General features: G+C 63.3%; 212 protein-coding genes, 1 other RNA gene and 3 pseudogenes (2 of these 216 cut by a window edge). 95 read left to right on the forward strand and 121 right to left on the reverse strand.

Annotation, left to right across the window (positions count from 1 at the left end; all coding sequences use genetic code 11):
- The 5 genes from AC1RGE_RS22690 to AC1RGE_RS22710 form a co-directional block, all read left to right on the forward strand.
- Positions 1-758 carry the 3' portion of a coniferyl aldehyde dehydrogenase gene (locus tag AC1RGE_RS22690; RefSeq protein WP_225369017.1) on the forward strand. Its footprint begins 718 nt before the window's first position, so the window shows 758 of its 1,476 coding nt (coding positions 719-1,476); its start codon lies off the left edge, out of view; it ends in the stop codon at positions 756-758.
- Positions 759-785: 27 nt separating this feature from the next.
- Positions 786-1,331, forward strand: coding sequence for a hypothetical protein (locus AC1RGE_RS22695; RefSeq protein ID WP_011064040.1), 546 nt, complete (start codon positions 786-788; stop codon positions 1,329-1,331).
- A gap of 173 nt (positions 1,332-1,504) precedes the next feature.
- Positions 1,505-3,100 (forward strand): GMC family oxidoreductase, encoded by a 1,596-nt coding sequence (locus tag AC1RGE_RS22700; RefSeq protein WP_011064041.1) that lies wholly within the window; start codon positions 1,505-1,507, stop codon positions 3,098-3,100.
- Positions 3,101-3,215: 115 nt separating this feature from the next.
- On the forward strand, positions 3,216-3,695 hold the full coding sequence (gene coaD / locus AC1RGE_RS22705) for a pantetheine-phosphate adenylyltransferase (RefSeq protein ID WP_003176711.1): 480 nt from the start codon (positions 3,216-3,218) through the stop codon (positions 3,693-3,695).
- 134 nt (positions 3,696-3,829) lie between these two features.
- Positions 3,830-4,081, forward strand: a complete 252-nt coding sequence (locus tag AC1RGE_RS22710) for a YfhL family 4Fe-4S dicluster ferredoxin (RefSeq protein WP_011064042.1) — start codon at positions 3,830-3,832, stop codon at positions 4,079-4,081.
- 63 nt (positions 4,082-4,144) lie between these two features.
- Here AC1RGE_RS22710 and mutM read toward each other — a convergent pair whose 3' ends face one another.
- Both mutM and AC1RGE_RS22720 read right to left on the reverse strand, forming a co-directional pair.
- Entirely contained in the window at positions 4,145-4,957 is an 813-nt protein-coding gene (mutM, locus tag AC1RGE_RS22715) for a bifunctional DNA-formamidopyrimidine glycosylase/DNA-(apurinic or apyrimidinic site) lyase (RefSeq protein ID WP_011064043.1), read from the reverse strand.
- A 33-nt stretch (positions 4,958-4,990) separates the two neighbouring features.
- A complete protein-coding gene (locus AC1RGE_RS22720) occupies positions 4,991-5,803 on the reverse strand; it encodes an HDOD domain-containing protein (RefSeq protein WP_162865006.1) in 813 nt (270 codons plus the stop codon).
- 227 nt (positions 5,804-6,030) lie between these two features.
- Between AC1RGE_RS22720 and AC1RGE_RS22725 the strand changes: the two genes are divergently transcribed.
- The 4 genes from AC1RGE_RS22725 (at position 6,031) to AC1RGE_RS22740 (ending at position 10,905) form a co-directional block, all read left to right on the forward strand.
- Positions 6,031-7,227 carry a class I SAM-dependent rRNA methyltransferase gene (locus AC1RGE_RS22725; protein WP_011064045.1) on the forward strand — a complete coding sequence of 399 codons (1,197 nt, stop codon included), beginning with the start codon at positions 6,031-6,033 and terminating at the stop codon, positions 7,225-7,227.
- Positions 7,228-7,644: 417 nt separating this feature from the next.
- Entirely contained in the window at positions 7,645-8,724 is a 1,080-nt protein-coding gene (locus tag AC1RGE_RS22730) for a SagB family peptide dehydrogenase (protein ID WP_015637381.1), read from the forward strand.
- Positions 8,724-9,701, forward strand: coding sequence for a diiron oxygenase (locus tag AC1RGE_RS22735; RefSeq protein ID WP_053160334.1), 978 nt, complete (start codon positions 8,724-8,726; stop codon positions 9,699-9,701). The genes AC1RGE_RS22730 and AC1RGE_RS22735 overlap by 1 nt, the downstream gene beginning before the upstream one ends.
- A complete protein-coding gene (locus AC1RGE_RS22740) occupies positions 9,694-10,905 on the forward strand; it encodes a multidrug effflux MFS transporter (RefSeq protein WP_011064048.1) in 1,212 nt (403 codons plus the stop codon). The genes AC1RGE_RS22735 and AC1RGE_RS22740 overlap by 8 nt, the downstream gene beginning before the upstream one ends.
- Positions 10,906-10,935: 30 nt before the next feature.
- On the opposite strand, the gene AC1RGE_RS22745 is transcribed toward AC1RGE_RS22740, so the two are convergent.
- Positions 10,936-11,505 (reverse strand): hypothetical protein, encoded by a 570-nt coding sequence (locus tag AC1RGE_RS22745; protein WP_011064049.1) that lies wholly within the window; start codon positions 11,503-11,505, stop codon positions 10,936-10,938.
- Between the two features lie 301 nt (positions 11,506-11,806).
- Here AC1RGE_RS22745 and ilvD point away from each other — a divergent pair, with 301 nt between their 5' ends.
- The gene (gene ilvD / locus AC1RGE_RS22750; RefSeq protein WP_019095304.1) at positions 11,807-13,648 is read left to right on the forward strand and encodes a dihydroxy-acid dehydratase; all 1,842 of its coding nucleotides are present in this window, start codon (positions 11,807-11,809) and stop codon (positions 13,646-13,648) included.
- 129 nt (positions 13,649-13,777) lie between these two features.
- On the opposite strand, the gene AC1RGE_RS22755 is transcribed toward ilvD, so the two are convergent.
- The 4 genes from AC1RGE_RS22755 to AC1RGE_RS22770 form a co-directional block, all read right to left on the reverse strand.
- On the reverse strand, positions 13,778-15,001 hold the full coding sequence (locus AC1RGE_RS22755) for an SGNH/GDSL hydrolase family protein (RefSeq protein ID WP_011064051.1): 1,224 nt from the start codon (positions 14,999-15,001) through the stop codon (positions 13,778-13,780).
- A gap of 2 nt (positions 15,002-15,003) precedes the next feature.
- On the reverse strand, positions 15,004-16,137 hold the full coding sequence (locus AC1RGE_RS22760; RefSeq protein WP_492585069.1) for an SGNH/GDSL hydrolase family protein: 1,134 nt from the start codon (positions 16,135-16,137) through the stop codon (positions 15,004-15,006).
- The gene (locus tag AC1RGE_RS22765; protein WP_262213719.1) at positions 16,124-17,524 is read right to left on the reverse strand and encodes an MBOAT family O-acyltransferase; all 1,401 of its coding nucleotides are present in this window, start codon (positions 17,522-17,524) and stop codon (positions 16,124-16,126) included. Before AC1RGE_RS22765 ends, AC1RGE_RS22760 begins: the two co-directional genes overlap by 14 nt.
- Positions 17,525-17,898: 374 nt before the next feature.
- Entirely contained in the window at positions 17,899-18,954 is a 1,056-nt protein-coding gene (locus AC1RGE_RS22770; protein WP_011064054.1) for an HAD family hydrolase, read from the reverse strand.
- A 242-nt stretch (positions 18,955-19,196) separates the two neighbouring features.
- Between AC1RGE_RS22770 and AC1RGE_RS22775 the strand changes: the two genes are divergently transcribed.
- Positions 19,197-20,588: an L-cystine transporter gene (locus tag AC1RGE_RS22775; protein WP_011064055.1), complete on the forward strand. Its 1,392-nt coding sequence runs from the start codon at positions 19,197-19,199 to the stop codon at positions 20,586-20,588.
- Between the two features lie 57 nt (positions 20,589-20,645).
- Here AC1RGE_RS22775 and AC1RGE_RS22780 read toward each other — a convergent pair whose 3' ends face one another.
- Complete coding sequence (locus AC1RGE_RS22780) at positions 20,646-21,158, reverse strand: dihydrofolate reductase (protein ID WP_072451815.1); 513 nt, start codon at positions 21,156-21,158, stop codon at positions 20,646-20,648.
- 96 nt (positions 21,159-21,254) lie between these two features.
- On the opposite strand from AC1RGE_RS22780, the gene AC1RGE_RS22785 reads away from it, so the two are divergent.
- On the forward strand, positions 21,255-22,634 hold the full coding sequence (locus AC1RGE_RS22785; RefSeq protein WP_019093441.1) for a DUF2868 domain-containing protein: 1,380 nt from the start codon (positions 21,255-21,257) through the stop codon (positions 22,632-22,634).
- Entirely contained in the window at positions 22,627-24,006 is a 1,380-nt protein-coding gene (locus AC1RGE_RS22790; protein ID WP_019093440.1) for a GTPase/DUF3482 domain-containing protein, read from the forward strand. The genes AC1RGE_RS22785 and AC1RGE_RS22790 overlap by 8 nt, the downstream gene beginning before the upstream one ends.
- Positions 24,007-24,129: 123 nt before the next feature.
- On the opposite strand, the gene AC1RGE_RS22795 is transcribed toward AC1RGE_RS22790, so the two are convergent.
- The 7 genes from AC1RGE_RS22795 to AC1RGE_RS22825 all read right to left on the reverse strand — a co-directional run bounded on the left by AC1RGE_RS22795 (position 24,130) and on the right by AC1RGE_RS22825 (position 33,141).
- Positions 24,130-24,681 carry a phosphonate degradation HD-domain oxygenase gene (locus AC1RGE_RS22795; protein ID WP_492585071.1) on the reverse strand — a complete coding sequence of 184 codons (552 nt, stop codon included), beginning with the start codon at positions 24,679-24,681 and terminating at the stop codon, positions 24,130-24,132.
- On the reverse strand, positions 24,681-25,814 hold the full coding sequence (locus AC1RGE_RS22800) for a TIGR03364 family FAD-dependent oxidoreductase (protein ID WP_011064060.1): 1,134 nt from the start codon (positions 25,812-25,814) through the stop codon (positions 24,681-24,683). The genes AC1RGE_RS22795 and AC1RGE_RS22800 overlap by 1 nt, the downstream gene beginning before the upstream one ends.
- Positions 25,815-25,873: 59 nt before the next feature.
- Positions 25,874-26,899, reverse strand: coding sequence for a putative 2-aminoethylphosphonate ABC transporter substrate-binding protein (locus AC1RGE_RS22805; protein WP_011064061.1), 1,026 nt, complete (start codon positions 26,897-26,899; stop codon positions 25,874-25,876).
- A gap of 50 nt (positions 26,900-26,949) precedes the next feature.
- Positions 26,950-28,674: a putative 2-aminoethylphosphonate ABC transporter permease subunit gene (locus AC1RGE_RS22810; protein ID WP_492585073.1), complete on the reverse strand. Its 1,725-nt coding sequence runs from the start codon at positions 28,672-28,674 to the stop codon at positions 26,950-26,952.
- Between the two features lies 1 nt (position 28,675).
- Complete coding sequence (locus AC1RGE_RS22815) at positions 28,676-29,752, reverse strand: putative 2-aminoethylphosphonate ABC transporter ATP-binding protein (RefSeq protein WP_011064063.1); 1,077 nt, start codon at positions 29,750-29,752, stop codon at positions 28,676-28,678.
- Positions 29,753-29,909: 157 nt separating this feature from the next.
- Positions 29,910-30,773, reverse strand: a complete 864-nt coding sequence (locus tag AC1RGE_RS22820; RefSeq protein WP_492585075.1) for a LysR family transcriptional regulator — start codon at positions 30,771-30,773, stop codon at positions 29,910-29,912.
- A 16-nt stretch (positions 30,774-30,789) separates the two neighbouring features.
- On the reverse strand, positions 30,790-33,141 hold the full coding sequence (locus AC1RGE_RS22825) for a heavy metal translocating P-type ATPase (RefSeq protein WP_194237356.1): 2,352 nt from the start codon (positions 33,139-33,141) through the stop codon (positions 30,790-30,792).
- 88 nt (positions 33,142-33,229) lie between these two features.
- On the opposite strand from AC1RGE_RS22825, the gene cadR reads away from it, so the two are divergent.
- Entirely contained in the window at positions 33,230-33,679 is a 450-nt protein-coding gene (gene cadR / locus AC1RGE_RS22830) for a Cd(II)/Pb(II)-responsive transcriptional regulator (RefSeq protein WP_011064066.1), read from the forward strand.
- Between the two features lie 15 nt (positions 33,680-33,694).
- Here cadR and AC1RGE_RS22835 read toward each other — a convergent pair whose 3' ends face one another.
- The 4 genes from AC1RGE_RS22835 to AC1RGE_RS22850 all read right to left on the reverse strand — a co-directional run bounded on the left by AC1RGE_RS22835 (position 33,695) and on the right by AC1RGE_RS22850 (position 37,150).
- Complete coding sequence (locus tag AC1RGE_RS22835; RefSeq protein ID WP_492585077.1) at positions 33,695-34,282, reverse strand: undecaprenyl-diphosphatase; 588 nt, start codon at positions 34,280-34,282, stop codon at positions 33,695-33,697.
- Positions 34,283-34,458: 176 nt separating this feature from the next.
- Positions 34,459-35,430, reverse strand: coding sequence for a thymidylate synthase (locus AC1RGE_RS22840; RefSeq protein WP_011064068.1), 972 nt, complete (start codon positions 35,428-35,430; stop codon positions 34,459-34,461).
- Between the two features lie 46 nt (positions 35,431-35,476).
- The gene (gene lgt, locus AC1RGE_RS22845; RefSeq protein WP_011064069.1) at positions 35,477-36,286 is read right to left on the reverse strand and encodes a prolipoprotein diacylglyceryl transferase; all 810 of its coding nucleotides are present in this window, start codon (positions 36,284-36,286) and stop codon (positions 35,477-35,479) included.
- 81 nt (positions 36,287-36,367) lie between these two features.
- Positions 36,368-37,150: a sulfite exporter TauE/SafE family protein gene (locus AC1RGE_RS22850; protein ID WP_026020005.1), complete on the reverse strand. Its 783-nt coding sequence runs from the start codon at positions 37,148-37,150 to the stop codon at positions 36,368-36,370.
- Positions 37,151-37,273: 123 nt separating this feature from the next.
- On the opposite strand from AC1RGE_RS22850, the gene AC1RGE_RS22855 reads away from it, so the two are divergent.
- On the forward strand, positions 37,274-38,020 hold the full coding sequence (locus AC1RGE_RS22855; RefSeq protein ID WP_011064071.1) for an NRDE family protein: 747 nt from the start codon (positions 37,274-37,276) through the stop codon (positions 38,018-38,020).
- Positions 38,021-38,093: 73 nt separating this feature from the next.
- On the opposite strand, the gene ptsP is transcribed toward AC1RGE_RS22855, so the two are convergent.
- On the reverse strand, positions 38,094-40,373 hold the full coding sequence (ptsP, locus tag AC1RGE_RS22860; protein WP_011064072.1) for a phosphoenolpyruvate--protein phosphotransferase: 2,280 nt from the start codon (positions 40,371-40,373) through the stop codon (positions 38,094-38,096).
- A gap of 22 nt (positions 40,374-40,395) precedes the next feature.
- Positions 40,396-40,875: an RNA pyrophosphohydrolase gene (locus AC1RGE_RS22865; RefSeq protein WP_011064073.1), complete on the reverse strand. Its 480-nt coding sequence runs from the start codon at positions 40,873-40,875 to the stop codon at positions 40,396-40,398.
- A 144-nt stretch (positions 40,876-41,019) separates the two neighbouring features.
- On the opposite strand from AC1RGE_RS22865, the gene AC1RGE_RS22870 reads away from it, so the two are divergent.
- The gene (locus AC1RGE_RS22870) at positions 41,020-41,676 is read left to right on the forward strand and encodes a histidinol-phosphatase (RefSeq protein ID WP_019093432.1); all 657 of its coding nucleotides are present in this window, start codon (positions 41,020-41,022) and stop codon (positions 41,674-41,676) included.
- A 50-nt stretch (positions 41,677-41,726) separates the two neighbouring features.
- Here the strand turns inward: AC1RGE_RS22870 and AC1RGE_RS22875 are convergent, their stop codons facing one another.
- The 4 genes from AC1RGE_RS22875 to ilvA are packed head-to-tail and all read right to left on the reverse strand — an operon-like array spanning position 41,727 to position 45,446.
- A complete protein-coding gene (locus AC1RGE_RS22875) occupies positions 41,727-42,194 on the reverse strand; it encodes a DUF2269 family protein (protein WP_011064075.1) in 468 nt (155 codons plus the stop codon).
- Complete coding sequence (locus AC1RGE_RS22880) at positions 42,191-43,447, reverse strand: SDR family oxidoreductase (RefSeq protein WP_053154412.1); 1,257 nt, start codon at positions 43,445-43,447, stop codon at positions 42,191-42,193. Before AC1RGE_RS22880 ends, AC1RGE_RS22875 begins: the two co-directional genes overlap by 4 nt.
- A 15-nt stretch (positions 43,448-43,462) precedes the next feature.
- Entirely contained in the window at positions 43,463-43,891 is a 429-nt protein-coding gene (locus AC1RGE_RS22885; RefSeq protein ID WP_011064077.1) for a DUF2269 family protein, read from the reverse strand.
- Between the two features lie 40 nt (positions 43,892-43,931).
- Positions 43,932-45,446 carry a threonine ammonia-lyase, biosynthetic gene (gene ilvA, locus AC1RGE_RS22890; RefSeq protein WP_011064078.1) on the reverse strand — a complete coding sequence of 505 codons (1,515 nt, stop codon included), beginning with the start codon at positions 45,444-45,446 and terminating at the stop codon, positions 43,932-43,934.
- A gap of 202 nt (positions 45,447-45,648) precedes the next feature.
- On the opposite strand from ilvA, the gene rpiA reads away from it, so the two are divergent.
- Complete coding sequence (gene rpiA, locus AC1RGE_RS22895) at positions 45,649-46,320, forward strand: ribose-5-phosphate isomerase RpiA (protein WP_016963479.1); 672 nt, start codon at positions 45,649-45,651, stop codon at positions 46,318-46,320.
- Positions 46,321-46,392: 72 nt separating this feature from the next.
- Here the strand turns inward: rpiA and AC1RGE_RS22900 are convergent, their stop codons facing one another.
- The 4 genes from AC1RGE_RS22900 to AC1RGE_RS22915 form a co-directional block, all read right to left on the reverse strand.
- Positions 46,393-47,298, reverse strand: coding sequence for an SdiA-regulated domain-containing protein (locus tag AC1RGE_RS22900; protein WP_015637404.1), 906 nt, complete (start codon positions 47,296-47,298; stop codon positions 46,393-46,395).
- Between the two features lie 101 nt (positions 47,299-47,399).
- Entirely contained in the window at positions 47,400-48,326 is a 927-nt protein-coding gene (locus tag AC1RGE_RS22905) for an SdiA-regulated domain-containing protein (protein ID WP_492585079.1), read from the reverse strand.
- 165 nt (positions 48,327-48,491) lie between these two features.
- On the reverse strand, positions 48,492-49,157 hold the full coding sequence (locus AC1RGE_RS22910; protein WP_011064082.1) for a fumarylacetoacetate hydrolase family protein: 666 nt from the start codon (positions 49,155-49,157) through the stop codon (positions 48,492-48,494).
- 43 nt (positions 49,158-49,200) lie between these two features.
- Entirely contained in the window at positions 49,201-50,595 is a 1,395-nt protein-coding gene (locus tag AC1RGE_RS22915; protein ID WP_019093428.1) for an FAD-binding oxidoreductase, read from the reverse strand.
- Between the two features lie 204 nt (positions 50,596-50,799).
- On the opposite strand from AC1RGE_RS22915, the gene serA reads away from it, so the two are divergent.
- Complete coding sequence (gene serA, locus AC1RGE_RS22920) at positions 50,800-52,029, forward strand: phosphoglycerate dehydrogenase (RefSeq protein ID WP_011064084.1); 1,230 nt, start codon at positions 50,800-50,802, stop codon at positions 52,027-52,029.
- 60 nt (positions 52,030-52,089) lie between these two features.
- Here the strand turns inward: serA and AC1RGE_RS22925 are convergent, their stop codons facing one another.
- The gene (locus AC1RGE_RS22925) at positions 52,090-52,527 is read right to left on the reverse strand and encodes a DUF4399 domain-containing protein (protein WP_011064085.1); all 438 of its coding nucleotides are present in this window, start codon (positions 52,525-52,527) and stop codon (positions 52,090-52,092) included.
- 132 nt (positions 52,528-52,659) lie between these two features.
- On the opposite strand from AC1RGE_RS22925, the gene AC1RGE_RS22930 reads away from it, so the two are divergent.
- Positions 52,660-53,445 (forward strand): transporter substrate-binding domain-containing protein, encoded by a 786-nt coding sequence (locus AC1RGE_RS22930; protein WP_011064086.1) that lies wholly within the window; start codon positions 52,660-52,662, stop codon positions 53,443-53,445.
- Between the two features lie 149 nt (positions 53,446-53,594).
- Here the strand turns inward: AC1RGE_RS22930 and AC1RGE_RS22935 are convergent, their stop codons facing one another.
- On the reverse strand, positions 53,595-54,083 hold the full coding sequence (locus tag AC1RGE_RS22935) for a 2-thiouracil desulfurase family protein (protein ID WP_011064087.1): 489 nt from the start codon (positions 54,081-54,083) through the stop codon (positions 53,595-53,597).
- 2 nt (positions 54,084-54,085) lie between these two features.
- A complete protein-coding gene (locus tag AC1RGE_RS22940) occupies positions 54,086-54,718 on the reverse strand; it encodes a 2OG-Fe(II) oxygenase (RefSeq protein ID WP_011064088.1) in 633 nt (210 codons plus the stop codon).
- Positions 54,719-54,879: 161 nt separating this feature from the next.
- On the opposite strand from AC1RGE_RS22940, the gene AC1RGE_RS22945 reads away from it, so the two are divergent.
- Positions 54,880-55,632, forward strand: coding sequence for a DUF2059 domain-containing protein (locus tag AC1RGE_RS22945; RefSeq protein WP_011064089.1), 753 nt, complete (start codon positions 54,880-54,882; stop codon positions 55,630-55,632).
- Positions 55,633-55,765: 133 nt separating this feature from the next.
- Here the strand turns inward: AC1RGE_RS22945 and bipL are convergent, their stop codons facing one another.
- Positions 55,766-56,704 (reverse strand): phospholipase BipL, encoded by a 939-nt coding sequence (gene bipL, locus AC1RGE_RS22950; RefSeq protein WP_492585081.1) that lies wholly within the window; start codon positions 56,702-56,704, stop codon positions 55,766-55,768.
- A gap of 110 nt (positions 56,705-56,814) precedes the next feature.
- Between bipL and AC1RGE_RS22955 the strand changes: the two genes are divergently transcribed.
- Positions 56,815-57,402: a DUF6436 domain-containing protein gene (locus tag AC1RGE_RS22955; protein WP_019093425.1), complete on the forward strand. Its 588-nt coding sequence runs from the start codon at positions 56,815-56,817 to the stop codon at positions 57,400-57,402.
- A gap of 95 nt (positions 57,403-57,497) precedes the next feature.
- Positions 57,498-59,918, forward strand: coding sequence for a penicillin acylase family protein (locus tag AC1RGE_RS22960; RefSeq protein ID WP_492585083.1), 2,421 nt, complete (start codon positions 57,498-57,500; stop codon positions 59,916-59,918).
- Positions 59,919-60,008: 90 nt separating this feature from the next.
- Here the strand turns inward: AC1RGE_RS22960 and AC1RGE_RS22965 are convergent, their stop codons facing one another.
- Positions 60,009-60,977 carry a GlxA family transcriptional regulator gene (locus AC1RGE_RS22965; protein WP_492585085.1) on the reverse strand — a complete coding sequence of 323 codons (969 nt, stop codon included), beginning with the start codon at positions 60,975-60,977 and terminating at the stop codon, positions 60,009-60,011.
- Between the two features lie 205 nt (positions 60,978-61,182).
- Between AC1RGE_RS22965 and AC1RGE_RS22970 the strand changes: the two genes are divergently transcribed.
- Positions 61,183-61,824 (forward strand): HD domain-containing protein, encoded by a 642-nt coding sequence (locus AC1RGE_RS22970; RefSeq protein ID WP_011064094.1) that lies wholly within the window; start codon positions 61,183-61,185, stop codon positions 61,822-61,824.
- A 148-nt stretch (positions 61,825-61,972) separates the two neighbouring features.
- On the opposite strand, the gene AC1RGE_RS22975 is transcribed toward AC1RGE_RS22970, so the two are convergent.
- The 8 genes from AC1RGE_RS22975 to AC1RGE_RS23010 all read right to left on the reverse strand — a co-directional run bounded on the left by AC1RGE_RS22975 (position 61,973) and on the right by AC1RGE_RS23010 (position 71,157).
- On the reverse strand, positions 61,973-62,863 hold the full coding sequence (locus AC1RGE_RS22975) for an ABC transporter permease subunit (RefSeq protein WP_011064095.1): 891 nt from the start codon (positions 62,861-62,863) through the stop codon (positions 61,973-61,975).
- Positions 62,860-63,741, reverse strand: coding sequence for an ABC transporter permease subunit (locus AC1RGE_RS22980; protein WP_169892555.1), 882 nt, complete (start codon positions 63,739-63,741; stop codon positions 62,860-62,862). The genes AC1RGE_RS22975 and AC1RGE_RS22980 overlap by 4 nt, the downstream gene beginning before the upstream one ends.
- 35 nt (positions 63,742-63,776) lie before the next feature.
- Positions 63,777-64,919: an ABC transporter ATP-binding protein gene (locus AC1RGE_RS22985; RefSeq protein ID WP_041120308.1), complete on the reverse strand. Its 1,143-nt coding sequence runs from the start codon at positions 64,917-64,919 to the stop codon at positions 63,777-63,779.
- Between the two features lie 71 nt (positions 64,920-64,990).
- Positions 64,991-66,085: a polyamine ABC transporter substrate-binding protein gene (locus tag AC1RGE_RS22990; protein WP_011064098.1), complete on the reverse strand. Its 1,095-nt coding sequence runs from the start codon at positions 66,083-66,085 to the stop codon at positions 64,991-64,993.
- A gap of 189 nt (positions 66,086-66,274) precedes the next feature.
- Entirely contained in the window at positions 66,275-67,372 is a 1,098-nt protein-coding gene (locus AC1RGE_RS22995) for a polyamine ABC transporter substrate-binding protein (RefSeq protein ID WP_026020018.1), read from the reverse strand.
- Between the two features lie 184 nt (positions 67,373-67,556).
- A complete protein-coding gene (locus AC1RGE_RS23000; protein WP_011064100.1) occupies positions 67,557-68,921 on the reverse strand; it encodes an aspartate aminotransferase family protein in 1,365 nt (454 codons plus the stop codon).
- Positions 68,922-68,977: 56 nt separating this feature from the next.
- Positions 68,978-70,336 (reverse strand): glutamine synthetase family protein, encoded by a 1,359-nt coding sequence (locus tag AC1RGE_RS23005; protein ID WP_011064101.1) that lies wholly within the window; start codon positions 70,334-70,336, stop codon positions 68,978-68,980.
- A gap of 38 nt (positions 70,337-70,374) precedes the next feature.
- Positions 70,375-71,157 (reverse strand): gamma-glutamyl-gamma-aminobutyrate hydrolase family protein, encoded by a 783-nt coding sequence (locus AC1RGE_RS23010; RefSeq protein WP_011064102.1) that lies wholly within the window; start codon positions 71,155-71,157, stop codon positions 70,375-70,377.
- Positions 71,158-71,435: 278 nt separating this feature from the next.
- On the opposite strand from AC1RGE_RS23010, the gene AC1RGE_RS23015 reads away from it, so the two are divergent.
- Together AC1RGE_RS23015 and AC1RGE_RS23020 are read left to right on the forward strand one after the other, a co-directional pair.
- Complete coding sequence (locus tag AC1RGE_RS23015) at positions 71,436-72,812, forward strand: glutamine synthetase family protein (protein WP_011064103.1); 1,377 nt, start codon at positions 71,436-71,438, stop codon at positions 72,810-72,812.
- A gap of 141 nt (positions 72,813-72,953) precedes the next feature.
- On the forward strand, positions 72,954-73,592 hold the full coding sequence (locus tag AC1RGE_RS23020; RefSeq protein WP_011064104.1) for a TetR/AcrR family transcriptional regulator: 639 nt from the start codon (positions 72,954-72,956) through the stop codon (positions 73,590-73,592).
- Between the two features lie 8 nt (positions 73,593-73,600).
- Here the strand turns inward: AC1RGE_RS23020 and coaA are convergent, their stop codons facing one another.
- From coaA to argE, 11 genes are all read right to left on the reverse strand, one after another.
- A complete protein-coding gene (gene coaA, locus AC1RGE_RS23025; protein ID WP_011064105.1) occupies positions 73,601-74,518 on the reverse strand; it encodes a type I pantothenate kinase in 918 nt (305 codons plus the stop codon).
- A 117-nt stretch (positions 74,519-74,635) separates the two neighbouring features.
- Positions 74,636-74,851: a TOBE domain-containing protein gene (locus tag AC1RGE_RS23030; RefSeq protein WP_011064106.1), complete on the reverse strand. Its 216-nt coding sequence runs from the start codon at positions 74,849-74,851 to the stop codon at positions 74,636-74,638.
- Positions 74,852-74,885: 34 nt separating this feature from the next.
- On the reverse strand, positions 74,886-75,692 hold the full coding sequence (ssuB, locus tag AC1RGE_RS23035) for an aliphatic sulfonates ABC transporter ATP-binding protein (RefSeq protein WP_011064107.1): 807 nt from the start codon (positions 75,690-75,692) through the stop codon (positions 74,886-74,888).
- On the reverse strand, positions 75,689-76,477 hold the full coding sequence (gene ssuC / locus AC1RGE_RS23040; protein ID WP_011064108.1) for an aliphatic sulfonate ABC transporter permease SsuC: 789 nt from the start codon (positions 76,475-76,477) through the stop codon (positions 75,689-75,691). Before ssuC ends, ssuB begins: the two co-directional genes overlap by 4 nt.
- Before the next feature lie 9 nt (positions 76,478-76,486).
- Complete coding sequence (gene ssuD, locus AC1RGE_RS23045) at positions 76,487-77,635, reverse strand: FMNH2-dependent alkanesulfonate monooxygenase (protein WP_015637415.1); 1,149 nt, start codon at positions 77,633-77,635, stop codon at positions 76,487-76,489.
- Positions 77,636-77,659: 24 nt separating this feature from the next.
- Entirely contained in the window at positions 77,660-78,625 is a 966-nt protein-coding gene (locus tag AC1RGE_RS23050; RefSeq protein WP_011064110.1) for a sulfonate ABC transporter substrate-binding protein, read from the reverse strand.
- An 89-nt stretch (positions 78,626-78,714) separates the two neighbouring features.
- Positions 78,715-79,308 carry an NADPH-dependent FMN reductase gene (ssuE, locus tag AC1RGE_RS23055; protein WP_492585087.1) on the reverse strand — a complete coding sequence of 198 codons (594 nt, stop codon included), beginning with the start codon at positions 79,306-79,308 and terminating at the stop codon, positions 78,715-78,717.
- A gap of 310 nt (positions 79,309-79,618) precedes the next feature.
- Entirely contained in the window at positions 79,619-80,257 is a 639-nt protein-coding gene (locus AC1RGE_RS23060; protein WP_011064112.1) for a peroxiredoxin, read from the reverse strand.
- Between the two features lie 273 nt (positions 80,258-80,530).
- Positions 80,531-81,904 carry an OprD family porin gene (locus AC1RGE_RS23065; RefSeq protein WP_072451828.1) on the reverse strand — a complete coding sequence of 458 codons (1,374 nt, stop codon included), beginning with the start codon at positions 81,902-81,904 and terminating at the stop codon, positions 80,531-80,533.
- A gap of 501 nt (positions 81,905-82,405) precedes the next feature.
- Positions 82,406-83,704 carry an amino-acid N-acetyltransferase gene (argA, locus tag AC1RGE_RS23070; protein ID WP_011064114.1) on the reverse strand — a complete coding sequence of 433 codons (1,299 nt, stop codon included), beginning with the start codon at positions 83,702-83,704 and terminating at the stop codon, positions 82,406-82,408.
- Between the two features lie 136 nt (positions 83,705-83,840).
- On the reverse strand, positions 83,841-84,998 hold the full coding sequence (argE, locus tag AC1RGE_RS23075; protein WP_019093577.1) for an acetylornithine deacetylase: 1,158 nt from the start codon (positions 84,996-84,998) through the stop codon (positions 83,841-83,843).
- A gap of 158 nt (positions 84,999-85,156) precedes the next feature.
- On the opposite strand from argE, the gene AC1RGE_RS23080 reads away from it, so the two are divergent.
- Positions 85,157-86,524 (forward strand): CYTH domain-containing protein, encoded by a 1,368-nt coding sequence (locus tag AC1RGE_RS23080; protein WP_019093576.1) that lies wholly within the window; start codon positions 85,157-85,159, stop codon positions 86,522-86,524.
- A 9-nt stretch (positions 86,525-86,533) separates the two neighbouring features.
- Here the strand turns inward: AC1RGE_RS23080 and AC1RGE_RS23085 are convergent, their stop codons facing one another.
- Positions 86,534-87,004: an Lrp/AsnC family transcriptional regulator gene (locus tag AC1RGE_RS23085; RefSeq protein ID WP_011064117.1), complete on the reverse strand. Its 471-nt coding sequence runs from the start codon at positions 87,002-87,004 to the stop codon at positions 86,534-86,536.
- 124 nt (positions 87,005-87,128) lie between these two features.
- Here AC1RGE_RS23085 and AC1RGE_RS23090 point away from each other — a divergent pair, with 124 nt between their 5' ends.
- The 7 genes and pseudogenes from AC1RGE_RS23090 (at position 87,129) to AC1RGE_RS23120 (ending at position 92,910) form a co-directional block, all read left to right on the forward strand.
- A complete protein-coding gene (locus tag AC1RGE_RS23090) occupies positions 87,129-87,446 on the forward strand; it encodes an ACT-like domain-containing protein (protein ID WP_011064118.1) in 318 nt (105 codons plus the stop codon).
- Between the two features lie 113 nt (positions 87,447-87,559).
- A complete protein-coding gene (gene tfpB / locus AC1RGE_RS23095; RefSeq protein WP_492585089.1) occupies positions 87,560-89,338 on the forward strand; it encodes a type IV pilus assembly ATPase TfpB in 1,779 nt (592 codons plus the stop codon).
- A gap of 496 nt (positions 89,339-89,834) precedes the next feature.
- Positions 89,835-90,161: pseudogene (locus AC1RGE_RS23100) on the forward strand (HAMP domain-containing protein); the annotation flags it as partial.
- A 141-nt stretch (positions 90,162-90,302) separates the two neighbouring features.
- Positions 90,303-91,016 carry a methyl-accepting chemotaxis protein gene (locus AC1RGE_RS23105; protein ID WP_370059455.1) on the forward strand — a complete coding sequence of 238 codons (714 nt, stop codon included), beginning with the start codon at positions 90,303-90,305 and terminating at the stop codon, positions 91,014-91,016.
- Between the two features lie 125 nt (positions 91,017-91,141).
- Entirely contained in the window at positions 91,142-92,062 is a 921-nt protein-coding gene (locus AC1RGE_RS23110; protein WP_011064121.1) for an SPFH domain-containing protein, read from the forward strand.
- Between the two features lie 10 nt (positions 92,063-92,072).
- The gene (locus AC1RGE_RS23115; RefSeq protein ID WP_065365057.1) at positions 92,073-92,522 is read left to right on the forward strand and encodes an NfeD family protein; all 450 of its coding nucleotides are present in this window, start codon (positions 92,073-92,075) and stop codon (positions 92,520-92,522) included.
- 70 nt (positions 92,523-92,592) lie between these two features.
- Positions 92,593-92,910, forward strand: a complete 318-nt coding sequence (locus AC1RGE_RS23120) for a DUF2388 domain-containing protein (protein ID WP_011064123.1) — start codon at positions 92,593-92,595, stop codon at positions 92,908-92,910.
- A 72-nt stretch (positions 92,911-92,982) separates the two neighbouring features.
- Here AC1RGE_RS23120 and AC1RGE_RS23125 read toward each other — a convergent pair whose 3' ends face one another.
- A complete protein-coding gene (locus AC1RGE_RS23125; RefSeq protein ID WP_011064124.1) occupies positions 92,983-93,654 on the reverse strand; it encodes a TetR/AcrR family transcriptional regulator in 672 nt (223 codons plus the stop codon).
- A 141-nt stretch (positions 93,655-93,795) separates the two neighbouring features.
- On the opposite strand from AC1RGE_RS23125, the gene phlG reads away from it, so the two are divergent.
- On the forward strand, positions 93,796-94,680 hold the full coding sequence (gene phlG / locus AC1RGE_RS23130; RefSeq protein ID WP_019093573.1) for a 2,4-diacetylphloroglucinol hydrolase: 885 nt from the start codon (positions 93,796-93,798) through the stop codon (positions 94,678-94,680).
- A gap of 51 nt (positions 94,681-94,731) precedes the next feature.
- Here the strand turns inward: phlG and AC1RGE_RS23135 are convergent, their stop codons facing one another.
- Positions 94,732-95,334 (reverse strand): TetR/AcrR family transcriptional regulator, encoded by a 603-nt coding sequence (locus AC1RGE_RS23135; protein WP_011064126.1) that lies wholly within the window; start codon positions 95,332-95,334, stop codon positions 94,732-94,734.
- A 461-nt stretch (positions 95,335-95,795) separates the two neighbouring features.
- Between AC1RGE_RS23135 and AC1RGE_RS23140 the strand changes: the two genes are divergently transcribed.
- The 6 genes from AC1RGE_RS23140 (at position 95,796) to AC1RGE_RS23165 (ending at position 102,135) form a co-directional block, all read left to right on the forward strand.
- Positions 95,796-96,884, forward strand: a complete 1,089-nt coding sequence (locus AC1RGE_RS23140; protein ID WP_492585090.1) for a hydroxymethylglutaryl-CoA synthase — start codon at positions 95,796-95,798, stop codon at positions 96,882-96,884.
- A gap of 29 nt (positions 96,885-96,913) precedes the next feature.
- A complete protein-coding gene (locus AC1RGE_RS23145) occupies positions 96,914-98,110 on the forward strand; it encodes a thiolase family protein (protein ID WP_011064128.1) in 1,197 nt (398 codons plus the stop codon).
- 12 nt (positions 98,111-98,122) lie between these two features.
- Positions 98,123-98,563 carry a Zn-ribbon domain-containing OB-fold protein gene (locus AC1RGE_RS23150; protein ID WP_011064129.1) on the forward strand — a complete coding sequence of 147 codons (441 nt, stop codon included), beginning with the start codon at positions 98,123-98,125 and terminating at the stop codon, positions 98,561-98,563.
- 208 nt (positions 98,564-98,771) lie between these two features.
- Entirely contained in the window at positions 98,772-99,821 is a 1,050-nt protein-coding gene (locus AC1RGE_RS23155) for a type III polyketide synthase (protein ID WP_346624695.1), read from the forward strand.
- A gap of 109 nt (positions 99,822-99,930) precedes the next feature.
- Positions 99,931-101,196 (forward strand): MFS transporter, encoded by a 1,266-nt coding sequence (locus AC1RGE_RS23160; RefSeq protein ID WP_011064131.1) that lies wholly within the window; start codon positions 99,931-99,933, stop codon positions 101,194-101,196.
- Between the two features lie 6 nt (positions 101,197-101,202).
- Complete coding sequence (locus tag AC1RGE_RS23165) at positions 101,203-102,135, forward strand: fumarylacetoacetate hydrolase (protein WP_492585092.1); 933 nt, start codon at positions 101,203-101,205, stop codon at positions 102,133-102,135.
- 7 nt (positions 102,136-102,142) lie between these two features.
- Here AC1RGE_RS23165 and gcvP read toward each other — a convergent pair whose 3' ends face one another.
- On the reverse strand, positions 102,143-105,016 hold the full coding sequence (gcvP, locus tag AC1RGE_RS23170; protein ID WP_053154443.1) for an aminomethyl-transferring glycine dehydrogenase: 2,874 nt from the start codon (positions 105,014-105,016) through the stop codon (positions 102,143-102,145).
- A gap of 191 nt (positions 105,017-105,207) precedes the next feature.
- On the opposite strand from gcvP, the gene AC1RGE_RS23175 reads away from it, so the two are divergent.
- Positions 105,208-106,347, forward strand: coding sequence for a DegT/DnrJ/EryC1/StrS family aminotransferase (locus AC1RGE_RS23175; protein ID WP_492585094.1), 1,140 nt, complete (start codon positions 105,208-105,210; stop codon positions 106,345-106,347).
- Positions 106,348-106,406: 59 nt separating this feature from the next.
- Here the strand turns inward: AC1RGE_RS23175 and gcvH are convergent, their stop codons facing one another.
- From gcvH to AC1RGE_RS23220, 9 genes are all read right to left on the reverse strand, one after another.
- Positions 106,407-106,790 carry a glycine cleavage system protein GcvH gene (gene gcvH, locus AC1RGE_RS23180; protein WP_011064135.1) on the reverse strand — a complete coding sequence of 128 codons (384 nt, stop codon included), beginning with the start codon at positions 106,788-106,790 and terminating at the stop codon, positions 106,407-106,409.
- 52 nt (positions 106,791-106,842) lie between these two features.
- A complete protein-coding gene (gene gcvT, locus AC1RGE_RS23185) occupies positions 106,843-107,925 on the reverse strand; it encodes a glycine cleavage system aminomethyltransferase GcvT (protein WP_492585096.1) in 1,083 nt (360 codons plus the stop codon).
- A gap of 154 nt (positions 107,926-108,079) precedes the next feature.
- The gene (locus tag AC1RGE_RS23190) at positions 108,080-109,696 is read right to left on the reverse strand and encodes an ABC transporter permease (RefSeq protein WP_019095408.1); all 1,617 of its coding nucleotides are present in this window, start codon (positions 109,694-109,696) and stop codon (positions 108,080-108,082) included.
- 240 nt (positions 109,697-109,936) lie between these two features.
- The gene (locus AC1RGE_RS23195) at positions 109,937-110,938 is read right to left on the reverse strand and encodes an extracellular solute-binding protein (RefSeq protein WP_011064138.1); all 1,002 of its coding nucleotides are present in this window, start codon (positions 110,936-110,938) and stop codon (positions 109,937-109,939) included.
- Between the two features lie 136 nt (positions 110,939-111,074).
- Positions 111,075-112,292 (reverse strand): 2-octaprenyl-3-methyl-6-methoxy-1,4-benzoquinol hydroxylase, encoded by a 1,218-nt coding sequence (locus tag AC1RGE_RS23200; RefSeq protein WP_019095409.1) that lies wholly within the window; start codon positions 112,290-112,292, stop codon positions 111,075-111,077.
- A gap of 9 nt (positions 112,293-112,301) precedes the next feature.
- Entirely contained in the window at positions 112,302-112,787 is a 486-nt protein-coding gene (locus AC1RGE_RS23205) for a DUF4442 domain-containing protein (protein ID WP_047289868.1), read from the reverse strand.
- The gene (ubiH, locus tag AC1RGE_RS23210; RefSeq protein WP_011064141.1) at positions 112,780-113,967 is read right to left on the reverse strand and encodes a 2-octaprenyl-6-methoxyphenyl hydroxylase; all 1,188 of its coding nucleotides are present in this window, start codon (positions 113,965-113,967) and stop codon (positions 112,780-112,782) included. Before ubiH ends, AC1RGE_RS23205 begins: the two co-directional genes overlap by 8 nt.
- Positions 113,964-115,298, reverse strand: a complete 1,335-nt coding sequence (gene pepP / locus AC1RGE_RS23215; RefSeq protein WP_015637430.1) for a Xaa-Pro aminopeptidase — start codon at positions 115,296-115,298, stop codon at positions 113,964-113,966. Before pepP ends, ubiH begins: the two co-directional genes overlap by 4 nt.
- Positions 115,299-115,321: 23 nt before the next feature.
- Positions 115,322-115,879, reverse strand: a complete 558-nt coding sequence (locus AC1RGE_RS23220) for a YecA/YgfB family protein (protein WP_492585098.1) — start codon at positions 115,877-115,879, stop codon at positions 115,322-115,324.
- A gap of 235 nt (positions 115,880-116,114) precedes the next feature.
- Between AC1RGE_RS23220 and AC1RGE_RS23225 the strand changes: the two genes are divergently transcribed.
- The 4 genes from AC1RGE_RS23225 to AC1RGE_RS23240 all read left to right on the forward strand — a co-directional run bounded on the left by AC1RGE_RS23225 (position 116,115) and on the right by AC1RGE_RS23240 (position 117,542).
- Positions 116,115-116,324, forward strand: coding sequence for a TIGR02449 family protein (locus AC1RGE_RS23225; protein ID WP_011064144.1), 210 nt, complete (start codon positions 116,115-116,117; stop codon positions 116,322-116,324).
- A complete protein-coding gene (locus tag AC1RGE_RS23230; RefSeq protein WP_011064145.1) occupies positions 116,321-116,644 on the forward strand; it encodes a cell division protein ZapA in 324 nt (107 codons plus the stop codon). The genes AC1RGE_RS23225 and AC1RGE_RS23230 overlap by 4 nt, the downstream gene beginning before the upstream one ends.
- 23 nt (positions 116,645-116,667) lie before the next feature.
- Positions 116,668-116,846: non-coding RNA, 6S RNA (gene ssrS, locus AC1RGE_RS23235), on the forward strand.
- A 90-nt stretch (positions 116,847-116,936) separates the two neighbouring features.
- Entirely contained in the window at positions 116,937-117,542 is a 606-nt protein-coding gene (locus AC1RGE_RS23240; protein WP_011064146.1) for a 5-formyltetrahydrofolate cyclo-ligase, read from the forward strand.
- 33 nt (positions 117,543-117,575) lie between these two features.
- On the opposite strand, the gene AC1RGE_RS23245 is transcribed toward AC1RGE_RS23240, so the two are convergent.
- The gene (locus AC1RGE_RS23245; protein WP_015637431.1) at positions 117,576-117,725 is read right to left on the reverse strand and encodes a hypothetical protein; all 150 of its coding nucleotides are present in this window, start codon (positions 117,723-117,725) and stop codon (positions 117,576-117,578) included.
- A gap of 196 nt (positions 117,726-117,921) precedes the next feature.
- Here AC1RGE_RS23245 and AC1RGE_RS23250 point away from each other — a divergent pair, with 196 nt between their 5' ends.
- From AC1RGE_RS23250 to AC1RGE_RS23265, 4 genes are all read left to right on the forward strand, one after another.
- Positions 117,922-118,371 carry an EVE domain-containing protein gene (locus AC1RGE_RS23250; protein ID WP_011064147.1) on the forward strand — a complete coding sequence of 150 codons (450 nt, stop codon included), beginning with the start codon at positions 117,922-117,924 and terminating at the stop codon, positions 118,369-118,371.
- Positions 118,372-118,558: 187 nt separating this feature from the next.
- Complete coding sequence (locus AC1RGE_RS23255) at positions 118,559-119,524, forward strand: HlyD family secretion protein (RefSeq protein ID WP_492585100.1); 966 nt, start codon at positions 118,559-118,561, stop codon at positions 119,522-119,524.
- The gene (gene rbbA, locus AC1RGE_RS23260) at positions 119,521-122,247 is read left to right on the forward strand and encodes a ribosome-associated ATPase/putative transporter RbbA (protein WP_041120353.1); all 2,727 of its coding nucleotides are present in this window, start codon (positions 119,521-119,523) and stop codon (positions 122,245-122,247) included. The genes AC1RGE_RS23255 and rbbA overlap by 4 nt, the downstream gene beginning before the upstream one ends.
- A complete protein-coding gene (locus tag AC1RGE_RS23265; protein WP_011064150.1) occupies positions 122,247-123,365 on the forward strand; it encodes an ABC transporter permease in 1,119 nt (372 codons plus the stop codon). The genes rbbA and AC1RGE_RS23265 overlap by 1 nt, the downstream gene beginning before the upstream one ends.
- A 91-nt stretch (positions 123,366-123,456) precedes the next feature.
- Here the strand turns inward: AC1RGE_RS23265 and AC1RGE_RS23270 are convergent, their stop codons facing one another.
- A complete protein-coding gene (locus tag AC1RGE_RS23270; RefSeq protein WP_011064151.1) occupies positions 123,457-123,864 on the reverse strand; it encodes a flagellar basal body-associated protein FliL in 408 nt (135 codons plus the stop codon).
- Between the two features lie 158 nt (positions 123,865-124,022).
- Here AC1RGE_RS23270 and AC1RGE_RS23275 point away from each other — a divergent pair, with 158 nt between their 5' ends.
- A complete protein-coding gene (locus AC1RGE_RS23275; RefSeq protein WP_011064152.1) occupies positions 124,023-125,000 on the forward strand; it encodes an NADPH:quinone oxidoreductase family protein in 978 nt (325 codons plus the stop codon).
- 16 nt (positions 125,001-125,016) lie between these two features.
- Here the strand turns inward: AC1RGE_RS23275 and AC1RGE_RS23280 are convergent, their stop codons facing one another.
- From AC1RGE_RS23280 to trxA, 5 genes are all read right to left on the reverse strand, one after another.
- A complete protein-coding gene (locus tag AC1RGE_RS23280; protein ID WP_342401989.1) occupies positions 125,017-125,667 on the reverse strand; it encodes a gamma-glutamylcyclotransferase in 651 nt (216 codons plus the stop codon).
- 214 nt (positions 125,668-125,881) lie between these two features.
- On the reverse strand, positions 125,882-126,850 hold the full coding sequence (locus tag AC1RGE_RS23285; RefSeq protein ID WP_011064154.1) for a CDP-6-deoxy-delta-3,4-glucoseen reductase: 969 nt from the start codon (positions 126,848-126,850) through the stop codon (positions 125,882-125,884).
- Positions 126,850-128,316 (reverse strand): 4-hydroxy-3-polyprenylbenzoate decarboxylase, encoded by a 1,467-nt coding sequence (ubiD, locus tag AC1RGE_RS23290; RefSeq protein ID WP_011064155.1) that lies wholly within the window; start codon positions 128,314-128,316, stop codon positions 126,850-126,852. The genes AC1RGE_RS23285 and ubiD overlap by 1 nt, the downstream gene beginning before the upstream one ends.
- 125 nt (positions 128,317-128,441) lie before the next feature.
- Positions 128,442-129,701 (reverse strand): transcription termination factor Rho, encoded by a 1,260-nt coding sequence (rho, locus tag AC1RGE_RS23295; RefSeq protein WP_011064156.1) that lies wholly within the window; start codon positions 129,699-129,701, stop codon positions 128,442-128,444.
- 247 nt (positions 129,702-129,948) lie between these two features.
- Positions 129,949-130,278 (reverse strand): thioredoxin TrxA, encoded by a 330-nt coding sequence (gene trxA, locus AC1RGE_RS23300; RefSeq protein WP_003206727.1) that lies wholly within the window; start codon positions 130,276-130,278, stop codon positions 129,949-129,951.
- Positions 130,279-130,652: 374 nt separating this feature from the next.
- Between trxA and ppx the strand changes: the two genes are divergently transcribed.
- The gene (ppx, locus tag AC1RGE_RS23305) at positions 130,653-132,155 is read left to right on the forward strand and encodes an exopolyphosphatase (RefSeq protein WP_011064157.1); all 1,503 of its coding nucleotides are present in this window, start codon (positions 130,653-130,655) and stop codon (positions 132,153-132,155) included.
- 174 nt (positions 132,156-132,329) lie between these two features.
- Here ppx and ppk1 read toward each other — a convergent pair whose 3' ends face one another.
- A complete protein-coding gene (ppk1, locus tag AC1RGE_RS23310; RefSeq protein WP_011064158.1) occupies positions 132,330-134,549 on the reverse strand; it encodes a polyphosphate kinase 1 in 2,220 nt (739 codons plus the stop codon).
- Between the two features lie 18 nt (positions 134,550-134,567).
- Positions 134,568-135,581, reverse strand: coding sequence for a porphobilinogen synthase (gene hemB / locus AC1RGE_RS23315; RefSeq protein ID WP_011064159.1), 1,014 nt, complete (start codon positions 135,579-135,581; stop codon positions 134,568-134,570).
- Between the two features lie 207 nt (positions 135,582-135,788).
- Between hemB and AC1RGE_RS23320 the strand changes: the two genes are divergently transcribed.
- A complete protein-coding gene (locus tag AC1RGE_RS23320; RefSeq protein ID WP_011064160.1) occupies positions 135,789-136,403 on the forward strand; it encodes a DedA family protein in 615 nt (204 codons plus the stop codon).
- Here AC1RGE_RS23320 and AC1RGE_RS23325 read toward each other — a convergent pair.
- Positions 136,384-137,619: a sterol desaturase family protein gene (locus tag AC1RGE_RS23325; RefSeq protein WP_019095411.1), complete on the reverse strand. Its 1,236-nt coding sequence runs from the start codon at positions 137,617-137,619 to the stop codon at positions 136,384-136,386. The two genes, AC1RGE_RS23320 and AC1RGE_RS23325, sit on opposite strands and share 20 nt — an antisense overlap.
- Positions 137,620-137,732: 113 nt before the next feature.
- Here AC1RGE_RS23325 and elbB point away from each other — a divergent pair, with 113 nt between their 5' ends.
- Positions 137,733-138,401 carry an isoprenoid biosynthesis glyoxalase ElbB gene (gene elbB / locus AC1RGE_RS23330; RefSeq protein ID WP_011064161.1) on the forward strand — a complete coding sequence of 223 codons (669 nt, stop codon included), beginning with the start codon at positions 137,733-137,735 and terminating at the stop codon, positions 138,399-138,401.
- Between the two features lie 18 nt (positions 138,402-138,419).
- Here the strand turns inward: elbB and AC1RGE_RS23335 are convergent, their stop codons facing one another.
- Positions 138,420-138,875 carry a YaiI/YqxD family protein gene (locus AC1RGE_RS23335; protein ID WP_015637443.1) on the reverse strand — a complete coding sequence of 152 codons (456 nt, stop codon included), beginning with the start codon at positions 138,873-138,875 and terminating at the stop codon, positions 138,420-138,422.
- A gap of 79 nt (positions 138,876-138,954) precedes the next feature.
- Positions 138,955-140,853, reverse strand: coding sequence for a cytochrome c/FTR1 family iron permease (locus tag AC1RGE_RS23340; protein ID WP_011064163.1), 1,899 nt, complete (start codon positions 140,851-140,853; stop codon positions 138,955-138,957).
- A 146-nt stretch (positions 140,854-140,999) separates the two neighbouring features.
- On the opposite strand from AC1RGE_RS23340, the gene AC1RGE_RS23345 reads away from it, so the two are divergent.
- Positions 141,000-141,122, forward strand: coding sequence for a hypothetical protein (locus AC1RGE_RS23345; protein WP_370505706.1), 123 nt, complete (start codon positions 141,000-141,002; stop codon positions 141,120-141,122).
- A gap of 57 nt (positions 141,123-141,179) precedes the next feature.
- Here AC1RGE_RS23345 and AC1RGE_RS23350 read toward each other — a convergent pair whose 3' ends face one another.
- The 3 genes from AC1RGE_RS23350 to AC1RGE_RS23360 all read right to left on the reverse strand — a co-directional run bounded on the left by AC1RGE_RS23350 (position 141,180) and on the right by AC1RGE_RS23360 (position 144,412).
- Positions 141,180-141,812 (reverse strand): LysE family transporter, encoded by a 633-nt coding sequence (locus tag AC1RGE_RS23350; RefSeq protein WP_011064164.1) that lies wholly within the window; start codon positions 141,810-141,812, stop codon positions 141,180-141,182.
- A 108-nt stretch (positions 141,813-141,920) separates the two neighbouring features.
- Complete coding sequence (locus AC1RGE_RS23355; RefSeq protein ID WP_011064165.1) at positions 141,921-142,502, reverse strand: mechanosensitive ion channel family protein; 582 nt, start codon at positions 142,500-142,502, stop codon at positions 141,921-141,923.
- A complete protein-coding gene (locus tag AC1RGE_RS23360; protein WP_011064166.1) occupies positions 142,502-144,412 on the reverse strand; it encodes an ATP-binding cassette domain-containing protein in 1,911 nt (636 codons plus the stop codon). The genes AC1RGE_RS23355 and AC1RGE_RS23360 overlap by 1 nt, the downstream gene beginning before the upstream one ends.
- Before the next feature lie 50 nt (positions 144,413-144,462).
- Between AC1RGE_RS23360 and AC1RGE_RS23365 the strand changes: the two genes are divergently transcribed.
- Complete coding sequence (locus tag AC1RGE_RS23365; protein ID WP_011064167.1) at positions 144,463-144,927, forward strand: TIGR02444 family protein; 465 nt, start codon at positions 144,463-144,465, stop codon at positions 144,925-144,927.
- Here AC1RGE_RS23365 and AC1RGE_RS23370 read toward each other — a convergent pair.
- A complete protein-coding gene (locus AC1RGE_RS23370) occupies positions 144,924-146,048 on the reverse strand; it encodes an AlgP family protein (RefSeq protein ID WP_123483023.1) in 1,125 nt (374 codons plus the stop codon). The two genes, AC1RGE_RS23365 and AC1RGE_RS23370, sit on opposite strands and share 4 nt — an antisense overlap.
- Before the next feature lie 193 nt (positions 146,049-146,241).
- Here AC1RGE_RS23370 and AC1RGE_RS23375 point away from each other — a divergent pair, with 193 nt between their 5' ends.
- Complete coding sequence (locus AC1RGE_RS23375; RefSeq protein WP_492585102.1) at positions 146,242-146,907, forward strand: FKBP-type peptidyl-prolyl cis-trans isomerase; 666 nt, start codon at positions 146,242-146,244, stop codon at positions 146,905-146,907.
- A 60-nt stretch (positions 146,908-146,967) separates the two neighbouring features.
- On the opposite strand, the gene AC1RGE_RS23380 is transcribed toward AC1RGE_RS23375, so the two are convergent.
- From AC1RGE_RS23380 to AC1RGE_RS23410, 7 genes are all read right to left on the reverse strand, one after another.
- Complete coding sequence (locus AC1RGE_RS23380; RefSeq protein ID WP_011064170.1) at positions 146,968-147,426, reverse strand: Rsd/AlgQ family anti-sigma factor; 459 nt, start codon at positions 147,424-147,426, stop codon at positions 146,968-146,970.
- A 207-nt stretch (positions 147,427-147,633) separates the two neighbouring features.
- Positions 147,634-148,155, reverse strand: coding sequence for a disulfide bond formation protein B (locus AC1RGE_RS23385; RefSeq protein WP_011064171.1), 522 nt, complete (start codon positions 148,153-148,155; stop codon positions 147,634-147,636).
- Positions 148,156-148,308: 153 nt separating this feature from the next.
- Entirely contained in the window at positions 148,309-149,547 is a 1,239-nt protein-coding gene (locus AC1RGE_RS23390; protein WP_011064172.1) for a heme biosynthesis protein HemY, read from the reverse strand.
- The gene (locus AC1RGE_RS23395; RefSeq protein WP_011064173.1) at positions 149,544-150,683 is read right to left on the reverse strand and encodes a uroporphyrinogen-III C-methyltransferase; all 1,140 of its coding nucleotides are present in this window, start codon (positions 150,681-150,683) and stop codon (positions 149,544-149,546) included. Before AC1RGE_RS23395 ends, AC1RGE_RS23390 begins: the two co-directional genes overlap by 4 nt.
- Positions 150,684-150,700: 17 nt before the next feature.
- Positions 150,701-151,468, reverse strand: a complete 768-nt coding sequence (locus AC1RGE_RS23400) for a uroporphyrinogen-III synthase (protein ID WP_011064174.1) — start codon at positions 151,466-151,468, stop codon at positions 150,701-150,703.
- A complete protein-coding gene (gene hemC / locus AC1RGE_RS23405; RefSeq protein ID WP_492585104.1) occupies positions 151,465-152,406 on the reverse strand; it encodes a hydroxymethylbilane synthase in 942 nt (313 codons plus the stop codon). The genes AC1RGE_RS23400 and hemC overlap by 4 nt, the downstream gene beginning before the upstream one ends.
- A gap of 126 nt (positions 152,407-152,532) precedes the next feature.
- A complete protein-coding gene (locus AC1RGE_RS23410) occupies positions 152,533-153,279 on the reverse strand; it encodes a LytR/AlgR family response regulator transcription factor (RefSeq protein ID WP_011064176.1) in 747 nt (248 codons plus the stop codon).
- A gap of 626 nt (positions 153,280-153,905) precedes the next feature.
- Between AC1RGE_RS23410 and argH the strand changes: the two genes are divergently transcribed.
- Entirely contained in the window at positions 153,906-155,300 is a 1,395-nt protein-coding gene (argH, locus tag AC1RGE_RS23415; protein WP_019095419.1) for an argininosuccinate lyase, read from the forward strand.
- 51 nt (positions 155,301-155,351) lie between these two features.
- On the opposite strand, the gene AC1RGE_RS23420 is transcribed toward argH, so the two are convergent.
- Positions 155,352-155,999 carry a glutathione S-transferase gene (locus tag AC1RGE_RS23420; protein ID WP_019095420.1) on the reverse strand — a complete coding sequence of 216 codons (648 nt, stop codon included), beginning with the start codon at positions 155,997-155,999 and terminating at the stop codon, positions 155,352-155,354.
- Between the two features lie 124 nt (positions 156,000-156,123).
- Between AC1RGE_RS23420 and AC1RGE_RS23425 the strand changes: the two genes are divergently transcribed.
- The 3 genes from AC1RGE_RS23425 (at position 156,124) to AC1RGE_RS23435 (ending at position 159,864) form a co-directional block, all read left to right on the forward strand.
- Positions 156,124-156,408 carry a hypothetical protein gene (locus AC1RGE_RS23425; protein ID WP_011064179.1) on the forward strand — a complete coding sequence of 95 codons (285 nt, stop codon included), beginning with the start codon at positions 156,124-156,126 and terminating at the stop codon, positions 156,406-156,408.
- A gap of 194 nt (positions 156,409-156,602) precedes the next feature.
- Positions 156,603-156,848, forward strand: a complete 246-nt coding sequence (locus AC1RGE_RS23430; RefSeq protein ID WP_011064180.1) for a TIGR02647 family protein — start codon at positions 156,603-156,605, stop codon at positions 156,846-156,848.
- Between the two features lie 169 nt (positions 156,849-157,017).
- Entirely contained in the window at positions 157,018-159,864 is a 2,847-nt protein-coding gene (locus tag AC1RGE_RS23435) for a class I adenylate cyclase (protein WP_011064181.1), read from the forward strand.
- A 7-nt stretch (positions 159,865-159,871) separates the two neighbouring features.
- On the opposite strand, the gene rnk is transcribed toward AC1RGE_RS23435, so the two are convergent.
- From rnk to cyaY, 3 genes are all read right to left on the reverse strand, one after another.
- Positions 159,872-160,285, reverse strand: coding sequence for a nucleoside diphosphate kinase regulator (rnk, locus tag AC1RGE_RS23440; protein WP_011064182.1), 414 nt, complete (start codon positions 160,283-160,285; stop codon positions 159,872-159,874).
- 142 nt (positions 160,286-160,427) lie between these two features.
- Positions 160,428-160,661: a DUF1289 domain-containing protein gene (locus AC1RGE_RS23445; RefSeq protein ID WP_015637452.1), complete on the reverse strand. Its 234-nt coding sequence runs from the start codon at positions 160,659-160,661 to the stop codon at positions 160,428-160,430.
- Positions 160,662-160,665: 4 nt separating this feature from the next.
- Entirely contained in the window at positions 160,666-160,998 is a 333-nt protein-coding gene (cyaY, locus tag AC1RGE_RS23450) for an iron donor protein CyaY (protein WP_011064183.1), read from the reverse strand.
- 239 nt (positions 160,999-161,237) lie between these two features.
- Here cyaY and lptM point away from each other — a divergent pair, with 239 nt between their 5' ends.
- From lptM to AC1RGE_RS23480, 6 genes are read left to right on the forward strand one after another with little or no spacing between them, the layout of a single operon-like run.
- Positions 161,238-161,396, forward strand: coding sequence for an LPS translocon maturation chaperone LptM (lptM, locus tag AC1RGE_RS23455; protein ID WP_011064184.1), 159 nt, complete (start codon positions 161,238-161,240; stop codon positions 161,394-161,396).
- A gap of 9 nt (positions 161,397-161,405) precedes the next feature.
- Positions 161,406-162,653: a diaminopimelate decarboxylase gene (gene lysA, locus AC1RGE_RS23460; RefSeq protein ID WP_011064185.1), complete on the forward strand. Its 1,248-nt coding sequence runs from the start codon at positions 161,406-161,408 to the stop codon at positions 162,651-162,653.
- A gap of 4 nt (positions 162,654-162,657) precedes the next feature.
- Positions 162,658-163,488, forward strand: a complete 831-nt coding sequence (gene dapF / locus AC1RGE_RS23465) for a diaminopimelate epimerase (RefSeq protein WP_011064186.1) — start codon at positions 162,658-162,660, stop codon at positions 163,486-163,488.
- 13 nt (positions 163,489-163,501) lie between these two features.
- Complete coding sequence (locus tag AC1RGE_RS23470; RefSeq protein WP_492585105.1) at positions 163,502-164,227, forward strand: DUF484 family protein; 726 nt, start codon at positions 163,502-163,504, stop codon at positions 164,225-164,227.
- A gap of 2 nt (positions 164,228-164,229) precedes the next feature.
- Positions 164,230-165,126: a tyrosine recombinase XerC gene (gene xerC / locus AC1RGE_RS23475; RefSeq protein ID WP_011064188.1), complete on the forward strand. Its 897-nt coding sequence runs from the start codon at positions 164,230-164,232 to the stop codon at positions 165,124-165,126.
- Positions 165,126-165,830, forward strand: a complete 705-nt coding sequence (locus AC1RGE_RS23480) for an HAD family hydrolase (RefSeq protein ID WP_015637455.1) — start codon at positions 165,126-165,128, stop codon at positions 165,828-165,830. Before xerC ends, AC1RGE_RS23480 begins: the two co-directional genes overlap by 1 nt.
- A gap of 126 nt (positions 165,831-165,956) precedes the next feature.
- Here the strand turns inward: AC1RGE_RS23480 and sutA are convergent, their stop codons facing one another.
- The 4 genes from sutA to glnK all read right to left on the reverse strand — a co-directional run bounded on the left by sutA (position 165,957) and on the right by glnK (position 168,728).
- A complete protein-coding gene (sutA, locus tag AC1RGE_RS23485; RefSeq protein ID WP_007926654.1) occupies positions 165,957-166,280 on the reverse strand; it encodes a dormancy-specific transcriptional regulator SutA in 324 nt (107 codons plus the stop codon).
- A gap of 102 nt (positions 166,281-166,382) precedes the next feature.
- Positions 166,383-166,808 carry a secondary thiamine-phosphate synthase enzyme YjbQ gene (locus tag AC1RGE_RS23490; protein WP_011064190.1) on the reverse strand — a complete coding sequence of 142 codons (426 nt, stop codon included), beginning with the start codon at positions 166,806-166,808 and terminating at the stop codon, positions 166,383-166,385.
- A gap of 210 nt (positions 166,809-167,018) precedes the next feature.
- Positions 167,019-168,356 carry an ammonium transporter gene (locus tag AC1RGE_RS23495; protein WP_011064191.1) on the reverse strand — a complete coding sequence of 446 codons (1,338 nt, stop codon included), beginning with the start codon at positions 168,354-168,356 and terminating at the stop codon, positions 167,019-167,021.
- 33 nt (positions 168,357-168,389) lie between these two features.
- A complete protein-coding gene (gene glnK, locus AC1RGE_RS23500) occupies positions 168,390-168,728 on the reverse strand; it encodes a P-II family nitrogen regulator (RefSeq protein WP_002555808.1) in 339 nt (112 codons plus the stop codon).
- 416 nt (positions 168,729-169,144) lie between these two features.
- On the opposite strand from glnK, the gene AC1RGE_RS23505 reads away from it, so the two are divergent.
- Complete coding sequence (locus tag AC1RGE_RS23505; protein WP_011064192.1) at positions 169,145-169,405, forward strand: accessory factor UbiK family protein; 261 nt, start codon at positions 169,145-169,147, stop codon at positions 169,403-169,405.
- 186 nt (positions 169,406-169,591) lie between these two features.
- Positions 169,592-171,085 carry a YifB family Mg chelatase-like AAA ATPase gene (locus AC1RGE_RS23510; protein WP_011064193.1) on the forward strand — a complete coding sequence of 498 codons (1,494 nt, stop codon included), beginning with the start codon at positions 169,592-169,594 and terminating at the stop codon, positions 171,083-171,085.
- Between the two features lie 4 nt (positions 171,086-171,089).
- Here the strand turns inward: AC1RGE_RS23510 and AC1RGE_RS23515 are convergent, their stop codons facing one another.
- Positions 171,090-172,304, reverse strand: a complete 1,215-nt coding sequence (locus tag AC1RGE_RS23515; protein WP_103290818.1) for an aldose 1-epimerase family protein — start codon at positions 172,302-172,304, stop codon at positions 171,090-171,092.
- Positions 172,305-172,416: 112 nt separating this feature from the next.
- Positions 172,417-172,995, reverse strand: a complete 579-nt coding sequence (locus AC1RGE_RS23520; RefSeq protein WP_011064195.1) for a TetR/AcrR family transcriptional regulator — start codon at positions 172,993-172,995, stop codon at positions 172,417-172,419.
- Between the two features lie 113 nt (positions 172,996-173,108).
- Here AC1RGE_RS23520 and AC1RGE_RS23525 point away from each other — a divergent pair, with 113 nt between their 5' ends.
- Positions 173,109-174,035, forward strand: coding sequence for an ABC transporter six-transmembrane domain-containing protein (locus tag AC1RGE_RS23525; RefSeq protein ID WP_170866332.1), 927 nt, complete (start codon positions 173,109-173,111; stop codon positions 174,033-174,035).
- Positions 174,036-174,038: 3 nt separating this feature from the next.
- Here the strand turns inward: AC1RGE_RS23525 and AC1RGE_RS23530 are convergent, their stop codons facing one another.
- The 4 genes and pseudogenes from AC1RGE_RS23530 to AC1RGE_RS23545 form a co-directional block, all read right to left on the reverse strand.
- Positions 174,039-175,007, reverse strand: coding sequence for a Ca2+-dependent phosphoinositide-specific phospholipase C (locus AC1RGE_RS23530; RefSeq protein WP_492585106.1), 969 nt, complete (start codon positions 175,005-175,007; stop codon positions 174,039-174,041).
- A gap of 119 nt (positions 175,008-175,126) precedes the next feature.
- On the reverse strand, positions 175,127-175,987 hold the full coding sequence (locus tag AC1RGE_RS23535) for a methyl-accepting chemotaxis protein (protein ID WP_373873525.1): 861 nt from the start codon (positions 175,985-175,987) through the stop codon (positions 175,127-175,129).
- Positions 175,982-177,103, reverse strand: a pseudogene (locus tag AC1RGE_RS23540) (Cache 3/Cache 2 fusion domain-containing protein); the annotation flags it as partial. The pseudogene AC1RGE_RS23540 and the gene AC1RGE_RS23535, both read right to left, overlap by 6 nt.
- 192 nt (positions 177,104-177,295) lie before the next feature.
- Positions 177,296-178,216: a LysR substrate-binding domain-containing protein gene (locus AC1RGE_RS23545; protein ID WP_011064199.1), complete on the reverse strand. Its 921-nt coding sequence runs from the start codon at positions 178,214-178,216 to the stop codon at positions 177,296-177,298.
- A gap of 150 nt (positions 178,217-178,366) precedes the next feature.
- Here AC1RGE_RS23545 and AC1RGE_RS23550 point away from each other — a divergent pair, with 150 nt between their 5' ends.
- Positions 178,367-179,773 (forward strand): NorM family multidrug efflux MATE transporter, encoded by a 1,407-nt coding sequence (locus AC1RGE_RS23550; RefSeq protein WP_011064200.1) that lies wholly within the window; start codon positions 178,367-178,369, stop codon positions 179,771-179,773.
- 18 nt (positions 179,774-179,791) lie between these two features.
- Here AC1RGE_RS23550 and AC1RGE_RS23555 read toward each other — a convergent pair whose 3' ends face one another.
- A complete protein-coding gene (locus tag AC1RGE_RS23555) occupies positions 179,792-181,465 on the reverse strand; it encodes a putative bifunctional diguanylate cyclase/phosphodiesterase (protein ID WP_492585107.1) in 1,674 nt (557 codons plus the stop codon).
- Between the two features lie 268 nt (positions 181,466-181,733).
- Here AC1RGE_RS23555 and rep point away from each other — a divergent pair, with 268 nt between their 5' ends.
- Together rep and AC1RGE_RS23565 are read left to right on the forward strand one after the other, a co-directional pair.
- A complete protein-coding gene (gene rep, locus AC1RGE_RS23560) occupies positions 181,734-183,743 on the forward strand; it encodes a DNA helicase Rep (RefSeq protein ID WP_011064202.1) in 2,010 nt (669 codons plus the stop codon).
- Positions 183,744-183,799: 56 nt separating this feature from the next.
- A complete protein-coding gene (locus AC1RGE_RS23565; protein WP_011064203.1) occupies positions 183,800-184,372 on the forward strand; it encodes a xanthine phosphoribosyltransferase in 573 nt (190 codons plus the stop codon).
- A gap of 105 nt (positions 184,373-184,477) precedes the next feature.
- Here the strand turns inward: AC1RGE_RS23565 and AC1RGE_RS23570 are convergent, their stop codons facing one another.
- The 6 genes from AC1RGE_RS23570 to dadA all read right to left on the reverse strand — a co-directional run bounded on the left by AC1RGE_RS23570 (position 184,478) and on the right by dadA (position 190,617).
- Positions 184,478-186,409, reverse strand: a complete 1,932-nt coding sequence (locus tag AC1RGE_RS23570) for an acetyl-CoA hydrolase/transferase C-terminal domain-containing protein (RefSeq protein WP_072443469.1) — start codon at positions 186,407-186,409, stop codon at positions 184,478-184,480.
- Positions 186,410-186,545: 136 nt separating this feature from the next.
- Positions 186,546-186,962, reverse strand: a complete 417-nt coding sequence (locus AC1RGE_RS23575) for a c-type cytochrome (RefSeq protein ID WP_011064205.1) — start codon at positions 186,960-186,962, stop codon at positions 186,546-186,548.
- Positions 186,963-187,144: 182 nt separating this feature from the next.
- Positions 187,145-187,693 (reverse strand): cupin domain-containing protein, encoded by a 549-nt coding sequence (locus AC1RGE_RS23580; RefSeq protein WP_011064206.1) that lies wholly within the window; start codon positions 187,691-187,693, stop codon positions 187,145-187,147.
- 132 nt (positions 187,694-187,825) lie between these two features.
- On the reverse strand, positions 187,826-188,899 hold the full coding sequence (alr, locus tag AC1RGE_RS23585) for an alanine racemase (RefSeq protein ID WP_346624682.1): 1,074 nt from the start codon (positions 188,897-188,899) through the stop codon (positions 187,826-187,828).
- Positions 188,900-188,990: 91 nt separating this feature from the next.
- Complete coding sequence (locus AC1RGE_RS23590) at positions 188,991-189,344, reverse strand: RidA family protein (protein WP_011064208.1); 354 nt, start codon at positions 189,342-189,344, stop codon at positions 188,991-188,993.
- Positions 189,316-190,617: a D-amino acid dehydrogenase gene (dadA, locus tag AC1RGE_RS23595; RefSeq protein ID WP_011064209.1), complete on the reverse strand. Its 1,302-nt coding sequence runs from the start codon at positions 190,615-190,617 to the stop codon at positions 189,316-189,318. The genes AC1RGE_RS23590 and dadA overlap by 29 nt, the downstream gene beginning before the upstream one ends.
- Positions 190,618-190,773: 156 nt before the next feature.
- On the opposite strand from dadA, the gene AC1RGE_RS23600 reads away from it, so the two are divergent.
- Positions 190,774-191,262 carry an Lrp/AsnC ligand binding domain-containing protein gene (locus AC1RGE_RS23600; RefSeq protein ID WP_011064210.1) on the forward strand — a complete coding sequence of 163 codons (489 nt, stop codon included), beginning with the start codon at positions 190,774-190,776 and terminating at the stop codon, positions 191,260-191,262.
- 44 nt (positions 191,263-191,306) lie between these two features.
- Here the strand turns inward: AC1RGE_RS23600 and AC1RGE_RS23605 are convergent, their stop codons facing one another.
- The gene (locus AC1RGE_RS23605) at positions 191,307-191,660 is read right to left on the reverse strand and encodes a YkgJ family cysteine cluster protein (protein ID WP_011064211.1); all 354 of its coding nucleotides are present in this window, start codon (positions 191,658-191,660) and stop codon (positions 191,307-191,309) included.
- 148 nt (positions 191,661-191,808) lie between these two features.
- Here AC1RGE_RS23605 and AC1RGE_RS23610 point away from each other — a divergent pair, with 148 nt between their 5' ends.
- Positions 191,809-193,101 carry an NAD(P)/FAD-dependent oxidoreductase gene (locus tag AC1RGE_RS23610; protein WP_492585109.1) on the forward strand — a complete coding sequence of 431 codons (1,293 nt, stop codon included), beginning with the start codon at positions 191,809-191,811 and terminating at the stop codon, positions 193,099-193,101.
- Positions 193,102-193,128: 27 nt separating this feature from the next.
- On the opposite strand, the gene AC1RGE_RS23615 is transcribed toward AC1RGE_RS23610, so the two are convergent.
- Positions 193,129-193,374 carry a DUF1127 domain-containing protein gene (locus tag AC1RGE_RS23615; protein ID WP_011064213.1) on the reverse strand — a complete coding sequence of 82 codons (246 nt, stop codon included), beginning with the start codon at positions 193,372-193,374 and terminating at the stop codon, positions 193,129-193,131.
- 179 nt (positions 193,375-193,553) lie between these two features.
- Between AC1RGE_RS23615 and AC1RGE_RS23620 the strand changes: the two genes are divergently transcribed.
- Positions 193,554-194,978: an aminotransferase-like domain-containing protein gene (locus AC1RGE_RS23620; RefSeq protein WP_011064214.1), complete on the forward strand. Its 1,425-nt coding sequence runs from the start codon at positions 193,554-193,556 to the stop codon at positions 194,976-194,978.
- Between the two features lie 66 nt (positions 194,979-195,044).
- Positions 195,045-196,613, forward strand: coding sequence for a phospholipase D family protein (locus AC1RGE_RS23625; protein WP_015637466.1), 1,569 nt, complete (start codon positions 195,045-195,047; stop codon positions 196,611-196,613).
- Between the two features lie 4 nt (positions 196,614-196,617).
- Here the strand turns inward: AC1RGE_RS23625 and AC1RGE_RS23630 are convergent, their stop codons facing one another.
- Positions 196,618-197,763 (reverse strand): MFS transporter, encoded by a 1,146-nt coding sequence (locus AC1RGE_RS23630; RefSeq protein ID WP_093405547.1) that lies wholly within the window; start codon positions 197,761-197,763, stop codon positions 196,618-196,620.
- 127 nt (positions 197,764-197,890) lie between these two features.
- Positions 197,891-199,384 carry an aldehyde dehydrogenase gene (locus tag AC1RGE_RS23635; RefSeq protein ID WP_011064217.1) on the reverse strand — a complete coding sequence of 498 codons (1,494 nt, stop codon included), beginning with the start codon at positions 199,382-199,384 and terminating at the stop codon, positions 197,891-197,893.
- A 238-nt stretch (positions 199,385-199,622) separates the two neighbouring features.
- On the opposite strand from AC1RGE_RS23635, the gene AC1RGE_RS23640 reads away from it, so the two are divergent.
- Complete coding sequence (locus AC1RGE_RS23640) at positions 199,623-199,985, forward strand: cupin domain-containing protein (protein ID WP_011064218.1); 363 nt, start codon at positions 199,623-199,625, stop codon at positions 199,983-199,985.
- A gap of 58 nt (positions 199,986-200,043) precedes the next feature.
- Here AC1RGE_RS23640 and rpmG read toward each other — a convergent pair whose 3' ends face one another.
- Together rpmG and rpmB are read right to left on the reverse strand one after the other, a co-directional pair.
- On the reverse strand, positions 200,044-200,199 hold the full coding sequence (gene rpmG, locus AC1RGE_RS23645) for a 50S ribosomal protein L33 (protein ID WP_003177274.1): 156 nt from the start codon (positions 200,197-200,199) through the stop codon (positions 200,044-200,046).
- Positions 200,200-200,210: 11 nt separating this feature from the next.
- The gene (rpmB, locus tag AC1RGE_RS23650) at positions 200,211-200,447 is read right to left on the reverse strand and encodes a 50S ribosomal protein L28 (protein WP_011064219.1); all 237 of its coding nucleotides are present in this window, start codon (positions 200,445-200,447) and stop codon (positions 200,211-200,213) included.
- Positions 200,448-200,922: 475 nt separating this feature from the next.
- On the opposite strand from rpmB, the gene AC1RGE_RS23655 reads away from it, so the two are divergent.
- Positions 200,923-202,506: an ABC transporter substrate-binding protein gene (locus AC1RGE_RS23655; RefSeq protein WP_011064220.1), complete on the forward strand. Its 1,584-nt coding sequence runs from the start codon at positions 200,923-200,925 to the stop codon at positions 202,504-202,506.
- Between the two features lie 48 nt (positions 202,507-202,554).
- Here the strand turns inward: AC1RGE_RS23655 and radC are convergent, their stop codons facing one another.
- Positions 202,555-203,229 (reverse strand): RadC family protein, encoded by a 675-nt coding sequence (gene radC / locus AC1RGE_RS23660; protein ID WP_011064221.1) that lies wholly within the window; start codon positions 203,227-203,229, stop codon positions 202,555-202,557.
- Positions 203,230-203,361: 132 nt separating this feature from the next.
- On the opposite strand from radC, the gene coaBC reads away from it, so the two are divergent.
- The 4 genes and pseudogenes from coaBC (at position 203,362) to argB (ending at position 207,620) form a co-directional block, all read left to right on the forward strand.
- Positions 203,362-204,570, forward strand: a complete 1,209-nt coding sequence (coaBC, locus tag AC1RGE_RS23665; protein ID WP_011064222.1) for a bifunctional phosphopantothenoylcysteine decarboxylase/phosphopantothenate--cysteine ligase CoaBC — start codon at positions 203,362-203,364, stop codon at positions 204,568-204,570.
- A gap of 5 nt (positions 204,571-204,575) precedes the next feature.
- Entirely contained in the window at positions 204,576-205,031 is a 456-nt protein-coding gene (gene dut, locus AC1RGE_RS23670; protein ID WP_011064223.1) for a dUTP diphosphatase, read from the forward strand.
- Positions 205,032-205,289: 258 nt separating this feature from the next.
- A pseudogene (locus AC1RGE_RS23675) lies at positions 205,290-206,690 on the forward strand (phosphomannomutase/phosphoglucomutase); the annotation flags it as partial.
- A 24-nt stretch (positions 206,691-206,714) separates the two neighbouring features.
- Positions 206,715-207,620 (forward strand): acetylglutamate kinase, encoded by a 906-nt coding sequence (gene argB / locus AC1RGE_RS23680; RefSeq protein WP_011064225.1) that lies wholly within the window; start codon positions 206,715-206,717, stop codon positions 207,618-207,620.
- A 151-nt stretch (positions 207,621-207,771) separates the two neighbouring features.
- Here the strand turns inward: argB and pyrE are convergent, their stop codons facing one another.
- Complete coding sequence (gene pyrE, locus AC1RGE_RS23685) at positions 207,772-208,416, reverse strand: orotate phosphoribosyltransferase (RefSeq protein ID WP_011064226.1); 645 nt, start codon at positions 208,414-208,416, stop codon at positions 207,772-207,774.
- Positions 208,417-208,497: 81 nt separating this feature from the next.
- Between pyrE and crc the strand changes: the two genes are divergently transcribed.
- On the forward strand, positions 208,498-209,277 hold the full coding sequence (gene crc / locus AC1RGE_RS23690) for a catabolite repression control protein Crc (protein ID WP_011064227.1): 780 nt from the start codon (positions 208,498-208,500) through the stop codon (positions 209,275-209,277).
- Positions 209,278-209,338: 61 nt separating this feature from the next.
- Here crc and AC1RGE_RS23695 read toward each other — a convergent pair whose 3' ends face one another.
- Both AC1RGE_RS23695 and rph read right to left on the reverse strand, forming a co-directional pair.
- Positions 209,339-209,707, reverse strand: coding sequence for a DUF4870 domain-containing protein (locus AC1RGE_RS23695; protein ID WP_011064228.1), 369 nt, complete (start codon positions 209,705-209,707; stop codon positions 209,339-209,341).
- Between the two features lie 30 nt (positions 209,708-209,737).
- A complete protein-coding gene (gene rph / locus AC1RGE_RS23700; RefSeq protein WP_011064229.1) occupies positions 209,738-210,460 on the reverse strand; it encodes a ribonuclease PH in 723 nt (240 codons plus the stop codon).
- A 272-nt stretch (positions 210,461-210,732) separates the two neighbouring features.
- Between rph and AC1RGE_RS23705 the strand changes: the two genes are divergently transcribed.
- The 6 genes from AC1RGE_RS23705 (at position 210,733) to AC1RGE_RS23730 (ending at position 216,023) form a co-directional block, all read left to right on the forward strand.
- Positions 210,733-211,596, forward strand: a complete 864-nt coding sequence (locus AC1RGE_RS23705; protein ID WP_011064230.1) for a YicC/YloC family endoribonuclease — start codon at positions 210,733-210,735, stop codon at positions 211,594-211,596.
- Positions 211,597-211,606: 10 nt separating this feature from the next.
- Complete coding sequence (gene gmk / locus AC1RGE_RS23710; protein WP_011064231.1) at positions 211,607-212,227, forward strand: guanylate kinase; 621 nt, start codon at positions 211,607-211,609, stop codon at positions 212,225-212,227.
- A 168-nt stretch (positions 212,228-212,395) separates the two neighbouring features.
- Complete coding sequence (gene rpoZ, locus AC1RGE_RS23715; RefSeq protein ID WP_007921129.1) at positions 212,396-212,659, forward strand: DNA-directed RNA polymerase subunit omega; 264 nt, start codon at positions 212,396-212,398, stop codon at positions 212,657-212,659.
- A 57-nt stretch (positions 212,660-212,716) separates the two neighbouring features.
- Positions 212,717-214,822 carry a bifunctional GTP diphosphokinase/guanosine-3',5'-bis pyrophosphate 3'-pyrophosphohydrolase gene (gene spoT, locus AC1RGE_RS23720; protein WP_011064232.1) on the forward strand — a complete coding sequence of 702 codons (2,106 nt, stop codon included), beginning with the start codon at positions 212,717-212,719 and terminating at the stop codon, positions 214,820-214,822.
- A gap of 24 nt (positions 214,823-214,846) precedes the next feature.
- Positions 214,847-215,227, forward strand: coding sequence for a RidA family protein (locus AC1RGE_RS23725; RefSeq protein ID WP_007921133.1), 381 nt, complete (start codon positions 214,847-214,849; stop codon positions 215,225-215,227).
- Between the two features lie 55 nt (positions 215,228-215,282).
- The gene (locus AC1RGE_RS23730; RefSeq protein WP_011064233.1) at positions 215,283-216,023 is read left to right on the forward strand and encodes a hypothetical protein; all 741 of its coding nucleotides are present in this window, start codon (positions 215,283-215,285) and stop codon (positions 216,021-216,023) included.
- 121 nt (positions 216,024-216,144) lie between these two features.
- On the opposite strand, the gene AC1RGE_RS23735 is transcribed toward AC1RGE_RS23730, so the two are convergent.
- Entirely contained in the window at positions 216,145-217,002 is an 858-nt protein-coding gene (locus AC1RGE_RS23735) for an SDR family oxidoreductase (protein WP_011064234.1), read from the reverse strand.
- Between the two features lie 190 nt (positions 217,003-217,192).
- On the opposite strand from AC1RGE_RS23735, the gene exbB reads away from it, so the two are divergent.
- The 6 genes from exbB to AC1RGE_RS23765 all read left to right on the forward strand — a co-directional run.
- On the forward strand, positions 217,193-218,197 hold the full coding sequence (gene exbB, locus AC1RGE_RS23740) for a tonB-system energizer ExbB (protein ID WP_011064235.1): 1,005 nt from the start codon (positions 217,193-217,195) through the stop codon (positions 218,195-218,197).
- Between the two features lie 6 nt (positions 218,198-218,203).
- The gene (exbD, locus tag AC1RGE_RS23745) at positions 218,204-218,632 is read left to right on the forward strand and encodes a TonB system transport protein ExbD (RefSeq protein ID WP_011064236.1); all 429 of its coding nucleotides are present in this window, start codon (positions 218,204-218,206) and stop codon (positions 218,630-218,632) included.
- On the forward strand, positions 218,629-219,381 hold the full coding sequence (locus AC1RGE_RS23750) for an energy transducer TonB family protein (RefSeq protein ID WP_492585111.1): 753 nt from the start codon (positions 218,629-218,631) through the stop codon (positions 219,379-219,381). The genes exbD and AC1RGE_RS23750 overlap by 4 nt, the downstream gene beginning before the upstream one ends.
- 148 nt (positions 219,382-219,529) lie before the next feature.
- Entirely contained in the window at positions 219,530-220,450 is a 921-nt protein-coding gene (locus AC1RGE_RS23755; RefSeq protein ID WP_011064238.1) for a hydrogen peroxide-inducible genes activator, read from the forward strand.
- Between the two features lie 9 nt (positions 220,451-220,459).
- Entirely contained in the window at positions 220,460-222,535 is a 2,076-nt protein-coding gene (gene recG, locus AC1RGE_RS23760) for an ATP-dependent DNA helicase RecG (RefSeq protein ID WP_015637474.1), read from the forward strand.
- Between the two features lie 79 nt (positions 222,536-222,614).
- A protein-coding gene (locus AC1RGE_RS23765; protein ID WP_011064240.1) for an aminoacyl-tRNA deacylase and HDOD domain-containing protein crosses the window boundary here: on the forward strand, positions 222,615-223,582 show its 5' portion. The gene runs 433 nt beyond the window's last position; only the first 968 of its 1,401 coding nucleotides appear in the window; the start codon lies at positions 222,615-222,617; its stop codon lies off the right edge, out of view.

The raw sequence follows: 223,582 nt of genomic DNA on the forward strand, positions 1-223,582 counted from the left end.
AACTGGGCGGCAAATCCCCGGCCATCGTCTCCAGCACCGTGCCCCTCAAGGACGCTGCCGAACGCATCGCCTTCGGCAAGACCCTCAACGCCGGGCAGACCTGCGTCGCCCCGGACTACGTACTGGTACCGGAAGAGCGCGTCGGCGCCTTTGTCGAAGCCTATCGCCAGGTGGTGCGCGGTTTCTTCCCAACCCTGGCGGACAACCCCGACTACACCGCCATCATCAACCAGCGCCAACTGACGCGGCTCAACGGTTACCTGAGCGACGCCACCAGCAAGGGCGCGCTGCTGGTGCCCCTGTTCGAGCAGAGCCAGGAACGCCGCCTGGGCCACAGCCTGCTGCTCAATGTCAGTGATGACATGACCGTGATGCAGGACGAGATCTTCGGCCCGATCCTGCCCATCGTGCCCTACCGGACCCTGGACCAGGCCTTCGCCTATATCACCCAGCGTCCGCGCCCGCTGGCGCTGTACTACTTCGGCTACGACAAGGCCGAGCAGCAACGGGTGCTCAACGAAACCCACTCCGGCGGCGTGTGCCTCAACGACACCCTGCTGCATGTGGCCCAGGACGACCTGCCGTTCGGCGGCATCGGCCCTTCCGGCATGGGCCACTACCACGGGCATGAAGGCTTCCTGACCTTCAGCAAGGCCAAGGGGGTGTTCATCAAGCAGCGGTTCAACGCCGCCCGCCTGATCTACCCGCCGTATGGCAAATCGATCCAGAAGCTCATCCAGAAGCTGTTCATTCGTTAACCAGTACAACGCCGGGTAATAACAACAATGACCCCTAGCCTGTCTGAAACACCCGCGCTGTCACGGCGCGGCCTGCTGAAAATCGGCCTCTGCGCCAGCGCTTTCCTGGCCACTGCCGGGCTCGGCGCCAGCCTCAGCGGTTGCTCCGCCAGCACGCCCGCCAGCGGCTTCACCATGCTGCGCAGCAATGACCTGCCGTTCCTGCGGGCGCTGATCCCGGTGATGCTCGAAGGCGCCGTACCGGCGGACAAGATGCCCGCCGCCATCGAGGGCACCCTGGCCAACCTGGACAACGCCCTCAATCACCTGTCGACCGAGATGTTCAAGCTCACCCAGCAGCTGTTCGATGTACTGGGCATGGCGGTCACCCGCGGCCCGCTGACGGGGATCTGGGGCAGTTGGGAAAACGCCAGCGCGGATGACATCCGCAATTTCCTCAGCCGCTGGGAAAACAGCTTCCTGGCCTTGCTGCGCATGGGCCATGCCTCGTTGCTGCAACTGGTGATGATGGCTTGGTACACCCGGCCCGAGTCCTGGGCCCATTGCGGTTATCCCGGGCCACCGAAGGTCTGACCGGCCTTTGTAGCCGCTGCCACAGGCTGCGAACGAGCGGGACGCTCGCGGGGCACTGGGGGTTCGGCTGCAGATCGTCAAGCAAGGCCCTGGGGCCTTTTCGCAGCTTCGCAGGCTCAGCAGCGGCTACAGTGGATGCGCGCCGAGCCATCAATAATAAGAGAGCACCCGATATGCCTGTACCTGATCTGTTCCGCGAAGGCCTGAATCGTGGCTGGAAAACCTACAACGGCTCGCAGTTGGAGCAGGACCTGACCCTGGAAGCCGATGTCGCCATCATCGGCAGCGGCGCCGGGGGCGGCACCACTGCCGAGATCCTCAGCGCCGCCGGCTACAAGGTGCTGCTGATCGAAGAAGGCCCGCTCAAGACCAGCGACGACTTCAAGATGCTCGAAGACCAGGCCTACACCAGCCTCTATCAGGAAGGCATCGGGCGCATGAGCAAGGATGGCGCCATCACCATCCTCCAGGGCCGCGCCGTGGGCGGCACTACCTTGATCAACTGGACGTCGAGCTTCCGTACGCCTGACCCGACCCTGGAGCACTGGGCCCGTGAGCACGGGGTGGTGGGCCACAGCTCGGCCGAAATGGCGCCCTGGTTCGAGAAAATGGAACAGCGCCTGGGCGTCGCGCCCTGGGTCATGCCGCCCAACGCCAACAACGACGTGATCCGCAAGGGCTGCGAAGCCCTGGGCTACAGCTGGCACGTAATTCCGCGCAACGTGCGCGGCTGCTGGAACCTGGGCTACTGCGGCCTGGGCTGCCCGACCAACGCCAAGCAGTCGATGCTGGTGACCACCATTCCGGCGACCCTGGAGAAAGGTGGCGAGCTGCTGTACCTAGCCCGGGCGGAGCGCCTGCAGATCAAGGACGACAAGGTCACCAGCCTGCAATGCCAGGCCATGGACGCCCGCTGCGTGGCCCCCACCGGGCGCACCATCACGGTCAAGGCCAAGCATTACGTGCTGGCCGGTGGCGGCATCAACAGCCCGGCCCTGCTGTTGCGTTCCGATGCGCCGGACCCGCATTCGCGCCTGGGCAAACGCACCTTCCTGCACCTGGTCAACTTCTCCGCCGGGCAGTTCGACGAGGTGATCAACCCGTTCTACGGCGCGCCGCAGTCGATCTATTCCGACCACTTCCAGTGGCAGGACGGCACCACCGGCAAGATGTCCTACAAACTTGAAGTGCCGCCCCTGCAGCCGGCCCTGGCCAGCACCCTGCTGGGCGGGTTCGGGCCGCAGAGCGGGCTGTCCATGGAGCAACTGCCCCACACCCACGCCATGCTTGCCCTGCTGCGGGACGGCTTTCACCCCGACAGCACCGGCGGCAACGTCGAACTGCGGGGTGACGGCACCCCGGTCCTCGACTATCAGGTTTCACCCTACGCCTGGGACGGACTGCGCCGGGCCTTCCACAGCATGGCGGAGATCCAGTTCGCCGGCGGCGCCAAGGCGGTCAAGCCGCTGCACAGCGATGCACGCTTCGCCAAGAGCCTCGACGAAGTGCGGGCGCAGATCGACGGCCTGGACCTGGCCCTGTACCGCACCCGCCTGGGCAGTGCCCACGTGATGGGCGGTTGCGCCATGGGCGAAGATCCGAAAACCGCGGTCACCGACAGCCTCGGGCGCCACCATCAACTGCACAACCTGTCGGTCCACGACGGCTCGCTGTTTCCCACCAGCATCGGCGCCAACCCGCAGCTGTCGGTCTATGGGCTCACGGCGCAATTGGCCAGCGCCTTGGCGGAGCGCCTGAAATCAGTGTGAAAAAGCGGGATATTCTCGTCGTCTATAGTGCTTTCTTCCCTAAAAGGCGACTTGGCCGACCGGGAAGGCTGCGATACCATCCGACTCCCCAACGGATTCCCGCCAGGACGACGCGATGAACCGAGTGTTGTACCCAGGTACCTTCGACCCTATTACCAAGGGCCATGGCGATCTGGTCGAACGCGCCTCGCGCCTGTTCGACCATGTGATCATCGCCGTTGCCGCCAGCCCCAAGAAAAACCCGCTGTTCCCCCTGGAGCAGCGCGTGGAACTGGCGCGCGAGGTGACCAAGCATCTGCCCAACGTTGAAGTCGTCGGCTTCTCCACCCTGCTGGCGCATTTTGCCAAGGAGCAGAACGCCAATGTCTTCCTGCGCGGCCTGCGGGCGGTTTCGGACTTCGAATACGAATTCCAGCTGGCCAACATGAACCGCCAGTTGGCCCCGGACGTGGAAAGCCTGTTTCTCACTCCGTCGGAGCGCTACTCGTTCATTTCCTCGACCCTGGTCCGTGAAATCGCTGCCCTGGGCGGTGATATCACCAAGTTCGTACACCCGGCGGTCGCCGACGCGCTGACCCTGCGCTTCAAGAAATAAGCCGCGCGGCCCCGCACCGGGGCCCTCGCCTGACGTCAGCCATCGCGCCCGCGTGCACTGCGGGCGTCAATACGGCACAATTGCGCGCATTCGTTTTTACATGCCCGGGCCTGCCGCCCAGGCCGGAGTACCCCATGTCCCTGATCATCACCGACGATTGCATCAACTGCGACGTCTGCGAACCCGAGTGCCCTAACGCGGCGATTTCCCAAGGCGAAGAGATCTACGTCATCGATCCGAACCTGTGCACCCAGTGCGTCGGCCACTACGACGAGCCGCAGTGCCAGCAGGTGTGCCCGGTGGATTGCATTCCGCTGGACGAAGCCCGCCCGGAAACCGAAGAAGAGTTGATGGCCAAGTACCGGAAGATCACCGGCAAGGCTTGAGTGATATGGCGCCCTTTCGGCTCCCACAAACACCTGTAGGAGCCGGCTTGCCGGCGAAGCTTCTCAGCTCTGGCAACGCGGGCAATAGACACTGGCCCGCTGGCCCAGCTTGATTTCCCGCAGCCCGGTGCCGCAGACCTTGCAGTTCTCCCCGCCACGCCCGTAGACGAACAGTTCCTGCTGGAAGTAGCCCGGCTGGCCATCGCCACCGATAAAGTCGCGCAAGGTGGTGCCGCCGCGCTCGATGGCGGCCGCCAGGATGCGTTTGATCTCGATCGCCAGCTTCAGGTAGCGCGCTCGGGAAATCCCCTTGGCTTCGCGGCGCGGGTCGATGCCCGCGGCGAACAGCGCCTCGGTCGCATAAATATTGCCCACCCCCACCACCACCGCGTTGTCCATGATGAACGGTTTGACCGCCATGGAGCGTCCGCGGGACAGCTGATACAGGCGCTCGCCGTCGAACAGGTCGGTCAGCGGCTCGGGGCCCAGGCGCACCAGCAATTCGTGATTCAGCGGGTCGTGGCTCCAGAGCATGGCGCCAAAGCGCCGCGGATCGGTGTAGCGCAGGGCCAGGCCGGACTCCAGCTCGATATCCACATGTTCGTGCTTGGCCGCCGGCAGCCCAACCTCCACCAGACGCAGGTTGCCGGACATTCCCAGGTGACTGATCAGGGTGCCGACCTCGGCGTTGATCAAAAGGTATTTGGCCCGCCGCTCCACCAGCACAATGCGCTGCCCGGACAGGCGCACGTCCAGATCTTCGGGGATCGGCCAGCGCAAGCGCCGGTCACGGACGATGACCCGGCTGACTTTCTGGCCTTCCAGATGCGGCGCGATTCCGCGCCGGGTGGTTTCGACTTCCGGTAATTCAGGCATATGCGCCCCTGGTACTCATCGCGAAATGAACGATCAGTGCGCGCCCAGCTCGCGCACGGTTTCCTTGAGGTTCTCGAAGTCGTAGTCCGACAGGCCGACGTAATCGAGAATCAGGTGGCCGATGCTGTTCCACTCGTGGTCTTCCACCTGATTGCCCAGCACCCGGTAGGACGCGCAGATGTGCTCGGCCATCTTGAGGATCGCCAGCAGGTTCTTCAGTTGGCTGTTGCGCGAGGATTCGTCGCTGAAGATCGCCAGGGCGTTGTGGTGGTTGGCAATGGCGTTGGTCACGTGCTCCGGCAGGCGCCAGGACTTGGCCGTGTAGTAGCCGACCACCGCGTGGTTGGTATTGAAGGCACGGTTTTCCGTGTCCACCACCCGCTGCTCCGGGCCGGCGCTGCCGTAGGCCTCTTCCAGCACAGTCATGTAGTCGGGGAAGCGCTTGAGCATCAGCGGCACGCCGCAGTCATGGAACAGGCCCAGGGCATAGGCCTCGTCCACGGCCTGGGAGCCGGTGCGCTTGGCCAGGGTCAGGCAGGTCATGGCCACATCCTGGGCGGTGTCCCAGAAGCGGTTGAGGGTGACGATGGTTTCATCGCTCATCTCGCCCTTGATCGACTGCGCATTGATCAGGTTGATGATCGAACGGCTACCCAGGAGATTCACCGCCCGCTGGATCGAAGCAATCTTGTTGCTCAGCCCGTAATACGGTGAATTGACGATCTTCAGCAACGCGCCGGACAGGCCCGGGTCCTGGGAGATCAGCTTGGCGATCACCTCCAGATCGGGATCGGGCATGTACTGCTCCATCTGCAAATCCACCATGATTTGCGGTTGGGGCGGCACGCTGATGCCTTGCAGGGCCTGTTGAATCTGTTCGGCTGATAGCTCTTGGGACATAAGTACACGCTCTGGGTGAGCCGGGGATTCTAACCTCTAACACGGGAATGTTGGGCGACCGGACAGGAACTTTACCCAATGGTTGCGGCAAAGGGCTCCCGCCGCAGGTCCATTGGCCATCGCTTGCGCCCCGCGACGGGGTATAATCGCGCCCTTTTTTCCGGAGCGACGTCATGTCCCTGCCAAGCCTGCGCCTCAAAGCCAACGCCGATCGCCGCCTGCGCGCCGGCCACCTGTGGGTCTACAGCAACGAAATCGATGTAGCCGCCACCCCTCTGCACGGCTTCAAGGCAGGCGACCAGGCAGTGCTGGAAGCCGCCGGCGGCAAGCCCCTGGGCGTGGTCGCCATGAGCCCGAACAACCTGATCTGCGCCCGCCTGCTGTCGCGCGATGCCAAGCTGGCCCTGGACAAGTCGCTGCTGGTGCACCGCCTGAACGTGGCCCTGTCCCTGCGCGAGCGCCTGTTCGACAAACCGTTCTACCGCCTGGTGTACGGCGACTCCGACCTGCTGCCGGGCCTGGTGGTCGATCGTTTCGGCGACATCCTGGTGGTACAGATCGCCTCCGCGACCATGGAAACCCACAAGGACGACATCATTGCCGCCCTGACCCAGGTGCTCAAGCCCAGCGGCATCCTGTTCAAGAACGACTCCGCCGCCCGCGACGCCGAAGGCCTGGGCCGCTACGTCGAAACCGTGTTCGGCCTGGTGCCGGAGTGGGTCGCCCTGGAAGAGAACGGCGTGAAGTTCGAAGCCCCGGTGATCCAGGGCCAGAAAACCGGCTGGTTCTACGACCACCGCATGAACCGTGCCCGCCTGGCGCCTTATGCCAAGGGCAAGCGCGTGCTGGACCTGTACAGCTACATCGGCGGCTGGGGCGTGCAGGCCGCGGCTTTCGGCGCCAGCGAAGTGTTCTGCGTCGACGCCTCGGCCTTCGCCCTCGACGGCGTGGAGCGCAACGCCGCGCTGAACGGCTTTGCCGAGAAAATGACCTGCATCGAAGGCGACGTCTTCGAAGCCCTGAAGGAACTCAAGGCCAGCGAAGAGCGCTTCGACGTGATCGTTGCCGACCCGCCCGCCTTCATCAAGCGCAAGAAAGACCTGAAGAACGGCGAAGGCGCCTACCGCCGCCTTAACGAGCAAGCCATGCGCCTGCTCAACAAGGACGGCATCCTGGTCAGCGCTTCGTGCTCGATGCACCTGCCCGAGGACGACCTGCAGAACATCCTCCTGACCAGCGCCCGCCACCTGGACCGCAACATCCAACTGCTGGAGCGCGGCGGCCAGGGCCCGGACCACCCGGTGCACCCGGCCATTCCGGAAACCCGCTACATCAAGAGCATCACCTGCCGCCTGCTGCCCAACAGCTGAGCCACTGCCTGCCCAGGGACGCCACAGCATCCCTGGGCAACCGCTCGAGCGCCTCGCTCCCCTCTCGCCTCTCCCCTCTCGCCGCCCGGGCCATTGGATAACCCAGGGAAACCCGCGTTTATATACCTATGATCCATCAAAGTAACTAGCCAATATCCTACAGTGCTCTAGGCAATCACTTACCTAATAACTACTTGATTCCTCTCTATTGCTGTCTACTCTTCGGAAGTCGCTTAGGAAGCGACATTCATTCAAATCGTTTAGGAGCAATAACAATGAAAGCTATCTCCCTCGAATCGAAAAAGATCGCCAACCTGGCTTGCCTCGCAGCGGCTAAATCCCGCTAAGTAATTGATGAACTGGGGAGTGCCGGCTACCCAGCTTCATCTTTGGTCAAGTTCAGAGTTTTAAAAGAACATGCAAATAAACCCGAACTTTTTCATACTTGCCCGCCCGCCCTTCACTGTTATCTGGAACTATAAAGATCACACTCAGTTCGAACTGGACTCGATCTATTCCACACGCCTCATACAACTTGTCGAAGACCCTTCGCAGTATGACGACAAGAATGAAATAGATAGTGCATTCGCCGCAGCCGGGCTCCTGTCCAACGAGACTTTCGAGCCACTTGAATGGGGCTGGGATGAACTGTCGCGGATCTTCCACATCGGCACCAAGAACCTGCCCTTCGAGCAAGTGCCCCAGGATATTCATGAGTGGTCCGCCCAATACCTCGAGCATTGCGATCAGGTACTGGACACCCCGGCCCCCTCAGCCCGCTTTGCCGAAACCTCCCACAATGGTCTGATCCGCCTGCCCGCGCCGGTACTGGAAACCGCCAGCTCCCTGAACCAGGTGCTGCTGCAGCGCAAGACTTCACGCTCCTTTTCCCAGCAGGCCGTGGCCCTGGAAGAGCTCAGCACCCTGCTCTACCTGTCCCTGGGCTACCTCAAGGAACGGGAAGCCGACACGGACGAGACCGTCCCCGAAGCCCTGCGGCCAAGGCGCAGCAGCCCTTCCGGCGGTGGCCTGAACGCCTGCGAGGGTTATGTCTATGCCGCCAGGGTCCGCGGCCTGGAGCCGGGCCTCTATTACTACCACCCGGAGCTGCACGCCTTGCGGCCCGTGCACCCGCTTCCAGAAGAACCCCTGGGCCTGCTGCTGGCTGGCCAGCACTTCGTCAACGAACTGCCCCTGGGCCTGTTCCTGACCTGCCGCTTCGACAAGCTGTGGTGGAAATACGAACACTCCCGGGCCTACCGCATGGCCTATGTCGAGGCCGGGCATATCTCGCAAACCTTCCAGCTCGCGGCCACTGCCCTGGGCCTGGACACCTGGCTGACGGGAGCCCTGAGCGACGAGCGCGTGGAGCAATTGCTGGGGCTGCAGGACGCCGCGGAACAGCCGCTGTTCTTTGTCGGCTGCGGCCAAGGTGATGGCCAGGTGCAATGCAAGGAACTCAAGGCCCTGATCGAACAGCGGGAGCGCGAACAGTAATGCACCCCGCCGCATGGTCCAAAGAGGCCCCGGCAGGCCGGCGTCCCTACTCCCTCGGCGACTGGGACAACCGCTCCGCGGTGCGCTCGCGCAAGAGCAGCTACCAGCTACCGCCCCACAGCGAGCTCGAACAGGAACTGCAGACCCGTGACTGGTTTCCGCCGGCCTTCATCCCCTACTTCGCCGACCCGGCCATCCAGCACGCCGGGAGGACGGTACAGCAGCGCCTGGCGGCCAACCACCTGGTGTACTTCCTGCACTACACGACGATCCTGGAGCACAAGATCGTCAACCGCTCGGTGGAAACCCTGATCCACGGGGAACTGGCGATCGAGCTGCCGGAGACGATGAAAATCGCGGCCCTGCAGTTGTATACCGACGAGGGCTATCACGCCCTGTTCTCCTTCAAGCTGGCGGAGCAGGTGGCGAATGGGTACGCCATGCCAGCCTGGCAGCCACTGCCCAGGCGCATCCGCCTGATGCACGACCTGCTGGCCCGCTGCGCCGATTCTCAACGGCCCCTGGTCTGGTTCCTGCTGGGTTTCGTCTCCGAAACCATCATTGCCAAGGAGTTGCTGAGCATCACCGGTGACGGGCTGGTGTCCACGGTCTACCAGATGTTCAGGGAGCACCTGGAAGACGAGGCCCGGCACAGTCGTTATTTCAGCGAAGTGTTCGACTATGTCTGGGCACGACTGTCGCCGCAGCAGCAGGTTTTTTCCGCCAGCCAACTGATCGATATCATTTTCATCTTCGCTGCCGTGGACCAGGAGTGGCTGAGCGCAAGCCTGAACGAGGCCGGCATTCCCCTCGCCGCGGCACATGCCGCCATCCACAGCCTGATTCAGCCGAGTGCAGAAGTGCTGCGCGCCCGCTCGATCGCCGGCGCCACCCTGCAAGCCATGAAGCGCGCAGGTTTCTTCGAGCACGACGACAACCGCCGACTCTTCACCCAGACAGGACTGATCGATGCCTGAAATCAGGGATGACTCTGCCTCCACGACCAGGAAGGTCGGCGCCATCGTCTTGCTCATGGCCATGGTCATGCTCGGGGTGTTCCCGATCGACGTGCTCTTGCCTTCTTTTCCTGCACTGTCCCAACACTTTGCTACCAGCGCCGCCGACATCGCCCTGTCCGTCAGCCTGTTCGCCATCGGCATCTCTATGTCCCAGTTGCTGATCGGCCCGCTGTCGGATGCCCTGGGCCGCAAGACCCTGCTGCTGGCCGGCATGGCCGTCTCGGTCGGCGGCGCTCTGGGCTGCGTCTGGGCCAGGGACTACAACTGGTTTCTGGTGTTTCGCGTGGTCCAGGCACTGGGCTGTGGCTGCTTCGTGCTGTCCCAGGCGCTGGTCCAGGACCTGTTCGTCGGCCAGGAGCGCGACCGCCTGCGGATCCTCATGGTCACCGCCAGCGGCCTGTGCATTTCCCTCTCGCCCCTGGCCGGGACCCTGCTGCAAAGCCTGATGGGCTGGCCAGGCAGCTTCTATGTGTTCAGCGCGATTGCCGTCCTGGTGTTTCTCAAGGCGCTGGCCACCCTGGAAAACCCGCCGATCGTCAGGAGCGGCCCGCGCACCGGCATCCTCCAGGCCTACCGACGGGTCTGCAGCAACTTCAGTTTCGTCGCCTACTGGCTGATCTCGGCCATCGTCTTCGCTTGCCACTTCTCGTTCATCGTGGTCTCGCCGCTGATCTTCCTGGAGCAACTGCAGCTCAGCAGCTACGAGTTTTCCCTGACTCTGCTGCTCTACGGCGCGGCCTACGTGATTGGCGGGGTGGTAGCCGGGGTGCTCAACAAATACCTGGAGCCCGGCACCCAGATCATTACCGGGTTGTGCCTGATCTTCCTCGCCGGGCTGGTCATGCTGCTGTTGGCCAGCCAGTTCGGCCTGTCCATCAGCACGGTGCTGGTGCCGATGATCATCTGCACCGCCGGCACCACCATCACCCGGCCCGCCGCCACGTCCAGGGCCATGGAACTGTTCCCGGACAATGCCGGCGCCTCGGCCTCGGCCGGCAACACGCTGATTTTCGTCATGGGCGGGCTGATCAGCGCCGTGATCAACCTCAGCGCCAGCGACCTGCAGACCACCCTGGCCCTGAGTTTCATCGCCCTGAGCAGCGTCGGCCTGCTGGTCAACCAGCGCATCAGCCGCCGCGCCCGGAACCTGCGCCTGGCCTGAAGCCCGGATTGGCCCGGGTCCTGGTGGCCATCAGGCGGTTGTGGCAGCTCCCTCGCTGAAACGGGCCAGCCCGCGGCCAGTCAGGCACAGGCCAAGGGAGAAGGCCAGGGTCGGGCCGGCAAAGAACAGCAGGGACATCCACCCGCTCTTGAAAGGGTCGAGATGACGGTAAGCAAGCCACAGCTCGAACAGCTTCAGCACCAGCCAGGGCCATGGCAAGGCCAGCACCAGCCAGAGGACATTGCCCAGCAGGCGCCGGCCCAATCGTGCCCGCCCTTGCACCCGGCTCACCACGGCCACGGCGACCAGCAGCCCGGCCGCCACGCAGTACTCCATCCGCGGGCTGGAGGGTAGCTCGTCATACAGCCGTACCAGCCCCGCCGCCCCCAGGCCCAGCAGCAACATGAGCCCCCAGGTGCGCCACTGGCGCTGCTGCCCGGCCAGCATTTGCAACCCCCCGCCGCCCACCAGTAGCGCAGCGCCCGTTGCGACAATGCCCAGGCCGGACCAATCGCTGTACAACAACAGCCACATCAGCAGCAGCCCCTGCAGCAGGCCGACGCCCAGGCAGAACTTGAAGGATTGCAGAGTCGCGGACATTCCAGCTCCATTGGAAGGTAATCGAAGGGCGGCGAGTCTAAACCAGGATGGCAGCGTCCGGTGATATCCAGGCAATCAATGCCACAGAGCGGCCCCGGCATTCCTTCCTGACGCCAGCGGTGTAGAATCGGCGAATTCATCGCCAGTCATCCCCCGGCGGGTTTATGAGCTCAGGCTGAGGCGCGCGGCGATCCCGCGGCGTCATCGGCAGCTTTCGGACACACGGCCATTTCTGAGTGTTCCCGAGGTCAATAGAAGCTCACTCCCCATTTGTTACCTGATTAGCCGCCCGGAGTGCTCCATGCCTGATTACCGCTCGAAAACATCCACCCATGGCCGCAACATGGCCGGCGCCCGCGCCCTGTGGCGCGCCACGGGGATGAAAGATGACGACTTCAAGAAGCCGATCATCGCCATTGCCAACTCCTTCACCCAGTTCGTCCCGGGGCACGTGCACCTGAAGGACCTGGGCCAGCTGGTGGCTCGCGAGATCGAACGCGCCGGTGGCGTGGCCAAGGAATTCAACACCATCGCCGTGGACGACGGCATCGCCATGGGCCATGACGGCATGCTGTATTCGCTGCCGAGCCGCGAGATCATCGCCGACTCCGTGGAGTACATGGTCAACGCCCACTGCGCCGACGCCATCGTCTGCATCTCCAACTGCGACAAGATCACCCCCGGCATGCTGATGGCCGCCCTGCGCCTGAACATCCCGGTGATCTTCGTTTCCGGCGGCCCGATGGAAGCCGGCAAGACCAAGCTCGCCAGCCACGGCCTGGACCTGGTGGACGCCATGGTCATCGCCGCCGACTCCAGCGCTTCTGACGAGAAGGTTGCCGAGTACGAGCGCAGCGCCTGCCCGACCTGCGGTTCGTGCTCCGGCATGTTCACCGCCAACTCCATGAACTGCCTGACCGAAGCCCTGGGCCTGGCCCTGCCGGGCAACGGTTCGACCCTGGCCACCCACAGCGACCGCGAAGAGCTGTTCCTGCGGGCCGGACGCACCATCGTCGAGCTGTGCCAGCGCTACTACGGCGACAACGACGAGTCGGTCCTGCCGCGCAACATCGCCAACTTCAAGGCGTTCGAGAACGCCATGACCCTGGATATCGCCATGGGCGGTTCCACCAACACCATCCTGCACCTGCTGGCCGCCGCCCAGGAAGCCGAGATCGACTTCGACCTGCGGGACATCGATCGCCTGTCGCGCCACGTGCCGCAGCTGTGCAAAGTGGCGCCGAACATCCAGAAGTACCACATGGAAGACGTGCACCGCGCCGGCGGCATCTTCAGCATCCTTGGCGAACTGGCCCGTGGCGGCCTGCTGCACACCGACCTGCCCACCGTGCACAGCAAGAGCATGGCCGAAGGCATCGCCCAGTGGGACATCACCCAGACCAGCGACGAAGCCGTGCATCACTTCTTCAAGGCCGGCCCGGCAGGCATCCCGACCCAGACAGCGTTCAGCCAGTCGACCCGTTGGGACAGCCTGGACGACGACCGTGAAAACGGCTGCATCCGCAGTGTCGAGCATGCCTACTCGAAAGAAGGCGGCCTGGCCGTGCTCTACGGCAACATCGCCCTGGACGGCTGCGTGGTGAAGACCGCCGGTGTCGACGAGTCGATCCATGTCTTCGAAGGCAACGCCAAGATCTTCGAGAGCCAGGACAGCGCGGTGCGCGGCATCCTCGCCGACGAAGTGAAGGAAGGCGATATCGTGATCATCCGTTACGAAGGCCCGAAAGGCGGCCCGGGCATGCAGGAAATGCTCTATCCGACCTCCTACCTGAAGTCCAAGGGCCTGGGCAAAGCCTGCGCCCTGCTCACCGACGGCCGCTTCTCCGGCGGTACTTCGGGCCTGTCCATCGGCCACGCCTCGCCAGAAGCGGCAGCCGGCGGCGCCATCGGCCTGGTGCAGGATGGCGACAAGGTACTGATCGACATTCCCAACCGCTCGATCAACCTGTTGGTCAGCGATGAGGAACTGGCGGCCCGCCGTGTCGAGCAGGACAAGAAAGGCTGGAAACCGGTGGAAGCACGCCCACGCAAGGTGACCACCGCGCTGAAGGCCTACGCCCTGCTGGCCACCAGCGCCGACAAGGGTGCGGTGCGCAACAAGGCCATGCTCGACGGCCTGTGATCATCGCCTGCCAATGAAAATGCCCCGCCAAGTGCGGGGCTTTTTTTGACCTTGCCGGCGCTTGCGCTGGCAAGCCAGCTCCTACAGCAGCATTCAAGGTGGTGGCGCCGCTGAAGCGGTGCCGGGAGTTCAAGGCATGCGTTCGCCCAATTGCCCGCGCAGGAAGCGATACAAGCCATCGGCGCTCTTGCGATAACCATCGGCGGTCAGGTGGATCAGGTCGTTGCGGGCCAGGTCGCTGCCCTGCCATTTGCTGATGGAGCAGTCCCCCCCCATGAACGCCTGCCAGTCCCAGAACAGGGTGCGACTGTTCTTCGCCACGTCCTTCTGGATCTGGATGATCTGCCGCAACGGCTGGGGCTGGGAGGCCGCGCAACTGCCAGCATTGCGACGCTTGATGGAATCCGGCGGCCCCACCAGCAAAATCACGGTCTTGGGCAGGTTCTTGCGCAACAGCGCGACCTTCTCCTGCAACTGGCTGCGGTACAACTGCAGATCCAGGTCGTCGTCGAAGGCTTCGTTGGTGCCGTAGGCCAGCACCACCATGTCCGGGCGCAGGGCCTTGAGGGCTTCCAGCCAGCCGGGCTGCCACTTGTCCAGCACGTCCAGGCGTGCACCGTTGATCCCCAGGGCGGAATAGATCACCCCGGCACTCTTCTGCCCAAGGATGTTCCAGCCGCCCAGGGCCAGGCCCTGGTTATTGGCCACGTTCAGGTCCAGGGGCAGGGTCAGGTTGTTGAACGGCGGGCTGAAGCGCCATTGCCCCCCCGTAGCGGCCAGCATGCGGCTGCTTTTGTTGAGGTTGTCCCGGGCGGTCAGGGTGCTGTTGCTGGACGCCTGGTACAGCGCGGAAATCCGGTACTGCTGGTTGCTCGGCTGGCGTTCGGCGATATGCACCCGCGCGCCCGGGGTCAGGGGCAGCGACAGGTAGCCGCCCAGGGGAAACTGGTTGCTCTGCTGGTTGCGTGCCGATACCAGGGACCACTGGCGCTTGGCGGCACCGAGAATCACCCGCTCATAGCGGGTGCCGGGCACCGGCGTGGCTGCCACGAAACCGATGCCGCCATCGCCGTATTGCGCCTGCAGCAGGCGCCGCACCTCACCGCTGAACAGGTCGGCGGCGGTGTGGGAGTCGCCCAGTTGCACAATGGTGATGGGGGTGCGGTTGGAAGTGCTGAATTTGCGTGCCAGCAGCGCCAGGTTCGGGTCGGTCCCGGTGGTCAGGACTTTTTTCGCCGTCATCCCGGACTTGGCCAGCGCCGAAGCGGGAGTGGCCTGGACCTCGGTGGTCGGGCTGCAACTGCTCAGCAAGGTGATGCCCAGCAACAGCGCAATGCCTTGCAGTCGCCCCATAGTCAGTGCTCCGTCAATTGTTGGCTGGGAAAGTTGATCAGCGAGATCACACGCTCAGCGATCAGCTTCTGCCCAGTGGTGGTGAAATGGATACCGTCGTCGACCCGGGTCTTGACCTTCTTGCCATCGCCGGTGGTGCGGTAATAGGAGAATTCGTCGCTCTGGTAACCGAGAATCTCGTTGGCCGAGACGTAGTGCTGGTGGTACTGCTCGATCTGGCCCTTGTACAGCTGGCTCAGGTAGGCCATGGCTGTAGACAGCTTGGGCTTCTCCATGTTCGGCGGCCCGACCCAGATCACCTGCACATTATGCGCCTGGGCGGTGTCGAGGATCGAATCGATGCGCTGGCGATAGGCTTCTTCCCAGTCCGGGGTCTTGAAGCGCAGGAACGGCTTGCCCTTGACCACCGGCATGTCCCAGGGGTCGTTGGGGCCGAGGAAAATCACCATCAGGCGAATGTTGGGGTTGCTGGCCAGGGTGCTTTCAACCGTCTTGGGCCAGTTGAAGAAGCTCGGGTAGGCAAGGCCGGTGCTCTGCTTGCTGAGGTTCAGGCTCTTGACGTTGTAGCGTTTGCGCAAGGTGTTGGCCATGTGCGGCGCCACGCCCTGCATCAGGGAATCACCGACGAAGAACACTTCATCCCCGGTGGCCAGGCTGGCCATCAGCGGCGTGGTTGCCCCCGGCTCGACCTTGGGCGGGTGGCTGACCACCGGGGCCACGGCCACCGGCTGCGGGTGCACTGCAGCCGGCGCCTGCGGAGCGGGATGCACGGGGGCCGGATGCACCGGCGCAGCATGGGCGGTCGCAACCGGCGCAGGTACCTCGGCCAGCGTCGACAAAGGAGGCAGCTCTTGCTCCGCGGCGGCCTCGGCCACCATCACCTGGCCGGTAAAGCTGCCGACAAAGGCCACCCGGGCATTTTCCAGGGCCTGGTTGAGTTGCGCGCCAAAGCGCCACTGCGGGTTCTGCGACAACCCGGGGGCCTCGCAGTCGTCGTGGTACTTCTGCTGGCAGTAGAGGCGGATCGACTGCTGGTTGAACCACACCAGCAGCAGGCTGGTGACCACCAGGGCGTAGAAGACCTTGGCCGCGCTACCGAGGCTGATCGACAAGGGCGAACGGTTAGAAACTGGCATAGATGAACCCCGGCACGCCCGACGGAGAGGCGAAGATGACCACGCAGATAAACAGCCCCAGCGGCACTGGATAGAACAGCCACGGCAAACCGGTGGCGGCATCGAACAGGCGGCGCAGCAGCGCCACGATCCGTGGGTAGAAGGCCACGAACAGCAGGCAGCCCAGCAGGCTGGCGCCGCCGCCGAGCAGGCCGCCCAAGGACAGCTCGCCCAGGCCCTTGAGCATGTCCATGGCATCGGACAGGGTCGCGCAGCGGAAGAAGATCCAGGCGAACGCCACATAGTGGAAGGTCAGCAGCCGCGCCATGAGGTCGGCGCCGATCCAGCTCGGCCCCCGGGCCAGCAGCGGGCTGCACAGCTTGTACAGGGCCAGGCCGATACCGTGCAGCGCGCCCCAGATGATGAAGTTGGCGCTGGCGCCGTGCCACAGGCCGGAAATCAGCATCGCCAGCAGCATGTTCAGGTTGCCGCGCCACACCGGGCCGCGGTTGCCCCCCAGGGGGATGTACACATAGTCACGGATGAAGGTCGACAGGCTGATGTGCCAGCGGCCCCAGAATTCCTTGAGGTTGCGCGCCGCGTAGGGGTAGTTGAAGTTCTGCGGCAGGCGGAAGCCCAGCAGCAGGGCGATGCCCGTCACCAGGTCGGTGTAGCCGCTGAAGTTGAAGTAGATCAGGAACGAATAACCGTAGACCGCACGCAGGATCTGCTCGGCAGAATAGGCCACCGGGCTGTCGAATACCGGGTCGACCCATTCGTTGGCCAACCAGGAACTGAGGAAGAACAGCTTGACCACCGCCACCGCGATCAGGCCCAGGGCGCGCTGCGGCTCCAGCACCTGGCGCAACTGCGGCGGGTTGATCTGCGCCAGCATGGGAATCGCCCGGTTCACCGGACCGGCGATCAGGCTGGGGAAGAAGGCCAGGTACAGCGCCAGGTCGAAGGGCGAGCCCGGGGTCAGCTCACGGCGGTTGATCGACACCAGGTAACTGACCGAGTGGAAGGCATAGAACGACAGCCCCACCGGCAGCAGCACCTCCAGCAGCGGCAGCGACACCTCGACACCGAACTGGGCGAAGGCGTTCTGCACCGTACTGGTGAAGAAATCCTGGTACTTGAACAGGTAGAACGCCCCGAGCACCAGCAGCAGCATCAGTCCGTTGACCCAACCGCGCCCGGGGTAACGCTGGCTCAACAGGCCGAGCAGGTACACCAGGGCCGTGTAGCCCAGCAGGATGTAGAGGAAGTTCAGGCTGAAGCTGGCAAGGATCGCGTAACTGGCGACCAGCAGCAGGGTGTTCTGCAAGCGCAGGCTGAAGCCCAGGCCCCAGTACAGAACGAAGAACAGGATGAAGCAGAGGCCGAATTCGATCGAGAGATAGCTCACAACGTAGTCCATTACGTGCAGTCGGGGACAAACCCGGCACAAGGGAGAGCAGGCGAGGGGATGGGAAACGGACGCGATTATGGCAGAGGGGGTTTGGCAGTCACAAGTTGAAACATTCTCCGCCTATAGCGGACGCCGGCTCCGCACCGAACGACAGACACCCCTTGCGGGAGCTGGCTTGCCAACGAAGGCGTCCACGAGAGCGACGCTAGACCCAATGGCCTCTTCGCCGGCAAGCCGGCTCCTACAAAAAGATCGCCGGCCTACCGTAGGAGCTGGCTTGCCAGCGAAGGCGTCCGCGAGAGCGACGCCAAACCCAATGGCCTCTTCGCCGGCAAGCCGGCTCCTACAGAGGGGCGGTGTAGCGGGCAGGCTTACTGGATGTCTTCGGGCTTGACGATCACCCAGTTCTTGTCGGCGGTCACCGGCAACCCTTCCTTGGCCTGGGCCGCGGCGTGCTTGGCGATCATGCCGTTGAGCTGGGTCATGTACTTGTCCTTGCGGTTGATCCACAGGTGGATGCCGCCCTTGGCCACGTCAACATCGTGGAACAGCATGTAGCCGTCGCTGGTGGGGGTGTCGCCGCCCACCAGCACCGGTTTCTTCCACTCGTCGATGTAGGTCAGGATCGCCGCATGCTTGCCCGCCATCCAGGTGGCCGGGGTCCACAGGTAGGGGGTCAGTTCAAGGCCGAGGTTGGCCTTCTCGTCATATTTGCCTTCGCTGATCTGCTTGCGCGCGGTGGTCAGGGCGCCAGTCTTGCGATCCTTGAGCAGGGTGGTCACGCCGATGACGTTCTGCGGCTTGACGTTGTAGCCGTACTTGGGATCGGCGGCGACCATGCGCACCAGCTCTTCGGAGGCGGCGGTCATCACATAGACCTCGATACCGTTCTCCATCAGCTTGTTGTACAGCTCGGCCTGGCCGGTGAAGACCTTGGGCGGGTTGACCTCGATGGTCTTGACCACATCACCGTCGTAATAGGTGCTCGGCACCGGCTTGCCGGAAGCCATCAGCTCATCGACATAGCCCTTGAGCTCCTTGAGGGTAAAGCCGGAGAACACCTGGGCGACCCAGGGGTAGCAGACCATGTCGTCGATTTCACAGAGGCGGTAGTAGTAGCTGAACAGGCTTTCCTTGTGCTCGGCGGTGTCCTTGAACGGGATCAGCTTGAGCGACGGGTCAAGCGTGTCGCGGGTAATCAGGCCCTTGTTTTCCATGAAGGGCAGCAGGGATTCTTCCAGGTCGTAGCGGTAACTGGTGTTGTCCATGTCGAACACCGCGTAGTTACCCTTGTTGGCATTGGCCGCGATCATCGCGTCCAGCTGCTTGGCCTGTTCCGCGGGCCAGTGCTTCAACTCGGTGGCCAGGGCCTGGCCGGCGAGGCCCAGGCAGAGTGCGACTGCGAGCAATTTCGGAGCGAGTTTCATCGGCGGTTTTCTCCCTGAGTGAAAGCCTTCGACGCTAACAAATCCCTGTGACAGTTCTCGTCTCCACGCGACCGCTTGCGTCCCGTAAGCGCCAGCCACATGCGCCTGAACGTCAATCGCTTATTCCAAAAACGACAGTTGCCATGCGATATCGTTATTAATTCAATAGATTTCAAGCTGTTAGGCTTGCCGGTTCGCAATCGCCCTGAGCCGCGATTGGCACAAGCCTTATCGGAGCCCCAATGAATCTGCCGCTGTTCCTCAACCTGCTGGTGTTCCTGGCCTTGCTGCTGGGCCTGGCACAAACCCGCCATACCACCTGGAGCCTGGCCAAGAAAGTCCTGCTGGCCCTGGTGCTGGGCGTGGTCTTCGGCATCGCCCTGCACAGCCTCTACGGCGCCGGCAACCCGGTGCTCAAGGCCTCCATCGCCTGGTTCGACCTGGTGGGCAACGGCTACGTGCAATTGCTGCAGATGATCGTCATCCCCCTGGTGTTCGCCTCGATCCTCAGCGCCGTGGCCCGCCTGCACAATGCTTCGTCCCTGGGCAAGATCAGCTTCCTGACCATCGGCACCCTGCTGTTCACCACCGCCATCGCCGCGCTGGTGGGCATCGGCCTGACCAACCTGTTCGGCCTGACCGCCGAAGGGCTGGTGGCCGGCACCCAGGAAATGGCCCGCCTGCAAGTGATCCAGAGCGATTACGCAGGCAAGGTGGCCGACCTCAACGTGCCGCAGCTGCTGCTGTCGTTCATCCCGCAGAACCCCTTCGCCGACCTGGCCCGGGCCAAGCCGACCTCGATCATCAGCGTGGTGATCTTCGCCGCCTTCCTCGGCGTCGCGGCGCTGCAGCTGCTCAAGGACGATGCCGACAAGGGCCAGAAAGTGCTCAACGCCATCGACACCCTGCAAGCCTGGGTGATGCGCCTGGTGCGCCTGGTGATGAAGCTCACGCCCTACGGTGTGCTGGCGCTGATGACCAAGGTGGTGGCCGGTTCCAACCTGCAGGACATCATCAAGCTCGGCAGTTTCGTGGTGGTGTCCTACATCGGCCTGGGGCTGATGTTCGTGGTCCACGGCCTGCTGGTGGCACTGGCCGGGATCAACCCGCTGCGCTTCTTCCGCAAGGTCTGGCCAGTGCTGACCTTCGCCTTCACCAGCCGCTCCAGCGCCGCCAGCATTCCCCTGAGCATCGAGGCCCAGACCCGGCGCCTGGGCATTCCCCAGTCCATCGCCAGCTTTGCCGCCTCGTTCGGCGCCACCATCGGCCAGAACGGCTGCGCCGGCCTGTACCCGGCCATGCTGGCGGTGATGGTTGCCCCGACCGTGGGCATCAACCCGCTGGACCCGCTGTGGATCGCCACCCTGGTGGCCATCGTCACCCTGAGTTCCGCCGGCGTTGCAGGTGTGGGCGGCGGCGCAACCTTCGCCGCGCTGATCGTGCTGCCGGCCATGGGCCTGCCGGTGTCTCTGGTGGCGCTGCTGATTTCCGTGGAGCCGCTGATCGACATGGGCCGCACCGCGCTCAACGTCAGCGGTTCGATGACCGCAGGCGCGATCACCAGCCAGGTGATGCAGCAGACCGACAAGGCGCTGCTGGACGCCGATGAGCACGAAGAACTGGCTCAGGCCTGATTGATCTCTTCGCCGGCCCGCCGGCTCCTTCGGGAGCCCGGCTGGCTGGCGGAGCGCTCAGCGCTTCTCCCACACCTCGAAGCTGTACGCCGGCTTGTCCCCTTCCGCCGGGTTCGGCACCTCTGACACCCGCTTCCACTGCTGTTCATCGAACTCCGGAAACCAGGCATCGCCTGCCGGGCTCAAGGCTACCCGCGTCAGGTACAGGCGATCAGCCTGCTCCAGGCCCTGGCTGTAAAGCTGTGCGCCCCCGATCAGCATCAGCTCGCTGGCGCCCTGCTCCAGTGCCCATTCCTCGGCCCGTTCCACCGCAGCCTCCAAAGACGGGTAGACCTCGGCACCTTCGAGCACCAGGCCGGTCTGACGACTGACCACGATATTCAACCGCCCCGGCAACGGCCGGCCGAGAGAGTCCCAGGTCTTGCGCCCCATGATGATGGGCTTGCCCAGGGTAGTGGCCTTGAAGAATTTGAAATCCCCCGGCAAATGCCAGGGCATGCTGTTGTCGACGCCGATCACGCGGTTTTGTGCGAGGGCCGCGATCAGGCTGAGAGGGAGAGATTTTTTCATGCCGGCGAGGATACCAGAGGACCAGGACCTGGCAACGTACCCCGATCCGCGCTGCAGCAGTTATGCTCAGCGCACTTTTGAGCGATGGAATGACGCGTGACTGCACTGACTCCCCTGCAACGCCTGTGGCTGACCGAAACCGTGCGCCTGCGCGAGGAACACGCCGGCCCGCTGGAAGATCAGGAAGCCAATCGCCTGGCCCGCAACCAGGGCGGCGACCTGGCGACCCGGATCCAGAACCGCGCCCTGTGGCTGGCCCAGCGTGACGGCCTGCACAGCGCCCTGCTGCACTGGCACCAGGGCGCACGCCTGGCCCTGCTGGCGCTCTCGGTTCTGGCGGTGATCAGCGGTGCCGGCCTGGCCTTCAGCGCCCTGGGCAGCACCCAGCAACCGGTGAACGTGTTCTGGGCCCTGGGCAGCCTGCTGGGAATCAACCTGATCCTGCTGCTGAGCTGGCTGGCAGGCCTGCTGTTCGCCGGCGAGCACGGCGCCAGCCTGGGCCGCCTGTGGCTGTGGCTCAGCGAGAAATTCTCCCGCGATGCCAAGGCCGCGCAGTTGCCGCCGGCCCTGCTGCTGTTGCTGCAACGGCGCAAGCTCAACCGCTGGGCCCTGGGCAGCCTGATCAACGGCCTGTGGTGCCTGGCCCTGTTCAGCGCCGTGGTCATGTTGCTGTTGCTGCTGACCACCCACCGCTACAGCTTTATCTGGGAAAGCACCCTGCTGGGCAGCGATGCCTTCGTGGCCATTACCAACACCTTGAGTGCCCTGCCCCGTGGCCTGGGCTTTGGCGCGCCGAGCGTGGCGAGCATCCAGGCCAGCACCCGGGATGTCTACAACACCGAACTGATCCGCCAGTCCTGGGCCATCTGGCTGGTGGTGCTGGTGACGATCTACGGCGTGCTGCCGCGCCTGCTGCTGATGCTGTTCTGCCGCTGGCGCTGGAAACACGGGCAGGCGCGCCTGCAACTGGACCTCAACCTGCCGGGCTACGCCCAATTGCGTGAGCGCCTGATGCCCAGCAGCGAGCGCCTGGGGGTCAACGATGCGGCCCCCGAGCAGTTGCACCGGGTCGAAGGCGGCGTCAGTGCCCAGGACAGCAGCGGCGCCCTGCTGGTGGCCATCGAACTGGACAACCAGCGCCCCTGGCCGCCGCAACTGCCGGAGAGCGTCAAGGACGCCGGCATCCTCGACAGTCGCGAGTCGCGCAGCCGCCTGCTGGAGCAGATGAGCCGTTTCCCCCCGGCGCGCCTGGTGATCGCCTGCGACCCGCGGCGCTCGCCGGACCGCGGCAGCCTGGGGCTGATCGCCGAACTGGCGCGCAACGCCAGCGCCACCCGGGTCTGGCTGCTGCAAGCCCCGCCCGGCCAGGCCCTGGACGCCGATCGCCTGGGCGACTGGCACAGCGCCCTGCACCAGCTGCAGCTGCCCTTCGCCGATTGCGCCCCCCTCGACTGGCTGGAGAACGGTCATGACTGATACCCGCCACAAGCCACTGAAACTCGCCGTGGTCGGCCACACCAACGTCGGCAAGACCTCGCTGCTGCGCACCCTGACCCGGGACGTGGGTTTTGGCGAGGTCTCCCATCGCCCCAGCACCACCCGGCACGTGGAAGGCGCCCGCCTTTCGGTGGATGGCCAAGCCCTGCTGGAGCTCTACGACACCCCCGGCCTGGAAGATGCCATCGCCCTGCTGGATTACCTGGAGCGCCTGGAGCGCCCGGGCGAACGCCTGGACGGCCCGGCGCGGATGGCGCGGTTTCTCGACGGCAGCGAGGCCCGCCAGCGCTTCGAACAGGAAGCCAAGGTCCTGCGCCAGCTGCTGGCCTCGGACGCCGGCCTGTATGTGATCGACGCCCGCGAGCCGGTGCTGGCCAAGTACCGCGATGAGCTTGAAGTGCTCACCGGTTGCGGCAAGCCGCTGCTGCCAGTGCTGAACTTCGTCAGCAGCGCCGAGCAGCGCGAAGGCGACTGGCGCGATGCCCTGGCCCGCCTGGGGCTGCACGCCCTGGTGCGCTTCGACAGCGTGGCGCCACCGGAGGACGGCGAACGGCGCCTGTATGAAAGCCTGGCGCTGCTGCTGGAGCACGCACGCCCGGCCCTGCAACGCTTGATCGACGACCAAGAGGCCCAGCGCCTGGCCCGCCAGCACAGCGCAGCGCGGCTGATTGCCGAGCTGCTGGTGGACTGCGCCGCCTGCCGCCGCAGCGTAGCCAGCGACGCCCAACAGGAACAACAGGCCATAGGCGAACTGCGCCAGGCCATCCGCCAGCGCGAGCAGCGCTGCGTCGAGGCCTTGCTCAAGCTCTACGCCTTCCGCCCCGAGGATGCGTCGGCCAGCGACCTGCCGCTACTGGACGGGCGCTGGGGCGACGACCTGTTCAACCCGGAAACCCTCAAGCAACTGGGGGTGCGGGTGGGCAGCGGCATCGCCGCCGGAGCCGCGGCCGGCGCAGGGGTGGATTTGCTGGTGGGTGGTTTAACCCTGGGGGCCGCGGCGCTGGCCGGGGCTATTGCCGGCGGCGCCCTGCAAACCGCCCGCAGCTATGGCAGCCGCCTGCTGGGCAAACTCAAGGGCCAGCGCGAGCTGACCGTGGACGACAGCGTGCTGCGCCTGCTGGCCCTGCGTCAGCGCCAGCTGGTACAGGCCCTGAACCTGCGCGGGCATGCGGCCATGGACAGCATTCGCCTGGCCACGCCGGAGGACAAGAGCTGGCGCGAAGGCAAGTTGCCAGAGGCCCTGAACAAGGCCCGGGCGCACCCGCAGTGGTCATCGCTCAATCCGCAGAAGCGCCTGAGCCAGGCCGAGCGCCAGGAGCAGATCGAGGGGCTGGCTCAACATCTGCTGTAGCCGCTGCCGAGCCCGCGAGGCTGCGCAAAGGGCCGCAGGACCTTCAACAACCCCAAAAGCGGCGCCTCCTTCGGAGCCGTTCGCAGCCTACGGCAGCGGCCACAAAAACCAAGCCTGTACCCGCTAAAGCAATGCCAGCGCCTTGTCCTTGAGCACCTGCAAATCCATCACCGGCACCCACATTTCCTTGGCCTGCTCGTCCCAGTGGCGCATGCGCAAACTCACCGCCCACAACGGGTCGAGTTCGAAGGCTGCCGCCTCTGCCGCGCTCATCACCCCACCCTGGTACTCCAGGGTGCGCCGGCTGGCTTCGCTTAGCCGCTGGTAATAACCGGGGTCCTTGAAGGTCAGGTAGCGCTTGGCCTGGACGTGGTATTCCACCAGCCGCGCCAGGCGTTCGCTGAAACCCGCCCGGCGCAGGTAGTCCGCCCCCAGGCGCTCATGGCTGACCACGCCGAAGCCGCCCATGTTCTCGGCATCCTGCTGGCAGATATGCCCGATATCGTGGAAGAACGCCGCCAGCACCACCTCGTCGTCATAACCTTCCGCCAGGGCCAACTGCGAGGCCTGGGACATGTGCTCGATCTGCGACACCGGCTCGCCGATGTAGTCGCAGTCGCCGAAACGCTCGTACAGGCCGAAGACCTCGTCGACCACCTGCTGTCGCCGCTCCATCACGCTTCCTCCAGCAGTCGGGCGATATTGCCCTCGGCCATGGCCGGGCCAACGCTCATGCCGACCCCGGTGTGCATCAGGGCCACATGGACCCCGGGGGCCGCCTCCAGGAAGGAGAACGGCGCCGGGCCGCGCGCGCCGTAGACACCCTGCCAGCGCTCCACCACCCGGACCCTGCAACCCAGGGTCTGCTCGGCCAGTTCGAGCAGCCAGTTGTCCACCTGTTCAGCATTGAACGGTGAAGGATCGCTACCGTAATCGTGGGAATCGCCGATGATCAGTTCACCGTAGGGAGTCGGGCTGATCAACAGGTGGATACCATGCTCGTGCAGATGGGGCGCCTCGCGCAGAATCTGCGCTTGAACCGCGGCGGCTTCCGGCAGGTCGGCGAAGGCCCCGTAGTGCACGCAACTCAGACCGGTCAGCAGGGCATGTTGCAGGTTGAGATTGGCCTCGGGCCGCGCCCGGAGCATCTGCAAGCGGCAGATCTGCGGCTGCAAGGCAGCGATCTGATCCGCCAGCAGGGTCTGATAATCGTGCCCCGAACACAGCACGATCCGCGGCGCGTGGAAGTTGCCGGCGGTGCTGCGCAACTGGCCCGGCTGGATATCCCGCACCAGGGTCGAGAAGTGAAACTGCACCCCCAGGTCCCGGCGCAGGTAGTCGATCAACTGCGGGATCGCTTCACGGGAATACAGCTGCTGGTCATCCAGGCCGTGCAAGGCCGCCCGGTGATGGCGGAACTGGCCGCCGTACAGATCATTCAGCGCCGCGCCCTGGAGCAGCTCGACGCGGTAGCCGTGCTCCAGCGCACGCCCGGCGCAGAAGGCTTCGAGCAACTGCTCCTCGGCTTCACTGCGGGCGAACAGGAAAGAGCCGTTGCGCTTGAGTTGCAGGCCCGCCAACTGTTGCCAGTCGGCCCAGATCTCGCGGCTGGCCCTGGCCAGCTCCAGCATGGTGCCCGGCGGCTGGCCGGTGACCAGGGCCTGGCCGAAGTTGCGCACCGAAGCGCCCAGGGGCGTGGCGCTGCGCTCGAAAACGTGCACCCGCAGACCGCGTTTGGCGGCGGCATAGGCATGGGACAGGCCCAGGATGCCGGCGCCGACGATCAGCAGATCGCTGTGATTGGTCATGAGTTGTTTCCTGGATGGGGAGCGCCTTCGCCGGCAAGCCGGCGAAGGCGATTGATCGGCTACTGCTTGGCAACCTTTTCCGACTTGCCGTCATAGCGCTTGCGCCATTCGGCGAGGATCTCGTCGCGGTTCTTCGAGGCCCAGGCAAAGTCGTTCTTGATCAGGCGCTGCTCGTAGTCGGCCGGCAGTTCGGTCTGCGGCTTGGCGATGCCCGGCTGGGCCAGCACGGCGAAGTTTTCCTTGTACAGCTCCATGGCCTCGGGGCTGGCGGAGAAGTCGGCGAGTTTCTTCGCCGCCTCTTCATGAGGCGTGCCCTTGATCACCGCGGTGGCTTCGATTTCCCAGCCCAGGCCTTCCTTCGGCAGGACAATGTCCAGCGGCGCGCCTTGGCGCTTGAGCTGCACGGCCGGGTACTCGAAGGAGATGCCAATCGGGAATTCACCGGCGGCGGCCAGCTTGCAGGGCTTGGAACCGGAGTGGACGTACTGGCCGATGTTCTGGTGCAGCTCATCCATGTACTGCCAGCCCTGCTTCTCGCCGAAGGTCTGCAGCCAGGCGCTGACGTCAAGGAAGCCGGTGCCCGAGGAGGCCGGGTTGGGCATGACGATCTTGCCCTTGTACTCGGGCTTGGTCAGGTCCTGCCAGCTCACCGGCTTGGTCAGGCCCTGCTTTTCGGCCTCCACGGTGTTGAAGCAGATGGTGGCGGCCCAGACGTCCATGCCGACCCAGGCCGGTGGGTTGGCGGCGTCGCGGTAGTTCGGGCCGATCTTGCCCAGATCCTTGGGCGCGTAGCTTTGCAGCATGCCCTGCTGGTCGAGGATCGCCAGGCTGGACGCGGCCAGGCCCCAGACCGCATCGGCCTGCGGGCGGGCTTTTTCCGCCAGCAGTTTGGCGGTGATGATCCCAGTGGAATCACGTACCCACTTGATCTCCACGTCCGGGTTGGCCTTTTCGAAGGCTTGCTTGTAGGACTTCAGTTGCTCGGCTTCAAGGGCCGTGTAGACCGTCAGTTCAGTCTTCGCAGCAAAGGCGTTCAGGCTGACAGCAGAGAGGACGGCAGCGGCAAGAGCCAGGGGCTTGAACATGGTGCGGTTCCTTAGTGAGTGCAGATCAGAGTGGGGGTGGGTGAAGCGCATCAGTGGCCCGGCGTGCCCTGGCGCCAGGCCTGGGAGCGGCGCAGCAGGCCGCGCGAAGCCCAGGCCAGGAGCAGCGAGACACCGGCGGAGGTGAACAGGATCAGAGTCGACATCGCCGCGGCGCCGCCGACGTTGCCGGCGTCGTCCATGTTCAGCACGGCGACGGCGGCAAGGATGGTGTCCGGGCTGTAGAGGAAGATCGCCGCCGACACCGTGGTCATGGCCGAGACGAACAGGTAGCGCACGATATCCAGCAGCGCCGGCAGGCAGATCGGCACGGTAACCCGCAGGTAGTGCCGGTACAGCGGCGCCTTGAGCGACAGCGCGGCGGCCTCGAACTCGGCATCCAGCTGGCGCAGGGCGGTGGTGGCGGTCATCTGCGCGGTGGTCAGGTAGTGGGCGATGGTGCACACCACCAGCAGGGTCATGGTGCCGTAGAACACATGCAGCGGGTTGCCATTGAGGTTGAAGAAGAAGACGTAGCCCAGGCCCAGCACCAGCCCGGGCACCGCCATGGGCACGAAACTGAGCATGCGCAGCGCCAGGTCCAAGCCGCGCTGGCCGCGGGTCTTCTCCATCAGGTAGGCGCCGGTAAAGATCACCACGCTGCCGATCAGCGCCGTGCACAGGGCCATGGTCAGGCTGTTGCGGTAGGCCAGCCAGCCACCGCCGGCGGTGTCGTTGAACTGGTAGTGGTTCAGCGACAGCGACAGGTTGTAGGGCCAGAATTTCACCAGCGACGAAAACACCGCCATGCCGAACACCAGCAGCAGGGCCGCGCAGATCAGCAGCACAATGGCCAAGTAGCAGCCATCGCGCAGTGGCGACGGCGCAGGCTTGAATACCTGGGCACGGCCGCTCATGGAGTCGCCATGGCGCCGGCGCAGCCAGGCGTCGACACCGAAGCTGAACAGGGCCGGCAACAGCAGGACCATGCCGATCAACGCGCCGCGGCCGAACTGCTGCTGCCCCACCACCGCCTTGTAGGCTTCCAGGGCCAGCACCTGATAGTCGCCGCCCACCACCACCGGCACGCCGAAGTCGGTGATGGTCAGGGTGAACACCAGGCAGAAGGCAGCGAACACCGCCTGCCGAGTGGCCGGCCAGGTGATGCTGCGAAAGGCCTTGGCGGGGCTAGCGCCCATGCTCGACGCGGCGTCGAACAGCCGCGCGTCCGCCAGGGACAGCGCCGAGAGCAGGATCATCAGGGCGTGGGGAAAGGTGTAGATCACTTCACCCAGGACAATGCCCCAGAAGCCGTAGATGTTCTCGGCGAACAGGCCACGCAGCATCCCCTGATTGCCAAACAGATAGACCAGGGCAATGCCCGGGAGCATCGACGGCGCCATCAGCGGCAACAGCGACAGGCCGCGCCAGATGCCCTTGCCGGGAATCAGCGTGCGTTGCAGGGCGTAGGCGAACAGGTAGGCCAGGGGCACGACGATAGCGGCTACGCTAAGGGAGACTTTCAGGCTGTTGCCCAGCAACCAGTGGAAGTTTTCGCTGGCCACCAGCTCGCGAGCCGCCAGCCAGCCTCCGCCCTGCCCGGCCTCGGCGCTGAAGCCGCGCCAGAAGATCGCCAACAGGGGCAACAGCACCGCTACACCCAGCAGGACCAGGAGCAGGACCTTGCCGCCGACGACAAAAATACGGTCGCCGATCTCGGCACGAGAAGCCTGGCGCACCCGCTTGGCAGGTAGCGGCAGGGACATTGGCACGCTCATCTTAGGCAAACACCTGAAGGCTGCGCGGCGGCAAGGCGACCCAGATGTCCTGGGCGCCCAGACGCGGCATGGCTTCCGGGGCCAGCTCGGCCAGCAGCGCATGCCCCGGCAGCTCGTTGAGTTCGAAGCTCATGCGGCAGCGATTGCCGAGGAAGGTGATCTCGCGGACCTTGGCCGGGAACAGGTTTTCCTCGTGCACCGGCGGATTCACGCTGATGGCTTCCGGACGGCAGAACAGCCGGCCCGAGGCGGTCTTGGCCGAGCCGTCGGCCAGGCGCACATTCATGCCGCCAACCTGGGCATGGCTGTCGCTGTTGCGGCTGAAGGGTAGCCAGTTGCCCTGGCCGACGAATTCGGCGACGAACGGCGTGGCCGGACGGTCGTAGATTTCCTGGGGCGTGGCGTACTGCTCGACCTTGCCGTTATTCATCACGGCAATGCGGTCGGCCATCAGCATGGCTTCGTCCTGGTTGTGGGTAACCATCAGGGTGGTGATCCCCAGACGCCGCTGCAACTGGCGCAGCTCGGTGCACAGGTGCTCGCGGACCCGGGCGTCCAGCGCCGACATCGGCTCGTCCAGCAGCAGCAACGACGGCGCCGGTGCCAGGGCACGGGCCAGGGCCACGCGCTGCTGCTGGCCGCCGGACAGCTGGCCGGGGTACTTCTTCTCGCTGCCGGTCAGCCCCACCAGTTCCAGCATCTGCGCCACGCGCTTGCGCGCTTCTTCGCGGCCACTTCCGGACAGGCCGTAGGCGATGTTGGCTTCTACCGTGAGGTTGGGGAACAGCGCGTAGGACTGGAACAGGATCCCGTAGTCCCGGGCCTGGGGCGCCAGCAGCGACACGTCCCGATCCCCGAGGTACAACTCGCCCTGGTCCTGGCGTTCCAGGCCGGCGATGCAGCGCAGCAAGGTGGTCTTGCCGCAGCCGGACGGCCCCAGCAGGCACACCAGCTCCCCGGCGGCGACGTCCAGGGACACGTTATCCAGCGCGTTGAAGGCACCGAAGCGCTTGTGGATACCGCGCACCTTCATCGGCGCACCGGGGTTGCTCAGGGCAGTTGCAGCGGAGTTGTTCATGGACGCACCTCATCTAGCAGATAAGGCAAATCCTAGAGTTGCAATGCGTCGGTCATATGGCAGTAAGGCAAAAACGACCGATAGTGGTATTCAGGGATTTGGGTTCACTTGTAAATCATGTGCTCGCGAAGGCATCGGCACGGCCGATGCAGGTCTTTCAGGCGGGAGCCATTTCCTGGGCCAGGCCGAGAAAGGCGGCGGGCAGGCGCGCGTTCTTGCGCTCCTTGAGGCAATACAGGTACTCGGCGATCTGCGGCGCGTTTTCGATGGTCAGTACCCGCAGCTGCGGGTCGTGGGGCACTTCCTGGCGGGCAATGATGCTGATGCCGATATTGCGCAGCACCGCCTCGCGGATCGATTCACGGCTGCCGATCTCCAACAGCGGGCCAAAGCTGACGTTGGCGTTCTTCAGCAGACCTTCGGTGAGGCTGCGGGTGGTGGAGCCGGGTTCGCGCATCAGCAGCGTATGCCCGGCCAGGGCGTTGAGGGGCACGTGATCCAGCGCCGCCAGGGGGTGGTTGCGATGCACCGCCAGCACCAGCGGATCGCTGCCCAGCACCCGGCGGACCAACCGCGAATCCTCCAGCAGTTGCGAGGAAGCGGCCACATCCACCCGGTAGTCTTCCAGCGCCTCCAGGACCTGCTGGGAGTTGCCGATTTCCACCGAGACCTCCACCTGGGACAGGCGCTGGCGGAAAGTCTTCACCAGATCGAGGATGTAGTACGGCGCCGTGGCGGCGATGCGCAGCGTGCCCTGCACCTGCCCGCAGTTGCGCAGGAAGAATTCGATGTCCGACTCTTTCTGCAGCAGCTCCTTGACCATCGGCAGCAAGCGCGCACCCTCATCGCTCAAGCTCAGGCGGCGACCGCCTCGGTAGAACAGCTCCACCGCGTACTGGCTCTCCAGGTTGCGGACCTGGGTAGTCACCGTGGGCTGGCTGAGGCCGAGCTTCTTCGCCGCCTGGGTAATGCTGCCCAGGCGGGCGACCATGTAAAAAGCCTTCAGCTCGGCACTCAGCACAGGGTTCTCTCGTTGCTTATTTGCGCAGCAGGCGCAGACCGTTGAACACCACCAACAGGCTCACGCCCATGTCGGCGAATACTGCCATCCACATGGTGGCAAGCCCGGCAAAGGTTACCCCAAGAAAGATCGCCTTGATGACCAGGGCCAGGACGATATTTTGCTTGAGCACCACCGAGGTCTGGCGCGACAGGCGGATAAACGCCGGGATCTTGCGCAGATCATCGTCCATCAGGGCCACATCCGCGGTCTCGATGGCAGTGTCGGTGCCCGCCGCAGCCATGGCGAAACCGATTTCGGCACGGGCCAGGGCCGGGGCGTCGTTGATGCCGTCGCCCACCATGCCCACCCGGTGGCCCTGGGCGTACAGGTCTTCGATGGCCTGCAGCTTGTCGGTGGGCAGCAGGTCGCCCCGGGCCTGGTCGATACCCACCTGGGCCGCGATGGCCTGGGCGGTATGCGGGTTGTCGCCGGTGAGCATCAGGGTCTTGATCCCCAGCTCATGCAATTGCTGGATGGCTTCGCGGCTGGATTCCTTCACCGTATCGGCCACGGCGAACAGCGCCAGCGGGCCATTGCGGTCCAGCAGCAGGACCACGGTCTTGCCCTGCTTCTCCAGGGCGAAGAGTTTTTCTTCCAAAGCCGGGGAGCACAGGCCCAGCTCTTCCACCAGACGATGGTTGCCCAGGTGGTACAGCTCGCCATTGATCTCGCCGCGTACGCCTCGGCCGGTCAGGGCCTCGAAGTTATCCACAGGGTGCATGGCCAACTGTTTATCCACAGCCGCCTGGGCAATGGCCAGGGACACCGGGTGGTCGGAACGCCCTGCCAGGCTTGCGGCCAGGGCCGGGGCGGTGTCCTGGGCCAGCGGGTCCAGGGACAGGAAGTCGGTCTGCACCGGTTTGCCGTGGGTGATGGTGCCGGTCTTGTCCAGGGCCAGGTAGTCGAGCTTGTAGCCGCCTTCCAGGTAGACCCCGCCCTTGACCAGGATGCCCTTGCGCGCGGCAGCCGCCAGGCCGCTGACAATGCTCACCGGGGTGGAGATCACCAGGGCGCAGGGGCAAGCCACTACCAGCAGCACCAGGGCGCGGTAGATCCAGTCGAACCAGACGCCGCCCATGAATAGCGGCGGAATCAGCGCCACCGCCAGGGCGAAGGCGAATACCGCCGGGGTGTAGATTTTCGAGAAGCTGTCAACGAAGCGCTGGGTCGGAGCCCGGGCGCCCTGGGCCTGTTCCACAGCGTGGATGATCCGCGCCAGGGTCGAGTTGTTGGCGGCGGCAGTCACTCGGTATTCCAGGGAGCCGGCCTGGTTGATGGTGCCGGCGAAAACCTTGTCGCCCACAGTCTTTTCCACCGGCAGGCTTTCACCGGTGATCGGCGCCTGGTCGATGGTGGAGTTGCCGGACACGACCTCGCCGTCGAGGCCGATGCGCTCGCCGGGACGCACCCGCACCCGTGCGCCCAGTTCGACGTTTTTCGCTTCCTGTTCGCTCCAGTTGCCGTCTGCCTGCTGCACCGTGACCCGTTCCGGGGTCATCTGCATCAGGCCGCTGATGGCGTTGCGCGCCCGATCCAGGGAACGGGCCTCGATCAATTCCGCCACGGTGAACAGGAACATCACCATCGCCGCTTCCGGCCATTGGCCGATCAGCACTGCGCCGGTCACGGCGATGCTCATCAGGGCATTGATGTTGAGGTTGCGGTTCTTCAGGGCGATCCAGCCCTTCTTGTAGGTAGTCAGGCCACCACTGAGGATCGACACCAGGGCCACCAGGGCAATCACCCAGTCGGGCGCGGCATTGGTGAAATGGATGACCTCGGCAGCCAGCGCGCCGATACCGGACAGGGCCAGCGGCCACCAGGGCTTCTTCACGGGCGCTGCGGCAGGCGCGGCTTGGTCACCCTCCTGTTCCAGGGGTTCGGCGTGCATGCCCAGTGACTTGACCGCCTCGATGATAGGCGCGGTGCTCGGCAGGTCGTGGGTCACCCCCAGCACGCGGTTCATCAGGTTGAACTCCAGCGCCTGGACCCCGGCCAGCTTGCCCAGCTTGTTCTGGATCAGGGTCTGTTCGGTGGGGCAGTCCATGGCTTCGATGCGAAAGCTGCTCAAGCGCGCGCCGGCGGTCGGGGTCTCGCTCAGGGTGACCCTGGACGGCGCCAGGTCGGCGGAACCGCAGCAGGATGCGCCGTGGGCGGCATGATCGTGTGCCTTGACCGGCTGCAACTTGCCCGCGGGCGCATGGGAATGGCTGTGGCCATGGCTGTGATCGTGATCGTGATCGTGATCGTGATCGTGATCGTGATCGTGATCAGCCTGGGGCTGCTGATCCGCGGTTTTGCGCGGGCTGTGGAGAGAATCGCTCATTAGGGTCCCTTCCGAATTAAGGTGCTTGTTGCCAAGTGAACACCCTGTAGCCACTATAGGGTCAAGCACCCATTCGGAGACGACGGCAATGAAGATTGGCGAACTGGCGAAACTCACCGACTGTCAGGTCGAGACCATCCGTTACTACGAGCGCGAAGGGCTGCTGCCGGAACCGGCCCGCAGTGAAGGCAACTATCGCCTCTACACCCAGGCCCACACCGAGCGCCTGACCTTTATCCGCAATTGCCGCAGCCTGGACATGACCCTCGAGGAGATCCGCAGCCTGCTCAACCTGCGTGACAGCCCCCAGGACCAGTGCGCCAGCGTCAACGCCCTGATCGACGAGCATATCCATCACGTCAAGGCGCGCATTGACGGCTTGCTGGCCCTGCAGGAACAACTGCTGGACCTGCGCCAGCGCTGCAGCGAGGGCCCGGACCTTGAGCACTGCGGAATTCTCCAGCGCCTGGAAGTCAGCGGCTCGGTGGCCCCCAATGAGAGCGAGCCCTCCCATGTCGGGCGCAGCCACGGGCATTGAACCCCTGGCGCGGTTTCAGGCGCCGCGCCGAACGCTGGCCGTCAGCCGCAGATAAGCCCCTTCGAAGATTGCCAGTAGCCGCTGGTCCAGTTGCTGCCAGGCCAGCCCCTGGCGCACCAGCCAGGCGCTGAGCCCCCCCACCAGGCAGCCACCCAGAATGTCGAAAGGGAAATGCACGCCCAGGTAGACCCGTGCCCAACTCACCAGGAGCGCCAGGCCCAGCATCACCAGCCCGGTCTTGCGCAGGCTGGCCAGGATCAGCGCGAAAGCCATGGCGAACATGCCACTGGCGTGGTCGCTGGGGAAGGATGCCCCGGGCGCGTGGGCGAGGAAGTTCTGACCCAGGCCGATCATGAACGGCCGCGGATGGAACCACAGCTCACGGACCAGCAGGTTGCAGACCAGGGCCAGGACAATGCTCAGGCCGGCGAGCAACACGATCATGCGCTGGCGGCGCTCGCCGAAAACCCAGAACACCACCAGCAGCAGCGGCACGCTGAGTACCACCCATTGCGCGAGGAAAACCGCCAGTGCACGCATCGGCATGGACGCCCCGGCACTGGCGTTGATGGCCAGGAACAGGGTGTGATTGAGTTCTTCCATTCGGGGCTCACGTTGAATGTCACAAGGACCACACCCCGCACCTGGCAGGGCCGCTACTCAGAGCGTAGCTGGCCGCCGGGCACAGCCATGCCCGGAACGGCTCCGGGCACAGGTCGATAAGGGCAACAGGATCAATCGACAAGGGCCGCGCGGCCCTTGCTGCAGTAGCTGGATGCTCAGACCGCCATCGGCGCCGTCATGGGCGCGTGGTGCTCATAGCCTTCCAGGGAGAAGTCGCTCGGTTCGATCAGCTCCAGCCACTCCGGCTGGTAGACGCCGGTCTTGGCGAACTCCGGCACACGCTCGGAAATCACCAGCTTGGGCATCGGGAACGGCTCGCGCTTGAGCTGTTCGTTGAGCATGTCCAGATGGTTTTCATAGACGTGGGCATCACCGATGAAATAGGTGAACCAGCGCGGCGTGTAGCCGGTCAGGCGGCCGATCAGGCTCAGCAGCGCAGCACCCTCGGTGAGGTTGAACGGCGTGCCCAGGCCCAGGTCGTTGGAGCGGATGTAGAGGGTCAGGGAGATTTCCCGGGTCTGGACATTTGGGTGGAACTGGTACAGCAGGTGGCACGGCGGCAAGGCCATTTCATCCAGCTGGGCGCAGTTCCAGCCGTGGAACAGGATCCGCCGGCTGCCCGGGTCGTTGATGATGGTGTCGACGCACTGGCGCACCTGGTCGATGGCCTTGTACAGCACCACGTAGCCCTGGCCGTCTTCCTCGCCCGCGGCGATCTGCCGGTAGCCCTGGCTCAGCGCCAGGTCGATGGCCGCCTGGTTGCTGGTCTTGATCTGTTTGTAGGCCGGCCACTTGCGCCACTGCACGCCGTAGATCTCGCCCAGGTCGTCGTCGCCCTGGCGGAACGGGTTGGCCAGCCACTGGGCGTTTTCGTTGGCGTTCTGGTCCCAGACCTTGCAGCCCAGCGCACGAAACTCGGCGGCGTTGTTCACCCCGCGCAGGAAGCCGACCATCTCGCCGATGGCCGACTTGAAGGCCATCTTGCGGGTGGTGATGGCCGGGAAACCTTCCTTGAGGTCGTAGCGCAGCATGGCCCCGGGGAAGCTGATGGTGTTCACACCGGTGCGGTTGGCCTGCTTGGTGCCGTTGTTGATGACGTGGGCCACCAGATCAAGATATTGCTTCATGAATTACCTGCATCCTTGAACCCGGGGCACGCCCCGGGGTTCGAATTTATTGCGCCGCGCTCTTGGCCGGAGCGCGATGATAAGCCAGCCAGATCAACCCCAGGCCACCGAGAATCATCGGCACGCACAGAACCTGACCCATGGTCAGCCAGTTCCAGGCCAGGTAGCCCAGCTGGGCGTCCGGCACCCGGACGAACTCGACGATGAAACGGAAGATCCCGTAGAACAGGGCGAACATACCGGAAACCGCCATGGTCGGCCGTGGTTTGCGCGAGAACAGCCAGAGGATCAGGAACAGCGCCACGCCTTCCAGGGCGAACTGATACAGCTGCGAGGGATGGCGCGGCAATTGCGCCGGATCGCTGAACGGCGGGAACACCATGGCCCAGGGCAGATCGGTGGGCTTGCCCCACAATTCAGCGTTGATGAAGTTGCCGATGCGCCCGGCGCCCAGGCCGATCGGCACCATCGGCGCGACGAAATCCATCAGTTCGAAGAAGGTCTTGTTGTTGCGCTTGCCGAACCACCAGGCCGCCAGCATCACCCCGATGAAACCACCGTGGAACGACATGCCGCCCTTCCACACTTCGAAGATCAGCGTCGGGTTGGCCAAATAGGCGCTCAGGTCGTAGAACAGCACATAACCCAGGCGACCACCGACTATCACCCCCATGGACATCCAGAACACCATGTCCGAGAGCTTCTCCTTGCTCCAGGTCGGATCGAAACGGTTCAGGCGGCGCGACGCCAGCAACCAGGCACCGCCAATGCCGATCAGGTACATCAGGCCGTACCAGTGGATTTTCAGCGGGCCGATGGCCAGGGCCACCGGATCAATCTGCGGGTAAGGCAGCATTGCGACTCCTCGTAAGGGTTAGAACTTCAGATTCCCGGGGCAAACTGCCAGCCCAGGATTAAGCCAGGATTGCGTCACCACTCAGAACAGGAAGCTGAGCCCCACGCAGAACAGTAGCGCGGCGAACATGCGTTTCAACAGGCGTGGCGACAGTTTGTGGGCCAGGCGCGCGCCGATGCGGGCGAACACCATGCTGGTCAGGGCAATGCCCAACAGGGCCGGCAAATAAACGAAACCGAGACTATGGGCCGGGAGCAGCGGATCATGCCAGCCCAGAATCATGAAACTTAAGGCACTGGCCAGGGCAATGGGCAAACCGCAGGCCGATGAGGTGGCCACCGCCTGCTGCATGGGCACGCTGCGCCAGGTGAGAAAAGGCACGGTGAGGGAGCCACCGCCGATGCCGAAGATCGCCGAGGCCCAGCCAATCACACCGCCGGCGGCCGTCAGGCCCAGCTTGCCGGGCACCTGGCGGCTGGCCTTGGGCTTGAGCTCCAGGGTCATCTGCAAGGCCACCACGAGGGCAAACACACCGATGATTTTCTGCAGGTGCGGGCCGGAGATCGCCTCGGCGGTCAGTGCGCCGAAACCGGCGCCCAGGAGGATACCCACGGTCATCCAGGCGAAGATCGGCCAGCGCACAGCGCCACGCCGATGGTGCTCGCGCACCGCATTGACCGAGGTAAAGATGATGCTGGCCAGGGAGGTGCCGACCGCCAGGTGGGTCAGCACCGAGACATCGAAGCCTTGCAGGGTGAAGCTGAACACCAGCACCGGGACTATGATGATCCCGCCGCCCACGCCGAACAGCCCGGCCAGCACGCCCGCACAGGCGCCCAGCAGCAGATAGAGCAGAAATTCCATGGGAGCATCCGAAAAATAGATCGGCATGGTAACGGAAGCGCCGCCCCGGACTCCACTGGATGGCGATGGATACCCGCCGGATCTGTGCGTAAAGTGGGCAAAAACACACAGGGGGCCACCTTAATGTGCTTGATCGTTTTCGCCTGGCGGCCGGGTCATGCTCAGCCACTGATCGTCGCGGCCAACCGTGATGAATTCTACGCGCGGCCGAGCCTGCCCCTGGGGCAGTGGCCGGAACTGCCGCAGATCCACGCCGGTCGCGACCTGGAAGCCGGCGGCACCTGGCTCGGGGTCGGCGCCGAGGGCCGCTTTGCCGCCCTGACCAATATCCGCAACCCGCACCAGCCTCCGGCGCGGCGCTCGCGGGGTGAACTGGTGGCGCGCTTTCTCGCCGGCGACGTGCCCCTGGATGATTATTTGCGCGATGTAGTCGGGCGCTCGGTGGAGTACGCCGGGTTCAACCTGCTGCTGGGCAATGCCGAGCAACTGTGGCACTACAACGCTCGGGACCCGCAGCCGCAACGGCTGGAGCCTGGGGTCTACGGCCTTTCCAATGCCGGGCTGGATACGCCCTGGCCCAAGCTGCTCAAGGCCAGGGCGGCGTTGCAGGAGGTGTTGCATGATCCACAGCCCCAGGCACTGCTGGCGCTGTTGAGCGACCCGCAGACAGCGCCCTTCGCCGACCTGCCGGACACCGGAGTGGGCTTGGCCACCGAAAGCCTGCTGTCCAGCGTGTTCATCGCCAGCCCCAGCTACGGCACACGAGCCAGCACGGCCCTGATCGTCCACGCCGATGGTTCGCGGCATCTGCTGGAACGCAGCTTCGGCCCCTATGGCGGGCATCTGGGAGAGGTCGAACTGAAGGTCTGAAGCGTTCCCCGGCACGCCGACTCCCACGAACGCTTCGGTAGGAGCTGGCTTGCCGGCGAAGAAAACAACCCGGTTACAGGGTCTTGCTCGAAGCCGGATTGATCATCCGCGCCAGCCCGAGTTTCTTCAGCGCCAGTTGCAGCGAACTGTGGATAACTTGCGGGTTGTCGATGGTCATCATTTCCGCCAGCAGTTCCTTGGCCTTGGTCATGCTGACCTGACGCAGCATCCACTTCACCTTCGGCAGGTTGGTGGCGTTCATCGACAGGCTGTCGAAGCCCATCGCCATCAACAGCACCGCCGCCGCCGGATCACCGGCCATCTCGCCGCAGATGCTCACTGGCTTGCCTTCGGCATGGGCATCACGCACCACGTTCTGCAGCGCTTGCAGCACCGCCGGGTGCAGGTAGTCGTAGAGATCGGCCACCCGTGGGTTGTTGCGGTCCACCGCCAGCAGGTACTGGGTCAGGTCGTTGGAGCCCACCGAGAGGAAGTCCACCTGGCGCGCCAGTTCCTTGGTCTGGTACACCGCGGCGGGGATTTCGATCATCACCCCCACTGGCGGCATCGGTACGTCAGTGCCTTCATCGCGCACTTCGCCCCAGGCCCGGTGGATCAGGTGCAAGGCTTCTTCCAGCTCGTGGATGCCGGAAATCATCGGCAGCAGGATGCGCAAATTGTTCAGGCCTTCGCTGGCCTTGAGCATCGCCCGGGCCTGTACCAGGAAGATCTCCGGGTGGTCGAGGGTCACGCGGATCCCGCGCCAGCCAAGGAAGGGGTTGTCTTCCTTGATCGGGAAGTACGACAGCGACTTGTCGCCGCCGATGTCCAGGCTGCGCATGGTCACCGGTTGCGGATGGAAGGCCGCCAGCTGTTCGCGATAGATCGCCAGCTGTTCCTTCTCGCTGGGGAAGCGCTGGTTGATCATGAACGGCACTTCGGTGCGATACAGGCCCACGCCTTCGGCCCCGCGCTTCTGCGCCCGGGCTACATCGGCCAGCAGGCCGGTGTTGACCCACAGCGGCATGCGATGGCCATCGGGGGTGATGCAGGGCAGGTCGCGCAGGGCATCCAGGCCCTGGGCCAGTTGCCGTTCTTCTTCCACCACATCGGCGAACTGCTTGCGCAGCACGTCGCTGGGGTTGGTGTAGACCTCGCCGTGGTAGCCGTCGACGATCATCTGGATGCCGTCGACCTTGGAGTACGGCAGGTCCACCAGGCCCATCACCGTCGGGATGCCCATGGCCCGGGCCAGGATCGCCACGTGGGAGTTGCCCGAACCCAGCACCGAGACCAGGCCCACCAGCTTGCCTTCCGGCACCTCGCCGAGCATGGCCGGGGTCAGTTCCTCACTGACCAGGATGGTGTTGTCGGGATAGACCAGGGTCTGCTGGCGCTCTTCCTGCAGGTAGGCCAGGAGCCGGCGGCCCAGGTCCTTGACGTCCGAGGCCCGCTCGCGCAGGTAGGCATCGTCCATCAGTTCGAAACGGTTGACGTGATCGGTGACCACCTGGCGCAACGCGCCCTGGGCCCATTGCCCGGTCTTGATCACGGCCTTCACTTCACTGCCCAGGGAGGCGTCGTCGAGCATCATCAGGTAGACGTCGAACAGCGCGCGCTCTTCAGGGCGCAATTGAGTGGCGAGCTTTTCCGACAGCGCGCGCATATCGGCCCGCACCCCTTCCAGGGCGCTCTTGAACAGGGCCAGTTCGGCGTCGATGTCGGTGACGTGCTTGTCCGGCACCACATCCAGGTCGGCCGGCGGCAGCATCACCACCGCGCTGCCCACCGCCGCGCCGGGCGAGCCCGGTACGCCAACGAACTTGGCTTCCTGAATGCCCTTGCCCTGGCGACCCAGGCCACGGATCGAACCGGTGGCCTCGGCATGGGCGATAACCCCGGCCAGTTGGGCGCTCATGGTCACCAGGAAGGCTTCTTCGCCTTCGTCGAACTGGCGCCGCTCCTTTTGCTGGATAACCAGCACGCCCACCACCCGGCGGTGGTGAATGATCGGCGCACCGAGGAACGAGGCGTAACGCTCCTCACCGGTTTCGGCGAAGTAGCGATAGCGCGGGTGGTCGGCGGCGTTTTCCAGGTTGAGGGGTTCTTCGCGAGTGCCCACCAGGCCTACCAGGCCTTCGTTGGGCGCCATGCTGACCTTGCCGATGGAGCGCTTGTTCAAGCCCTCGGTGGCCATCAGGACGAAACGGTTGGTTTCCGGGTCCAGCAGATAGACCGAGCAGACCTGGCTGCCCATGGCCTCTTTGACGCGCAATACAATAATCCCCAACGCCGCCTTGAGATCCTTGGCGGAGTTAACTTCCTGGACGATCTTGCGCAGCGTATTGAGCATGGCTCGGGGTCGAACTCCGTCGTCAGTCGCGCACTAGCAGGCGCGGGGCAAGCTCTTTGAGAGCGCGGCGATACACTTCGCGCTTGAATGTCACCACCTGGCCCAACGGATACCAATAACTGACCCAGCGCCAGCCATCGAATTCCGGTTTACCGGTCAAATCCATCCGCACCCGCTGCTCGTTGGAGATCAGGCGCAGGAGAAACCATTTCTGCTTCTGGCCGATGCACAGCGGTTGGCTGTGGGTCCGGACCAGACGCTGCGGCAAACGATAGCGCAACCAGCCCCGGGTGCAGGCGAGAATTTGCACATCTTCGCGCTCCAGCCCCACTTCTTCGTTCAGCTCGCGATACAAGGCGTCTTCCGGCGTCTCATCGGGGTTGATTCCCCCTTGAGGAAACTGCCAGGCATCTTGATTGATACGGCGAGCCCATAGCACCTGTCCGGCATCATTGGTCAGAATGATCCCGACATTGGGGCGGAAACCATCGGGGTCGATCACGGCTACAACCTCGCAAACGCATGTCGCCGCATTGTTCCACAAAGCTTGGGAATGCAGCAACGAGGCTGCTTACCTTATGTGCACTCTTGTGAAAAGACCGTATTCTGGGCACCTTTTTCCGCGACTTTTCAGCGAGTAACTGCAATGCGCCTGGCTTTATTCGACTTGGACAACACGCTTTTGGGCGGCGACAGCGACCACGCCTGGGGCGACTATCTGTGCGAGCGGGGCTTCCTCGACGCCGTCGCCTACAAGACCCGCAACGACGAGTTCTATCAGGATTACCTGGCCGGCAAGCTCGACAATGCCGCCTACTTGAACTTCTGCCTGGAAATCCTCGGCCGCACCGACATGGCCGTGCTCGAAGAGTGGCACCGCGACTTCATGCGCGACTGCATCGAGCCGATCCTCCTGCCCAAGGCCCAGGCCCTGCTGGACAAGCATCGCGCTGCCGGCGACAAGCTGGTGATCATCACCGCGACCAACCGTTTCGTGACCGCGCCGATCGCCGAACGCCTGGGCGTGGAAACCCTGATCGCCACCGAATGCGAAATGCAGGATGGCCGCTACACCGGGCGCAGTACCGATGTGCCGTGCTTCCGTGAAGGCAAGGTCACCCGCCTCAACCGCTGGCTGGAAGAGACCGGCCACAGCCTGGAAGACAGCTACTTCTACAGCGATTCGATGAACGACCTGCCCCTGCTGGAGCAAGTGACCACCGCCGTGGCCGTTGACCCGGATCCGAACCTGCGGGCCGAGGCCGAGAAACGTGGCTGGCAGGTCATCAGCCTGCGCGACTAGACAGCTCGCCGGCGAGCCGGCTGTAGGCGCTGGCTTGCCAGCGAAAAAACCTACGCCGGCTTGGCCACCATCAGATAGAAAATCGCCATGAAGGCCAGGAACGCCGGCCAGCCCAGGGCGAACCACCAGCGCATATAAAGGGTTGCCCGCAGCGGCATCGGCGTCCCGTCCTGCAGGGCCTGCTCGGCCATCTTGTGCACTCGGATCTGCAACCAGACCACCGGCAGCCAGCACAGCCCCGCCACCACATACAGGCCCAGGCTCCACATCAGCCACGCCTGCTGCAGCGACCAGCCTGCCAGGTGCACCAGACCCAGCCCGCTCAACGGCTGGAATACCGCCGTGGTGGCGGTAAAGGCCCAGTCGGCGAACACCAGGTGCTTGAAGGTCACGGCAATTACTTCCACCCGGCCACTGCGCCAGGCCCGCAGGGCGTAATAGGCCGACCCCGCGCCGAGGCCGAACAGCACGGTGGAGGACAGGATATGCAGGGTTTTCAACAGCAGGTAAGCGCTCATTGGCGGGGTTCGGTCCACAGCAGCCATAGGGTCGCCACCATCAGCACCAGGTTCTTGGCGACGGCGGCATAAGGGTCAAACCAGAAGTGCGGCAGGATCAGGCTGATGATCAGGGTGTAGCCGAGCATCAGCCCCAACTGCGCCTGCAAGGCCCGCCGGCGCCAGCGCCGCAGCAGCAGGCCGACACCCAGCAGCGCATCACAGAGTGAACCGCCGATCACCGCCAGGGCCGCCCAGACGCCCTGCACGCCAGCCTCGGCCATGATCCGCAGGCCCCAGTCGTAACCCGGGCCGATGCACACCAGCGCGGTACCCAGCCAGATCAGCACCATCACTGCCAGCAACAGCGGGCGCAGGGCCAGTTGGGTGCTTTGCGCCGCCTGCGGCCAGTCCTGCAAGCGGGCCGCCAGCGGCGCCGCGTGATACCCGCAGACCGAGGCCAGCACCTGCGGATCCGCCAGGTTGTCGTGGCGGGCCATGGCCAGGCTCTGCCGGTTCAAGGCTCGCCAGCCCAGGCGATCGCCAGCAGCGGCCACCAGCCGCAGCAAGACCGCTGGCAGCTTGAAGTAGCGCGCCGGGCCCCAGCCCTGGGCCGACCGCAGGTGATCGAGCAGTTGCGCCATGGTCATGCGTTCCGGGCCGACCAGGGGCAGAACCATGGATTCCTGCGGCCACTGCCTGAGCAGCGCCAGCACCGCGGCACTCAAGTCCTCTATATGCAAGGGCTGCATCTGCGCCTTGGCGGACAGCAAAGGAATCAGCGGCCAGGGCGACAGCCTCGTCAGCCAGCCGCTGCTGGCACCGCCAGCGCCGAGCACCAGCGAGGGCCGCAGCACCACCGCCGGTACCCCCAACTGCAGCAGGTAATCATCCGCCGCCGCCTTGCTGGCAAGGAACGGCACCTGGGGCAGGATCCCGGCCCCCAATGCGGAAATCTGCAGTACCCGCACGCCCCGGGCCGCCGCCAGATCGAACAGCGCGCGGGTACCCAGGTCCTGGGTCAGGCTCAACGCCCGCGCATCAGTGCTCAACAGCCCCGCGGCGTTGATCAGCAGGTCGGTGTCGGCAGGCAGGGCAAAGGGCTGGGGCTCGCGGCCCAGGCAATCGAGATCCAGCTGGCGCCACTCCACCCCGGGCAACCCCTGGGGCTGCGGGCGACGGCTGGTGGCAATCAGCTGATGGCCGGCAGCGTGCAATGCCGCCAGCAGATGACGGCCGACAAACCCTGTGGCCCCCACCAGAACGACCTTCATGGCAATCCTTGAGAGTTAGACCGGCTTGGCGCCCATAAGACCGGCAATGGTCACGAAACATGCGGCGCTGAACACCGCCAGCACCAGGGTGAACGCCAGGCCGCTGGCAACCTTGGCCACCCGCAGGCGGTTGAGGCGCACCATCAGCCACAGCCAGGCCAAGGCCCCCAGGGTGTAGAGCACACTGGAACCCAGGACCCAGGTCTGCCCTAGCGGCCAACCCACCAGATGCACCAGCCACCAACCGCTGAACGGCAATGTCAGCATGCCCAGCGCCAGCAACAGCCAGCCGAACAGGCCCGGACGGTGCAGCACCCGGCTATAAACCGTGGCATCCCCCTGGCGGCGCAGGCGCCAGACCCAGATCGCCAGCCCCAGCGCACTGCCCAATAGCAGCACGGTGGCCAGTACATGAAGCGTCTTCAGCGTGGTCAGTGTTTCCATGTTTTCGCTTCCTTAAGGCTCCGATCCTCAGCGTAGTCGTTCAACCGAGGAACAGCTGGTAGGCCGGGTTGTCGCTTTCATCCCAGTACGGATAGCCGATCTGCTCCAGCGCCGCGGGCACCAGGTGACGTTCATCGGCCGGCACTTGCAGGCCGGCGACTACCCGGCCATCCGCCGCACCATGGTTGCGGTAGTGGAACATCGAGATATTCCAGCGCCCGCCCAGCTTGTTGAGGAAGTTGAACAGCGCCCCCGGACGCTCCGGAAATTCGAAACGCAGCACCACTTCGTCGCTGACCTTCTCGGCATGGCCGCCGACCATGTAGCGGATGTGCAGCTTGGCCAGTTCGTTATCGGTCAGGTCGATCACCGGAAAGCCCTGCTCGGTCAGGCTGGCGATCAGGGCGCTGCGCGGATCGTTTTCCGGGTGGGTCTGCACGCCAACGAAGATGTGCGCCTCGCTGCCGGTGTTGTAGCGGTAGTTGAATTCGGTGATCTGGCGCTTGCCCACCGCCTCGCAGAAGGCCTTGAAGCTGCCGGGCTTCTCGGGGATGGTCACGGCGATGATGGCTTCGCGGCCTTCGCCCAGTTCGGCGCGCTCGGCCACGTGGCGCAGGCGGTCGAAGTTGACGTTGGCTCCGGAGTCGATGGCCACCAGGGTCTGCCCGCTGATACCGCGCTGCTCGACGTACTTCTTGATCCCGGCAACGCCCAGGGCGCCGGCAGGTTCGGTGATCGAGCGGGTATCGTCGTAGATATCCTTGATTGCCGCACAGATCTCGTCGGTACTGACGGTAATCACTTCATCCACATAATCCTTGCAGATGTCGAAGGTGTGCTGGCCAATCTGCGCCACCGCCACGCCGTCGGCGAAGATCCCCACGGTCGGCAGCACCACGCGCTCACCGGCAGCCATGGCCGCCTGCAGGCAGTTGGAGTCGTCCGGCTCGACGCCGATGACCTTGATCTCCGGGCGCAGGTATTTCACATAGGCCGCGATGCCGGCGATCAGGCCGCCGCCGCCGACCGGAACGAAGATCGCATCCAGCGGGCCGGGGTGCTGGCGCAGAATCTCCATGGCCACCGTGCCCTGCCCGGCAATGGTGTGCGGATCATCGTAGGGATGGATGTAGACGTAGCCCTTCTCGTCCACCAGCTTCAGGGAGTAGGCCAGCGCTTCAGGGAAGGTATCGCCGTGCAGTACCACCTTGCCGCCACGGGAGCGCACGCCCTCGACCTTGATCTCGGGGGTGGTCTTGGGCATCACGATAGTAGCCTTGACCCCCAGCACCTTGGCCGCCAGGGCCAGGCCCTGGGCGTGGTTGCCCGCCGACGCAGTGACCACGCCGCGGGCGCGCTCGGCATCACTGAGCTGGGTCAGCTTGTTGTAGGCGCCACGGATCTTGAACGAGAACACCGGCTGCAAGTCTTCACGCTTGAGCCAGATCTGATTGCCCAGCCGCTCGGAAAGCTGGCGGGCAGTCTGCAATGGGGTTTCTACGGCAACGTCATAAACGCGCGAGGTGAGGATCTTCTTGACGTACTGTTCGAGCATCGGAAAGCATCACTGAGCGGGTTGGGCAGGGCCAGGGAGTCTAACCCAGCGTTTGCCCGGGCGACCACACGAATACAGAGGTTTTAGCCGCCCCCTCGCCTTCTCTGAAGCCCGGCCGATTAGCCAAACGGGCAATGACCTGATCTGCCGCGGCGCCTATAATGCCGGCCTTTGTGCCCCCCTTGCCCGCTTCGGAGCCCGCATGACCCAGGATCAACTCAAACAGGCCGTTGCCCAGGCCGCCGTCGACCTTATCCTCCCGAAACTCGATGACAAGAGCATCGTCGGGGTCGGCACCGGCTCCACCGCCAACTGCTTCATCGACGCCCTGGCCCTGCACAAGGGCGCCTTCGACGGCGCCGTGGCCAGCTCCGAAGCCACCGCCGCGCGCCTCAAGGGCCACGGGATTCCGGTCTACGAGCTCAACACCGTGAGCGACCTGGAGTTCTACATCGACGGCGCCGACGAAAGCGACGAGCACCTGAACCTGATCAAGGGCGGCGGCGCCGCCCTGACTCGGGAAAAGATCGTCGCCGCCGTGGCCAAGACGTTCATCTGCATCGCCGACGCCAGCAAGCTGGTGCCGGTGCTGGGCAACTTCCCGCTGCCCGTGGAAGTGATCCCCATGGCCCGCAGCCACGTGGCCCGTGAACTGGTGAAACTGGGCGGCGACCCGGTGTACCGCGAAGGCGTGATCACCGACAACGGCAACATCATCCTCGATGTGCACAACATGCAGATCACCAATCCGGTGGAACTGGAAAGCCAGATCAATGCCATTGTCGGCGTGGTCACCAATGGCCTGTTCGCTGCACGCCCCGCCGACGTGCTGCTGCTGGGTACCGCCGAAGGGGTGAAGACCCTCAAGGCCTGAGCCGGCCTGCGGATTGGAGCCGGCGAGCGGGCGAAGGCGGTTTTGAAGGCCTCTTCGCTGGCAAGCCGGCTCCTACATCGGTTTCTTGAAGACGTAGAACAGGTTCGGTTCGCTCACCAGGTACAGGGTGCCGGCGTCATCCATGGCCATCCCTTCCGCCTGAGGCACTGCCTTGCTCAGGCCCTGGCGCCACTTGCCCAGGGCCAGGGTACTCAGCGGGCGCCCCTCGACATCCAGCTCCACCACCAGCCGCGACTCGTCCGACAGTGCCAGCAGGTGGCCACTGCGCTCGTCGTATTGCAGGCTGGATAGATCACGCACGAACAGACCAGCATCGCGCTTGGGGTTGTTCACCACATGCATCCCGTAGGACTGCTCCGGATCTTGATGGGGGAAGCCCTGCACTTCGTAGATCAGCATCGGGTCGCGCTCCTTGGCGACGAACAGGCGCTTGCCCTGGGAGTCGTAGGCCAGCCCCTCGAAGCCTTTGTTGCCGGCAAGGTGCACGCCCAGGGTTATCTGCTCGGCTTCTGCCGCATCCACCGCCGTGGTTTCATCGTCCAGCTGGATCTTGATCAGCCGGTGCTGGCGCTCGTCGCTGATCACGTAGGTATTGGCACTGATGAACTCCACCGCTTCCGGATCGCCAAAGCCTACCAGAGCGATGCGGCGCAGGATCTGCCCGTCCAGGGACAGCTCGATCAGTTCGGAATTCTTGTTGGTCACGGTGAACAGGCTATTGCGCAGCGGATCGTAGGTCAGCGCCGAGACCTCATCCAGGCCCTCGATGGGCTGCGCCTCCAGCACGACCCGGTAATCGCCCAGCCCCAGGGATTGGGGGGCCGCCACCTGCCAGTAGGATTGCCAGTCGAACCAGGCGCGCTGCCACAACCTGTGGTTATGGACAAACACCGCCAGCAGCACGGCCATCAGGCAGAGGATCAGGTAAAGGGGTTGCAGGCGGGTGAGGCGATACATGGCGGGCAGGCTCGAAATCAGGACAGGCTGATGAAATATCACAGCCGCCTGAATTAAAGCTTAATGCCCTGAATGGCCCGGCTCGAGTGCCAGGCTAGGGCTCACTGCTTTTCGAAGCGATAGAACAGGTTGGGCTCGCTGACCATGTACAGGTTGCCGGCCTCATCCATGGCCACCCCTTCGGCCCGGGGAATGGTTTTTTCCAGGCCATTGAAGCCGCCGAGCAGGGCCATGAAGCTGACCTGCTCGCCCTGCTCGTCCAGTTCCAGCAGCAGATGGGAATCAGCCGACAGCACCAGGGTATGGCCGGTGCGCGGGTCGATACCCAGGGCCGAAAGGTTGCGCAAGTCGAGTTCGTCGCTGGTCAGCTTCTGCTTGTTGCCCTTGAGTACCTGGCTACCGTCGCTGCTCCAGGTAAACAACGCCGGCGGGCGCTCCTCCCCCAGCAGCAACTGTTGCTTGCGCGGGTTCCAGGCAATGGCTTCGAACGCCTTGTTCTGGTCTGCCGAAGGGCCCAGGTCGTATTTGGGGAAGTCCGCGACATTCAGCGACCGGGTATTGGCATCGACCTTGACGATCACCAGCGAATGCTCGCGCTCATCGACAATCGCCAGCAGGCCATTTTCCAGGACCGCGACCCCTTCCGGGTTGCTCCAGCCCACCAGAGGCATCTTGCGCAGGACGTCGCCTTGCAGCGACAGCTCCACCAGGAATGGGTGTTTGCCCATTACCGAAAACAGGGTCTTGGTCTGGGGGTTATAGGAAAGATCGGAGGCTTCGTCCCGCTCCATGCCTGGCAGGACCTTGGCATCGATCACCGCCCGGTAGCTGGGCAGCCAGATACTGGAGCTGCGCTCAGCGGTACTGACAAAACCTTCCTGGACCCAGAGAGCCCCACGGTCATCCCAATGCATGAGGCTGGCTACGCCATAGCAGATCACGCCCGCCAACAGCAGCCAGGAATACCAGCGCATGCGCAATCGCAAGCGGCGGATGAGACGAGGTTTAGGTAGAGGGTGGGCGTCCATCACACAGATTCCAGAAACGCGGCCAAAGGTAGTAGCACAGGGATTTCAGATCCGCGAACCATAAGCTTCGGAATTATCCGGGATAAAATGTGAAAAAACGGTTAAAGCCGCTGATCTCTCTGCGCCGGGCCCAGGATTACCGGGCCCAGCGCAGAAAGATTCGGATCAACGGACGCTGCTGGTGAAACGGCTGGCACCGGGAAGCTCCAGCACCAGCTCATCGCCGACATTCAGCGGCCCAACCCCGACCGGCGTGCCCGTGAGGATCACATCGCCGGCCTGCAGGGAGAAACAACCGGCCATGTACTGGATCATCGGCACTATGGGGTTGAGCATGATGGCGCTGTTGCCGTCCTGGCGTACTTCACCGTTGATGGTCAGGCGGATGCCGATGTCGGTCAGGTCGGCGAAGGTACTGCCCACCACAAAGGGCGCGATCACCGCCGCGCCGTCGAACGACTTGGCGATTTCCCAGGGCAGGCCCTTGGCTTTGAGTTCGGCCTGCTTGTCCCGCAGGGTCAGGTCCAGTGCCGGGGCAAAGCCGGAAATGGCATCCAGCACTTCTTCGCGGCTGGGTTTGGTGGAGAGCGGCTTGCCGATCAACACCGCGATTTCCGCTTCGTAGTGCACCGAACCACGCTCGGTGGGAATCGCGAACCCACCTTCCAGGGGCACCACACAACTGCCCGGCTTGATAAACAACAGGGGTTCGGTAGGTACCGGGTTGTCCAGCTCCTTGGCGTGCTCGGCGTAGTTGCGACCGATGCACACCACCTTGCCCACCGGAAAATGGATCCGGGTACCGTCGACATACTGGTGCTGATAGCTCATTACCGACTCCTGCTTGTGTGCGTTATCTGGACACTACCCGGCCTCAGATCGCGAAGATCTTGCCCGGGTTCATGATGCCGTTCGGGTCGAACGCGGCCTTGACCGCCTTCATGTACTCGATCTCCACCGGCGAGCGGCTGTAGGTCAGGTAATCACGCTTGGTCATGCCCACGCCGTGTTCCGCGGAAATCGAGCCGTTGTACTTCTCGACCGTCTCGAACACCCACTTGTTGACCGTCGCGCACTTGGCAAAGAACTCGTCCTTGCTCAGGTTGTCCGGCTTGAGGATGTTCAGGTGCAGGTTGCCGTCGCCGATGTGGCCGAACCAGACGATTTCGAAGTCCGGGTAGTGCTTGCCGACGATGGCGTCGATTTCCTGAAGGAAGGCCGGGACTTTCGACACAGTGACCGAAATGTCGTTCTTGTACGGCGTCCAGTGGGAAATGGTCTCGGAAATGTATTCGCGCAGCTTCCACAGGTTGTGCAACTGGGTTTCGCTCTGGCTCATCACGCCGTCCAGCACCCAGCCCTGCTCGACACAGTGCTCGAAGGTTTCCAGGGCGTGGTTGGCCACTTCCTCGGTGGTGGCTTCGAACTCCAGCAGCGCATAGAACGGGCAGTCGGACTCGAACGGTGCCGGTACGTCGCCACGGGCCAGGACCTTGGCCAGGGCCTTGTCGGAGAAGAACTCGAAGGCCGTCAGATCCAGCTTGCCCTGGAAGGCGTGCAACACGGGCATGATCGAGTCGAAATCAGGGGTGCCCAGGACCATCGCCGTGAGGTTCTTCGGGGCCCGGTCCAGGCGCATGGTGGCCTCGACCACGAAGCCCAGGGTGCCCTCGGCGCCGATGAACAGCTGGCGCAAGTCATAGCCGGTGGCGTTCTTGATCAGGTCCTTGTTCAGCTCCAGCAGGTCGCCCTTGCCGGTGACCACCTTCATGCCAGCCACCCAATTGCGGGTCATGCCGTAGCGAATCACCTTGATTCCGCCGGCATTGGTACCGATATTGCCGCCAATCTGGCTGGAACCTGCAGAAGCGAAATCCACCGGGTAGTACAGGCCGTTTTCTTGCGCCAGGTTCTGCAACTGCTCGGTGACCACGCCCGGCTGGCACACTGCGGTGCGGTCGGTCAGGTTCAGGTCGAGGATCTGGTTCATATAGTCGAAGGACACCACCACCTCGCCGTTGGCTGCCACCGCTGCCGCCGAAAGCCCGGTGCGACCGCCCGAAGGCACCAGCGCAACCTTGTGCTGATTGGCCCAGCGCACAATGGCCTGGACCTGCTCGATGGTTTTCGGAAACACAATGGCTGTCGGGGCCGGGGCGAAATGCTTGGTCCAATCCTTGCCGTAAGCATTCAGGGAGTCAGCGTCGGTCAGCACCTTGCCAGGCTCAACCAGGGTCTTCAGCTCATCAATCAGGGCAGGATTGGTCATCGACAGAACTCTCGAACAATTCATGGTCATCCTGAGAACGCTTCACGTCGCAGGAATGAGTGTTTAGCGGGGCGCGTATGCTAGCATACCGCCCCCGCAGGAGAGTGCCCATGGGCCTTTCTGCGGTGTCGGCCCAGTGCCGCCCAGGTCAGCTCAAGCTGTCCACTTCCCTGCCATTTTTCTCCGGGACACAGGTTTACGCAGATGAGCAAGACTTCTCTCGATAAGAGCAAGATCAAGTTCCTTCTCCTCGAAGGCGTCCACCAATCCGCTGTCGACGTCCTCAAGGCCGCCGGCTACACCAGCATCGAGTACCTCACCGGTTCTCTGCCGGAAGCCCAGCTCAAGGAAAAGATCGCCGATGCACACTTCATCGGCATTCGCTCCCGCACTCAACTGACCGAAGAGATCTTCGACCACGCGAAGAAACTGGTCGCAGTGGGCTGCTTCTGCATCGGCACCAACCAGGTTGACCTGTCCGCCGCTCGCGAGCGCGGCATCGCGGTGTTCAACGCGCCTTACTCCAACACCCGTTCGGTTGCCGAGCTGGTGCTGGCCGAGGCCATCCTGCTGCTGCGTGGCATCCCCGAGAAAAACGCTTCCTGCCACCGTGGCGGCTGGATCAAGAGCGCGGCCAACTCCTTCGAAATCCGTGGCAAGAAGCTGGGTATCGTCGGCTACGGCTCCATTGGTACGCAGTTGTCGGTCCTGGCCGAAGGCTTAGGGATGCAGGTGTTTTTCTACGACACCGTGACCAAGCTGCCACTGGGCAACGCCACCCAGGTGGGCAACCTGCACGAACTGCTGGGCATGTCCGACATCGTCACCCTGCACGTGCCGGAAACCGCGGCCACCCAGTGGATGATCGGCGAGAAGGAAATCCGCGCCATCAAGAAGGGCGGCATCCTGATCAACGCCGCCCGCGGCACCGTGGTCGAGCTGGACGCCCTGGCGGACGCGATCAAGGACAAGCACCTGATCGGCGCGGCCATCGACGTATTCCCGGTGGAGCCGCGCTCCAACGACGAAGAGTTCGAAAGCCCGCTGCGCGGCCTGGACAACGTGATCCTGACCCCGCACATCGGCGGTTCCACCGCTGAAGCCCAGGCCAACATCGGCCTGGAAGTGGCAGAAAAGCTGGTCAAGTACAGCGACAACGGTACCTCGGTGTCCTCGGTCAACTTCCCTGAAGTGGCGCTGCCGGCCCACCCGGGCAAGCACCGTCTGCTGCACATCCACGAGAACATTCCGGGCGTGATGAGCGAGATCAACAAGGTCTTCGCCGAAAACGGCATCAACATCTCCGGTCAGTTCCTGCAGACCAACGAGAAGGTCGGCTACGTGGTGATCGACGTCGACGCCGAGTACTCGGACCTGGCGCAAGAGAAGCTGCAGCACATCAACGGCACCATCCGTTGCCGCGTGCTGTTCTAAGCCTCGACCGCGGCACAAAAAAGGGAGCCCTCTGGGCTCCCTTTTTTATCGTGTTTACGATTATTTCACTGTTACTGTGATTTTCTTGGAAACGATCACTGGGTTGAAAGGCACGTGGTTCTTGTCCCCCAGTTCCAGTTGCAGGGTGTGCTTGCCGGGGGTCAGGGTCACTTCGGTTTCGGTCTGGGCCTTGCCGAAGTGCAGGTGGTTGGCGTCCATCGGGATCGGCAGGTTCTCGGCAGGCAACTGATCGACATCGATCAGCAGGTGATGGTGGCCGGTGTTGGCGGTCTGATCGCCCGCCGGAGCCAGGGCGATGCCTTCAACGCCGAACTTGACCTTGAAGGTCTTGTCCACGGTGGCCCCGTCGGCCGGGGAAACGATAGTCACCTTGGCGCCGGCAGGTGCCTCGGTACGCGGAATTTCCGCTGCACCGGCCAGCATCGAGGTTCCCAGCAACAGACCGGCCAAAGCAGCACGCGACATAAAAATTTTCATTATCTTCTCCAGTTTTTCCGCAAATCTTTTACGGTTATGACAACTTCGTGGCAATTCGTTGTCGAAGGCACTCAACACCTTAGCAAAGCGAGCCTGAACGGCGCATCGCTCATATAAATTCAAGGAGTGACCATGCGTTTCCTGCCTGGCCTGTTACTTTTGCTGCCCCTTGCGAGTACTTGCGCTCAAGCCGAACTGATGGACGATATCAATGACCGCGGCGAGCTGCGCATCGCCCTGGAAGCCGATACACCGCCCTTCAATTTCAAGGACGACGGCAAACTCACCGGTTTCGAGGTGGAGTTGGGGCAACTGCTGGCCAGTGAACTGGACGTACGCGCGGACTTCGTGGTGACCGAGGCCGCCGAACTGCTCCCGGGAGTGGAAAGCGGCAAGTTCGACGTGGCGATCAACCACATAGCAATGACCCCGGAACTCAAGGATCGTTTCGATTTCAGCGAACCCTACAGCTATTCCAGTGCGCAGTTGATTGTGCGCAAGGAAGAGCAGCGTCCGCTGTTTTCCCTGCAGGCCCTGCGCGGCCAGGCGCTGGGGGTGGCCCAGGGCAGCCAGTTCGTCGATCAGGCGCGGACTGTGGAAGGGATCAACCTGCGCAGCTACGCCGATGCCCAGCAGCCGATCAAGGACGTGGCGGACAAGCAGATCGACGCTGCCATCAGCGATCGCCTGCTGATTCCCTACGCCATTCGCGACAGCCGCCTGCCGGTGAAAGAAGGCGCCAAGGTCGGACCGACCCTGAGCCTGGCGATCCCCTTCCAGAAAGGTAACCCGGCGTTTCGCGCGAGCCTGGACAGCGCCTTGCAGCGGATCAAGGCCGACGGGCGCCTGATGGCCCTGTCGGAGAAATGGTTCGGCATGGACGCGAGCAAACCGCCGAAGGCCGAAGCCGGGCAGTAAACGACACAAGCTGCCTGGATTGACCTGTAGCCGCAGCCTGCGAACGGCCCGAAGGGACGCAGGGGCTTCATGGCTGCTAGAGGTCGGCGGGAAATCGTCAAGCAAGGCCCTTAGGGCCTTTTCGCAGCCTCGCTAAAACTCGGCAGCGGCTACGAGGACAATGCGGCCAGGGCGCTGGCGGCCTCGGGCAGTTGCAGCTCGCTGAAGACTTGCACCCCGTGCTGCTTGAGCAACGCGGCGGTGACGCCCTCCCCCGAAACCTTGACCCCGCTGAAGCTGCCGTCATAGGTCAGCAGGTTGCCGCAGGATGGGCTGTGGGCCTTGAGCACGGCAACGCGGATCCGGTGCTTTTCCACCAGTTCCAGGGCCTGGCGGGCGCCAGCCAGGAACTGGGCGCTGACATCTTCACCTTCGCAGGTCATCACCGGTGCCCGCCCCTCGAGCACATCGACACCCTGCCCGCCGGGGATCTCCGCCGGCGCCCGTGGCGTGGGCAAACCCCCAGCAACCTCCGGACACAAGGCAACCACTCGTCCCTCTTGCTGCCAGGCGGCCAGTTGATCGAACGGGCCGCTGGCACCGCCGTCGTAGCGTACGCGGTGGCCCAACAGGCAGCGGCTGACCAGGATCTTGTGCATATTCAGAACGGCTCGTTACCACGGCGCCGGAACCAGCCGGTCAGGGACAAGCGTTCCCGGGTCGCAGGCATGACTTCATGGGGGACTTCGCCGGAAAGAAACACCACCAGCCGCCCCCCGACAGGGACTACATCGTATTGCCCCCGGTCATTGAGGTACATGCGCAATTGCCCGCCCTGCTCGGGCAGCCACTCCTCATTGAGGTAGACCACCGCCGAGACCATGCGCCGGTCGTCATCGCGAAAGCGATCCACGTGGCGCTTGTAGAAGGCTCCCGGCGGGTACATCGCGAAATGGCATTCGAAATCTTCAAGCCCCAGGAACAGGCCTCGGTTCAGAGCCTCGCGCAGGCTGTCCATCAGTTCCAGGTAGCTATCGCAGGCCTGGGCCTGACCGGGTTCGAGCCACTGGATATGGTCGCCGCGAATACCCTCGCGGATCTCCTGGGCCGGCCCGCGTCCTACCGCCGCCGGCGCCAGTTCACCTTCAGCCGCACGTTTACGGCACTCAGCCGCCAGTTCGAGGGTCAGAGCCTCGGACAGGAAGACATTTTGCTGCGACCAGCCACAGGCGGCCAGGTCGTCGACAATGTTCAACAACAGCGGATGATCAGAGGGTATTTGCATGGCGCGCATAGTATCCAGCCTCAGAAAAATCTGACAGAGCCGCAGAGCGGAGGATGAAGCATTTTTTTCAATGGGCTTACACATCATCGGTTTGCCGAGGGATGCTGATACGAATTCTCGACAACCACCCTCTTGCCCCGGAGAATAGTCGCCTGCTGACAGGAGTCCTTATGCGCCGTTTGCTTTTCTCACTGTTGATCTTCTGCGCCTTGCCTGCCTGGGCAGACAGCCACGACCAGTTGTACCAGGTCGCCGGTTGGGCGCAACAGCGCGCGCATTTCAACGATGCCCTCAGCGCCGCCCAGCAGCGCTACCAGAGCAGCCTGCCGCCGGCGGTCTATCAAGCCCTGGTGGACAACAGCAACCAGCGCTTCGCACCCCAGGCCGTGGACCGTCGCGCCGAGGCCCAACTGCGGCAGAACCTGGCGGACCCCGCACCGGCCCTGGCCTTCTTCCAGTCGCCCCTGGGCCGCAAGATCGTCGCCGCCGAACTGCTGGCGACACGCCGCGACCAGCTGGCCAAGAACGCCCAGGGCCTGCCGAAGATGCAGGCCAGCGACAACCGCCAATTGATCATCGGCCACCTGGCCCAGGCCCTGCCGGCCCGGGAAGCGGGCGCAGAGGTGAGCCTGGCGATTGCCGGTGTCGCCGCCGACAGCCTGAGCCAGATGATTCCCGGCCTGCTGGGGGGCGGCCAGGCCCAGGGCATGCTCAACGGCCAGCGCCAGCGGCTGATGCAGCAGATCGGCAACGACCTGAACAACACCTTGCTGTACGTCTATCGGGATCTGTCCGACACGGAGCTGGAAGAGTTCGCCACCTTCGCCGAATCCAGCGAAGGCAAGGCCTACTACCAGGCCGCCCTGGCGGCGATTCGCGCCGGCCTGGCGGTCGGCCAGAGCACTTCCAGCCTCGCCCCCTGACCCGGCAACTCGCCTGTGACCGCTGCCGAGCCCGCAGGCCCTTGCATGGCACTCGCCTGACGAGCCTGCAGTAGCCTGGGGTCTTGCGTCCCTTAGGGCCGTTCGCAGCCTGCGGCAGCGGCTGCACCAATCTCTAAAGGTGCTGGGTCAGAAAGGCGAAGTACTGATCGCGATACAACGGGATTTCATTGGCCAGGTGGTGCCGCGCATCGGGCAGCATCAACAGCTCGGGCGCGGCGAACTTGCCGCGAATCACCTGCAGATTGTGCTGCCAGTCCACGGTCATGTCCGCATCCCCCTGAACGATCAACGGCTGCCTGGAACTGCGGGGCGCCGCCTCCAGGCGCTTGATCCAGCGCGACAGCGCTCCCACCCAGGCCGTCGGCAAGCGTTGCGGCTGCAACGGGTCGACCTGCAGGAACGCGAGGAAATCCGGGTCGTTGGAGTTTTCGCTGAAGCGCCGGGCAATGCCGGTGACGAAGGGCCGCAGCGCGTAATAACTGAGCATCGACCAGCCCCAGGCCCGCGGCCGCACCAGAGGCGAGAGCAGCATCACCTGCCCCTGGGCCGGGCTCTCGGCGCCCTGGTTGAGCAGGTGGTCCATGATGATCGCGCCGCCGGTGCTTTGCCCGAACAGGTGCCAGGGCTCGGGGAGCTCCAGAGACCGGGCCTCGGCGAACAGGCCTTGCAGCACCCGCTGGTACACCGCGAAATCATCGATACTGGCCCGCTCGCCACTGGAAAGACCGTGCCCGGGCAGGTCGCAGGAAATCACCACGAAACGCCGTTGCAGCGCCCACTCGATCACATGCCGGTACAAGCCCATGTGGTCATAGAAGCCGTGGAACAGAAACAGCGTGGCCCGTGGCTGCTCCGGCCACCAGACCTGGCTCACCACGTCGTAGCCGTCCACCTGGAAACGCCCCATGCGGCTGCGCGGCACCAGCGCCCGCCCGGCGAAATCCAGCCCATAGAAGCGCTGATAGGCCTGCCCCTCCACCGACAAAGGCTGCCCGGCGACCAGAGGTTGCAGGCTGGCACGCAGGTGGTCGGGGTCGAAAGTGGCGGGCATAGAGAGTTCCAAAGCGGGGGTACCGGCGACAAAACGGGCTTTCTGGGCCTGCGATATTCATCTGTCGCGGCAAGCATGGCAAGCTACGCGACCTTCGAGGACCGATCTTAATGCGCCAGTCTTACCGCACGCCCCTGCTTGCCAGCCTGCTCGTCCTGATCTGCGCCGTGGTGCTGTGGAACGCCTACGAATGGTTCCAGGGCCGCTATCTGCGGGCGTTCAGCGAGCACACCGCGATGTTCTCCGGCGACCCGTTGCAACTGCCCGCCGAACTGGCCGGCCCCGGGGCGATCCGCCTGGTGCATTTCTGGGACCCGGCCTGCCCCTGCAATGTCGGTAACCAGCAGCACCTGGCCGAGCTGATCGAAACCTATGGCCCGCGGGGCGTAGAGTTCTATGCCGTACAGAAGCCCGGCAGCCACGGCCAGCTACCCGCCACCCTGAGCCGCCTGAAGCACCTCGACAGCCTGCCCGGAGCGGAACAGATCCCTGCCAGCCCGGCAGTGGCGATCTGGGACCGCAACGGCAAGCTGGCCTACTTCGGCCCCTACAGCGAAGGCCTGACCTGCAATTCCAGCAACAGCTTCATCGAGCCCATCCTCCAGGCCCTTGAGGACAATCGCCCGGTCAGCGCCACCCACACCCTGGCCATCGGCTGCTACTGCCCCTGGCCGGCCGAACAAGGCATTCGCGACTAATCAAGGACTGCCTCCTGCGCGGGGCCCCTGACTTGTGCTAAATCTCTGCAGCTCTCACAAGGCGGCATTGAATACAACAACAGCAAGGAGCCCGCATGAAACGCAGCCTGACCGTCGTCGCCGTACTGATCCTCGCCCTGCTGGCAGGGCTTGCCGGCTACCTGTACAGCAAGCAGCCGACGCGTCAGGGCCAGGTCGAGCTCAATGGCCTGCAAGGCTCGGTCACCGTGCGTTACGACGAACGCGGGGTGCCGCACATTCGCGCCGAAAACGAAGCCGACCTGTACCGCGCCCTGGGCTACGTGCACGCCCAGGACCGGCTGTTCCAGATGGAAGTGCTGCGGCGCCTGTCCCGGGGCGAGCTGGCAGAGGTGCTGGGGCCCAAGCTGGTGGACACCGACAAACTGTTCCGCAGCCTGCGGATTCGCGAACGGGCCGACAGCTATATCGCCGGGCTCGACCATCAGTCACCCGCCTGGAAGGCCCTGGAAGCCTATCTGGACGGCATCAACCAGTATCAGGACAGCCACGCCAGCCCCATCGAGTTCGACGTCCTGGGTATCCGCAAGCGGCCTTTCACCGCAGAAGACACCGTCAGCGTCGCCGGTTTCATGGCCTACAGCTTTGCCATGGCCTTTCGCACCGAGCCGCTGCTGACCTACATCCGCGACGAGCTGGGCAATGACTACCTGAAGGTGTTCGACCTCGACTGGCAGCCCAAGGGCGTGCTGGCCAAGGGCAAGACCCCACCTTCAGCGCCACTGGCCGCCGTCGACTGGCAGGGCCTGGGCCGAATCGCCCGCCTGAGCCAGCAAGCCCTGGAAGAAGCCGGGCTGCCGCAATTCGAGGGCAGCAATGCCTGGGTGGTTTCCGGCTCGCGGACCAAGAGCGGCCGCGCGCTGCTGGCCGGCGACCCGCATATCCGCTACTCGCTGCCGTCGGTGTGGTACGAGGCCCAGCTCTCGGCCCCTGGCTTTGAACTCTACGGTCATCACCAGGCGCTGGTGCCCTTCGCCTTCCTCGGCCACAACCTGGACTTCGGCTGGAGCCTGACCATGTTCCAGAACGATGACCTCGACCTGATCGCCGAAAAGGTCAACCCGGAGAACCCCAATCAGGTCTGGTTCCACGACAAGTGGGTGGACCTGATCACCAGCGAGCAGCAGATCGCCGTCAAGGGCCAGGCCCCGGTGACCCTGACCCTGCGCCAGTCGCCCCACGGCCCGATCATCAACGACATGCTCGGCACCGCCGTGGGCAAGGCGCCGATCGCCATGTGGTGGGGTTTCCTGGAAACCCCGAACCCGATCCTCGACGGCTTCTACCAGCTCAACCGCGCAGACACCCTGGCCAAGGTCCGCGCTGCGGCCGCCAAGGTCCATGCACCGGGCCTGAACATCGTCTGGGCCAACGCCAAGGGCGACATCGGCTGGTGGGCGGCGGCGCTCCTGCCCAAGCGCCCGGCGGGGGCCAAGCCGGCCTTCATCCTCGATGGCAGCACCAGCCTGGCGGACAAGGAAGGCTTCTACCCCTTCAGCGCCAACCCCCAGGAAGAGAACCCGGCCCGGGGCTATATCGTCTCGGCCAACTTCCAGCCGGTATCCCCCACCGGCATGGAGATCCCCGGCTACTACAACCTGGCCGACCGTGGTCAGCAACTGGATCGGCAGCTCAGCGACAAGAGCCAGAAATGGGACCTGGAGAACACCCAGAAACTGCAGTTGGGCACCACCACCGCCTACGGGCCGCGCCTGCTGGCGCCGCTGTTGCCGGTGTTGCGTGAAGTGGTCAGCGACCCCGAGGAACTGAAGTTGGTGGAGCAACTGGCGAAATGGCAGGGCGACTATCCTCTGGAATCCACCAGCGCGACGCTGTTCAACCAGTTCCTGTTCAACCTGGCCGATGCCACTTTCCATGAAAAACTCGGCGACGCCTATTTCGACGCCCTGATCCAGGCCCGGGTGGTGGACGCCGCCCTGCCCCGGCTGGCGGCGGACCCCGACTCGCCCTGGTGGGACAACCGCACCACGCCCCAGCGCGAAAGCCGCGCCGACACGGTCAAGCTGGCCTGGCGCGCCAGTATCGACCACCTGCGCCTGACCCTGGGCGCCAACCCGGCGCAATGGCGCTGGGGCCAGGCCCACACGCTGACCCACGGCCACCCGCTGGGCATGCAGAAGCCCCTGGACCGGCTGTTCAACGTCGGCCCCCTGGACGCCCCCGGTAGCCACGAGGTGCCGAACAACCTCACCGCCAAGATCGGCCCGGCGCCCTGGTCAGTGGTCTACGGGCCCTCGACCCGGCGCATCATCGACTTCGCCGACCCGGCCCACAGCCTGACCATCAACCCGCTGGGCCAGAGTGGCGTGCTGTTCGACAAGCATTACGACGATCAGGCCGAAGCCTATATCGAAGGGGTCTACCAGCAGGCGCACTTCAGCGACGAGGAAGTCACCGCCAACACCCGCAGCACCCTGAAGCTGCTGCCGGCACGCCCCCGGGTCCCCGCGCCTTGACCAGCGGCGGGTGTAGAAGCGAGCTGGCCAGCGAAGAGGCCCGCAAGCCCTGCACTCCGCTGAAGGACGCCTTCGCCGGCAAGCCGGCTCCTACAAGGGTACGGTGCTGAAGTTCAGGCGGAACTGTTGCGGGGTCAGCCCCAGGCGCCGGTTGAACACGCTGCGCATGTGCTGGGCATCGCGAAAACCGCAGGCGTAGGCCACGGCCTTGAGCGGCGCCGCGCTGCGTTCGAGCATCCCCCGCGCCGCATCCATCCGCGCGCCTTCGACAAATTCCGCCGGAGTCACCCCCGCTTCTCGAACGAACACTCGGGCAAAATTGCGCGGGCTCATGTTCACCGCCCGGGCCAGCTCGGCAATGCTCAGGTCCGCCTGCAACCGGTCCTGCACATGCTGCTGGACCCGAGCCACGGTGGAGGTGGTCTCGGCCTGGGGCAGCAGAAACGGGCTGAACTGCGACTGCCCCCCCGTGCGCTGGGTGAACACCACCAGACGCTTGGCCACGCTCAGGGCCACCCCCGCACCATGATCCTGGGCCAGCAGGTACAGCGACAGGTCGATGCCGGCGGTGACCCCCGCCGAAGTGAACAGCCTGCCGTCCTGGACGTACAGTCGATCAGCCTCGACCCGGGTGCCCGGGCACAGCTCAGCTAGCGCCGGTGCATCGCTCCAGTGGGTGGTCACCGTGCGCCCTTCCAGCAACCCGGCCCGGGCCAGGATGAACGCGCCGTTGCAGATCGAGCCGAAGCCCTTGGCCCGGGCGCAGGCCTCGCGCAGCCAGGCGTAGAAGGCCGGGCTGAACTGGCTGCCAGGCACCTGTGGGCCGCCCGCCACCAGCAACAGGTCAAAGGGCTCCAGGGCCTGGGTGAAGGAACAATGGGCCTGCAACAGCAGGCCATTGGAACAGGCCTGCGCCCCAGCCTCGACGCCAATCACCCGCAAGCGGTAATGATCCTCGGCCGGCAGAAACCGGTTGGCTTCGCAAAACACATCCATGGGCCCGGTGACATCGAGAGCCTGGACACCCGGAAAAACCAGCACGGCAACGCTTCTACCCATGGTGCAAACAGCCCTCTATGACCCGCGCCCGGCAACCCCGAGCGGCGGGCAATTGTCGCAAGCAAAGCTCGGGGGAACATAGCACTGGCAGGAAATGCACGCAGGTTGGCCGGGATCGCAGCCCCGGTGCGATTGTGGGCCGAAAGGGCCGGTAACAGACTGAAGGCTCCAGCGCCAGCACGGCGCCCGCCACGAGGAACGCCCCATGAGCTCCACCATCGCCGGGATCCGGATACCCGACAGCGCCTTGGCCCGGGCCACCACCGAGTACATCCGCGATGTCGAATCCGACCTGCTTTATCACCACTCGCGCCGGGTGTTCCTGTTCGGCGCCCTGAGCGGCGAACGCCGGCAGCTGGCTTACGACCCGCAGTTGCTCTACGTCGGCGCCATGTTCCACGACCTGGGGTTGGTGGAGGGCCTGCGCAGCGCCGACCAGCGCTTCGAAGTCGACGGCGCCAACGCCGCACGCGACTTTCTCCAGCCCTACGGCCTCAGCGCCGACGATATCGAGCAGGTCTGGCTGTCCATCGCCTTGCACACCACCCCAGGCATCCCCCAGCACCTGCGCCCTACCGTGGCCCTGGTCACCGCCGGGGTCGAGATGGATGTGCTGGGCATCGACTACGCCGCGTTCCCCGCGGCCCAGCGTGAAGCCGTGGTCCACGCCCACCCGCGCGGTGAAGGCTTCAAGGAATGCATCATCTGCGCCTTCGCCGACGGCCTGCGCCATCGCCCGCAAACCACCTTCGGCAACGTCAAGACCGACGTCCTGGCCGACCAGCAGCCAGGGTTCAAGGCGTTGAATTTCGTCGAGGTGATTCGCCGTTCACCCTGGCAATCCTGACCCACCACCAGCGTTGCAGGAGCTGGCTGGCCAGCGAAGAGACCCGCAAGCCCAATCCCCTTCTGAAGGACGCTTGCCCCGGCAAGGGCCAATAAAAAACCTCGCTCCCGGAAACCGGGGCGAGGTTTTTTGATGACACAACCGCAAGTCAGGCGGTTTCCGGCGCCTGGGCCCGACGCACGTCCGGCTGTTTCCAGGAATCGGCGGCGCTTTCCTCGATGGCCTGCTGGATCGCCCGCTTGCGGGCTTCTTCGGCGCGCCGGCTGAAGAACCAGACCAGGAAGGTCACCAGGGACACCGCCAGCAGGATCAGGCTGGCCACGGCGTTGATCTCAGGCTTCACCCCCAGGCGCACCGCCGAGAACACTTCCATCGGCAAGGTGGTGGAACCCGGGCCGGAAACGAAGCTGGCCAGTACCAGGTCATCCAGGGACAGGGCGAAGGACATCATGCCGCCCGCCGCCAGCGAAGGCGCGATCATCGGGATGGTGATCAGGAAGAACACCTTCCACGGCCGCGCGCCCAGGTCCATGGCCGCCTCTTCGATGGACAGGTCCAACTCACGCAGGCGAGCCGACACCACCACTGCCACATAGGCGGCGCAGAACGTGGTGTGGGCGATCCAGATGGTGACGATGCCGCGCTCCTGAGGCCAGCCGACCGCCTGGGCCATGGCCACGAACAGCAGCAGCAAGGAAAGACCGGTGATCACTTCCGGCATCACCAGCGGCGCGGTGACCAGGCCACCGAACAGGGTACGGCCCTTGAAGCGGGTGATCCGGGTCAGCACGAACGCCGCCAGGGTGCCCAGTGCCACCGCCGCTACAGCGGTGTAGCAGGCGATTTCCAGGGAGCGCATCACCGAGCCCATCAGTTGCTGGTTATCCAGCAGGCCGATGTACCACTTGATTGACCAGCCGCCCCACACCGTCACCAGCTTGGAGGCGTTGAACGAGTAGATCACCAGGATCAGCATCGGCAGGTAGATGAACAACAGGCCGAGCACCAGCATCAGGCTGGAGAAACTGAAGCGCTTCATTCCTTGCCCTCCATTTCCTTGGCCTGACTGCGGTTGAACAGGATGATCGGCACAATCAGGATCGCCAGCATCACCACCGCCAGGGCGGATGCCACCGGCCAGTCACGGTTGTTGAAGAACTCTTGCCACAGCACCTTGCCGATCATCAGGGTTTCCGGACCGCCCAGCAGTTCCGGAATCACGAACTCACCCACCACCGGGATGAACACCAGCATGCAGCCGGCGATGATGCCGTTCTTGGACAGCGGCACGGTGATTTTCCAGAAGCTGTTGAAGGTACTCGAACCCAGGTCGGCCGCGGCCTCCAGCAGGCTGGTGTCGTGTTTCACCAGGTTCGCGTACAGCGGCAGGATCATGAACGGCAGGTAGGAATAGACCACCCCGATATACACCGCGATGTTGGTGTTGAGGATCTGCAGCGGCTCGTTGATCCAGCCCATGGACATCAGGAAGCCATTGAGCAGGCCGTTGTTGCTGAGGATGCCCATCCAGGCATAGACGCGGATCAGGATCGCGGTCCAGGTCGGCATCATGATCAGCAGCACCAGCACCGTCTGCAATTCCTTGCGGGCACTGGCGATGGCGTAGGCCATCGGGTAGCCGATCAGCAGGCAGAGGATGGTGCTGAAGAACGCCATCTTCAGCGAGCCGAGGTAGGCGGCGATATAGAGTTCGTCGTCGCCGAGCATCGCGTAGTTGCCCAGGTTCAGCAGCAACTGCAGCTTCTGGTCGACGTAGCTGTAGATCTCGGTGTACGGCGGAATGGCCACGTCCGCTTCGGCGAAGCTGATCTTCAGGACGATGAAGAACGGCAGCATGAAGAACAGGAACAGCCAGATGAACGGAACCCCGATGACCAGCTGACGGCCACCGGGAATTATTCGATTGAGTCGGCGCTTGAGCTTTCGCATGTTCATGAGCGCAGTACCACGCCGCTGTCGTCTTCCCACCAGACGTAGACCTGGTCACCCCAGGTCGGCCGCGCACCACGGCGCTCGGCGTTGGCGACGAAGGATTGCACCAGTTTGCCGCTCGGCAGCTCGACGTAGAACACCGAGTGGCCGCCCAGGTAGGCAATGTCGTGGACCTTGCCGCTGGACCAGTTGTACTCGCAGGTCGGCATCTCGGCAGTCACCAGGAGCTTTTCCGGGCGGATCGCGTAGGTCACCGATTTGTCCTGCACCGAAGTGCTGATGCCGTGGCCGACATAGATGCTGCGGTCCAGGTCCTTGCAGGTGATCAGGGCGTGACCCTCGGCATCGTCCACCACTTCACCCTCGAAGATGTTGACGTTGCCGATGAATTCGCAGACCAGGCGGCTGACCGGGGTCTCGTAGATGTCGATCGGGCTGCCGATCTGGGCGATCCAGCCCAGGTGCATGATGGCGATGCGTTCGGCCATGGTCATGGCCTCTTCCTGGTCGTGGGTCACCATTACGCAGGTCACGCCCACGCGCTCGATGATCTCCACCAGCTCCAGTTGCATCTGCGAGCGCAGCTTCTTGTCCAGGGCGCCCATGGGCTCGTCCAGCAAGAGCAGCTTGGGACGCTTGGCCAGGGAACGGGCCAGGGCCACGCGCTGGCGCTGGCCACCGGAGAGCTGGTGCGGCTTGCGCTTGGCGTACTGGCTCATCTGCACCAGCTTGAGCATCTCTGCCACCCGGGCGTCGATCTCGGCGGCAGGGATCTTGTCCTGCTTGAGGCCGAAGGCGATGTTCTGGGCCACGGTCATGTGGGGGAACAAGGCGTAGGACTGGAACATCATGTTGATCGGCCGCTCGTAGGGCGGCATGTCGGTGATGTCTACACCATCGAGGAAGATTCGCCCCTCCGTTGGCCGTTCGAAACCGGCCAGCATCCGCAGCAAGGTGGACTTGCCTGAACCCGAACCGCCGAGCAGGGCGAAAATCTCGCCCTTCTTGATTTCCAGGGACACATCGTCCACGGCAACCGTCTCGTCGAACTTCTTCGTGACCCGGTCGATTTTGACCAGCACCTGCTTAGGTGTCTGGTCGCCCTCGAGGGCTTTCTTATAGGCGCCGGAGGCAACTGCCATTTGCGAAACTCCCAACAAAATTTGCAGCCCGCCCCATGCGGGCGGACCTTGGATAGTTTGAGCCTGTGGAACTATTTACCCGTCTTGACCTTGGTCCAGCTGCGGGTCATCAAGCGTTGGATATTGGGTGGCAACTCGGTGGACACGTAGGTCTTGTCGAGCACTTCCTGCGGTGGGTAGACCGCTTCGTCGGTGCGGATGGACTGCTCCATCAGCTTGTCCGACCCGGGGTTGGGGTTGGCATAACCGACATAGTCACTGACCTGAGCGATCACTTCAGGTTGCAGCAAATAGTTGATGAAGGCGTGGGCCTGCTTGACGTTGGTCGAATCCTTGGGGATCGCCAGCATGTCGAACCACAGGGCACCGCCCTCCTTCGGAATCGCATAGGCGATGTTCACACCCTTGCCGGCATCGGCGGCCCGGGCCTTGGCCTGGAACACATCGCCGGAAAACCCGATGGCCACGCAGATATTGCCGTTGGCCAGGTCCGAGATGTACTTGGACGAATGGAAGTAGGTCACGTAAGGACGCACTGCCAGCAACGTGGCCTCAGCCTTCTTGTAGTCCTGGGGGTTGGTGCTGTTGGCGTTCAGGCCCAGGTAGTTGAGGACCGTGGGCATCATCTCGTCGGCGGAGTCGAGGAAGGCCACGCCGCAGCTGTTGAGCTTCTTGATGTTCTCCGGCTCGAACAGCACGCTCCAGGAATCGATCTTGTCCACGCCCAGGGCGGCCTTGACCTTGTCGACGTTGTAGCCGATGCCGTTGGTACCCCACAGGTACGGCACCGCGTACTGGTTGCCCGGATCGTTCATTTCCAGACGCTTGAGCAGTACCGGGTCAAGGTTCGAATAGTGGGTCAGCAGCCTCTTGTCGAGCTTCTGGAAAGCCCCGGCCTTGATCTGCTTGCCCAGGAAGTGGTTGGACGGCACGACCACGTCATAACCGGTACGGCCGGCCAGCAACTTGCCTTCCAGGGTTTCATTGGAATCGAATACGTCATACACCGGCTTGATACCGGTGGCCTTTTCAAACTCGGCCAGGGTGTTCTGACCGATGTAATCGGACCAGTTATAAATATGCACGGTCGGTGCAGCCTGGACGCCAGCCATCAGCGTCAGGCCGGCGGCGGCCAGCATGGCTTTGCGAAATAAAGAAATAGGCAAGTGGAGGTCCTCTTAAATAGTTGGGCCCAAGTTGCCCCGCGCTACCTGACAGCCTCCAAGCTGCCCAGCAACAAAACCGGCGCGCAACTTACCCTCGATAAACCAATCCAGCAAAACTTTCTGTCATTTAATTGTTTCCTGTTGCCGCCCTCGCCACGACGACGGCAACAGGGAGTGCTGCAAATCGGCTTATTTGCCGGATTTGATCTTGGTCCAGCTGCGGGTCAGGATGCGCTGGGTCGCGGCCGGCAGGTCGGCGATCGCGTACAGCTTGGCCTGCACCTCAGCTGGCGGGTAGACGCCCGGGTCGCTGGTGATGTCTTTATCGACCAATGGGGTTGCAGCCGCGTTACCGTTGGGGAAACGCACGGCGTTGGTGATTTCGGCCATGACTTCAGGCTTTTGCAGGAAGGTCATGAACTTGTAGGCGCCTTCGACGTTTTCCGCGTCTTTGGGGATGGCCACCATGTCATAGAAGCTGCCAGCACCCTCTTTGGGGATGTTGTAGCTGACCTTGACCTTGTCACCGGCTTCGGCGGCACGAGCCTTGGCCTGGTAGATGTCGCCCGAGTAACCCACGGCGACGCAGATGTTGCCATTGGCCAGGTCGGAGATGTACTTGGAGGAGTGGAAGTAGGCGATCGAAGGACGGATCTTGAGGAACAGCGCTTCGGCTTCAGCCAGTTGCTTCTTGTCCTGGCTGTCGGTCGGGTAGCCCAGGTAGTGCAGCGCCACCGGAATCATCTCGGTTGGCGAATCGAGGAAGCTGACGCCGCAGGCCTTCAGCTTCTCAGCGTTCTCAGGCTTGAACAGCAGGTCCCAGGAGTTGGTCGGTGCATCGGCACCCAGCGCGGCCTTGACCTTCTCGGCGTTGAAGCCGATACCGATCGAGCCCCACATGTAAGGGAAGGCATGCTTGTTGCCCGGGTCGCTCACCGAAACCGCCTTGAGCAGCGATTCGTTGAGGTTCTTCCAGTTCGGCAACTTGGAGCGGTCCAGTTCCTGGTAGACACCGGCCTTGATCTGCTTGGCCAGGAAGTTGTTGGAAGGCACCACAACGTCATAACCGGACTTGCCGGCGAGCAACTTGGCTTCCAGGGTTTCATTGCTGTCGAACACGTCGTAGACAACCTTGATGCCCGACTCGGCTTCAAACTTCTTGATAGTGTCCGGCGCGATGTAATCGGACCAGTTGTAAACGTGCAGCACTTTATCGTCCGCTTGTGCCGCCGCCGCCATCACGCCCATCAGGGACATGGCGAGGAGGGTCTTGCCAGCTAACTTCATACCTAATGCCTTCATGCGTAATGCTCCAATTATTCTTTTTAACCACTCGCTCAGCGGCCAATATCCGGGCAACCAAAACGGCGGGTAGTCTGGCAAGATCCAAGGCCGGCTTTCAAGAAAAGACCAGGCTTTTACATCTGCTTTGAACGCAGTGCCCGCAAGCACCGCGCTCAAAGCCTAGCACTCAGCCCTCGAGCACACTCAAGGTCAGGTCCAGACACTTGCGCGCCTTGGCCACCAGCTCGTCGATCTCCGCCTCGCTGATCACCAGGGGCGGCGCAATGATCATGGTGTCACCCACCGCGCGCATGATCAGGCCGTTGTCGAAGCAGAACTGCCGGCAGATCATGCCCACGCCTCGGCCTTCGTAACGCGCCCGGGTGGCCTTGTCCTTGACCAGTTCGATGGCCCCCAGCAGCCCTACCCCGCGAACCTCGCCCACCAGCGGGTGGTCGCTCAACTCGCGCAGACGTTTCTGCAAATACGGTGCCGCTTTTTCATGGGCGCGCTGGATAATTTTCTCTTCGCGCATGATGCGGATGTTTTCCAGGGCCACGGCAGCGGCCACCGGGTGCCCGGAATAGGTGAAACCGTGGTTGAAGTCGCCGCCCTCGTTGAGCACCGCCACCACTTCGTCGCGCACGATCAGCCCACCCATGGGGATGTAGCCGGAGGTCAGGCCCTTGGCGATGGTCATCATGTCCGGCTTGAGGTCGTAGAAATCGCTACCGAACCACTCACCGGTGCGCCCGAAGCCACAGATCACTTCATCGGCAACGAACAGGATGTCGTACTTGGCAAGGATTTCCTTGATCCGCGGCCAGTAGCTGTCCGGCGGCACAATCACGCCACCGGCGCCCTGGATCGGTTCGGCGATAAAGGCCCCGACATTGTCCACGCCCAGTTCGAGGATCTTCTCTTCGAGCTGGTTGGCGGCCCAGATACCGAACTCTTCGGGGCTCATGTCGCCGCCTTCGGCGAACCAGTAAGGCTGCGGGATGTGGACGATACCCGGGATCGGCAAGTCGCCCTGCTCGTGCATGTAGGTCATGCCGCCGAGGCTGGCACCGGCCACAGTGGAACCGTGGTAGCCATTGACCCGGCTGATGATGGTTTTCTTGTTCGGCTGGCCCTTGATCGCCCAGTAGTGGCGGACCATGCGCAGCATGGTGTCGTTGCCTTCGGAGCCGGAACCGGTGAAGAACACGTGGTTCATGCCTTCTGGCGCGATATCGGCGATCGCCTTGGACAGCTCCAGCACCGGTGGGTGGGCGGTCTGGAAGAACAGGTTGTAATAGGGCAGTTCGCGCATTTGCTTGCTGGCGGCTTCCGCCAGTTCGTCACGGCCATAGCCGATGGCTACGCACCACAGGCCGGCCATGCCGTCGAGAATCTGATTGCCTTCACTGTCCCAGAGGTACACACCCTTGGCATGGGTGATGATCCGCGGGCCCTTTTCCTTCAGTTGCTTGAAGTCACTGAACGGTGCCAGGTGGTGATCACTGCTGAGGGTTTGCCACTCGCGGGTTTGCGGGTTTTTATGAGTCATCAATCTCTCCTTAGTGTCAGTGAAGGCGCCACTGGCGGGCAGTGGCGCCCGGCGGATCAGACGGCGAACAACAGGAACTCCCGCTCCCACGAACTGATCACGCGCTTGAAGTTTTCGTGCTCGGCCCGCTTCACCGCGACATAGCCGGTGATGAACTTCTGGCCCAGGTACTTCTCGATGGTCTTGCTGTTTTCCATACGCTCCAGCGCGTCTTCGATGGTCAGTGGCAGGCGCAGGTTGCGGCGCTCGTAGCCACGGCCCACCACGGGCGCGCTCGGGTTGTGGCCTTCGACCATGCCGATGTAGCCACACAGCAGGCTGGCGGCGATGGCCAGGTACGGGTTGGCGTCGGCGCCCGGCAGGCGGTTTTCCACGCGACGGTTCTGTGGCCCGGCATCCGGCACCCGCAGGCCCACGGTGCGGTTCTCTTCGCCCCACTCGACGTTCACCGGCGCCGAGGTATCGGGCAGGAAACGACGGAACGAGTTGACGTTGGGGGCGAACAGCGGCAGCAGCTCGGGAATGAACTTCTGCAAACCACCGATGTGGTTGAGGAACAGCTGGCTCATGGTCCCGTCTTCATTGGAGAAGACGTTCTTGCCGGTGTTGATGTCGATGATGCTCTGGTGCAGGTGCATGGCGCTGCCGGGCTCGCCGGTCATGGGCTTGGCCATGAAGGTGGCGGCCACGTCGTGCTTGAGCGCGGCTTCGCGCATGGTGCGCTTGAACACCAGGATCTGGTCGGCCAGGGACAGGGCATCGCCGTGACGGAAGTTGATCTCCATCTGCGCCGTGCCGTCCTCGTGGATCAGCGTGTCCAGGTCCAGCTCCTGCAGTTCGCACCAGTCATAGACGTCTTCGAACAGCGGGTCGAATTCGTTCGCAGCTTCAATGGAGAACGACTGGCGCCCGGTCTCCGGGCGGCCGGAGCGGCCGATCGGCGGCTGCAACGGGTAGTCCGGATCGTCGCTGCGCTTGGTCAGGTAGAACTCCATTTCCGGCGCCACGATGGGCTGCCAGCCGTGGTCGGCGTAGAGTTTCAGGACCTTCTTCAGGACGTTGCGCGGCGACAGCTCGATGGGGTTGCCCTGCTTGTCGTAGGTGTCATGGATCACCTGGGCAGTAGGCTCGATGGCCCAGGGCACAAGGTACACCGCGTTCTGGTCCGGGCGGCAGACCATGTCGATGTCGGCCGGGTCCAGCAGTTCGTAATAGATGTCGTCTTCGACATAGTCGCCGGTCACGGTCTGCAGTAGCACGCTCTCGGGCAGGCGCATGCCTTTTTCGGCAATGAACTTGTTGGTCGGCGAGATCTTGCCCCGGGTGATCCCGGTCAAATCGCCGATCATGCATTCGACTTCTGTGATCTTGTGGTCTTTCAACCAATCGGTGAGCTGGTCGAGGTTGTTACTCATAAATGCCTCTAGGCTGAGTTTCCTGACTCTCTATTAAGTCAGGCCTTGTGTGACGCTTCGGCGTCGCGTTGTCTTGCCCGCTTGCGGCAGGCATCACCAAAAGCCTGGAAGATGGCCAGGTAGTGAGGGTTGCAGCTTACCTGCCATTCGGGGTGCCATTGCACCCCCAGTGCAAAAGCCTTGCTGGCTTCTACCGAGACCGCCTCTACCAACCCGTCGGGAGCCAGCGCCTCGACCCGCAGCCCCGGGGCCAGACGCTCGACGCCCTGGGCATGGATCGAGTTGACTTGAATCCGCTCCGGCAGGCCCAGCCCCGCCAGAACACCACCGGCCTTGATATGCAGGTCATGGGCGGGCGCGTACCAGGCGTCCAGGGGCTGGCCGGGCTGTTCGGCGTGCCGGTGGTCCATGAAAGGCTGCACCTGCTGCACGTTCTGATGCAGGCTGCCGCCCAGGGCCACGTTCATTTCCTGGAAGCCGCGGCAGATGCCCAGCACCGGAACGCCACTTGCGACGGCGGCGCTCAGCAGCGGCAGGGTCGCGGCATCCCGTGCAGAATCATGAGCAGTGCCCGGCGCGCTGGCAGGACCCTGGTAATGGAAAGGTTCGATATTGGAGGGAGAGCCGGTAAAGAGAATGCCGTCCAGACCGTCCAGAATATCGGACGGGGAAAGCAGTTCCGCCATGGACGGGATAATCACCGGCACGCCCTGGGCTGCGCTGGCTACTGCGTGGACATACTCGTCGCCACTGATGTGATAAGCATGCAGACCGATCTGCCTGGAGCAGGCGGTGACGCCGATTAACGGCAGGCGAGACATGAAACACCCCGGTATTATTGCTGTTATGGGTTTGATTCGAGCTTAGCCTTGTTCATTTTTTTACACAACACCCCCGTAAAAAATACAACACGGCCCGCTCAAGCCTGCGGTACCCAAGGCGGCCGAGCCCCAAAAAACGCCCTGTTTTGCCCCAAAAGAGCCTTGCCAGCCCTTTATTAGGGCATAAAAGGCCTTACTTGACTTCGGCATGCCGTTCGGGTTGACTGAAACCAGAAAAGATCAATGATTGATATTTTTAACAACAAAGGTGTTGCATCATGTCGGTACCCCCGCGTGCCGTTCAGCTCAACGAAGCGAACGCGTTCCTTAAGGAACATCCTGAGGTTCTGTACGTTGACCTTCTGATTGCGGATATGAATGGTGTGGTGCGCGGCAAGCGCATCGAACGCACCAGCCTCCACAAGGTTTACGAGAAAGGCATCAACCTGCCGGCCTCCCTGTTTGCCCTGGATATCAATGGCTCTACGGTGGAAAGCACCGGCCTGGGTCTGGACATCGGCGACGCCGACCGGATCTGCTATCCAATCCCCGATACCCTGTGCAACGAGCCCTGGCAGAAGCGCCCTACCGCGCAATTGCTGATGACCATGCACGAACTCGAAGGCGACCCCTTCTTTGCCGATCCACGGGAAGTCCTGCGCCAGGTGGTGACCAAGTTCGACGAACTGGGCCTGACCATCTGCGCCGCTTTCGAGCTGGAGTTCTACCTGATCGACCAGGAGAACGTGAACGGCCGGCCACAGCCACCACGCTCGCCGATTTCCGGCAAGCGCCCGCACTCCACCCAGGTCTACCTGATCGACGACCTCGACGAATACGTCGACTGCCTCCAGGACATCCTGGAAGGTGCCAAGGAACAAGGCATCCCGGCCGACGCCATCGTCAAGGAAAGTGCCCCGGCACAATTCGAAGTCAACCTGCACCACGTGGCCGACCCGATCAAGGCCTGCGACTACGCGGTCCTGCTCAAGCGCCTGATCAAGAACATCGCCTACGACCATGAGATGGACACCACCTTCATGGCCAAGCCTTACCCGGGCCAGGCGGGCAATGGTCTGCACGTTCACATTTCGGTTCTGGACAAAGATGGCAAGAACATCTTCGCCAGCGAGGATCCCGAGCAGAACGCCGCACTGCGTCACGCGATCGGCGGTGTGCTCGAGACCCTACCGGCGCAGATGGCCTTCCTCTGCCCGAACGTCAACTCCTATCGCCGTTTCGGCGCGCAGTTCTATGTGCCGAACTCGCCGAGCTGGGGCCTGGACAACCGTACCGTGGCCATTCGCGTCCCCACCGGCTCGGCCGATGCAGTGCGCATCGAACACCGGGTCGCCGGCGCCGACGCCAACCCCTACCTGCTGATGGCTTCGGTCCTGGCGGGTGTGCACCACGGCCTGACCAACAAGATCGAGCCGGGGGCGCCTACCGAAGGCAACTCCTACGAGCAGAACGAGCAGAGCCTGCCGAACAACCTGCGTGATGCCCTGCGCGAGCTGGACGACAGCGAAGTCATGGCCAAGTACATCGATCCGAAATACATCGATATCTTCGTCGCCTGCAAGGAAAGTGAGCTGGAGGAGTTCGAACACTCCATCTCCGACCTCGAGTACAACTGGTACCTGCACACCGTGTAAGCGCCAGCTGCATTGAAGAACGCCGCCGGGTTCATCCCGGCGGCGTTTTTTTTATGCCCGTGATTCGGATGCGCCCAGGCTGCGGCTACAGGGACAACGGCCCACTCGCGTACAATGCCCGCTGCCCTGTAGGAGAGACTGATGACGCGCACCGCCCCGCTTCGCAAACCCCGTGCACGCAGCCAGGCCCGGATCGACTCCATACTCGACGCCGCACGGACCCTGCTGGCGGCCGAGGGCGTGGCCAGCCTGTCGATCTACAGCGTGGCCGACAAGGCGCAGATCCCGCCATCCTCGGTCTATCACTTCTTCGCCAGCGTCCCGGCCCTGCTGGAAGCCCTTACCGCCGATGTCCACGCGGCGTTCCGCGCCTGCCTGCTGGAACCTATCGACCATGAGCGGCTCAGCAGCTGGCGCGACCTGTCACGCCTGGTGGAGCAACGCATGCTCGACATCTACGGCGAGGACGCGGCGGCCCGCCAACTGATCCTCGCCCAGCACGGCCTGACCGAAGTCACCCAGGCCGACCGCCAGCACGACATCGAGCTGGGGGACCTGATGCACAAGCTGTTCGATCATCATTTCGAGTTGCCGACGCTACCCGTCGATGTCGACGTGTTCGCCCTGGCCATGGAGCTGGGAGATCGGGTGTATGCCCGCTCCGTGCAGCAGCACGGGCAGATCACTCCGCGCATGGCCGAGGAAGGCATGCGCGTCTTCGATGCCTACCTGGGCCTGTACCTGCCGCCCTACCTGGCCAAGCGCCCCACCCCGCCCTGAACGCCGGTTCAGGCCTGACGCAGCAGCAACCGGTCGATGCTGTGGTCCGCCGACTTGTGGATGATCAGGTTGGCTCGCTCCCGAGTCGGCAGGATGTTTTCAACCAGGTTCTTCAGGTTGACCCTGTCCCAGGTATCGGAGGCCACTGACAGCGCCTCGGAATCGGACAGGCCCTTGTACTTGTTGAAGTAGGAATCCCCCGACTGGAAGGCAGTGTTCTTCAGGTAGACGAACCGCTCCAGGTACCAGGTCTTGATGGTCGCTTCGGGAGCGTCGACATAGATCGAGAAGTCGATGAAATCCAGGGCGTTCAGGCCCTCGCCCTGCTCCCCCTGCAACACATTCAAGCCTTCCAGGATGATGATGTCCGGCGCCTCCACCGACTGCGCCTCATCGGCCAGGATGTCGTAGCGCACATGGGAATAGATGGGAATCCGCGCCGCTTCGCCCCGGCGGCACACCGCCTGGAGAAAATCCAAGAACAGCGGCTCGTCATAGGACTCTGGAAAGCCCTTGCGGTGCAGGATGTTTTTTTCCTGCAGGGTGGCCAGCGGGAACAGGAACGAATCCGTGGTCACCAGGTGCACATTGGGCTTGCCCGGCCAATAGGCCAGCAGCGCCGCCAGGACCCGGGCAAAACTGCTCTTGCCCACCGCCACGCTGCCGGAAACACCGATCACGTAGGGGGCCTTGAAACCTGTCTGCGGCACCTTCAGCGATTGCACCTGCGCCGCATGCAAATGCAGCAGGCGCGACAGCGGCAGGAGGATCTGCCGCACTTCTTCGGACGCCATGGGCTGGGTCGGACTGGTCAGCGTCTCCATCTCGGATGGCGCAAGACTCATCGGCTCACCGGCCCGCAGAGCGGCCCAATGGTCGCGATCGAACTCCAGATACCCCACATTTGGACCCTGCTCTGTTGTCATGTTTACTGTTCAGGTCTTGCCGAAAGCAGGGAAAGTATCAAATCTGACCGGTATTTACAGCGCCCATGAAAAAGCCCCGAAGGGCTCGCACCGTTCGGGGCCGTGATCGGGCGCCGTTCACAACTTGGCGATCGATACCTCGGTGGACTTCACAAAGGCGATCACTTCGCTGCCAATCGACAGCTCCAGCTCTTTCACCGAGCGGGTGGTGATCACCGAAGTGACAATGCCGGAAGCGGTCTGCACGTCGATTTCCGACAGCACGTCGCCTTCGACGATTTCCTTGATGGTGCCCTTGAACTGGTTGCGTACGTTGATGGCCTTGATGGTCATGGTGTTTCTCCTGGGGTCGAAATGAGCGGCTGTTTTAAAGTGCCCAGCGCAGTTGCGTGGGCAAGGGTGAAACGGGTTCCGGTTCCGGCGGCGAGCCGGGCAATGACAGCACGCGGTTGAGGACTTCGGTCTCCAGCGCCGCCAGGCGATGGGAACCCCGTACCCGCGGGCGGGGCAGCTCGACGTGCAGGTCGAGACCGACCTCGCCGTCTTCGATCAGGATCACCCGATCGGCGATCGCCACCGCTTCGCTGACATCGTGGGTGACCAGCAGCACGGTGAAGCCATGCTGCTGCCACAGGCGTTCGATCAACTGCTGCATCTCGATCCGCGTCAGGGCATCCAGCGCCCCCAGCGGCTCGTCCAGCAGCAACAGCCGCGGCTGGTGGATCAGGGCACGGGCCAGGGCCACGCGCTGCTTCTGCCCACCGGACAGGGCCGCCGGCCATTCCTGGGCGCGATCCGCCAGGCCCACGGCTTCCAGAGCCTGCAGGGCTTGGGGGCGCCAGTTGCCCTTGAGCCCGAGCCCGACGTTATCGATGACCTTTTTCCAGGGCAGCAGGCGCGCCTCCTGGAACATCAACCGGGTGTCTTCAATGGCAGCGCTCAAGGGCGCGGAACCGGCCAACAGTTCGCCAGCACTTGGCTGGTCGAGACCGGCCAGCAGGCGCAGCAAGGTACTTTTGCCGCAGCCGCTGCGCCCCACCACCGCCACGAACTGGCCGGCGGGAATGTGCAGGTCGATTTCCCGCAGCACCTGCCGCGAGCCGAAGGTCTTTTGCAGTTTGCGCACCGCCAGGGGAATGCCCTGCAGCAGCCGCGGAGGTTGTTGAGCCGTCATTGGGCACCGCCTTTGGCGACCTGGTAGGCCGGATGCCAGCGCAGCCAGACCCGCTCCAGGCCACGCGCGGCCAGGTCCGCCAGCTTGCCGAGCACCGCGTACAGAACGATCGCCAGCACCACCACGTCGGTCTGCAGGAACTCCCGGGCGTTCATTGCCAGGTAGCCGATGCCGGAGCTGGCGGAAATGGTTTCGGCGACGATCAGGGTCAGCCACATGAAGCCCAGGGCAAAGCGCACCCCCACCAGGATCGAAGGCAGGGCGCCGGGCAGGATCACCTGGCGGAACAGGGCGAAGCCGGACAGGCCGTAGCTGCGCGCCATCTCCACCAATGCCGGGTCGACGTTGCGTATGCCGTGGTAGGTGTTGAGGTAGATCGGGAACAGCGTGCCCAGGGCCACCAGGAAAATCTTCGCCGACTCATCGATGCCGAACCACAGGATCACCAGGGGAATCAGCGCCAGGTGCGGCACGTTGCGGATCATCTGTACCGAGCTGTCCAGCAGCCGCTCACCCCATTTCGACAGGCCGGTGATAAAGCCCAGCGCCAGGCCGATGCCGCCACCAATGACAAAACCCAGGCCGGCGCGCCAGCCGCTGATGGCCAGGTGGGTCCAGATATCGCCACTGCGTACCAGGCTGACCCCGGCCTCGATCACCGCGCTGGGGGCCGGCAGGATGCGGGTCGACAGCCAGCCCGCCGACACCGACAGTTGCCACACCGCCAACAACAGCAGCGGCAGGCCCCAGGGCGCCAGACGCTGCACTATGCGTTGTCCGTTCATGGCCGCACCTCAGCTCTGGGACACGGCTTTGGGAATGATGTCGTTGGCGACCATCTCCCCGAACGGGCTGACGTAACCCGCCGCCTCAGGCAGCTTGGGACGTTCGATGTCCAGGTGCGGGAACAGCAGTTCGGCCACCCGGTAGGCCTCTTCCAGGTGCGGATAGCCGGAGAAGATGAAGGTGTCGATGCCCAGGTCCGCATACTCCTGCATGCGGGCCGCCACGGTCGGGCCGTCGCCCACCAGGGCCGTACCGGCACCGCCGCGCACCAGGCCGACCCCGGCCCAGAGGTTGGGGCTGACTTCCAACTGGTCGCGGCGGCCGCCATGCAAGGCGGCCATGCGCTGCTGGCCTACGGAATCGAAGCGCGCCAGGGACGCCTGGGCCCGGGCGATGGTGTCGTCGTCCAGATGGGAAATCAGCCGCTCGGCAGCCTGCCAGGCCTCGGCGTTGGTTTCCCGCACAATCACATGCAGGCGGATGCCGAAGCGTACGGTGCGCCCGAGTTTGGCGGCCTTGTCCCGCACCTGTTGGATCTTCTCGGCTACTGCGGCCGGCGGCTCGCCCCAGGTCAGGACCATCTCCACCTGCTCGGCGGCCAGGTCCTGGGCCGCTTCCGAGGAGCCACCAAAATACAGCGGCGGACGGGGTTGCTGCAGCGGCGGATAGAGCAGCTTGGCGCCCTTCACGCTGATGTGCTGGCCGTCGTAGTCCACGGTTTCACCTTCCAGCACCCGGCGCCAGATACGGGTGAACTCCACCGAAGCCTGGTAGCGCTCCTCATGGTCGAGGAACAGGCCGTCGCCGGCCAGTTCGTCCGGATCCCCCCCGGTTACCAGGTTGAACAGCGCCCGGCCGCCGGACAACCGGTCCAGGGTCGCTGCCTGGCGCGCCGCTACCGTCGGGGAGATGATCCCCGGGCGCAGGGCCACGAGGAACTTCAGACGCTGGGTCACCGGGATCAGCGACGCCGCCACCAGCCAGGAGTCCTCGCAGGAGCGTCCGGTGGGGATCAGCACGCCGCCGAACCCCAGGCGATCGGCAGCCTGGGCGATCTGCTGCAGGTAAGCATGATCGACGGCGCGAGCGCCTTCGGCGGTGCCAAGGTAATGGCCGTCGCCGTGGGTAGGCAGGAACCAGAAGATATTGAGGCTCATGGAGTTGTCTCCTAAGGGGTCGAATTACGGCGCTTTGGCCACGGCGGCGGTGGGCGTCCAGATCACGTCTTTGATGCTCAACGGCTTGGGAATCAGCTTGAGCTGGTAGAAGCTGTCGGCGATTTTCTGCTGCGCGGCGATCACTTCCGGGGTCAGGAAGCCCGCGCCATAGCCCTGGCGCTTAACCGAAGTGAGGGTGATGTCGGCCGGCAGGCCCAAAAGCGGTGCCACCTGTTGGGTGACCTCCTGCGGATTGCCCTTGGACCACTCGCCCACCGCCCGCACTTCTTCCACCAGGGCGGTAATCACCTCGGGATGCTGTTGCGCGTAGGGTTTGGTGGCCAGGTAGAACTGGTGGTTGTCGACGATGCCCGAGCCGTCACGCAGGGTGCGAGCCTGTAGCTGCTGCTCGGCGGCTGCCTGGTAGGGGTCCCAGATGGCCCAGGCATCGACGCTGCCCCGCTCGAATGCGGCGCGGGCATCAGCCGGCGGCAGGAACACGGTCTGGATATCACTGTATTTCAGGCCGGCGTCTTCCAGAGCGCGGACCAGCAGGTAATGGACGTTGGAGCCCTTGTTCAGCACCACCTTCTTGCCCTTGAGGTCCTGCACCGACTGGATCGGCGAACCCTTGGGCACCAGGATCGCTTCGCTATGGGGGGCCGGCGGCTCGTAGGCCACATACAGCAGGTCGGCACCGGCGGCCTGGGCAAAGACTGGCGGGGTCTCGCCGGTCACGCCGAAGTCGATGGACCCGACATTGAGGCCCTCCAGCAACTGTGGGCCTCCGGGAAATTCAGTCCACTGCACCTCGACGCCCTGCTGCGCCAGGCGCTTCTCCAGGGAACCCTTGGCCTTGAGCAGCACCAGGGTGCCGTACTTCTGATAACCGATCCGCAAGGTCTCGGCCTGAGCTTGAACAATGGCGCCGAAGGACACAGCCGCAGCAAACAGAGCGACCAGACCGCGACGCAAAATGACAGGGCGCATGGCGCTCTCCTTTTTGCTGTGGGGTTGTGGCTGCACCTGCTTGCCCGTTGGCGGGCGAGTAAGGCGAGTATTTCAATCGGGGGTGAGGCTCAAATGCTCCAGCGAGCACTCAACAGGCGTTCATTGAGCAGATGCGGATCCAGCGGCTTGGGGCGACGGGCCATGGCGCTGTGGAACTGCTCGAGCGCTTCTTTCAAGCGTTGCTCCAGGGCCTCGGCCAATTGCGGCTGGGCGCTGCCCTCGCCGTAGGCGATCTGGCTGTCCTCGGCAAAGATGCCCTGGAGCATCTCCTGGGCCTTGAGGGCCGAAAGCACCGGCTTCAATGCGTAATCCACCGCCAGCATGTGGGCAATGCTGCCGCCGGTAGCCATGGGCAGCACCACCTTGTGGCTCAGGGCCCGCTCGGGCAGCAGGTCGAGCAGGGTTTTCAGGGCCCCGGAAAACGACGCTTTGTACACCGGCGTCGCAATCAGCAAGCCGTCGGCCTGTTCGATCTGTTGCAGCAGGTCGATGACCTTGGGGCTGTCGAAGCGCGCGTGGAGCAGATCCTCGGCCGGGAAGTCCCGTACCTGGTAGCTGACCAATTCCACGCCTTGCTGCTGTAACCAGCGCTTGGCCAACTCCAGCAGCACCCCGGAACGGGAGCGTTGGCTGGGACTGCCACCGAGAGAGACCACCAGCATGCAGAGAATTCCTTGAACGAAGAAAGCGATTCGCGGGATGCGATCTCGCCGAGTTGGAGAGACCTTAACAGCCTATTTTTATATCTATAAATCTTATTTATTCATTTGTTTATTCCTTAAAAATATATAAGGAAGTATTTTCCGCAGGCAAAAAAATAGGCCGTCGGAACGGCCTTAAACCCCTGCTTTATGGATCTTTTGCTCCTGCGTGCTCCGTAGGAGCGGGCTTGCCCGCGAAAGGGTCGGCGAAACTTGCGCCGGCCTCACGACCGCCTTTGTCGGCAAGCAGGCTCCTACGGCGGTTGGTGTATCAGCGGTTGGGTTGCGGCGTCAGGCGCAGATAGGGCTTCACTGCGCGATAGCCCTTGGGAAAGCGACGCTTGATCTCTTCCTCGTCCTTGAGCGAAGGCACGATCACCACTTCGTCACCGTCCTGCCAGTTGGCCGGGGTGGCCACCTTGTAGTTGTCGGTGAGTTGCAGCGAATCGATTACCCGCAGGATTTCGTGGAAGTTGCGCCCGGTGCTGGCCGGGTAGGTGATGGTCAGGCGAATCTTCTTGTTCGGGTCGATGACGAACAGCGAGCGTACGGTCAGGGTGTCGTTGGCATTGGGGTGGATCAGGTCATAGAGGTCCGAGACCTTGCGATCGGCATCCGCCAGGATCGGGAAGTTGACCCGGGTGTTCTGGGTCTCGTTGATGTCTTCGATCCACTTGTGATGGGAGTCCACCGGGTCCACCGAGAGGGCAATGGCCTTCACCCCGCGTTGAGCGAATTCGTCCTTGAGCTTGGCGGTAAAGCCCAACTCGGTGGTGCATACCGGAGTGAAATCCGCCGGATGAGAAAACAGCACGCCCCAGCTATCGCCCAGCCACTCGTGGAAACGAATCTTGCCGGCACTGGAATCCTGTTCGAAGTCGGGGGCGATGTCGCCCAGTCTGAGGCTCATGGGTGCTGCTCCTGTGAGTGCGTGATGAAGCTACTCTGCCTGCACGGGAGACTATTTAAAAAGAATATATATCGATTTATTAATAACTGAATTGAATATTAAAAATCTCTTCACTGGACTCGCGGACAAGCGAAGACCACCCTTCTCAACAAGGTTCGAGAAGGCCTTGAGTAGCTGTAAAAAGAGGGGGATTCAGGAAGGGCTCACGGGGGTGGGCCTGACTTGAAACAACACCTCGCCCGGCATTGCGCCGGGCGAGGCTTTATCACGCTATTACAGCAGCGGGATCGAATAGCTGACGATCAGGCGGTTTTCGTCCTGATCGCGCTGGCCCGGGATGTCGTTGCGCCACATGGCGTTTTTCCAGGTCAGACCCAGGTTTTTCAGTGGACCTTCCGGAATAACGTAAGCGACGGTCAGGTCACGTTCCCACTCGCTGCGGCCAGTAGCCGAGACTGTGCGTTGTGGAGTGGTAGACCCTACCTTGCCGGATGTGTCGATGTTGTCGCCGCGCAGGTAAACAACGCCAGCAGTCAGGCCTGGCAGGCCCACTTTGGCGAAGTCGTAGGAGTAACGAGCTTGCCAGGTACGTTCACCGGCACGCGCGAATTTCTGGATCTGCATGTCGGTGGTCAGGTAAGCCGAAGAACCATCACCCTGGTTCAGCCAAGGGAAGTCGCTGTCACCGTTGCTGACCTGATAGCCGCCGCCGAAGGTGTGGCCGGAAACCGAGTACAGGAACAAGCCACTGAGCAGTCGGTTATCAACCTTGCCCTTGGTGATGCCAGTACCGTAGTCACCGGTGGTGTAGTAAGCCGAGTCGTGGCCATTGGCACCATCGTTACGGCTGTTGAAGTAACGCAGGTCGGACTTCAATACGCCTGGGCCGATGGCCCAGTTGTGCAGCAAGCCCACAAAGTGCTGTTTGTAGAAGTCCTGCAGGTTGCCATAGTAGTACTGAGCAGTAAGATCTTTGGTGATCTTATAGTCGCCACCGCCGTAGATGAACTTGTTGCTGTCACGACCGGCTGCGGTGTGAGCATTGGCGCCGGCAATCGACAACTCTTCGTTGTTGCTAGAGTTGCGGCCCTTCGCGTGCTCGATCTGACCACCGACCAGAGTCAGGTCCTTGATCTCATTGGTAGTGATCTGACCACCCTGGAAGGTTTGCGGCAGCATGCGACCATCGTTAGTCACGATAACCGGCAGTTTTGGCTGCAGGGTGCCCAGTTTCAATTCAGTTTGCGAAATCTTGGCTTTGGCAGTCAGGCCCAGACTGGAGTAGTTATCAACAGCTTCGCCATTGGACTTGCTTGGAAATACTGTACCGCCATAGGAGGTGGGAGTAGCACCGTTAGTGCCGCCACCCGAGTCCAACTTGATGCCCAGCAAGCCGATTGCATCCAGACCGAAACCTACAGTGCCTTCGGTGTAACCGGAGGTGAAGTTGAGTTGGAAGCCTTGGCCCCACTCTTCCTGCTTACTCTGAGCGCCAGCAGCTTTGGTATCGCCGTCGCGGTTGTCGGTATTGATGTAGAAGTTACGCAGCCCCAAGGTAGCCTTGCTGTCTTCGATGAAACCGGCGGCGCCTGCCTGCTGCGCCAAAACCCCTACGGCCACAGCCAGGGCCAAGGTGGACTTGTTCATGTTTCGCTCCTCTCGTTTCTAATTCTTGTGGTTCCTGGCCCCGGATCGAACGCCCGGGTGCCACAGATGCGCGATTAGCGCCAGACCGTGACTGATAAGTCAATCGTAACGACCTGTGTCTACGACCATGGTCTAATCGCAGTGATTTGGTCCATGCAGGGTAATGAATTACTCATAAACCCAAAAAGAATTGTTTAATTCTTTTTCATACCTTTCAGGAATAAAGCTCGCCATTATCAGACGACGAATCGCAGCGTAGACGCTCGCAAGCTTATTTCTGAAAAATATTCCCCTGACTCAGCCCCCAAGATCCCCTGCGTGTACAAGCGCAAAACGTCATTCAGGATCAAAAAAGCGACGCAATCATGGCTAAGAGCCTATCCTCCCGTCAATTTGTTACAGTTTTTGTATCGAAATGAAATTTTTCTGACATGTGCAACTGGCCGCCACGGTTCGATCAATTGATCGGGCCGTGGCGGCCAGTTGCGCAAAGAGGCGGGTTCAGAGGGCTTTTTCGAAGATCTTCGAATTGCGCTGGTAGTTGTACAGCGAGGCCCGGGCCGATGGCAGGCGCTCGACACTGCTGGGCACGAAACCCCGCTCGCGGAACCAGTGAGCGGTACGAGTGGTGAGGACGAACAGCGTCTTCAAGCCCTGGGCCCGAGCGCGGGTCTCGATCCTTTCCAGCAGCTCGTCGCCACGCTTGCCATGGCGGTACTCGGGGTTCACCGCCAGGCACGCCAGCTCACCGGCATCGGAATCGGCAATCTGGTACAGGGCCGCGCAGGCGATGATCATGCCCTCGCGCTCCACCACACTGAACTGCTCGATCTCGCGCTCCAGCACCTCGCGGGAACGCCGCACCAGGATGCCCTGCTCTTCCAGCGGGCTGATCAGCTCCAGCAAGCCGCCCACGTCCTCGATCGCCGCCTCGCGCACCCGCTCGAACTGTTCCTGGGCCACCAGGGTGCCGCCGCCGTCGCGGGTGAAGAGCTCGGTCAGCAAGGCGCCGTCCTCGGCGTAGCTGACGATATGGCTGCGTCCGACCCCGCCGCGGCACGCCTCGGCGGCGGCATCCAGCAGCTCGGCCTGATAGTTGCCCCCCAGGCGCTGCAAATGCGCCGGCACCTGTTGCGGGCGCAATTCGCGCACCAGCTTGCCGTTTTCATCCAGCAGGCCCGGGTCGGCGCCGAACAGCAGTAGTTTGTCGGCCCCAAGGTCGATGGCGGCGCGAGTGGCCACGTCTTCGCAGGCCAGGTTGAAGGTTTCCCCGGTGGGAGAATAACCCAGGGGCGAGAGCAGGACGATGGAACGCTCGTCCAGCAGGCGATTGATGCCTTTGCGATCGACCCTGCGCACTTCGCCGGTGTGGTGATAGTCGACGCCTTCCAGCACGCCGATCGGACGGGCAGTCACCAGGTTGCCGCTGGCCACCCGCAACCGCGAGCCCTGCATCGGTGAAGAGGCCATGTCCATGGACAGGCGCGCCTCGATAGCGATGCGCAACTGGCCCACGGCATCGATCACGCACTCCAGGGTTGCCGCGTCGGTGATCCTAAGGCCGTGATGGTAATGGGGCGTCAGGCCACGGGCCGCCAGGCGGGCTTCGATCTGTGGGCGCGAGCCGTGCACCAGCACCAGGCGCACCCCCAGGCTGTGGAGCAGCACCAGGTCGTGGACGATATTGCCGAAGTTGGGGTGTTCAACGCCGTCGCCGGGCAGCATGACCACGAAGGTGCAGTCGCGGTGGGCATTGATATAGGGAGACGCGTGGCGAAGCCAATTGACGTATTCGGGCATGAACCTGAGCCTGTAAATAAAAAGCAGCCTATGAAAGGACGAAACGGAAAACTCACAGCGGGCTGATGGTTATCGTCGGAACAGGCTTGGCAACACGCTTACTCTCCTCATGGGTACGGACAAGGCCACCGGCAATTTACTGAAATTGGGCCGGCGTCAGGCAGTAATGTTCAATCAATTCACGTAATAGATGCACGGTAGGCTGCAAGCGTGACATTTCGAGGTACTCCCCCGGCTGGTGGGCACAGGCGATATCACCCGGGCCGAGCACCAGGGTCTCGCAGCCAAGGCGCTGAAGATAAGGTGCTTCGGTGCCAAACGCTACTGCTTCGGCACGATGCCCGGTCAACCGCTCTGCCACTCGCACCAACTCGGCATCCTCGGGCTGCTCGAAAGGCGGGACCGCGGGGAACAACGGCGCATAGTCGATCTTCACTTCATGGCGTTCGGCAATCGGCTTGAGCTTCTGCCGGATGGCCTCGCGCAGCACATCCGGATCCATGCCCGGCAGGGGCCGCAGGTCGAACTCCAGGGAACACTGGCCACAGATGCGGTTGGGGTTGTCGCCGCCATGGATGCAGCCGAAGTTCAGGGTCGGTTGCGGGACGCTGAACTGCGCATTGCGGTACTCGCGCTGCCACAGCAACCGCAGGCCCCGCAGCTCGCCAATGGCATCGTGCATGGCTTCCAGGGCACTGCGACCCAGGCTCGGGTCCGACGAATGACCGCTGCGGCCGAGGATATCGATGCGCTCCATCATCACCCCCTTGTGCAGGCGGATCGGCTTGAGCCCCGTAGGCTCGCCGATCACCGCCGCGCGCCCCAGGGGTCGGCCGGCTTGCGCCAAGGCCCGCGCCCCGGCCATGGAGCTTTCTTCGTCGCAAGTGGCGAGGACCAGCAGCGGCTGCTTGAAAGGCTGATCCAGCAGGGGCCGCACTGCCTCGATGATCAGGGCGAAGAAACCCTTCATGTCGCAACTGCCCAGGCCGACCCAGCGGCCGTCGACTTCGGTCAGCTTCAAGGGGTCGGTCTGCCACAGCGCGCTGTCATAGGGCACGGTGTCGCTGTGCCCAGCCAGTACCAGGCCGCCAGGGCCACTGCCGAAACTGGCCAGCAGGTTGAACTTGCCGGGGCTGACCTGCTGGATGTCACAGGCAAAACCCAGGTCGCCGAGCCAACCGGCCAGCAGGTCGATCACCGCACGGTTGGATTGATCCAGTGCTGCTTGAGTGCAGCTCACCGATGGCGCGGCGATCAGCGCGGCAAACTGATCCTTCATGGACGGCAGGGGCATGAGCTGTCTCCGGGAATCCCAATGTGAGGCCCATCATAGAGGCATCCCGCAAGCGGAAGGAACCGCCGCGGCACCTGCGGGCGCCTTGTCCTGTACACTGCACGGCCTTGGCAGCCAACTATTCCCCGGCTGCGCTCCCGATCCTGGATTTTCCGGCCATGCAGAAAGAAACCGAAATCAAACTCCGCGTCAGCCGCGAAACCCTCGCCGCCCTGCGCGAGCACCCGCTACTGAAAAAACGCAACAAAAGTGGCTGGGAACGCCGTGAACTGATGAATCAGTACTTCGACACCCCAGAACGCGACCTGGCCCGGGCCAAAGTCGCCCTGCGCCTGCGTCGCGACGGTGACGCGGTGATCCAGACCCTGAAGACCAGCGGCCAGAGCGTCGCCGGCCTGTCCGAACGCAACGAGTACGACTGGCAACTGGCCAAGGCCAAGCTGGACGTGAAAAAGCTCGAAGGCCAATGCTGGCCCGAAGCCCTGGCCGAACTGGACAAGAAGACCCTCAAGCCATTGTTCACCACGGATTTCGTCCGCGAGCGCGCGGAAATCGCCTGGGGCCGCGGCAAGGCCAAGGTGGTGATCGAAGCCGCCCTGGACTTGGGCCAAGTCATCGCCGGCAAGCAAAAGGAAGAAATCTGCGAGCTGGAACTGGAGCTGCGTGAAGGCGAACCGGCTGCCCTGCTGGAGTTGGCAGCGGAGCTGGCCCTGACCCTGCCGCTGATGCCCTGCGACATCAGCAAGGCCGAGCGCGGCTATCGCCTGTTCGACGCCGGCAGCTACTCCCTGAGCCTGCCCGCGCCGCAATTGAGCGCCGAGACGCCCCTGGACGAAGCTTTCGCCGCTCTGGCCTGGCACCTGCTGGGCAGCAGCCAGCGCCTGGCCGAGCAGTACCGCTTCAATGGCCACTGGCGCCTGCTGCAGGACTGGGTGGACAACCTTGCCGAGCTGCGAGCCCTGGCCAGCAGCCTGGGCCAGGCCGCACCGCGCCAGTCCACCGCTGAATTGCGCAGTGCCCTGGACGCCCTGCTGGAAGACTGGCGTCCGCTGGTACAGGCCGGCCTTGATGACGAAGACGTGCGCAAGGCCGCGCCGGAGCAGTTCATCGAAGAGTTGCAGGACGTGCGCTGGGGCCTGTTCTCGCTGAATACCTCGCGCTGGCTGCTGGCCCGGGCCTGGGCCGCTGACCGCAACACCCGGGGCAACCGCCAGGGCGCCGCACAGCTGGGCAGCTGGTTGCCACGCCTGCTGGCCGAGGAAGCCACCTCCCTGCAACTGCCGCGCTATCAGCAGCAACCGGAAGACCTGGCCGAGCAGTTGCCGCGCATTGAACGCATCCAGGCCTGGTTGCACCACGCCCGCTCCGCGCTGGAGATCCCGGAGCTGGACCGTCTCTATGGCGAGTTGAACAAACTGGCCCAGCTGGCCAACGAGCCGATCACCGACGAAGCCCTCGACGCCCGCAAGCAGCAGGCCATCGCGGTGTTCCAGAACCGTGCCTGGAAAACCCTCCTGCGCCTGTAACCCCGCCCCTCAGCGCATGACCGGCAGGCTGGTGGTGGACTTGATCTCCGACAGGGCAACGATCGAGTTCACCTCCTGGATACCCGGCACCATGGACAGCTTCTCGAAGAAGAAGCGTTCATAGGCTTCGATATCCGCGGTCACGATCCGCAGCAGAAAGTCCACCGCGCCCATCAGCACATAGCACTCCAGCACTTCCGGAAAACCGCGGATCGCCTCGGTGAACTCGGTGAAGTTGGAGCGCCCGTGAGCGTTGAGCTTGATCTCGGCGAAGATCTGCGTGTTGAGGCCGATCTTCTTGCGGTCCAGCAGGGTCACCTGGCCGCGGATCACCCCCTCCTCCTTCATCCGCTGGATCCGTCGCCAGCATGGCGACTGGGACAACCCCACCTGCTCGGCGATCTGCGCACTGGAAAGCGAGGCGTCCTCTTGCAGCAGCGCGAGGATGCGGCGGTCATAGGCGTCCAAGTCGCTATGCATAATAAATACCCATAAACATTAAAAATTGAATTGAACAATTCATATTCAAGCAAATAAACCCAATCTTAGATAAGAAATACCCGAAACCGAATGTAAAAATTTCTCCACTGACCTGGAGACCGCCATGCCCCCTTTCGAGCCAGCCCCCCGCGCCGATGCCTGGAACCTCAACAATGCTCACTGTCGCGTGCACTACCGGATAGTGGCCGACGCCGAGGCCGATGTGCTGTGCCGCATCCTCAACCACTTCGCCCTGCAGTTCCTGGTGCCGCAGCGGGTGTCGATGCAGCAGCAGGACGCCACGCTGTATATGGAGGTGGAACTCGACGACCTGAGCTGGCATCGGGCCCAGGTGATCGGCGCAAAGCTGCGCAACCTGATCAGTGTCTGTGACGTGGAGCTGGAGCTGGCGGAACCTTCGCGCCTGCAGGCCGCGGGTTGATCCCGGCAAAACCCTGCAACCCTTGGCAAGCATTCCCTTGAGGCCCCGGGGACTATTCTTGGCTGTTCGTGGTCAGAGACCCACATCTGGACAACAGCCCCAAGGAATCGCCCATGAGCGCCGCGCACCTTCCCCAGGACCGCTGGCTGGACCTCAGCGAACTGCTGCGTGAATTGCTGGCCCAGGGCCGCATCAGCCAGGATGCCGCCGAGCAGGCCATGAGCGTCCGGCATCAGGCAGCCGGTAACCTGCTGCATCCCCTGGAAGTGATCGCCGGCCAGCAATTGCCCGACCTGCAGCACCCCGGCGCACATCTGGACCTGGACAGCCTCACGGCCTGGCTGGCCCGGCAAGCCGGTCAGCCTTACCTGCGTATCGACCCCCTGCGCATCGACGTGGCCAGCATCACGCCGTTGATGTCCTTCGCCTTCGCCCAGCGGCACAAGATCCTTGCCGTGGCCGTGGATGGGCAGAGCGTTACCGTGGCCAGCGCCCAACCTTACGTCAGTGCCTGGGAAGCAGACCTGGCCCATGTTCTCAAGCGCACGGTGCGACGGGTGGTGGCCAGCCCGCTGGACATCCAGCGCCTGACCCTGGAGTTCTATCGCCTGGCCAAGTCGGTCAGCGGCGCCAGCAGCGAACAGAAAGCCAGTGGCCTGGGCAACTTCGAGCAACTGCTGAAACTGGGGGCCAGCGACCAGGAGCCGGATGCCGACGATGCGCACATCGTCAATATCGTCGACTGGCTGTTCCAGTACGCCTTTCAGCAAAGGGCCAGCGACATCCATATCGAACCCCGCCGCGAGCACGGCACCCTGCGCTTTCGCATCGATGGCGTATTGCACAACGTCTACCAGTTCCCGCCCCAGGTCACCCTGGCCATCGTCAGCCGCCTCAAGAGCCTGGGGCGCATGAACGTCGCGGAAAAGCGCAAGCCCCAGGATGGCAGGGTCAAGACGCGCACCCCCGACGGCAGCGAAATCGAGTTGCGGCTCTCGACCCTGCCCACGGCGTTCGGTGAAAAGCTGGTGATGCGCATCTTCGATCCCCAGGTCCTGCTCAAGGATTTCGACCAGTTGGGCTTTGGCACCGATGACCTGAGCCGCTGGCAAGCCATGACCACCCAGGCCCACGGCATCATCCTGGTCACCGGGCCCACCGGCTCGGGCAAGACCAGCACCCTCTACACCACCCTGAAGAAGCTCGCGACCCCCGAGGTCAACCTGTGCACCATCGAGGACCCGATCGAGATGATCGAACCGGCGTTCAACCAGATGCAGGTCCAGCACAATATCGACCTGAGTTTTTCCAGCGGCGTGCGCGCACTGATGCGCCAGGACCCCGACATCATCATGATCGGCGAGATCCGTGACCTTGAGACTGCGGAAATGGCCATCCAGGCCGCACTTACCGGGCACCTGGTGCTGTCTACCCTGCACACCAACGACGCCCCCGGCGCCATCAGCCGACTGCTGGAACTGGGCGTGCCCCATTACCTGATCAAGGCCACCCTGATCGGGGTCATGGCCCAGCGCCTGCTGCGCACCCTCTGCCCGTACTGCAAGGTTCCCGCCCAGCTGACGGCGGATGACTGGGAAAGCCTGACCGGAACCCGGCACCTGCCACCCGCTGCCGGCGGCCAGCGCGCGGTGGGCTGCGCCGAATGCCGGGGTACCGGTTACCACGGACGCACCGGGGTCTACGAAATCATGCCCTTGGGTTCCCCCCTCAAAGCCCTGATCCATCGCGACCTGGATCTTGCCCGCCTGCACCACCAGGCCTGCGCGGACGGCATGCGCAGCCTGCGCCTGGCTGCCGCGCACAAGGTTGTCCAAGGCCTGACCAGCCTTGAGGAAGTGCTACGGGTCACGCCCGGCAACCAGCCCCCATAGCGGCACAGGAGGCGAACCCCAGGCGCTGGACTACGCTTGAGTCACCGCCGAGATAAGCAGGGAGCCCGGTATGAACATTCGTCAAAACATGCTCGCCACCGGGGTTGTCAGCCTCCTGGCCATTGCCCTGGTGGCCGGGCTGGGTTTATGGGGCCAGTCACGCCTGGCGCGGGCACTGGTGGACAACGAACTCAACGCCAGCGCCCTGCGCAACCACCTGGAGGCCGACATGATGCACGACGCCCTGCGGGCCGATGTGCTGGAGGCCCTGAGCAGCCAGCCCGGCGATGCCGCCGCTGGCGAAGAGGTCCGCAATAGCCTGCGCGAACACGGCGACTGGTTCCGCAAGGCCCTGGCGGAAAACGCCAAGTTGCCCCTGGCACCGGAAATCCGCAACGCCATCACCGAGCTGCAGCCGGTGCTGGAAAACTACATTCATGCCGCCGAGAACATCGCCGGGCAGGCCCTCAAGGACCCACAGGCCGCGCGCCTGCAAATGCCGGAGTTCTCCCAGCGCTTCAGCGAAGTGGAGAGCCGCAACGCCGCCCTCAGCAGCCAGATCGAAGCCAGCACCGCCCAAACCCGCGAACTCAGTGAAAGTGCGGTCCGCCAGGCCGCCTGGTGGCTGATCGGCGGCAGCCTGCTGGCCGCCCTGGCACTGGCCCTGTTGACCCGGCAGCTGCTCACCCGGGTGCTCAAACCCCTGGAAAAATCCGTGGCCACCGCCCGGGCCATTGCCCAGGGCAACCTGACCACGCCCATCAGCGTCGACAGGCATGACGAGGCCGGCCAACTGCAACAGGCCCTTGGAGAAATGCAAGACAACCTGCGGCAGATGATCACCACCATCCGCCATGAAAGCGAAGAGTTGCGCGGCCGCTCCCACAGCCTCAGCGACACGTCGCTGAGCATTGCCGACGGCGCCAGCGAACAGGCCGACGGCGCCACCAACATGGCCGCCGCCATGGAGCAGATGATCAGCAATATCGCCCAGGTGGCCGAACACGCGCGCAATGCCCAGGGCATTGCCGCCCAGTCCGAATCCCTGGCCGGTAGCGGCGGCCAGGTAATCCTCGGGGTCGTGGACGGCATGAGCCATATTGCCGAGGCGGTGAACCAGTCTTCCCGCAGCATCACCGCCCTGGGCCAGTCCTCGGAAGAGATCCACTCGATCATCCAGGTAATCAACGGCATCGCCGAGCAGACCAACCTGCTGGCCCTGAACGCCGCCATCGAAGCCGCCCGGGCCGGGGAAGCCGGCCGGGGGTTCGCCGTGGTGGCTGACGAAGTGCGCAATCTGGCAGCCCGCACCGCACAGTCCACCCGGGAAATCACCGGCATGATCGAACGCATCCGGGAAACCACCGAACAAGCCGTGAACAGCATGCAAACCGGGGTCAGCCGGGTCAACGACGGGGTCCAGATGGCCCAGCAGGCGGGCACCTCGATCAATGAGATCCGCCAGGGCGCCCAGCGCTCGGCGGTGATGGTGGAGGAGATTTCCCTCACCATCGGCGAGCAGTCCAAGGCCAGTAGCGAAGTGGCGCAACGGGTGGAGATGATCAGCCTGGTAGCCCGGCGCAACAGCCAGGCCATGCGTGAGCTGACCCAGACCGTGGAGCAGATGGAAAACTCCGTGGCCACCTTGCAGACCTCGGTCACCCGCTTCCAACTGTGAGGCCACGGGCACGCCGGTGATGTGTGTCCTGATGATGCAAGGGCCACGGTATCTCTGCGCGCGACCGGGCGCCGCCGTACACTCGCCCCCTGTGCCCCTTGATCACATCTGAGCAGGAGAATGTTATGCAGATCGGAAGCGTGTTGTTACTTTTCGTCGGCCTCGCCGTGGCCATCGTCTTCATGGGTTTCAAGGTCGTGCCCCAGGGCTACCAATGGACCGTGGAACGCTTCGGCCGCTACACCAACACCCTGAAGCCGGGGCTGAACATCATCATTCCGGTGATGGATCGCATCGGGCGCAAGATCAACGTGATGGAAAGCGTGCTGGATATCCCACCCCAGGAAGTCATCACCGCCGACAACGCCACGGTGCAGATCGACGCCGTGTGTTTCTTCCAGGTGGTCAACACCGCCCAGGCCGCCTATGAGGTCAACAACCTCGAGCATGCCATCCGCAACCTACTGCAAACCAATATCCGTACGGTGCTCGGTTCCATGGAACTGGACGCCATGCTCAGCCAACGTGACGGCATCAACGAGAAACTCCTGCGAACCGTCGATGAGGCCACCGCCCCCTGGGGGATCAAGATCACCCGGATCGAAATCAAGGACATCAGCCCACCCGCCGACCTGATGGCGGCCATGTCCGGGCAGATGAAGGCCGAGCGGGTCAAGCGTGCGCAGATCCTCGAAGCCGAAGGCCTGCGGGCCGCCGCCATCCTTACCGCAGAAGGCAAGAAGCAGGCACAGATTCTTGAAGCCGAGGGCGAACGCCAGGCGGCATTCCTCGAATCCGAAGCCCGGGAGCGCCAGGCCGAAGCCGAGGCCCGGGCGACCCAAGTGGTGTCCGAGGCGATTGCTACCGGCAACGTCCAGGCGATCAACTACTTCGTCGCGCAGAAATACATCGATGCCCTGGGCAAACTGGCGTCGGCCAACAACAGCAAGGTGATCCTGATGCCCCTGGAGGCCAGCCAGGTCATCGGCGCCGTGGGCGGCATCGGCGAGATCGTCAAGGCCACGTTCGACAGCAAGAAGGTCTGAGGCAGGCTTCATGTTGGCATTTGTGCAAGCTCTATCGTTCTGGGACTGGCTGGCCCTTGGCACCATCCTGCTGATCTTCGAAGTATTCGGGGCCGGCGGCTACCTGCTGTGGATCGGCCTCGCAGCCGCCACAGTCGGGGTCCTGACCTTTCTCATTCCCGGCCTGTCATGGGAGGTGCAGTTCCTCCTGTTCGGCCTGCTGTCGGTGCTCACCGCACTGTACTGGTGGCGCCGCCAGCGCAGCGTGGTACGCCCCAGCGATCAGCCGAACCTCAACCTGCGGGGCCAGGAGCTGATCGGCAAGACCTTTGTGGTGCACCAGGCGATTGTGGACGGCCGCGGGCGGATCAAGGTGGCCGACGGCGTGTGGATCGCCAAGGGGGCCGACGCCCCCGTGGGCGCCCGGGTGCGGGTGGTGGGCCAGGAAGGCGCAATCCTGTTGGTCGAAAACCTTGACTGATGAGTCACGGAACTCCGCGGGGTTATCTAGAATCAAACGATGCAGATACCCCCTTTCGGAGTCACCCATCATGCGTCTGAAAATTGCTGTCGCCACCCTTGCCCTGCTGTCTCTTCCCGTTGGTTCGGCAATGGCCGACACCTTCTGGCGTAACGTCATTTCCTCCGGGGCCACCACCGGCTCCACCTACCTGACCTTCAAGGACCACAAGTTGATCGTCGCCGCCCAGGATGACGCCGGCAGCTTCGTTGCCAGCGATGGCAGCATTCGCGGCCCGTACCTGGAAGCCGCCATGCAGAAAGTCCGCGCCGACAACCCCGGCCTCAAGGCCACCGACATGGAACTGGCCAACGCCATCCTGGCGAAGAACGCTGTCGCTCAGGAGTAACCGTTGCCCCAGGGATGGCCGACAGCAAACGCCGACCCCAGGGTCGGCGTTTTTGTGTGCCCGATCAGCCGGCTAGACCCCAGGTGTGCGGGACACTGCAGCCAGGCCGGCCAGGGCATAACTCATCATGTGCTCGATCAACGCCGGTGGATCCAGCTCCAGGCCGGGCAACACATTGCGCGCCAGCGGCTGATGGGCGATCAGCAGGAACAGGCAGGGCGCAAAAACGCTGACGGCGCTGCGCAGGGTAACCGGGTCCTCAGGCGATAGATCCATGATCTGGCCGAGGATGGTGCGCACGATCTTCGCCTTGGGAAACGCCTGCTCCTCCAGGATCGCCGGCAGCACCGCGGAGGGTGACAACAGTTCGCGGGTCAGGACTTTCAGCGCCCAGCCCTCACGCTGGTTGCCAAGCCCCTCGATGAGCACGGTGATGATCGCCCGCAGCTTGTCCTCGGGGCTGCCCTGGCTTTCACTCAGGCTGATCATGGTCTCGATCCGCACCAGGCGGTCGTGGGCCTCGCGCAGCACCGCCCGATACAGGCCGTCCTTGTTCTCGAAGTGGTAGTTGACCGAGGCGTTGTTGGCCCTGGAGTTCTCGCAGATCTGCTTGCTGGTGGTGTTGGCGTACCCCAGCTCAGCAAAAAGCTGGCCGGCCGTCTCCAGGATCTGTTGGCGGGTAGCCTGGCCATCCTGACGCGGCGTACGGGCCGCAGTTGGCTGCGGGGAAGCGGAAACGGCCATAGGCGCTCTCACTAAGTTAAATTCAAATTTGACTTTTGTTTATGGACTGCTTAGCTACAAAGCGCCAGTTTCTCGTTCAATTCCGTCAAGGGTTGCAGCGAAATGGCGGCTATCTGTCAATTCACGCCAAAGGATATCAGCATGGAAGCGCGCAACATGACTCCCTTCACCTACTTCTCACTGCCCATGCAGAAGCTGTTCCTACGCAATCAGGCGGCGGTCAGGAACAAGCCCTACGCCAAGTATTTCCGGTCGGAAATGCGCGTGCCGCTGTCCGCCGTCCGCAAGATTCAGCAAGGCCCCATGGCCCTGGAAGACACCCTGACCCCGAGCATCGAGGACATCAATCGCCTGCTCGAACCGGACTTTGTCAGCGAGGAATCCGGTTACGCCCTGCTACCGGGCCCGATGGCCTACGTGCAAAGCCGCAAGTTCTTCCCCGGCTGCACCGCGCAGATGTTCAAGTGGTGGTTCATCTGGCACCCCGCGGAATCGGAGCGCTACACCCTGTGGTTCCCCTATGCCCATGTCAGCAACCCATGCGTGCACCACCAGCGCCTGTGCGATGAGTCCCTGAGTTTTGAGGAACGGCTGTATGGCAACACCTTCTGCGCATCGGAATATGTCGGTGATCGCCTGATGCACCTGCATATCGACTTCCAGCAGCCGGCCAGCCTGGGCCTGAACACCGATCTGTATCGCGAAGCGAAGATCGACGGCAGTGTCAGCGCCCTGATGAGCCTGGCGGATCATCCTGAGGTACCGGTGTCGTTGATGGTGCATCTGTTCAAGGAAGTACCGGACGGCATGTACCTGACCAGCCGTTACTGGGTCGGGGCGCACCCGTCGATGGCCCGCTTTCCTGGGGCAGAAAAGGCTGCATCGCTGCTGAAGGAAAATGGCTTTGGCGAGGCCGAACTGGAGACCCTGGCCTACGAGTTCGCGGTGCACGACATGTGTGAGTTCAATCATCTGGCCAGCTTCCTGCCGGACCTGTATCGAGAGTTTGGCACCCCCGCAGCCTGAAACAACAGCCATTAAGCCCGAGAAACTCCAGGGCTTAATGGCTCGAAAGGATCAACGTTGCGTACCAGGACAAACACCGTTGATCAGCAGAGAAGTGAACTCCTCGATGTCCTGTTCCACCGTCAGTTGCTCAGTCAACAGCCGATACCAGCAAAAGCCGAAGATCATATCCAGCAGTAATTCACGGTTGGTGTCCTTGGGCAGCTCGCCGTTGCTGATGGCATTTTCCACCAGTTTTTTCGGCATTTCCCTTCTGCGCTCCATGAACTGATCCTTGAGCTGGGTCAAGGTTGCGGGATCCAGTTGCGCTTCGGCGATCACACAGCGAAAGGCTTCGCCGCAAATAGTCTCCCTCCAGACTTTCCAGAGATTTCGCAGCAAAAAGTCGAGATCTGCCTTGAACGAGCCGAGATCAGGAAACTTTCTGACTTGTTCGCTCTCGTTTTCATAAACCTCGGCGATCAACGCCGCCTTGTTCGTCCACCAGCGATAGATAGTTGGCTTGCTGGCCCCCGCCCGACGGGCGACGGACTCGATACTGAGCCCGGAATAGCCGCATTCCTTAAGGATTTCGATGGTGGAAGTGAGAATGGCTTTATGAGTATGGGGACTTCGCAAAGAGCCGATGGAGCTGCGAGAGGGGGTACGAGCCACAATAAAAAATCTCCAGGCAGGGCGCTTGACAAACGCAACGCAGGGTATAGGATTCCCTCGAATCGAAATGAAACGGTCCGTTTCGTTTCATTCTTGAAAGAATCATGAATTTCTTACACCGATCTATCTAGTTTTTAAAATATCGCGTAAGGGTTGAGCAGCTCAGGCCTTGTAACTTGGAGTTCCTCGAATTCGAGGCTTCGGCCCTTTTCCCTTAAGAGATTAGATCGTCTGAAATTATTACTAAACGAAACGTTCCGTATCATAGCACAGTGAGGTGAATAAAAACAGCTTTCGAGTGGGTTTTCCCCTATTTGGAGTCTGCTGTTAAACCGCTCTGGCCTGCAGGTTTCATCAGGTGTGGCCAGGAGAAAGGCAGCAAAACTGTTTTCCGTATGTTTCAAGGGTGCTTCTGAGCAGGCACGACCCAGTTTTCTGAAAAGAATGGAATCAAGAGGAAAATGAACGTGAAAAAGATAGGTATTGTCAGCTATGGCGCGGGTATTCCGGTATGCCGCCTGAAAGTCCAGGAAGTGATCAACGTCTGGAAAAACACCGACCTCAAGCTGGTGGAGGAAAACCTCGGCGTCACGGAAAGAGCCGTGCTGCAACCGGATGAAGATGTCATCACCCTCGGGGTGCTGGCGGCGCAACGGGCCCTGGATAAAGCCCCCGGTCATCAGATCGAAGCCCTGTACCTGGGCACCTGCACCAATCCCTATGACTCACGGGCCTCGGCTTCGATCATCCTGGAAATGCTCGGCAGCGGCTACGACGCCTATTGCGCCGACGTGCAGTTCGCCGGCAAGTCCGGAACTTCTGCCCTGCAGATCTGCCAGGCGCTGGTGGCTTCCGGCATGACGGGCAGCGCCCTGGCCATCGGCGCCGACACCATCAACCGCAACACCGCGCCGGGCGACCTGACCGAATCCTATGCCGGGGCCGGAGCCGCTGCGCTGCTGATCGGCAGCCAGGATGTCATCGCCGAATTCGACGCCAGCTTCTCTTGCGCCGCCGATGTCGCCGACAACATCCGCCCCCAGGGCGATCGCTACATTCGTTCGGGCATGGGCCTGGGCTCGGACAAGAACAGCATCGGCCTGGAAGACCAGACCCGCCGCGCCGCCGAAGGCCTGATGGCCAAGCTGCACACCAGCCCCGCCGACTATGACTATGTGGTGTTCCAGCAAAACCTGGTGTCCACGCCCTACTCCCTGGCCAAGCACCTGGGCTTCAACCCCAAGCAGGTGGAACCGGGCATCTATGCCGGCAACGTTGGCGATGCCGGATCGGCCAGCCCGCTGCTCGGCCTGATCAACGTACTGGACCAGGCACGCCCGGGGCAGAAAATTCTTTTGGTGTCCTACGGTTTCGGCGCCGGCAGCGACGCCATCGCCCTGACCGTCACCGACGCCATCGAGCAGTACCAGAAGCACAACAAGCCTCTGCGCGAACTGCTGGAATCCAAGATCTACGTCGACTACGGCACGTCCATCAAGTACGAGTTCAAGTACCTGCGGGCTGACTACGCCCTGACCGCCTATCTCTGATTACGCCTGTCTACGCAAGGAGCATGCACATGTGCGCACGTCGTGTTGCAATCGTTTCGGCCGCCTATACGCCGAAACCCGGAAGTTCACGAGTTCGGCAGACGTTCAAGGAAATGATCGTCGAGTCCGCCTACAAGGCACTCAAGGACGCCAAGATGCACCCCCGGGAAATCCAGGCCGTGGCCTATGGTTATCACGGTGAAGGCATTTCCGAATATGGCGGCCTGGGCCCGACCATTTCCGACGCCCTGGGCATCAGCCCGGCGCCGACCTTCATGAGCACCGCCAACTGCACCAGCAGCTCGGTGTCGTTCCAGATGGGCCACCAGATGGTGGCGTCCGGGGAGTACGACATCGTCCTATGCGGCGGCTTCGAGAAGATGACCGATCACTTCAACTACGCCGAATACATCGGCTCCAGCACTGAATGTGAATACGATTATTTCCTCGGCATTTCCCACACCGATGCCTTCGCCCTGGCCACCGCCGAGTACTTCCAGAAGTTCGGCTATGCCGGTCGCGAGGCCGACGTACTGGCCACCTTCGGCCGGCAGATGCGCATCTACGCACAGAACACCCCCACCGCCACCCGTTATGGCCAGCCGATTCCATCCCTGGAAGTGTTGAAGAACAGCGAAGCCTGCGGCTCGATGCTGGCCTGGGGCGAAGCCAGTGGCTGCGCGATCCTGGTGGCCGAACACCTGGCCCACAAGTACACCGATAAACCGGTGTTCGTACGCGGTTGCGCCTATACCGGGGTCTCCCACTATTTCGGTACGCGCTTTCACAACCCGACCCTGCATCATCCGGGCCTGCCCAAGGATGTGGGCATGGCGGTTTCGGCCAACTCCATCGCCTGTGCGGAGATCGCCTACAAGAAAGCCGGGATCACCGCCAAGGACATCGACGTGGCCCAGGTCTACGACCTGCTCGGCGCCGGGCTGATCCAGATGGAGTCCATGGGCATCTGTGGCAAGGGCCAGGCCGGCGACTTCGTGCTCGAAGGCGGCATCGCCCTGGATGGCCAGCTGCCGCTCAATACCGACGGCGGCAACATCGGCCGCGGCCATGCCTCCGGCTGCGACGGCATCCTGCACATCACCGAGCTGTTCCGGCAGCTGAGGGGTGAATCCGACAACCAGGTCAAGGGCGCGCGCATCGGCGTGTCGCAGAACCTTGGCGGTTACGCGGCGCACAACTCAGTGATTGTCCTCTCGAACGACTAAGGAGCCCGGACCATGTCCATGTACCCAGAACAGATCCACAGAATGACCACCGCCAGCATGCTTCGCGAATGGCGCGAGCATGGCGGCAAGTACCGCCTCGAAGGCAGCCAGTGCGAAGAATGCAACGAAATCTTCTTCCCCCGGCGCACCGTCTGCGGCGCTTGCAACTCCCTGAGTGTGAAGCCGTATCGCTGCGCGCGCAGTGGCAAGATCGAGGTCATGGCCCCGGCCGAGAACCCGATCCTGGCCGCCATGGGCTATGGCGAAACCGTGCCGCGCATCATGGCCATGGTGCGCCTGGACGACGGCCTGGTGATCGCTTCGGAAATCGTCGATGTGTGCGATCAGCAACAGCTGAAAGTCGGTGCGCCGGTGCGCATGGTGATCCGCAAGCATGTGCGCGAAAGCAACCTGGCCTGGCAATACGCTTATAAGTTCGTACTCGATATATAAGTTGTTATTCAAGGTGCCTTTATATAAGGCACCTTGAAGTTAGCCATTAAAATAAAATCCAACTTAAAAGTTACATCAACGGCAACTTCACGCCCCGAAGTTGCCTTAAGGCCCTGATTTCCTTTAGGGCCTACAGATTCCTGTGCCTATAAACGGGGACTATCCCCACCCCTTAACTTGTTGGCTTACTTAAAGCCAAGGACCCATCATGTCTACACTTTGCCTTCCACACGTCATGTTTCCGCAACACAAGATCACCCAGCAACAGATGGTCGATCACCTGGAAAACCTGCACGCCGACCATCCACGCATGGCCCTGGCCAAGCGCATGATCGCCAACACCGAAGTCAACGAGCGCCACCTGGTGTTGCCGATCGACGAACTGGCAGTGCACACCGGTTTCACCCACCGCAGCATCGTCTACGAGCGTGAAGCCCGGCAGATGTCGTCGGCCGCGGCGCGCCAGGCCATCGAGAATGCCGGGCTGCAGATCAGCGACATTCGCATGGTGATCGTCACTTCCTGCACCGGCTTCATGATGCCGTCGCTGACCGCGCACCTGATCAACGACCTGGCCCTGCCGACCTCCACCGTGCAGTTGCCGATCGCCCAGCTGGGCTGCGTGGCCGGTGCCGCGGCCATCAACCGCGCCAACGACTTCGCCCGGCTCGATGCCCGCAACCACGTCCTGATCGTGTCCCTGGAGTTCTCCTCGCTGTGCTATCAGCCGGACGACACCAAGCTGCACGCCTTCATCTCCGCGGCGCTGTTCGGCGATGCGGTATCCGCCTGCGTGCTGCGCGCCGATGACCAGGTCGGCGGCTTCAAGATCAAGAAGACCGAGTCGTACTTCCTGCCCAAGAGCGAGCACTACATCAAGTACGACGTGAAGGACACCGGCTTTCACTTCACCCTCGACAAGGCGGTGATGAACTCCATCAAGGACGTGGCACCGGTCATGGAGCGGCTCAACTACGAGAGCTTCGAACAGAACTGTGCGCACAACGACTTCTTCATCTTCCACACCGGTGGTCGCAAGATCCTCGACGAGCTGGTGATGCACCTGGACCTGGCATCCAACCGGGTCTCGCAATCGCGCAGCAGCCTGTCGGAAGCCGGCAACATTGCCAGCGTGGTGGTGTTCGACGTGCTCAAGCGGCAGTTCGATTCCAACCTCAATCGCGGCGACATCGGCCTGCTGGCAGCCTTCGGCCCGGGGTTCACCGCGGAAATGGCGGTGGGCGAGTGGACCGCCTGATGTGACTGCCTGTGCCTGTCCCACCTGACGTTGCCGGGCTGCATGGCAACGTCGGGTGGCCTCCCACGGCGCTTGCGCCGGGTTCATGGTTTCACAAGGAAGCTGAGCGATGAACACTGGAATGCCAACCACGGCTGCCAACAGCCGTTACGAAAGATCCATGGTGCTGTTGCTGTCACTGAGTTTCGGGCTGGTGGGGCTGGATCGCTTCATCATCCTGCCGCTGTTTCCGGTGATCATGCACGACCTGCAACTGGACTATCAGGACCTGGGCTACCTGTCCGCCGCGCTGGCCTTCACCTGGGGGCTGTCCGCCCTGGGCATGGGCAGCGTGATCGAGCGCCTGGGCACCCGCCGCGTGCTGGTGACCTCGATTGCCGTGCTTTCGCTACTGTCCGGTTTTTCCGCGCTGGCCACCGGCGTGCTGGGGCTGGTGATTCTGCGCGGGCTGATGGGCATCTGCGAGGGTGCCTTCACCCCCACCAGCATCATTGTCACCAATGAAGTCTCGCGCCCCGACCGGCGCGGGCTGAACCTGGGTATCCAGCAGGCGCTGTTCCCGATTCTCGGCCTGTGCCTGGGGCCGCTGATCGCCGCTTACCTCCTGCAAATCACTGGCTCGTGGCGTGCGGTGTTCGCCATCATTTCCCTGCCGGGCCTGCTGCTGGCCGGCTACCTGTGGAAAATCTACCGACCGCTGCCGGCGCCCCAGGCCGACCGCACCGCAGGCACCTGGCTGGCGGCTTTCAAGAGCGGCAACGTGAGCCTGAACATCCTGATCATGTTCTGCATACTCACCTGCCAGTTCGTCCTCTGCGCCATGCTGCCCAGCTACCTGACCGACCATATGCACCTGGAAACCCTGTCCATGGCCTTCGTCATCTCGGCCATCGGCGTGGGCGGCTTCATCGGCCAATTGATCATCCCCGGCATGTCCGACCGTCTCGGGCGCAAGCCGGTGGTGTCGGTGTGCTTCATGACCAGCAGCACCCTGGTGGGCCTGCTGATCGTCAGCCCGCCCCTTCCCTGGCTGCTGTTCCTGCTGCTGTTCCTGCTGTCGTTCTTCAACTTCAGCCTGATCTGCATGACGGTCGGCCCGCTGACCAGCGAATCGGTCACCCCGGCCCTGCTGCCGACGGCGACCGGAATCGTGGTGGGGTTCGGCGAGATCCTGGGTGGCGGGTTGTCACCGGCCGTGGCCGGGTTCGCCGCCAGCCATTTCGGCCTGCCATCGATCCTGTACGTGGCCCTGAGCGGCAGCCTGGCCGGCTTGCTGCTGTCATTCCTGCTCAAGGAACAGGCCCTCGAACCGCGCCGTTCGCGCGTGCGCGAAGCGCTGCCCATCCTCCCCGCCCCCTTGCCCCTGAAGGACTAGAGAATCATGGACGATTACCTGCTGTTGCTGGATGTCTGCCACAAGGACCAGCGCGCCATCGGGCTGTTCGACTTTCACAATGGCCGCAGCGTGCGGGCCTATTCCGAACACGGCAGGCTGTACGAGACCCTGCTGTTCTGCAGCCGTCGCCATCTGGGCTGGAGCGAACACCTGCGCAGCCTCGCGCCCCACCCGCAACTGCCCGCGGACGGCCCCCAGCAAGGCCCGTTGCGCCCACCGCTCAAGCCTCGGGACAACCTGCTGGTGCAGGTCAGCGAAGTCACCCTGAACACTCCGCACACCCGCCAGGGCTGGTTCTACAAGGGCAATGGCAGCCTGCTGAAGACCGACGGCGAGCCGCTGATGATTCCGTACCACGCCCAGAGCATTTCCAGCCAGCCCGGGGTGGTGTGCGTGTACCTGGTGGACCCCTTCGGCCAGTTGCGCTTTGTCGGCTTCAGCCTCGGCCACGACATTCACGACCCGTTGCTGAGCCATCAGGACGCCAGTTCCTGCGCGCAATCGCGGTTGCGCCAGTGCGCCATCGCCCCGGCGCTGATCCTCGGCGAACTGCAGAACAGCCTGTCACTCAATGTCCGGGTCGAACGCCAGGGCACGCCGTTGCCGCAGCGCAGCTATCGCCTCGACCAGCAGAACTGGTGGGCTATTCGCAAATACTCCCAGGCCTTCCTCGAACAGCACGAACAGTTCCTGCAACCGGGCATGGTCCACTATGTGTTCCACAGCGCCAGCCGGCGCGAGAGCGACCTGCAGTTGCAGCACGGTGACTGGCTGGACCTGGACTGCCCGGAGCTGGAACTGGGCCTGAGCAACCAGGTGATCGAGGAAGAGTTGCTGCACCTCTATCCCCTGGAAACCCAACCTGCCCGTGCCAGTAGCCATGGCAGCCAGCCGGCGCGGACGCGCCACCACTACTGAGGCCCGTTCAGCGGTAGTCCGCCAGCGGCACGCAGGCGCAGAACAGGTTGCGGTCGCCATAGACGTTGTCCACCCGGTTCACCGCCGGCCAGTACTTGTGGGCCCGGGTATGGGCGGTGGGCAGCACCGCCTGTTCGATACTGTAGGAGCGCTCCCAGACTCCGGTGATATCCGCCAGGGTATGGGGAGCGCCCTTGAGCGGGTTGTCCTCGGCCGGCCAGTTGCCCTCCTGCACCTGGGCGATCTCGGCGCGGATGCTCAGCATGGCTTCGATAAAACGGTCGAGCTCGGCCTTGGATTCGCTTTCCGTGGGCTCCACCATCAGGGTGCCCGGCACCGGGAAGGACATGGTCGGGGCATGGAAGCCGTAGTCCATCAAGCGCTTGGCCACGTCTTCCTCGCTGATCCCGGTCTGGGCCTTGAGCGGGCGCAGATCGAGGATGCATTCGTGGGCCACCCGGCCGTTGCGGCCGCTGTAGAGCACCGGGAAGGCACCGCTCAATTGCTCGGCCAGATAGTTGGCCGCAAGGATCGCCACCTCGCTGGCATCCGCCAGCTGCGGCCCCATCAGGGCGATGTACATCCAGCTGATGGGCAGGATGCTCGCACTGCCCCAGGGCGCTGCGCTGACGGCGCCGTTCTCCGGTAAAGGCCCGTCGATGGGCACCACCGGGTGGTTGGCGACAAACGGCGCCAGGTGCGCGCGCACGCCAATCGGCCCCATGCCCGGGCCACCGCCGCCATGGGGAATGCAGAAAGTCTTGTGCAGGTTCATGTGCGAGACATCGGCGCCAATGTCCGCCGGCCGGGCCAGGCCTACCTGGGCGTTGAGGTTGGCGCCGTCCATGTACACCTGGCCGCCGTGGCTGTGGATAACTTCGCAGATCTGGCTGATGCCCTCTTCGTACACGCCGTGGGTGGAAGGGTAGGTAGCCATCAGGCACGACAGGCGCTCGCCGGCCGCCTGGGCCTTGGCCTTCAAGTCTTCCAGGTCGACGTTGCCGGCCTCGTCGCACTCGACGATCACCACCTGCATCCCGGCCATCTGCGCCGAGGCCGGGTTGGTGCCGTGGGCCGACGCCGGGATCAGGCAGACATGCCGGCCGCCTTGCCGGCGGCTCTCGTGGTAGCGACGAATCGCCAGCAGCCCGGCGTACTCGCCCTGGGCCCCGGAGTTGGGCTGCATGCAGATGGCGTCGAAACCAGTGATGGCACACAGCCAACGCTCCAGCTCCGCGATCAGCAGGCCATAGCCGGCAGCCTGCTCCCGGGGTGCGAAGGGATGCAGGTTGGCGAACTCCGGCCAGGTGATGGGGATCATCTCGCTGCTGGCATTGAGCTTCATGGTGCAGGAGCCCAGGGGAATCATCGACTGGTTGAGCGCCAGGTCCTTGTTCTCCAGCTGCTTGAGGTAGCGCAACATTTCGGTTTCGCTGTGATGGGCACTGAACACCGGGTGGGTCAGGTAGCGCGTGCGTCGCAGCAGCGGGTCGGGAATCCCCGACTCCAGCGCCTCGGCGTCCAGGCTGCTGACATCCAGCCCGTGGTCGGCACCCAGGAACACGTCGAACAAACGGGCCACGGTGCTTTCGTCACAGGTTTCATCCAGGCTCAGCCCCAGCCGGCCACGGCCGAGAATCCGCAGGTTGATCTGCTGCGCCCTGGCGCTTTCGATGATCGCCGTCTGGCTGCCGCCGACCTCCAGGGTCAGGGTGTCGAAGAAGTGCCGATTGACCCTGGCAATGCCGTGGCGCTCCAGGCCGACCGCGAGGATGCAGGTCAGCCGGTGTACCCGCTGGGCAATGCGCTTGAGCCCGGCCGGGCCGTGATAGACGGCGTAGAAACCAGCGATATTGGCCAGCAGCACCTGGGCGGTGCAGATGTTCGAGTTGGCCTTCTCGCGGCGGATATGCTGCTCGCGAGTCTGCAAGGCCATGCGCAGGGCCACCTGGCCGCGGGCATCCTTGGACACGCCGATGATGCGCCCGGGCATCGCGCGCTTGTACTCGTCGCGGCAGGCGAAAAACGCCGCATGGGGGCCGCCGTAGCCCATGGGCACGCCGAAGCGCTGGGACGAACCGAGCACCACGTCGGCCCCCAGTTCGCCCGGCGGGGTCAGCAACAACAGGCTGAGCAGGTCGGCCGCGACACAGGCCAGGGCCTGCTGGGCGTGCAACTGGTCGATCAGCGGCCGCAGGTCGCGGATCTCGCCATGGGTGTCCGGGTACTGCAGCAACGCGCCGAACACCTGGTGCCCGGACAATTCGTCGACCCCGCCGACCACCAGCTCGAAACCGAAGCCTTCGGCCCGGGTGCGGACCACGGAAATGGTTTGCGGGTGGCAGTGTTCATCGACAAAGAACAGGTTGCTCGAAGACTTGCTCACGCGCTTGGCCAGGGCCATGGCTTCGGCGGCGGCGGTGGCTTCGTCCAGCAACGAGGCGTTGGCCAGGTCCAGGCCGGTGAGGTCGATGGTCATCTGCTGGAAATTCAACAAGGCTTCGAGCCGGCCCTGGGCGATTTCCGGCTGGTAGGGGGTATAGGCGGTGTACCAGCCGGGGTTCTCCAGCACGTTGCGCAGGATCACCGTCGGCGTCAGGGTGGCGTGGTAACCCATGCCGATCAGGCTGGTCCAGACCTGGTTCTGCCCGGCATAACCCTTGAGCCTGGCCAGGGCGGCCGCTTCGTCCAGGGCCGGCGGCAGGTCCAGTGCGCGGTTGAAGCGGATTCCCGGCGGCACCGTCTGCTCGATCAGTTCGGCCCGGCTGCCCAGCCCGAGGCTGGCGAGCATCGCTTGCTGCTCCTCGGCGTCGGGCCCCAGGTGCCGGTTGAGAAAAGCGTTGGGCTCGCGTAACTGGCTCAAAGATAGCAACTGGGACATGACCGGCTCTCTCCGATAAACGGCGCTCAGCGTCGCTGCAACAGGGTGCCAAGCAGCATAGCAGTCGATTTCCCGCGTCGATGCTCTGGCGTCCCGGGGCAATCGGTACCATCATGCTCGACGTCAACGCGCCAGCCCCGGCGCATCGCAACCTGTGCCCCTATCGTCCGCTTATCGGGTGTCCCATCGTCATGAGCCAACTGCCTTTCCTGCCGTTCTCCAAACCCACCATCGATGAACCCACCATCGCCGCTGTCGGCGAAGTCCTGCGTTCGGGCTGGATCACCAGCGGCCCCAAGGTCCAGGCCTTCGAAGCCCAGCTCTCGGAGTTTTTCGGCGGGCGCACGGTACGCACCTTCAACTCCGGCACCTGCACCATGGAGATCGCCTTGCGCATTGCCGGCATCGGTGCCGGTGATGAAGTCATCACCACGCCGATTTCCTGGGTGGCCACCGCCAACGTCATCCTCGAAGTCGGGGCCACGCCGGTGTTCGCCGATATCGACCCGGTCACCCGCAATATCGACCTGGCCCAGGTCGAAGCCGCCATTACCCCACGCACCAAGGCCATTATCCCGGTGTACCTGGCCGGGCTGCCGGTGGACATGAGCCGCCTCTACGCCCTGGCCGACAAGCACGGCCTGCGGGTAGTGGAAGATGCCGCCCAGGCCCTGGGCTCCAGTTGGAACGGCCAGCGCATCGGTGCCGGTGGCGACTTCGTGTCCTTCAGCTTCCAGGCCAACAAGAACGTCACCTCGTCCGAGGGCGGCTGCCTGGTGCTCAACACGCCAGAGGAGGTGCGCCTGGCCGAGAAGTACCGCCTGCAGGGCGTGACCCGCAACGGCTTCGACGGCCTGGATGTGGATGTGCTTGGGGGCAAGTTCAACATGACCGACGTGGCGGCCGCCATCGGCCTGGGGCAGTTCGCCCATATCGAGGCGATCACCGCCCATCGCCGTGAATTGGCCCGGCACTACTTCGAATGCTTTGGCAGCGATTTCGAGGCCCGCTATGGCGCCCAGCTACCGCCGGCGGACTTCACCAACAGCAACTGGCACCTGTTCCAGCTGGTACTGCCAGAGCGCAAGGATGGCAAGCCGGCCCGCGCCACCTTCATGGAGCAGATGCAGGAACGCGGGATTGGCATCGGCTATCACTACCCGCCGATTCACTTGCTGAGCCTGTACCGCGAGCGCGGCTTCAAGGAGGGGATGTTCCCGGTAGCGGAACGGGTCGGTCGGCTGATCGTCTCGTTGCCGATGTTCACCGCCATGAGCAAGGCCGACGTGGAACGCGCGGTGGCGGCGGTGAAAGAGGTGCTGCAGGCTTAAGAGCCTTCGCCAGCAAGCCCGCCCTGCGCAAACGGGGCGGACGCGCCGGCGAGAACGGCTTACTCGCCGATGGCGGCCTTGTAGCCGGCGGCGTCCAGCAGCTTGTCCAGATCGCCCGGGTTGCTTGGCTTGAGCTTGAAGATCCAGGCACCGTACGGATCGCTGTTGAGCAACTCGGGGCTGGCGCTCAGCTCTTCGTTGACCGCAATCACTTCACCGGCCACCGGCGCATAGATGTCGGAAGCGGCTTTCACCGACTCCACCACACCGGCCTGGTCCCCTGCGCCAAACACGTTGCCGACTTCAGTCAGCTCGACGAAAACCACATCGCCCAGGGCTTCCTGAGCGTGGTCGCTAATACCTACGGTCACGCTGCCGTCGGCTTCCAGGCGGGCCCATTCGTGACTGTCGGCAAAACGCAGGTGGGCAGGGATATCGCTCATGTTCTGTGTCCTCAAGAAGAAGTGTCAGCGGCGCAATGCCTGCTGGAAATAGTTAGATCAGGGTTTTGCCGTGGCGCACGAAGGTGGGTTTGACCACCCGGACCGGGTACCACTTGCCGCGGATTTCCACTTCGGCACGGTCGGCGGTGGCCATCGGCACCCGCGCCAGTGCGATCGATTTACTCAGCGTAGGGGAGAAACTACCACTGGTGATCTCACCTTCGCCAACATCGACGATGCGAACCACCTGATGCGCGCGTAAAACCCCGCGTTCTTCGAGCACCAGGCCCACCAGTTTCTGCTTCACCCCGGCCGCCCGTTCGGCTTCCAGGGCACTGCGACCGATGAACTGACGTGACGCCGGTTCCCAGGCAATGCTCCAGGCCATGTTCGCCGCCAGGGGCGAGACATCCTGATGGATGTCCTGGCCATAGAGGTTCATGCCGGCCTCCAGGCGCAGGGTGTCCCGGGCGCCCAGACCGATGGGCGAGATCCCCGCCCCCACCAGGTCGTTGAAGAAGGCCGGGGCCTGGTCGGCAGGGAGGACGATCTCCAGACCGTCCTCGCCGGTGTAGCCGGTCCGGGCAATGAACCAGTCGCCGTCAAAGCCGGCTTCGAATGGCTTGAGCTGCTGGATCAGGGTGCCGCGGGACTGGGTTACCAGCTCGGCAATCTTGTGCCGCGCCTGAGGGCCCTGGATCGCCAGCATCGCCAGCTCCGGGCGCTCGTGCAGCTGCACCTGGAAATCCCCCAGCTGCGCCTGCATCCAGGCCAGGTCCTGATCACGGGTGGCGGCATTGAGCGCCAGGCGATAAGCGTCTTCGAGGCGATAGACGATCATGTCGTCAACGATGCCGCCCCGTTCATTGAGCATGGTGCTGTACAGAGCCTGGCCGGGGTTGTGCAGGCGTTCGACATCATTGGCCAGCAACCGCTGGAGCCAGGCCTTGGCCTGGGTACCGCTGACATCGATCACGGTCATGTGGGATACATCGAACACACCGCAATCACGTCGCACCTGATGGTGCTCCTCGACCTGCGAGCCGTAATGCAAGGGCATATCCCAACCGCCAAAATCGACCATTTTCGCGCCGAGGGCGAGATGCAGGTCATACAGAGGCGTACGCTGTCCCATGGGTTTCTCCTTCCGGGCGTGGCGAGGGTGCGGACTGGCGCTGTTGGTGTGAAAGCCTTGAAATAGATGGCTTTCAGCCGATTTCAGCGTCCCGGCCAAACAACAGGCCGCACCGAATGCCGCGCATTGTAGCTGCAAGGTGCAAGGCTGGCACCTAACCGATTCGATGGGCCGAGCGGCGGATCAGGCCAATCACCGGCAGCAGGCCCACCAGCACCAGGGTCAGTGCCGGCAGCGAGGCCCGGGCCCACTCCCCTTCACTGGTCATCTCGAAGATCCGCACCGCCAGCGTGTCCCAGCCAAACGGGCGCATCAGCAAGGTGGCGGGCATTTCCTTGAGCACATCGACGAACACCAGCAAGGCGGCACTCAAGGTCCCGGGCAGCAACAACGGCAGATACACTTTGAAAAACAGTCGCGGGCCAGCGACCCCCAGGCTGCGCGCCGCTTCGGGGAGCGACGGGCGGATCCGCTCCAGGCTGTTTTCCAGCGGCCCGTAGGCCACGGCGATAAAACGCACCAGATAGGCCAGCAGCAAGGCGGACAGGCTGCCCAGCAGCAGCGGCTTGCCGGCCCCGCCCAACCAGCCGGACAGCGGGATCACCAGCTCGCGATCCAGGTAACTGAAGGCCAGCATGATCGATACCGCCAGTACCGAGCCGGGCAAGGCGTAGCCCAGGTTGGCCAGGCTGACCCCGGCGCGGATGCCCCGGGTCGGCGCCAGGCGTCGGGCAAAGGCCAGGAGCAGAGCCACACTGACAGTGATCAGCGCCGCCATGCCGCCCAGGTACAGGGTGTGGATGATCAAGCCGGCATACCGCTCATCCAGGTCGAAGCGCCCGCGCTGCCAGAACCACGCCAGCAACTGCAGCAGCGGAATCACGAAGGCACAGGCGAATACCAGCAGGCACCAGCCCGTGGCCGCCAACGCCTTGAGCCCGCGCAAGTGGTACAGCGCCTTGCCCCGGGGCCGTTCGTTACCGGTACGGCTGGCGCCACGGGCGCGGCGCTCGCCGTACAGCACCAGCATCACCGCCAGCAGCAGCAGGCTGGCCAGCTGGGCGGCGCTGGAAAGGCTGAAGAAGCCGTACCAGGTCTTGTAGATAGCGGTGGTGAAGGTATCGAAGTTGAACACCGACACCGCACCGAAATCCGCCAGGGTTTCCATCAGCGCCAGGGCCACCCCGGCGCCGATGGCCGGCCGCGCCATGGGCAGCGCCACCCGCCAGAATGCCTGCCAGGGCGATTGCCCGAGGACCCGCGCGGCCTCCATCAACCCCTTGCCCTGGGCCAGGAAGGCGTTGCGCGCCAGCAGGTAGACATAGGGATAGAACACCAGCACCAGCACCAGGATCACCCCACCGGTGGAACGTACCCGCGGCAGTCGCAGGCCGCTGCCGAACCATTCCCGCAGCAGGCTTTGCACCGGCCCGGAAAAATCCAGCAGGCCGACAAAGACGAAAGCCAGCACATAGGCCGGGATCGCAAAGGGCAGCATCAAGGCCCAGTCCAGCCAGCGCCGTCCGGGAAACTCGCAGAGACTGGTGAGCCAGGCCAGGCTCACGCCCAGCAGCGTGACGCCAACGCCCACCCCAAGCACCAGGGTCAGGGTATTGCCCAACAGCCGCGGCATTTGCGTGTCCCACAGGTGGGACCAGATCTGCTGGTCGACGGCCTGCCAGGACAATAGCAGCACGCTCAGCGGCAAAAGGACCAGGGCCGCTACGGCAAAGACCAGGGGATACCAGCGACGTTGAGCGGGATGGGCCACAAAAAACTCTCGGGCAGGTGGAACAGACAAAAATACTTGCGCAAAACGCGTGGGGCCAGGGAGCGGCACCCGCTGGGCGCCATGGCCGCCCCAACGGCTGCAACCACGTTACGCCAGTTGAATCACGTATTCAGGGCTGGCCACCGCTGCGCGGTGGAACGGGAGCCAGCTCCCTCGCCACAAAAGCCCAGCCGCTAAAGAAAACGCCCCGCAAAAGCGGGGCGCAGTATAACGGCAGGCTCAGTTCCAGCCAGCGCGGTCCATCAGGCGAATGGCTTCGGCCTGGCGCTTGCCGGCGATTTCAACCGGCAGGGTGTCGGCTACGAACTTGCCCCAGCTGGCCACTTCCGCGGAAGGCGCTACCGCCGGGTTGGCCGGGAACTCCTGGTTGACGTCGGCAAAGATCTTCTGCGCCTCAGGCGTGGTCATCCATTCCACCAGGGCCTTGGCTGCTTCCGGGTGCGGTGCGTGTTTGGTCAGGCCGATGCCCGACAGGTTGACGTGCACCCCGCGATCGCCCTGGTTCGGCCAGAACAGCTTCACCGCCAGGTTCGGTTTCTGCTTGTGCAGGCGGCCGTAGTAGTAGGTGTTGACGATGCCGACGTCGCATTGCCCCGCGTTGATCGCCTCGAGCACCGCGATGTCGTCGGAGAACACATCGGTAGACAGGTTGTTGACCCAGCCCTTGATGATCTCTTCGGTCTTCTCCGCACCGTGGGTCTCGATCAGCGTGGCGGTCAGCGACTGGTTGTAGACCTTCTTCGCCGTGCGCAGGCACAGGCGGCCTTCCCACTGCTTGTCCGCCAGGGCTTCATAGGTGGTCAGTTCTGAAGGTTTGACCCGGTCGGTGGAGTAGGCCAGGGTCCGCGCCCGCAGGCTCAGGCCGGTCCAGGCGTGGTTGGAGGAGCGATATTGCAGGGGAATGTTGCTGTCGATGACCTTGGAGGTGAACGGCTGCAGGATGCCCATCTGCTCGGCCTGCCAGAGGTTGCCGGCATCCACGGTGAGCAGCAGGTCGGCGGTGGCGTTCTCGCCCTCGGCCTTGATCCGCTGCATCAGCGGCGCTTCCTTGTCGGTGATGAACTTGATCTTCACCCCGGTCTTCTGGGTGTAGGCATCGAACACCGGCTTGATCAGCTCATCGATACGCGAGGAGTAGACCACGACTTCATCGGCGGCGTAGGCGGTGCCACCGATGAGTGTGAGGGCCAGGGCGGTCAGTAGACGCTTCGGTGCCAACATGGGAGCGGTCTCTCGATTTCAAAGTGAGGCGAAATGATAAGGACTCCCATTTGCCATCTCAACCGAACCCGGCGCTGAGGAGTTACCAGATGTTGCGTAGGCTCGTCCTCGCGACGCTTGGCCAGCAAGCCGGCGCCTAGGCTCTGGCCAGTTCCGGCAAGTCGCCGCTCAGGCCCAGGGCCTGGCGCACGAACAGGGCCTTGGCCTCGGGCATCTGGTCGATCACCTTGAGGCCGGTGTTGCGCAGCCAGCGCATGGGCAACGGGTCGGCCTGGAACAGCCGCTCGAAGCCCTCCATGGCCGCCATCAGCGCCAGGTTGTGGGGCATGCGCCGGCGCTCGAAGCGGCTCAGCACCTTGACCTCGGCCAGGCGCTCACCGCGGCTGGCCGCTTGCAGCAGCACTTCGGCCAGCACGGCGGCATCGAGGAAGCCCAGGTTGACCCCCTGCCCCGCCAACGGGTGGATGGTGTGGGCGGCGTCGCCGATCAGCGCCAGGCCTTCGGCCACGTAGCGCTTGGCATGGCGTTGGCGCAACGGCACGCAGAGCCGCGGGTCGGCGCTGATCACCGAACCCAGGCGGCCTTCGAAGGCGCGCTCCAGTTCGGCGCAGAAGCTCTCGTCGTCCAGCGCCATCAGGCGCTCGGCCTCACTCGGGGTGGTCGACCAGACAATCGAACACCAATCATGCTGCCCGTCCCGTACCAGGGGCAGGAAGGCCAGCGGGCCGGTATCGGTGAAGCGCTGCCAGGCGGTCAATTGATGAGGCTGGCTGCTGCGCACGCTGGTGACGATGGCGTGATGCAGGTAATCCCACTCGCGAGTGGTACAACCGGTGAGCCGGCGCACGGCCGAGTTGGCGCCATCGGCAGCGATCACCAGCGGCGCACGCAATTGCCGGCCATCCGCCAGGGTCAGCAGCCAGTCGTCGCCGGAGCGGCGCATCTGCTCCAGACGGGCATTGGCCAGCAGGCCGATATCGCATTCATGCAGGCGTTCGAGCAAGGCGTCCTGAACCACCCGGTTCTCGACGATATGACCCAGCACCTCGGCATGCACGCTGGACGCCGAGAAGTGGATCTGCCCGGTGCCGCTGCCGTCCCAGACCTGCATGTCGCAGTAGGGGCTGCTACGGCGCCGGGCAATGCCGTCCCAGGCGCCCAGGCGCTCCAGGATGCGCTGGCTGGCCGCCGACAAGGCACTGACCCGAGGCTCGAACGGCGCCTGGTCATCGAAGGGTTTGACACTCAGGGAACCGCCATCGAGCAGCAGCACTTCCAGGCCGCTGCCCTGCAACGCCAACGCCAAGGCACTGCCGACCATTCCGGCTCCGACAATCAGCACATCTGCGCGCATTTCCATGCTTTAGGCCTGTCTCACTGGCGGCTTGAGCCGCACATAAAGGGTTTTATCGACCCGCGCCACCAGGGTGCCGGAGCCGTCATGAATCTCTACCTGCCACTGCGGCAGGTACTTCTCGCCCGTTGCGGTCTGCTGGCGAACATCGTCGAGCAGCGCCTGGTCGATACTGAGCCGGGCAAACACCGGCCCTCTGCCCGGGGCGATGAAATCGATGGTCGCGGCCTTGTCCCAGACGATGTAGCCGGGACCCAGGTTCTCCATCAGCATCAGCATGAAGAACGGGTCCACCATGGAATACAGGCTGCCGCCGAACTGGGTGCCGACATAGTTGCGGTTGTACCAGCCCAGGCCCATGCAGACCTGGACGTCACGGAAATCCGCACTGATGTGCCGAACCCGCACGCCAGCCCCGAGGTAGGGCGGGTACAGGTTCAACACCCAGCGCAACAGGCGGGCCTTGCCGAACCGCCGGGTCAGCCAGTCACGCATCCGGGCGAGTGCCCAGGCCCATGGCCTGGCGAGCGAACCAGCGTTTGGCCGGTGGCAGCAGGTCCAGGCCAAGCAGGCCCAGGTTGCGCCCCACGGACAGCAGCGGCAGTTTGCTGCCGAACAGCCGGGTGACCTGATCGGAGAAGCCCACGGTCAGGTTCTGGTCCAGGCGCTGACGTTCGCGGTAGGCCTGCAGCACGGCAAAATCCCCCGGCAGCGCTTCGCTGGCCAACAAGGCGTCCGCCAGGGCCTGGGCATCGCGCAGTGAAAGGTTGAAGCCCTGGCCGGCGATCGGATGCAGGCTGTGGGCCGCATTGCCCAGCACCACCAGGTGCGGGCGCACCTGTTCCTCGGCTTCCACCAGGGACAGCGGGTAGAGATGGCGGGCGCCGACTTGTTTCAGGGTTCCCAGGCGGTAACCGAACACGCCCTGCAATTCACTGAGGAAGCTGCGCTCGTCCAGGTCGGCCAGACGCTGTGCATCCATGCCCTGGCGGGTCCAGATCAGTGCACAGCGATTATCCGGCAGCGGCAGCAAGGCCATTGGGCCATCATCGGTGAAGCGCTCGAAGGCCATGCCGTTGTGGGCTTCGCTGGGGGTGATGTTGGCAATCAGCGCACTCTGGTTATAGGGGCGGTTCTTGACCCCGATGCCCAGTTGTTCGCGCAGGCCGGAGCGGCCGCCGTCGGCCAGCACGGCGAGATCGCATTCCAGGGTGGTTTCGTCGTTCAGGGTCAGGCGATAGCCGCCTGCCAGGGGCTCCAGACGGGTGACTTCGGCCGGGCAGCGCCAGCTGATCACGTCCTTGTCCAGCCCTTGCCACAGGCATTGGCCGAGCCAGGCGTTTTCCACCACATAGCCCAGGGCCGGCACCCCTTCTTCCATGGCCGACAGGCGCGCGGTGGAGAACCGCCCACGGTCGGACACGTGAATCTGCTTGATCGGCTCGGCCCGCCGGGAGATCGCCTGCCACAGCCCCAGGCGCTGGTAGATCTGCCGGGCGCCAAAGGACAGGGCCGAGGAGCGGGCGTCGTAGCTGGGCTGGAAACTGTCGCCCGGGGCGAAGGGCTCGATCAGCACGATCTTCCAGCCCCGGGCCTTGGCCCCGGCCTGCAGCGCCAGGGCCAGGCTCGCGCCTACCAGACCGCCACCGATGATGGCCAGATTGACCCGGCTCATGACGCCTGGGTCCGCGCAGCGGCCATCAAGGCCTCGATCTCGGCCACGCTCTTGGGCACGCCACCTGTCAGAATTTCACAGCCCTGCTTGGTCACTACCACGTCGTCCTCGATGCGCACGCCGATGCCGCGCCACTTCTTCGCTACCTGCTGGTTGTCCGGGGATATGTAGATGCCCGGCTCCACGGTCAGCGCCATGCCAACCTCCAACACCCGCCACTCGCCGCCGACCCGGTACTCGCCGACGTCGTGTACATCCATGCCCAGCCAGTGTCCGGCACGGTGCATGTAGAACGTCTTGTAGGCCTCGCTGGCAATCAGCTGGTCCACATCGCCTTCCAGCAGGCCCAGTTGCACCAGGCCGGCGGTGATCACCTGGACCGTCGCCTCATGAGCCTGGTTCCAGTGCTTGTTCGGGGCGATCTGGGCAAACGCCGCTTCCTGGGAAGCCAGCACCAGTTCGTAGATCGCCTTCTGCTCCGGCGAAAACTTGCCGTTGACCGGCCAGGTGCGGGTGATATCGCTGGCATAGCAGTCGATCTCGCAACCGGCGTCGATCAGCACCAGGTCACCGTCCTTGAGCACGGCGTCATTCTGCTGGTAATGCAGGATGCAGCTGTTGCGGCCCGCCGCGACGATCGAGCCATAGGCCGGCATCTTCGCCCCGCCCTTGCGGAATTCGTAATCCAGCTCGGCTTCCAGGCTGAACTCATGCAACCCGGGACGGCTGGCCTGCATTGCGCGGATATGGGCCTGGGCGGAAATCCGTGCGGCCTCGCGCATCACCTTCACTTCTGCCGCCGATTTATACAGGCGCATGTCGTGCAGCAGATGATCCAGGGCAACGAATTCGTTCGGCGGCTGGGCGCCGAGGTGCGCTTTAGAGCGGATCACATTGATCCAGTCCATCAGGTGACGGTCGAATTCGGGGTTGCTGCCCATGGCCGAGTAAACCCGGTCGCGGCCTTCGATCAGGCCCGGCAGGATGTCGTCGATATCAGTGATGGGAAATGCGTCATCGGCACCGTAGTCGCGAATCGCGCCCTCCTGGCCGGCCCGCAAACCGTCCCAGAGTTCGCGCTCCGGGTTGCGCTCGCGACAGAACAGCACGTACTCGCCGTGCTCCCGGCCGGGGATCAGCACGATCACCGCCTGGGGCTCGGGAAACCCGCTGAGGTACTGGAAATCGCTGTCCTGGCGGTAGACGTGCTCCACATCGCGATTGCGAATGGCCACGGCCGCCGCCGGCAGGATCGCGATGCTGTTGGGCTCCATCTGCGCCATGAGCGCCTTGCGGCGACGGCTGTATTCCGCTTTCGGGATATGAATCATGGGCGGACGCAGTTCCCTGTCAGTCAGTGCAGAGAAGGCTTGGCAGCCGGCGCAACAGTCTTGTTGGTCTCGGTGAATAGCAGCAGAGGCGCAACCCGCAGGTACTCCATCACTTCCATGTAGTCGCTTTCACCGTCATCGGATTCCTCCAGCGCGTCCTGGACCTGAGCAATGGCTGCAAGGTCCTGCAACACTTCCGTGGCCTCGACGCTAAGGGCACTGCTGTCGCGGGAGTTGAGGCCGAAACCGGCGAGGAAGCCCTGGCACCACTGGCCCAGGGCAGCGGCACGCTCGGCCAGGGGGGCGTCGTCGCTGGGCAGCAGCAGGACCACGGTCATGTCATCGCTGGTGAGCTCGCCCTTGACCATCTCCTGCAGGCCGATCAAGGCGCTGCGCACGTTGTCTTGCGGCTCGCCTTCGAGCAGTTCGGCGGCGTCCACCAGCCAGCCGTCGACTTCGAAGCCGGCGCCGGCGCAGCTGCGACCCAGCAACAGGCCGTGCAGCTCGGCAGGAGAAACAGGATGACCGCTGCTGCTGAGCAGGGTGGTGAAGGCGTTGTACGGGGAATTCTGAATGGGCATGGGCAGCTAGGCGCCAAGCGGCGCAATGTCTAGAATGAAGGCCTTGTATCGTAGGGCGTGTCATCATTCATTGCCAGCGCCGCGTTGTGCTTTGCGCCCCGTTACAGTGGCCCGCAGGGCCTCGGGCGACAGACAGATTGCCGACCGGACAACGCCAGATGCGCCACGACTGCTCAGGCCATTGAGGCGCTGCCCAGCCAGTTGCCACTCATCAGACCAACTTCAGTGGGACACAATGGAAGACACCGACCTGCACGCACTGATGGCCAGACTCGAACTGCTTATTACCCGGGTCGAGCAACTAAAGAGTCAAAACGCACTCTTATTAGCTCAGGAAAAGACCTGGCGCGAGGAACGCGCGCACCTCATTGAAAAAAACGAAATCGCCCGGCGTAAGGTCGAATCGATGATTTCGCGCCTCAAGGCCCTGGAGCAAGACTCATGAGTTCAAGCAATAGCGTTACCGTGCAGATCCTCGACAAAGAGTATTCGATCATCTGCCCCCAGGAAGAGCGCAGCAATCTGGTGAGCGCCGCCCGTTACCTGGACGGCAAGATGCGCGAGATCCGCAGCAGCGGCAAAGTCATCGGCGCCGATCGCATCGCGGTCATGGCCGCCCTGAACATCACCCACGACCTGCTGCACCGCCAGGAGCGTCCGGATGTGCAGGCCAGCGCCACCACCCGGGAACAGGTGAGGGATCTGCTGGAGCGTGTTGACCTGGTTCTGGCCACCGATTCGGACACAAGCAAAGCTGATTCCTGACAGCGGTTGCGGTATACTCCCGCCACTCCCTGGGGTGCTTGCCAGTTGGCGATGTCCCTGAGCCGATTCGCACTACCCTGGAAGTTGCACGTTGGGCTGGTGTGCATGTCCGCTAGACGGAAAGCCTTAAAGCCTGCTGCATCTTCCGCCTTGAACTTTCGGGTTCAAGGGCTAAGTCGACAGCGGTTCGCCTGGGGAGCCTGAATTGTCAGCCAATGCCAGTTATCCATGCTGGCATTGGTTTTTCCGGGTAGGCTGTTCTGCCAAATCCGACCTTCTCATAGCCTCTTTCATGACCGAACCTGCGCCGCTTTCCCGCCCGCAACTTCGCCGCATGCTGCGCAAGGCCCGTCGCGCCCTGAGCCCTGCCGAGCAACGCCAGGCAGCCCTTGGCCTGTACCGCCAACTGGCTCAGGACCCGGTGTTTCGTCGGGCACGGCACCTGTCCCTGTATCTGCCCACCGACGGTGAAATCGACCCGCGCCTGCTGCTGCGTGCCGCCCAGCGCCGGGGCAAGGCCACCTACCTGCCGGTGCTCAGCGCCTGGCCCCGGACCAAGATGGTTTTCCAGCGGGTCCTCCCGGGAGAAACGCTGCGGCCCAATCGTTTTCGCATTCTCGAGCCCCGGGTCAATTGCGCGCGGCAACGCAAGGTCTGGGCCCTGGACCTGGTGCTGCTGCCCCTGGTTGGCTTTGATGAAGAAGGTGGACGCCTGGGGATGGGTGGCGGCTTTTATGACCGCAGCCTGGCCTACCTTGCGCGGCGCCAGAACTGGCGCAAGCCGAAGCTGCTGGGGCTGGCCCATGAATGTCAGAAAGTCGGAAAGCTGGACCAGGCCAGTTGGGATGTACCCTTGCACGGTACGGTGACGGATCGGGGATGGTACTTCGCTCGATAGGTGCCGCGTTCGATCAGCGGCACCCGAGCGGGTTCAGCGCTTGAAAGGCTGCGGCTGCTGTTGTGCGATTTCGATGGGAGCATCGGTCTTGCTGGCCCATAAGCTCTGCGCATAACCGGTGGTCACAACGCCCAAACCGAACAAAATAACCAAAATCCATAGTAAATCCGGTTGGCGTTTCATCGATTGCCCCCCCTCAGGCAAATCACACACGCTCCAGGCATGGTTTCCATAACAGGCCATGCAGCAGCGTCAAGCTTAAAATCCCGGCATTCTGCGATAACGTGAACCGACACGCAAATGCTGACGTCAACCGACCGTCGGTTTGTCATAAAATTGCCCGACAACCTGCCCAATCACCCTTTGGAGGGTAAGAAAAATGGCCTATTGGCTGATGAAATCCGAGCCCGACGAACTCTCGATCCAGGGTTTGCAGCAACTCGGCCAAGCCCGTTGGGACGGGGTGCGCAATTACCAGGCGCGCAACTTCCTGCGCGCCATGGCGGTAGGCGACGAGTTCTTCTTCTACCACTCCAGCTGCCCGGAACCGGGTATCGCCGGCATCGGCCGGATCATCAAGGCCGCCTACCCGGACCCCACCGCCCTGGAGCCGGACAGCGTCTACTTCGACCCCAAATCCAGTGCCGAAAAGAATGCCTGGAGCGCCATTGACGTGGCCCATGTGGAAACCTTCAACAAGGTGCTGCGCCTGGACTACCTCAAGCAGCAGGCAGCGCTCGCCGAAATGCCTCTGGTGCACAAAGGCAGCCGCCTGTCGGTCATGCCGGTCACCGCCGAACAATGGGCTGCCGTACTCGCCCTGCGCTGACCACCCCGCCCCCTGGCGCCGGGAGTCGGATCTGTCCACGGCGCCAGCCCGAACGTTTTTTTGCCCCGATCATCATGCAGCCTGCAAACAATAGGTTTAGGCTTGGCCCTTTCATTTGACGGGCATCAAGCCGTAGAAAGCCTTGAGCCGTCAGACTTGGACGCTATTGCCGCAGGACGCAGAACACATGTCGACGAACCACCGTTCCTCCCGCCTTTTTGCTGTTTCCCTGTTGATTCTGTTACTCGCCGCCGGTGCTTTCGGCTACTGGAAATCCCTCCAGGATCGCCTGCCCGAAGGCCTGAGCATGGGCAACGGCCGGCTCGAAGCCACCGAAGTGCAGATCGCCAGCAAGATTCCCGGGCGCCTGGCGGAAGTGCGGGTCAACGAAGGCGACAAGGTGCTTCAAGGCCAGTTGCTGGCACGCATGGACACCCGCACCCTGGAAGCCCAGCGCAATCAGGCCGAGGCCGAAGTGCTGCGCGCCCGAGAGAACCTGTCCGCGGCCGAAGCCAATGTGCAGTTGCGCCAGAGCGAACTGCTGCTGGCCAATCAGGAACTCAGGCGCTCTCAGGAGCTGTTCAAGCGCGGCTTCGCCAGCCAGCAGATCATCGACCAGCAGCAGGCCCGCCTGAACACCGGCAACGCAGCAGTCCTGGCGGCCCAGGCCCAGGTCGCAGCGGTGAAGGCCGCCATCGGCGCCGCCCAGGCCCAGGTTGCCCAGCTCACCAGCGAAATCGACGACAGCAGCCTGCGGGCGCCCATCGACGGCATCATCCAACTGCGCCTGGCCGAACCCGGCGAAGTGCTGGGCGCCGGCGGCCGTGTGCTGCTGCTGATCGACCCCAATGACCAGTACATGAACCTCTACCTGCCGGCTTCGGTCACCGGCCGCCTGACCGTTGGCGACGAGTCGCGGATCCTCCTCGACGCCCTGCCCAGCCAGCCCCTGCCGGCGAAGATCAGCTTCGTCGCGGCCAAGTCCCAATTCACCCCCAAAGAGGTGGAAACCCGGGACGAGCGCCAGAAGCTGGTGTTCCGGGTCAAGGTGCGCCTGACTCAACCCGCCGCCGTGCCCCAGGCCAAACCGGGCATGCCCGGCGCCGGTTATGTGCGCACCGCTCCCGTGGACTGGCCGGCCAACCTGCAATGAGCGCCCTGGCGCTGCAAGCGAACGGCATCAGCCATCGCTACGGTTCACAGCAGGCCCTGAGCGACATCAGCTTCAACCTGCCAGCGGGCACCCGCTGCGGCTTGATCGGCCCGGACGGCGCCGGCAAGTCGAGCCTTCTGGGGCTGATCGCCGGGGTCAAGAAACTTCAGCAGGGCGAGCTCGACGTGCTCGGCGGACCGATCTCGCAACGGCGCCACCGCAGCAGCCTCTATCCGCGCATCGCCTTCATGCCCCAGGGCCTGGGGGGCAACCTGTATCCCGAGCTGTCCATCAGCGAGAACATCCGCTTCTTCGCCACCCTGTTCGGCCTGCCCAAGGATGAATGCGAACAGCGCATGCACAGCCTGTTGCTGGCCACCGACCTGCTGCGCTTCGCCGAACGCCCGGCGGGCAAGCTGTCCGGCGGGATGAAACAGAAGCTTGGCCTGTGCTGTGCGCTGATCCACGAACCGGACCTGCTGATCCTCGACGAGCCCACCACCGGGGTCGACCCCCTGTCGCGCCGGCGTTTCTGGGAATTGGTCGAAGACGTACGCCGGCAACGCCCGCAACTGACCCTGCTGGTGGCAACCGCCTACATGGAGGAGGCCGAACAGTTCGAGCACTGCCTGATGCTCGACCAGGGCAAGTTGATCGCCCAGGGCCTGAGCCAGGAGCTGGCGCAGATCACCGCCAGCGGCAAGCTGGACGACGCCTTCACCCATTTCCAGGGCGACAGCGGTCATGACAACCAGCCCCTGGTGATTCCGCCGCGTTCCGGCGACAACCAGGACATCGCCATCGAGGCCCATGAGCTGACCCTGCGCTTCGGCGACTTCACCGCGGTCAACAAGGTCAGCTTCGCCATCGGCCGCGGGGAGATCTTCGGTTTCCTCGGTTCCAACGGCTGCGGCAAGACCACCACCATGAAGGTCCTCACCGGGCTGATGCCCGCCAGCGAGGGCAGCGCCAAGCTGTTGGGCAACCCGGTGGACGCCAAGGACCTGGCCACCCGCAAGCGGGTCGGTTTCATGTCCCAGAGCTTTTCCCTGTATGGCGAGCTCAGCGTGCGCCAGAACCTGGAACTGCACGCCCGCCTGTTCGACCTGCCGAAAGCCGAAAGCGGCCCGCGCATCGAGGAACTGATCCAGCGCTTCGACCTCGGGGCGATTGCCGAACAACAGTCCGGCGCCTTGCCTCTGGGCCTGCGCCAGCGCCTGTCGCTGGCAGTGGCAGTGCTGCACCGCCCGGAAGTGCTGATCCTCGACGAGCCCACTTCCGGGGTCGACCCGGCGGCCCGAGACGACTTCTGGCGCCTGCTGATCGAGCTGTCCCGGGAACAGGGAGTGACCATCTTCCTGTCCACGCACTTCATGAACGAGGCCCAGCGCTGCGACCGCATTTCGCTGATGCACGCCGGCAAGGTACTGGCCTGCGACACCCCGGCGGCGCTGCAGCAACAGTTTGCCGGCGACACCCTGGAGGCCGCCTTCGTCCGCTGCCTGGAAGAGGCCCAGGGCACGCCGGACACACCTGCGCCATCACCGGAGGCGGCTACCCCCACCGCTGCCGGCACCCTAGCCGCCCCGCGTTCGGGCCTGAGCCTGGCGCGCCTGCTGGCGGTGGCCAGCCGCGAGGGCAAGGAACTGCTGCGGGACAAAGTGCGCCTGGGCTTCGCCCTGCTGGGGGCGATCTTCATGATGGTGATCTTCGGCTATGGCATTTCCCTGGACGTGGAGAAACTGGCCTTCGCCGTCTACGACCAGGATCAGACGCCACAGAGCCGTGCCTACCTGGAAGCCTTCCGCAGCTCACGCTACTTCGAGGAGAAACCGACCATCCGCAGCTCCGCCGAACTGCATCGGCGCCTGCAACGCTCGGAGATCAAGCTGGCCCTGGAGATTCCTCCCGGCTTTGGCCGTGACCTCTATGCCGGACGCCAGCCCGCGGTGGCGGCCTGGCTGGATGGCGGCATGCCGTTTCGTGCGGAAACCAGCCGCAACTATGTCGAGGCCGTGCACCAGGCCAACCTCGAGCTGCTGGCGGAACAAAGCAGCCCGGCCCTCAGCACCAGGCCGGCGGCCAAGCTGGAAACGCGCTTTCGCTATAACCAGGACGTGGTCAGCGTGAATGCCATCGGCCCCGGGGTCATGGCGCTGATCCTGGCGTTCATTCCGGCGATGCTCACGGCCCTGGGCATCGTCCGCGAAAAGGAGCTGGGCTCGATCACCAACTTCTACGCCACGCCCCTGACCCGCCTGGAGTTCCTCCTTGGCAAACAGGCGCCCTACCTGGCCGTCAGCCTGATCAACCTGGCCCTGCTGGTGGCCATGAACCGCTGGCTGTTCGGCGTGCCCTTCAAGGGCAGCGGCCTGACCCTGGCCCTGGGCGGCGTGCTCTATGTGCTGGCCACCACCAGCATGGGGCTGCTGATCTCGGCGTTCACCCGCACTCAGATCGCAGCGATTCTGGGCACCATGATCATCACCAGCCTGCCCACCATCCAGTTTTCCGGGCTGATCGTGCCGCGCTCGTCCCTGGAAGGCTCGGCGGCGGTCATGGGCCAGCTGTTTCCCGCCGGTTACTTCCTCGACATCGCCGTCGGCACCTTCACCAAGGCCCTGGACCTGCGCGAACTCTGGCCCCAGTGCCTGGCCCTGGTGGGCTTTTTCCTTGGTTTCACCGGGCTCAGCCTGGTCATGCTGAAAAAGCAGGAGGTCTGATGAATCGTCTCGCCCATATCCTGCGCCTGGGCTTGAAGGAGCTCACCAGCCTGCGCCACGACAGCGTGCTGCTGCTGTTCTTGATGTATGCTTTCACCGTGGCCATCTACCTGCCCGCCGCCGGCTCGGTGATCGGCGTGCACAACGCCAGCGTGGCCCTGGTGGACGAAGATCACAGCGCCCTCTCCCGGCAACTGGCCGAAGCGCTGCAACCCCCCGAGTTCCAGGTCCCGGTGCCGCTGCCCTATGACCAGCTGGACTCGGTGATGGACAGCGGCCAGTACACCTTTGTGATCAATGTCCCGGCCAACTTCCAGAGCGACTTGCTGGCCGGGCGCCAGCCTGCGGTACAGGTCAACGTCGATGCCACCGCCATGAGCCAGGCCTTCATGGGCGCCGGCTACATCGGCCGGATCTTCCAGCGCGAGCTGCTCACCTACGCCAACCAGGCGGACGCCACCAGCAAGGCCCCGGCACTGCTGACCACCCGCGCCCTGTTCAATACCAACCTGGAGGGCGGCTGGTTCCTGGCGGTGATCCAGATCGTCAACAACATCACCATCCTGGCCATCGTGCTCACCGGCACCGCGCTGCTGCGCGAACGCGAGCACGGCACTCTCGATCACCTGCTGGTGCTGCCGCTGACAGCGCTGGAGATCATGCTGGCCAAGGTCTGGAGCAACATGCTGGTGGTGGTGCTGTGCACCTGGGTATCGCTGGAGGTGATAGTCAAGGGTGTGCTGGGGGTGCCGCTGGCGGGGTCCATGGCGCTGTTCCTGATGGTTACTGCGCTCTATCTGTTCGCCAGTACCGCCCTGGGGATCTTCCTCGCCACCCTGGCCCGCTCGACCCCGCAGTTCGGCCTGCTGGCGATTCCGGTGATCATCCCGATGCTGCTGCTGTCCGGCGGCAGTACGCCGCTGGACAGCATGCCGCAGTGGCTGCAGTGGGTGATGCAGGGTTCGCCGTCGACGCACTTCGTCAGCCTCAGCGCGGCGATCCTGTTCCGCGATGCGGGAGTCAGTGTGGTCTGGCCCGACCTGCTGGCCCTGGCGACCATCGGCCTGGTGTTCTTCGCCATCGCCCTGGCGCGCTTTCGCAAGAGCCTGGCTTCATGACCCACACCACGTAGGAGCCGGTTTGCCGGCGAAGGGCCGCTGGGACGCCTTCGCTGGCAAGCCAGCTCCTACGCCTGTAGCGGGGGCAGGCTTACTGAATGATCAGGTTGTTGAACAACAGGTCTTCCACCACCGGCTTGCCGGTTTCGTCGTTCATGACTTGCTGCACCTGCTTGAGGGCTTCCTGGCGCAGCTTTTCCTTGGCTTCGACGTTATTCATGGTGTCGCTGGTCTGCTGGGCGAACAGCGCCACCAACTGGTTGCGGATCAGCGGCTCGTTGGCCTTGACCGCCTGGGCCGAGGCGTCGCCGGTTACTCGCAGGGCCACGTCGGCCTTGTAGACCTTGAGTTTAGGGCCGCCGTCCAGGCCGTAGTTGCCCACGAAGGGTGGGTTCAGGCTGATGTAGCTGACTTTCGGTGCTTCACCTTCTTTGGCCTCTTCGGCCATCGCTGCCATGGGCAGGGAGAGGGCCAGCAGCAACATGATCCACGCTTTCACAATTCGCTCCTTAATCCGGTTTGCGGCCTAGCATAAAGGCCCGCCCGCCTGAGCCCAAGCACAAGCTTATGGCTGGTCATCAGGACCGGGCATGCTCGTTGACCGCCTGATTCACACTCCTACACTTATCGGCCACCACTCCCAAAGGAATAGCCCTGATGAAAGCCGTGCTGTGCAAAGCCTTCGGCCCTGCCGAAACGCTGGTGCTGGAAGAGGTCGCAAGCCCCGTGCCGAAGAAGAACGAGATTCTGCTGGAAGTGCATGCCGCAGGCGTCAACTTCCCGGACACCCTGATCATCGAGGGCAAGTACCAGTTCAAGCCGCCATTCCCCTTCTCCCCGGGGGGCGAAGCGGCCGGCGTGGTCAGCGCAGTGGGCGAGAAGGTCGGCCACCTCAAGGCCGGTGACCGGGTCATGGCCCTGACCGGCTGGGGCAGCTTCGCCGAGCAGGTGGCCGTCCCCGGTTACAACGTGCTGCCGATTCCCGCCGCCATGGACTTCAATACAGCCGCCGCCTTCAGCATGACCTACGGCACCTCGATGCACGCCCTCAAGCAGCGCGGCAACCTGCAGCCCGGTGAAACCTTGCTGGTGCTTGGTGCCTCGGGCGGGGTCGGGCTGGCCGCCGTGGAAATCGGCAAGGCCATGGGCGCCCGGGTGATTGCCGCTGCCAGCAGCGCGGAAAAGCTCGCCGTGGCCAAGGCCGCTGGTGCCGATGAACTGATCAACTACAGCGAAAGCAGCCTGAAGGACGAGATCAAGCGCCTGACCGGCGGCAATGGCGCAGATGTGATCTACGACCCGGTGGGCGGCGACCTGTTCGACCAGGCCATCCGCTCCATCGCCTGGAACGGCCGGCTGCTGGTGGTGGGGTTCGCCAGCGGGCGCATCCCCGAGCTACCGGTGAACCTGGCCCTGCTCAAGGGTGCAGCGGTGGTGGGTGTGTTCTGGGGCTCCTTCGCCCAGCGCCAGCCCCAGGACAATGCGGCGAACTTCCAGCAACTGTTCGGCTGGTTCGCCGAGGGCAAGCTCAAGCCGCTGGTCTCTCAGGTCTATCCGCTGACGGAGGCTGCGCGAGCCATCGATGATCTCGGCCAGCGCAGAGCGGTGGGCAAGGTCGTGGTGCAGGTGCGCTAAGACCGGCTACAGGGCCTCAATGGGCGTCCGACCCCTTGCAGCGCTTGAGCCGCGCCTCCAGGTTGCGATCCGGCATGGCGTGGCTGCGCAGGGCCTGGACCGTCTGTTCGACATAATCGCGGGTGGTGCCATACCGCCCGCAAGCGCTTTCGAACACCTGGTTCAGGACATCGTCCGGCAGATTGCCGGCATAGCTGGGCAGGTGTCGCTCCAGCACAAAGCCCAGGGCCTGAACCTGGCTGCCATCCTCAAGACGGCAGTTGAGCCAGTGCGGGCGATAGGAGGGATAAGGCATTTCACGCTGCCACAGAGCGTACAGCGAGGCGTCCAGTTGCTCTTCCGGCAGCCGATAGGCGAAGCCGCTGCAGGAGCCGCCACGATCCAGGCCGAACACCAGCCCCGGCAGCTCCGGCGTGCCGCGATGCTCGTGGGACCACAGGTACAGGCCGCGATGATAACCATGCACCCTGCCCCGCTTGCGTTCGACCGCCGAGCATTCCGGCCGCCAGATCAGTGAACCGTAGGCGAACAGCCACACCGGCCCGCCCTTGTGCCGGGCCATGGTGGATTGCATGGAACTGCGAAGTTGGTCGTGCGTCAGCTGCGGGCCCAGATCGAGCCGCGGAGGGTAAGCCAGATTCAGATAACTGGATTCAAGGGCTGTCATGGCGAATAGCGTTCGGCTCCCCGTGTAAAAGAAGTTACTTAATAGAACGCTTGGCAGTAACTGCAAGACACATGAGTTTCAAGGCAAGTTAAGTGCCACTAAGCAGTGGCACATAAGTTGGAGGCTTATATATAACCTACCGGCATTTATTTAATTAGATAAATACCGATAAGCTATATACAGAGTTATAACGCGCCGCGCAGGCCCGATGCAGTCAGGGCCGCGGGGCGTAGGCAAACACGTCGGCGCGCATTTGGTGGGCATCCATCCCGGCACTCACCAGCGCATCCAGGGTGGCGTAGATCATCGCCGGCGAGCCGCTGGCGTAAACGTGTACCGCCGACAGGTCGGTAATGTCCTCGCACACCGCTTCATGCAGCATGCCGCAGCGCCCCTCCCAGCCACACAGGTCGCTGACCACCTTGTGCAGGTAGAGGTTGGGCAGTTGCTGCCACTCGTCCCAGTGTTCCAGCTGGTAGAAATCTTCCGGCCGGCGCACGCCCCAATACAGGTGCACCGGATGCTTGAAGCCGGCGGCCCGACAATGCTCGATCAGGCTGTGCATCTGCGCCATGCCGGTACCGGCGGCGATCAGCACCAGCGGCCCATCCGGCAACTCGGCCAGGTGGGTGTCGCCAAAAGGCAACTGCACCCGAGCCATGCGGTTGCGCTGCAGTTGCTCCATCAGGCTTTGCGCACTGTTCTCGCGCACCAGCACATGCAGTTCCAGATCTCGCCCGCTGTGAGGCGCCGATGCCAGGGAAAAGGCCGACTTCTCACCGTTATCCCGCTCCAGCATCAGGTACTGCCCGGCGTGATAACGCGGCGGCTTGCCGGCCGGTGCCCGCAGCCTGACCCGCCAGACATCGCCGCCGACCTCCAGGCATTCAGTAAGCTGACACGACAGGCTGCGCACCGGCAATTCTCCCAGCGCAAGGACGCCATCCCACAGCACGATGCAGTCTTCCAGCGGCTCTGCAATGCAAGTGTAGAACTCGCCGTGATCACGCACGTCGCCAGCTTGCTGCACGCTGCCCTCCACCAGCAGCGCCGCACAGACATGACAGTTGCCATTGCGGCAGCTCTGCGGGCATTCATAGCCCAGGCGCCGCGCCGCATCGAGAATCCGCTCGCCGGGCAGCGTCTCAAGCACGGCTCCGGAGGGCTGCAAGGTTACACGCATCAATCTATTCCTAACTGATTCCAGATGGCATCGATCCGGCGGGTGACCGCCTCATCCTTGACGATGACCCGGCCCCACTCTCGGGTGGTTTCTCCAGGCCACTTGTGAGTCGCATCGAGCCCCATCTTCGAACCCAGGCCAGACACCGGCGAGGCGAAGTCGAGGTAGTCGATCGGGGTGTTGTCGATCATCACCGTGTCGCGCTTGGGGTCCATGCGCGTGGTGATGGCCCAGATCACATCGTTCCAGTCCCGGGCATTGATATCGTCGTCGGTGACGATAACGAACTTGGTGTACATGAACTGTCGCAAAAACGACCAGACACCCAGCATGACCCGCTTGGCGTGGCCCGGGTACTGCTTCTTCATGGTCACCACCGCCATGCGGTAGGAACAGCCTTCGGGCGGCAGGTAGAAGTCGGTGATTTCCGGAAACTGCTTCTGCAGGATCGGCACGAAGACTTCGTTCAGCGCGACGCCGAGGATCGCCGGCTCATCGGGCGGCCGGCCGGTGTAGGTGCTGTGGTAGATCGGCTTGATGCGGTGGGTGATGCGCTCCACGGTGAACACCGGGAAGCTGTCGACCTCGTTGTAGTAGCCGGTGTGGTCGCCGTACGGGCCTTCATCGGCCATCTCGCCGGGATGGATCACCCCTTCAAGGATGATTTCAGCCGTGGCCGGAACCTGCAGGTCGTTACCACGGCACTTCACCAGCTCAGTGCGGTTGCCCCGCAGCAGACCGGCGAAGGCGTATTCGGAAAGGCTGTCCGGCACCGGGGTCACGGCGCCGAGAATGGTCGCCGGGTCCGCGCCCAGCGCCACCGACACCGGGAACGGCTGGCCCGGGTGCTTCTCGCACCACTCGCGGTAATCCAGCGCGCCGCCGCGGTGGCTCAGCCAGCGCATGATCACCTTGTTGCGGCCGATCACCTGCTGACGATAGATACCCAGGTTCTGCCGGTCCTTGTTCGGGCCCTTGGTCACGGTCAGGCCCCAAGTGATCAGCGGGCCGACATCGCCCGGCCAGCAGGTCTGCACCGGCAGCATGCCAAGGTCGACGTCGTCGCCTTCGATCACCACTTCCTGGCACACCGCATCCTTGACCACCTTGGGCGCCATGGAAATGATCTTGCGGAAGATCGGCAGCTTGGACCAGGCGTCCTTGAGCCCCTTGGGCGGCTCCGGCTCCTTGAGGAACGCCAGCAGCTTGCCGATCTCGCGCAGTTCGCTGACCGCTTCGGCGCCCATGCCCAGGGCCACGCGCTCGGGGGTGCCGAACAGGTTGCCGAGCACGGGGATGTCATAACCGGTGGGGTTTTCAAACAGCAGGGCCGGGCCTTTGGCACGCAAGGTGCGATCGCAGACCTCGGTCATTTCCAGCACTGGGGACACCGGAACCTGGATGCGCTTGAGTTCCGAGCGCTGTTCCAGGCCGCTGATAAAGTCGCGCAAGTCGCGATACTGCATGCGTGAGCCTCGTTTTCGCCGTGGCATTCGGGGCAGGCAGTTTAGCGCCGAACCCACAGGTTCAGAATAGAGAATGTCAGATAGCAAAAAGCCGGGTTTCCCCGGCTCTTGCTGGCCTGATCGATTTACTTGCGTTTCATCGACAGGAAGAACTCATCGTTGGTCTTGGTCTGTTTCAACTTGTCGACCAGGAATTCGATGGCAGCGACTTCATCCATGGGATGCAGCAGCTTGCGCAGGATCCACATGCGCTGCAGCTCGTCGTCGGCGGTCAGCAACTCTTCGCGGCGGGTGCCGGAACGGTTGATGTTGATGGCCGGGAAGACGCGCTTTTCAGCGATCTTGCGGTCCAGGGGCAGTTCCATGTTGCCGGTACCCTTGAACTCTTCGTAGATCACTTCATCCATCTTCGAGCCGGTTTCAACCAGCGCGGTGGCGATGATGGTCAGCGAGCCGCCTTCCTCGATATTCCGCGCGGCGCCGAAGAAACGCTTCGGTTTCTCCAGGGCGTGGGCATCGACACCACCGGTCAGGACCTTGCCTGAACTCGGGATCACGGTGTTGTAGGCACGGGCCAGACGGGTGATGGAGTCCAGCAGGATCACCACGTCCTTCTTGTGTTCGACCAGGCGCTTGGCCTTCTCGATCACCATCTCGGCCACTTGCACGTGGCGGGTTGGCGGCTCGTCGAAGGTGGAGGCGACCACTTCGCCGCGCACAGTGCGCTGCATTTCGGTCACTTCTTCCGGACGCTCGTCGATCAGCAGCACGATCAGATGAACTTCAGGGTTGTTGCGCGTGATGTTCGACGCGATGTTCTGCAGCATGATGGTCTTGCCCGCCTTTGGCGGAGCAACGATCAGACCACGCTGGCCTTTACCGATCGGGGCGCACAGATCGATCACACGACCGGTCAGGTCTTCGGTGGAACCGTTGCCGGCTTCCATCTTCATGCGCACGGTCGGGAACAGCGGCGTCAGGTTTTCGAACAGAATCTTGTTCTTGGCGTTCTCTGGGCGGTCGTAGTTGATGGTATCGACCTTGAGCAGCGCGAAGTAACGCTCGCCTTCCTTGGGAGGGCGGATCTTGCCAACGATGGTGTCACCGGTGCGCAAGTTGAAGCGACGGATCTGGCTTGGCGAGACGTAGATATCGTCCGGGCCAGCGAGATAGGAGGCGTCAGCAGAGCGAAGGAAGCCGAAGCCGTCCTGGAGGATCTCCAGCACGCCATCACCGGAGATTTCCTCACCGCTTTTCGCGTGCTTTTTCAGCAGGGAGAAAATCACGTCCTGCTTGCGCGAACGGGCCATATTTTCTATGCCCATCTGTTCGGCCAATTCGAGCAGTTCGGTAATCGGCTTTTGCTTGAGTTCAGTCAGATTCATATAGGAATGACGTAATCATTTATAGAGGGGGGAAATTAAGCTTTGGGCTTAATGAGGCCGCGCCGCAGAGAAGGCGACAGGATCGCGTACTAATTCGAAAAGGAGAGCGTCGGCGACGGCTTGCAGGGGGCAATGGAGAAACCAGTGCGGGGCCGAATGTAACACCTGAGTTTCGGAGCGTCTAGCCCTCAATTACGAAAAAGCCCCGCATTTTGCGGGGCTTTTCCAGGGCACTGAAAATCGACGCTTAGATGTTGGCGTCGAGGAAGGCAGCCAGTTGCGACTTCGACAGTGCGCCAACCTTGGTAGCTTCGACGTTGCCGTTCTTGAACAGCATCAGGGTCGGGATACCACGCACGCCATGCTTGGCCGGGGTTTCCTGGTTCTCGTCGATGTTCAGCTTGGCAACGGTCAGCTTGCCCTTGTAGGTTTCAGCAATTTCGTCCAGAACCGGAGCGATCATTTTGCATGGGCCACACCACTCGGCCCAGTAGTCGACCAGTACAGCGCCTTCGGCTTTGAGTACGTCGGCCTCGAAGCTGGCGTCGCTGACGTGTTTGATAAGATCGCTGCTCATGGAATTCTCCAGGTTGTAAGCAAAAAAACGTGGCCCATCATATCTGCCCTTCCCGCGTTCAGGAAGCCGGAGATGATTGACTCTAACTATGGTGCCCCACGAGTTTGGGTATAGCTCAGCTGGGGACGTTGCGCGGGTTGCACAGGCCATTCGGCAACCCCGGCCGGCACCACGCACCTGTTGCAGCTGGGTCTTTGCCTGGCTGCCAAGGAGCGGCTCGCCCGATTGAACGGGATCTTTACTGGCCAGGGAACCGCCGGCCCACCGCCCCGGCGCAGGCTTTTATGCGTTGAATCAACGCATTGGACACTGCGCGTTGGCGCGAGCCGTTGATCGTGGCAGGATGGCGAGGTTATCGACCGAGACCCCCAACCATGCCCCAATCCCAAGCCAAGAATCTGTCCCTGATCGCCGCGATCGATCTGGGCTCCAACAGCTTTCACATGGTCGTGGCCAAGGCCCGGAACGGTGAAATCCGCATTCTCGAGCGGCTCGGAGAAAAGGTTCAACTGGCCGCCGGCATCGACGAAGAACGCCAGCTCAACGAAGAATCCATGCAGCGCGGTCTCGACTGCCTCAAGCGCTTCGCCCAACTGATCAACGGCATGCCCCAGGGCACGGTGCGCATCGTCGGCACCAACGCCCTGCGCGAAGCCCGCAACCGCGGCGAGTTCATTCGCCGTGCCGAGGAAATCCTCGGCCACCCGGTGGAAGTCATCTCCGGCCGTGAAGAAGCCCGCCTGATCTACCTCGGGGTGTCCCACACCCTCGCCGACACCCCGGGCAAGCGCCTGGTGGCCGACATCGGCGGCGGCAGTACCGAATTCATCATCGGCCAGCGCTTCGAACCCCTGCTGCGCGAAAGCCTGCAGATGGGCTGCGTAAGCTTCACCCAGCGCTATTTCCGCGATGGCAAGATCACCCCTGCCCGCTATGCCCAGGCCTACACCGCCGCACGCCTGGAGATCATGAGCATCGAACATGCCCTGCATCGCCTGACCTGGGACGAAGCCATCGGCTCGTCCGGAACCATTCGTGCCATTGGCCTGGCCCTCAAGGCTGGCGGCCAGGGTAGCGGCGAGGTCAACGCCGAAGGGCTGGCCTGGCTCAAGCGCAAGCTGTTCAAGCTCGGCGACGCCGAGAAGATCGACTTCGAAGGCATCAAGCCCGACCGCAGGGCGATCTTCCCCGCCGGCCTGGCAATTCTCGAAGCGATCTTCGATGCCCTGGAACTGCAACGCATGGATCACTGCGAAGGCGCCCTGCGTGAAGGCGTGCTCTACGATCTGCTGGGCCGCCATCATCACGAAGACGTCCGCGAACGCACCCTCAGCTCGCTGATGGAGCGCTACCACGTCGACCTGGAACAAGCCTCGCGCGTTGAAGGCAAGGCCCTGCGCGCCTTCGACCAGGTGGCCGCGGACTGGGACCTGGAAGACGGCATCTGGCGCGAACTGCTGGGCTGGGCGGCCAAGGTCCATGAAGTGGGGCTGGACATTGCCCACTATCACTACCACAAGCACGGTGCCTACCTGATCGAGCACTCGGACCTGGCGGGTTTCTCCCGGGAAGACCAGCAGATGCTGGCTCTCCTGGTGCGCGGCCACCGCCGCAACATCCCCAAGGAAAAATTCGCCGAGTTCGGCGACGACGGCATCAAGCTGATCCGGCTGTGCGTGCTGCTGCGTTTCGCCATCCTCTTCCATCACATCCGTGGCACCCAGCAAATGCCTCAGGTGAGCCTCAGCGCCCTGGGCGATCAGCTGGACGTGGAGTTCCCGGAAAACTGGCTGGATGAAAACCAGCTGACCCAGGCCGACTTCGCCCTGGAAGCCGAATGGCTGACCCGGGTGGGCATCGTGCTCAACGTCAACTGACCCTGCCACGGAGCTGCAGGAGCCGGCTTGCCGGCGAAAAGGCCGCTACCCCTTGCATCGCCCTCAGGGGCGCCTTCGCTGGCAAGCCAGCGCCTACAGTTCTTGCAAGCCGCACAAAAAAGGCCAGCCCGGTGATCGGGCTGGCCTTTTTATTATCGGCGACGCCTGACGCGCTTAGCGCACCGGCAGTACCGGGCTGCCAAGGCGCTCCAGCAGGGTTGCCTGCGCACTGCGCGGGTTCTGGTTGCCGGTCGGCGTATTGCGGATATAGCGGCCGTCGGACTGCAGGCTCCAGCTGTGGGTGTTGTCGGTGAGATAGCTCTCCAACTCTTTCTTGACCCGCAGAATCAGCTTCTTGCCTTCCACCGGGAAGCAGGTCTCGACCCGCTTGTCGAGGTTGCGCTCCATCCAGTCGGCGCTGGAAAGGAACATCTGTTCCTCGCCGCCATTGAGGAAGTAGAACACCCGGGTGTGCTCCAGGAAGCGGCCGATGATCGAGCGCACGTGGATGTTGTGCGAGACCCCGGCAATGCCCGGACGCAGGCAGCACATGCCACGCACCACCAGGTCGATGCGCACGCCCGACTGGCTGGCCTTGTACAGCGCGCGAATGATCTTCGGATCGGTCAATGAGTTGAACTTGGCGATGATGTGCGCCGGTTTGCCGTCCAGGGCGAACTGAGTCTCCCGGGCGATCATGTCGAGCATGCCCTTCTTCAGGGTGAACGGCGCATGCAGCAGTTTCTTCATGCGCAGGGTCTTGCCCATGCCGATCAACTGGCTGAACAGTTTACCGACGTCTTCGCACAGGGCGTCATCGGACGTCAGCAGGCTGTAGTCGGTATACAGACGGGCGTTGGCCGCGTGGTAGTTGCCGGTACCCAGGTGCGCATAACGCACGATCTCGCCGGCTTCGCGACGCAGGATCAGCATCATCTTGGCGTGGGTCTTGAACCCCACCACGCCGTAGATCACCACCGCACCGGCCGCCTGCAGACGGCTGGCCATCTGCAGGTTGGACTCTTCGTCAAACCGCGCACGCAATTCGATCACCGCGGTGACCTCCTTGCCGTTGCGCGCCGCGTCCACCAGGGCGTCGACGATCTCCGAGTTGGCACCACTGCGGTACAGGGTCTGGCGCACTGCCAGCACATGCGGGTCCTTGGCAGCCTGGCGCAGCAGGTCGACCACCGGGGTGAAGGATTCGAACGGGTGCAGCAGCAGGATGTCCTGCTTGCTGATGACGCTGAAGATGTTCTCGCTGTTCTGCAGCAGCTTGGGGATCTGCGGGGTGAACGGGATGTATTGCAGCTCCGGGTGGCTGTCCAGGCCGGTGATGCTGAACAGCCGCGTCAGGTTCACCGGGCCGTTGACCTGGTACAGCTCGGTCTCGTGCAGGTTGAACTGCTTGAGCAGGTAGTCCGACAGGTGCTTGGGGCAGGTGTCGGCCACTTCCAGGCGCACCGCGTCACCGTAGCGACGGGAGAACAGCTCGCCGCGCAGCGCACGGGCCAGGTCTTCGACGTCCTCGGTGTCCACTGCCAGGTCGGCGTTTCGGGTCAGGCGGAACTGATAGCAGCCTTTTACCTTCATGCCCTGGAACAGGTCATCGGCGTGGGCGTGGATCATCGACGAGAGGAACACATAGTTGTCGCCAGGGCCGCCGACTTCTTCGGGCACCTTGATGATCCGCGGCAGCAGGCGCGGCGCGGGGATGATCGCCAGACCCGAATCGCGCCCGAAGGCGTCGATGCCCTCCAGCTCGACGATGAAGTTCAGGCTCTTGTTCACCAGCAATGGGAAAGGGTGCGTCGGGTCCAGGCCGATGGGGGTGATGATCGGCGCGATCTCGTCGCGGAAATAGCGGCGAACCCAGGTCTTGAGCTTGGTGGTCCAGTAGCGGCGACGGATGAAGCGGATCTGATGTTTTTCCAGTTCCGGCAACAGGATGTCGTTGAGGATCGCGTACTGGCGGTCGACATGCCCGTGCACCAGTTCGCTGATGCGCGCCAGCGCCTGGTGCGGCTGCAGACCGTCGGCACCGGCCTGTTCGCGAGCGAAGGTGATCTGCTTCTTCAGGCCCGCCACGCGGATCTCGAAGAACTCGTCCAGGTTGCTGGAGAAGATCAGCAGGAACTTCAGGCGCTCCAGCAACGGATAGGACTCATCCAGTGCCTGCTCCAGCACGCGGATGTTGAATTGCAGCTGCGACAGCTCGCGGTGGATGTACAGGCTGCTGTCATCCAGGTTGGGAATGACGATGGCCGGTGCCGGTTGCGTCTCGGCCACCGCGACCGGGGCCACTGGCTCCAGTTCCGGCGGGGTCTCCACCACTTGCTCGACCACCGGCTGAGCTTCTTTTACGGCAACTTCTGAGAGTCCTTCAGTATTCATCGCGTGTTCCTGGGAGGGCTATTTTTGCTCTCGTAACAATTGAGCAGCACGAACGGCAAAGTAAGTCAGGATGCCATCGGCACCTGCACGTTTAAAAGCGGTCAGGGATTCAAGAATAACCCCCTCACCCAACCAACCATTCTGGATTGCTGCCATGTGCATGGCGTATTCGCCGCTGACCTGATAGACAAAGGTCGGCACCTTGAATTCATCTTTGACCCGCCAGAGGATGTCCAGGTACGGCATGCCCGGCTTGACCATGACCATGTCCGCGCCTTCGGCGAGGTCCGCCGCCACTTCATGCAGGGCTTCCTGGCCGTTGGCCGGGTCCATCTGGTACGAGGCCTTGTCGGCCTTGCCCAGGTTCAACGCCGAGCCCACCGCATCGCGGAAGGGGCCGTAGTAGGCGCTGGCGTACTTGGCCGAGTAAGCCATGATGCGCACGTTGGCATGCCCAGCCAGTTCCAGGGCCTCGCGGATCGCCTGGACCCGCCCGTCCATCATGTCCGACGGTGCCACCACCTGGGCGCCGGCCTCGGCATGGGACAGGGCCTGGCGCACCAGGGCGTCGACGGTGATGTCGTTCTGCACATAACCCTGTTCGTCGAGGATGCCGTCCTGGCCATGGGTAGTGAACGGATCAAGGGCAACGTCGGTGATCACCCCCAGAGCCGGAAAGCGTTCGCGCAGGGCGCGGGTGGCACGCTGGGCGATGCCGTCGGGGTTCCAGGCCTCGGCCGCATCCAGGGACTTGAGCGCCCCGGGCGTCACCGGAAACAGTGCCAGTGCCGGAATTCCCAGTTCGACCCAGTTCGCCGCCTCTTCCAGCAGCAGGTCGATGGTCAGGCGCTCGACCCCGGGCATCGAAGCCACCGCCTCGCGGCGATTCTCACCCTCGAGCACGAACACCGGCAGGATCAGGTCATCCACGCTCAGGCGGTTTTCCCGCACCAGACGGCGGGAAAAGTCATCGCGACGGTTGCGCCGCAGACGAGTGGCTGGAAACAGGCGGTTGGCGGGGGTAAAGCTCACGGCGGACTCCAGGGCTCGCGCTGGCGGACGAGCGGGACAGTTATAAGCGGGCATTATGACGAACAGATGACAGTTGTGCTCAAGCTGTTGACCGGCAGCAACACTCATTGTCATTGGCCGGATTGTTCACGTCGAGACACATTTCGATACTTTCCCGAACGTCGTCGAAGGGGTAGGCTGCGCGTTCATTTCGCCAGCATCCAGACAATGCTCCAACAATTTCTTCAGGATTTCGGCTACTTCGCCCTCTTTCTCGGCACGTTTTTCGAAGGCGAAACCATTCTGGTTCTTGCCGGATTTCTCGCGTTCCGCGGATACATGGATATCAACCTGGTGATGGTGGTTGCCTTCTTCGGCAGCTACGCCGGTGACCAGCTGTGGTACTTCCTGGGGCGCAAGCATGGCCGCAAGCTGCTGGCGCGCAAACCGCGCTGGCAAATGATGGGTGACCGGGCGCTGGAGCATATCCGCAAGCACCCGGATATCTGGGTACTGAGCTTTCGCTTCGTCTACGGGCTGCGCACCGTGATGCCGGTGGCCATCGGCCTGTCCGGCTATCCGCCGGGCCGCTACCTGCTGCTCAACGGTATCGGCGCAGCGATCTGGGCCATAGCCCTGGCCCAGGCGGCCTACCATTTCGGCGCAGTCATGGAAGGCATGCTCGGCAGCATCAAGAAGTACGAGCTGTGGGTGCTGGGCGCCCTGCTGGTCCTGGGCTTCGGCCTGTGGCTGCGCCGGCGCTTCAAGAACGCACGCCTGGCCAAGCAGATCTACGAAGCCGAACAGGCCTCCGCCCGGGAACCTAAGACGCCAGCCGAGTAACACGCGAGCCGCAGCCATACAGCCCGCAGACACTCAGCAGGCTGTAGCTGCCCAGCGCCACCCAGGCCAGGGGGCTGGCCGGCCACAGACCGACCAGCGGCGCCAGCCATACCAGGGGCAGATTCAGCAGCAGCCGCGCCCCTTCCAGTTTCAGGCTCCAGGGCCGATCCTCCAGAGCCGCGCCCAGTACGAACAGACCCAAGGCCATCGCGCCCCAGCCCAGCAAAAGTGCCTGGACCGACAGGCTGCTCTGGGCATTCATCAGGTAACTGCCCAGGGCTACATACACCGCGAACTGCAGCACCACGTACACCTGACGCCGCACATCCAGGGCCACCTCGAATTTGCGAAACTGGCTCAGCTCCGTCTTGGCCAGGGGATAACGGGCCTGCACATCCGCCGGGCGCCAGCCGGTGCGCATGAACCAGATCCGCAGCTTGTCCCGCACATGCTCGGTGCGCCGGGCATCATTCCAGAGCTGGGCATAGAACTGCAGATTGGCCCACAGCGGGTTCCAACTGGCCAGCGGGGTCGTCACGCCGAACACCACGGGCTCGTTGTCGTCCTCTTCCTGGTAGGTGCCGAACAGCCGGTCCCAGAGAATGAACACCCCGCCGTAGTTGCGATCCATATAAAGAGCGTTCTGCGCGTGATGGGCCCGGTGATTGGAGGGGGTCACGAAGAACCATTCATACCAGCCCAGCTTGCCGATGTGCCGGGTATGCACCCAGAACTGATACAGCAGATTGAGGGCTGCCACCGTGACGAACACCACCAGCGGCACCCCGAGTACCGCCAGGGGCAGGTAGAAGATCCAGCTCAACAGGAAGCCGGTGCTGGTCTGGCGCAGAGCCGTGGAGAGGTTGTAGTCCTCGCTCTGGTGGTGCACCGAGTGAGCGGCCCAGAGGATATTGCGTTCATGACCGCAGCGATGCAGCCAGTAGTAGCAGAAGTCGTACAGGACAAAGGCCCCGATCCATACCCAGAGGCTGTGCGCCGGCAGCTCGAACAGCCCCCAGTGCTGGAGGGCGAAGGTATAAGTGACCAGGCCCAGCCCCTTGGTCAGCAGGCCCGTGGTGGTGGACAACACGCCGGTGCTGATGCTATTGACCGCATCGGCAACCCGGTAGTTATTCACTCCCCGCCAGCGATCGGCCAACAATTCAGCAACAATCAACACAAAGAAAAACGGCACCGCATAGAGGATGAGGTTCATGGCGCGACCCGATCGATATCGATAACCAAGATTAGGTCCGACGACTCCATCCCCCTATGGCCAGGTGTGACAAACAGGCGGACATTTAGCGCCATGAATCTGGAGAAAAACCCATGAGCAAAAAAGTTGCAGTGATCCTTTCCGGTTGCGGCGTGTTCGACGGCGCCGAAATCCACGAAAGCGTGATCACCCTGCTGCGCCTCGACCAACGCGGCGCCCAGGTGCAGTGCTTCGCCCCGAACATCCCCCAGATGCATGTGCTCAACCACCTGACCGGCGAAACCATGGCCGAGAGCCGCAACGTGCTGGTGGAATCGGCGCGCATCGCCCGGGGTGAGGTCAAGGACCTGCGCGAAGCCCGCGTCGAAGACTTCGATGCGCTGATCATTCCCGGTGGCTTCGGGGCGGCCAAGAACCTCTCCAGCTTCGCCACCGAAGGCGCTGCCTGCACAGTCCAGGCCGACGTCCTGGCCCTGGCCGAAGCCTTTGCCGAAGCCGGCAAGCCGGTGGGCCTGATGTGCATCGCCCCGGCCATGGCCGCGAAGATCTACGGCCCCGGCGTGACCTGCACCATCGGCAACGATGCCGACACCGCAGCCGCCCTGGGCAAGATGGGCGCCACCCACGCCGAATGCGCAGTGGGCGAGATCATCGAAGACAAGGCGCGCAAACTGGTGAGCACCCCCGCCTACATGCTGGCGAAATCCATCAGCGAAGCGGCCTCGGGCATCAACAAACTGGTGGACCGGGTGCTGGAGCTGACCCACGAAGGCGACAAGTGAGCCTCTAGCGAGCGCCCCTCAGGCCTGGCGCGCCAAGCGCGTCAGGATGCGGTCCAGGGCGTTGGCGAAGGCCTGTTTTTCCCGGTCGCCATAGGGCGCTTGCCCACCACTGACCTGCCCCTGTTCACGCAGGTCGGTAAACAGGTTGCGCACCGCCAGGCGCTCGCCCATGTTCTGTGCGTCGAACTCCTTGCCCCGCGGGTCCAGGGCCGCCACGCCCTTTTTCACCAGGCGGTCGGCCAGCGGCACGTCACTGCAGATCACCAGTTCACCGGGCACTGCGTGCTCCACCAGGTAATCGTCGGCGGCATCCGGGCCGCTGGGCACCACGATCAGCCTGACGCAGGCGAAGGCCGGCTTGATCTGCGCCTGTCCGGCCACCAGCACCACTTCGAACTGGCGCTTCAGGGCGAAGCGCACTACTTGATCCTTGGCCGCCTTGGGGCAGGCATCGGCATCGATCCAGACACGCATTGAATGTTCTCCCTCCAGAATGCAGAACGGGCAAGCCGCCCCTTCAGGAGCGGGCTTGCCCGCAATCAACTACGCCGGCTCAGGAAGCCTGCACGCGGCGCTTCTCACTCATGCGGCTGCGGCTGTAGAGCACCACGATCGCCAGGATCGCCACCGCCTGGGCACCCAGCGAGTAGGCGTCGGCATGAATACCCAGCCAGTCGAAGTCGAAGAACGGCACTGGCCGCGTACCGAAGATACCCGCTTCCTGCAACGCCTTGACGCCGTGCCCGGCGAACACCACCGACAAGGCGCAGAGCAGTGCCGCGTTGATGCCGAAGAACAGCGCCAGGGGCAGCTTGGCCGAGCCCCGCAGGATCACCCAGGCCAGCCCCACCAGCAGCACCAGGGCGGTGGCGCCACCGGCCAGTACCGCGTTGTGCCCGGCAGGGCCGGCCTGCAGCCACAGGGTTTCGTAGAACAGGATCACTTCGAACAGCTCGCGATAGACCGAGAAGAACGCCAGCACCGCAAAGCCGAAACGCCCGCCGCCGCCCACCAGGCTGCTCTTGATGTAGTCCTGCCAGGCCGCCGCATGCCGGCGGTCATGCATCCACACCCCGAGCCACAGCACCATGACACTGGCGAACAGCGCGGTGGCGCCTTCGAGCAGTTCACGCTGGGAACCGCTGACATCGATCACGTAGGCCGCCAAGGCCCAGGTACCCAGGCCGGCCAGCAAGGCCAGTCCCCAGCCGACGTTGACACTGCGCACCGCCGATTGCTGGCCGGTGTTACGCAGGAAGGCGAGGATGGCCGCCAGCACCAGGATCGCTTCCAGGCCTTCGCGCAGCAGGATCAGCAGGCCGGAAATAAAACTCAGAGACCAGCTCAGGCTGTCGCCGCCCAGAAGCTCGGCGGACTCCTTGAGCTTGGCCTTGGCCGCGTCCAGACGCTGTTCGGCCTGGGCCACCGGCAAACCGTCCTGCAACGACTGCCGGTAGGCCATCAGGGCCTTTTCGGTATCTTTGCGGACGTTGGCATCGACGTTGTCCAGGGAGCTTTCTACCAGCTCGAAACCTTCCAGGTACGCCGCTACCGACAGATCGTAGGCCTGTTCGTGATCACCGCTGCGATAGGCCGCCAGGCTCTTGTCCAGGGTCGATGCGGTGTAGTCCAGCAACTGCGCCGGCCCCCGCTTGACCTGAGGCGGCTGGGCCCGCTGGGCACGGAAAGTCGCGGCTGCCTGAGGGCCCTGGGCGGCCAGTACTTCACCCGGAGTCTGCCGGGCCAGGTCGGCCAGATTGAAGCTCTGCTCGCCCTTGGCGGCCGCAGGGTCGGCGCTGAAACTGGCGATGTAGGTGGCCAGGTCCCAACGCTGGCGATCATCCAGTTGATCAGCGAAGGACGGCATGTCGGTGCCTTCCACGCCCAACCCCAGGGTGTTGTAGATGGCATACAGGCTCAGGCGGTCGAGACGTTCGACATCCCGCAGGTTGGCCGGTGGTGGGGTCATGCCCACGCCCGCCGGACCATCGCCGGCGCCCTGCTCGCCATGGCACACCGAGCAGTGCTGGGCGTACAACGGCGCGCCACGGGTCGGATCCGGGGTGATGATCGGCGCCTGGCTGACCTCATAGGCTACCGCCAGCCGAGCCCCCATCTGCCGCGCCTGGCGAGCTACCTGATTGCCATCGACGCGGTCATCCACCGCTTTGCGCAGGCTGACAACGCCTTGCTCCAGTTCAGCCTTTTCCGGTTTGGCCGGCAGATCGGCGATCAACCCCTGCAGGACGCCGAGAAACTCCACCTGCTCACGGTACTCGGACTCGTCAATGACCTTGCCCCCCTCGACCGTGGCGGGATAGTCCGCGCCAATGTAATCCAGCAGATGCAGGGCCTTGGGCGCGCCGTCGACGGTATCGGCCAGCAGGTTGAAGCTGAAAAGCGCCAGCACCGGCAACACTAGCAACGCCAGTAAACGGGAAGGGGCAATCATGAATAAATCTCAAAGGGAAATAAGAAGTAACATATTGTTCCCTCCCAACGAGTTTCACTCAAGGCTTATCAGCCCCGCTGAAACATCTTCGCTCACAGGCCACCAGCCTCACGCCCAGCTAGCACCCGCTCCCCTGCGTGCGCAAAGTGTCCAAGCCCCTGGGCGAAGACGTCACCCGGCAGTTGGGTCGTGACAGCTGCGAGCAACCGCGCCAAGCGCCGATGCGCAACAACCAGCCGCCGGACACGGCGCCAGTGACCCTGCGCTAAACCGCACGCAAACGAAAAAGGCGACCCGGTGGGTCGCCTTTTCTTGTTCCTGCAAACCTAGGCCGCCGCTTTGCGGATAGTTGCCAGAAAACCCGCGGCGCCGAGGAACAGGCCGGCGAAGGTGCGGTTCATCCGCCGCTGCTGGACCGGGGTGCGCAACAGGCGCAGGACCTTGGATGCCAGCCCCGTATAGCCGGCCATGACGATCAGGTCGACCACGATCATGGTGGCGCCGAGAATCAGGTACTGCTTGACCAGGGGGGCATGGGGATCGATGAACTGCGGCAACACCGCCAGCATGAACACCAGCGCCTTGGGGTTGCTGATGTTTACCAGGAAACCGCGAAACACCAGGGCCAGGGGTTTGCCGATGGGGCGAATGGCGGCGTCATCACTGAGGTCGCTGGGCAGCGCGCGCCACTGCTTGACCGCCAGGTACACCAGGTAGGCGACACCGAACCACTTGATGGCATAGAAGGCCGTGGCAGAGGCCGCGAGAATGGCCCCAACACCGGCCGCGACAATGGCAATCTGCATGGCCAGGCCCAGTTGCAGCCCCAGGGCGTTCCAGTAGCCGCGCCAGAAACCGTATTGCAGGCCGCAGGACATCGACGCAATGGCGCCGGCGCCCGGGGAAAGACTGATTACCCAACTGGCGGCAAAGAACGCCAGCCATGTCTCAAGCACCATCGCACACCTCGGATCGAATTGGTCGTGACTGCCTAAGCTAATCCTCCGCTTGGCGGCTGACCATATTTTTTTCGCCCAAAGGTGATGCAACGGCTACAGAGGAAGGGGTTACTTTTCGCCGCTGCCCACGGGCAGCACATCAGTGCCACGCCAGCGGCGCACCGAGCGCTGGAAGAACAGGCTGTTGGGCACCTGGACCATGGCGCTGCCGGTGCCGGCTTCCTCGGCTTCGATCAGGGTGGTGTACAGCAGGTTGATTGCCACGACCCGGCCCTTGACCCCAGGCTTGTCGACGGTGTCCACCAGCTCCACCACGTCACCCAGGCGGAACGGGCCAACCGTGAAGATCAGGATCGCGCAGAGCAGGTTGGAGAGCACGCTCCACATGGCGAAGAAGGCCACCGCCGCCACGGCGACGAAGCCTGAAAGGGCGGTCCACAGCACCGTGGCGGAAACCCCCAGGCGCTCCAGCACGAAGATCACCGCGCTGCCCATGATCAGCCAGCGCAGGCCGCCCCGCAGGGGCATCAGCAACTGCGGCGGGAACGGGTAGCGCTCGCCCAGGCGGGTCAGGCCACGAGCCACGAAGCGCTGGGCCAGGTAGCCCGCCAGGAGGATCAGCAGGATCTGCACGCCAATCCACAACGGGCCGATCCACTGGGCCGGCAACGGTAATTGCAGCGCCTCCATCAGGACAGCGCCTCCAGCTCGGCCTGCATGCTTTCCAGCAGTTCCAGGGCCTCCATCCAGGCTTCTTCCAGCTCGGACTCACGGGTCTTGAGCTTGGCCTGCTCGGCCAGCAGATCCCGCAACTCATCCTTGCGCGCAGCCTCGTACAAACCGCTGTCGCCCAGGCTGGCCTCGATCTTGGCCAGGCGCTCATGCACCTTGCCCAACTCGGCTTCCAGCTTGTCGGCCTCGCGCTTGTGCGGTGCCAGTTGCTGACGCAACGCCGCGGCGGCCTGGCGCTGGGCCTTCTTGTCGGTCTTGTCCGGGTTCACCGGCGTGTTGCTGACCGGGGCATTGCGCTGGCGGTAATCCACCAGCCAACGGGTGTAGTCGTCCAGGTCGCCGTCGAACTCTTCGACCTTGCCGTCGGCCACCAGGAAGAAGTTGTCGGTGGTGCTCTTGAGCAGATGGCGATCGTGGGAGACCACCAGCACCGCACCACTGAACTCTTGCAGGGCCATGGTCAGGGCCAGGCGCATCTCCAGGTCCAGGTGGTTGGTGGGTTCGTCGAGCAGCAGCAGGTTGGGCCGCTCCCAGGCAATCAGAGCCAAGGCCAAACGGGCTTTTTCACCGCCGGAGAAGTTCAGCACCGGCTCGTCGATCCGTGCGCCGCGGAAGTCGAAGCCGCCGAGGAAGTCGCGCAGGGTCTGCTCGCGCTCGGTGGGCGCCAGGCGCTGCAGATGCAGCAAGGGGCTGGCCTTGGAGTCCAGGGAATCGAGCTGATGCTGGGCGAAGTAACCGACAACGGTGTTCTCGCCCCGGGTCAGGCGCCCGGACAGCGGCTGGAGTTCGCCGGAGAGGTTCTTGATCAGGGTCGACTTGCCGGCGCCGTTGGGCCCCAGCAGGCCGATCCGCGCGCCCGGAGTCAGCTGCAGCTTGACCTTCTCCAGGACCGCACGCTCGCCATAGCCCAGGCGGGCATCGGAGAGGTCGATCAGCGGGCTGGAGATCTTCGTCGACTCACGGAAGGTGAAATCGAAGGGCGAATCGACGTGGGCCGCCGACAGCTCCTCCATGCGCTCCAGGGCCTTGATCCGGCTCTGTGCCTGCCGGGCCTTGGTAGCCTGGGCCTTGAAGCGGGCGATGTAGCTTTCCATGTGCGCGCGCTGCGCCTGCTGCTTCTCGTAGGCTTGCTGCTGCTGGGCCAGACGCTCGGCACGGGCGCGTTCGAAGGCGCTGTAGCCACCGCGATAGAGGGTGATCTTGCGCTGGTCGACGTGGGCCACGTGATCGACCACGGCATCGAGGAAGTCCCGGTCGTGAGAGATCAGGAGCAAGGTGCCGGGGTAACCCTTGAGCCACTCTTCGAGCCAGATGATGGCGTCGAGATCCAAGTGGTTGGTAGGTTCGTCGAGCAGCAGCAGGTCCGAGGGACACATCAGCGCCTGCGCCAGGTTCAGGCGCATCCGCCAGCCCCCGGAGAAGTCGCCGACCTGACGGTCCATCTGCTCGTTGGTGAAACCCAGGCCAGCCAGCAGCTTGCGCGCCCGCGCGTCGGCGGTGTAACCGTCGGCGCTGTCCAGCTCGGCATGCAAGCGCGCTTGCGCGGCGCCGTCCTGGGCCGCTTCTGCAGCGGCCAGGTCACGCTGCACCTGGCGCAGGCGCAAGTCGCCGTCGAGCACATAGTCCACCGCCAGGCGCTCGAGGGTATCGACCTCCTGGCGCATGTGGGCGATGCGCCAGTCGGCCGGCAGGAAGCAGTCACCCGAGTCCGGGTGCAGCTCACCGCGCAGCAAGGCAAAGAGGCTGGATTTGCCGGCGCCGTTGGCACCGATCAGGCCGGCTTTCTGGCCGGCGTGCAGGGTTAGCTCGGCGTCTTCTAGCAGACGTTGCGGGCCACGCTGTAAAGTCAGGTTCTGAAGTCGAATCATAATGGCGGCGGAGTCTACCAGCTTCGTTAGCAACTGGCGCGAGTAGCAATATGTCCCCTGACCTGTGGAGCTTTGCCCTGAAGACCTACGCCCTGCCCGGTGTGCAGGAGGCCTGCCTGCAGCTGCAGGATGGCGGGGCCAATGTCTGTCTGCTGCTCTGTGGCGCCTGGCTTGGCCAAAGGGGGGTCGACTGCGATAAGCAGCGCCTGCAAGCGCTCGAAGAGTTGGCTGCGCCCTGGTATCAGGAGGTGGTCGAACCCCTGCGCAAACTGCGGATTGAGTGGCGAGCCGCCGCGGCCAGCGACGTGCAACTGAGCACCTTGCGCGAACAACTCAAGGCCCTGGAGCTGGATGCCGAACGGCAGTTGCTGCTGCGTCTGCAGGAAGGGGCACGAAAGTGGCCCGAAGCTCAGGCCCGGAGCCTGAATGACTGGCTGGAAGGACTGGCGGCCGAAGCCGCCGTCCGGAACCGCAATGCGCTGCAGGTACTGCGCATCGCGGTGGCCGGCGCTTAGGAAGCGCTGGAAGGGTTGCTGGCTGGAGCCGACGCAGGAACAGCAGGTGCACTTGCAGCTGGTGCCGGCGAGGCAGCCGGAGCAGGAGTTGCAGGCTTGGCCGCTGCGGGCGCGGGAGCTGCAGGTTTGGCAACTGGAGCAGTTGGCTTGGCTACAGCAGGCTTGGCGGCTGCGGGCTTGGCAACAGGCTTTTTCGCGGCCGGCTTGGCAGCGGGTTTTGCTGCGGGTTTGGCGGCAGCAGGCTTGGCGGCAGGCTTGGCCGCCGATGCCGCGGCTGGCTTGGCAGCTGCAGGTTTGCTCGCGGGTTTGGCCGGAGCTTTTGCAGCGGCGGGTTTCGCTGCTGGTTTAGCGGCCGGTTTGGCGGCAGCCGGTTTAACCGCAGCGGTCTTGGTGGCAGCAGGTTTCGCTGCTGGCTTGGCGGCTACGGGCTTGGCGGCAGGTTTAGCAGCTGGCTTGGCCGCAGCGGCTTTGGTCGCAGGCTTCGCAGCGGGCTTGGCGGCTGGCTTGGCAGCTACCGGTTTGGCAGCCGCCGCTTTGCCGGCAACAGGCTTGGCCGCTGGTTTGGCAGCAGGCTTGGCGGCTGCGGTTTTGGCCGCGGCGGGCTTGGCTGCACTGGCAGCAACAGGCTTTTTCGCCGCCGGCTTGGCAACAGGTTTGGCCGGTGCCTTGGCAGCAGGCTTGGCCGCTGGTTTTTTAGCTGCTACCGCTGCCGGCTTGGCATCACGAGAGCTCAATGCCTTGCCTACCGCTTCCTTCACACGACCCACGCCTTGAGCCAGTTTCAGGCTTTCCTGGGCATCGCGCTTGAGTTGCAGAATGTAGCTGCGGGTTTGTGCCTGACGCTCTTTCAGGGCGTCCAGCAAATCTTCTAGTTCCTTGACCGCGGTCTTCGCCTTGGCTTGTGCCTTGGCCTTGCCGGCCGCCGCAGCGTCCTGCAGTTTGGTGCGCGATTTGTGCAGTTTTTCCTGCGCCTTGCCCCGTTGTTTTTCCAGCTTGGCGAGCAGTTTTTCAGCATCAGCCAAGGCTTGGGAACAAGCGTTTTCCAAATGTTCGAGCAAGCTGCCCGACAGCTGTTGGAGCAAATGCAACGGAGTATTTACAGGCTTCTTATTGGCCGACATGGTTTACCTCCTGGCTGACGTGAGTTGCGGCTCATACTAGACCTCTGCTGCTACCGCCGCTAGGGCATGTTGACAGTATCGAAAGCCTGGCGTTGCAGCCGAACGAAAATGTTCTTCGCCCCCATCGAAGTTGCTCACCAACGAGCGCTTTGTCGCTGGCATAATCCACCGCAACTCAGGCCGGAGAGTGCCCATGTCGCGTTACCTGTTTTTATCCTTGAGCCTGTTCTTGCCACTGGCTCAGGCGGCTGCCGAAGCACCATCCAACAACGCTCACGATCTTGCCTACAGCCTGGGGGCAAGCCTCGGTGAGCGCCTGCGCGATGAGGTGCCCGACCTGCAGATCCAGGCCCTGGTCGAAGGCTTGAGGGCCGCCTATCAAGGCAAGCCTCTGGCGCTGAAAAGCGAACGCATCGAACAGATCCTTGCCGAGCACGACGCACAGATCAGCGAACAGTCGGCCAAGTCTCAGACAGAGATCGCGCTGAAAAACGAACAGCGCTTTCTCGATGAAGAAAAGGCCAAGCCCGGGGTCCGCCAACTGGCAGACGGCATCCTGCTGACCGAGTTGAGCCCTGGCGGCGGCAACAAGGCCAGCCCCAACGGCTCGGTCCAGGTGCGCTACACCGGGCGCCTGCCAGACGGCACCGTGTTCGATCAGACCCAGCAGCCGCAATGGTTCCGCCTCGACAGCGTGATCGCCGGCTGGCGTAGCGCACTGTCGCAGATGCCCACCGGAGCCCGGTGGCGCCTGGTAATCCCGTCGAACCAGGCCTATGGCACCGAAGGCGCCGGGGACCTGATCGCGCCCTACACCCCACTGGTGTTCGACATCGAATTGCTCGGTGTCGCTGGCTGAAGCGCCACAACGAAAAACGGCACGCCGAGGCGTGCCGTTTTTCCTGGTAGGTTCCTGTTCTCAGGCCTGAGCCACAGCTTCCTGCTTGTGGGCGTTGTGCAGCACTTCGATCAGACAGTCTTCCAGCTCGAAGCGTTCGTGCAGCAGGCCACCGAGTTCCTTGAACTTCTGCGCCACGCACTGGCCGGCGTCACACAGGTCATTGAACGCCAGAAGCTTTTCGGTGATCACGTCGATGCGTGGGTAGAGGGTGTCGGCCAACTCCAGCCCGCGCTTGTCGCCAAACGCCTTGGCTTCGCTGGTCAGCTGTTCGTAGATTTCAAAATGGCCGGCGGAGACGTAGTCCACCAGGATCCCGCAGAATTCCTGCAGCGGCTTCTTGCTCTCACTCAGTGCCTCGGGCTCCGCGCCCAGCGCATCATAGGCTCGAACCAGTTCGTGACGCTCCTGCAACCAGCGGTCGATCAGCAGATGCACTCCACCCCAGCGTTCCTGAGCATTCTGACAACTTTCGAGCATGGTGATCTCTCTTCCCTTATGGGTCATGCCGCTTGCCCGCCGCTCCTTTCTGGAGACTCTGGATCCGGTCAGGCACAACAGCATCGAGCAACATAATTCCAGTGACAGGTGCGGGCCAGATTATGCCCGCTCGACTACAGCATCAAGGTACGCAGGAGATAAAGTTCATACAAGCGTTTAATCCCCGCCCTCCTGCCAAACACTGACTCAGGGCAACGCCACGGCCTTGCGCGCGCCCCGTAGCTGACGCCACAGGCGATAGCCGCTAAAGATCAGCATGATCACGAAAAACAGCAGGCTCCACTCCGGCAAGCTCATGTCCAGCAGGGTCCAGGTGACCTCAGCGCAATCGGAGGTGCCCATGAAAGTCAGCTTCAACGCCTGCCACCAGGACAACTGGCGGAGCATGAAGGACATGTCCGGCAGGCAGGCCAGCAACTGTTCGGAAGGAATGTTCTGCAACAGCACATGGCGTCCCGCGGTGACCACCCCCAGCAGGCCCAACAGCAGGTTGAGCCCCCAGTAGACCGCCCGCCCCACGCGCCCTGGCCCCTGGATCACGGCCAGCAGATTGACCCCACCCAATGCCAGCAACAGCAGGCGCTGCACGCTCCACAGCGAACAGGACTCGAGGCCGCCACCCGTTTGCAGGTTGAACGCCGCCCACGAGGCCAAGGCCCCCACCAGGAACACCAGGGAGAACAGCAAGCGGGAGCCGGCCAGCGACATGAGATATCCGTAACGGGAGAAACAGGCAGCCACGGTAGAGAAAGCGCTCGCTGCTTTCAAGAAGCGCTATGTCGCAACCGATCGACAACAGCGCCGCAGGTACAGCAGCAAAAGGGCCGGTTGCCTGAAACAGGCAACCGGCCCCGGGACACCTCAGGCCCGCACCGGGACCGGCAGCGGTGAGGCCAGCAGGCGCTCATCGAGCATGCCCAGACCTTCCTGGAACAGTTGGTTACTGCGCTCGGTATCCCCCAGCTGTGCCAGCAGGCGCGCCAGTTCCGCACAGGCTTCGGGATTGCGTTGCAAGCGCAGGCTGCTTTCCAGATAGTCCCGGGCCTTGCCCCACAAGCTGTTCTGCAGGCACAGGCGGCCCAGGGTCAGCAGCAGGCTCGGATCGTCCGCATGCTCTTTCAGCCAGTGCTCGGCGGTCTGCAACTGGCGCGACGGATCGCTGCCACGCACCAGGCCATAGAGCCGTGCCAGGTGGCTTTCGTACTTGCGTTTGATTGCCGTGCGCAGGGCCTCTTCCGCCTCGGCCCCCGCGCCCAGTTGACGCAGTTGTTCGGCATAGGCCAGCACCAACTGCGGCTCCTGGCGCTGTGCCGAGGTCAACTGTTGCCAGGCACGATTGAGAGATTGCAGGCCGGCCACCTCATCCTCTTCACGACGCGCGGCCAGGGACAGGTTTTCACCCCAGGCCCGACGCTCCAGTTCCTGCAGTTCGCTGGCCGGCAGCGCCTTGTCCTTGCGCAACTCGGGCAACAGACGGATCAGGGCCGACCAGTCGCCACGCTGCTGATGCAGGCGCTGCAACTGGCGCAGCACCTGGACACTATGGGGATGGCGCTCATGCATGGCCTGCAGGGTGCTCAGGGCTCCCTCGGTGTCGCCGCGATCCGTCTGCAGTTGGGCGTGGCTCAGGGCCACGGCCAGCTCTGCCTGGGGCTGGCGGGTCAGCGCCCGCTCCAGCAACCGGTCGCATTCTTCATAGTGGCCCTGCTCGTTGGCCGCCCGGGCAGCGCCGAGATAGTAGAGCAGCGGCTGGCGCTCGGCCTCGGCGGCACGCTGCAGGTGCTTCTGCGCGCTGGCCCAGCGCCCTTCGGCGAGGTCCATCTGACCCTGCTCGATGGCGATCTGCACCCGGCGGCTGCGATTGCGCCGTGACCAGGGATTGACCACACCACCGGACACCATCACCAGCTCGATCAGCAGCTTGATGCCCCAGACCACCAGCCAGACCAGCGCCACCAGGGCCAGGGTTGCCCACAGGCTCGATTCGTAACGGAAGTTGCTGTAGGCGATCAGTACGTACCCGGGATGCTCGGCAATGGCCAGACCCAGCAGGCCGATGGCCGCAATGACCAGCAGGACGATCACATAGGTACGCTTCATGGGCTCGTCTCCTGGGCGTTGTTCGCCGCAGGTTTGGCCAGAGGCTTGACCGACTCCTCGACATTCAGGTTACGCCGCTCCAGGTAGGCCTGGACCGTACTCAAGGTCTTGGCCAGGTCCGGGGTGACGACCGTCACCGGCTGCTTGCTCAGCTCGGCCAGGCGCTCGAGCATGATCTTGCTTTGCGGGTTGTCCTGATTGAAGTTGCCGGTGAGCACGTCGCGGGCTTCGGTCAACGCCTGGGTATAGACCGCGGCCTGGCCGTTCAGGGCAGCCCACTGCGCCTGCTCCAGCGCCAGGCTCAGGGCCAGGCGCACTTGGGTCAGGCCCTGACCGGCCAGCAAGGGACGGATGTTCTTGTCGGCGTTGAAGTCGATGCGGAAATAGCGCGAGATCTGATCCCACCACTGGGCCCAGCGGCTGGCGCCGTCACCATCGGCTGTCAGGCCGAGCAGCGATTCACCGCGGTCCTTGTACTCCGGAGCCACGGCGCTCAGTTCCAGCACCTGGTCACGCAAAGCCCCCAGTTGCAGGAACAGCCCGGTGCGGTCCGGCTGCTCGGTGCTGCGCAGGGCCGCCAGGCTCTTGGCCAACTGCTCGCGGGCTGCGAAGGCTCCCGGATCGTTTTGTTCCCGCAGGATATCGTCGGCGCCCTGGACCAGGGCCCTAGCGCTGCTGATGTCCTGCAGCGCCGAAAGACGCAGGCTGGCCAGGCGCAACAGGTGCTCGGCTTCTGCCAGGCGCCAGTCCTTGCGGCTGGCGCCCAGTACGGTTTCCAGGCGCTGGTTCAGGCGCTGCTGGTCACCCTGCAACTGGGCCACCAGACGCCGCCGATCTTCCAGCTCATCGGCCGCGGGCAGTTGTTCCAGGCGTTCGCTCAAGCGCTGTTCGCTGAGCTTGAGACTCTGGGCCTGATCCCCCAGGGCCTGCAACTGACTGAACTGCTGCTGGTTATTGGCTTGCAGGTGGCGCACCTGCCAGATCCCCCAGCCACCAACGGCGACGCCCGCCGCCCCCAGCAGCAGGGCCAGAATTGCCAACCCGTTGCCACGACGCTCAACGGTTGGTTTCGTGGGTTCAGCAGGTGTCTCGGGCACCGGCTGGGCTTCATCTTTAGGCAAGGCTGTTTCGCTCACGTATCCATCCTTTGCGTTTAGAGAACGGGCACGGGTTGCTCCCGTAACGCCGTTAGCAAAGCCGCGGCACTGGCGCCGCGACAATCCACAACTTTTTCCGCCCCTGCGGCGTGCGCCATGTCGGCGACCCGGGGGCTTGGAACAAACAACGGCATCTTCGCCAGTTGCGGCCAGGCGGGCCCCGCCAGCTGCCGCAAGTGGCTGAAACCTTGTCCACTGCTGACCACCAGCCCGTTCAAGCGTTCCACTTCAATCCGCTGGAGCAACGCGCCTTCGGCGTAGTGCGGCAGGCAGCGGCGGTAGAGTTCCAGATAATCGACACTAGCACCTAGGGCGCGCAAGCGCTCAGAGAGCAGCTCGCGCCCACCCTCCCCGCGCACGATCAACACCCGTGGATCAGGCCGGCGGATAGCCTCGCGCAATTGGGGAAGTTCAAGCAAGGCTTCACTGTCATCGCCCTGCTGGGGATAGGCCACTGGCAAGCCGGCATCCGCAAGGATCTGCGCGGTAGCGGCGCCTACGGTGAACCAGGCCTGGTCTGGTGGTTGCGGCCAATACTGGCGCAACAGCTCCAGGCCAAGATGCGCCGCCGGCTTGCTGACCACAATCACCGCACAGTACTGGTCGAATGCCAGCAGGGTAGCCCGCTGCGAGTCACTGACCGGCAACGCCTGGATTTCCAGCAATGGCAGGCTGCTGCTCAAGATCTCGGACTGCGCCAGGATCGCCGCCAGCGCGGCGCAGTCCTCGGCCGGCCGGGTCAGCAGCAGGCGCCAGCCAGTCACTCCTCGCCCGCCTCGCCGTAGACCGCGCGCAGAATGTCAGCGGCACCCTGGGCCAGCAGGGCATCCGCCACTTGCACACCCAGCTCGGCGGCCGATGCGCGAGGGCCACGAGCTTCGGCGCTGAGCAGCAGGCCGCCGCTAGGCTCGCCCACCAGGCCACGCAGCCAGATCTGCTCGCCTTCCAGCACCGCATAGCAGGCAATCGGCACCTGGCAACCACCGTTGAGGTGCTTGTTCAGTGCGCGCTCGGCGGTTACCCGGCTGGCCGTGTCGGCGTGATGCAGGGGGGCCAGCAAGGCGTGGATTTCAATGTCGGCACTGCGGCACTCGATGCCGACGGCGCCCTGGCCACCGGCGGGCAGGCTGTCGTCGACACTGATGGAGGAGCTGATGCGATCCTCGAATCCGAGGCGGATCAAGCCAGCGGCCGCGAGGATGATGGCGTCGTATTCGCCAGCGTCCAGCTTGGCCAGACGGGTATTGACGTTGCCCCGCAGAAAACGGATCTGCAGGTCGGGGCGACGGGTCAGTAACTGAGCCTGACGGCGCAGGCTGGAGGTGCCCACCACGCTGCCTTCAGGCAACTCGTCGAGGCTGGCGTAGGTGTTGGAAACAAAGGCATCACGCGGATCTTCGCGCTCGCAGATGCAGAACAGACCCAGGCCTTCGGGGAAGTCCATGGGCACATCTTTCATCGAGTGCACGGCGATATCGGCCTGGTTTTCCAGCAGCGCGGTTTCCAGTTCCTTGACGAACAGACCCTTGCCACCGATTTTCGACAAGGGCGAGTCCAATAGTTTGTCGCCGCGGCTGACCATGGGCACCAGGGTCACGACAAGACCCGGATGGGCCTCTTGCAGACGGGCTTTGACGTATTCGGCCTGCCACAAGGCCAGAGCACTTTTGCGGGTAGCGATGCGGATTTCGCGAGAGGACATGGATCAATCCGTACTGAATAGATACGGCAGATAATAACAGCTCAACCAAATCAGCTTTGACTTGTATCAGAAACCTAGCCTCCTCCCGACGCCAGGCTTCACCCATTGCGGGGCTCAAACCCTGGCCTAGAGCTGTTGCATCATCTTGCGCACGCCCGCCACATGCCGCCGGCTGACAATCAGCGCATCGCCATTGAGGCCCTTGAGGTACAACTGGAAGTGCCCCAACGGTGTGCGCTGCAGACGCTCGATACGCTCGCGGGCCACCAGCGCATTGCGGTGGATACGCACAAAGCGGTCGCCGAATTCATCTTCCAGAGCCTTCAGGGGCTCATCCAGAAGCACCTCGCCGCCCTCGTGGCGCAAGGTCACGTATTTATGGTCGGCGATGAAATACACCACCTGGGCCAGGGGGATGAGCTCGATGCCTTTGCGCGTACGGGCGCTGATATGGCTGCGCGGGCCGTTACCGCTTTCGGCCGCGGGCCGGGTCAGTGCCGCCAGTTGTACACGGTTGGGCTTCTCGGCCTTTTTCAAGGCCTCCAGCAACAGCTCGGAGCGCACTGGCTTGACCAGGTGGACGACGCCGCTGGCATCGAAGGCCTCCAGGGCGAATTCGTCCGGCGCAGCGCAGAACACCAGCGCCGGAGGCGTCTCGCGCTCGCACAGCTTGCCGGCGACCTGCAGACCGTCCAGCCCCGGCATGCGGACGTCGAGCAAGACGATATCCGGCTTCAGGCTGTCGATCAGGCTCAACGCCTCTTCGCCATTGGTGGCGCTAGGCTCCAGGACACTGTATCCCTCGAGCTCACTGACCATCCGGCTCAGGCGCTCGCGGGCTAGGGGTTCGTCATCAACGATCAGGACATTCATATTGCGCTGGATTCCTGCGTGAGTCTCGCACAAGGATAGCGTAGACAGGTGGAGTGACGTCCGTCACCGCGATCCACGCTAAGACTAGTGCGAAGGCCAAAAAGTGCCGCAAGTCGGGCACCAATATTTGCCCGTGCCTGCCCGATACCGCTCAAGGTCGGCTGATGCGCGACGACGTCGCAGGGAATGCTGGTATTCAACACAAAGCCCCCCTCGTGATTGTGGTCGCCGCCCACCCTGCCCGCACCCGTCTCGTTTGGTGGACGGATTGCCTGGCCCTGCGCGGTGTGAACTTGCTGGAGGGGGCCACTGCGAACACGCGAGGGGTGTTACGCAATTGTGCCGGTCCTCCTGTCCAACTGTAGACGGTTGCCAAGACGATATTGCTCAATCGATAAATATCGTTTGACCGATATCACCTTCCGCACTCAAGGCGCTCACCTCGCAGGAAGCACCTTCGACTGCGCCGACCTCAGTCTCTGCGCCCCCGAGGCCGGCGACAAGCCGCCCAGGTGTCCGGCGCAGAAAAAAGCTGCCGACCAGCGCCAGCGACAGCCCGGGCAACCCTGTTATTATCGGCGCCTGTTTTTCACGCCATCTTCCTTCAGCAGATCACGAGCGAATTCATGAGCACTGACAAGACCAATCAGTCCTGGGGCGGCCGCTTCAGTGAACCCGTCGACGCCTTCGTCGCCCGCTTCACCGCCTCTGTCACTTTCGACCAGCGCCTGTATCGCCATGACATCATGGGCTCCATCGCCCACGCCACCATGCTGGCCAAGGTCGGCGTGCTCACCGATGCCGAGCGCGACAGCATCATCGACGGCCTGAAGACCATCCAGGGCGAGATCGAGGCTGGCCATTTCGACTGGCGCGTGGACCTCGAAGACGTGCACATGAACATCGAAGCGCGCCTGACCGACCGCATCGGCATCACCGGCAAGAAACTGCACACCGGCCGCAGCCGCAACGACCAGGTGGCCACCGACATCCGCCTGTGGCTGCGGGACGAGATCGACCTGATCCTCGGTGAAATCACCCGCCTGCAAAAAGGCCTGCTGGAGCTGGCCGAGCGTGAAGCCGAGAGCATCATGCCGGGCTTCACCCACTTGCAGACTGCCCAGCCGGTGACCTTCGGCCACCACATGCTGGCCTGGTTCGAGATGCTCAGCCGTGACTACGAGCGCCTGGTGGACTGCCGCAAGCGCACCAACCGCATGCCCCTGGGCAGCGCCGCGCTGGCCGGCACCACCTACCCGATCGACCGCGAGCTGACCTGCCAGTTGCTGGGCTTCGAAGCCGTGGGCGGCAACTCCCTGGACAGCGTTTCGGACCGGGACTTCGCCATTGAATTCTGCGCCGCCGCCAGCGTGGCGATGATGCACCTGTCGCGGTTTTCCGAAGAGCTGGTGCTGTGGACCAGCGCGCAATTCCAGTTCATCGACCTGCCGGACCGCTTCTGCACCGGCAGCTCGATCATGCCGCAAAAGAAAAACCCCGACGTGCCGGAACTGGTACGGGGCAAGAGCGGCCGGGTATTCGGCGCGCTGATGGGCCTATTGACCCTGATGAAAGGCCAGCCCCTGGCCTACAACAAGGACAACCAGGAAGACAAGGAACCACTGTTCGACGCCGCCGATACCCTGCGCGATTCGCTGCGGGCCTTCGCCGACATGATCCCGGCCATCAAGCCCAAGCACGCCATCATGCGCGAGGCGGCCCTGCGCGGTTTTTCCACCGCCACCGATCTGGCGGACTACCTGGTGCGCCGTGGCCTGCCGTTCCGCGACTGTCACGAAATCGTCGGCCATGCGGTGAAGTACGGCGTGGAAACCGGCAAGGACCTGGCGGAAATGAGCCTGGAAGAGCTGCGCAAGTTCAGCGACCAGATCGAACAGGACGTGTTCGCCGTGCTGACCTTGGAAGGCTCGGTGAATGCCCGTAACCACATCGGCGGCACCGCACCGGCCCAGGTCCGGGCGGCAGTGGTCCGCGGCCAGGCCCTGCTGGCCAGCCGCTAAGCCCTTGCGAGCCTGCCCGCGCCGGCATCCTCTGCCGGTGCGAGCAGGCTCCTAGCGCCCTGACCTTCTGGCGGCCATCAGTGCCGCCTTGTCAGCGGCGATGCGCCGAGCGGCGGGGGTCTGCTCCAGGCGCTCGAGCAAGGCCCGGGCCTCGGGCATCTCGGCCAAAAAATCGATTCCGAACAACTTGTCCCCGACTATCAGGGCAAGGTTCACGCTGTACTGAAAATACAGGTCCGCCACACTCAGGCTGGCGCCCGCTACATAGGGGGCGAACCGGGCATGCCGGCGCAATGCGGCAAAGCCTTGTAGCAATTCGATCCCGGCCTTCTCCTTGATCGCCTCGGGCAGGGTCGCGCCGAAGAACGCTTCGGGGAAACAGGCCCGGGCCGGCAGCTCTATGTACAGTTCGATCTCCTTGGCCAGTGCCAGCACCTGGGCACGTTCGAACGCGTCCTTCGGCAGCAGCGCCGGCGCCGGCCGCACCTGCTCCAGGTAATCGAGAATCGCACTGGTTTCGCTGATGAAGCCCTGCTCCACCTCCAGCACCGGAACCTTGCCCCGAGGGCTGATAGCCAGCGCCTCGGGGCTCTGGCCGGCGTAGAACAGCACCTCTTCGAAAGGCAGCCCCTTCTCCAGCAAGGCCAGCTTGACCATGTTGTAGTAGTTGCTGATGGCGAACCCATAGAGCTTGAACATCCCGTAGCCTCCAGGCCGTGCAGGGGTTGGCAGGGTTTTTTATAGAAGGTTAATCCCACTCTGGCCAGCAGCATCGAGCCGCTGAATACGAGTAAACTGGCGACCTTTCCTTGAGGAGCCTGCCATGAGCGAGCCAACCGATATCGACACCGACGAAGAAGAGTTCGCCGAAAATACCCTGATCGAAGCGATCGAGAACCAGATCGAAAGCGACAACCCACCAGCGGCCAAGGCCACGTTCAACAAGCTCACCCTGGTGGGCTACGAGCGCGAGGAAATCCTCAATCTGATGGCCCATGTACTGGCGATCGAGATCGACGCCATCCTCGAACAGGACCGCGCCTTCGACACCCAATGGTACGAAGCCGCCCTTCGCGCCCTGCCGGAACTGCCTCCCGAAAAGCAGTGACACCGCGCTGCCGGAGCGCAGGCTCCGGCACTCTTTCCCGCCCGTGCCTCGCGCCCCGACTACACTGCCACCACCCTGCGGCCAAATACCGCTGCACCCGGGGATAAAACTCCTCAGCGAACGCTGGACACGCCGCCTTTCTGCGTTCACCTTAAGAACGCTGACCTCTAATTCCTAGAAAGTCTGGAGTCCTTATGTCGTATACCCCTGAGTTGGTTGCCGAACTGGAAATCCTTGCACTCTTCAACCTGGACAACTCCCAGGAAGGCCTGAAAATCCATCAGACCGCCGCCCCTTCTGCCATCGCCGCCGCCCAACGCCTGTTTGACAAGGAACTGATCACCCAACCCGATGGAGGCTATCTGACCAGCCTCGGGCGGGACGCCGCTGAACATGCCCAGGGCCTGCTGACCATCCTGAACGTCAAAGAAGTCGCCTGAACAACCTGCATCGGCCTGCGGGGTTCCCGTCTGTCGGATTCCGTAGGCGCCTCCTTCTGAATACGCTAGAAATCTGGCGTCAAAAAATAAAATCAGTTTAAGGCTGAGCCCTGTCTGACGGTAAACTGCTCGCCGTCTTCAATACCGCCACGTTCGAGCTCCGCTTGAAATGCCCCATACCCATGAAATCCGTCCCGATCTGGATGAAGGAATCGATCGCAAGGTTCTCAGCCAACTGCGTGCGCGTTTCCTGAAGCTCAATGAAGGGCGCATGGCCCGGGCAATGGAAGGACTGTCGACACGCCAGCAGTTGGTCCTCAACCTGTTGCCGCTGTTCTTTCACGTCAATCACCCGTTGTTGCCCGGTTATGTATCCGGAGCCACCCCGGCGGGGCTTTCCTGCTACGAACCCGACCCCCAGGCCCTGGCCGAAGCCCAGCGCCTGACCCGATCGTTTTCCTACAAGCCGCGCCACGGCAACCCGCCACGGCCGATTCATGGCCTGTTTCTCATGGGCAGCCTGGGGACCCTGGCCCAGGCAGACCAGAGCGACATGGACGTGTGGGTGTGCCATGCGCCGGATCTGGGCGAAAACGAGCTGGCCGAGTTGCAGAAGAAGTGCCAATTGCTGGAGACCTGGGCGGCCGGCCAGGGTGCTGAAGCTCATTTTTTCCTGATCGACCCCAACCGCTTTGTCCGCGGGGAGCGGGACACTCAGCTGAGTTCGGACGACTGCGGCACCACCCAGCACTACCTGCTGCTGGACGAGTTCTACCGCACCGCGATCTGGCTGGCCGGGCGCACGCCGTTGTGGTGGCTGGTACCGGTGTACGAAGAACGCCGTTACGAACAGTACATCGACACCCTGCTGTCCAAGCGCTTTGTCCCCGCCGAGGAAAACCTCGACCTGGGCCACATGGCACGCATTCCGCCCGGCGAGTTCATCGGCGCCGGGCTGTGGCAACTGTTCAAGGGCATCGAGTCGCCCTACAAGTCCGTACTCAAGCTGCTGCTGATCGAGGTCTATGCCAGCGAGCATCCCAAGGTCCAGTGCCTGAGCCTGCGCTTCAAGCAGGCGGTGTTTGCCAACCGCCTGGACCTGGATGAGCTGGACCCCTACATCGTGGTCTACCGGCGCATCGAGGAATACCTCAAGGCTCGCGGCGAGCCGGAGCGCCTGGAGCTGGTACGGCGCAGCCTGTACCTCAAGGTCAACCGCAAGCTTACCGTCGGCAACGCCACCCGCAGCCCGAACTGGCAGCGCGCTCTACTGGAGCGCCTGGCCAGTGAATGGGGCTGGGACCAACGCCAACTGGCCTTGCTGGACAGCCGCAGCCAGTGGAAGGTGCGCCAGGTCAGCAGCGAGCGCCGGGCCCTGGTCAACGAGCTCAACTACAGCTATCGCTTCCTGACCCAGTTCGCCCGCACCGAGCAGGCCGCCAGCCTGATCAACAAGCGTGACCTGAATGTCCTGGGCCGGCGCCTGTACGCGGCCTTCGAGCGCAAGGCCGGGAAGATCGAGTTCATCAACCCCGGCATCGCCCCGGACCTGGCTGAAGACACCCTGACCCTGGTGCAGTCACCGAACAAGAAGGAACCCGGACAGAACCATTGGGGGCTGTACAACGGCAGCCTGACCGCCCTGGAGTGGGAGCATTTCGCCCCGATCAAGCGCAGTCGCGAGCTGCTGGAGCTGCTTACCTGGTGCCATCGCAACGGCGTGATCGACAGCAGTACCCGCCTGGCCCTGCACCCGGGCAGCAGCGACCTGAGCGAATTCGAACTGTTCAACCTGCTGGGCAGCCTGCAGCAGACCGTGCCACTGCCTTTGACGACGGTCAGCGAGGAACAGTTGCTGCACGCCGCCGTGCCCGGCGAAGTGCTGATCCTGGTGAACGTCGGGGTCGACCCCCTCAAGCACCACCGCGACCTGAACATTCTGATGACCACCGAGCGCACCGACTCCCTGAGCTATGCCGGGGTACGCGAGAATCTGGTGCTGACCCTGGATCAGGTCACCCTCAATAGCTGGAACGAGGTAATGGTCGGCCGCTACGACGCCGAGCATGCGCTGCTCGACTGCCTGCGGGACTACCTGAACAATCTGCCGGGCGGCACGCAGCCGCGGCTGCGGGTACGCTGCTTCTGTCACAACCGCGCGCAATTCATTGCCCGCCGGGTGGAAGAACTGTTCGAAACCGCGCACAACCTGTTGCTCAGCCAGCTCAACTACCGCTACCTGATCCAGGTGCAGCAGCACTACCACGTGCTTGAACTGGTGCCCGGGCAGGTTCGGCACCGGGCCATGGCAACCCCTGCCGCATTGCTGGAGTACCTGGGGCAGGAGCAAAGCCGCTACAGCCCACTGCACCTTGACCCGATGGCCCTGGAAGACCACGACCTGGCGCTGATCCTGCCCATGGGCCAGCCGGACTGCATCCAGGTGTTCTATCGGATCGTCGACGAGTACGCGGAGCTTTACGTGCTCGATGAGTACAACGCGCTGTGGCAGCAGACCCTGCCCTATCACGACGAACACAGCCTGCTGGTGCCCCTGCAGCGCTTCCTGCAGTCGATTCTCTACCGCCGCGAGGCGCTGCTGCCGATGGACAGCAACCAGCCCGAGAAACCTTTGGACACACTCTACTTGCAGATTCTGCCCTCAGGCACGGGCCGCGCACGTCGGGTAGAGCCGCGGCCAGCCCCACCGACGCCGGTGGACAAAGCCTTCTATGACGTACAGGCGATCATCGGCAAGGCCGCACCGGGCCAGGTGCAGGTCTCGCTGTACTGCAATCAACGGGAGTTTTCCGATCTGGAATATGGCGATCAACTGTTCGCCGCGGTGGCCCAGGAAATCGTCGGGCAGCGCCATGAAACAGAGCGCTATCGCTGCTACATCACTGACCTGGATCTTTCAGGGCTGCTCGGTGACGTGCAAAGCCCGAGCATCCTGTATCTGCGCTACAAGGCCAGCCTGGAGCGCGCACTGAACGACGCGCTCGAGCAGGTCTAGCCAAGGATCAGAGGTGGTAGTCGCCTGCGGCTTCCGGCTGGTATTCAACTTCCAGCAGGGTCAGCTTCAAGGTCTTGCCACCCGGAGCCGGCCAGTCGATGTACTGGCCTACCTGCAGGCCCAGCAGAGCGCTGCCCACCGGTGCCAGGATGGAAATCTTGCCTTCGTCGGCGTTGGCGTCCTGTGGATACACCAGGGTCAGGTGGTAGTCCTTGCCGCTGCTTTCTTCACGGCAATGCACACGCGAATTCATGGTTACGACACCGGCCGGTACTTCATCGTGACCCACCAGCGTTTCGGCACGATCCAACTCGGTTTGCAGTGCAATGACACCTGGCAGCGAGTCGTCCAGACTGTCGATCAGGCGCTCCAGACGTTGCACGTCAAGGCGGGTAAGGATGATGGATGGTGCAGTACTCATGATCCTGGCTGACTCCTATTTTTTCTGCACAAAAAAGCAAAACCCCGCCAAATAAGACGGGGTTCTCACCGGCCTCGATGTAGCGAGGCGAAGCTGGACACTATCACAGCACACTGAATAAACAAACCGTACGAGTACGAAGCTAAATCTCGCCTGCCGCCGCACTCTGTTTGCGCTGCAGCGCCTGGGCGCAGATCACTCGCCGGCGCTGATCATCGGCCGAACGCCATTCACGGATGTCCTCCACATGGCGAAAACAGCCGCGACAGACCTTCTCCTCATCGAGGCGACAAAGGCTGATGCACGGTGAACTCACCGCCGGGCTGACGTTGCTGTAGAGCGGCTTGGGCGGTCGGGCCGGGGCGGGCTGGGTCACGGTATCAGAGCCCTTCGAACTCAAGCTTGATGTCGGCCTGCTCCAGGACAATGCGTTCCAGCATTTCCCCCAACTGCTCTTCGCTCTTGTCGCACATCCAGCGCTCGCTTTCCTCGTCGTAGTCGAAGTGGAAACCACCCGAACGCGCGGCCAGCCAGAGTTGGCGCAAAGGCTCCTGGCGACTGAAGATAACCTGGCTGCCGTTGTCGAACTTGACGGTGAGCACCCCGGCCGAGCTTTCCAGGTCGATGTCCAGGTCGCTCTCATCGAAAATATCCTCCAGCGTCTGCTGGGTGGCATCCACCAGGTCGTGAAAACGGGCTTCGGTCAAACTCATTGCGGGAACCTCGAAAAGTGTCTACTCACGCTCAAGCGCCGCAAGATACGGGCGCTCCCCGGCGAATGCAAAGGATACCGAACGAGGAAATAAATGCGACGCCCATTGCACGACCGCCCGACCAAAGCCACCGGCCGGGCCTTGGCAAAGGCCCGCTGGACGGGAGTTACGCTGCATAGGCAAGCTGCCGGGTGGCCGGTATACTCGGGCGCAATTTACGCATTCTCAAGGATTTCGCCATGAAGCGCCTGATCTCTTCCCTTGCTGCGCTCGTCGCGGTTGCTTGCCTCGTTACCGCCTGCGGCCAGAAAGGTCCGCTGTACCTGCCTGATGACAGCAAATCCCCTGAAGAGCAGGCGAAGTCGCAATCGCAGTCGCACAAGCACGACACCTACTAAGGGCAAACCATGGACGCTTTTAACTACCGCGACGGGGAGCTGTTCGCGGAAGGCGTAGCCCTGTCCGCCATTGCCGAACGTTTCGGTACGCCCACCTACGTCTATTCCCGTGCGCACATCGAAGCCCAGTACCAGGCCTATGCCCAGGCCCTGGCCGGCATGCCGCACCTGGTCTGCTTCGCGGTAAAAGCCAACTCCAACCTGGGCGTACTGAATGTCCTGGCGCGCCTGGGCGCCGGTTTCGATATCGTCTCCCGGGGCGAGCTGGAGCGGGTCCTGGCTGCGGGCGGGCAAGCCGACAAGATTGTCTTCTCCGGTGTTGGCAAGACCCGTGACGACATGCGTCGTGCCCTGGAAGTCGGCGTCCACTGCTTCAACGTCGAGTCCGCCGAAGAGCTGGAGCGCCTGCAGCTGGTAGCGGCCGAGCTGGGCGTTCGTGCACCGGTCTCGCTGCGGGTCAATCCGGACGTGGATGCCGGTACCCACCCGTATATCTCCACCGGGCTCAAGGAAAACAAGTTCGGCATCGACATTGCCACCGCCGAGGATGTGTACATCCGCGCCGCGCAGCTGCCGAACCTGGAAATCGTCGGTGTCGACTGCCATATCGGCTCGCAACTGACCACCTTGGAACCCTTCATCGACGCCCTCGACCGCCTGCTGGACCTGGTGGACCGCCTCGGTGAATGCGGCATCTACCTGCGCCACATCGATCTGGGTGGCGGCCTGGGCGTGCGCTATCGCGACGAAGAGCCACCGCTGGCCGCCGACTACGTCAAGGCCGTGCGCGAGCGCCTGGACGGTCGCGACCTGGCCCTGGTATTCGAACCGGGCCGCTTCATCGTGGCCAACGCCGGCGTCCTGCTGACCCGGGTCGAATACCTCAAGCACACCGAACACAAGGATTTCGCCATCGTCGACGGCGCTATGAACGACCTGATCCGCCCGGCGCTGTACCAGGCCTGGATGGATGTCAGCGCCGTGCGCCCGCGAGATACCGAACCCCGTACCTACGACATCGTCGGCCCGATCTGTGAAACTGGCGACTTCCTCGCCAAGGAACGCACCCTGGCCCTGGCCGAGGGTGACCTGCTGGCGGTGCATTCCGCTGGTGCCTATGGTTTCGTCATGAGCTCGAACTACAACACCCGCGGCCGTGCCGCAGAAGTACTGGTCGATGGTGACCAGGCTGTTGAAGTACGTCGCCGCGAGACGGTAGCCGAGTTATTCGCTGGCGAAAGCCTGCTGCCGGAGTAAGACCATGCTGCTGCGTTTTACCAAGATGCACGGCCTGGGCAATGACTTCATGGTTCTCGACCTGGTCAGCCAGCACGCGCATATTCTGCCCAAGCACGCCAAACAATGGGGTGATCGCAATACCGGGATTGGCTTCGATCAGTTGCTGATCGTCGAGGCCCCGAGCAACCCGGATGTGGATTTCCGCTACCGGATCTTCAACTCCGACGGCTCCGAAGTGGAACAGTGCGGCAATGGTGCACGCTGCTTTGCCCGCTTCGTGCTGGACAAGCGCCTGACCACCAAGCGCCAGATCCGCGTCGAGACCAAGAGCGGCGTGATCGAGCTGGATATCCGCAACGACGGCCAGATCAGCGTCAACATGGGCGCGCCGCGCCTGGTACCGGCGGACATTCCGTTCCAGGCGCCGGCCCAGGCCGACAGCTACACCCTGGACGTCGATGGCCGCCAGGTGCAGTTGGCCGCGGTGTCCATGGGCAACCCCCACGCCGTGTTGCGGGTGGATGACATCAACAGCGCGCCGGTGCACGAGCTGGGTCCGAAGATCGAACACCACCCGCGCTTCCCGGCGCGGGTCAACGTCGGTTTTCTCCAGGTCCTGGACCGCCAGCGCGCGCAACTGCGGGTCTGGGAACGCGGCGCCGGGGAAACCCAGGCCTGCGGCACCGGCGCCTGCGCTGCTGCTGTGGCCGCGATCAGCCAGGGGTGGATGGATTCGCCCCTATTGATCGACCTGCCGGGCGGGCGCCTGTCCATTGAATGGGCAGGCCCTGGCCAACCGGTGATGATGACCGGCCCGGCAGTGCGCGTATACGAAGGACAGGTGCGTCTTTAAGTGAGCGAAATCCATGACTGATCAGCCGCAGGTTCCTGCCGAAACGCCCGACCAATCACCGTCCGAAAACCTGGAGGCGGCAGCCGTCGCCGCCTACCTGGAGGCCCATCCGGACTTCTTCGTCGACCACGATGAACTGCTCCCGGCCTTGCGCATTCCCCATCAGCGCGGCGACACCGTATCGCTGGTGGAGCGGCAGATGAAGATCCTGCGCGAGCGCAACATCGAGATGCGCCATCGCCTGTCGCAGCTGATGGACGTGGCCCGGGACAACGACCGGCTGTTCGACAAGACCCGCCGCCTGATCCTCGCGCTGATGGACGCCACCAGCCTGGAAGAAGTGGTGATGAGCGTCGAAGACAGCCTGCGCCAGGAGTTCCAGGTGCCCTTCGTCAGCCTGATCCTGTTCAGCGACAGCGCCATGCCGGTGGGTCGCTGGGTCTCCGCCGCCGAAGCCCAGGGCGCCATCGGCGGCCTGTTGTCCGAAGGCAAGAGCGTCAGCGGCAGCCTGCGCGAACACGAGCTGGATTTCCTTTTCGGCGAAGAGCAGCGCAAGCAGATCGGTTCTACCGCTGTGGTGGCCCTGGCACATCAGGGCATGCATGGCGTACTCGCGATAGCCAGCCGTGATCCGCAGCACTACAAGAGCTCGGTGGGCACCCTGTTCCTCAACTACATCGCCGAAGTCACCGGCCGCGTTCTGCCACGCTTCACCCACTCGCTGCGCTCGGTACGCTGACCATGCAACAACAGCTGGACGCCTACTGCGCGCATCTGCGCAGTGAGCGCCAGGTGTCGCCCCACACCCTGCAAGCCTACCGGCGCGACCTCGAGAAGGTGCTGGGGTTCTGCGAGAAAATGCAGGTGCGCAGCTGGACCGACCTGGACATCCAGGGCCTGCGCAGCCTGATTGCCCGCCTGCACCAGCAGGGCCAGTCGTCCCGCAGCCTGGCGCGCCTGCTGTCAGCGGTACGCGGGCTCTACCACTACCTGAACCGCGAAGGCTTGTGCACTCACGACCCGGCCAACGGCCTGGCGCCGCCCAAGGGCGAACGACGCCTGCCCAAGACCCTGGACACCGACCGCACCCTGCAGTTGCTCGATGGCGCCGTGGAAGACGACTTCCTGGCCCACCGCGACCAGGCGATTCTCGAACTTTTCTACTCCTGCGGCCTGCGCCTTTCCGAACTGACCAGCCTCAACCTCGATCAGCTGGACCTGGCGGACGGCCTGGTGCAGGTCCATGGCAAGGGCAGCAAGACCCGGGTCCTGCCGGTGGGCAAGAAGGCTCGGTCAGCCCTGGAGCAATGGCTCCCCCTGCGCGCCCTGAGCAACCCGCCTGATGGTGCCCTGTTCGTCAGCCAGAAGGGCCGGCGCCTGGGGCCGCGGGCCATCCAGCTGCGGGTCAAGGCCGCCGGCGAGCGCGAACTGGGGCAGAACCTGCACCCGCACATGCTGCGCCATTCCTTTGCCAGCCATTTGCTGGAATCCTCCCAGGACCTGCGCGCCGTGCAGGAGCTGCTGGGGCATTCGGACATCAAGACCACGCAGATCTACACCCACCTGGACTTCCAGCACCTGGCGGCGGTCTACGACAGCGCCCACCCACGGGCCAAACGCAACAAAGGCGGTGAGTAATGACCATCAAGCTGATCACCTTCGACCTCGACGACACCCTGTGGGATACCGCCCCGGTCATCGTCAGTGCCGAAGCCACCCTGCGCCAGTGGCTGACCGAACACGCACCGAATCTCGGAGGCGTGCCGGTGGAGCATCTGTGGGCCATTCGCGAGCGGGTGCTGCTCGCCCAGCCGAACCTCAAGCACAGGATCAGCGCCCTGCGCCGCCAGGTGCTGTTTCATGCCCTGGAAGAAGCCGGGTATGACCATGCCCAGGCCAACCAGTTGGCCGACCAGAGTTTTGAAGTTTTCCTGCATGCCCGGCATCAGCTGGAGATCTTTCCAGAAGTCCAGCCGACCCTGGAAGCCCTGGCCAATCACTTCGCCCTTGGCGTGGTCACCAACGGCAACGCCGACGTGCGCCGCCTGGGCCTGGCGGACTATTTCAAGTTCGCGCTGTGCGCCGAGGACATCGGCATCGCCAAGCCCGACGCCCGGCTGTTCCACGAAGCCTTGCAGCGTGGCGAAGCGACTGCCGACACCGCCGTGCATATCGGCGACCACCCGGGGGATGACATTGCCGGCGCACAGCAGGCAGGGCTGCGTGCGATCTGGTTCAATCCCAACGGCAAGACCTGGGAAGCCGAACGCGCTCCAGACGCCGAGATCCGCAGCCTGATTGAACTACCCGGGCTGCTTGCCCGCTGGCATCGCGGCGCCTGAACCGGCGCTTTCGCGAGCAAGCTCGCTCCTACAGCAAGCGCCGGCGCTCGGCGCCGTTTCCGAGAAGGGTGCCCATGAAAAAGCCCGCAGCGACGGCGGGCTTTTTCAGCAAGCAAGGTGCAAGGCTCAGATAGGCCGGCTGCCGTACTTGTTATCAGGCTTCTTGGGCGGATCGGCGACCACGTTGGCCTCGACTTCCTGCACTTTGCCGCCACGGGCCAGGAACTCTTCCATGGCACGCGCCAGTGCATCACGCTCCTTGTTCTTGGCTTCTACACTCGGCAGCTCGTCTACCGAGACGGCAGCCTTGGCCTTGCCTTTGGCGGTTGGAGCAGGAACATCACTGCCATCGTCTTCCGCCACATCGTCGGCAGCCGCTTCAAGACCTTCTTCGGTTTCGTCTTCGTCACCTACTTCGAGGTCGTCGTTTTCCAGATCATCGTCGCTCATGTTCTACCTCATGACTTGCGAAAAGCAGATTAGTTATAGCCCAGCTGTGCCGACTGTCGAAGGCCGCTGGAAAAAAATCAACGTCCACTGATACTCAGCGGCTTATGCCTTATCACCGTGCAAGGTGGCAAGGACTTTGCGAGCACCGCCATGATCGCGATGCTCGCCCAGATAAACGCCTTGCCAGATGCCCAACGCCAGACGCCCCGCCGCTACCGGCAAAGTCAGCTGACAGCCTAGCAAACTGGCCTTGAAGTGCGCCGGCAGGTCATCCGCGCCTTCGTCGTTATGTTCGTACCCGGCCATGCCTTGAGGCACCAGGGTGTTGAAGTAACGCTCGAAGTCACGCCGTACCGCCGGATCGGCGTTCTCGTTGATGGTCAACGAGGCCGAGGTATGTTGCAGCCACAGATGCAGCAGACCAACCCGACATGCCTTCAACTCAGGCAGGCCGGCGAGCAACTCGTCCGTCACCAGATGAAAGCCCCGGGGCCTGGCCCGCAGGGTAATCAGGGTCTGTTGCCACATACCGATCTCCACGCTTCGGCGCGCATTCTAGCGCGCTCAGGGAAAAAACAAAGCGCCGAATAATCCTGCTTTAGTGTAAGCATTTGCCCTGCCGGAAATCGTCACGGCAAACACGCCAATGCTTGTCAGAAAATCCTTTCAGCCTTTCTCAATGACAAACATCAGGCAAAAAAATGCCCGGCCGGAGCCGGGCTTTTTTTTCTTGCGCGATTACAGGTTGTAACCACGCTCGTTGTGTTGTGCCAGATCGAGGCCGACCGCCTCTTCTTCCTCGCTCACCCGCAGCCCCATGACCGCGTCCAGAACCTTGAGGATGATGAAGGTGACGATCGCGGTGTAAATCACCGTGAAACCCACGCCCTTGGCCTGGATCCAGACCTGAGCGGCAACATCGGTCACGGTGCCGAAGCCACCCAGGGACGGAGCAGCGAACACACCGGTGAGGATCGCACCGAGAATACCGCCGATGCCGTGCACGCCAAAGGCGTCCAGGGAATCGTCATATCCCAGCTTGCGCTTGAGGCTGGTGGCGCAGAAGAAGCACACCACACCGGCCGCCAGACCGATGATCAGGGCGCCCATCGGGCCAACGGTACCGGCAGCCGGAGTGATTGCCACCAGGCCTGCGACCACACCCGAAGCGATGCCCAGCGCGCTAGGCTTGCCGTGGGTGATCCACTCGGCAAACATCCAGCCCAGGGCGGCGGCAGCCGTCGCGATCTGCGTGACCAGCATGGCCATGCCGGCGGTGCCGTTGGCGGCAGCGGCGGAACCGGCGTTGAAGCCGAACCAGCCGATCCACAGCATGGCTGCGCCCATCAGGGTGTAACCCAGGTTGTGTGGCGCCATCGGCGTGGTCGGGAAACCCTTGCGCTTGCCCAGCACCAGGCAGGCCACCAGGCCCGCGATACCGGCGTTGATGTGCACTACGGTGCCGCCGGCGAAGTCCAGCACGCCCCAGTCGCCCAGCAGCGAGCCCGGACCGCTCCAGACCATATGGGCGATCGGCGCATACACCAGGGTGAACCACACGCCCATGAAGATCAGCATGGCGGAGAATTTCATCCGCTCGGCGAAGGCACCGACGATCAGCGCTGGAGTGATGATGGCGAAGGTCATCTGGAAGGTGACGAACACCGCTTCAGGGAACAGCGCAGCCGGGCCGGTCAGGCTGGCCGGGGTGATGCCCGCCAGGAAGGCCTTGGAGAAACCGCCCACGAAGGAATTGAGGTTGACCACGCCGGCTTCCATCCCGGTGGTGTCGAACGCCATGCTGTAGCCGTAGATGAACCACAGGACAGTGATCAGGCCGGTAATGGCGAAGCACTGCATCATTACCGAAAGAATGTTTTTCGACCGCACCATGCCGCCGTAGAACAGCGCCAGGCCAGGAATGGTCATGAACAGCACCAGGGCTGTGGAGGTCAGCATCCAGGCGGTATCGCCGGAGTTGAGGACTGGAGCCGCCGCTTCGTCTGCCGCCATGGCCAGGCCTGGCATTACGAGGGACAAAAGGGCTCCTAGCCCTGCGAATTTACGCAGAGTCATATTGTTTTCTCCTGGGGCGTTGGGTTTGGCGGCTTAGATTGCGTCGGTATCGGTTTCGCCGGTACGGATGCGAATAGCCTGTTCCAGATTGACCACGAAGATCTTGCCGTCACCGATCTTGCCGGTGTTGGCGGCCTTGGTTATCGCCTCGATAACCCGGTCAAGATCCTTGTCGTCAATGGCGACATCGATCTTCACCTTGGGCAGGAAATCCACCACGTATTCCGCACCGCGATACAGCTCGGTGTGACCCTTCTGCCGGCCGAAGCCTTTGACTTCAGTGACGGTAATGCCCTGCACGCCGATCTCGGACAGCGACTCGCGCACGTCGTCCAACTTGAACGGCTTGATGATGGCAGTGACTAGCTTCATGAAACTCTCTCCCGAATTGGTGGACTTGCCCCAGGAAAACAAACCCGACTCAAGTCTAAGCGCAGTGCCTGGCTTTGTAACGCACCGTCGGCCTTCCTCAGCCCGACCGACGCCAGCTAACCGCTGTCTGACGAAACACACCCCGCTCCGCCTGCCGCACTGCATTCGTCACAGCGACTGCATCAGTGCATGGGTCACCAGGGTCTAAGCAGAAAGCTTGCCAGCTCGGGAAAAATCAGTGATTTCAGTCCCTTGCCCCGAGCCGGCAGGGAATGCGGGAAAACGGCACCCGGGATACGCACAAAAACGGTGCGCTGGCGCCCGGCCAGATGCGCGAAAAACGTGCAACCCGGGGCCACCTGGAGCGTCGTTGCTGCGTGATACACTGCGGGCCGACTGCAATTCAGGACTCTCCCATGCTCGCGCCCAAAGACCTTCTCGACGCCCTGAGCGGCCACGCCTCGCGGTTGCTCAGCGGTGAAACACCCCTGCCCCGCAATGAAATCGAAAGCCAGCTCAAGGCCCTGCTACAAAGCGGCTTCAGCAAGCTGGACCTGGTCAGCCGGGAAGAATTCGACAGCCAGATGGTGGTCCTGGCCCGCACTCGCGCGCGCCTGGAAAGCCTCGAAGCCAAGGTGGCGGAGCTGGAAGCCCGGCTGAACCCGGCAGCGCAATGATCTGAATCCGGGTTCGCCGGCAGGCCGGCTCCTACAGACCTGTCCTGTAGGAACTGGCTTGCCGGCGAAGGCTCGTGCACCGACGACATATCCTGTGCCCATTCGGGCGCTCCTCTGGCCAGCCCCATCATCTATCCTTGCAGCACCGCAGGACGCGGTTCCCGCTGTCGCAAGGAAGCTCTCCCCATGTCCCTGGCAATCATCCACAGCCGTGCCCAGGTCGGCGTCCAGGCTCCGGCTGTCAGTGTTGAAGTGCACCTGGCCAACGGCTTGCCGAGCCTGACCCTGGTGGGCCTGCCGGAAGCCGCGGTCAAGGAAAGCAAGGACCGGGTGCGCAGTGCAATCCTCAATGCCGGGTTCAACTTTCCGGCCCGGCGCATCACCCTCAACCTGGCGCCGGCGGACCTGCCCAAGGACGGCGGGCGCTTCGATCTGGCCATCGCCCTGGGCATCCTTGCCGCCAGCGTGCAGGTGCCGGCCCTGGCCCTGGACAACATCGAATGCCTGGGGGAGCTGGCGCTCTCCGGCGCGGTGCGCCCGGTACGCGGCGTACTGCCCGCCGCACTGGCGGCACGCGACGCCGGGCATACCCTGCTGGTGCCCCGGGCCAATGCCGAAGAAGCCTGCCTGGCCAGCGGCCTAAAGGTGATCGCGGTGGATCATCTGCTGGAGGCCGTTGCCCATTTCAACGGCCACGCGCCGATTGCGCCCTATGTCAGCGACGGCCTGGTGCAGAGCCACTTCCCCTACCCCGATCTCAGCGAAGTGCAAGGCCAGCTCGCCGCCAAGCGCGCCCTGCTGATCGCCGCGGCGGGCGCCCACAACCTGTTGTTCAGCGGCCCGCCAGGCACCGGCAAGACCCTGTTGGCCAGCCGCTTGCCCGGCCTGCTGCCACCGCTGCAGGAAGATGAAGCCCTGGAAGTCGCGGCGATCCAGTCGGTGGCCAGCCACAAGCCCCTGCGTTACTGGCCACAGCGGCCGTTTCGCCAGCCCCACCATTCGGCTTCGGGTGCGGCACTGGTCGGAGGCGGCTCGAAACCCCAGCCCGGGGAAATCACCCTGGCCCATCACGGCGTGCTGTTTCTCGATGAACTGCCGGAGTTCGACCGCAAGGTCCTGGAAGTGCTGCGCGAGCCCATGGAGTCCGGGCAGATCGTCATTGCCCGAGCCCGGGACCGGGTGCAGTTCCCGGCACGCTTTCAATTGGTGGCAGCGATGAACCCCTGCCCCTGTGGATATCTTGGCGAGCCCAGCGGACGCTGCCGTTGCACACCGGAGCAGATCCAGCGCTATCGCAACAAGTTATCCGGTCCGCTGCTGGATCGCATCGACCTGCACCTGACCGTGGCCCGCGAAGCCACCGCCCTCAACCCCGAGCCGCAACCGGGCAATGACAGCGCCGCAGCCGCCACCAGGGTCGCCGGGGCTCGCGAGCTGCAACGCGAGCGCCAGGGCTGCGCCAACGCCTTTCTCGACCTGCCCGGCCTGCGTCGCCACTGCAAATTATCCACAACCGACGAGCGCTGGCTGGAAGCGGCCTGCGAACGCCTGGGCCTGTCGTTGCGGGCCGCTCACCGTTTGCTCAAGGTGGCGCGTACCCTAGCGGACCTGGAACAGGCCGCGCGAATCAGCCGCGAGCACCTGGCCGAAGCCCTGCATTACCGGCCCAGCGCCGATTGAAGGTTCATTCCCGGGACAGGTCTACCAAGGGTGTTGGCCGCACTTCGGTCTGACGCCCATCCTGGATCTGGCTGACACGGCTCAGGGCTTTATCCACCGCGGCTTTATCGGCCAACAGGCTGTAGCGAATCTGGAATTGCCGCTGCTCCTTGGCGCCAATGCTCGGCACTAGATTCAACGGGCGCTGGTAACGGCGGTTGTAGGAAAAGCTGGTGCCCGGTTCCAAACCCGTCACATAACCCTGGCCCTGGGTGTCGGTGTTTTTCCACAGGGAAAACACCGGCAGTTGTCGAGTGTTGAAGCCCAGGGAAACACCCAGGCTCCCGGCCTTGTTATGCAACACCGCCAGGGTCTCGCCCTGGGCATCGGCATAGGGCACGAGGTTGTACACGGTTTCGTCGTAGTCGCGGGTCGGGCCGCGATAGGTCTGCCAGTCCGCCAGGTCGGCCCGGGCCTTGTCATTGAACGGCGAAACCTGCTTCACCGGCGCGGCGAACTTCGCCCCCTGCTCCAGGAACGGCGTACTGAAGTTACTGTGGTAGAGCGCCTGGTATTCCTTGGGGTAGTCGCCGTTGTTGGTCAGGGTGTCGTTGAGTGCAAACCGGGTGCTGCCGGGTTCGGTCACCAGTTCGGTGGCGACGCTGAAATCCACTTTCTTGAACGCCTGCTCCTTGAGCTCGCCCCGCAGGTGAATGGCATACGGCGGTTGCTCGTCGATATGCAGCGTGACCTTGCTCGCCGGGATGTTGGCCGCGCGTCCGTGCAGGGTCAGCAGCTCGCCATTGTCCAGGCCCGGGTGCCCGACCCACTCATAGCCACAGCGGGCCACCAGTTCGTTGAAGCCCTCCAGCCAGCCCAGGCCGCCGCGGCCGTTAAGCTCGATGAAGGCCGGGTTGACCACCTCCTTGACCGGCGAATCCCAGCCCAGGCGCACATCGCCCACCGAAGCCTGCAGCACGTTCATGCCCCGGGTCGGCACCACCGAGAGCTGCATCACGCCGTTGTCGATGTCGACGATGCTCACCCCCTCCTGGCGTCCGCCATGCAGGGTGCGCAGGGTCACGGAAAACGGCCGCTCGGTCTTGACCCCCAACTGTTCACTGGTCAGGTGCAGGTTGCGGGGAGCCTTGTCGGTATCGAGCAATACATAGTCCCAGGCCATGGCGTGGGAGGTGGCGGCCAGCGCGCCAAGGGTGACCAGCAGTTTCAGCGGAGTCATGCAGGAGTGCCTTTTTTGGAGTTGTGCGGTTTTTATAGCCCTGAAGAATCGTTTCAGCAAGGCCAAAAACCCCAACTAGCCGGACAAACTCCACTCCGCTGGCCGTTTCCTGTCAGCCCTCGAATCCCAGCAGCAGGCCAGCCACTTCCATGACTTCCTGCAACGCCGACTGGGCAGCTTCGGGGGAAGCCCGCAGCAACAGGTCATCGGCGTAACCCATGGTCTGGGCGAACAGTTGCCTTGCCGCGCGCTCGGGGCTGGCGCAGCGGAATACCCCCGTGCGGACCCCATCGGCAATGATCGCCGCCAGCATGTCCCGCCACTGGCCGTTGATCCTCAGGTAGGCCTGCGCCAGCTCGGCGTCATGCATGGCTTCGTCCCAGGCATCGAGCCACAGCGCCCAGCCGGCTTCGGCGGAATCGGGCAGGCAGTCACGGAGAAACCCCAGCAAGGCGTCCATGGGCGCGGCACCGCGCAGGGGCTGGCCCACCGCCTCCAGCTGGTCATCGGCAAACCGCACGAAGGCTTCGCGGCGCAGCCCCTTCCAGTCACTGAAGTAGTGATAGACGTGGCTGCGAGACAGCCCCGCATGCTCGGCCAGGTCACGGGTGGAAACCTCGGCGAAACCCTTGCTGCGGAATAATTCCAGGGCCGCCTGGATGATCTGGTCTTTACGGTCGTTACGCGACATGTGCAATCAGGCCTCTTGGCGCCAGGATGGACGGCGCTTGCATTTTGAGCGTTCGCTCAAAGATAATTGAGCAGTCGCTCAATATTAACCGTTATCACTCTTGTGGTGCACTCATGTCCGCCGTCACCCCACTCATCGTCGTGGATCCAACCCAGAAAATCGGCCAGCAGACCGCCAGCCAGACCCTCAAGGCCATTGCCCGGGCCTATCCGGGCAAGCTGTTCGTCACCTTGTCCCTGGTGGCCCTGGAAAACGCCCTGCTGCTGGCCTACCCGCTGTTCGCCGGCTTCGCCGTGGATTCGATCCTGCGGGGCGACGCTGCCCATGCGCTGATCTATGCCCTGGTGGTGCTGGGCTTCTGGGTAGTGGGCGCGGCGCGGCGTGCGGTGGACACCCGTACCTTCACCCGCATCTACGCGGACCTGGCGGTGCCGGTGATTCTCAACCAGCGCCTGCAACAGCAGGACACCTCCACCGCCGCGGCGCGGGTGGTGCTGGCCCGGGAGTTCGTCGACTTCTTCGAAAAGCACGTGCCGACCATCGCCACGGCCCTGGTGTCGATCGTCGGGGCGGCAGTGATGCTGCTGGTGATCGAACCCTGGATCGGCCTCGCCTGCCTCACGGCGCTGTTGCTGTGCATGACCCTGCTGCCACGTTTTGCCCGGCGCAACCAGCAACTGCACGAACGCCTGAATAACCGGCTGGAAAAGGAAATCGGCCTGGTGGCCAGGGTCGGCGCGGTCTCGCTGCAGCGTCACTATCGCCTGCTGTCGCGGCTGCGCATCGGGCTCTCGGATCGGGAAGCCGCGGCCTATCTGTTCCTTGGCGCTGTGGCAGCGGTGCTGTTCGTCATTGCCATCAGCCAGTTGGCGCTGTCGCCCGAGATCAAGGCCGGCCATGTGTATGCGGTGATGACCTACCTGTGGACCTTTGTCAGCAGCGTCGATGAAGCACCGACCATGGTCGATCAACTGGCGCGCCTGCGGGACATCGGCAAGCGCGTGGACCCGGGGCTCGGTGAACCGACCGAACCCCGGTGAAGCTCAGAACGGCCGGATGCGATAGCCGCCGGCGTTCTGCTCGGCGAACTTGTAGTAGGCCGAGAGGTTGACCTTCTCGCTGATGTGCTGGGCGAACGACACCCCGTCATCGCCCCAGACCCGGCCGACATGGCTGTAGGCAAAGGCCTGGGCCACCCACTTCTTGTCGCCCTTGGACATGTTGTTCATGGCCACGTAGCCGGACGACTGGCCGGACATGCCACTGACCTTGCCGCTGACATCGTTCTGGCCATTGGTCACCGGCGAGATGAACACCTTGGCGCTGGAAGTCCGGGCCTCGGCGTACTGCGAGAGCTTCTGGTTTTCCGAGTGGTTGAGCACCAGCAGGACCTTGCCCTGAAGCTGGCTGGCGGTGGGCCAGGACTTGCCCTTGAGGTTGCCCTGCAAGGCGCCCGCGCTGCTGCCGATGTGCGTGGCCAGGTCCTGGGGGGTATAGAGCTTGCCCTGGAAGACCCGGGTCACCAGCTCATCGAAATCCTTGGGCGTGCGCCCCGAACTTTCCTTCGACCAGCCCTGCTTCTTGTCGAGGATTACCGTGATGGGAAAGTGCCCGGGGTGGTTGTCGCTCCAGTTCTTGACGTCGTTGAGGCAGGCTTCGAGATCGTTCTTGCCGGTGCCATTGCCCGTGCAATTGTTGTCGTTGCCGGACTGGAACAGGGTGCCGGGGTTGTGCCGCACGAACCAGTGCCGGGGCGAGCCGCCGGTCACCGCATCGCGCTGGTCCCAAAAGTCCAGTTCCAGGGTGCGCACACTGTCGAGCACGCTGCTGAAGGTACTTGCGTATTGCTTCTCGTAGCAGTTGTGACAGGCCACCTGGGCGATGCCGTTGAACGGGGTATTCCAGGTAGCCGGGGCGATGAACGCCGGGCTTTCCTGGCTGAACGCCGCCGGGCTGAGCAAGAGTGCCGACAGCGCCAGGGCGCGGGGGACGAAACGGGAAAGATGAGTCATGCCAGCTCCTGCTGAAAGGGAGGTCCTTGGGGCAAACCACTGCTCATCTGTTTTAGTCGAATCAGGCCTCATTGCAACTTTCGCCCCCCAACCCGGATTGAGGGGCGAGGCGGCAGCCGTCAGCGGAAGCGATCGACTTCCTGGCGCAGGTCCGCGGCCAGGGTTTCCAGCTCACGGGCAGTGACCGCCAGGTTGGACACCACTTCACGCTGCTCGCTGTTGGCCTGGGCAATGCTCTGCAGATTGCTGCTGAGTACCGTGGCGGTGCTGCTCTGCTCCTGGGTCGCGGTGGTGATGGCGGCAAACTGCTCGCCGGCGCTGCGGCTCTGCTCGTCGATCAGGGCCAGGGCCGAGGCCACGTCGGCGTTGCGCGACAGGCCTTCCTGCATCAGGCGGTTGCCCTGCTCCATGGTCTGGATGGCGTGGCCGGTTTCCTGCTGGATGCTGTTGATCATCTGGGAGATTTCATCCGTGGCTTCACGGGTACGCGAGGCCAGGTTGCGTACCTCATCCGCCACCACGGCAAAACCGCGGCCCTGCTCACCGGCCCGGGCGGCCTCGATAGCGGCATTCAGGGCCAGCAGGTTGGTCTGGTCGGCAATCGCGGTGATCACTCCGACAATTCCGCCGATCTCCTGGGAGCGCTGGCCCAGGGTGTTGATCACCGTGGCCGTGCTGTTGAGGGCTCCGGCGATCTGTTCCAGGGAAGACGAGGCCTCTTGCATGGAGGTGCGGCCAATATGGGTCTGCTGGGCGTTTTCCTGGGCCAGGCGCTGGGTACTGCCCATGTTGTCGGCGATGTTCAGCGAGGTGGCGCTGAACTCCTCCACCGCCCCGGCCATGCTGGTGATCTCGCCGGACTGCTGCTCCATGCCTTCATATGCACCGCTGGACAAGCCGGACAGCACCTGGGCCCGGCCGTTGACCTCGGCGGCAGAGCGGCGGATGTGCTCGACCATGGTCGACAGGGCTTCGCCCATCTGGTTGAAGCTGCGGGCCAACTGGCCGATTTCGTCATGGCTGGCAACGTTCAGCCGTGCGCTCAGGTCACCGCCGCCCAGGGCCTGGGCCTGGCGCACCAGGTCGCTCAGCGGTGCCAGCTTGCTGCGCAGCAGCCAGACCGTAGCGCCCACCGCCAGCAGCATGGCCAGCAGGCTGCCGATCACCAGCCGAATACCAACGCTCCAGGTCACCGCGCGGATCTCTGCCTTGGGCATGCTCGCCACCACCGACCAGGGGCCACCCTCGAACGGTACTGCCAGGCTGTAGAAGTCTTCGCCCTGATCACTCCAGAAACGCCCCTTGCCCGGCTCCTTGGCCGCTTGCGCCATGACCTGCGCCGCCTGCTCCGGCGCCTGCACGCCGGCCGGTGGCACCAGCCACTTGTTCTGCTCGTCGAGCAGGGCCAGGGAGCCGCTCTGGCCGATGCGGAAGCGCTTGAGGTTGGCGAACTGGGCATTTTGCGCATCGGTGTAATCGAAGCCGACAAACAGCACCGCGATGACCTTGCCGCTGCGGTCCAGCACCGGGGTGTACTGGGTCATGTAGAAGCGTTCGAAGAGCAAGGCCCGGCCCACATAACCCTGGCCCGCCATGAGTTTCTGATAGGCCGGGTGGGCATGGTCGAGCAAGGTGCCGATGGCACGGCTGCCATCCTGCTTGCTCAGGGAGGTACTGACCCGCACGAAGTCATCGCCACTGCGCACGAACAAGGTCGCCACACCGGCGGTCATCTGCTTGAACTGGTCGACTTCGGCGAAGTTGTTGTTCAGCACCACATCCCCCAGGTGCAATCCCGGGGTCTGCACCCCGGCCACGCTCACCGGTTGTTCCGGATGCAGGCTCAGGCCGCTGCTGAAGCGGTTTTCGAACAGGCCGCTGAGGCGCTGGGTGCTCTCGCGCAGGCTGCCGTGGAACGTGTTGAGCTGATCGGCCAGCAGACGGGCTTCACTGGCCAGGTGTTCCTCTCGGGTGTCGAGGTTCGCCGAGTCCAGCGAACGCAAGGCGAACAGGGTGCTGCCGCTGATCACCAGGGCGAGTATCAAGGCAAGGGCGAGCCCTAGCTGAGAGGCTATGCGGGCACGGGGTTGGGACATGATGGCTCCTTGCCGAGAAGGCGGATCATCCTGATCGGTCAGCACCCTCGGCAGTCATAATTCTAAGATTTTTAATCAGTTAGGACCTTCCTGAACGCTGGTTCCATAACCCATGGATTCGGCGGCACGAGCCAATACTTGAGCGCTTTGCAGGGATATTTGCACGCCCCGCCAGCCGGGTACTGCAACGTTTCAGCCCAGGCGCTCTACGGCGGGCAGTTGCATGGCCTGGACCTCGCCCTGAAGGAAGTCGCTGAGGCGCCGCAAACGCTCGCCTCCGGGCCGGGTCCTGGGCCACACCAGATAGTAGTTCAGGCCACTGGCCACCGCTGTCGGCCAGGGCAGGCTCAAGCGACCCTGGGCCACATCCTCGGCCACCATCAGCAAGTCCCCCATGGACACGCCGTAACCCCGCGCGGCGGCAATCATCCCCAGCTCCAGGGTGTCGAACACCTGCCCGCCCTTAAGGGACACCTGGTCCGTCAGGCCCATGTGCTCCAGCCAACTGCGCCAGTCGCGGCGGTCCGGGGTCGGGTGCAACAGCTCGGTGGCGGCCAGGCGCGCCACGTCCCAGGGCTGATCATTGAGCAGGTTCGGCGCGCCCACCGGAATCAGCAGTTCGGGAAACAGGTAGCTGGCCTCCCAGTCCGGGGGGAAGTGACCGTTGCTCAGCAGCACCGCGCAGTCGAAGGGCTCCTGGTTGAAGTCCACCGAGTCCACGTCCATCCAGGCACTGGTGAGCTGCACCTCATTGCCCGGCTGCAAATGGCGGAAGCGGCTGAGTCGCGCCAACAGCCAGCGCATGGTCAGGGTCGAGGGCGCCTTCATGCGCAAGATGTCATCTTCGGCACGCAGGGTATTGCAGGCCCGTTCCAGGGCACCGAAGCCCTCGCGTATCCCCGGCAGCAGCAAGCGCGCCGCCTCGGTCAGTTGCAAGTTGCGCCCGCTGCGCTGGAACAGCCGGCAAGCGAAGTGATCCTCCAGGGTCCGGATATGCCGGCTGACCGCGCTCTGGGTGATCGACAGCTCTTCGGCTGCCCGGGTGAACGAGCTGTGCCGGGCCGCTGCCTCGAAGGCGCGCAGGGCATACAGCGGAGGAAGACGACGGGACATACAGGCACTCCAGGAGGGGACAGGGCCACGCTAGCAGAAAGTGCTTCGCATGAGTTTTAATCATGCCAGCAATCGTTTTTATCCCTTTGTGCTATAGGCCAAGAGCGCCGAGAATCAGCGCTCTCCCGGACTTTCCCCTGATCGAGCCTGATGACCATGCAGCATCCAGCACGTACCGAACTCTGGGCCATCCTGCGGCTGGCGGGGCCGCTGATCGCCTCGCAGCTGGCGCACATGCTGATGGTCCTCACCGACACCCTGATGATGGCCCGCCTGAGCCCCGAGGCCCTGGCCGGCGGCGGCCTGGGTGCGGCCAGCTACTCCTTCGTATCAATCTTCTGCATCGGCGTGATTGCCGCGGTGGGCACGCTGGTAGCGATCCGCCAGGGCGCTGGCGACATCGAGGGCGCCGCGCGCCTGACCCAGGCCGGGCTCTGGCTGGCCTGGCTGATGGCCCTGGTGGCCGGCCTGCTGCTGTGGAACCTCAAGCCGCTGCTGTTGCTGTTCGGCCAGACCGAAAGCAACGTCCACGCCGCCGGCCAGTTCCTGCTGATCCTGCCGTTCGCCCTGCCCGGCTACCTGAGTTTCATGGCCCTGCGCGGCTTCACCAGCGCCATCGGCCGGGCCACGCCGGTGATGGTCATCAGCCTGGGCGGCACCGTGGCCAACTTCCTCCTCAACTACGCGCTGATCACCGGCATGTTCGGCCTGCCGAAGCTCGGCCTGGTGGGCATTGGCCTGGTGACCGCCATCGTCGCCAACTGCATGGCCGTGGCCCTGGCCTGGCACATCAAGCGCCACCCGGCCTACGCCGCGTACCCTCTGCGCCAGGGCCTGTCCCGGCTGAACACCCATTACTTGCGGGAACTGTGGCGCCTGGGCCTGCCCATCGGCGGCACCTACGCGGTGGAAGTCGGGCTGTTTGCCTTCGCCGCCCTGTGCATGGGCACCATGGGCAGCACGCAACTGGCAGCGCACCAGATCGCCCTGCAGATCGTCTCGGTGGCGTTCATGGTGCCGGCGGGGATTTCCTACGCCATCACCATGCGCATCGGCCAGCATTACGGCGCCGGGCAATTGCTCGATGCACGATTGGCCGGGCGCGTGGGCATCGCCTTTGGCGCGGTGGCGATGCTGGGGTTCGCCATGATCTTCTGGCTGCTGCCCAACCAACTGATCGGGCTGTTCCTCGACCACAACGACCCGGCCTTCGCCGAGGTGATCCGGCTGGCCGTGAGCCTGCTGGCGGTGGCCGCCTGGTTCGAGCTGTTCGACGGCACCCAGACCATTGCCATGGGCGCGATCCGGGGCCTCAAGGATGCCAAGACTACCTTCCTGGTGGGTCTGGGCTGCTACTGGCTGATTGGCGCACCTTCGGCCTGGCTGATGGCCTTCACCCTGGGCTGGGGGCCGACCGGTGTCTGGTGGGGCCTGGCCCTGGGGCTGGCGTGTGCGGCCATCAGCCTGACCCTGGCATTCGAGTGGCGAATGCGCCGCATGATCCGGCGTGAGCCGCCCGTGCCGGCCATGACTCTCCAGGCCGGCCAGGCGGATTGAGCCCGAACCGACGCCGGTTTAAACCGTCCCTTCCTGCAGCGCCTGCTGGCTGCTGCCGAAGATCAGATAGTCCATCAGTTCCGCCAGGGGCAGCGGCTTGCTGATCAGATAGCCCTGGGCCTGGTCGCAACCAAAGCCCCGCAGCAAGGCCAGCTGTTCCGCCGTCTCCACGCCTTCGGCCACCACATTCAGGTTCAGGTTATGGGCCAGGTTGATCATGGCGTGGACCAGCTTGCGGTTCTCTTCGCGCTGCTCCATGCCGCCGACAAAGCTCTTGTCCACCTTGAGCAGGGTAATGGGCAGGCTGTTGAGGTGGACGAAGGAAGAGAAGCCGGTACCGAAATCGTCCAGGGAGAAACGCACTCCCAGGCGACCCAGGGCATCCATGGTCTGCTTCACCAGGTCACTGCGGCGCATCACTGCGGTCTCGGTCAATTCGAATTCCAGCCACTGGGCCTCGACTCCGCGTTCGGCAATCAGGCGGCTCAGGGTAGAAAGCAGTTGGCTGTCCTGGAACTGGCGGAACGACAGGTTCACCGCCATGTGCAACGGCGGCAGGCCGCGTTCGCGCAGGGCCTGCATGTCCCGCAGGGCTCGGGAAATCACCCAGTAGCCCAGGGGCACGATCAGCCCGCTCTGCTCGGCCAGGGGCACGAACTCGCTGGGCGGCAACAGGCCGCGCTCGCCATGGCGCCAGCGCACCAGGGCTTCAAGGCCCACGATCTTGCCGTCATGCAGGTTCAGCCGGGGCTGGTAGTGCAACTCCAGTTCGTCGCGGCGCAGGGCCCGGCGCAGTTCGCTTTCCAGGTCGGCCAGGCTGCGAGCGTTGCGATTGATCCGCTCGTTGAAGATATGAAAGGTGCAGCCCTGGGTGCTCTTGGCCTGTTGCATGGCGATGTGTGCATGCCACATCAGCGGGTCGGCGCCGGCATTGGCCCGGGCATGGGCAATCCCCAGGCTGCAGCCGATCAGCAGGCTTTCGCCATCGACCCAATAGGGCTCGGCCATGGCTTCGGTGATGCGCTCGGCCATCCACTCGGCCCGCTGTGGGGCGCGGCGGGTATCGATGAGCAAGGCAAACTCATCACTGCCCAGGCGGGCCAGTTGATCGCCGGCCTCAAGCTGGCTTTTCAGGCGCGAGACCACCTGCAGGATCAGCCGGTCGCCGGCCTGGTGGCCCAGGGCGTCGTTGGCGTGGCGGAAATTGTCCAGGTCGAGATGGCCCAGGGCCAGGCCACGGCCTTCGTTTTCCGCCAGGCGCGCGGCCAGCAAGGTCTGGAACCCCTGGCGGTTGGCGATGCCGGTCAGGGGGTCCTGCTCTGCCAGGCGCTGCAGGGTGTTTTCCAGCAGGCCGCGCTCACGTACATGGCGCAGGCAACGGCGCAGGGCATCGGTACTCAGGCAGGAACTCACCAACCAGTCGCTGACGCCTACAGGGGCTACGGGCGGTTCCTGGTCCAGCAGCAACACGGTGGGCAGGCTGCAACGCCCGGGGCCGGGCTGCAAATGAGGAAGGGTCAACAGGACCGCGTTGCGGTCGTCTTCAAACAAACGGCTGACAGACTCCCAGCTGGGAGCACTGATCAATACCACCGAGTCTCCCAACGGAGCGACACACTCGCGCAACAACGCTGTCCACACCGGCTCTTCAGCCAGTAGCAGCAAACGCAAGGGTTCGACAGGCTTAGACAAGCTAGCTCCCTAGACTCTGCAAATTAAGTTGGCGGCGGGCATTATGGCGCGCAAATAAACAATAACAATTGATATTGATTATCATACGCAATTTCTTGTACCGCTCTAACTCGAACATTAGACGCATATTCAGCGCGCATCCTGAGGGAAAGTATCAAAACCGGCAAATTTAGATCGCGTTGTGCGTCACAAGTCGGACAGAGGCAGCAGAATCCGTCCAGCCTGTTAAAATGCCCGCCCTTTTCGTAACCGATCCCTTTTTACCGTCATGTCCCGACTCAATCCCCGGCAGCAAGAAGCCGTGAACTATGTCGGCGGCCCTCTTTTGGTGCTCGCCGGCGCAGGCTCCGGCAAGACCAGCGTGATCACCCGCAAGATCGCGCACCTGATCCAGAATTGCGGCATCCGCGCCCAGTACATTGTCGCCATGACCTTTACCAACAAGGCCGCGCGGGAAATGAAGGAGCGGGTCGGCACCCTGCTGCGCAGTGGCGAAGGCCGTGGCCTGACGGTCTCCACCTTCCACAACCTGGGCCTGAACATCATCCGCAAGGAGCATGTGCGGCTGGGCTACAAACCGGGCTTCTCGATCTTTGACGAGACTGACGTCAAGGCCCTGATGACCGACATCATGCAGAAGGAGTATTCCGGGGACGACGGCGTCGACGAGATCAAGAACATGATCGGCTCGTGGAAGAACGACCTGATCCTGCCCGCCGAGGCCCTGGAAAACGCCCGCAACCCCAAGGAACAGACCGCCGCCATCGTCTACACCCACTACCAGCGCACGCTCAAGGCGTTCAACGCAGTGGACTTCGACGACCTGATCCTGCTGCCGGTGAAGCTGTTCGAAGAGCACGCCGACATCCTGGAGAAATGGCAGAACAAGGTGCGCTACCTGCTGGTGGACGAATACCAGGACACCAACGCCAGCCAGTACCTGCTGGTGAAGATGCTGATCGGCAAGCGCAACCAGTTCACCGTGGTGGGCGACGATGACCAGTCGATCTACGCCTGGCGCGGCGCACGCCCGGAAAACCTGATGCTGCTCAAGGACGACTACCCGTCCCTGAAAGTGGTGATGCTGGAGCAGAACTACCGCTCCACCAGCCGTATCCTGCGCTGCGCCAACGTGCTGATCTCCAACAACCCCCACGAATTCGAAAAGCAGCTGTGGAGCGAGATGGGCCACGGCGACGAGATCCGCGTGATCCGCTGCCGCAACGAAGATGCCGAGGCCGAACGGGTGGCCATGGAGATCCTTAGCCTGCACCTGCGCACCGACCGCCCCTACAGCGACTTCGCCATTCTTTACCGGGGTAACTACCAGGCCAAGCTGATCGAACTGAAGCTGCAGCACCACCAGGTGCCCTATCGCCTGTCCGGCGGTAACAGCTTCTTCGGACGCCAGGAAGTAAAGGATCTGATGGCCTACTTCCGCCTGATCGTGAACCCGGATGACGACAACGCCTTCCTCCGGGTGATCAACGTGCCGCGCCGGGAAATCGGCTCCACGACCCTGGAAAAACTCGGCAACTACGCCACCGAACGCAAGATCTCGATGTACGCCGCCACCGACGAAATCGGCCTGGGCGAACATCTGGACAGCCGTTTCACCGACCGCCTGGCGCGCTTCAAGCGCTTCATGGACCGGGTCCGCGAACAGTGCGCCGGCGAAGACCCGATTTCCGCCCTGCGCAGCATGGTCATGGACATCGACTACGAGAACTGGCTGCGCACCAACAGCTCCAGCGACAAGGCGGCGGACTACCGGATGGGTAACGTCTGGTTCCTGATCGAGGCCTTGAAGAACACCCTGGAAAAAGACGAAGACGGCGAGATGACCGTCGAAGACGCCATCGGCAAGCTGGTCCTGCGCGACATGCTGGAACGTCAGCAGGAAGAGGAAGACGGCGCCGAGGGCGTGCAGATGATGACCTTGCATGCCTCCAAGGGTCTGGAATTTCCCTACGTGTTCATCATGGGCATGGAAGAGGAAATCCTCCCGCACCGCTCCAGTATCGAAGCCGATACCATCGAGGAAGAACGGCGCCTGGCTTACGTGGGCATTACCCGCGCGCGTCAGACCCTGGCCTTTACCTTTGCGGCCAAGCGTAAGCAGTACGGTGAAATCATCGACTGCGCGCCAAGCCGCTTCCTCGATGAGCTGCCCCCGGACGATCTGGCCTGGGAAGGCAACGACGACACCCCGACCGAAGTGAAGGCCGTTCGCGGCAATAGCGCCTTGGCGGATATACGCGCGATGTTAAAGCGTTAAAATCGACTATTTTTTAACAGACCTTTGGCCCAGACGTGGCCAGTAGAGGAAGCTCCGTGGAAGCACTGCACAAGAAAATTCGCGAAGAAGGCATCGTGCTTTCCGATCAAGTACTGAAGGTCGACGCCTTTCTGAACCATCAGATCGACCCGCAGTTGATGAAGTTGATCGGCGACGAATTCGCCACGCTGTTCAAGGATTCGGGCATCACCAAGATCGTCACCATCGAAGCCTCAGGGATAGCCCCGGCGATCATGACCGGTCTGAACCTGGGCGTGCCGGTGATCTTCGCCCGCAAGCACCAGTCCCTGACCCTGACCGAGAACCTGCTGTCGGCCACCGTGTACTCCTTCACCAAGCAGGTGGAAAGCACCGTCGCCATTTCCCCGCGGCACCTGACCAGCAGCGACCGCGTGCTGATCATCGACGACTTCCTGGCCAACGGTAAGGCGTCCCAGGCACTGATCTCGATCATCAAGCAGGCCGGCGCCACCGTGGCCGGCCTGGGCATCGTCATCGAGAAGTCGTTCCAGGGCGGCCGTGCCGAACTGGACTCCCAGGGCTACCGCGTGGAATCCCTGGCCCGGGTCAAATCCCTGGCCGGCGGCGTGGTCACCTTCATCGAGTAACCCCGCCCGCCAGAGCAACAGACTTGTGTAGGAACTGGCTTGCCAGCGAAGACGCCCTTGAGAGCAGCGCAAGACTTGAAGGCCCATTCGCCGGCAAGCCGTCTCCTACGACAAGTTGGGGGCCGTGGCCTGCAGACCCGCCAGCAGGAACCGCTGGTACAGGTCTTCACGCAGGCCTTCGGGTTTCTCCAGCCCCATGCGTTCCAAGTGCTCGGCAAACGCCGCGGGCTCCGGTGCGTCGAGTGCCGCCTTGCCCAGCTCGAGGATCTCGCTGAGCTTGAACTTGCTCTTGAGCCAGTTCAGCGCCCGCAGCAGGTCGCGCTCCTGGGCGCTGAAATCACTGCCCAGCGGATACTCCGGGAACAGGTGGCGATGACGCGCCTGAATGTTCTGCAAACGCTGTGGGCTGTTGTCGGCAAAACGCGGCTCCAGACGAAAGTCCTTCGCCAGCTTGCCGGCTTTCTGTGCCTGCTCGATCAATCCGGCCTGGAAGCGTGAATCGCTGATATTGAGCAACGCCTCGATCACCTTGGCGTCCGTCTTGCCCCGCAGATCGGCGATGCCGTACTCGGTGATCACGATGTCCCGCAGGTGACGGGGGATGGTGCAGTGGCCGTATTCCCAGACAATGTTGGAGCTCACTTCCCCCGCCGACTCGCGCCAGCTGCGCAGGATCAGCACCGAGCGGGCATCCGCCAGGGCATGGCCCTGGGCGACGAAGTTGTATTGCCCGCCCACCCCGCTCAGCACGCGCCCGCCCTGCAACTGGTCGGACACCGCCGCACCCATCAGGGTCATGGTGAAGGCGCTGTTGATAAAGCGCGCATCCCGGCGTTGCAGACGCTTGAGCTCCTCATGGCCATACAGCTCGTTGATGTAGCTGATGGCGGTCATGTTGAACTGCGCCAGCCTGCTCTTGGGCAGCTCCCGCAGGCGCTGATAGAAGCTGCGCGGGCCAAGGAAGAAACCGCCATGGATCGAGACCCCGCCGACAGCCGAATCCGGATCCAGGGTGCCGGCATTGGCTTGCTCTTGCAGCGCCACGGTCGGGTACACCTTGCGCCGCACGATGCCCGCGTCGGCCAGGGCCAACAGGCCGTTGACGAACATTTCGCTGCAGCCGTAGAGCCCCTGGGCAAAGGGCTCGACACCCCCTTCGCGATCGATCAGCGGCTGCCAGTAATCCACCTGCAGGTCTGCCAGCAGTGCGCGGTAGCCCTCGTTGTCCGCCTGCCGTGCGAGCAAGGCCGCGGTCAGCGCATCGCCCATGGAGCCAATGCCGATCTGCAGGGTGCCGCCGTCGCGCACCAAGGTGCTGGCGTGCAGGCCTATGCAATGGTCCTGGATGCCCACGGGCATGTTCGGCGTGGAGAACAACGTACTGCGCTCCTCCTCGTCGATCAGCAGGTCGAGGTCCGCGGCATCGATTTCCGAATCACCCGGCATATAGGGCAGGTCGCTGTGGACCTGGCCGAGGATCAAGATGGTTTCCCCCTGCGCCCGGCGCTTGGCAATCATCGGCAACATGTCGAGGGTGATGTCCGGGTTGCAGCTCAGGCTCAGGCGTCCCGGGTCTTGCGGATCCCTGGCCAGCAGTTGCGCCACCAGGTTCAGACCGGCTGCGTTGATGTCCCGGGCGGCATGGCTGTAGTTGCTGCTGACGTAGTCCTGCTGCGCCGGGGCACTGTGCAGGAGGCTGCCGGGCTGCATGAAGAACTGCTCGACGCGAATGTTCGCCGGCAGGCTGTCGCGATGCAGGTCAGCGAGAAAATCCAGCTCCGGGTAGTCACCGAATACCCGTTCGACGAAGGGTTCGAGAAAGCGCTTCTGCAAACCGTCGCCCAGGGCCGGCCGGCCCAGGCTCAAAGCGGTGTAGATGGTCAGCTGGCGTTCCGGCATCCCGGCGATGCGCCGGTACAGGGCATTGGCGAAACGATTGGGTTTACCCAGCCCCAGGGGCATGCCCATGTGAATGTGTTGCGGCAAACGCGCGAGCACTTCATCCACCGCATGCTCGATAGAACAGGATTGCAGCATCTGACCCTCCGGGGACCGTCCATGAATTGAGGTTGGACCGAGCTTGCCGGGAGTTTGCTGCATTGACCAGTACACAGGGCAAATTACGCCCACAAAAAAGCCGCTCGTAAGCGGCTTTTTCGCTGAAGATGGCGGCTTATTTCAGGCCGGACATCTTCTGGATTGCACCTTTGAGCTCGTCATCGGAGCAATCGGCGCAAGTGCCTTTAGGCGGCATTGCGTTGATCCCGGTGATGGCCTTGGCCAGGATGCCGTCGAGGCCGCCCTGGTGATCGGCGCGCTCTTTCCAGGCTGCGGTGTCACCGATTTTCGGTGCGCCCAACAGGCCGGTGCCGTGGCAAGCGTTGCAGTGCTTGGCGATCACGTCATCCGGGGATTTCGCGCCACCGCCACCGCCCGCAGAGGCGGCCACTTCCATACCCTTGCATTCCTGCCCCTGGACGCAGACCTGGCCGACAGGCTCAAGACGCTTGGCAATATCATCATTAGTCGCAGCTTGAGCGCTGACTGCCCAAAGGGCCAATACGGTTGCTGGTGCGGCCAGCATTTTCATAATTAGGTTCACGCGTACACCCTCAATGGTGGCTAGTCACGCCTGCGGCCACGGTTTCGCAGGCGGGCGAAAGTATAACGGTTAGCCCGCCACACTGAAACAACCCCAAAGTCGAAGGGGTCTTATTCGCGGCAAAATGTCGCTGGGGGCCTCTCTGCAAGCCTTGCAGGACGCCTCTTGATCTAGAAGTTCGCCGGAGTGGCTGCGCTGATTAGTCGCGCCGGAACATCGAACGGATTACGGAAACGGTGCGGCTTCGTACTCTCAAAGTAGTAGCTGTCGCCGGCTTCGAGGACAAATGTTTCAAGCCCTACCACCAGTTCCAGGCGCCCCTCGAGGAGAATCCCGGTTTCCTCGCCGTCGTGGGTGAGCATCTCTTCACCGGTATCGGCACCCGGCGGGTAGATCTCGTTGAGGAAGGCAATGGCGCGACTCGGATGGGCACGGCCCACCAGCTTCATGGTGACTGCACCATCGGAAATATCGATCAGTTCGTGGGCCTTGTAGACGATCTGAGAAGGCGTTTCCTGGAGAACTTCCTCAGAAAAGAACTCGACCATGGACATGGGAATGCCGCCCAGCACCTTTCGCAGTGAGCTGATCGAGGGGCTGACACTGTTCTTTTCGATCATTGAAATGGTGCTATTGGTGACGCCCGCGCGCTTGGCGAGTTCACGCTGGGAAAGACCTTTCAGTTTACGGATGGATTGTAGTCGTTCACCGACGTCCAATGCGGCAGCCTCCTAGGCGGGAATCAGGCGTTGTTGTAATTGAGCGTTATCATGGCGACAGCGTTCAGTATTTACAACACTTGGCCCCGATTCCCCCGAGGGCAGGCGACTTTCGGTACAGCCCGCGCAATCTCAGTCTTCGGAGTACACCAGCGGCACCCGACGCAGGTTGCAGAACAGCTGATAAGGGATGGTATCGGCGGCCAGGGCGACCTCACTGGCGAGGATGTTCTTGCCCCACAATTCCACGGTGGAACCCAGTCCGGCCTGAGGCACATCCGTCAGGTCGACACACAGCATGTCCATGGACACCCGGCCCAGCAGGCGGCTGCGCTGGCCGGCCACCAGTACCGGCGTACCAGTAGGCGCATGGCGCGGATAACCGTCGGCATACCCCATGGCAACCACGCCGATGCGCATTGGCCTGTCGGTGATGAACCTGGCGCCGTAGCCCACCGGCTCGCCGGCCGGCAGTTCACGCACGCAGATCACCTTGGACTCCAGGGTCATTACCGGCTGCAAGCGCGCGGCCACCGAGTTGTTTTCTTCGAACGGCGTCGAACCGTAGAGCATAATGCCCGGGCGCACCCAATCGCTGGGTACGCTGGGCCAGCCCATGACCGCCGGCGAATTGCGCAGGCTGATTTCCGCTCCGAGGCCCTGGCGAGCCGCTTCGAATACCGCCACCTGCTCGCTGCTACGCGGGCAGTCCAGTTCATCGGCGCGGGCAAAGTGGCTCATCAGCACGATCTTCTCGACCTTGCCACTGGCCTGCAGGCGCTGATACGCCGCCTGGTAATCCTTGGGATGCAGGCCGACCCGATGCATGCCCGAGTCCAGCTTGAGCCAGACCGTCAGTGGCTTGGCCACGGCCGCCTGCTCGATGGCTTCGAGTTGCCACAGCGAATGCACCACGCACCAGAAATCATGCTCGACGATCAGCGCCAGCTCGGATGCTTCGAAAAAACCTTCCAGCAGCAGCACCGGCGCACGAATGCCCGCGGCGCGCAGCTCCAGGGCTTCTTCGATGCAGGCCACGGCGAAACCGTCGGCCTCGCCTTCCAGTGCCTGGGCGCAGCGCACCGCGCCATGGCCGTAGGCATCGGCCTTGATCACCGCGAGAGCACGAACTCCCGAAATTTCACGGGCCAGTTGGTAGTTGTGACGCAGGGCTTGGAGATCGATCAGGGCACGGGCAGGGCGCATGGCGGCAGACTTCTAGGCGGTCATGGGGAATAAAAAACCGGTGCTGGATAACGGCGAGCCGCCACCGGCACCGGGAGAGGGATCTTGTCGCTTAAGGCAGAGCGGCCACTACGGACAGCTCGACCAGGATTTCCGGTTCGCACAGCTTGGCTTCGACCGTGGCCCGGGCCGGCGCCACGCCTTTTGGCAGCCACTGGTCCCAGACACTGTTCATGCCAGCGAAGTGGGCATCGATGTCCTTCAGGTAGATGGTCACCGACAGCAGCTTGCTCTTGTCGGTACCGGCCAGATCCAGCAGGCGTTCGATGTTGGCCAGGGTCTCGCGGGTCTGCTGTTCGATCCCGGCCTGCATGTCATCACCGACTTGCCCGGACAGATACACCGTACCGCCGTGGACAACAATCTGGCTCATGCGCTCATTGGTGAGCTGGCGCTGGATTGACATGTTTAGCTGACTCCTGAGGGTTACCGTAACGGGAAATATCGAGGCCTTCGGCGCTGATCTGCGGCTTTTTCTTGGCCATCAGGTCCGCCAGCAGGCGACCGGACCCGCAAGCCATGGTCCAGCCGAGCGTACCGTGGCCAGTGTTCAAGAACAGGTTGCGGAACGGCGTGGCGCCCACAATCGGCGTGCCATCCGGGGTAGTGGGACGCAGCCCGGTCCAGAAACTGGCCTGGGACAGGTCGCCGCCCTGAGGATAGAGATCGTTGACGATCATCTCCAGCGTTTCACGCCGGCGCGGATTGAGCGAGAGGTCAAAACCGGCTATCTCAGCCATGCCGCCGACCCGGATCCGGTTGTCGAAACGGGTGATCGCGACCTTGTAGGTTTCGTCGAGGATGGTGGAAGTCGGGGCCATGGCCGGGTTGGTGATCGGCACGGTCAGGGAGTAACCCTTGAGCGGGTACACCGGCGCCTTGATGCCCAGCGGCTTGAGCAATTGCGGCGAGTAGCTGCCCAGGGCCAGCACGTAGCGGTCGGCGGTTTCCAGCTTGCCGTCGATCCACACGCCGTTGATCCGGTCACCGGCAAAGTCGATGCGCTGGATGTCCTGGCCGAAGCGGAATTCCACACCCAGCTTGCTGGCCATTTCCGCCAGGCGCGTGGTGAAGATCTGGCAGTCGCCAGTCTGGTCGTTGGGCAAGCGCAGGGCACCGGCGAGGATGTCAGTGACGTTGGCCAGGGCCGGCTCGACCCGGGCGATGCCTTCGCGGTCCAGCAGTTCGAACGGCACGCCGGATTCCTTGAGCACGGCGATGTCTTTCGCCGCACCGTCCAGCTGCGCCTGGGTGCGGAACAGCTGGGTAGTGCCCAGGCTGCGGCCTTCGTAGGCAATGCCGGTTTCCGCTCGCAACTCGTCGAGGCAGTCACGGCTGTATTCGGACAGGCGCACCATGCGTTCCTTGTTCACCGCATAGCGGCTGGCGGTGCAGTTGCGCAGCATCTGTGCCATCCACAGGTACTGGTCGATGTCGGCCGTGGCCTTGATCGCCAGTGGCGCGTGGCGCTGCAGCAGCCATTTGATGGCTTTGAGCGGTACACCCGGAGCGGCCCAGGGCGACGCATAGCCAGGCGAGACCTGGCCGGCGTTGGCGAAGCTGGTTTCCATGGCGGCGGCCGGCTGACGGTCCACTACGGTCACTTCAAATCCGGCTCGAGCCAGATAATAGGCACTGGTGGTTCCGATAACGCCACTGCCCAAGACCAGAACGCGCATTTTCATATCCTCATCGCGGCTTGACCGCTGACGTTTGTTATTCAGAGCAAAGATGGGCGCAGTGTAAGAAACATTGAGCAGTGATTTTCACTATATAACCGCCTATATTTGGCGAGAATTCTCGGCGATATTGCTTTTCACGGAGGGGCATCCCCTATGCGCACCAACCATCAGACCCGTCGGGCCCTGGACAAGATCGATCGCAATATCTTGCGGATACTCCAGGCCGACGGACGCATTTCCTTCACCGAGCTGGGGGAGCGAGTGGGCCTCTCCACCACCCCCTGCACCGAGCGCGTGCGCCGCCTGGAGCGCGAAGGGATCATCATGGGCTACAACGCGCGGCTCAATCCGCAGCACCTCAAGGGCAGCCTGCTGGTGTTCGTCGAGATCAGCCTGGACTACAAGTCCGGCGATACCTTCGAGGAGTTTCGCCGGGCGGTGCTGAAGCTGCCCCACGTGCTGGAGTGCCACCTGGTGTCCGGCGACTTCGACTATCTGGTCAAGGCGCGGATCTCGGAAATGGCGTCCTACCGCAAGTTGCTGGGGGACATCCTGCTCAAGCTGCCCCACGTGCGCGAGTCCAAGAGCTACATCGTCATGGAAGAAGTGAAGGAGAGCCTGAGCCTGCCGATTCCGGATTGAAGCGAGAGGGTGCAGCCTTCGCCGGCAAGCCGGGGTGCTCGGGGCTAGACCAGGACCTGGCGAGTGCTGGCCATGTAGTCGTGGATCTGTTTTTCGACCCGGGGGTGGATCATCTCCACCGGGCGCCGGCCGTTGGGGCAAGGCAGGCTCGGCGTGGTGCCGAACAGGCGGCAGATCAGCGGACGCTCGTCATACACGGTGCAACCGTTGGGCCCCAGGTGCACGCAGTTGAGCTCGTCCATGGCAGCTTCCTGCTCGGCAGCGGTCTTGCGCGGCAGGCGGGACATTTCCTCCGGCGAGGTGGTCACCGGGCCGCAGCAGTCGTGGCAGCCGGGAACGCACTCGAAAGAGGGAATCTGCTGACGCAGGCTGCGGACGATTTGACGGTTACAGCTCATGAAAAAGACTACCGGGGCATGAATAGCCGTGAATTCTGCCCTAAATGCCTGGCGGCAGACAGGACCGGGCGTCCTGCGGTTGCCCCGGCGCAAAGGCCCGACTTATGCTCCGCGCATTTTTACCGACACCATCATCAGGACGCATCCCATGCCCGCCAGCCTTCAGCACGCCGCTTCCTACTATGCCGCCAGCAGCCTGCCGCAACCTGACTACCCAGCGTTGGCGGGCAATCTGACAGCCGATGTGTGCGTGGTCGGGGGCGGTTTTTCCGGGCTCAACACCGCGCTGGAACTGGCCGAGCGTGGCCTCAGCGTGGTCCTGCTGGAGGCGCACAAGATCGGCTGGGGCGCCAGCGGGCGCAATGGCGGGCAGTTGATTCGCGGCGTCGGCCACGGCCTCGACCAGTTCACCAAGGTGATAGGCGAGGACGGAGTGCGGCAGATGAAGCTCATGGGGCTGGAGGCGGTGGAGATCGTCCGCCAACGCATCGAGAGTTTCCAGATCCCTTGCGACCTGACCTGGGGCTACTGCGACCTGGCCAACAAGCCGGCCGACCTTGCCGGCTTCGCCGAAGACGCCGAGGAACTGCGCAGCCTGGGCTATCGCCACCAGACCCGGCTGCTGCAGGCCGATGAAATGCACAGCGTGGTGGGTTCCAAGCGCTATGTTGGCGGCTTGATCGACATGGGTTCGGGCCACCTGCACCCGCTGAACCTGGCCCTGGGCGAAGCCCGGGCGGCGCAGCACTTGGGGGTGCAACTGTTCGAGCACTCTGCGGTGACCCGCATCGACTATGGCCCCGAGGTCAAGGTCCACAGCAGTCGCGGCACCGTCCGGGCCAAGACCCTGGTGCTGGGCTGCAACGCCTACCTCAACGATCTCAATCCGGAATTGGGGGGCAAGGTGCTTCCGGCCGGCAGCTACATCATCGCCACCGAACCCTTGAGCCCGGCCCTGGCCCAGGAACTGCTGCCGCAGAACATGGCGGTCTGCGACCAGCGCGTGGCCCTGGACTACTACCGCCTTTCGGCTGACCGGCGCCTGCTGTTCGGGGGTGCCTGTCATTATTCGGGGCGTGACCCCAAGGACATCGCCGCCTACATGCGGCCGAAGATGCTGGAAGTGTTCCCGCAACTGGCCGCAGTGAAGATCAACTACCAATGGGGCGGCATGATCGGCATCGGCGCCAACCGCCTGCCGCAGATCGGCCGGCTCAAGGACCAGCCCAATGTGTATTACGCCCAGGCCTATTCGGGCCACGGCCTGAATGCCACGCACCTGGCGGGCAAGCTGCTGGGCGAGGCCATCAGCGGCCAGCACGGCGGCGGTTTCGACCTCTTCGCCAAGGTGCCGCACATCACTTTCCCGGGCGGCAAGCATCTGCGCTCGCCGCTGCTGGCCCTGGGCATGCTCTGGCACCGCTTGAAGGAACTGCTCTGACCCTCCCCGTGGCTGCGCGGCGTCGGCCTACAGCCGCCAGAACGGCTTGAGACCTTCGGCCCGCGCCTCTTCCCGGCTCAGGCCGACATCGCGCAACTGCTCGGCAGTCAGCTCCAGCAACGCCTTGCGCGTGCGCAGCCGATGCCAGTACAGACCCAGCGGGCTCAGCCCAGGCGGTGCGGAGCGTGGCAGGCGTGCCGCCAGTGCCTGCTCCTGCTCTGCCTGCAGCTCCTGACTCCGTAACGACAGACGCACATCGCTCAAGCCGTTCATCTGTATTGCTCCTGTTTGCTCAAAGTTGCCATGAGCCAATAGGATGCTTGGTGCGCAAAAACCATTACAGACTCAATACAGCGGTATTAACTCCATACAGTTTTGCCAAAAATCCTGCTGAATCCTGTATTTTTGCCCCATCTGTACCGGTCCTCGCGCCCCCACTACGAGCCAATGCCATGACCCTCTACGTCAACCTCGCCGAACTCCTGGGCACCCGCATTGAGCAGGGCTTCTACCGCCCCGGCGATCGGCTGCCCTCAGTGCGCGCCCTGAGCGTCGAGCACGGGGTCAGCCTGAGCACCGTGCAGCAGGCCTACCGCCTGCTGGAAGACAACGGCCTGGCAATGCCCAAGCCCAAGTCCGGCTACTTCGTGCCGCCCAGCCGCGAACTGCCCGCCCTGCCCGCCGTTGGCCGCCCGGCCCAGCGACCGGTAGAGATCTCGCAGTGGGACCAGGTGCTGGAACTGATTCGCGCCGTGCCGCGCAAGGACGTGGTGCAACTGGGCCGCGGCATGCCGGACATCACCACACCCACCCTCAAGCCTCTGCTTCGGGCCCTGGCCCGCCTCAGCCGGCGCCAGGACATGCCAGGCCTGCACTACGACAACATCTACGGCGTGCTGGAGCTGCGCGAGCAGGTCGCGCGGCTGATGCTGGATTCCGGCTGCCAGCTGGGGGCCGGCGACCTGGTGATCACCACTGGCTGCCACGAGGCGCTGTCCACCAGCATTCGCGCCATCTGCGAACCGGGGGATATCGTCGCCGTGGACTCGCCGAGCTTCCACGGCGCCATGCAGACCCTCAAGGGCCTGGGCATGAAGGCCCTGGAGATCCCCACCGACCCCATTACCGGAATCAGCCTGGAAGCCCTGGAACTGGCTTTGGAACAGTGGCCGATCAAGGCCATACAGTTGACGCCCAACTGCAACAACCCCCTGGGCTACATCATGCCGGAGCCGCGCAAGCGGGCACTGCTGACCCTGGCCCAGCGCTTCGACGTGGCGATCATCGAGGACGATGTGTATGGCGAACTGGCCTACACCTACCCGCGCCCGCGCACCATCAAGTCCTTCGACGATGATGGCCGGGTGCTGCTGTGCAGCTCGTTCTCGAAAACCCTGGCCCCAGGCCTGCGCATCGGCTGGGTGGCGCCCGGCCGCTACCTGGAACGTGTACTGCACATGAAATACATCAGCACCGGCTCCACGGCCCCGCAGCCCCAGGTAGCCATCGCCGAGTTTCTCAAGAGCGGCCACTTCGAGCCACATCTGCGCAAGATGCGCACCCAGTACCAGCGCAATCGTGACCTGATGCTCGATTGGGTCAGCCGCTACTTCCCCGCCGGCACTCGCGCCAGCCGGCCACAGGGCAGTTTCATGCTGTGGATCGAACTCCCCGAGGGCTTTGATGCTCTGAAGCTCAACCGAGTGCTGCTCGAGCAAGGGGTGCAGATTGCCGTGGGCAGCATCTTTTCCGCCTCGGGCAAGTACCGCAATTGCCTGCGGATGAACTACGCTGCCAAGCCAACCGCGCAGATCGAAGACGCGGTACGCAAGGTCGGCGCTGCAGCCATCAAGCTGCTCAGTGAAACCTCGGACTGACCCCGACCCGAAGCAGGAAGCCAGCCGTCCCATGCCAACCCGTGCCGTGATGCGAGATGACCTGACTTGAACCCTATACAGGCCTTCACCTGGCTTCTGCTGCTGAGCCTCGGGCTGGGCGGCTGCGCTACCCGCGAGGTGCCGTACCAACCCAGCCAGGCCCTGCCCGCCCGTGATTCGGGCTTTGCCCAGTCGATCCGGGCCCAGGCCGCGCCCTACCAGGGGCGTTCCGGCTTTCGCCTGCTACCCAACAGCACCGAAGCGTTCATGGCCCGCGCCGAGCTGATCCGCAACGCGCAAAGCAGCCTCGACCTGCAGTACTACATCGTCCACGACGGCATCAGCACCCGCATGCTGGTGGACGAACTGCTCAAGGCCGCCGACCGTGGCGTGCGGGTACGCATCCTGCTGGACGACACCACCAGCGACGGCCTGGACCAGATCATCGCCACCCTGGCCGCCCATCCGCAGATCCAGATCCGCCTGTTCAACCCTCTGCACCTGGGCCGCAGCACCGGCCTGACCCGGGCCATGGGCCGCCTGTTCAACCTGTCGCAGCAGCATCGGCGGATGCACAACAAGCTCTGGCTGGCAGACAACAGCGTGGCCATCGTCGGCGGGCGCAACCTGGGGGATGAATACTTCGACGCCCAGCCCAACCTGAACTTCACCGACATCGACATGTTCAGCGTGGGTCCGGTGGCCGAGCAACTGGGCCACAGCTTCGACCAGTACTGGAACAGCGCCCTGAGCCGCCCCATCGGCGAGTTCCTGTCCAGCACACCTTCCACCAAGGCGCTGGACAACACCCGGCTGCGCCTCGAGGAATCCTTGCAGGACAGCCGCCGGCAGAACCAGGCGCTGTACCGGCAACTGATGACCTACCAGACCCAGCCGCGCATGGACATCTGGCGCAAGGAACTGATCTGGGCCTGGAACCAGGCCCTGTGGGACGCTCCGGCCAAGGTCCTGGCCAAGGGTGACCCCGACCCGCACCTGCTGCTCACCACCCAGCTGGCACCGGAACTGAGCGGGGTCGGCAAGGAGCTGATCATGATCTCGGCCTACTTCGTTCCGGGGCAGCCTGGGCTGGTGTACCTGACCGGGCGCGCGGACGCCGGGGTCTCGGTGAGCCTGTTGACCAACTCCCTGGAAGCCACCGACGTGCCAGTGGTGCATGGCGGCTATGCGCCCTATCGCAAGGCATTGCTGGAACATGGAGTGAAGCTCTACGAACTGCGCCGACAACCCGGCGAGCGCGGTGGCAGCGGGCCGCACCTGTTCCACAGCGGCTCCTACAAGGGCTCCGACTCCAGCCTGCACAGCAAGGCGATGATCTTCGACCGACGAAAAAGCTTCATCGGCTCGTTCAACTTCGACCCCCGTTCGGTGCTGTGGAACACCGAGGTCGGGGTGCTGGTGGACAGCCCCGAGCTGGCTGAACATGTCCGCGCCCTGGCCCTGCAGGGGATGGCGCCGGCCCTGAGCTACCAGGTCAAGCTGCTGGACGGCAAGCTGGTCTGGGTGACCGAGGACCAGGGCCAGTTGCACAGCCTGGGCCATGAACCCGGCAACTGGTGGCGCCGCTTCAATGCCTGGCTGAGCACCCGCATCGGCCTGGAACGCATGCTCTGAGTGGCTACAACGCAGCCTGGGCCTCGCCAAAGGCCCCCTGGCGCAGCAGCAGGACAAGCAAGCCAAAAGCCCCGGCCGCCACCAGCAGCAACATGGCGTGGCCGCTCACCCACTGGCTGCCGGCCCCTGCCACCAGCGGCCCGATCAGGCAGCCAATGCCCCAGAGCTGCGCCACATGGGCATTGGCCCGCACCAGTGCGTCATCGCGGTAACGCTCGCCGATCAGGATCAGCGACAAGGTGAACAAGCCCCCGGCGCTGGCCCCGAACAACACCCACAGTGGCCAGATCAGCACGGTGCCCAGCAACAGCGGAATGGCCAGGCTGGAACACAGCAGGATCACCGCGCAGCCGGTGAACAGGCCGCGCCGGGAAATCCGATCCGCCAGGGCGCCAATCGGCAGCTGCAAAAGTGCATCCCCCACCACCACGGTGCTGACCATGGCCAGGGCAACGTCTTGGGTGAACCCCTGACTCAAGCAATACACCGGCAGCAGGGTCAGAATCAGCGCCTCGAAAGTAGCGAACAATGCAACTGCCCAGGCAATCGCCGGCAACTTCTGACAGAAGTGCCACAGGTCAAACAGGGTCACGCTGCACGACTCGGTGCTCGGCGCCCCGCCGCGCCCCAACAGCAGGAGCGGTGATACCACCAGCAAACCCACCGCGGTCCAGAAACCGTAATCATGCTCAGTACCCAGCACGCCCAACAGCAGGGGCCCGGCCAGCTGGCTCAAGGCATAGCTTGCGCCATACAGCGCCACCAGCCGGCCACGCCACTGCTCCACCACCAGTTGATTGATCCAGCTTTCCCCCAGAATGAAGATGATGGTCAGGACCACTCCCAGTATCAGGCGCAGCACCAACCACAACGGATAGCTGGGCAGCAGCGCCAGCAAGGCAATGGAGATCGCCCCGCCCCACAGGCACAGGCGCATCAGGCTGGCGGTGCCGAAGCGCGCCGCCAGGCGGCTGGAGATCTTCGCCCCGAGCAACACGCCAATGGCCGGCATCGCCGCCACCACGCCAATTGCAAAAGGCCCGTAGCCCCAGCTTTCGAGACGAAACGACACCAGGGGCATGGTCACGCCCAGGGCCAGGCCGACACTCAAGACTGCGGCCAAAACGGCGAAATAGGTCGCCCAACGCATTTCCACGCTCCTGTGGATCATTGTTTCGCAAGGCACAGACAACACAGCCGGACTCCCCTTGCGGAAAGTCCGGCTGCGCTATGGATCGACATCAGGCGGGGCACTGCCCCGCCTCAAACGACAAGACTCAGAGCTTGATCCAGGTGGCTTTCAGCTCGGTGTACTTGTCGAACGCATGCAGCGACTTGTCGCGACCGTTGCCCGACTGCTTGAAGCCGCCGAACGGCGCGGTCATGTCGCCGCCGTCGTATTGGTTGACCCAGACGCTGCCGGCACGCAGGGCCTTGGCGGTCTGGTGGGCCTTGGAGATGTTGGCGGTCCACACCGCAGCTGCCAGGCCGTAAGGCGTGTCGTTGGCAATCTGGATCGCCTCTTCCACGCTGTCGAAGGCGATCACCGACAGTACAGGGCCGAAGATCTCTTCCTGGGCGATTTTCATCGCGTTGCTGACACCATCGAAAATGGTCGGCTCGACGTAGGTGCCACCGGTTTCTTCCAGGGTGCGCTTGCCACCGGCCACCAGCTTGGCGCCATCGGCATGCCCGGCTTCGATGTAGGACAGCACGGTGTTCATCTGCTGGGTGTCCACCAGGGCACCGACATTGGTGGCCGGGTCCAGCGGGTTGCCCGGCTTCCAGCCCTTGAGGGCCTCGATCACCAGCGGCAGGAATTTGTCCTTGATGGAGCGCTCCACCAGCAGGCGCGAGCCGGCGGTGCAGACTTCGCCCTGGTTGAAGGCAATGGCGCTGGCGGCGGATTCGGCGGCGGCCTGCAGGTCCGGAGCATCGGCGAACACGATGTTCGGGCTCTTGCCGCCGGCTTCCAGCCACACGCGCTTCATGTTGGATTCGCCGGAGTAGACCAGCAGCTGCTTGGCGATCTTGGTGGAGCCGGTGAACACCAGGGTGTCCACGTCCATGTGCAGGGCCAGGGCCTTGCCGACGGTGTGGCCGTAGCCTGGCAGTACGTTGAACACGCCCGCCGGAATCCCGGCTTCCACTGCCAGAGCAGCGATGCGGATGGCGGTCAGCGGGGATTTTTCCGAAGGCTTGAGGATCACCGAGTTACCGGTGGACAGCGCCGGGCCCAGTTTCCAGCAAGCCATCATCAGGGGGAAGTTCCACGGCACGATGGCCGCGACCACGCCTACCGGCTCACGGGTGACCAGGCCCAACTGGTCGTGAGGGGTGGCAGCGACTTCATCGTAGATCTTGTCGATGGCCTCGCCGCTCCAGCTCAGGGCCTGGGCGGCGCCGGGAACGTCGATATCCAGGGAGTCGCTGATGGGCTTGCCCATGTCCAGGGTTTCCAGGAGCGCGAGTTCTTCAGCGTGCTGCTTCAACAGGCCGGCAAAGCGGATCATCACCGACTTGCGCTTGGCCGGCGCCAGGCGCGACCAGGCGCCGGAGTTGAAGGTGGCGCGGGCGTTTTCCACGGCGCGCTGGGCATCGGCGGCATCGCAGCTGGCGATGGTCGCCAGTACGCGACCGTCTACCGGGCTGATGCATTCGAAGGTGTCGCTGGAAGCCGATGCGGTGTATTCGCCGTTGATGTAGGCACGACCTTCGATTTTCAGGTCGCGGGCACGTTGTTCCCAGTCGGCACGAGTCAGGGTGGTCATACGAGTGTCCTCCTCTTATTTGTATACAAGCGCCATGCGAACTACGCCGGCACTGCTGAAGAATTCTGCCCGGCCAGCCTGTTTTCGGCCAAAGGCACCCGCCACCCTAAACCAGCGACACCTGTACTTTCAATATATTTGACAAAGCCCGGGCAAACGCCATTGCTATGTGCATTTTAATAAACATAGACTTTGGCCTTCATAGCCACTCGCGCCGCAATCACGGGGGAATACAACAATGAGCATCCACAACGTCGTCGACTTCAGCCATGCCACCACCGAGGGCGAACGCTACCGCCCCGCTGCGGAAAAAATCCTCAAGGGCGACCCCGAGCAGGCGGTGTTCAACCATTACGCCAGCCCGTGCGGCCAGCTCAATGCCGGGATCTGGGAAGGCGCCGTGGGCCAGTGGACGGTGAACTTCACCGAGCACGAATACTGCGAGATCCTCCAGGGCGTATCGGTACTGCGTGATCACGACGGCAATGCCAAGACTCTGCGAGTCGGCGACCGCTTCGTGATCCCGGCCGGCTTCAAGGGCACCTGGGAAGTGCTGGAGCCCTGCCGCAAGGTCTATGTGGCCTTCGAACAGAAAACCTGAATCCCGGGCACAAAAAAACCCGCTTGAAGGCGGGTTTTTTTGTCAGAAGAAAAATCAATTACTTGATTTTGCCTTCCTTGTAGATCACGTGCTTGCGAACAACCGGATCATATTTCTTGATCTCGATTTTGTCCGGAGTAGTACGCTTGTTCTTGTCGGTAGTGTAGAAGTGACCAGTACCGGCGCTCGAGATCAAACGAATCAATTCACGCATGATTAGCTCCCTTAAACCTTGCCGCCATCGCGACGGATTTCGGCCAGCACGACATCAATGCCGCGCTTGTCGATGATACGCATGCCTTTGGCAGATACGCGCAGACGCACAAAACGTTTCTCGGACTCAACCCAGAAGCGGTGATGCTGCAGGTTCGGCAGGAAACGACGACGGGTTTTGTTGTTTGCGTGGGAAATGTTATTCCCAGTCACCGGACCCTTACCGGTAACTTGACAGACTCTAGACATGCCTCAGCCCTCTAAAACCACATGCCCAACCCGGCATGGGTTGGCCGCTTAATCTCTCAGTCATTTGGCGCCAGGCGCCGCGTTTCTTTAGGGTCTTACCGGCTACACCTACAAGCGAAGGAACCGGGCCCCTAGAAAAGAGCGCTGCTTTATACCAGAAAGACCCCAGAGCAACAACAACCGCTGTGCCCAGGATGACGAAAAGTCCTGATTTTCTTGCGCCGGACGCCTGCGGCAAAGGCTACCGCAGAAATCTACCGCTCGTCGCAGAATATATTTCTCCCGAAACCCCAGGCACAAAACCGCCATTGGGCGCGGTCATGCCTGCGGAAAATCACGCCTGGAACCCCGGCCGAGCCCGAGGTTTCGTCACTCGATACAAAAGGGATAGTCATTTTACAAAGAGCCCACTAGGGTAAGGCATTTCCAGACTGCACTCGCAGATGGGCTTTCGATCTGCACAAGGAACCCGACCATGCGTCTTGCCGCCCTCCCGCTCCTGCTCGCCCCTCTCCTGAGCCCCCTGGCCCAGGCTGCCGCGCTGAGCGTCTGCACCGAAGCCAGCCCGGAGGGCTTCGACGTGGTGCAGTACAACTCACTGACCACCACCAACGCATCCGCCGACGTGCTGATGAACCGCCTGGTGGAGTTCGACGCCGATAGCGGCAAGGTAGTCCCCAGCCTTGCCGACAGCTGGGAGGTCTCTGCCGACGGCCTGACCTACGTGTTCAAGCTGCACCCCAAGGTCAAGTTCCACCGCACCGAGTATTTCAACCCCAGCCGCGAGCTGACCGCCGAAGACGTCAAGTTCAGCTTCGAGCGCATGCTCGATCCGGCCCATCCGTGGCACAAGATCGCCCAGAGCGGCTTTCCCCACGCCCAATCCCTGCAGTTGCCCAGCCTGATCAAGAAGATCGATGCCCTGGACCCGCTGACCGTACGCTTTACCCTGGACCACGCCGATTCGACCTTCCTCGCCACCCTGAGCATGGGCTTCGCCTCGATCTACTCGGCGGAGTACGCCGAGCAACTGCTCAAGGCCGGCACCCCGGAGAAGCTCAACAGCCAGCCGATCGGCAGCGGCCCGTTCATCTTCGGGCGCTTCCAGAAAGACGCCTCGATCCGCTACAAGGCCAACCGCGACTACTTTGCCGGCAAGCCTGCGGTCGATTCGCTGATCTTTGCCATCACCCCGGACGCCAACGTGCGCCTGCAGAAGCTGCGCCGCAACGAGTGCCAGATCGCGCTGTCGCCCAAGCCCCTGGATGTCCAGGCCGCCAGCGAGGATCCGGCACTGAAGGTCGAGCACACCGCAGCCTTCATGACCGCCTTCGTCGCCATCAACAGCCAGCACCCACCCCTGGACAAACCCGAGGTACGCCAGGCAATCAACCTGGCCTTCGACAAGGGCAGCTACCTCAAGGCGGTCTTTGAAGGCACCGCCGAAGCCGCCAACGGCCCTTACCCGCCCAATACCTGGAGCTACGCCAAGGACCTGCCCGGGTACGCCCACGACCCGGAAAAGGCTCGCCAACTGCTGGCCAAGGCTGGCCTGAAGAACGGCTTCCAGACCACCATCTGGACCCGCCCTTCTGGCAGCCTGCTCAACCCCAACCCCAGCCTGGGCGCGCAGTTGCTGCAATCGGACCTGGCCCAAGTGGGGATCCAGGCGGAAATCCGCGTGATCGAATGGGGTGAACTGATCCGCCGCGCCAAGGCCGGCGAGCACGACCTGCTGTTCATGGGCTGGGCTGGCGACAACGGCGACCCGGATAACTTCCTCTCGCCACAGTTCACCTGCGCCGCCGTCAAGTCCGGCACCAACTTCGCCCGCTACTGCGACCAGAACCTGGACAAGCTGATCACGGCCGGCAAGACCACCAGCGAACAGGGTGTGCGCAGCAAGCTGTACCAACAGGCCCAGACCCAGATCCAGCAGCAGGCGCTGTGGCTGCCCCTGGCACACCCGACCGCTTTCGCCCTGACTCGCAAGCAGGTCGAGGGCTACCAGGTGAGCCCCTTCGGGCGCCAGGACTATTCGAAAGTCAGCATCAAGTGAACTGCCGGCCGGCTTCAAGGCCCACCCAGGCCTTGAAGCCGGCCGCATTCAGATCCAGCCGTACTCGGCCATCGACAGCGGGTCGCCCTCCCCCACGATGAAGTGGTCCAGCACCCGCACATCGATCAACTCCAGCGCCTCCTGCAAACGTCGGGTCACTACCCGGTCGGCCGGGCTGGGCTCGCAAATGCCTGACGGGTGGTTGTGGCAGAGGATCACCGCCGCTGCATTGTGCGCCAAGGCGCGCTTGATCACCTGCCGCGGGTACACCGTGGTGCTGTCGATGGAGCCCTGAAACAGCACTTCGAAGGTCAGTACACGATGCCGCGTGTCGAGAAACAGGCAACCGAACACTTCATGGGGCTCGTGGCGCAGCATCGACTTCAGGTAATCGCGCACCACCAGCGGGTTCTCCAACGCGGACTGGCGATGCAGTTTCTCCGCCAGATGCCGTCGGGCCATTTCCAGCACCGCCTGCAACAAGGCGTACTTGGCCGGGCCCAGCCCCAGTTGGCGGGTGAAGGTCAGTTGATCGGCCTCCAGCAGCCTGCGCAGGCTGCCAAAGCGCCGCAACAGATGCCGCGCCAGGTCCACCGCGCTTTTACCGGCCACCCCGGTGCGCAGGAAAATAGCCAGTAGCTCGGCGTCGGAAAGGCTGATGGCGCCCTGCTCCAGAAGCCGTTCCCGCGGACGCTCCGCCGCGGGCCAGTCACGAATACTCATCACACCTCCCTGTGCATGGCGCCGCTGTTCGACAGCGGGCGCTGTGCTATCTTAGCCCCCTCTTTTTTGCGTGGTATTTCACCTGGGGAGGGGGCATGCCACGCAGCAATCACTGAACGGAAAGACAGGCCTATGCAGCGGCTGTATCGGAAACGCATCGTGCTCGGCGTCGGCGGCGGCATTGCCGCCTACAAGAGCGCGGAGCTGGTTCGCCGACTCCTCGACCAGGGCGCCGAAGTGCGCGTGGTCATGACCCGGGGCGGCAGTGAATTCATTACCCCGCTGACCATGCAAGCGCTCTCCGGGCACCCGGTCCACCTCGACCTGCTGGACCCGGCTGCCGAAGCCGCCATGGGCCATATCGAGCTGGCCAAGTGGGCCGACCTGGTGCTGATCGCGCCGGCCACCGCGGACCTGATTGCCCGCCTGGCCCAGGGCATTGCCGACGATCTGCTGACCACCCTGGTGCTGGCCACCGATGCCATCGTCGCCATCGCCCCGGCGATGAATCAGGCCATGTGGCGCGACCCTGCCACCCAAGCCAACACCCAACTGCTGCAAAGCCGTGGCCTGAAGGTCTTCGGCCCGGCTTCCGGCAGCCAGGCCTGTGGCGATGTCGGCCTGGGCCGCATGCTGGAGGCCAACGACCTGGCCCAGTGCGCCGCCGATTGCTTCCAGCATCTGGCGCTGACCGGCAAGCACCTGCTGATTACCGCCGGGCCGACCCAGGAAAACATCGATCCGGTGCGCTACATCACCAACCATAGCTCAGGAAAAATGGGCTTCGCCCTGGCCGAGGCCGCGGTTGAAGCCGGTGCCCGGGTGACCCTGATCACTGGGCCGGTACACCTGCCAACCCCCGATAGAGTCACGCGGATCGACGTTGTCAGCGCCCGGGACATGCTCGCGGCCTGTGAGTCGGCGATCCCATGCGACGTTTTCATCGCCTCTGCGGCGGTCGCGGACTACCGACCGGAAGTCGTCGCCCCACAGAAATTAAAGAAAGACCCTACGAAAGGTGACGGCCTGTTGCTGCAGATGGTGCGCAACCCGGACATCCTGGCCACCATTGCCAGCCGTCCGGATCGGCCTTTCAGTGTCGGTTTCGCCGCAGAAACCGAAAACTTGCTCGACTACGCTGCACGTAAATTGAAGGACAAGAACCTCGACCTGATCGTCGCCAACGACGTTGCCAACCCGAGCATTGGCTTCAACAGCGAGGAAAACGCCTGCAGCGTGATTGACCGGGAGTTGCACGCAACTCTCTTCGCCCAGACCAGCAAGGGCAAGATTGCCCGCCAGCTGATCTCTTTTATCGCCGAACGGCTGAACCAGGTTTAACTCGCATGCACGCTTTACAAGCCAAGATCCTCGACCCACGCATCGGCAACGAATTCCCTCTGCCGCAGTACGCCACGCCGGGCTCCGCCGGCCTCGACCTGCGAGCCATGCTCAAGGAAGACACCCTTCTGGAGCCAGGCCAGACGCTGCTGATCCCTACCGGGCTGTCGGTCTACATTGGCGATCCGGGCCTGGCGGCGCTGATCCTGCCGCGCTCCGGCCTGGGCCATAAGCACGGCATCGTGCTGGGCAACCTGGTGGGCCTGATCGACTCGGACTACCAGGGCGAACTGATGGTGTCCTGCTGGAACCGTGGCCAGACCGCCTTCAACATCGCCGTCGGCGAGCGCATCGCCCAACTGGTGCTGGTGCCTGTGGTCCAGGCGCATTTCGAAGTGGTCGAAGCCTTTGATGAAAGCCAGCGCGGCGCAGGTGGCTTCGGCCACTCCGGCAGCCACTGATCTGCCTCTCGGAGTGGGCAGCCTGCCTGCTCCGCCCCCTTGCGAGAGCAATCAAGGACCGAGGACCAGCATTTTTTTGCAGGGCGCCTGGCCCCCGCCAGGCCGGGCTGCTGACCGGTTCCGGAGGGGACGGAGCCCGTCAGATGGCACTTTCGCAGTACGAACTCTATGCTGAAAACGCCGTCATACCCTTCAGTTTGAGCCTGCCGGCCTGTCCTCCCACGGCCGTACTGCACCCCTTCAGATGGAGCACCCTCAGTGATGAGCAACGCAGCTAAAGTCGCCCCGAAATTCCCCGACAGCATCTTCCGCGCCTACGACATCCGCGGCGTTGTACCGCAAACCCTGACCGCTGAAACCGCCTACTGGATCGGCCGCGCCATCGGCTCCCAGAGCCTGGCCCAGGGTGAACCGAACGTCTCCGTGGGCCGCGATGGCCGCCTGTCCGGGCCGGAACTGGTGGCGCAACTGATCCAGGGCCTGCACGACAGCGGCTGCCACGTCAGCGACGTCGGCCTGGTGCCGACCCCGGCCCTGTATTACGCGGCCAACGTACTGGCCGGCAAGTCCGGCGTAATGCTCACCGGCAGCCACAACCCCTCGAACTACAACGGTTTCAAGATCGTCATCGCCGGCGACACCCTGGCCAATGAACAGATCCAGGCCCTGCACGAGCGCCTCAAGAGCAACAACCTGAGCAGCGCTCAGGGCAGCGTCACCCAGGTCGACATCCTGCCGCGCTACGCCGAGGAGATCATCCGTGACGTCAAGCTGGCCCGCCGCCTGAAAGTCGTGGTGGATTGCGGCAACGGCGCCGCCGGGGTGATTGCCCCACAATTGATCGAAGCCCTGAACTGCGAAGTGATCCCGCTGTTCTGCGAAGTGGACGGCAACTTCCCCAACCACCACCCGGATCCAGGCAAGCCCGAGAACCTCGAGGACCTGATTGCCAAGGTCAAGGAAACCGGCGCCGACCTGGGCCTGGCCTTCGACGGCGACGGCGATCGTGTCGGTGTGGTGACCAACACCGGCAGCATCGTCTTCCCCGACCGCCTGCTGATGCTGTTCGCCAAGGACGTGGTGGCGCGCAACCCGGATGCGGAGATCATCTTCGACGTCAAATGTACCCGACGCCTGATTCCGCTGATCAAGGAATATGGCGGTCGCCCGCTAATGTGGAAGACCGGTCACTCGTTGATCAAAAAGAAAATGAAACAGACCGGCGCTCTGCTGGCCGGCGAAATGAGCGGCCATGTGTTCTTCAAGGAACGCTGGTTCGGCTTCGACGACGGCATTTATAGCGCCGCACGGTTGCTGGAGATCCTCAGCAAGGAAAAATCCACCGCGGAAGAGCTGTTCGCCACCTTCCCGAACGATATTTCTACGCCGGAAATCAATATCCATGTGACCGAAGAGAGCAAATTCAGCATCATTGACGCCCTGCACGACGCGCAGTGGGGTGCAGGCGCCGACCTGACCACCATTGACGGGGTGCGGGTCGACTATGCCAAGGGCTGGGGCCTGGTTCGCGCCTCCAACACCACCCCTGTGCTGGTGCTGCGCTTCGAGGCTGATGATGCAGCCGAACTGCAGCGCATCAAGGATGTGTTCCACACCCAGCTGAAACGTGTTGCACCTGATCTCCAACTACCGTTTTGATTGTTTGAAGCACCGGAGCCCTGAATGACCATCGAACGCGATGCCGCCGCCAATACCGCCAAGGTCCTATCCGAAGCGCTGCCTTATATTCGCCGCTATGTCGGCAAGACCCTGGTGATCAAGTACGGCGGCAACGCTATGGAAAGCGAGGAGCTGAAAACCGGCTTCGCCCGCGACATCGTGCTGATGAAGGCTGTCGGGATCAACCCGGTGGTGGTGCACGGTGGCGGCCCGCAGATCGGTGACCTGCTCAAGCGCCTTTCCATTGAAAGCCACTTCGTCGATGGCATGCGCGTGACCGATGCGCAAACCATGGACGTGGTGGAGATGGTCCTCGGTGGCCAGGTCAACAAGGACATCGTCAACCTGATCAACCGTCACGGCGGCAGCGCCATCGGCCTGACCGGCAAGGATGCCGAGCTGATCCGGGCGAAAAAACTCACCGTGACCCGCCAGACGCCGGAAATGACCACCCCGGAAATCATCGATATCGGCCATGTGGGCGAAGTGGTCGGGATCAACACCGACCTGCTGAACCTGCTGGTCAAGGGTGATTTCATCCCGGTGATCGCACCGATCGGGGTCGGCGCCAACGGCGAGTCCTACAACATCAACGCCGATCTGGTGGCTGGCAAGGTGGCCGAAGCATTGAAAGCCGAAAAGCTGATGCTGTTGACCAACATCGCCGGCCTGATGGACAAGTCGGGCAAGGTCCTCACCGGCCTGAGCACCCAGCAGGTCGACGAGCTGATCGCCGACGGCACCATCTACGGCGGCATGCTGCCGAAAATCCGTTGCGCGCTGGAAGCCGTGCAAGGCGGGGTCGGCAGTTCGCTGATCATCGACGGTCGCGTGCCCAACGCGATTCTGCTGGAGATCTTCACCGATACGGGTGTCGGCACCCTGATCAGCAACCGCAAGCGTCCTTAAGCACCAGGCACAAAAAAGCCCCCGCCCGGGATCCCGGGCGGGGGCTTTTTTATCGACGCAATCTTTGTGGGAGCCGGCTTGCCGGCGAAGGCACTCACGCGGGCAACTCAAGGCCCAAAGGCCTCTTCGCCGGCAAGCCGGCTCCTACAGGTCAGATTCCGTACTGCGCGCGGTAGGCTTCCACCGCCGGCAGATGCTGCTTGAGCGCCGGATCATCCGCCAGGAACTGCAGGACCTGGGTCAGGGAGACAATGCTCACCACCGGAATGCCGAAGTCACGCTCGACCTCCTGGATCGCCGACAACTCGCCGTTGCCGCGTTCCTGACGGTTCAGGGCGATCAGCACCCCGGCCGCCTTGGCGCCGTCCTGGGACTCGATGATCTGCATCACTTCGCGGATCGCCGTGCCGGCGGTGATCACGTCGTCGATGATCAGCACATCGCCGGTCAAGGGAGCCCCCACCAGGCTGCCGCCTTCGCCGTGAGCCTTGGCTTCCTTGCGGTTGAAGCACCAGGGCAGATCGCGCTGGTGATGCTCGGCAAGCGCCACCGCAGTGGCCGCCGCCAGAGGAATGCCTTTATAGGCCGGGCCAAACAGCACATCGAAGGGAATGCCGCTTTCGACGATCGCCGCGGCGTAGAAACGCCCCAGCTGGGCCAGCGCCGAACCGCTGTTGAACAGGCCGGCATTGAAGAAGTAAGGGCTGGTGCGCCCGGACTTCAGGGTGAACTCACCGAAGCGCAAAACCCCGCGATCGATGGCAAAACGAATGAAATCGCGCTGATACGCCTGCATGAAAAAACCCCAGATACCACGGATTTAGCTAATTAGGTAGAGCTCGGGTATCATACACGCACGTGATTTTTGGGGCCATTTATGCGGATCATCAGTGTGAACGTCAATGGTATTCAGGCTGCAGTGGAGCGTGGTTTGCTCAGTTGGCTGCAGGCACAGAATGCCGACGTCATCTGCCTGCAGGACACCCGCGCCTCTGCCTTTGAACTGGACGACCCAGCCTTCCAACTGGATGGCTACTTCCTTTATGCCTGCGATGCCGAAGTCCCTGCCCAAGGCGGTGTGGCTTTGTATTCGCGGTTGCAGCCGAAGGCGGTCATCAGCGGCCTCGGCTTCGAGACAGCCGATCGTTACGGGCGCTACCTGCAAGCCGATTTCGACAAGGTCAGCATCGCGACCTTGCTGCTTCCATCAGGGCAGAACGGCGATGAAGACTTGAACCAGAAGTTCAAGCTAATGGACGATTTCGCCCGTTATCTGGATAAACAGCGGCGCAAACGTCGCGAGTACATTTATTGTGGCTCGCTGTACGTGGCGCAACAGAAGCTGGATATCAAGAACTGGCGCGACAGCCAGCAATCTCCGGGCTTCCTGGCACCTGAACGTGCCTGGATGGACGAGATCATTGGCAACATGGGTTATGTCGACGCATTGCGTGAAGTCAGCCGTGAAGGCGACCAGTACAGCTGGTGGCCGGACAACGAACAGGCCGAGATGCTGAACCTGGGCTGGCGTTTCGACTACCAGTTGCTGACTCCCGGCCTGCGTCGCTTTGTCCGCAGCGCTCGCCTGCCGCGCCAGCCACGCTTCTCGCAGCACGCACCGCTGATCGTGGACTATGACTGGACGCTGACCATCTAAGCGTCCTTTCACCGCCACAAAAAAGCCGACATCGCTGTCGGCTTTTTTGTGCTTGCTCGAGCTACTTGATCAGGCGCCAGGTGAAGGGGTAGCGATAAGGCACCCCTTCGCCAGCCTTGACTCCGCCGATGATGGTCAGCACCAGGGCTCCGATCGCCAGCAGGCCGAACATGAAGAACCCGATCACCACGATCATCAACAGGAAGCACACCGCCGACGCAATGGCGACGGTCAGCTGGAAGTTCAGTGCTTCCTTGCCCTGGGCATCGATAAAGGGATCGGTTTCGCGCTTCATCTGCCAGAGAATCAACGGTCCGATCAGTGTGCCGAAAGGAACCCAGATCCCCAGCAAGGCGGACAGGTGACAAAACATCGCCCATTGCCGGACTTCGTGGCTCGGCGTAGGCAGCGGCAGTTGTTCATCACTCATGGTGCTCTCCTTGCTGAAGACCTGCGCCCATCAATCGGCGAGCGCGGCTTGCTGCAGTTGGAAAATCTCGTTCATGCCTTGCTGGGCCAGGGCCAGCATCGCATTCAGTTCAGCCGGCTGGAACGGCGCACCTTCGGCAGTGCCCTGCACTTCGATGAAACCACCGGTGCTGGTCATCACAACGTTGAGGTCGGTTTCGGCAGCCGAGTCTTCCAGATAATCCAGGTCCAGGACCGGTTCGCCCTGGTACATGCCGACGGATACCGCGGCGATCATCTGCTTCAGCGGATCGCCGCCTTTCAGGCCACCGCGCTTCTTGATCACTTTCAAGGCGTCGACCAGGGCCACCATGGCGCCAGTGATCGATGCGGTACGAGTACCGCCGTCGGCCTGGATCACGTCGCAATCGACATACAGGGTGACGTCGCCCAGCTTGGACATGTCCAGTGCGGCGCGCAGCGAACGGCCGATCAGGCGCTGGATCTCCAGGGTCCGACCGCCCTGCTTGCCACGGCTGGCTTCGCGCTGGTTACGCTCGCCGGTAGCCCGCGGCAGCATGCCGTACTCGGCAGTCAGCCAACCCTGGCCCTGGCCCTTGAGGAAGCGCGGCACACCGTTCTCGACGCTGACCGTGCAGATCACTTTGGTATCACCGAACTCGACCAGTACAGATCCCTCGGCGTGTTTGGTGTAGTTGCGGGTGATGCGGATCGAGCGGAGCTGATCGGCGGCGCGACCACTTGGACGTTTCATAGGGGAACACCTGTACGGGGACGGAAAACTGCCGAGCATTATAAAGCCCGCAACCGCGCCAGGGCACGCCTAAAAAGGTCAAAGGAGCATTTACACCGCGGATGAGTCCTGTTGCGACGAGCTGCAATGCATTGGCAGCGCCAGGGTTTGGGGGCTCCGACCGCACTGCGCTACAATCCTGCGCCTTCGCAGCCTGTCGGCTTCAATTCATCTTTATCAGGCCCGCCCACCCCCCTCACGGTTGGTGCCGGCGCTGAATCGGAGGTACCTCCATGGTGCACAGCATGACCGCCTTCGCCCGGGCAGAACGGGCAGGCACTCAGGGCACCCTGAGCTGGGAACTGCGCTCGGTCAACAGCCGCTACCTGGAGCCGCACCTGCGTTTGCCGGAAGCCTTTCGCGACCTTGAAGGCGCGGTCCGCGAAGCCCTGCGCCAGGGCCTGTCCCGCGGCAAGGTCGAGTGCACCTTGCGCTTCATCGAGGAAACCGCCGGCAAACCGCTGCAGGTGGATCGCGAGCGCGCCGCGCAACTGGTCGCTGCCGCCGAGTCCGTCGCCAGCCTGATCAAGCAGCCGGCCGCGCTCAACCCGCTGGAAGTCCTGGCCTGGCCGGGCGTACTGGTGGCCGACGCCACTGACCCGCAAGCCTTGAACAGTGACGCCCTGGCCCTGTTCAACCAGGGCTTGAAGGAACTGAAGAATGGCCGCGAACGGGAAGGCGCCGAACTGGCCAGGCTGATCGACGAACGCCTGTCCTCCATCGAGGAAGACGTGGCGACCCTGCGTGAACTGGTCCCGCAGATGCTCGCGACCCAGCGCCAGAAGATCCTCGACCGCTTCGCCGACATGCAGGCTGAGCTGGATCCGACCCGTCTCGAACAGGAGATGGTGCTGCTGGCACAGAAAAGCGACGTCGCCGAAGAACTGGACCGCCTGAGCACCCACATCATTGAAGTACGTCGCGTGCTCAAGTCCGGCGGCGCGGCCGGGCGGCGCCTGGACTTCCTGATGCAGGAACTCAACCGCGAAGCCAACACACTGGGCTCCAAGGCCTTCGACCCGCGCAGCACCCAAGCTGCGGTCAACCTCAAGGTGTTGATCGAGCAGATGCGCGAACAAGTGCAGAATATTGAGTAAGGCAACTGACATGACCCACAGCACCGGCACCCTGTACATCATTTCCGCGCCGTCGGGCGCGGGCAAGAGCAGCCTGGTCAAGGCCCTGACCGACGCCAAACCGGAGATTCGCGTCTCGGTCTCCCACACCACCCGTGCCATGCGCCCCGGTGAGGTGGACGGCGTGAACTATCACTTCGTCTCCCGCGAGACGTTCGTGAAGATGGGTGAGCACGGGGACTTCCTGGAGCGCGCCGAAGTGTTCGGCAACCTCTACGGAACCTCGCAAAGCCACCTGCAGCAAACCCTGGACGCAGGCCACGACCTGATTCTGGAAATCGACTGGCAAGGCGCGGAACAAGTACGCAAGCTGATGCCCCAGGCCCGTTCGATCTTCATCCTGCCACCGTCCTTGCAAGCCCTGCACCAGCGCCTGACCAACCGTGGGCAGGACAGTGACGAGGTCATCGACGGGCGGATGCGCGAAGCCGTCAGCGAAATGAGCCACTACGTCGACTACGACTATCTGATCATCAACGACGATTTCGCCCACGCGCTGGGCGACCTGAAGGCGATTTTCCGCGCCAATCAGTTGCAACAGAAACGCCAGCAGCAGCGTTTCGGCAAATTGCTGGCTGAACTCCTGGGTTAAAACAGCACTTCCCAAAACCGCTGCAAGCGCTTTACATTGGCACTTGCAGCGCGTTGAAGGGCTTGGTTAAAAAATCAGCGCTTCCCTTAACGCTGGTGATTTTTTAAACTGTTGAGTCCGCTCGCCCATCCGGGCAGCGCGCATATTGCATTTGCTACGAGGAAGACCATGGCCCGCGTAACCGTTGAAGACTGCCTAGAACACGTGGATAACCGCTTTGAGCTGGTCATGCTCTCTACCAAGCGTGCCCGTCAACTGGCCACCGGCGGCAAAGAGCCGAAAGTAGCATGGGAAAACGACAAGCCTACCGTTGTCGCCCTGCGCGAAATCGCTGAAGGCCTGATCGACTACGCAGCCATCGCCGAAGCCGAAATCGTTGAAGATGAGCCGCTTTTCGCTGCTTTCGAGGACGAGTCCAACGAGGCCGTCTGAGCCTATGCCTGGTCGACGTAGCACGGCGCGGGATCACAGCTTACGGCAGGAGACATCATGCCGAGCATAGACGCCCTCGCCGATCGCTTATCGACCTATCTCGGCACGGACCAGGTCAATCTGGTCCGCCGAGCGTATTTCTACGCCGAACAAGCCCATGACGGTCAACGCCGTCGCAGCGGCGAGGCGTACGTCACGCACCCACTCGCGGTAGCGAACATTCTTGCCGACATGCACATGGACCATCAGAGCCTGATGGCCGCGATGCTGCATGACGTCATCGAAGACACCGGCATCGCCAAGGAAGCGCTCAGCGCGCAGTTCGGCGAAACCGTGGCCGAATTGGTGGATGGGGTCAGCAAACTGACCCAGATGAACTTCGAAACCAAGGCCGAAGCCCAAGCGGAAAACTTCCAGAAGATGGCCATGGCCATGGCCCGCGACATTCGCGTGATCCTGGTCAAGCTGGCCGACCGCCTGCACAACATGCGCACCCTGGAAGTACTTTCCGGCGAGAAGCGTCGGCGGATCGCCAAGGAAACCCTGGAGATCTACGCCCCCATCGCCAACCGCCTGGGCATGCATGCCATCCGCATCGAATTCGAAGACCTGGGCTTCAAGGCGATGCACCCGATGCGTTCCGCGCGGATCTACCAGGCGGTCAAGCGCGCCCGGGGCAACCGCAAGGAAATCGTCAACAAGATCGAGGAATCCCTCAGCCACTGCCTGGCCATCGACGGTATCCAGGGCGAGGTCAGCGGTCGCCAGAAGCACCTGTACGGCATCTACAAGAAGATGCGCGGCAAGCGTCGGGCCTTCAACGAGATCATGGACGTCTATGCGTTCCGCATCATCGTCGACAAGGTAGACACCTGCTATCGCGTACTCGGCGCTGTACATAATTTGTACAAGCCGCTGCCGGGACGCTTCAAGGACTACATCGCCATTCCCAAGGCCAACGGCTATCAGTCGCTGCATACCACGCTGTTCGGCATGCACGGAGTACCGATCGAGATCCAGATTCGTACCCGGGAAATGGAAGAAATGGCCAATAACGGCATCGCCGCCCACTGGCTGTACAAATCCAGTGGCGACGAACAGCCCAAAGGCACTCACGCCCGCGCCCGCCAATGGGTCAAGGGCGTGCTGGAAATGCAGCAACGCGCCGGCAACTCCCTGGAATTCATCGAGAGCGTGAAGATCGACCTGTTCCCGGACGAGGTCTACGTGTTCACGCCCAAAGGCCGGATCATGGAGCTGCCCAAAGGCTCCACCGCGGTGGACTTCGCCTACGCGGTTCACACCGACGTCGGCAACAGCTGCATCGCCTGCCGGATCAATCGTCGCCTGGCGCCGCTGTCCGAACCCCTGCAAAGCGGTTCCACAGTGGAAATCGTCAGCGCCCCGGGCGCGCGCCCGAACCCGGCCTGGCTGAATTTCGTGGTCACCGGCAAGGCCCGCACCCATATCCGCCATGCTCTCAAGCTGCAGCGCCGCTCCGAGTCCATCAGCCTCGGCGAACGCTTGCTGAACAAGGTGCTCAACGGCTTCGACAGCTCCCTGGAAAAGGTCCCGGCCGAACGCATCCAGGCGATTCTCCAGGAATACCGCCTGGAACTGATCGAAGACCTGCTGGAAGACATCGGCCTGGGCAACCGCATGGCCTACGTTGTGGCGCGCCGCCTGCTGGGCGAAGGCGAACAGCTGCCAAGCCCGGAAGGCCCGCTGGCAATCCGCGGCACCGAAGGCCTGGTGCTGAGCTACGCCAAGTGCTGTACGCCGATCCCGGGCGATCCGATCGTCGGCCACCTGTCCGCCGGCAAGGGGATGGTGGTGCACCTGGACAACTGCCGCAATATCAGCGAAATCCGCCACAACCCGGAAAAGTGCATCCAGCTCTCCTGGGCCAAGGATGTCACCGGCGAATTCAACGTCGAACTGCGCGTAGAACTGGAACACCAACGCGGCCTGATCGCGCTGCTGGCCAGCAGCGTCAACGCCGCCGACGGCAACATCGAGAAAATCAGCATGGACGAACGCGATGGTCGCATCAGCGTGGTCCAACTGGTGGTCAGCGTGCACGACCGCGTACACCTGGCCCGCGTGATCAAGAAACTGCGCGCCCTGACCGGGGTCATCCGCATCACCCGCATGCGTGCGTAGCCCGTCCATTACAAGGAGTCATTCATGACCAAGACAGTTATCACCAGCGACAAGGCACCTGCTGCCATCGGCACCTACTCCCAGGCGATCAAGGCTGGCAACACCGTCTACATGTCCGGCCAGATCCCTCTGGACCCCAAGACCATGGAGCTGGTGGAAGGCTTCGAAGCCCAGACCGTCCAGGTGTTCGAAAACCTCAAGTCGGTAGCCGAGGCCGCTGGCGGTTCGTTCAAGGACATCGTCAAGCTGAACATCTTCCTCACCGACCTGAGCCACTTCGCCAAGGTCAACGAGATCATGGGCAAGTATTTCCAACAGCCTTACCCAGCCCGCGCCGCCATTGGCGTGGCCGCCCTGCCAAAGGGTGCACAGGTTGAAATGGATGCCATTCTGGTCATCGAGTAACACCCGCGGCGCAGCCCTCAAGGCTGCGCCGTTTTCGTTCTGAAAGGATTTCGTCATGCGCCAAGCGCTAGCTGTTTCGCTGCTCGCCGTACTGCTCGGCGGTTGCGCCAGCGACCCCGCCAAAAACGATGTGGGCGGCATCTGGATCAATCAGGTAGCGATCGACGCAGCCTCCAAGGGCGGCCCTTTGCGTGAAGCCCTCCAGGCCTACGGCCCGAACCTGGAATGGGAGCTCAATACCAAGGCTGGCCAGGCCCGTTACACCAACGGTTTCGAAACCGTCGAAGGCAAGATCATCGGCGACGGTTCCAGCACTGCAAAAGTCGAGTTCTATGGCAGCGCCGCCACCGACTTGAAGCGCAACGGCAAGCAACTGCTGCAAGTGGCCAACGACAATGAGCCCGAGCAGGTCTTCGACCGCCCCAAAGACCCCGCCCCCGAAGGCGCGCCGCTAGGCGCCAACTTCGAGCGCGCCTTGTACTCGGCGTACCTGGGTGGCAAGTGGAAGATCGTCAACGGACCGGGCCTGGGCAACGAAGTGCAGTTCCAGGCAAACGGCGCCGTCCAGGGCCTACCGGGCGCCGATCGCTACGCCTTGTGCCTGGCTGGCGACTGCGCCTCGATGAGCGGCGGCAACGATAGCATCTGGCTGCAGCTCAACGGCCAGGGCAACTCCTGGATCTTCGTGCGCAAGGATCAACAGCTGGAGATCTTCCAGGCGGTGAATACCGCCCTGGCGGATGAAGTGCCCTCGCTGACGCCGGGCAGCCAGCAGTGGTTGCTGGAAAAGCAGTAACTACCCTGTAGCCGCTGCCGCAGGCTGCGACAAGGTCCACCGGACCTTCGGCCTGTCGGCAGCGACGCCCTCGGGAAGCCGGTCGCAGCCTTCGACCGCGACCCCAAGCTGCTCGGGCAACTTAGCCCTGCGTCGTCAGAATCGCAGCATAACCTTCGCGATAACTCGGATAGCGCGGCACCCAGCCCAGCGCCCTGGCCCGGGCATTGCTGCAACGCTTGCTGCCGGTACGACGCACGCTGGCATCGTCCGCCCATTCGGTGACGCCCAGGTAATCGCGCAGCCAGTCGACGACCTCCGCCAGAGGCGCGGGCGCATCGTCCACGCCGATATAGCAATCATCCAGCGCCGTGCCACTGCGGTCCGCCTTGATCAGGAACGCCAGCAGGCCCGCGGCATCGTCCGCGTGAATACGGTTGCCGTACAACGGCGGCTCGATCGCCACGCGATAACCCCGGCGCACCTGGGTCAGCAGCCACTCGCGACCCGGGCCATAGATGCCGGTCAAGCGCACCACAGTGGCGGGAATACCGCTGCCCAGAGCCACCTGCTCGGCTTCCAGCATCATGCGTCCGGAGTAGGCCTGGGCCTCGGCCACGGAAGTCTCGTCCACCCACTCACCGTCCTTCTGCTCATAAACGCTGCTGCTGGAGACAAACAGCAAACGCTTGGGCGCCTGGCCGCGCTGCTTGAGCCAGCCCAGTACATGCTGCAGACCATCGACATAAGCCGCGCGATATCCGGCTTCGTCATGCTCGGTGGCCGCCGCGCAATACACCAGATAGTCCGGCGACTTCTGCGGCCATTGCCCGGGGCATTGCTCGCTGAACAGGTCACCTGCAATGCCCACCACCCCCTGTGGCAAGCGCGATACGTTGCGACGCAGGCCGTAAACCTGCCATTGCTCGGCCAGCAGTTGAGTCGCCAGGCGACTCCCGACATCACCGCAACCGGCGATCAATACAGAGGGGGAGGACATCAGAAAACTCCTTTGGGAAAGGTCAAGACTAGCCCTCGCACTGGACGAACGGCTAGCAATCAAGGAAAAAAAGATACTCTATTACTTCTGTTAACAAGAATTACTTGCAATAATAACCGCCCATTTTGTTCTCGGCCCTGCGAGGCCTAGAAGGACATTTCACCCTTTTCTCCTCTCAGGTCCGGCCAGCATGACAAGCAACCAACTCTCCGTCTCGCCAACCAAACGCCCAAGCCCGCTGCGCGCCATGAGCGCGGTTGCAGCGCTGTTGTGCAGCCTGCTGCTGGCACCGACCGCAGCCTTTGCCGACCAGCACGCCCCAGCCACCGCCGCAGCCCCTGCCGCGACCGCTCCAGCCGCTGAACATACGGCCACCGACCCGACCGCTCCAGCCGCAGCCCCAGTGGCCGGCGAGCCAGTCCAGGCCGAAGGCCAGCCCGCTATCGGCGAAGACGCTCCTGAAGTCCTGGAGGCCGACAACACCCTGGGCATGGCCCATGACCTGTCGCCGTGGGGCATGTACCAGAACGCCGACATCATCGTGAAACTGGTGATGATCGGCCTGGCCATCGCCTCGATCATCACCTGGACCATCTGGATCGCCAAAGGCTTCGAGCTGATGGGTGCCAAGCGCCGCCTGCGCAGTGAAATCGCCGCACTGAAAAAGGCCACCACCCTCAAGGAAGCCAGCGCCACCGCCACCAAGGAGGGCACCCTGGCCAACCTGCTGGTGCACGATGCCCTGGAAGAGATGCGCCTCTCGGCCAACAGCCGCGAGAAGGAAGGCATCAAGGAGCGCGTCAGCTTCCGCCTGGAGCGCCTGGTGGCTGCCTGCGGCCGCAACATGAGCAGCGGCACCGGCGTGCTGGCCACCATCGGTTCCACCGCGCCGTTCGTCGGCCTGTTCGGCACCGTGTGGGGCATCATGAACAGCTTCATCGGCATCGCCAAAACCCAGACCACCAACCTTGCCGTGGTTGCCCCCGGTATCGCCGAAGCCCTGCTGGCCACCGCCCTGGGCCTGGTTGCCGCGATTCCCGCGGTGGTGATCTACAACGTCTTCGCTCGCTCCATCACCGGCTACAAGGCCCAGGTCACCGACGCCTCGGCCGAGGTCCTGCTGCTGGTCAGCCGCGACCTGGATCACCAGCCGAACGAGCGCTCCGCACAACCGCACATGGTGAAAGTGGGGTAATCAGCCATGGGCTTGCATTTGAAAGAAGGCGCAGGCGACGACCTGGCCGAAAACCACGAGATCAACGTCACGCCGTTCATCGACGTGATGCTGGTGCTGCTGATCATCTTCATGGTGGCCGCACCGCTGGCCACCGTGGACATCAAGGTCGACCTGCCCGCCTCCAGCGCCAAACCGGCGCCGCGGCCGGAAAAACCGGTGTTCCTCAGCGTCAAGGCCGACAAGCGCCTGTTCCTCGGCGAAGACGAAGTCAAGGCTGAAACCCTTGGCGCCATCCTCGACGCCCGGACCCAGGGCAAGAAAGACACGACCATCTTCTTCCAGGCCGACAAAGGTGTGGATTACGGCGACCTGATGAGTGTGATGGACACCCTGCGGGCGGCCGGCTACCTGAAAGTCGGCCTGGTCGGACTTGAGACGGCAGCCAAGAAATGATCACGACGCGCCAAAGACTGACGCGTTACAGCGGTAGCCTGGCGGTGGTGTTGGGCGTCCATGGGTTGGCGATCCTGCTCGCCCTCAACTGGTCCAAGCCACAGCCCATGGCCATCCCCCCCCAAGCCATGGTGGTGGAATTGGCACCTGCCCCTGTGCCGCCTCCACCGGCGCCGCCGAAAGTGGTGACCCCACCACAACCGCCGGCCCCCGTGGAAGAACTGCCGTTGCCGAAACTGGCCGAAGCGCCGAAGCCGACTATCTCGGTACCCAAGCCGGTGAAGCAGAAGCCCAAGCCGCAACCGCCAAAGCCGGTGGTCAAGCCTGAGCCGCCCAAGGAAAAGCCTTCCGAGGAAAAGCCCAGCGACGCCCCGGTCACACCGGCTCCGTCCAAGCAGCCCGCTCCTGCGACCCCTGGCCCGTCACCGGCCCAGGCCGCCGCCAAGGCTAACTGGCAGGGGGAATTGCAGGCGCACCTGGCCAAGTACAAGCGCTATCCGAGCGAGGCTCAGCGTCGAGGCAAGGAAGGCACCAACTCCCTGCGCTTCGTCGTCGATGCCGAAGGCAAGGTGCTGTCCTATGAGCTGGTAGGCAGATCGGGCAATGCCGATCTGGACCGGGCCACCCTGGACATGATCCGTCGTGCCCAGCCGCTTCCCAAGCCACCGGCAGACATGCTCAACAACGGCAGCGTGGAAATCACCGCCTCGTACAACTACGAGATCGACCGCAGCCGCGGCCGCCGCTGATCCACCGCAAGGGCACCTTCAAGGTGCCCTTCGCGTTTGTGCCGCCTGAAGCAGGCATTGGCGGGTGTCGCATTCCACCCTCGGTCTGATAACGTGCGTCTATCGATTGCAGCCGTTATGCTTGGCCGCAACCTCACGGACGCCCGCTATGACTCTTACAGAATTGCGCTACATCGTTACCCTCGCCCAAGAGCAGCACTTCGGCCATGCCGCCGAGCGCTGCCATGTCAGCCAGCCCACCCTGTCGGTCGGCGTGAAAAAGCTTGAAGACGAACTCGGCGTGCTGATTTTCGAGCGCAGCAAGAGCGCCGTGCGCCTGACCCCGGTGGGCGAGACCATCGTCGCCCAGGCGCAAAAGGTCCTGGAGCAGGCCCAGGGTATCCGTGAGCTGGCCCAGGCCGGCAAGAACCAGCTGACCGCACCGCTCAAGGTCGGGGCGATCTACACCGTCGGCCCCTACCTGTTCCCGCACCTGATTCCCCAGCTGCACCGGGTCGCCCCGCAGATGCCGCTGTATATAGAAGAGAACTTCACCCACGTACTGCGCGACAAACTGCGCAACGGCGAGCTGGACGCGATCATCATCGCCCTGCCGTTCAACGAGGCCGATGTCCTGACCCTGCCGCTGTACGACGAACCCTTCTATGTGCTGATGCCCAGCGGCCACCCCTGGACCAAGAAGGAAACCATCGACGCCAACCTGCTCAACGACAAGAGCCTGTTGCTGCTGGGCGAAGGCCACTGCTTCCGCGACCAGGTCCTGGAGGCCTGTCCGACCCTGACCAAGGGCAACGACGGCGCCAAGCACACCACCGTGGAATCCAGTTCCCTGGAAACCATCCGCCACATGGTCGCCTCCGGCCTGGGCATCTCGATCCTGCCGCTGTCGGCCGTGGACAGCCATCACTACGCCCCCGGGGTGATCGAAGTCCGCCCCCTGACCCCGCCCGTGCCGTTCCGCACCGTGGCCATCGCCTGGCGCGCCAGCTTCCCGCGGCCCAAGGCCATCGAGATCCTCGCCGACTCGATCCGCCTGTGCTCGGTGGCCAAGCCGCCCGCCGCGAGTTAAGCGCTCGCAATGACTGAGCTGTCGAAAGTGCCGGTCACGGCACTCAAGGGCGTCGGCGAAGCCATGGCCGAGAAGCTGGCCAAGGTCGGCCTGGAAAACCTTCAGGACGTGCTGTTCCACCTGCCCCTGCGCTACCAGGACCGCACCCGCGTGGTGCCGATCGGCGCCCTGCGCCCCGGCCAGGATGCTGTGATCGAAGGCACCGTCAGTGGCGCCGATGTGGTCATGGGCAAGCGCCGCAGCCTGCTGGTGCGCTTGCAGGACGGTACCGGCGGCCTGAGCCTGCGCTTCTACCATTTCAGCAATGCGCAGAAGGACGGCCTGAAGCGCGGCACCCGTGTGCGCTGCTATGGCGAAGCCCGGCCCGGCGCCTCGGGCCTGGAGATCTACCACCCGGAATACCGTGCCATCAGCGGCGACGAGCCGCCGCCGGTGGACCAGACCCTGACACCCATCTACCCCCTGACCGAAGGCCTGACCCAGCAGCGCCTGCGCCTGCTGTGCCAACAGAGCCTCGCCTTGCTGGGCCCGCGCAGCCTGCCCGACTGGCTGCCGGAAGAGCTGGCCCGGGACTATCAGCTGGCGCCCCTGGACGATGCGATCCGCTACCTGCATCACCCGCCGGCGGACGCCGATGTCGACGAACTGGCCCTGGGGCACCACTGGGCCCAGCACCGCCTGGCGTTCGAGGAATTGCTGACCCACCAGCTGTCCCAGCAGCGTCTGCGCGACAGCCTGCGCTCACAGCGCGCCCCGGTGCTGCCATTGGCCAGGAAACTGCCGGTCAAGTACCTGAAGAACCTGGGCTTCGCTCCCACCGGCGCGCAACAGCGCGTGGGCAACGAGATCGCCTACGACCTGAGCCAGCCCGAGCCCATGCTGCGGCTGATCCAGGGCGACGTGGGCGCCGGCAAGACCGTGGTCGCCGCCCTGGCCGCCCTGCAGGCGCTGGAGGCCGGCTACCAGGTGGCACTGATGGCGCCGACGGAAATCCTCGCCGAGCAGCACTTCATCACCTTCAAGCGCTGGCTCGAGCCCCTGGGCCTGGAAGTCGCCTGGCTGGCAGGCAAGCTCAAGGGCAAGGCCCGCAGCGCAGCCCTGGAACAGATTGCCGGTGGCGCACCGATGGTGGTGGGCACCCACGCGCTGTTCCAGGACGAAGTGCAGTTCAAGAACCTGGCCCTGGTGATCATCGACGAACAGCACCGCTTCGGCGTGCAGCAGCGCCTGGCCCTGCGCCAGAAAGGCGTGGGCGGCCGCCTGTGCCCGCACCAGTTGATCATGACCGCCACGCCGATCCCGCGAACGCTGGCCATGAGCGCCTACGCCGACCTGGACACCTCGATCCTCGACGAACTGCCTCCCGGTCGCACCCCGGTGAACACCGTGCTGGTGACCGACAGCCGGCGCATCGAAGTCATCGAGCGGGTACGCGCCGCCTGCGCGGAAGGGCGCCAGGCCTACTGGGTCTGCACCCTGATCGAAGAGTCCGAGGAACTGACCTGCCAGGCCGCGGAAACCACCTTCGAAGACCTTTCCAGCGCCCTCGGCGAATTGCGCGTAGGGCTGATCCACGGCCGCATGAAGGCCCCCGAGAAAGCCGCGGTGATGGCCGAGTTCAAGGCCGGCAACCTGCAACTGCTGGTGGCCACCACGGTGATCGAGGTCGGGGTCGACGTACCCAATGCCAGCCTGATGATCATCGAAAACCCCGAACGCCTGGGCCTGGCCCAGTTGCACCAGCTGCGCGGCCGGGTCGGGCGCGGCAGCGCCGCCAGCCACTGCGTGCTGCTCTACCACCCACCGCTTTCACAGATCGGTCGCCAGCGCCTGGGCATCATGCGTGAAACCAACGACGGTTTCGTCATCGCCGAAAAGGACCTGGAGCTGCGCGGCCCCGGGGAAATGCTCGGCACCCGGCAGACCGGCCTCCTGCAATTCAAGGTCGCCGACCTGATGCGCGACGCCGACCTGCTGCCGGCGGTACGCGATGCCGCCCAGGCCCTGCTGGAGCGCTGGCCGGACCATGTCAGCCCGTTGCTGGAGCGCTGGCTGCGCCACGGACAGCAATACGGCCAAGTGTGAACCAACACTCAGTTAGTGAACCCTCGCCATAACCAAGCTGGTTATACTCGTCAAATTGTAGAAAAACGGATACCAGACCATGACAGAAGTTGCCCTCGACATTGCAACCCCACACGCTCCGTCTGTTATCCGGTTGCTGCTCGGCAAGCTGGCCATCAGCTACAACGAAGTGATCGACCAGCCGGGCCTGCCGGCTGCGCGCAAGGTCCAGGCGGTACTGCTGGACGACGCCGTCGGCGCGCTGATGGTGCTGTTCCCGCAGAGCCAGTTACTGGACCTCAACCGCCTGGCCGAACTCACCGGCCGCCGCCTGACCGCCGTTTCCACCGAACGCCTGGAGCGCATGCTCGGCAAGCACAGCCTGAGCCTGCTGCCCGGCCTGCCGGCGCTCACCAGCTCACCGTGCCTGTACGAAGAAAGCCTGCTGCGCGAGCCCTGCCTGCTGATCAACTCCGGCGAGCCCGGGGTACTGCTGGAGATCACCAGCGAAGCCTTCAAGAGCATGCTCAGCAAAGCCAGCGCCGGCAACTTCGGCGAGCCCCTGAGCAGCATTCGCCCCAACCTCGACCGCCCGGACGATGACCGCGAGGAGATCTCCCAGGCGATGCAGGCCTTCACCGCGCGGCGCATCCAGCAGCGCCTGGAAGCCACCATCGAGATCCCGCCCCTGGCGGAAACCGCGCAGAAGATCATCAAGCTGCGGGTCGACCCCAACGCCACCATCGACGACATCACCGGTGTGGTGGAAACCGACCCGGCCCTGGCCGCCCAGGTGGTCAGCTGGGCCGCCTCGCCCTACTACGCCTCGCCCGGCAAGATCCGCTCGGTGGAAGACGCCATCGTCCGCGTGCTGGGCTTCGACCTGGTGATCAACCTGGCGCTGGGCCTGGCCCTGGGCAAGACCCTGAGCCTGCCCAAGGACCAGCCGCAGCACGCCACGCCTTACTGGCAGCAGTCGATCTACACCGCCGCGGTGATCGAGGGCCTGACCCGCGCCATGCCCCGTGCCCAGCGCCCGGAAGCCGGCCTGACCTACCTGGCCGGCCT

This window comes from Pseudomonas sp. GW823-FHT02C05, assembly GCF_058797595.1.

Coding starts and splice junctions, on each gene's coding strand:
- AC1RGE_RS22695 (WP_011064040.1), top strand. CDS start 786: ATGACCCCTAGCCTGTCTGAAACACCCGCGCTGTCACGGCGCGGCCTG.
- AC1RGE_RS22700 (WP_011064041.1), top strand. CDS start 1,505: ATGCCTGTACCTGATCTGTTCCGCGAAGGCCTGAATCGTGGCTGGAAA.
- coaD (WP_003176711.1), top strand. CDS start 3,216: ATGAACCGAGTGTTGTACCCAGGTACCTTCGACCCTATTACCAAGGGC.
- AC1RGE_RS22710 (WP_011064042.1), top strand. CDS start 3,830: ATGTCCCTGATCATCACCGACGATTGCATCAACTGCGACGTCTGCGAA.
- mutM (WP_011064043.1), bottom strand. CDS start 4,957: ATGCCTGAATTACCGGAAGTCGAAACCACCCGGCGCGGAATCGCGCCG.
- AC1RGE_RS22725 (WP_011064045.1), top strand. CDS start 6,031: ATGTCCCTGCCAAGCCTGCGCCTCAAAGCCAACGCCGATCGCCGCCTG.
- AC1RGE_RS22730 (WP_015637381.1), top strand. CDS start 7,645: ATGCAAATAAACCCGAACTTTTTCATACTTGCCCGCCCGCCCTTCACT.
- AC1RGE_RS22735 (WP_053160334.1), top strand. CDS start 8,724: ATGCACCCCGCCGCATGGTCCAAAGAGGCCCCGGCAGGCCGGCGTCCC.
- AC1RGE_RS22740 (WP_011064048.1), top strand. CDS start 9,694: ATGCCTGAAATCAGGGATGACTCTGCCTCCACGACCAGGAAGGTCGGC.
- AC1RGE_RS22745 (WP_011064049.1), bottom strand. CDS start 11,505: ATGTCCGCGACTCTGCAATCCTTCAAGTTCTGCCTGGGCGTCGGCCTG.
- ilvD (WP_019095304.1), top strand. CDS start 11,807: ATGCCTGATTACCGCTCGAAAACATCCACCCATGGCCGCAACATGGCC.
- AC1RGE_RS22755 (WP_011064051.1), bottom strand. CDS start 15,001: ATGGGGCGACTGCAAGGCATTGCGCTGTTGCTGGGCATCACCTTGCTG.
- AC1RGE_RS22760 (WP_492585069.1), bottom strand. CDS start 16,137: ATGCCAGTTTCTAACCGTTCGCCCTTGTCGATCAGCCTCGGTAGCGCG.
- AC1RGE_RS22770 (WP_011064054.1), bottom strand. CDS start 18,954: ATGAAACTCGCTCCGAAATTGCTCGCAGTCGCACTCTGCCTGGGCCTC.
- AC1RGE_RS22775 (WP_011064055.1), top strand. CDS start 19,197: ATGAATCTGCCGCTGTTCCTCAACCTGCTGGTGTTCCTGGCCTTGCTG.
- AC1RGE_RS22780 (WP_072451815.1), bottom strand. CDS start 21,158: ATGAAAAAATCTCTCCCTCTCAGCCTGATCGCGGCCCTCGCACAAAAC.
- AC1RGE_RS22790 (WP_019093440.1), top strand. CDS start 22,627: ATGACTGATACCCGCCACAAGCCACTGAAACTCGCCGTGGTCGGCCAC.
- AC1RGE_RS22795 (WP_492585071.1), bottom strand. CDS start 24,681: ATGGAGCGGCGACAGCAGGTGGTCGACGAGGTCTTCGGCCTGTACGAG.
- AC1RGE_RS22800 (WP_011064060.1), bottom strand. CDS start 25,814: ATGACCAATCACAGCGATCTGCTGATCGTCGGCGCCGGCATCCTGGGC.
- AC1RGE_RS22805 (WP_011064061.1), bottom strand. CDS start 26,899: ATGTTCAAGCCCCTGGCTCTTGCCGCTGCCGTCCTCTCTGCTGTCAGC.
- AC1RGE_RS22810 (WP_492585073.1), bottom strand. CDS start 28,674: ATGAGCGTGCCAATGTCCCTGCCGCTACCTGCCAAGCGGGTGCGCCAG.
- AC1RGE_RS22815 (WP_011064063.1), bottom strand. CDS start 29,752: ATGAACAACTCCGCTGCAACTGCCCTGAGCAACCCCGGTGCGCCGATG.
- AC1RGE_RS22825 (WP_194237356.1), bottom strand. CDS start 33,141: ATGAGCGATTCTCTCCACAGCCCGCGCAAAACCGCGGATCAGCAGCCC.
- cadR (WP_011064066.1), top strand. CDS start 33,230: ATGAAGATTGGCGAACTGGCGAAACTCACCGACTGTCAGGTCGAGACC.
- AC1RGE_RS22835 (WP_492585077.1), bottom strand. CDS start 34,282: ATGGAAGAACTCAATCACACCCTGTTCCTGGCCATCAACGCCAGTGCC.
- AC1RGE_RS22840 (WP_011064068.1), bottom strand. CDS start 35,430: ATGAAGCAATATCTTGATCTGGTGGCCCACGTCATCAACAACGGCACC.
- lgt (WP_011064069.1), bottom strand. CDS start 36,286: ATGCTGCCTTACCCGCAGATTGATCCGGTGGCCCTGGCCATCGGCCCG.
- AC1RGE_RS22850 (WP_026020005.1), bottom strand. CDS start 37,150: ATGGAATTTCTGCTCTATCTGCTGCTGGGCGCCTGTGCGGGCGTGCTG.
- AC1RGE_RS22855 (WP_011064071.1), top strand. CDS start 37,274: ATGTGCTTGATCGTTTTCGCCTGGCGGCCGGGTCATGCTCAGCCACTG.
- ptsP (WP_011064072.1), bottom strand. CDS start 40,373: ATGCTCAATACGCTGCGCAAGATCGTCCAGGAAGTTAACTCCGCCAAG.
- AC1RGE_RS22870 (WP_019093432.1), top strand. CDS start 41,020: ATGCGCCTGGCTTTATTCGACTTGGACAACACGCTTTTGGGCGGCGAC.
- AC1RGE_RS22875 (WP_011064075.1), bottom strand. CDS start 42,194: ATGAGCGCTTACCTGCTGTTGAAAACCCTGCATATCCTGTCCTCCACC.
- AC1RGE_RS22880 (WP_053154412.1), bottom strand. CDS start 43,447: ATGAAGGTCGTTCTGGTGGGGGCCACAGGGTTTGTCGGCCGTCATCTG.
- AC1RGE_RS22885 (WP_011064077.1), bottom strand. CDS start 43,891: ATGGAAACACTGACCACGCTGAAGACGCTTCATGTACTGGCCACCGTG.
- ilvA (WP_011064078.1), bottom strand. CDS start 45,446: ATGCTCGAACAGTACGTCAAGAAGATCCTCACCTCGCGCGTTTATGAC.
- rpiA (WP_016963479.1), top strand. CDS start 45,649: ATGACCCAGGATCAACTCAAACAGGCCGTTGCCCAGGCCGCCGTCGAC.
- AC1RGE_RS22900 (WP_015637404.1), bottom strand. CDS start 47,298: ATGTATCGCCTCACCCGCCTGCAACCCCTTTACCTGATCCTCTGCCTG.
- AC1RGE_RS22905 (WP_492585079.1), bottom strand. CDS start 48,326: ATGGACGCCCACCCTCTACCTAAACCTCGTCTCATCCGCCGCTTGCGA.
- AC1RGE_RS22910 (WP_011064082.1), bottom strand. CDS start 49,157: ATGAGCTATCAGCACCAGTATGTCGACGGTACCCGGATCCATTTTCCG.
- AC1RGE_RS22915 (WP_019093428.1), bottom strand. CDS start 50,595: ATGACCAATCCTGCCCTGATTGATGAGCTGAAGACCCTGGTTGAGCCT.
- serA (WP_011064084.1), top strand. CDS start 50,800: ATGAGCAAGACTTCTCTCGATAAGAGCAAGATCAAGTTCCTTCTCCTC.
- AC1RGE_RS22925 (WP_011064085.1), bottom strand. CDS start 52,527: ATGAAAATTTTTATGTCGCGTGCTGCTTTGGCCGGTCTGTTGCTGGGA.
- AC1RGE_RS22930 (WP_011064086.1), top strand. CDS start 52,660: ATGCGTTTCCTGCCTGGCCTGTTACTTTTGCTGCCCCTTGCGAGTACT.
- AC1RGE_RS22935 (WP_011064087.1), bottom strand. CDS start 54,083: ATGCACAAGATCCTGGTCAGCCGCTGCCTGTTGGGCCACCGCGTACGC.
- AC1RGE_RS22940 (WP_011064088.1), bottom strand. CDS start 54,718: ATGCGCGCCATGCAAATACCCTCTGATCATCCGCTGTTGTTGAACATT.
- AC1RGE_RS22945 (WP_011064089.1), top strand. CDS start 54,880: ATGCGCCGTTTGCTTTTCTCACTGTTGATCTTCTGCGCCTTGCCTGCC.
- bipL (WP_492585081.1), bottom strand. CDS start 56,704: ATGCCCGCCACTTTCGACCCCGACCACCTGCGTGCCAGCCTGCAACCT.
- AC1RGE_RS22955 (WP_019093425.1), top strand. CDS start 56,815: ATGCGCCAGTCTTACCGCACGCCCCTGCTTGCCAGCCTGCTCGTCCTG.
- AC1RGE_RS22960 (WP_492585083.1), top strand. CDS start 57,498: ATGAAACGCAGCCTGACCGTCGTCGCCGTACTGATCCTCGCCCTGCTG.
- AC1RGE_RS22965 (WP_492585085.1), bottom strand. CDS start 60,977: ATGGGTAGAAGCGTTGCCGTGCTGGTTTTTCCGGGTGTCCAGGCTCTC.
- AC1RGE_RS22970 (WP_011064094.1), top strand. CDS start 61,183: ATGAGCTCCACCATCGCCGGGATCCGGATACCCGACAGCGCCTTGGCC.
- AC1RGE_RS22975 (WP_011064095.1), bottom strand. CDS start 62,863: ATGAAGCGCTTCAGTTTCTCCAGCCTGATGCTGGTGCTCGGCCTGTTG.
- AC1RGE_RS22985 (WP_041120308.1), bottom strand. CDS start 64,919: ATGGCAGTTGCCTCCGGCGCCTATAAGAAAGCCCTCGAGGGCGACCAG.
- AC1RGE_RS22995 (WP_026020018.1), bottom strand. CDS start 67,372: ATGAAGTTAGCTGGCAAGACCCTCCTCGCCATGTCCCTGATGGGCGTG.
- AC1RGE_RS23000 (WP_011064100.1), bottom strand. CDS start 68,921: ATGACTCATAAAAACCCGCAAACCCGCGAGTGGCAAACCCTCAGCAGT.
- AC1RGE_RS23005 (WP_011064101.1), bottom strand. CDS start 70,336: ATGAGTAACAACCTCGACCAGCTCACCGATTGGTTGAAAGACCACAAG.
- AC1RGE_RS23010 (WP_011064102.1), bottom strand. CDS start 71,157: ATGTCTCGCCTGCCGTTAATCGGCGTCACCGCCTGCTCCAGGCAGATC.
- AC1RGE_RS23015 (WP_011064103.1), top strand. CDS start 71,436: ATGTCGGTACCCCCGCGTGCCGTTCAGCTCAACGAAGCGAACGCGTTC.
- AC1RGE_RS23020 (WP_011064104.1), top strand. CDS start 72,954: ATGACGCGCACCGCCCCGCTTCGCAAACCCCGTGCACGCAGCCAGGCC.
- coaA (WP_011064105.1), bottom strand. CDS start 74,518: ATGACAACAGAGCAGGGTCCAAATGTGGGGTATCTGGAGTTCGATCGC.
- AC1RGE_RS23030 (WP_011064106.1), bottom strand. CDS start 74,851: ATGACCATCAAGGCCATCAACGTACGCAACCAGTTCAAGGGCACCATC.
- ssuB (WP_011064107.1), bottom strand. CDS start 75,692: ATGACGGCTCAACAACCTCCGCGGCTGCTGCAGGGCATTCCCCTGGCG.
- ssuC (WP_011064108.1), bottom strand. CDS start 76,477: ATGAACGGACAACGCATAGTGCAGCGTCTGGCGCCCTGGGGCCTGCCG.
- ssuD (WP_015637415.1), bottom strand. CDS start 77,635: ATGAGCCTCAATATCTTCTGGTTCCTGCCTACCCACGGCGACGGCCAT.
- AC1RGE_RS23050 (WP_011064110.1), bottom strand. CDS start 78,625: ATGCGCCCTGTCATTTTGCGTCGCGGTCTGGTCGCTCTGTTTGCTGCG.
- ssuE (WP_492585087.1), bottom strand. CDS start 79,308: ATGCTGGTGGTCTCTCTCGGTGGCAGTCCCAGCCAACGCTCCCGTTCC.
- AC1RGE_RS23060 (WP_011064112.1), bottom strand. CDS start 80,257: ATGAGCCTCAGACTGGGCGACATCGCCCCCGACTTCGAACAGGATTCC.
- AC1RGE_RS23065 (WP_072451828.1), bottom strand. CDS start 81,904: ATGAACAAGTCCACCTTGGCCCTGGCTGTGGCCGTAGGGGTTTTGGCG.
- argA (WP_011064114.1), bottom strand. CDS start 83,704: ATGCCCGAATACGTCAATTGGCTTCGCCACGCGTCTCCCTATATCAAT.
- argE (WP_019093577.1), bottom strand. CDS start 84,998: ATGCCCCTGCCGTCCATGAAGGATCAGTTTGCCGCGCTGATCGCCGCG.
- AC1RGE_RS23080 (WP_019093576.1), top strand. CDS start 85,157: ATGCAGAAAGAAACCGAAATCAAACTCCGCGTCAGCCGCGAAACCCTC.
- AC1RGE_RS23085 (WP_011064117.1), bottom strand. CDS start 87,004: ATGCATAGCGACTTGGACGCCTATGACCGCCGCATCCTCGCGCTGCTG.
- AC1RGE_RS23090 (WP_011064118.1), top strand. CDS start 87,129: ATGCCCCCTTTCGAGCCAGCCCCCCGCGCCGATGCCTGGAACCTCAAC.
- tfpB (WP_492585089.1), top strand. CDS start 87,560: ATGAGCGCCGCGCACCTTCCCCAGGACCGCTGGCTGGACCTCAGCGAA.
- AC1RGE_RS23105 (WP_370059455.1), top strand. CDS start 90,303: ATGGAGCAGATGATCAGCAATATCGCCCAGGTGGCCGAACACGCGCGC.
- AC1RGE_RS23110 (WP_011064121.1), top strand. CDS start 91,142: ATGCAGATCGGAAGCGTGTTGTTACTTTTCGTCGGCCTCGCCGTGGCC.
- AC1RGE_RS23115 (WP_065365057.1), top strand. CDS start 92,073: ATGTTGGCATTTGTGCAAGCTCTATCGTTCTGGGACTGGCTGGCCCTT.
- AC1RGE_RS23120 (WP_011064123.1), top strand. CDS start 92,593: ATGCGTCTGAAAATTGCTGTCGCCACCCTTGCCCTGCTGTCTCTTCCC.
- AC1RGE_RS23125 (WP_011064124.1), bottom strand. CDS start 93,654: ATGGCCGTTTCCGCTTCCCCGCAGCCAACTGCGGCCCGTACGCCGCGT.
- phlG (WP_019093573.1), top strand. CDS start 93,796: ATGGAAGCGCGCAACATGACTCCCTTCACCTACTTCTCACTGCCCATG.
- AC1RGE_RS23140 (WP_492585090.1), top strand. CDS start 95,796: ATGAACGTGAAAAAGATAGGTATTGTCAGCTATGGCGCGGGTATTCCG.
- AC1RGE_RS23145 (WP_011064128.1), top strand. CDS start 96,914: ATGTGCGCACGTCGTGTTGCAATCGTTTCGGCCGCCTATACGCCGAAA.
- AC1RGE_RS23150 (WP_011064129.1), top strand. CDS start 98,123: ATGTCCATGTACCCAGAACAGATCCACAGAATGACCACCGCCAGCATG.
- AC1RGE_RS23155 (WP_346624695.1), top strand. CDS start 98,772: ATGTCTACACTTTGCCTTCCACACGTCATGTTTCCGCAACACAAGATC.
- AC1RGE_RS23160 (WP_011064131.1), top strand. CDS start 99,931: ATGAACACTGGAATGCCAACCACGGCTGCCAACAGCCGTTACGAAAGA.
- AC1RGE_RS23165 (WP_492585092.1), top strand. CDS start 101,203: ATGGACGATTACCTGCTGTTGCTGGATGTCTGCCACAAGGACCAGCGC.
- gcvP (WP_053154443.1), bottom strand. CDS start 105,016: ATGTCCCAGTTGCTATCTTTGAGCCAGTTACGCGAGCCCAACGCTTTT.
- AC1RGE_RS23175 (WP_492585094.1), top strand. CDS start 105,208: ATGAGCCAACTGCCTTTCCTGCCGTTCTCCAAACCCACCATCGATGAA.
- gcvH (WP_011064135.1), bottom strand. CDS start 106,790: ATGAGCGATATCCCTGCCCACCTGCGTTTTGCCGACAGTCACGAATGG.
- gcvT (WP_492585096.1), bottom strand. CDS start 107,925: ATGGGACAGCGTACGCCTCTGTATGACCTGCATCTCGCCCTCGGCGCG.
- AC1RGE_RS23195 (WP_011064138.1), bottom strand. CDS start 110,938: ATGTTGGCACCGAAGCGTCTACTGACCGCCCTGGCCCTCACACTCATC.
- AC1RGE_RS23200 (WP_019095409.1), bottom strand. CDS start 112,292: ATGCGCGCAGATGTGCTGATTGTCGGAGCCGGAATGGTCGGCAGTGCC.
- AC1RGE_RS23205 (WP_047289868.1), bottom strand. CDS start 112,787: ATGCGTGACTGGCTGACCCGGCGGTTCGGCAAGGCCCGCCTGTTGCGC.
- ubiH (WP_011064141.1), bottom strand. CDS start 113,967: ATGAGCCGGGTCAATCTGGCCATCATCGGTGGCGGTCTGGTAGGCGCG.
- pepP (WP_015637430.1), bottom strand. CDS start 115,298: ATGATTCATATCCCGAAAGCGGAATACAGCCGTCGCCGCAAGGCGCTC.
- AC1RGE_RS23220 (WP_492585098.1), bottom strand. CDS start 115,879: ATGCCCATTCAGAATTCCCCGTACAACGCCTTCACCACCCTGCTCAGC.
- AC1RGE_RS23225 (WP_011064144.1), top strand. CDS start 116,115: ATGGAAGACACCGACCTGCACGCACTGATGGCCAGACTCGAACTGCTT.
- AC1RGE_RS23230 (WP_011064145.1), top strand. CDS start 116,321: ATGAGTTCAAGCAATAGCGTTACCGTGCAGATCCTCGACAAAGAGTAT.
- AC1RGE_RS23240 (WP_011064146.1), top strand. CDS start 116,937: ATGACCGAACCTGCGCCGCTTTCCCGCCCGCAACTTCGCCGCATGCTG.
- AC1RGE_RS23245 (WP_015637431.1), bottom strand. CDS start 117,725: ATGAAACGCCAACCGGATTTACTATGGATTTTGGTTATTTTGTTCGGT.
- AC1RGE_RS23250 (WP_011064147.1), top strand. CDS start 117,922: ATGGCCTATTGGCTGATGAAATCCGAGCCCGACGAACTCTCGATCCAG.
- AC1RGE_RS23255 (WP_492585100.1), top strand. CDS start 118,559: ATGTCGACGAACCACCGTTCCTCCCGCCTTTTTGCTGTTTCCCTGTTG.
- rbbA (WP_041120353.1), top strand. CDS start 119,521: ATGAGCGCCCTGGCGCTGCAAGCGAACGGCATCAGCCATCGCTACGGT.
- AC1RGE_RS23265 (WP_011064150.1), top strand. CDS start 122,247: ATGAATCGTCTCGCCCATATCCTGCGCCTGGGCTTGAAGGAGCTCACC.
- AC1RGE_RS23275 (WP_011064152.1), top strand. CDS start 124,023: ATGAAAGCCGTGCTGTGCAAAGCCTTCGGCCCTGCCGAAACGCTGGTG.
- AC1RGE_RS23280 (WP_342401989.1), bottom strand. CDS start 125,667: ATGACAGCCCTTGAATCCAGTTATCTGAATCTGGCTTACCCTCCGCGG.
- AC1RGE_RS23285 (WP_011064154.1), bottom strand. CDS start 126,850: ATGCGTGTAACCTTGCAGCCCTCCGGAGCCGTGCTTGAGACGCTGCCC.
- ubiD (WP_011064155.1), bottom strand. CDS start 128,316: ATGCAGTATCGCGACTTGCGCGACTTTATCAGCGGCCTGGAACAGCGC.
- rho (WP_011064156.1), bottom strand. CDS start 129,701: ATGAATCTGACTGAACTCAAGCAAAAGCCGATTACCGAACTGCTCGAA.
- trxA (WP_003206727.1), bottom strand. CDS start 130,278: ATGAGCAGCGATCTTATCAAACACGTCAGCGACGCCAGCTTCGAGGCC.
- ppx (WP_011064157.1), top strand. CDS start 130,653: ATGCCCCAATCCCAAGCCAAGAATCTGTCCCTGATCGCCGCGATCGAT.
- ppk1 (WP_011064158.1), bottom strand. CDS start 134,549: ATGAATACTGAAGGACTCTCAGAAGTTGCCGTAAAAGAAGCTCAGCCG.
- AC1RGE_RS23320 (WP_011064160.1), top strand. CDS start 135,789: ATGCTCCAACAATTTCTTCAGGATTTCGGCTACTTCGCCCTCTTTCTC.
- AC1RGE_RS23325 (WP_019095411.1), bottom strand. CDS start 137,619: ATGAACCTCATCCTCTATGCGGTGCCGTTTTTCTTTGTGTTGATTGTT.
- elbB (WP_011064161.1), top strand. CDS start 137,733: ATGAGCAAAAAAGTTGCAGTGATCCTTTCCGGTTGCGGCGTGTTCGAC.
- AC1RGE_RS23335 (WP_015637443.1), bottom strand. CDS start 138,875: ATGCGTGTCTGGATCGATGCCGATGCCTGCCCCAAGGCGGCCAAGGAT.
- AC1RGE_RS23340 (WP_011064163.1), bottom strand. CDS start 140,853: ATGATTGCCCCTTCCCGTTTACTGGCGTTGCTAGTGTTGCCGGTGCTG.
- AC1RGE_RS23350 (WP_011064164.1), bottom strand. CDS start 141,812: ATGGTGCTTGAGACATGGCTGGCGTTCTTTGCCGCCAGTTGGGTAATC.
- AC1RGE_RS23355 (WP_011064165.1), bottom strand. CDS start 142,502: ATGGAGGCGCTGCAATTACCGTTGCCGGCCCAGTGGATCGGCCCGTTG.
- AC1RGE_RS23360 (WP_011064166.1), bottom strand. CDS start 144,412: ATGATTCGACTTCAGAACCTGACTTTACAGCGTGGCCCGCAACGTCTG.
- AC1RGE_RS23365 (WP_011064167.1), top strand. CDS start 144,463: ATGTCCCCTGACCTGTGGAGCTTTGCCCTGAAGACCTACGCCCTGCCC.
- AC1RGE_RS23370 (WP_123483023.1), bottom strand. CDS start 146,048: ATGTCGGCCAATAAGAAGCCTGTAAATACTCCGTTGCATTTGCTCCAA.
- AC1RGE_RS23375 (WP_492585102.1), top strand. CDS start 146,242: ATGTCGCGTTACCTGTTTTTATCCTTGAGCCTGTTCTTGCCACTGGCT.
- AC1RGE_RS23380 (WP_011064170.1), bottom strand. CDS start 147,426: ATGCTCGAAAGTTGTCAGAATGCTCAGGAACGCTGGGGTGGAGTGCAT.
- AC1RGE_RS23385 (WP_011064171.1), bottom strand. CDS start 148,155: ATGTCGCTGGCCGGCTCCCGCTTGCTGTTCTCCCTGGTGTTCCTGGTG.
- AC1RGE_RS23390 (WP_011064172.1), bottom strand. CDS start 149,547: ATGAAGCGTACCTATGTGATCGTCCTGCTGGTCATTGCGGCCATCGGC.
- hemC (WP_492585104.1), bottom strand. CDS start 152,406: ATGTCCTCTCGCGAAATCCGCATCGCTACCCGCAAAAGTGCTCTGGCC.
- AC1RGE_RS23410 (WP_011064176.1), bottom strand. CDS start 153,279: ATGAATGTCCTGATCGTTGATGACGAACCCCTAGCCCGCGAGCGCCTG.
- argH (WP_019095419.1), top strand. CDS start 153,906: ATGAGCACTGACAAGACCAATCAGTCCTGGGGCGGCCGCTTCAGTGAA.
- AC1RGE_RS23420 (WP_019095420.1), bottom strand. CDS start 155,999: ATGTTCAAGCTCTATGGGTTCGCCATCAGCAACTACTACAACATGGTC.
- AC1RGE_RS23425 (WP_011064179.1), top strand. CDS start 156,124: ATGAGCGAGCCAACCGATATCGACACCGACGAAGAAGAGTTCGCCGAA.
- AC1RGE_RS23430 (WP_011064180.1), top strand. CDS start 156,603: ATGTCGTATACCCCTGAGTTGGTTGCCGAACTGGAAATCCTTGCACTC.
- AC1RGE_RS23435 (WP_011064181.1), top strand. CDS start 157,018: ATGCCCCATACCCATGAAATCCGTCCCGATCTGGATGAAGGAATCGAT.
- rnk (WP_011064182.1), bottom strand. CDS start 160,285: ATGAGTACTGCACCATCCATCATCCTTACCCGCCTTGACGTGCAACGT.
- cyaY (WP_011064183.1), bottom strand. CDS start 160,998: ATGAGTTTGACCGAAGCCCGTTTTCACGACCTGGTGGATGCCACCCAG.
- lptM (WP_011064184.1), top strand. CDS start 161,238: ATGAAGCGCCTGATCTCTTCCCTTGCTGCGCTCGTCGCGGTTGCTTGC.
- lysA (WP_011064185.1), top strand. CDS start 161,406: ATGGACGCTTTTAACTACCGCGACGGGGAGCTGTTCGCGGAAGGCGTA.
- dapF (WP_011064186.1), top strand. CDS start 162,658: ATGCTGCTGCGTTTTACCAAGATGCACGGCCTGGGCAATGACTTCATG.
- AC1RGE_RS23470 (WP_492585105.1), top strand. CDS start 163,502: ATGACTGATCAGCCGCAGGTTCCTGCCGAAACGCCCGACCAATCACCG.
- xerC (WP_011064188.1), top strand. CDS start 164,230: ATGCAACAACAGCTGGACGCCTACTGCGCGCATCTGCGCAGTGAGCGC.
- AC1RGE_RS23480 (WP_015637455.1), top strand. CDS start 165,126: ATGACCATCAAGCTGATCACCTTCGACCTCGACGACACCCTGTGGGAT.
- sutA (WP_007926654.1), bottom strand. CDS start 166,280: ATGAGCGACGATGATCTGGAAAACGACGACCTCGAAGTAGGTGACGAA.
- AC1RGE_RS23490 (WP_011064190.1), bottom strand. CDS start 166,808: ATGTGGCAACAGACCCTGATTACCCTGCGGGCCAGGCCCCGGGGCTTT.
- AC1RGE_RS23495 (WP_011064191.1), bottom strand. CDS start 168,356: ATGACTCTGCGTAAATTCGCAGGGCTAGGAGCCCTTTTGTCCCTCGTA.
- glnK (WP_002555808.1), bottom strand. CDS start 168,728: ATGAAGCTAGTCACTGCCATCATCAAGCCGTTCAAGTTGGACGACGTG.
- AC1RGE_RS23505 (WP_011064192.1), top strand. CDS start 169,145: ATGCTCGCGCCCAAAGACCTTCTCGACGCCCTGAGCGGCCACGCCTCG.
- AC1RGE_RS23510 (WP_011064193.1), top strand. CDS start 169,592: ATGTCCCTGGCAATCATCCACAGCCGTGCCCAGGTCGGCGTCCAGGCT.
- AC1RGE_RS23515 (WP_103290818.1), bottom strand. CDS start 172,304: ATGACTCCGCTGAAACTGCTGGTCACCCTTGGCGCGCTGGCCGCCACC.
- AC1RGE_RS23520 (WP_011064195.1), bottom strand. CDS start 172,995: ATGTCGCGTAACGACCGTAAAGACCAGATCATCCAGGCGGCCCTGGAA.
- AC1RGE_RS23525 (WP_170866332.1), top strand. CDS start 173,109: ATGTCCGCCGTCACCCCACTCATCGTCGTGGATCCAACCCAGAAAATC.
- AC1RGE_RS23530 (WP_492585106.1), bottom strand. CDS start 175,007: ATGACTCATCTTTCCCGTTTCGTCCCCCGCGCCCTGGCGCTGTCGGCA.
- AC1RGE_RS23535 (WP_373873525.1), bottom strand. CDS start 175,987: ATGGGCGAAGCCCTGTCGACCATGGTCGAGCACATCCGCCGCTCTGCC.
- AC1RGE_RS23545 (WP_011064199.1), bottom strand. CDS start 178,216: ATGTCCCGTCGTCTTCCTCCGCTGTATGCCCTGCGCGCCTTCGAGGCA.
- AC1RGE_RS23550 (WP_011064200.1), top strand. CDS start 178,367: ATGACCATGCAGCATCCAGCACGTACCGAACTCTGGGCCATCCTGCGG.
- rep (WP_011064202.1), top strand. CDS start 181,734: ATGTCCCGACTCAATCCCCGGCAGCAAGAAGCCGTGAACTATGTCGGC.
- AC1RGE_RS23570 (WP_072443469.1), bottom strand. CDS start 186,409: ATGCTGCAATCCTGTTCTATCGAGCATGCGGTGGATGAAGTGCTCGCG.
- AC1RGE_RS23575 (WP_011064205.1), bottom strand. CDS start 186,962: ATGAAAATGCTGGCCGCACCAGCAACCGTATTGGCCCTTTGGGCAGTC.
- alr (WP_346624682.1), bottom strand. CDS start 188,899: ATGCGCCCTGCCCGTGCCCTGATCGATCTCCAAGCCCTGCGTCACAAC.
- AC1RGE_RS23590 (WP_011064208.1), bottom strand. CDS start 189,344: ATGTCAATCCAGCGCCAGCTCACCAATGAGCGCATGAGCCAGATTGTT.
- dadA (WP_011064209.1), bottom strand. CDS start 190,617: ATGCGCGTTCTGGTCTTGGGCAGTGGCGTTATCGGAACCACCAGTGCC.
- AC1RGE_RS23600 (WP_011064210.1), top strand. CDS start 190,774: ATGCGCACCAACCATCAGACCCGTCGGGCCCTGGACAAGATCGATCGC.
- AC1RGE_RS23605 (WP_011064211.1), bottom strand. CDS start 191,660: ATGAGCTGTAACCGTCAAATCGTCCGCAGCCTGCGTCAGCAGATTCCC.
- AC1RGE_RS23610 (WP_492585109.1), top strand. CDS start 191,809: ATGCCCGCCAGCCTTCAGCACGCCGCTTCCTACTATGCCGCCAGCAGC.
- AC1RGE_RS23615 (WP_011064213.1), bottom strand. CDS start 193,374: ATGAACGGCTTGAGCGATGTGCGTCTGTCGTTACGGAGTCAGGAGCTG.
- AC1RGE_RS23620 (WP_011064214.1), top strand. CDS start 193,554: ATGACCCTCTACGTCAACCTCGCCGAACTCCTGGGCACCCGCATTGAG.
- AC1RGE_RS23630 (WP_093405547.1), bottom strand. CDS start 197,763: ATGCGTTGGGCGACCTATTTCGCCGTTTTGGCCGCAGTCTTGAGTGTC.
- AC1RGE_RS23635 (WP_011064217.1), bottom strand. CDS start 199,384: ATGACCACCCTGACTCGTGCCGACTGGGAACAACGTGCCCGCGACCTG.
- AC1RGE_RS23640 (WP_011064218.1), top strand. CDS start 199,623: ATGAGCATCCACAACGTCGTCGACTTCAGCCATGCCACCACCGAGGGC.
- rpmG (WP_003177274.1), bottom strand. CDS start 200,199: ATGCGTGAATTGATTCGTTTGATCTCGAGCGCCGGTACTGGTCACTTC.
- rpmB (WP_011064219.1), bottom strand. CDS start 200,447: ATGTCTAGAGTCTGTCAAGTTACCGGTAAGGGTCCGGTGACTGGGAAT.
- AC1RGE_RS23655 (WP_011064220.1), top strand. CDS start 200,923: ATGCGTCTTGCCGCCCTCCCGCTCCTGCTCGCCCCTCTCCTGAGCCCC.
- radC (WP_011064221.1), bottom strand. CDS start 203,229: ATGAGTATTCGTGACTGGCCCGCGGCGGAGCGTCCGCGGGAACGGCTT.
- coaBC (WP_011064222.1), top strand. CDS start 203,362: ATGCAGCGGCTGTATCGGAAACGCATCGTGCTCGGCGTCGGCGGCGGC.
- dut (WP_011064223.1), top strand. CDS start 204,576: ATGCACGCTTTACAAGCCAAGATCCTCGACCCACGCATCGGCAACGAA.
- argB (WP_011064225.1), top strand. CDS start 206,715: ATGACCATCGAACGCGATGCCGCCGCCAATACCGCCAAGGTCCTATCC.
- pyrE (WP_011064226.1), bottom strand. CDS start 208,416: ATGCAGGCGTATCAGCGCGATTTCATTCGTTTTGCCATCGATCGCGGG.
- crc (WP_011064227.1), top strand. CDS start 208,498: ATGCGGATCATCAGTGTGAACGTCAATGGTATTCAGGCTGCAGTGGAG.
- AC1RGE_RS23695 (WP_011064228.1), bottom strand. CDS start 209,707: ATGAGTGATGAACAACTGCCGCTGCCTACGCCGAGCCACGAAGTCCGG.
- rph (WP_011064229.1), bottom strand. CDS start 210,460: ATGAAACGTCCAAGTGGTCGCGCCGCCGATCAGCTCCGCTCGATCCGC.
- AC1RGE_RS23705 (WP_011064230.1), top strand. CDS start 210,733: ATGGTGCACAGCATGACCGCCTTCGCCCGGGCAGAACGGGCAGGCACT.
- gmk (WP_011064231.1), top strand. CDS start 211,607: ATGACCCACAGCACCGGCACCCTGTACATCATTTCCGCGCCGTCGGGC.
- rpoZ (WP_007921129.1), top strand. CDS start 212,396: ATGGCCCGCGTAACCGTTGAAGACTGCCTAGAACACGTGGATAACCGC.
- spoT (WP_011064232.1), top strand. CDS start 212,717: ATGCCGAGCATAGACGCCCTCGCCGATCGCTTATCGACCTATCTCGGC.
- AC1RGE_RS23725 (WP_007921133.1), top strand. CDS start 214,847: ATGACCAAGACAGTTATCACCAGCGACAAGGCACCTGCTGCCATCGGC.
- AC1RGE_RS23730 (WP_011064233.1), top strand. CDS start 215,283: ATGCGCCAAGCGCTAGCTGTTTCGCTGCTCGCCGTACTGCTCGGCGGT.
- AC1RGE_RS23735 (WP_011064234.1), bottom strand. CDS start 217,002: ATGTCCTCCCCCTCTGTATTGATCGCCGGTTGCGGTGATGTCGGGAGT.
- exbB (WP_011064235.1), top strand. CDS start 217,193: ATGACAAGCAACCAACTCTCCGTCTCGCCAACCAAACGCCCAAGCCCG.
- exbD (WP_011064236.1), top strand. CDS start 218,204: ATGGGCTTGCATTTGAAAGAAGGCGCAGGCGACGACCTGGCCGAAAAC.
- AC1RGE_RS23750 (WP_492585111.1), top strand. CDS start 218,629: ATGATCACGACGCGCCAAAGACTGACGCGTTACAGCGGTAGCCTGGCG.
- AC1RGE_RS23755 (WP_011064238.1), top strand. CDS start 219,530: ATGACTCTTACAGAATTGCGCTACATCGTTACCCTCGCCCAAGAGCAG.
- recG (WP_015637474.1), top strand. CDS start 220,460: ATGACTGAGCTGTCGAAAGTGCCGGTCACGGCACTCAAGGGCGTCGGC.